The sequence below is a fragment of the Desulfosalsimonas propionicica genome (genome assembly GCF_013761005.1).
In the GTDB taxonomy this organism is placed as follows: Bacteria; Desulfobacterota; Desulfobacteria; order Desulfobacterales; family Desulfosalsimonadaceae; genus Desulfosalsimonas; species Desulfosalsimonas propionicica.
In genome coordinates, this window is record NZ_JACDUS010000003.1 from 1 (window position 1) to 230,686 (window position 230,686).

A 230,686-nucleotide genomic window follows, 5' to 3' on the forward strand; every position below is an offset into this window, starting at 1 on the left:
TAAAAGTATCAAAAAAAGCGAAGCCCGTCAATACTAATAATAATATCAGTAAGTTGAATTTTAATATCGGCTAAATTTCATCCCCGAAAGTTGAGATTTTAATATCAGGGAATAACAATGCGAAGACTCAAAGACATACAAATGGAACTTTCTACAGAAGAATTCCGGCAGATTCTCTCCATTGCCCTGGACGAGGACCGGGATAAGGCCATGGAATTTATCCGGGATCACCTGGCCAAAAAGGTGGACAAAAAACTCCAGGAGCATTGAGTGCCGGTCTTCGAAGTCAGTTATGGCCCCGGCCAGACAAATCGTTTCTCATAATCCTTTCTGCTGCTTTGCAGCAGCCCCCAGCCCCTTTCTGTCTCATGATCTGTGATCCCTGGACAATGGGAAACCATCAGGCAAATACCGCCCCGGTACCGGGGCGGTATACTTATTTTTTAGCCATTACATGATCGGGGCTTTTTCCGGCTCCCGCGGAAACCAGTCGCGTGTTCGCAGGCAGAAGCGCACCAGGGCGAGCATGATGGGCACTTCGATCAATACGCCCACAACAGTTGCAAGCGCGGCCCCGGATCCGGTGCCGTAAAGCGTTAGCGCAACCGCAATGGCCACCTCAAAATGGTTGGAGGCGCCGATCTGGGAGGTGGGGGCTGCGTCTTCATAAACAATGCCAAGGGGCCTGCAGGCCAGGTAGGCAAGGCCGAATATGAAAAACGTCTGGATGATCAGCGGGATAGCGATCATCACGATCACCATGGGTTGGCGGATAATGACTTCTCCCTGCAGCATGAACAGGGCCACCAGCGTCACCAGCAGGGCGATCTGGGAAACGCTGCCCCAGGCTTTAATGTATACTTTTTCAAACCACTCCATTCCCTTGCGCTGAATCAGGATTTTCCTGGTCAAATAACCAACCACCAGGGGCACGCCCACGTAAACGCCCACGGTCAGGGCCAGTGTCACAAGGGGAATGGGCATGGCCACGCCCAGAAGCAGATTGCCTAATGGCGCATACAAAACAAGCATTGTCAGGGAATTGATGGCCACCATGACCAGGGTGTGGCCCATGTTGCCGCCGGAAAGATAGCTCCATACAAAGACCATGGCCGTGCAGGGGGCAATGCCCAGCAGTATCATGCCGGCCGTGTATTCGGCCCCCATCTCCGGGGTGATAAACGGCGCCCAGATCTGGGTCATAAACAGCCATGCAAAAAATGTCATGGTAAAGGGCTTGATACCCCAGTTGACAACCAGGGTGGTCAATACGGGTTTCGGGGCTTTGACCGCTTCTACCACCTGTTTGAAATCGATCTGGATCATGATGGGATAGATCATCAAAAACAGCAGAATCCCGATGGGCATGTTGACCTGCTGGATTGACAGCGAGTCGATAAAATTGGCCATGCCGGGAAACCCGTACCCGATCAGGATCCCGGCGGCCATGCAAAGGGCAACCCACAGGGTAAGATATTTTTCCCAGAGCCCCATAACATTTTCCTTTTTTTCGTTCATTGGTTCGTATCTCCTTTGTCAGTGTTCTGGTTGATACCGGCTATACTGTTGGCCTTTGCTTCCGGGCTTTGCACAATTCATCCGGCGGAAAGGACAAAATGGTTTCAAGCGCCTGCTTGTCCTTCAATATGATCCGGGAGCCGGCGACTGAAGACTTTGCCCAGTTTAAAAGCGCTTCCGGGAAGTTTTCGGACAACCGGTAGTGCACCCACCGGGCGTCCTTGCGGCTTTCAACCAGCCCGGCATTCTGCAGAACGCTCATGTGTCTTGAAACCGTCGGTGTTGACACCTGCAGAAGCTCGGTGATCTGGCAGACGCAAAGTTCATCATGTGCTGACAGGGCCATGACGACCCGAAGGCGGTTGCCGTCGGAAAGCGCTTTGATTTGTTTGAGTGTTTTTTCCATTTAGAATATCTTGGTTATTTAAAATTTGCATATTTAGTTAATTGTCTAAATAAAATAAAAACACAGGCCGGGCATGTCAAGAAAAAATTCAATTTTTTTATATTTCACAAATCCGGCCGGTTGTCTGCGGCGCTTTTGATGATTTCATAGACATCCGCAGGCTCCATGTCATGCTGATCGACAATCTGTCTGATGCGCGAATCCGGGGTGGCCGCTATATCAATGTGGAGACACAGGGCGATCAGAAAAAGAAGGCCCACCAGGATATGCTGATCGGACCATTGCGTCTTGGTCAGCCCCAGAAAGCGCCAGTCCACCCAATGGGCCACCCGGCCCTGGGGTGCAATGTAGAGCGCAATGCTGTTTAGCACGACCACAAGAAATGACAGCAATGCGGTCAGGGAAACAATCTTTTTGATTTTTATCTGCTGATTCATGCTTTTCCCCTTTTCATAAAGAATAGCAGGTTTCCGCGGTCGCAGTTGCGATTCAATACTTTTTATGCAGGATCAGGGCAAAATATACAAGCGGTTTTCATGTCGCACGCCAGGGAAAAACAGGGAGAAACAGGGACGTTGACAAACCGGCAAAACAACCGGATAATGACGCCATGGAAAAGGGTCGAAAACAAAAAAATCCGTCCTTGCCGGACAACCTCCGGCCTGTTTTCTGCGACATCACCTCTCTTATCCAGTCGCCATGCTGCACTATTTTGGAAAGCATCAGTGACGGCGTCTTTACCATAGACAGGGAAAAACGGATCACCTCTTTTAACCGGGCGGCAGAACATATTACCGGCCTTGCCCGGCAGGAAGCCGTCGGCCAGTTCTGCTTTGATGTATTCCGGGCCGATATTTGTGCCAAAAACTGTGCACTGGAAAAAACGCTTTTAAATGAAGCCCCGCAGATTAATATTTCCGCCCGGATCATTACACAGCAGGGCGAGCAGAAGCCCATCAGCCTGAGCACCAATATCCTCCGCAATGCCAAAGGCGAGGTCATCGGCGGTGTGGAGACCTTCAGAGACCTTTCGGACTTAAAGGAACTGCAGCGCCGGCTTGACCGGCAGTATGTCAGGGAAGACATTGTCGGCAAAAGTCCCCAAATGCAGAAAATCCTTTCTTTTCTGCCCGATATTGCCGAAAGCGACAGTTCCGTTTTGATCCAGGGTCCCACCGGCACCGGAAAAGAGCTGGCTGCCCGGGCCATTCACAATCTGAGCCGGCGAAACAAGGGTCCGTTTGTTGCGGTCAATTGTGCCGCGCTGCCCGAAGGACTGCTCGAATCCGAGCTGTTCGGCCATGTCAAAGGAGCGTTTACCGGAGCAGTCCGGGATAAGTCCGGATATTTCCTTGCAGCCGACCAGGGGACCCTGTTTCTCGATGAAATCGGGACCACGCCGTTTGCCTTTCAATCCGATCTGCTCCGGGTTTTAGAGAGCCGGGAATTTACCCCGGTTGGCGGCACCCGCACTGTGAAATCGGATTTCCGGATCATTGCAGCGGCCAATCTTCCGCTAAAACAGCGGGTGGCAGATGGGGAATTCAGAGAAGACCTTTTTTACCGCCTGAATGTGGTCACACTGGAACTGCCGCCCCTGAGTGAAAGAAGAGAAGATATCCCCCTTCTGGCGGACCGGTTTATTGAAAAGCTGAAGCTGAGCAAAGGGAAAAACATCCGGGAAATTGCACCGGATGCCCTGCAGGCACTTATGGAATATTGGTTTCCCGGCAATGTCCGGGAACTGGAAAACGCCATTGAGTATGCTTTTATTACCTGCAAGGATTCGGTTATCAGAAAACAGCACCTTCCCCCGGAAATTGCACAGAAAGAAGGTCCGGCAGCCCCCCGGCTGTCTGAGCAGCAGCAGATTGAAGCCGAAAAGATCCGCACTTTCCTGAGGCAAAACGCAAACAGCCGGGAAAAGACCGCAAAAGCCCTTGGCATCAGCCGGAGCACCCTCTGGCGGAAAATGAAGAAACTGGGCATCACCCCGCCTGAAAGTGAAACATAGCCTGAAACGGTTTCATTTTTTGCAACATCCCCGGCCATCCAAAACCGCCGCCGTTTTTCCTTATTTACTTTCAACACACTGAAATTTCAACAATATTTAGTGTTGTGCCAAGCTGCTGCTCATGCTGGCACCAATTATGCTTATATATGAGAAAGTAAAGGCATGCCCCGGGATCTGAAGGGTTTTCATGGCTTCGGGTCACAGGGATAAAACCCGTTTAAACCAAAAATATATCATTGGGAGCAGAAATGATTGTGGGGGTCCCTTTATTCGGCAGGCGGGTGGCTCCGTATTTCGGAAGTTCCCCTGCCATCGTGTTTTATGAAGTGCAACACGGAACCATCCGGGAAAAATGGATAATGGAACCGGACACCGATGATCCCATGGAAATGGCCCGTAAAATCGTCAAGGTGAAAACAGATGTCCTGGTCTGCGGGGGCATTCAGAAATTCTGCAGGCAGTGGCTGCAACTGCAGGGAGTTGCTGTTGTGGAAAATCAAAAAGGAGAAGCCGAACAGGTGGTGACGAGCCTGACGGCATCGGAAGGGTTTTCGGCATAATACAGTTGCGGTATCAAGGAAAGGACGTGTTTATCAATGGAGCGGGTGCGGACAAAGAGGGGCAGCGATTTTGAAAATGGAGGGTTCCCCCGCTGGAGAATCTATTTCAGCCTCTATTTCCGCAATATTGGGGCCAATTTGCTGGGATTGGCCATTATCCTGGTTCTGAATTTTTTTACCCCCATGACCTCAGAATGGGTCGGCAAAGCGCTTCTGGAAAACGGCACCGGGCATTACCTGATGATGCTTTTCCCGTTTATCCTTATTTTGGTTGCCCTGCTGCAGTATCAGTTTCAGAGCCCGGTGTTCGCTTACCTTTCCGCCCGGGCCCGGGGGGAACAGTGTGACCAAAACAGCGAGGAAAAGGTCAAAAAACGGGTCCTGAACCTGCCGATCATTCTGGCTGCCACCAACCTGGCGGTCTACATTGCCGTGCCCCTTGTTCTGATCTGCTATTTCTGGACTTTTGATATATTTTTTATGGATGTCAGGATTGTCTCACTTCTTTTCTTTCGCTCGGTGATGATCGGTCTGATTACGGCTTGCCTGTCGTTTTTTATCGTGGAAAGCTATGCCAGGAATGGCTGCATTCCCCTGGTTTTTCCGCAAGGCGGCCTGACCCGGGTGCCCGGAGCTGTGCGTATCGATGTCATGCGCCGGATTCGGCTGCTCAATCTTACCGGCACGCTTACTCCTTTTTTGATTCTGGTGGTGACCCTGGCCTTTGTTTTGTGGGACGTGATGGGTGAGCCGGATTTTTCCCGCCAGCTCGTTTTTGATATTTTTTCCTTTACCCTGGTGCTGTGCGCGATTTTCGTGGTGATTGGATTCCGGCTCAACCGCCTGGTGGGCCGCTCCATGGTCGAACCCATTTATGCCATGCTCGATGTGGTGGCAAAGGTGGAAAAAGGCGATTTTACCCAGCGGATGCGGGTGGTGTCCAATGACGAACTCGGGGTTCTGGCAGAGGCCGGCAACCGGATGATCCAGGGACTGGCCGAGCGCGAGCGAGTCCGGGAATCCTTTGGCCGATATGTCACCCCGGAGATTCGGGACAAGATCCTTTCCGGCGAGATTCCGCTGGACGGGGAAAAAAAGACGGCCACCCTGCTTTTTGCCGATTTGCGGAATTTTAGCCCGTTTGTGGAGTCAAACGCACCCGAAGAGGTGATCCTGAGTATGCGTGAATACTTTACCAGGATGGAGGAGGCGGTCCGGGCCAATGACGGGCTTGTCCTCCAGTATGTCGGTGATGAGATCGAGGCGGTATTCGGCGTTCCCCTGGAAGTTGAGGATCATGCGGATAAAGCGGTTTCTGCGGCGCTGCGGATGCGCCGGGGGCTGGCCGAGCTCAATGAAAAAAGGCGGCTGCAAGGCAGTCCGCCTTTCCGCCATGGGGTGGGTATCTGTTCCGGGCCGGTGCTGGCTGGAAATACCGGCAGCAGGGACCATCCCGCTTACGCACTGATCGGGGATACGGTCAATCGGGCCTCCAGGATACAGGAACTCACCAAGGAGCTTGACTGCGATATACTCATCGCCCGGGAGACCAGGGAGTTGCTTCGCGCTGAATATCGGCTGCGCGAAAAAGGCGCTTACAAAGTAAAGGGCCATATGAAACCAGTTGAAACCTACGAGCTTATTGCCGATGATCAACAGAAGGGCAATGTTTTAAATGACCAGGATGACAAAGCTGAATTTTAAATAAAAAAGGAGGAAATCATGGAACAGGTGTTAAAAAGTTTGACGCTTGAGTTTTTTGGCAGCGGGCAGCACAAGTTGACACCGGAAAAATTGTTTGAAACAGAGTCTGCCATTTTGCTGGATGTGCGATCCAGAGAAGAAGCGGCCTCCCTGTCCATCAACTTGAAAGCACACGAAAATATCGAGTGCCGGCATATCCCGATAAATGAAATGCCTGACCGATTTGATGAACTGCCGAAGAATCGTTTAATCGCGGTTTTCTGTCCGGCACAGGTCCGCTCCTCAATTGTCTATGCTTTTCTGCTGACCAAGGGGTTTGAGCAGGCAAAGGTTTTGGAGGGCGGTTATAACGCGCTTACCGAGGCCATCAAGCCGGGCATGCTCCTGAAACACATCCGGACCGAAGAGCAAAGGAGATAAGCACTGATGATGAATCTGGTCATTTGCTGTGCGCTGATTTTTATCGTGGCGGTCACCATGACAATGGTGGGCAAAGGGGGCGGCAATTTTTATGTGGTGATTCTGGCCATAGGCGGCCTTCCCATGCACCAGGCCGCTACTACCGGTCAGTTCATCCTTTTTGCTGCATCTGTGGCGGCCATGATCGTTTTTCAAAAAAACAAGGCCGTGTCATGGCCGCTGGCCTTTTTGGTCGGCGGCCTGACGGCTGTGGCCGCACTGGGCGGCGGCTACTTTTCGCATCTGTTCAGCGGTTTTGCCCTGAAAATCATCTTTGCGGGCATGCTGGCTGCCGCTGGTGCTGTCATGCTGGTTCCGGTTTCCGAAAACAAGCATCCGGAACGAACCCCGAGGTTTGGCACGTTATCCCTGAAATCAGGAGAGGATCGCTATTTTGTTAATCTCTGGATTGCTGTGCCTGTAACACTGCTCACCGGTTTTGGCTCCGGCATGGTCGGGGTCTCCGGCGGATCCTTTCTGGTGCCCCTGATGGTTGTCGCCTGCGGGGTGTCCATGCACAAAGCTGTGGGGACCGCCTCGATATTGATTGCGGCCATTGCCTTTATGGGGTTTACCGGCCATGCCGTGCAGGGCGATTTTAATCCGCAATGGGCGCTGCCTCTGGCTGCAATGACGGTTCTCGGGGGCATTCTCGGCGGAAATTTTGCCCTGAACACGAAGCCGAAATACCTGAAACAGATATTTGCCTATACAAATTGGCTGGCGGCGGCTTTTATGGTGATCAATGCAGTGATGGTGTGATGTGTGATTCATTTTCATCCGAAACGCCTTTTTACGGCAGCTATTTTCTCTGGCTCCAGAATAGCAGAAAACCCCCTGCCGCGATCATGGGCAGGGACAGGATCTGGCCCATGGTCAGAAAATCAAGGGCCACAAAGCCAAGATGGAGGTCGGGCTGCCGGAAAAATTCCACCAGAAAGCGGAAAAACCCGTAAAGAAGCAGAAAAAGTCCGAGAACCATGCCTCTGGGCCGCGGCTGCCGGGGAAAAAACCAGAGAATGAAAAATAAGACCACGCCTTCCAGCAGGGCTTCATAGAGCTGGCTGGGATGGCGGGGCACTGCGCCGGCACCCGGTCCGGGAAAAACCATCGCCCAGGGCACATCGCCGGGCCGGCCCCAGAGCTCGGCGTTGATAAAGTTGCCGATGCGGCCGGCAAAAAGGCCCGGCGGGGCCAGGGGGGCGACAAAATCCCCCAGATCCAGGAAATGGATATCATGTCGTTTCGCAAAAACCGAACCCGCCGCCACAATGCCGAGCAGTCCGCCGTGAAAGGACATCCCCCCGTGCCAGACCTTGAATATCTCCAATGGATCGGTGACCAATGCGGCGCTGTCGTAAAAGATCATGTAGCCCATCCTTGCGCCGATGAGAAGGCCGACTATGGCATAGAAGGCCAGGTCCTGAAACTGTGCCGGCGTCATCGGCGAATCCTTGCGCCTGGCGCGCCTGGTGCCCAGCACTAGGGCGGCGGCAAAACCGATAACATACATCAGCCCGTACCAGCGCACAGCCAGCGGGCCGATTTCAAATACAACCGGGTCTATTTCGGGCAGGACAATCATGCCGGAGGGCCGTGTTTCTCAAAATATCTTTTCACCCATGGCGATAATTTCCATATGCCAAGCATCAGCAGGACCTGGAACATGGGCACAACAGAAGGCGGCAGAACAGAAAGCCCGCCGAATGTGGTGGCAGTCAGTGCCAGGGTGATGCCGTGGTTTTTGGCTGTGGTCCCGAATCCGATGGCAATCGCGTATTCGTAGGACAGGCCGGATTTCCTGGCTACAAAAATCGAAATCAGGAACAATAGCGGATACACAATAAACACGGAAGCCGCCAGGATCCAGAACAGGTTCAGATTCTGCAGGATCAGCTCCGATTCCCCGGAAACGGCGATAAAAATGACGAAAACCATGGCAATACTTGCCAGTGGCGGCAGAAAAGGCTTTATGTCTTGATTGAACACCTCTTTTCCGTATCTGGGAATGATCAGGCCCTCTCGTGCGCCGATACCGACGATCATGGGCAAAATAATGATCCAGAAGATCTGTTGGGCCATAAACCAGAAATCGATGACCACAAATTTGCCAGCCAATACAGTCAGCCAGAACGGAATGGCCGCAATTGCCACCAGAAAGCTCAGCACCTGAACGATAAGGGCGGTTTCCGTCTTTCCGCCGGAAAGCCCGGTCCAGGCGACCATCATGCCGCTGCAGGGCACTGTTAATTTGAGAATCCATCCGGCAATAAACTTGGGATCAAGCGATGCAAAAAACAGTTCCGCCCAGAGATAGGCGACCACGGGGGAGAGCACAAAATTGATCAGCACCGCGATCAAAATCACTTTTTTGTCAGTGGCGATCTGCTTTAACTCCCGGATCGCTATACCCATCATTATGGGCACGAGCATAAGCATCATCCCATAGGGTATCAGCGGCTTTAAGGAATGCACCAGGTCGGGATACCGGCTTCCGACGGTTATCGCCGCGGCCAGATCCGCAAAGATAATGAAGGGCAGATATCTTTGCAAGTATTTTGAGACTTGTTGTATCACTATCTCTACGCTTCTTTCAGACCGGCTCTATGTCCCCGCAGCAGGCCGGAAAGCCCATGGCCGATGCTGTCCATGCCCGAGTAGACCACCGGCACCACGATCATTGTCAGGAACGTGCCCACCAGAAGGCCGCTTCCGGCCACGATGCCAAGCGGGCTTAATCGCTCCAGCCCCACTGCGGTTTCAAATATCAGGGGGGAGAGCCCGATGATCGTAGAAAACGTAGTCATCAGGATGGGCCGGATGCGCAGCTCCACTGCGCGGACGATGGCGTCGTTTTTCTCCGAGCCCTGTTTTCTGGCCTGGATGATGAAATCGAGCAGCAGCACGCTGTTGTTGATAATGATGCCGGCCAGAAAGATCATGCCCATGGTGCCGGGCATGCACATGGGCTTGTCAAACAATAAAAGCCCCCACATGGAGCCGGCCACGGCCAGGGGAATGGCCGCCATGATGGTAATGGGATGGGCAAATGAGCCGAACATGGCCAGAAGCAGGAAATAGAGCAGCACAATGCCGATGACCAGGGCCTGGCGGAGCTGCTTTTGAGTGCTTTCCATGTCCGATGCGGTGCCGGCAAATTCGATGTTATAGCCGCCCGGCGGATCCAGACCGGCCAGGGCCTTTTTGGCCATGCCTGTGACCTGGGCGATGGTCATATTAAAGTTGACACCGGTCACATCAATGGTGGCCTGCAGATCCTCCCGGGTGATAAAGGGGCGCTGGGTCTGCGTTTCTACTTCTGCCATGGCCCGCAGCGGTATGGGGCCGAAATCCGATCCCACATAGGCATGTTCCAGGGCGGACAGGCTGTTGCGATCAGACCGGCCGTACTGCACCCGGATGGGAATATCGAGAAAATCTGCAAGCCGCATGGAGGTGGCGGGCACGCCCTGCACCGCTGCGCTGACCTGCCGGGAGACTTCTTCCGGGGAGGTGCCGTACATGCGCGCCAGGGCCGGGTCCACGGTCACATCCACTTGTTTTTGATCAAAATGCCAGCTTCGGCGTACATCGGTAAGGCCGCGCACGCCCTGCAGCCGCTGCATGGTTTGGTCGGCCAGTCGGTCCAGTATCCTGGCATCCGGTCCGCTGATGATGATATCCACGGGCGCCTTGGTGGTGGCCATGGGCGTGGCCCCGTACTCGCTGACCCGGAAGCTTTTGATCCCCGGCACCTGCCGCAGCTTTTCCCGCCAGGTTTCCTCGATCGCCCAGATGGACTTTTCCCGCTGTGTCCGGTCCACCAGTTCAACCGTGATGGAGGCGGACTGGGTGGTGGCGCCGCCGGTGCCAAAGGAAATGGCACCGGGCTCCGAACCGATCACCGAGGAGACCTTTTCGATGCCGGGCTGGGCATAGATGATTTCCTCCACCCGGTTCAGGGTTTTTTCCATCTGCCCGATGCCGTCTGTGGCCGGCAGGTCGAATTCGACAATGGCGATTCCCGTATCCATGGGCGGCATGAGAGCCCCGCCGATAATCGGCGGGATGGTTCGGACACTGAGCACAAAAAAAGCCGCGGCCAGGATCAAGGTGACCAGGCGCCAGCGCAGGGCGCTTTTTAAGATAAATACATAGAAGCGCCGGATAAAACCGACGCCCACATCCACCCATGAGGCGACGCGTTCGGCGATATTCTTCTTTTTCCGTTTCCGGCCGAGTACCTTCGAGGTCAGCAGCGGCACCAGGGTCAGGGCGAGAACCAGCGAGGCCACCATGGTCAGGGAGATGGTCAGACTCAGCCGGCCGATGGTCCGCCCGGGATAGCCGCCGATAAAGATGATGGGCACCAGGACCGCCACCGTGGTGAGCATGCCGGCGGTGATGGCCAGGGCGATTTCTCTGGCGCCGGTGTCGGCGGCGGTTTTGGCATCCGGTTGGCCCTCTGTTCCATCCGGGCCTTTGCCGGCATGAAAATGGCGGTAGATGTTTTCCAGGGCCACCACGGAGGCGTCCACCACCATACCGGTGGCCACGATCAGGCCAGACAGGGTGACCATGTTTAAGGTATAGGGCGTAAACCAGAGCACGGCCAGGGTGAACAGAAAAGAAAGCGGTATAGTGATGCCGGCCACCAGGGCGGCCCGCGCCTCTGCCAGAAATAAAAAGATCACCGCCACGGTAAAGATCACGGCCTCGATTATGGACAGCACCATGCCGTGCATGTTGATGTCAATCAACGGCTGCTGGTCCTGGGTGAGTTCAAAGGCAATATCGGGATATAGGGCGGCGAGTTCCGGCAGAAAGGACTTGACCCGTTCAATGGCGGCCACGGTATTGCCCCCTTCCGGCTTGATGACGCCCAGGGCGATGGCTGCCTGGCCGTTTCCGTGATAGGCAGAGCGCGGCTCCTGTTCGGTAAGTTCCACCTCGGCCACATCGGATATGCGCAGCAGACCACGGCCCGGCCGGCGGATCGGCAGTTGGCGGATTTCGCTTAAATTTTTGAATTCTCCGGCAATACGTACCAGGTATTCGCTGTCGCCCGCATAGATGTTGCCTGCCGGCGCCGAGATGTTTTGTTCGGCCAAAGCCGCAATGACCTCGCCGATGTGAACCCCGTTGGCGGCCAGTTCGTCCCGGTCCACACGTACCCGGATTTCCGGCCGATGCCCGCCGAAGACGTCCACGTCCGCCACCCCCGCTATGGCCAGGAGCCGGTCCTGGATCTGGTTTTCCGCCAGCAGCCGGATTTCGGAAAGATCGCGCCGGCTGTCATTTTTCGGCCGCAGGGCAAGGGTGAGCAGCGGGCGGGCCGTGGCATCGCTTAGGCGATAGAGTTTGGGTTCCTGTGCGTTTACCGGCAGATCCGCCCGGATGCGGGCCATGGCATTCTGCACATCCAGAATGGCCTGGCCCGGGTCTTTGCTGTAGGAAAATTCCGCCATCACGGACGAGACCTGGTCGCGGCTGGTGCTGCGGATACTTTCCAGTCCGCTCAAGGTGTTGATTTCTTTTTCAATGACTTCCGTGATCTTGTCGCTGACATCGTCGGCTGAGGCCCCGGGCTGTACCGTCACCACCACCACCTGGGGCGGAAAGGTATCCGGAAAAAGCTCCGATGGCGTGCGTAGAAAGCCGATAAACCCCATGGCCGCTACCAGCAGGACCGCGGCCGCAACCGCATAAGGATGATTCAGAGCTGCCCGGCTGATATTCATTGCACAACCTCTACTTTCTCTCCGGAGGAAAGGGTCGCCCAACCCAGATAGGTGTTTTCGACCACCTGTGTTTTTGCATCAATTCCCCGGACCGCCGCCCGGTCCGCAGTGCGTCCCAGGAGTTGGACCGGCTTTGCGGAAAGGGTTTTGTCTTTCACCGTAAATACATGGGTCCTGCCCTGCTGCGGGCCTTCGATCAGAGCCGATGCCGGAAGCAGGATCACGTCGGTGAGCTGCGCGACCTTTACGGTGACCGGCAGATAGGCGCCCGTGTCAAGACCGGCTGCGGCCGCCCGGTCCAGCCAGATCTCGGCCCGCATCATTTTCGCCTTGTCCAGGGCCGGCTCCATGAGCCGGATTTCGGCCTTTTGCATGCCGCCATTCACCTCAAAAGCGGCTTTAAGTCCCTTTTGTACTTCGGGCAGGTCCTTCTGGGGTACGTCAAAGGCGATTTTGACCCCGGACGGGTCCTGGACCGTGAACAAGGTTTTTGCCGGGGCGGCCATATCCCCTAAATCTGCCAGGCGCCCGGTGACAATGCCGTCAAAAGGGCTTTTTATGGTGTAATAGCCGCGCCGGGTGAACAGTTCAGCCTTCTGCTTTTTCAAGGCATCAATCTGTCTTTCAATAGCTGAAGATTTCGTTTGGGCTGCCGTCAACTTTCCCTTGATATCCGCGGCCTTTTGTGCTGTCTGCTCTGCCTCGGATTTGGAAATCGCACCTTTTTCTGACAAAGCACGGGACCGTTTTTTTTCTGCCCGCCAATACGCATAGGATTCTCTGAGGGCTTCGACCGTGGCCCGGCTGCCGGAAAGCTCGGCCCTGGCCTGTTCAATGCGGGAAGATACCGCGTCAATGGCGTATTCAACCTCTTTAGCGTCAAGTTCGGCAAGAACCTCTCCAGCTTTGACCCCGTCGCCTTCATCCACCCGGATGTCTTCCACCTCAGCCGTCACCCGTGCCGATACCCGCGCTTCATTAAACGGTTCCACCACCGCCAGATACTCTTTTTTCAGGGCCAGATCCCCTTTTTCAGCAACAGCCACAGTCACCGGCCGGGGCTTTAAGCCGTAGGCCGGTGTCTGGCCCAGGTCCTTTTTTTTCTGTTTGACCAGCAATATGGCACCGCCAACCAGACAGATGATTACCAGTATCGGTATTCCGATGCGAAATCCGCGTCTCATTTGGGTTTACTCCTTGTATAGGATTGTTCCCCTGGCCAGCTCCAGCCGGGCCAGATCGGTATTGTATGCGGCCAGGGCGCGGGCGAGATTGGTCTGGGCCCGCAGCAGGGCGTCCTGGGCATCCAGGACATCGACAATGGTGCCCTTGCCCAGATTGTACTTGGTCTGTTCGATATCCAGGGCTTCTGCAGCCTCCTCGATGGCCGCCCGGGTGGTCTGCACCCGTTTTGTATCCGCGATCACGGCATCCCTTGCATTTTGGACTTCCAGGCGGATTTGCAGCTCAAGTTCCCGGAGCCTCGCCTGCAGGGCGGCCTGATCGGCCCGTGCTCCGGCTGTTCTGGCAGCAATTTCGCCTCCGGCAAACAGGGGCATTTCCATGTGCAGACCGATGCTGCCCACGTCTTCTTCCTCGGAGGCCCCGGCCTGGACGGTAGTGTCGCCTTCGGCCCACCGGCCGCCGTAGGTGCCGCGCAGATCTATCCGCGGAAAGTATTCTCCCCTGGCCGCGGCAAGCGATTTTTCAGCCGCCTGTGCCTGGTTTTTCAGCGCCTGGTAATCCTGTCGCGCAGCATAGATGTCCTGCCACAAGACGTCCCCGGATACGCCCGGATTTTCAAAAGACAGATTTCCCTGTACCGGCAGGTGTTTTTGTTCGGTTTCCATGCCCAGCAGGTTGGCCAGAAGCCGGTGCAGGGCTTCCAGGCGGTTTTCTTCGGCGATGATCTGCTGTTCAATGTCGGACAGCCGGACCCGGACCCGCAGCAGATCCACCCGGACCCCTTTTTCCACTGCGATCAGGTCCTGGATTTTTTCTTGCTGGCGGGACACGGCTTTGTGCGAAAACCGCAGGGACTCGATGACTTTCCGCTGCTCCAGGATGGCGTAAAAGGTGGATGTTACGTTAAATACGGTTTCTTTTCGGGTTCGGCCCAGTCTGTCCATGGCAGCTTCGGCGAAAAGCCGGGCGGCCGAAGCCCGGTTGATCAAACGCCCGCCGGTAAACAGGGGCAGTTCCAAAACCAGGTCCGCGCCGTACTGATCCTCGCCCCAGGCCCCGGCCTCCCCCGGGGATCTGGCCGGCACCAGGCGCTGGTCGTCCAGGTACCGGCTGGCCGAGGCCGCTGCGCTGAGATGCGGCAGCCGTTTGCCCCGGGCTTCCCGCCAGTCCGCGCGCGCTGAGTCGGTTTGATGCCTTTGGACTTCAATGCCGGGATTGCGCTGCAATGCCAGCTCGATGGCTTCGTCCAGGCTCAGCTCCCGGCCGAAATCAATGGGCGGACCGGCTTTTTCCCGGTTGTTTTCGGGTGCGGAAAAATCGGCGGTATTGCCCGGGTCAGGGGTTTGCATGTTTTTTTGCATTCCGCCGCAGCCCGACAGCACCAGTGCCAGTAAAATGATTGTCAGTCGTTTGTGCATGTTTGTCCTCGGTCTTGCTGGATTGTTTGAGCTTTGTTGTTTGGATCCACGGCTTGTTGCGCCACACCTGCCGCATCCCGCCGTCCCATTGCCAGCCCGTAGGCTGCGGGCAGGAAAAACAGGGTCAGCAGCAGGGAATACAGCAGCCCCCCGATGACCGCAATGGCCATGGGCACCAGCATGTCGCCGCCTTCGCCCAGGTTCAGGGCCAGGGGAAGCAGGCCGAGAACCGTGGTCAGCTGGGTCATCAGGATTGGACGGACACGGATCGGGGCGGCTTTTTCAATCGCCTGCAGGGCCGGTGCGCCCTCAGCCCGGTATTGCTCGGCCAGGGCCAGCAGAACCACGCCCTGGGAGGTAATGCCGCCCATCATGACCACCAGGCCGATCAAAACGGTCACTCCGATGGGCGTTGCCGTTAAAAACAGGGCCAGAAAGGCGCCGGTCAGCGTCAGGGGGACATTGGCCATGATCAGCATGGGCAGCACAAAGGATTCAAACTGAATCGCCAGGGCCACATAGGCAAACAAAACGGCAAAGGCCAGGATAAGGCCCATGGCCTTGGTGTTTTCAGCCATCATCTGCGCCTGGCCGCCCATTTCCCAGCTCACCCCGGAAGGACTCTCCAATCCCGCCATGGCCTGCTCGGCCCGGGACACGGCCTCCCCCACGGATATGCCCGCGGAGTCGGCTCGGACAATAACCTGCTTGGCCAGATTTTCCCGGACGATTTCCACCGGGCCGGAAGCCCGGCGGACATCGGCCAGATCCCGCAGATAAATGGATTCCCCGTTTTTAGCCGCCACAACCAGGTTTTCCAGATCCCTCTTGCTGGTCAAACGTTTTTCCGGGACCACGAGCCGGATATTGTAGTACTCCATGCCTTCCCGGTACCGGGTGGCCACCCGCCCCTGCACCAGGGTCTGGAGCATATCCGCCACATGATCCACTGAAACGCCGAGCTCCGAGGCCCTGGCCCGGTCAATGTGCACCCGGTATTCCGGCTTGGTCATGTCCATGGAAACATTGATATTGCCAAGACCGGAAACGTCCCCGAGCCGGGCAGCCGCTGTTTTTGCAAAATCAAAGATGGGCTTGATTTCCGAGCCCTGGACCTTGACCTCCACCTCCTGTTCGCCGACTTTGCGGATGCCTTTGACCTTCATCTGCTGGACCATGAGCTTTCCCCCGGGAGTTGGGATTTGGGCAACCCGGGGTTTGATCTTTGAGATGAATTGCCGGGTGCTCACATCCCTTTGTGCCCCGGGAACCAGTTGAATGTCGACTTCGCCTTCATTGGCGATCTCGTAGGTATACAGGCCCCAGACCTTGCCCCCGGCCAGGGTGAATGTGCTTTCGATCTCCGGCAGCCCCTCCAGTTTTTTCTCCACCTGTTTTAAAATTTGGTCCACCTTTTCCACTGCGGTGCCCGAGGGCATTTTGAGCTTGACCATGACCCGGCCGTCGTCCACCTTGGGCAGAAATTCCGAACCGGTCAGATTGGCCAGCAGCAGGCCCCCGGCAAATAACACCAGTGCGGCGCTGATAATGATCCACCGGCCCTGCAGGCATTTCTGCAGGAGCCGGGCGTATTTTCGGGTCATGGCCGAGAGCACGGCATCAAATGCCCGGGCGGCCTTTGACCCCTGTGTTGATTTTTCGCCCCGGAGAAAAGATTGGGTCAGCAGGGGGGTCAACGTCAGGGCCACGAGCAGGGAGATGATCACAATGCCGGCCACCACCAGCACCAGTTCCTTAAACAGCAGGGCGGCCAGTCCGGGCACGAACAAAAAGGGCAGAAAGATGGCCAGAAAGGTCAGGGTGGCGGCCACGATGGCCGAGCCCACCTCCCGGGTGCCCGCAAGGGTATAATCGGCTTTGCCTTCGGCCTTGAGCCGGGTAATGTTTTCCAGGACAACCACGGAGTTGTCCAGGATCACGCCCAGGGCCACCACCAGCCCGCCCAGGGAAAACAGATTGATGGAAAACCCGGCGGTTTTCATGACAAAGAAATTGGCCAGGAGGGTCGCCGGCAGGGCAATCATCATGACCGCCACCTGCCGCCAGCGGCCCAGAAACAGATACACCACCACAATGACCAAGATGGCCGCCAGGATGGCCGAGTTTTCCACGCTGTGAATCGCCCCCAGAACGTAATCGCCCTGGTTTTCCACGTATCCGATGCGGATGCCGGAAGGCATGGAGGCCTCCAGCCCCTCCATTGTATCCTGCACGGCGCCGGCAACGGTCACGGTGTTGGCAGTGGACTGCTTGAGCACGTTTAACTTTATGGCCGGTTCTCCGTTAAACCGGGTGTTGACCCGCATGTCCTCGTGGGAATCCGCGACTTGGGCCACATCCTTGACATAGACCTTGCCGCCGTTATCATCGTTTGCCACGACCAGGTTTTCGATTTCCGCAATGCTTTCAAACTCGCCCATGGTCCGGGCGATGATCTCCCGGTTTTCAACCGTGACCCGGCCGGCAAATATCTGGCGGTTTCCCGCAGAAAGCGCCCCTGCCACTTGGGCCGGCGAGAGCCCGAAAGCGGCCATGCGCTGCGGATCCAGGTGAACACGGATTTCCCGCTCCAGGCCGCCGACGATTTCCACACCCGCCGTGCCCGGCACAGTAATCAGGCGGTCGGAAAGCCAGTTGTCCGCCCATTCCCGGAGCCAGACCAGATCGTGCTGATCCGAAGACACCGCCACCTGCATGACCGGAAGCTGGGAGGGGTCGGCCTTGATGATCACCGGCGGATCCATGGACTTGGGAAGCCTTCGGGAGACCCGGCCCATGGCCGTGATCACGTCCTGATAGGCCACCTCCACATCCACCCCGTATTCGAAGTTCACCAGGAGGGTATACATCCCCTCGATGCTGGAGGACTCCAGGTAGTCGAGGTTGTCCACCGTGGCCAGCACCTCCTCGATGGGCTCGGCGATCTCGGTTTCGATCTCTTCCGGGGTGGCCCCCTGCCACCAGATGTGGATTTTGATCATGGGGTAGGTGACTTCCGGCAGATAATCCACTTCGAGCTGGGTGAAGCTGAACAGGCCGGTGATCACAATGGCGATGGTCAAAACAACGGCGGCCACGGGCCGCTTGAGGGTGGTTGCCGTGAGTTGCATGGGTTTAGGTGTCCTGGCTGTGTTTGGACGCTGAATCCCGGGCTTCTGCAATGCGCACGGCTGTGCCGTTTTTGAGGCTGTTCATTCCGGCTACGACCACCTTTTCGTCGGGTTTGAGTCCTTCGAGTACCTGGACCCGGCTGCCCTGCTCAATGCCGAGCCGGATTTCCCGCTGCTTTGCTTTGCCGTCGCTGACCACAAAAACCGCCTCCCGGCCGCCCGGGGTGCTCAAAAGGGCGCTTGCGGGAATGATTACGGCTTTATCTGCGGTCTGCACCGGCAGCAAAACCCGGGCAAACATGCCGGGCATGAGTTTACGCGGAGCGGTTAATTCGGCCTCCACCGGCACTGTTCCGGACTGGCGGTTTAATTCCGGATATATCCGGACAATTTTGGCGTCAAAATCCCGGCCGGAATAGGCATCCAACCGGATGCTGGCTTTCATGCCCGGTTTGATGTCAGATATAAGCCTCTCTGAGACAGAAAACCGCACAGCCAGGGAGCTGCGGTCCAGCATTTCCAGAAGAGGGGCCTGGGGTGTGGCCAGATCTCCGGGATGTACGTAAACCTTGGTGATGATTCCGTCAAAAGGGGCGTAAATCCGGGTCTCATCCAGTTTTGCCCGGGCTTTGGCCAGCGCGGCCTCTGCCTTTTTGACTTCGGCTTCCTGGACGGCCAGTTCGGTTTGGGTGGGACCGGATTTGAGCATGGAGAGTTTCTCCCGGGCCGAGATCAGGTTGGTGTGACACTCGGCATAGGATACCTGGGCCTTTTCCAGCGCTTCCCCGCTCACACCGCCCTTTTGGGCCAGCTGCCGGACACGCTCCAGGTTTTTGCGGGAAAACCCGGCACACTCCTCCAGGTACCGGACGTTTTGTTCGGCCTGGGCGATTTCTTCGGGGCGGGCCCCGGCCTTTAGATCGGCCAGCTTTGATTTTGCCACTGCCAGGTTTGCTTCTGCCTCCTTTACCTCGGAGCGGTACAATGGCCGGTCAATTTCAATGAGTTTTTCCCCTTTTTTCACCGGGTCGCCTTCCCGCCAGGGGGAAAAACCCACAGGGCCTTCCACGGTGGCCCGGACTTTGATTTCCCGCGTGGCCACTATTTCACCTGTAATATTAATATGTTTGGAAATTTCTCCCTGGCTGGCACTAACCACTTCCACAAGCGGGGATTTTTGGGATTTGTCCTCACTGGATGCGGCTTCCGAGCCGCAGCCGGCCAGAAACAAAGCGGCACTCAGGATCAGCAGCAGGCAGGACAAAAATTTGCATTGGATTTTCACTTGTTTTTCCTTAACACGCATTTTTATGATTTTGCGCTGGTGAAAAAAGGGCAGATTTCAAATCTGCCCCCGGCGTTGGTTGAGCGTCCGGACCGGCCGGCTATGCGAAAATGGCGCCGTAGCTCATGCCCACGATGGTGGAGAGCACCACGATGATGCCGGCAAAGGTGCCGGTTTTTTTCCAGCCCATGACGCTGCCGATGACAATCAGGTTGGGCAGCGATAACGCCGGGCCGGCCAGAAGCATTGTCAAGGCTGGGCCCTGGCCCATGCCTGAGCCCAAAAGCCCCTGGAGAATGGGGACTTCGGTCAAGGTGGCAAAATACATCAGCGCCGAGGCAAGGGCTGCGACCACATTGGCCTGCAGGGAATTGCCGCCAACCAGATCGGCAATGTAGCGTTCCGGAATCAGAGCGGTCTCCCCGGGCCGGCCCAGGAAAAACCCGGCAAAAATCACGCCGGCAAAAAGCAGCGGGAAAATCTGTTTCATGAAGCCCCAGGAGGAGTCCACCCACTGGGAAAGTTCATCGCGTTTGAACCAGGAATAAAGGATAAAGCCCAGGATGACCAGAAGGGCTCCGGTAACGATCCATTTGAGATTGAATATGGTTTGCCACAGCATGGCTGCATCCTCTGCCGGCTTGGCAAAAGCGGCAAAAATCAGGATCAGGATCAGCACCAGCATAAACATGGCTTCCTGGCCAAGGGACCGGCCCGTATCTTCTTCTTCGGGCAGATGCATCTGTGCGGCCTGGCGCTCTTCATCCTCTTTGCGAAAAATAAAATGCATGGAAAGGCCCACAATGACGGCAAAAAATATGGCGCCAATGGCCCTTGCCAGGCCCAGCTGCCAGCCCAGCACCCGGGCGGTGAAAACAATAGCCAGAACATTGATGGCCGGGCCGGAATACAGAAACGCAGTGGCAGGCCCAATACCCGCGCCCCGGGAGTAGATGCCGGCAAACAGCGGCAGCACCGTGCAGGAACACACTGCCAGAATGGTTCCTGAAACCGAGGCTACGGAATAAGAAAGACATTTGTTTGCCTGGGCGCCGAAATATTTCAGCACAGATGCCTGGGAGACAAACACGGCAATGGCCCCGGCAATGAAAAAGGCCGGGATCAGGCAGGTCAGTACGTGTTCCCGGGCATATTCCTGAAGCATCATAAAGGCTTCCAGACCGGATTGTCGTATGATTTCATGGTTCCAGGGCATGTAATAGGCCACCAGGAAAAAGATCACAAGCAGCAGGAGTTTGTAGCGTTCCTTGAGATTCATTGTATTTCCCCCTGATTTGTATGGTTATGAATATATATCGTTATATTGGAATATATGAATAAATAAGAGATTGTCAACAGGGCCGTGCAAAAAGCAGCCTGATAGATTCATAACATATTGTTTTTAAACAATTTACGAATCCATCAGGCTTCTTTTTGAAAAGCTTTTTTTTATCCGCAGCAGCAGCCGCCTCCGGGTGCCGGGCGTGCAGACGGCGGCAGATCCCCTTCTTCATAAGCTGGCCCGGAGGTCGCGTTTTTCACCGCCTGCTTTACCAGTTCCACATTTTCTGCATCCAGGTTAAAGTCCTTGTTTTTCTCGATGCCGTATTCGGTTATCACCAGGTGTTTGTGGCGGGGAAGCGGCACCCCCGCACCCTGCAGTGTGGCTTTGCCGCAGCCGATTTCGCAGCCGTCTATGACGATCACAGCGTCGGCATCTTTGGCCGACTGGACAAAGCCGGAGATTCGGCCCCCGATGCCGGCCAGACAGAATATTTTGCCAAAGCCCTCCGTGGTCAGCTCAACTGCGGCCCGGTTGGCCAGCTGTCCCACATTGGAGCCGCCCGAGCAGGGCAGCAGCATGGTTGTTGTGCCTGTTGTTTCACAGCAGTTTTCAGCCATTTTTTCCTCCTTTTTATCGTAAGCTTTTTCCAGTATTTCAAGCGGATGAAAAACAGGCAGGATTCGTCCATCAGAAACCGGCAGGTGTCGCAGTCCGCACATGTTTCCACCACCTGCCGGATCAGGGTGGTTGATGATTCCTGCTCCTGGTATGCTTTCTGGTTCAAGGCGGTTCAGATCCTTGCCATTTAAAAGATTCCAAGGAACTTGTTTTTTGAAGGCTCGAAATGGATATAAACCACAGAGGACACAGAGATCACGGAGAAGGCTTCTTATAAATAATGTTTTTTCTGTGCCCGTATACCAAGCCGGACTTTTTCACGCGGCCCGGCCGGGGATGTCACCGGTTTTTTCCAAGGGCAGAAAAACGATGCGCACCAGCAGGTAGGCCGACAACACCAAAAAGAAAAGATCCCGGATCACGGTCCATATGCCGGCCGGACCGTGGGCGGCCTCCGTGGTAAAACAGCCGCAGTGAACGTCTAACCCCCTGATCTGGTTAAACACCAGGGCGGCGGTGAAAACACACATGAGCAGTGCGCACACAAATACGCCCCCGGGAAGCCATATCCCGGTGATCAGGCACAGCCCCGCCGCCAGTTCAATCCACGGCAGGGCCAGGGCCACGGCGTTGACCGCGAAATCGGGCAGAATCTGGTAATTGTACACGGCTTCGGCAAATGCCTGCGGATTTAGGATTTTGTCGTAACTGGCATACAAAAACACCGCACCCATCAAGATCCTTGCAAAAATAAACCCGGTTTTTTCGATTTTTTGAAAACGCAGCTTATTCATTGTCCGTATTCCTGCTCTGCGTGGGCAATCCCGCCTCCTTCCACACGGTCCAGCCGTTTACCAGTACCCGGGTGTCTTCAAAGCCCATGTCCGCCAGAAACAGCGCCAGATCGTGGCTCAGTTCGCAGTTTTCCCCGTCACAGTAACAAATGATGGTTTCGGCTGTCTCCAGGCGGTCTGCGGCTTCCATGAACCGCTCATGCACCTGCTGCCATGGAAGGCTTACAGCCCCCCTGATGTAGCCCTGATCGTACTGGTCCTTTGGCCGCGCATCCACGAACACGGCCGTGTCTTCTGCATACATCCGGCTGGCTTCTGCAAGGCCGATCACCATGCTTTGTCCGGAATCATCGGACAAACGGGAGTCCGCAGACCAGTCGCCTGCAAACGGGAGACTGTTTTGGCGCAAAAGGTTAGTGCAGGCCGCCAGGATGCACCCAAGCACGATGAGACCAAGCGCCTGCCGGGCTGCCTTGATGGTTTTGTTTTTGGCTCCCATTTGGTTTTGGTTACAGGCCCCGATATTGTTCCGGAGGTTTGACGCCCATGTCTGACAGATTTCGGATAATGGTTTTTTTGTCCATAAAACCCGTGTGGCGACGGACTTCCTCGCCTTTTTCATTGAAAAAAATCTGCGTGGGAATGGCCCGGATTCCGTATTTTTCTGCCTGTTCCCGGTTTTTCCATACATCGATGAAGATGATTTTTGCCCTTCCTTCATAGGCTTGTTTCAGCTCTTCCAGGATCGGGGCCATCATTTTGCAGGGCCGGCACTGGTCTGCGCCCAGGTCCAGCAGGGTGACCTCGCCGGGTGCCGGCGATGCGGCCGCGGCCTGCTGTGAAGCGGGTCCGGAACTGGATTGCGTTTCATTGCCGGTTTGAAGCACTCCCCAGACAGAAGCGGCAGCAAGAAGTACTACGGCAGCGATAATGGTCATTTTTGTTTTTGATCTCATGGGCCTCCTGTTTTTTCCCTTCTTTTTAAAACCATGACAGGCGGTTTTTATTCCTCCACATCCCGGGCAGTTTCTGTGCCGCGGGTTACCGGCACCAGGAAAACCGGTATGGGGCTGTGGCTGAGCAGGTTTTTTGCAAAGTGTCCTGTAATGGCGCCTTCAATAACTCCGTAATCATGGCGGCCCATAACCAGACAATCGTATTGGCCGGTTTCGGCATGATTGAGAATCACTTCCCCGGGACGGCCGAACTTTACAATCACATCTGCGAGGGAGAACCGGCACTCCGGGAGCTGGCATCCAAGTTCGTCGCACATTTGCCCCAGGCGCTCTTTTATTTCTTCAGTGATCTGCCCCCGGCTTTTCTGCTCTACCTCTTCTTTGCTGCTGTAGCCCAGAAATGCCTGGATCAGCAGTTCTGCATTGGGAGAAGCCTCCTTTATCACATGCACGACTGTAAGTGATGCTTCCAGGGCGTTTGCCAGGGCCACGGCATATCCCATGGCCCTGCGGGCCCCGTCGGAAAGGTCGGTTGCATAAAGTATATGATTGATGCGTGGCAGCATGTCAGAATCCTTATTCAAAGGTAAATCCCGCAAGATAGGCATCGAGTCTTTCCTTGTTTTCCGGATTTAGCTCCGGGCAGTCCTCCGCCCCCCGGCCCCCGTCGGCGGCCTGGGCGGCAAAGACCATGCAGGTGGCAAGGCCGCATTTTCTGCAGTTGGTTTTGGGCAGCATCTTTAAGATCTCGAAAACCTGCGGTTTCTTGCGGCCTTCCTCGCTGGGGGGGATGGTGTCTTTTTCCGCCCAGACCCGGTTGATTTCATTTTTGAGCCATTGCAGGATTTTTTCTGCTTCTGCTTCGTCCTGCAGGGCGTTAATGGCGATTTCGGTGCCCCCGACCTTGATGATCTTGCCGTGCACGTGGAGCATAACCGCCGGTGGTTCTTTGAAATACTGGTTGCCGCCCAGTTCTGCATTCAGGTAGGGCAGGGCAGCGGAGATATCCTGGTCCAGCCGGGCAATGCAATGCACAGATTCAAAGCTCGGGTTGCACTCCGGCCGGAATATGGTTTTGGTATAGGACTGCAGCATCATTTTGTCCCCTTGCTCAGGCGGATCCTTATCTATTTAATCCACTTGAGGACATCATCCTTTGAGGGAATTTTGCCCACGATCTTGACCTCGCCGTCCACCACCACGGCCGGGGTGCCGAATACGCCATAGCTGGCGATCTTCATGGTGTCCGTGACTTTTTCCAGGTCGGCTTCAACACCGGCCTCGTTGATTGCCTGCTTTACGGTTTCCTCTGTTTGCTTGCATTTCGGGCATCCCGGGCCCAATACTTTGATTTCCATAATAGCGCTCCTTTTGATGGAAAATGATATTGTGAATCCGGTTCTCTTATACCGATTTTCAGGTAAATCTGTATGTATGAACGCGCCGTTAAATCGTTATACTGTAATATATAAATGAAATTTTCTGCTGTCAAGCCCGGATGCAAATTGCTGCCAGCCAGGGTCAAAAAACACCTTTGGTCATCCCGCATCAGCCGGATATCCCCGGTCCTTCCAGCGGGCCCAGCCATTCTCCAGAAGTCTTGCGTTTGCATAACCCATGTTCTTAAGCAGCCGAACCAGTTCCCGGCTCAAAGAGCAGGGCGCTTTTTCGCAATACACGACAACAATTCTGTTTTTATCCGGTACCGCCTCCATGAGGCTTTCCAGGTGATCGAATACATCCTGTTTCGGGATATTGATCGCCCCGGCAATGCGGTTTTCAAAAAATGCCCCGGGAGGACGCGTGTCAATAAAAACAGTATTGCCGGATTGATGAAAAGCCGCTGCCCGGTCGGCTGATATTGTTATATCTCCGGGGTTTGTTGCGACTTCCAGCCGGGCGGCAGGCGACCAGTCTGCGACTAATGCAATGCCGTCTTGCCGGAAATGATTGGCCGCAAGGGCTATAACGCTTGCTGCGGCAACAACGGCGCCCGCCTGCCAAAAGGCCTTTTTCAGATTTGGCCGGTTGTTATATCCCATAGTGTCAGCACGCAGCTTGCAATTATTCTGATGATACTTCATTCAGAAGACGGCCCAGGGCCTCTGGTATCGCTTTGCCGCCCCTGTATTGCCGGGGTTCTTTGCCGGGTTTGAGAATCACGCAGGTGGGCGTGCTGCGGAGATTATGGGTCTCCATGAGGCTTTTCCACTGGTCCATCAGCGGCTGGGTGTCGACAAGCTTGATATCCACGTTGTTTTCTTTCAGCGCCTGAACCATGTCCGGCTCGGATTCAATCCTGTCTTTTTCCGCCAGGTCAAACAGCACGCTTCTGGCGTTGATGATGGATTCAGGTGAAGAAGCCGCTTTGGCCGAATAAAGAAAATAACGGGCATACAAAGAGGATTTTCGGCTGAAGGGCGCATCCACAAAGGTCACTTTGACTCCCGAAGACACCAGTTCGGGCAGTGTATTTTCAAGGTAAGGCTCGATGTCCTTACATGGCGGGCAAAAATAGTCTGTGAAAAGCACAATTTCAACCGGTCCGCTGCCGATGGTAAACGTTTCTGCAGATTGCCGGCCCACCCCCATCTTTGCCAATTGACTGTAGACTTTGGCTTTTTCCAGAAATCCCGTGTGCCTGAAGACTTCCTGACCGTTTTCATCGTAGAATACCTGCACCGGAATTGACCGGACGCCAAATCTGGCCGCCAGCATTTGTTCTTCTCCCACGTTCACAAATACCACGTTGAGACTGTCCGGATAATCTTTGCGCATTTGCTCCAGTATTGGCTGCATCCTGTCGCAGGGGCCGCACCCCTCGGCTCCGAATTCCACCATTGCGGGCAAACCTGAGTTCCGGGCTTTGTCCACGGGATTGTCCATGGCAATACGGCCCTGCTTTTGCACCCATTGTTTGTTTACCTGCATCTCGGTTTCTGCGGCCAGTTCATCGATATAATCTGAAACGAATCGCTGCTTTTTTTTCTGCATCAGATAGTCGTGGATGGCATCTCTGACCTGTTCAAATGGCGCATGATTGACGATGTCCCTGTTGTCCGCATAAAAGCTGCGGGCTTCGTTTTCGGTTACCTTGATGGCTTCGGCCTTGCGATCAAAAAAGGCCTGGAGATTTTCCGCATCGCTTCGGTCCCTGGATGTAAACCCGGCTTTTCCCGCCTGGTTTTGCAAAATGGTTCGGGTTGCCTCCTGATCCAGCAAAAAAAGCAGATTTTTTTCCAGTTGTGAACGGCTTGCACCATCCAGGGAATTGAGCCGCCGGGTCAGGTCGGTCCGGCTGATTGTCACTTTCCCTGATTGAAAAAGCATCTGTTCGTCCATGGAAGCCAGGCGCGCGTTTTTCAGAACGCCGCTGACCAGCCCCGGGTACTTTTCATTAACGGTTTGGCCCGGAGCTTGGCAAAAACCGCTGTCTGCAGTTAATACGAGCAAAAGCGCCGGGATTGCCAGTGCCGCAGCCGCCTTTCTGAGCCAGGTAGGTGTTTTTGCCTGATTCATGTCCAATCCTTTCTGCATCAGGTCCAAATGCGATGATGTCTGTTTCATGCACAGAAGATGTTGCTTGGGTGTTTTCCAACCGTGTCAGTGATTGTTTCGTTGATTTTGGCGGTCTTTGGCCCGGCAGATGTCTTCGCGCCGGATATCAAAAATTTGCCTGCTCAATTCGGCAATTTCTTCTTCATTTTCCAGCCAGTGCCGGATGTTGCCGAGCATTGTGGCGGCATAGGGACTGTCAGAGCCGTCGGCCAGCGTGTAGTTGACCCAGAGACCGTCTTTTTTATAGGTGGTCAGGCCGGCTTCCTCCAGGATCTTTAAATGCTTGCTGGCCGTGGACTGGGCAATGCCCAAAGCTTTCTGGATTTCGCAGACGCACATCTGTTTGCGCTGCAGCATTTTTAAGATCCTGACACGGCTGGGATCGGATAAGGCTTTCATGACCTTTGTAAATTTTTTCATAAACCATGGCTCCGGCTTTAAATGTTGGATCTATATCGTTAAACGATAATATATCGATTGAGCCGGTCTTGTCAATCAGGAAACAGGAAAGGAAAATGCGTGATAAAATGCAGGGGTCAGGATTGGGCGTTTTGACTGTTATGGCGGTAGGTGATGACGCGGGCCTTTTCCAGGGTTACCAGGCCCTCGCCGATCATTTTGTCAAGTTTCGGCAAAAAGGCGTTGATCCGTTCCTCGGAATCCACCATCTCAATGATCAAGGGGAGATCTTCGGACAGGCGCAAAATCTGGGAGGTGTGAATCCGGCTGTTGGCCCCGAAACCCAGCATTCCGCGCAGGACCGTGGCTCCGGCCATACCCTGTCTGCGGGCTTCTTCCACGATGGCCTTGTATAAGGGACGGCCTTCGAACTTGTCGGTTTCACCGATGAAAATCCGCAAAAGAAGGGATTCGGACGGCAGCTTCATTTGTTTTTCCTTGAGTGGTTAAATCCAGCGTATCAGGCTGACGCCGCAGAGCAGGGCAAGAAAGCCAAGGCCGTTTTGCAGCAGAAAGTTTCCAGCAGCCGGCAGCCATTCCGCAGCACGCATCAGCTGCTGGGTTTCAAGAATATATGAGGAAAAGGTGGTAAAGGCCCCCATAAATCCAATCATCACAACAATTCGCGCCTGGCCGGCCGCAGGCCACCGGCTTTCAAAAAAAGCCCAGCCGGCACCGGCCAGAAAGCAGCCCGTGATATTAACCGCAAGGGTTCCCCAGGGAAAACCCGCGCCGGCAAACCGGTGCACCAACCCGGCCAGTCCGTAGCGGCACAGGGTTCCGGCGGCACCGGCAGCGGAAAGCAAAAGAATCCGTGTAATCATTGCCCCTGCCTGTAGTACTGCATGGCCTCGGGGATCATGCGCCGGATGTTGGCCATGCGGGTATCATCGGCCGGGTGGGTGCTTAAAAATTCCGGAGGCGCCCCGCCTTCTTTCTGTGCGGCCATCCGGGCCCAGAAATCTTCGGCCACCCGCGGGTCATAGCCGGCCATGGCCATGAAGATCAGACCCATCCGGTCTGCCTCCTTTTCGTGGAGCCGGCTGTAGGGCAACATCAGACCCACCTGTGTGCCAACCCCGTAAGCGGTCATCCAGAGCTGTTGGGTGGTGGCCGGGTGGGTTTTTAATGCTTCGGAAAGGGCGATGCCCCCCATCTGGGCCAGCATCCCCTGGCTCATACGCTCGTTTCCGTGGTTGGCCACGGCATGGGCGATCTCATGGCCCATGACCACGGCCAGCCCGTGTTTTCCGCGGGCCACGGGCAGAATGCCGGAATAGACAACCACTTTGCCCCCGGGCATGCACCAGGCATTGACCGCGTCGTCTTCCACCAGTTGAAATTCCCAGTCATACTGCTGCAGCTGTTCTTTCATGCCATTTTGCCGCATGTAAGTCTCCACTGCATCGGCAATATCACGTCCCACTTTCCGGACCATTGCCGCCTCTTTGGTGTCCCGGACCGGTTCATGCTCGGCCAGAAATGCATCATACTGCTGATAGCTCATGGAGAGAATGGTATCGGCAGGAATCAGGCTCATTTGTCTGCGGCCGGTGATGGGAACAGTGGCACATGCGGCAGCCAGACAGCAGACAAAGCACAGGGTGAAAATTTTTTTGATCAAACGGCCTTGCATGGATATCCCTTTGTATACAAAAATGGGGTTGTTATCTTATCCTGCGGCATTGCTATAGGCTTCATCCAGCCGTTTGCCGATATATTCGGCAAGATCCGGATCATTTTCGTCCTGGTCAAAGCAGTATCCGTCTTCACCCATGAGTCCTTCGGGCACCAGGTCCCCGTATTCTTCGGGATCTGTGATCATGTCCCCGTAAAAACAGACCGAAAGCCATCTGGGGTCCTCGTCAATGACGTCCATGAGAACAAACACGGGCCGATCCTGTCCGAGGCGCGCTGCCCGCAGGGAATAGGTGAGCCCGGGGCGGGCCACAAAATCCATCGTGATATCCGAATGCGCCTGGATGCGAGACTGAAACTGCAGAAAAACTTTCCGGCAGCCGTTGGGATCCGCGCTCCATTGCTGGAGAAATGTGTCGAGTTCCGCTGGTGTTTGCATGCTGCTGCTCCTTTGGGTTGTCTGCTGCCGGCTACCGCCGGCGGTATAGCCTGTCTGTTGTCTGTGTATACAATAATAATTTCCTCTTCTGCAGCGGAAATGTCAAGATGGATTTCACCGTGCGGTTCGTCAAAACCCTGGCTTACCGGGTTCCTCACAAGGTTGGTCAGAACCTGGGACAGGGCGCCGGGATAACAGTGGATCTTCATATTTATCTTCCGGGGATCTTTCATGGCAGGCTGTTTTGTAAGGCTTGCAATCCAGAAAATTAAGGGCCTTGACAATTCCCCGGATGCCGGAGCAATATTTATTAGCCGGCAAATGCCGGCAGCATTTTTCGGCTTCCATCTGTTTGAAAAAAAGGAAGGTATATATGCGTACCTGTGTGTCACCTGAGGGATCTTTTATTTACGGCATCCATTCACCGGCGTTTTCAGTGAAAAATTTCCGGTCCAAAGATCGTCTGATGCAGCTTGGGGTATTGGCCGGCAGTGGGCCCGTTGCCAATGAAGCCAACTTTCCGGAACAAGACGTGGATGTGCCGGCTGCAGACAAGATTTTTGAGGTGCCCAATGCCTTTGCTTTCCACGGGGTGACCTATATCAACACCCGGTGGGCGGATGAAAATGCAAAGGATCCGGTTGCATTGATCCGGCTCCCCGAACCCCAACAGGTTTCTTTCGGCTCGGTTCTGTCTGCATGGCAGCCGGACAGCAGGGTTTCGGCAGCGCAAAGATCAAAAATGATTGCCGCCCTTCCCGGGCCCCTGAAGCTGGCCCTGGCCGAAACCGGAACAGATCCGGAAGATTTGATGGCGCTTGCCGTTATGGCCTGTGACTTTGTTTTTGATCCGCAAACCGGCCGTCCTGACGGACTGGTGTACCGGCAGGGGGTAGACGGCCGGATCCGCGCGCGCATCCATGATCATACCCTGTTTGAGGCCCTGGCCAATAATCCCTGTCTGCCGGAAATCTACCGGCAGGTCATGGTGCTGCGCCCGGGGGTGCAGGGGGCAAACGAAATTGTCGGCGAATATGGCGGTGCAAACGGGCAAACCCACGTGTATGAATATCTGCGCAGCAACAGCTACATTGCCTGGGGCCATTATGCGGCCAACATGGCCGAAGACGCGGTGCGCTACTCTGTGGCCGGCCTGACAGGTGCAGACATGCGCGGCATGCGACATCTGTATTATCAGCGCACATACGCCCGGCTGGCACAGGATTTTGGGATTGCGGTCCATATCTCCAGGCGCGGCCTTGAAGAAGACGAGCTCGAAGATTTGCGGCTGCAAATCCGGGCGCTGCTCAAAGATGAACAAAAGCGGCGGGCTTTGACGTTTAACCGCACCCTGTGGGGCTGGAACTATGGATTTGACTCTGCTCCGTCCGGCTACCGCCTGCATGCCTCCCATCAGCAGATTCACCAGCAGTATGCCATGATTCCCAAAACCGTTTCCGAAGCTTCCGGACCTGATCGGCAAATGGCCGCCTATGCCATCGGCGACCAGGTGGAAACCTTTGTTTCTCAATTTTTTGATCAGACCGGGGTGTGTTTTTTTGATGCCTATATTGCCGCCATTGAAAACAACCAGCGAATGGACGGCGCCCAAGACCGGGAACAGAGCCTGATCGTATACCGGGATGAAAATGTCATGGTATTTGTGCCCAAGGCTCAGACCTCCCAGTGGGAACTTCAGGTCATGGCCGCAAAACCCGTGGGCCATATTGCCGAGGCTGACACGGACATGCGCCGGTCCCTGGATGCGGCCATACTCACGGCCGCAAAAGCCCTGTGCCATATGGGAGCAAAAATGATCACCTTCTACGAGGTATCCAGGCGCATGGACACAGATGACAACGGCCAGCGCCTGTTTTATGTGATTCTGCCCCGCCTTCCCGAATCCCCGGGGGCGTTTTCTGAATTCCAGCTGCGCTGGATCAATGGCCACTATCCAGAGGATTTTGCCGCAGCCTGCAGGGCAGCGCTGAAATGAGCCGGGATTTGGCTGCCGGCTCATTTGGCTGTCTGCAAAAAAAGCCGGGGCACACCAAGGTTCCGGCGAGCCCCGGCCTGGCCGGGGAAGATGATTTGCAGGTCAGTGCAGCCGGTTAAAAATAATAGTGGATCCCGATTGTGGCATCAATGCCTTCCAGATCCAGATCCATTTTAAAGTAATCCCCGTCGTCGGGGTCTGTGTAGCGATCATCATAGCGATATGCCTTGTATCCCACGTCAAAGTTGAATCCGATTTCCGGAAATTCCTGGAAATGCCATTCACTTCCGATAAAAAGACCATAGCCCCAGATTTTATCGTCAAAATCCCGGCCAAAATAGCCGGTGTTTTTCAGGTCAAAGGACCCCCGGCTGACCACCGCGCCCACGTAGAACCGGCTGTATTCTTTCACCACCGGGGCATACATGGCTTTTAGCTCAAATACATAAAGATCCGCATCAGATTTAGCAGAGCTTGTGTCGTAGCCTCCAGCCACTTTATCAGCCTCAAAAGTTCGGGTCTCAACATCTCCGTAAAAATAATTGGCCTCCACCCCGTATTTTTCTTCTATCCAGGCCCGGCCGGAAATGCCGTTTAAAAACCCCCCGACCCACATTCCCTGGTAGCCCAGACCGGCTTTCCAGTCCAGGTCGGATTCTGACATTTCCTCTGCAGCCGCTGGTCCCGCCATCAGCATGCCGGCAATCAATAATCCTGCGATCAATGATAAGATGCCTTTGTGTTTCATGTGCAACCCTCCGCATTTTTTTGTTGTTTGAATTGTTTTAATACTGTTTTTTCCTTATCCAACCCCCGGTAATTGCTTTTATGGGGAAAAGTCAGAAAAACAGGAACCTGTTTTTTTTTCAAGTCGCTGTTTTGTAAACTTTCCTGTTTTTTTTGCATTTTTTGTCGTCTTTTTGTAAACTCCGGGCAAAAAAGATCCGATAAAAAAAGAGATGACAGAAAAATCACTGTATACATATCCGGTGTTGTGCTTTGCCGCTTTTGTGTTCTGGCTGGTTTCCGTGCCCATGGACGGACCCCTTGCCGGGGCTGCAGGTGTAGCCAACGCCTCTGCGGCCTTTCTGCCCATTCATGTGGCGGCTTTGCTGCTTCTTGGGCTTTTCTGCCCCCGGCAGGCGTTTTTCCGGCTGGTGCCGGCCGGCTGCCTGGCGACTGCTGTGCTGACCCTGCTGCTTTTTTTTAAACCCTCTGCAGGGAGCTGGATCCTGGCCTGTATGGGTGCAAGCGGGGCCGTGGTGGCCATTGCGGCATGTGTGACACTTTGCCAAAGTCCGGTGCCCCTGTTGTGCGCAGCCGCGGGCCTTGTGATGGGCAATCTGTTGGTTTTGCCGGTTTTGCTGCGGCCGTTAGACAGTTTTTGGATTTTTGCGGCAGTGGCTGTGTTTTTGCTTGCCATACCCGTGCTTGCTGCTCACCTGCCGGATCCGGAACCAATGGAAATGCCCGATGAAACCGGCCCGTGGCATTACCTGCCGTTTATCCTTTTGTTTAAAGTGATATGCGGGCTGATGTATGTCATTGTGATGCCGGCCTATCACCAGGAGGCCGCATTTCCGGGTTTTGAGATGCTTTTTTACGTTGCAGCCGTCTTTGGGGCATACCGGCTTACCCGTATCAACCGGGATCTTGCCCTGATAGGCGGAGTGGTGCTGGGAATGGCGGCATTTACCATCATGCAGACCGCTCCGGGTTTGTTTTCTGCCAACGCCGGCATGTTTGCCCTCCAGGCGGCCACCGGGATGGTGGATCTGGTATTGATTGCGGTTCTGCTGGATTTGGCCGATCCGGTGCGTGCCTTTGGCATCGGCCTGGCCATTGTCTGTACCGGAATTGCCGCTGGTGAGCTCATGGGCCGCTATTTTGCCGGCATGACAGGCGCCATTGCCATGACAGGCCATTTTGTGCTCAACCTTTCTGTGCTGGTTCTTTATTTCCTCGGCCGTTACGGATATATTTCCAGTGCCGGTTCGGCTCAAACGCCGGGCCTGGCAGAAACAAAGCCCGGGCCGGCTGCGGTTGCGGAAGCAGGGCCGGCGGCACCGGTTCCGGACCCGGGCAGGGACCGGCCGGGTTCTGCGGCCGGTGAGGATGAAGTTGAAAAAAAGATGCCCCGGTATCTCCGGATGCTTTTATCCGAGCGGGAATATCTGGTGCTCAAAAAAGTGCTGGCCGGAAAAACTTACCGCCAGACCGCCCTGGAACTGGCGCTTTCCGAATCCACGGTAAAAACCTACATGCACCGTGTTTATGAAAAAATGGGGGTCAGCGGAAAAAAGAAGCTGTTTGAAAAACTCAGCAATCTGTAGGCCCCCCGCGTCCGCATGTACGCTCTGCAACCCGCCCCGTGTGTTTTGTCTGAATCTCTGTTGCTTTTCGTTTTAACGCCTGTATACTTTTTTAGTGGAAACAGAATAATTCCAATTTACAAAATTGTAATATCAATTGACAATTTTGTTTTGCTTTTTGAGGGTTCTGAAAATTTTTTTGATTATAAAATTTTGATTTTTAAGTATATATATTTATTTATCCCAGATGGCATGCAAGTTGCTTCAACAGAGCAAACGGAGGAAAGATTTTGACCGCATACACAGAAAAAAAACAGGTATCCGATCCGGCGGTGGTTTTAAAACAGGCCCGGCAACATCTGTTTTCATCAGCCATGGAATGGGAGCCTTCAGAATTTATCCGCGCCCATGCAGAGCTGTTTGACGCTTATTTCCGGCAGTGCTTTGCCGCCAGCCGGGTGGGACCGCAGTTGGCCATCAACCGCAACCCGTATGCGGTCATTGCCCTGGGTGGATACGGCCGTGCCGAGCAATGCGTGTTTTCAGACGTGGATCTGCTGCTTTTGTTTGAAAAGTCCGTGCCTGAAGAAGCCGAGGAACTGGTCAGGGAATACGTTTATCCCCTGTGGGATCTGGGCCTGGACGTGGGCTATGCCATCCGCTCTCTGCGCGAATGCGTGAAGATGGCCAAAGAGGATCTGGAAGTGCTTACCGCAGTGCTGGATGCCCGGTTTTTATGCGGCATTTCATCCGTATACGCGGACTTGACCGCCCAGGTACGGGACCGGGTGCTTTGCCGGGCCCCGCATAAGATCATCCGCTCATTGGTGGACCGCAACCGGCAGCGACATGATCATTACGGGGACTCCGCCTTTTTGCTGGAGCCCAATTTAAAAGAGGGCGCCGGCGGGCTGCGCGATTATCACACCATGCGCTGGATCGGCCGGATCAGGTTTGATTTGAAGGAATTGCGGGACCTGGAATATCACGGGGCAATTTCCAGCGCTGAATATGAAAATCTGGCCGGCGCCGTGGAATTCATATGGAAGGTGCGAAACCGGCTTCATTACTTTACCGGCCGCAAGTGCGATCAGCTCTATTTCAACTACCAGCTAAGGCTGGCAGAGGAAATGGGCCTTGTGGAAAAAGACGGCCAAATGCCGGTGGAACGGCTTATGAGCGAGCTGCACGCAAAAATGGGGTATGTCAAAAAACAGCTCCTGCTGTTTTTGTTTGAGCTCGGGTTTGAAAAACCATCCCGCCGCAGCTTTGGATTTCGCCGGCATCCGGAAATTCCCGGCATTGAAATCAGCCGAGGGGGACTGGATTTCAAATCCTCGAGCCGGATTGTCAAATCTCCGGAACTGCTGATCCAGATTTTTGAGGCCAGCGCCCGACTCCGCATGCCCCTGACCCGGGAGGCCGGGCGCCTGGTGCGGGAATTCGGATACCTGGCAGACGACAAATTCCGGGGCAATCCCACGGTTCGCCGGGCGTTTGAAAATATTCTGCTCACTCCGGCAAAGCCGGTCAACGTCCTGGAGCAGATGCTGGAAACCGGGTTTCTGGTGCGCCTGATTCCCGAATTTGGGGGGATCGTGGACCGGATTCAGTTTGATGCCTATCATCTCTATCCCGTGGATCGCCACAGCCTGCGCACGGTTTATTTTATCAAGTCTTTTGGCGACAGCCCGCCCGATGGTGTGGATCCTTTGTGCATTCGGGTTTATAACGGTCTTAAGCGCAAGCAGTTGCTGCTTTTGGCAGCCCTGCTCCACGATATCGGCAAGGCCGGGGCAGAGGGGAAGCATTCCATTACCGGCGCGCAAATGGCCAAAGACATCGTGGCCGGCATGGGCTACGGTCCCAAAGAAGTGGAGCTGATCTGTTTTTTGATTGAAAATCATCTGCTGCTGGTTAAAACCGCCAGCCGGCGGGATATTCACGACGAGGAAACCGCCATCCGAACAGCCCGGCAGATCGGTCATGTCAATCGTCTGAAAATGCTTTACCTGCTGACCGTGGCCGATTCCATGGCCACGGGACCAAAGGCCTGGAATGACTGGACTGCCACCCTGGTGCGCGATTTTTTTTTAAAGATCCTGCGGATACTGGAGAAAGGCGAGCTTGCCACCACGGGTGCGGTGCGCCGGGTGGAGAAGAAAAAGGCCTACGTGCGCCAGGCTGTGGATTTTCCGGATACGGATGTTGAATCTTTGCTCAATATTCTTTCGCCCAGGTATCTGCTCTATACCGAGGCCCGGGATGTCGTGTCCCATTTAAACCTTTACCGGCAGCTGCAAGGCAATGAATACGTATGGGAGATCACCCCGGACGAGACCTCCAATACCCGAACCGTGGTGGTTTGTGCAAAGGACCGGCCCGGTCTGTTTTCCAAAATTTCCGGGGTCTTTACCCTAAGCGGTATTGATGTGTTAAATGCCCAGGTTTTTACCTGGAAAAACAATGTGGCCCTGGATATTTTCACCGTTACCCCGCCGCCGGATGAAATCTTTGAGGCTGAGCGCTGGCAGCGGGCCGGACGGGATCTGGAGTCTGCTTTGGCCGGCCGGCTGGATCTGGGCACGGCTTTGGCGCAAAAGCCGGTTCGGGAGGCAAAGCAGGAAGTCTCCGGCCGGCCCAACCGGGTGGTGATTGATAATGACAGTTCCAGTTTCTACACCATTGTTGAAGTTTTTGCCTATGATTTTCCCGGTCTTTTGTACCGGATTACGGATGCGCTGACCAGAAGTGGTCTGGATATATGGGTTGCCAAGATTGCAACCAAGGTTGATCAGGTCGTGGATGTCTTTTATGTCCGCGACGACCAGGGCAATAAGGTGGAAGATGCCGGCCAGGTGGAAGACATCCGGCGGCAGGTGCTTTCCGTGCTGCCCTGAGTTTGTCTGTATCCGGCCGATCCTGTCTATAATTTTATTAAGGAGCGAAAATTATGAAAAAGGTTCTAAACGCATTGCTTCTGCTGCTGTTGCCCGCTGCCCCGGCATTTGCCGGCCAGCAGGCGGACAGCGGGGACACCGCCTGGGTTATTGTGGCAACAGCCCTGGTGATGATGATGACCCCGGCGGGGCTGGCGCTTTTTTACGGCGGCATGTCAAGGTATAAAAATTTGCTCAATACCCTGGCCATGACCTTTGTGGCCTATTGCCTGGCCAGCGTGATATGGGTGATGTGGGGTTACAGCCTGGCCTTTGGCCCGAGTGCGGGCGGAATCGTGGGCGGGCTGGATTATCTGTTTTTGGCCGGCATCGGCCCGGAGAGTGTTTCCGGCACCATCCCCACACTGGTGTTTGTGGTCTTTCAGATGACGTTTGCCGCAATCACCGTGGCCCTGGTGCTCGGTGCCATCGTGGACAGGATGAAGTTTTCCGCCTGGATTGTGTTTGCCGTGCTCTGGCTGACCGTGGTTTACAGCCCCGTGGCCCACTGGGTATGGGGCGGCGGCTGGATGCATACCATGGGCGCCCTGGACTTTGCAGGCGGAAACGTGGTGCATATCAATGCAGGTGTTGCCGGGCTGGTGCTTTCCATGATGGTGGGCAAGCGGCTGGGCTACGGCAAGGATGCCATGTTTCCCTCCAGCATTACATTAACAGCCCTGGGCGCGGCCCTTTTGTGGTTCGGGTGGTTCGGGTTTAATGCCGGCAGCCAGCTGGCTGCAGACGGCGTGGCTGCCTCGGCCTTCATGGTGACCAATACTTCTGCGGCCATGGGGGCGCTTGCCTGGATGTTTGCTGAATGGTTTGCCAATGACCGGCCCACCGTGCTCGGCATTGCCTCGGGCGTTGTGGCCGGCCTTGTTGCCATTACCCCGGCAGCCGGGTATGTCAATCTGCCCGCAGCCCTGGTGATCGGGGCCGTGGCCGGGATGCTGGGTTTCTACAGTGTGGCCAGGCTCAAGCAGAAGCTCGGGTATGACGATTCCCTGGACGCCTTCGGGGTCCATGGCGTATGCGGCATGTGGGGCGCGCTTGCAACCGGCATATTTGCCAACCCGGCCATTACAGAAGGTGCAGCCGGCCTGTTATACGGCAACCCCATGCAGGTGGTCATACAGGTGGTTTCCATAGTGGCCACCGTCGCCTTTTCAGCCGCTGCCACATTTGTGGTGGTGATCGTCACCCGGGCTGTCACAAGGGGACTTCGCGTGGAAGCAGACAGCGAAATCACCGGGCTCGACAATGCCATCCACGGCGAGCGGGCCTTTGAAATTACCGGTTAAGGAAATTTCGTAAAAAAGATAAAAACAGAATTTTTTACCAAGTAACCTTGCAGCAGGAGGATAAACCATGAAAAAAATAGAAGCCATCATCAAGCCGTTTAAACTCGACGATGTCAGACAGGCCTTAAACGATATCGGCATCCAGGGCATGACCATTACCGAGGTTAAGGGCTACGGCCGCCAGAAAGGCCACAAGGAGATTTACCGGGGCGCGGAATATCTCGTGGATTTCATGCCCAAAATCAAGCTTGAAATCGTGGTGCCCGCAGACCGGGCCCGGGAGGTGATCGACACGGTGCGTTCTGCGGCCAACACCGGAAAGATTGGTGACGGCAAGATCTTTGTGATTCCCCTGGAAGGCGTGATCCGGGTGCGTACCGGCGAGGCGGACAACGAGGCCATATAAAAAACAGCATTTACATTTATTGGGTTTTAAAGCAGTTTATTCATCAAAAATTCGAGGAGGAAACAGACAATGAAACAGCCAAAAGACGTACTGGAGATGATTCAGCAGGAAAACATACGGGTGGTGGACATCCGGTTCATGGATTTTCCCGGCATATGGCAGCATTTTACCGTACCGGTCAGCGAAATGAGCGAGGACTCCTTTGAGGACGGCTACGGGTTTGACGGTTCCAGCCTGCGGGGCTGGCAGCCCATCAACGCAAGTGACATGCTCGTTGTTCCCGATGCCTCCACGGCCAGGATCGATCCCTTCTACGAGGAAAAAACCCTGGTATTGATCGGCAATATTGTGGATCCGGTCACCCGGGAGGCCTACTCCCGGGACCCGCGGCACGTGGCCCAGAAGGCTGAAAATTATCTCAAGCAGAGCGGCATCGGGGATACGGCCTTTATCGGCCCGGAAGCCGAGTTTTTCATTTTTGATGACGTGCGCTTTGATTCCCAGAGAAACAAGGCGTTTTACATGGTGGATTCAGAAGAGGGTGTGTGGAACACCGGCCGCGAGGAAAATCCCAACCTGGCATACAAGCCGCGCCACAAGGAAGGCTATTTCCCGGTGCCGCCCATGGACAAGGGCCAGGATATTCGAACCGACATGATGCTGGCCTTGGAGGATCTGGGCATTGACGTGGAATGCCAGCATCACGAGGTGGCCACCGCCGGTCAGGCAGAAATCGACATGCGCTTTAAGCCGCTGATGGAAATGGGTGATCAGCTGGTATGGTTCAAGTATGTGCTCAAAAACGTGGGCCATCAGTACAACAAGACGGTCACGTTCATGCCAAAACCCCTGTTTGAGGACAACGGCACGGGCATGCACACCCATGTCAGTATCTGGAGAGACGGTGTTCCCCTGTTTGCCGGCGACAAGTACGCCGGGCTTTCCCAGGAGGCGCTTTATGCCGTGGGCGGTATCTTAAGGCATTGCAAGGCGCTGTGCGCGTTTACCAACCCCACCACAAACTCTTACAAGCGTCTTGTGCCGGGTTTTGAGGCGCCGGTGAACCTGGCCTATTCGAGCCGAAACCGCAGTGCTGCGGTGCGGATTCCCATGTACTCGGCATCGCCGAAGGCCAAACGCATCGAGTTCAGGACCCCGGATCCGTCCTGCAACGGGTATCTGGCCTTTTCCGCCATTCTTATGGCGGTCATCGACGGGATTGAAAACAAGATTGATCCGGGCGATCCCATGGACAAAAACATCTATGACCTGCCCCCCGAGGAGCTGGCCCAGATCGATTCCGCCCCGGGCTCCCTTGAAGAGGCTCTGCAGGGTCTTGCAGATGACCACGCGTTTCTGCTCAAGGGCGATGTGTTTACCAAGGATGTAGTTGAGCGCTGGATTGAGTACAAAATGGAAAAAGAGGTCAATGCCATCAAGTTGCGGCCTCATCCGCACGAGTTTTTCCTGTATTACGACATTTAGTCCCCCCTCCTGACTGCGCAAAAGCGCAGGCGGATAAAAAGGCGGTCCCTGTGGTCAGGGGCCGCCTTTTTTGATGGCGCCGTAAAAGCCCAATATATGTGTTACGCGCAATTTCTTAGAATTTCACGTACGGATAAGTCCTTTGCATTCTTTGAAATTGCGCAAGCCTTGATCTTGAACTTTTACGGCACCATCTGAAATCAGACTTCCAAGGAAGTCCAAGGTCGGAGTTTCAGTTTTTGAAGCAACATTGAGCGTTTACGGAAAAATTCAGCAAATGCCGGAGCGTAAAAATTTCAAATTGTTTGAGGCCGGCAGGCCGAGTTTTTGAAATTTTAGCGAAGGCATTTGATGAATTCGTAAAGGGGCAGGAGCGAAAAAACTGAAACCCCGGCCGCAGGGCTTCCTTCCTGCAACAACAGCGGACGCGCTAAAAAGCTTTTTGCAATGCCATCTTTTTGTGCCTAAAAATTTACAATTTTGTTATTTTTCTATTTTAACATTGCAAAAATGTAATATTCTTTTTTGGGCTTCTGAAGTGGCCTTTTTTTATATACTATAAAATCAAATGCTTATTTTAATAGCTTGCTTAATAGCAAATGGCACGCCAATTGCTATTAAGAAACCAAGGCCTTTCAGGTCAGCGCATCCAACTGTTTCTGAAAGCTGAAATTTAAAACCAGTAACTGAACCCGGGAGGTATCAGGAATGAAAACATTGCTATGGACAACGATGATATGGGCCGCAGCTTTGCTGCCGGCGTTTGCCGGCGACGGCCCTTCAATTGAATCAAACCACGCGGCCGTCGGCCAGGTCCAGACCCATGCGGATTATACATGGACGCTGGTTGCCGCCATTCTGGTTTTCTTCATGCAGGCGGGCTTTGCCATGGTGGAAGCCGGGTTTACCCGGGCCAAAAATTCCATCAACATATTGATGAAAAATCTCATGGATTTTTCCATGGGTTCGCTGGTGTTCTGGGCCGTGGGATTTGGTTTGATGTTCGGGGTTTCTAACACCGGCTGGTTTGGCACGTCCGGGTTTTTCTTAAGCGGTTATGAACCCGGCGGCGATCCCTGGGTGTTGATGTTCTGGATTTTCCAGGCTGTGTTTGCCGCCACCGCCGCCACCATCGTTTCCGGGGCCATGGCCGAGCGGACCCGGTTTATCGGTTATATCCTCTATACCATTTTTATTACCGGCCTGATTTATCCGGTGTTTGGCAGCTGGGCCTGGGGCGGGCTGCTCGACGGCGGCGGATGGCTTGAAAAATTGGGTTTTATCGATTTTGCCGGCTCCACTGTCGTGCATTCCGTGGGCGGGTGGGCCGCGCTTGCAGGGGCCGTGGTGCTGGGCCCCAGGATGGGCAAGTACGCAAAAGACGGTTCAATCCGGCCGATTCTGGGCCACAATATCCCCCTGGCCGGACTGGGGGTATTTATCCTCTGGATGGGCTGGTTCGGGTTTAATGCCGGCTCCACGACCGCGGCCAACACGGATGTGGCCCTGATTGCGGTCAACACGGCCCTGGCCGCATCCGCGGGTGCCGTGTTTGCCATGCTCACTTCCTGGATCAAGTTTTCGAAACCAGAGGTGAGCATGAGTTTAAACGGGGCCCTGGCCGGCCTGGTGGGGATTACGGCCGGGTGCGCCAATGTCTCGCCCACGGCATCGATTGTCATCGGGGCTGTGGCCGGCGTGATCGTGGTCATGTCGGTTTTGTTTTTTGAAAAGATCCGGGTGGACGACCCGGTGGGTGCGGTGTCGGTGCATGGTGTCAACGGTGCCTGGGGAACGCTGGCTGCGGGCATTTTTAATACCGGGGGAACATCTGCGGCCATTATCGGGGTGCAGTTGCTGGGCATTGCCGCCGCCTTTGTCTGGACCTTCGGGGCCGCCTTTATCCTGTTTAAACTGGTGGATATGGTCGTGGGCCTGCGGGTTTCCGCAGAAGAAGAGCGGGAGGGACTCGATTTTACCGAACATGCGGGTACCGCATACCCGGATTTCGAGTTGGTCTCCTATAGCGGGGGGTCTCTCTCTTCATATAAACCGCAGTAGACTCGCAATGCGAAAGAACCTTGAAACGCGAATCGCACAAGGCCGTTTTGGTCAGGATTTTGTCCGGCTGCCTTGTGCGGTTTCGTGGTTTTTGTTTTGGTTTGTTTTTGAGATTTATGGTAAAAATATAACAGCAGCAACAGGGAGTGTTTTTGTTTTTACAATCAAAACTGAGACAGCACAATGCTCGGCCGTCGGCCCAACAGTGACCAAAAGTTTATCCTCTCGCACCTGGGCGTTTTTTATGCCCTGGTAGCCACTATTTTTGTCATTCCTTTGCTGGCGGCCGTGGTGGTGGTGCTCATCAAGGGGGTCTTTGACCTTCGCTATGTGATTTTGATCGGCGGGGCGGTTCTGGTGCTGGGCTTCTGCATATGGATGGTGATATGGGGGATCGGGTTTTTCAGAAAAATAAGACAATCCGGCGATGCCACGGCCAGGGATTTTTACGAACAAAAAGCGGCCAAGGAGGCGGTTGAATTGTCTTTTTTCGGCGGCCTTTTCAAGGTGTCGTATAAGGGGGACGCGGAGCCGGGCCGGGCCGGTGGCCATCTTATTGCCGCAGATTCTGCCAATGGCGACACCCCCTTGTTAAACAGTCCGGAACAGACAGATCTTGTATCCCGGCTCCAGGCACTGACAGAACTCAAAGATGCCGGCCATATTGATGAGCAGGAATACCGGAAGATCAAGCAAAAACTCATTGACAGCACCGACAATTGAGTTTCACCCGTAACAAGCGCATCAAGCTTGCATATCAGAGGGGTTTATGCAGACACGCAAAGTCATTGATCATATTGTCGGCTGGCTGCGGGACTATGCCGCAGATGCCGGTGTCAACGGTTTTGTGGCGGGTATTTCCGGAGGCATTGACTCTGCGGTGACATCCACCCTGTGCGCTGAAACCGGGCTTTCCGTGATGGTGGTCAACATGCCCATCCGGCAGGCCGAGGATCAGAAAAGCCTTGCAAAAAAGCATGCCGCCTGGCTCGAAAAATACTATGATAATGTTTCCGGACACACCACAGATCTCACAGCCGTGCTCGAAGCGTTTGAAAACGGCCTGCCCCCGGAAATCCAGGGCCATCTGACCATGGCCAACACCCGGGCCCGGATCCGCATGACAGCACTTTACGCCTTTGCCACTCACAACCGGATGCTGGTGGCCGGAACCGGCAACAAGGTGGAGGATTTCGGGGTCGGTTTTTTCACCAAGTACGGTGACGGCGGCGTGGACATATCCCCCATCGCTGATCTTTACAAATCCGAAGTCTACCAGCTGGCCCGGCAGCTCGGGGTGATGGCAGAAATCATGGACGCCCCGCCCACAGACGGGCTCTGGCCCGACAGCCGGAGCGACGAGGATCAGATCGGGGCCACCTATGATGAGCTGGAATGGGCCATGGCATTTGACGCACACGGCGGCCGGTGGCCGGACCTCACCGACCGCCAGAAAGAGGTCCTGTCCATTTACCGGTCGTTAAACCGAAAAAACCGCCATAAAATGGAACCCATACCCGTGGCCGTGATCCCGGATGAATTCAGATAACCGGCCGGGACGGGATAATCATGTTTTGGGGAGCAACTGATCCATATTGCCATATTACGGAATCCTTAATGAGAATTATTGCAGACGTCATTGCCCTGGTTGTTGTTTTTTTTGCCATGCCCGGGGCCGGCTTCGGGCTTGAAAAAGCCGACATGGTGGTGGTGGTCAAGTCCGAATCCAGGCTGTATCTCAAGTGCGATGGCCAAATCATCAGCGAGTATCATGTGGTTTTCGGTCCCGAACCCGAAGGCCACAAGCTGCAGGAAGGCGACGGAAAAACCCCGGAGGGGAAATATGTGCTGGATTACAAAAACGCAAACAGCGATTTTTACAAATCCATTCACATATCCTATCCCAACCGGGCCGACCGGAAGCGGGCCGTCCGATCCAGTGTGGACCCGGGCGGGGAAATCATGATCCACGGCCAGAAAAACGGGGCAGGGTGGCTGGCCTCCATATCAAAGTATTTCAACTGGACACAGGGCTGCATCGCTGTTTCCAACAAGGCCATGGATGAGATATGGCAGGCGGTTGACGCGGGCACGCCCATTGAAATAAAGCCATAGTTTTTGTATTTTGCGGCGTTCGTGCCGTATTTGACATGCACTTCCCTGCCTGGTATTTTTGATAACCAGGAGGACGCAGATATGCTGGGGGCCATTGCAGGAGATATAATCGGTTCGGTCTATGAAGGCCGGGGAATGAAAACCCGGGATTTTGCGCTTTTTTCCCGTGGCTGCACTTTTACCGACGATACCGTGCTCACCGTGGCTGTGGCCGACGCGATTTTAACCGGCGCGGATTACATTGACAAGTTCCACGAATATTTCCACAAATATCCCCATGCCGGATTCGGGGGATCCTTTATGCAGTGGGCGGCTCAGCGCCTGCGCAGGCCCTATTACAGCTTTGGAAACGGATCAGCCATGCGGGTCAGCCCTGTGGGTTTTGCATTTGATGATCTGGAAACCGTGTTGGCAGAGGCTGAAAAAAGCGCGGCCGTGACCCACAATCATCCCGAGGGCATCAAGGGTGCGCAGGCAGCGGCGGCCGGCGTGTTTCTGGCCAGAACCGGGGCGGGCAAAGACCGGATTCGGGATTTTGTCACCCAGCGGTTTTCCTATGACCTGGAGACCCCATTGGCTGAAATTCGCAGGACGTACCGGTTTGATGTCTCCTGCCAGGGTTCGGTGCCCCAGTCCATTATTGCCTTTCTAGAAGCTGAAACCTGGGAGGATGCTGTGCGAAACGCCGTGTCTTTGGGCGGGGATGCAGACACCATGGCTGCCATTGCCGGCGCCGTGGCCGAGGCCTTTTTCGGTATTCCCGACGATGTGGCATCCAAAGCCATTTCATATCTTGACCCCGCCTTAAAAGAGGTGACAGGCGAATTTGCCCGGCGTTTCGGGCTGTCTTATCATGGCATTTTCACCAACGGGTGAGTTTATATGACACAGCGAAAAAACACGGGCGGCGAAAGCCGGGTGGAAAAACTGATCCGGTTTTTCAAAAACATGCCCGCAAAAACCCCGGATACATCAGAGGCGGACTATACCGGCTGGCACCAGAGCGAGGCGGATTATCAAAAGCAGCAGCAGCAGTGGTTAAACCAGGTGCAGGAGCGCAAAAAACAGAAGCGGCCGGGACATGACAAAAAACGCAAATGAGTCGCCTGAAGGCCTGGTCCGACGGGTGACATGGTGGGGCCTTGGCGTCAATATCCTGCTTGCGGCCTTTAAAGTGATCGCCGGGTGGCTGGGTCACAGCCAGGCCCTGGTGGCAGATGGAATCCACAGCATCACGGATACGGTTACAGACGTGGCCGTGATCCTGGGTTCCTATTTCTGGTCCCGGCCGGCCGATCTTTCCCACCCATACGGCCACAAACGCCTGGAGACAACGGTTTCCATATTTATCGGGGCAATGCTGTTTATGGCCGGAGCCGGTATCGGCTGGGACGCGGTCACATCCGTGCACAAGGCCCATGCCCACAACGTGCGCATGATCGCCCTGGCTGCGGCTGCTGTATCCATTGTGATCAAGGAAATGTTATACCAGTGGACCCGGCGGGTCGGCCGGCGTGCCAATAGCGTGGCCCTGGCGGCAAATGCCTGGCATCACCGGCTGGATGCTTTCAGCTCCGTTCCGGTGCTTGCTGCCGTGGCTGTTTCCTTTGTCCGCCCGGAGTGGCACCTGGTCGATCATGTGGCTGCATTTTTCGTGGCCATTTTGATCTGCTATGCCGCCATCGGTATTATTGCTTCCGGGTTTAAGGAACTGGTGGACCAGGGCGCGCCCCCTGAAGTGTGCGAACAGATCCGGCAGATCGTAACGACCCATCCGGGGGTTCGCCAGGTGCACAATATCCGCACCCGGTATTCCGGCAGCCAGCTGTGCGTGGACCTGCACGTGGTGGTTGACAGTGAAATGAGCGTTTATGAGGGCCACCGCGTAGCCGAACAGGTCAAAACCCTGCTTTTGCAGAAAGGTCCTGAGATACTGGATGTGGAAGTGCATATCGAGCCCGTGGAGGCGGCCCTGTCAGATAGGGAATGCAGGCGGATCTGAAATGAAGTTTCATATTGTTCATTATGCCCGGGGAGCTGAAAAAGCCCGGGGCCTTGCGGTTGTCATTGACGTGTTCAGGGCCTTCTCGGTTGCCTGTTACGCATTTGACCAGGGGGCGGAAAAAATTGTGGCCGCAGAAACCCTGGATGCCGCCAGGGCGGTTAAACAAAAATACCCGCATTATCTGCTCATGGGAGAGCGCCACGCCAAAAAGCCCTTGGATTTTGATTTGGGCAACTCCCCATCTGAGATTGGGGGAAAAGACCTTTTTGGCAAAACCCTGGTGCATTCCACCCATGCGGGCACCAAGGCGCTTCTGGCCGCGCGGGGCGCGGATACCGTGATTACGGCAAGCTTTGTCAATGCCGCCGCTGTTGCCCGCTATATTGCCCGGACTTGTCCGGATGACGTTTATCTGGTCTGCGCCGGGTTTGAGGGCAAAAGCGAGGCCCTGGAGGATGTGCTCTGCGCCCGGTATATCCGGCAGCTTGTCTTTGGGGAAAATCCTGATGTTGCCCCAATGGCCCAACAGCTTAAAACCGCTGCCTCGGCCCTGCGCTTTTTTGATCCCCAAGACCCCCATTCGCCTGAGGCGGATTTTTACATGTGCATGGATGCCAATCGTTTCAACTGCGTTATCAGAAAAACAGAAGCAGATAAGGCCACCTGCGTGCTAAAGCCTTTTTTCAGCCGCTTTTCTTGATCAGACCCGCCGATCTCCGCCTGCCGGGCCGGATCAGCTTTGCCCTATGCCGCTGTAGCTGCGGCATGCAATTGTTCTTCAACAACCCCTTTGAAAAGATTTAACTTATAGGCGTTTTCGCTCAGGGGATCTGCCTCCTGGATCACGGCTTCGGCGGCTTCTGCAATGGTTGTATCATTTAAGCGCTGCCCGTTTACGGCCTGCTCCACGGCGCGGCTGCGCCATGGCACCGGTGCGGCCCCCGAGAGAAACACCCGGGCGTTTTTCACCCGGCCGCCGTCTGTTTCAAAGGCCAGGGCCAGCCCGGCAAGGGCAAAATCCCAGGACCGCCTGGCCCTGACCTTGCGGTATGCGCTGTAGAGATTTTCGCCGGGCGGCGGCAGTTCGATGCGGGTGATGATCTCGCCGGGTTTTAAAACGGTTTCTGCATGCACATTCTGTTTGGGCAGCACATGGAGGTTTGCCACTGCAATGCTTCTGGCACCGTCCGGGCCGGCAATCCTGACCTTTGCCCTCAGCGCGGCCAGCGGCGGGGCGGTGTCCGAAGGATGAGTGATGGCACAGATACGATCGTGGCCGAATATCGCGTGAAACTGGTTTTCTCCGTCAATGGCATAACAGATATTACCGCCCTTGCGCAGGCAGGCAAATTCGCCCCGGTAATACCAGCACCTGGGCTTCTGACACAGGTTTCCGCCAAGGGTTCCCTGGTTTCTGAGCTGGGGGCTGGCCACCTCAGCGGCGCCCCGGGCCAGGCCCGGGTATTTCTCCCGGACCAGGGGACTTTCGGCCACCTGGGTGATGGTGGCCAGGGCGCCAATGGACAGTCCGCCGCCTGCGGTTTTTTTGATCTCGCAGAGTTCGGCAAGGGCACTGAGGCTGACCACCTTGTCCACATTCATGATCTTTTCGCGCAGGCATCCGATCAGGTCTGTGCCTCCGGCATGCACGGCTGCACCCTTTGTGTTTAAATGCCGGATCGTATCCTTGACTGTTTCCGGACGGACATATGAAAAATGCGGCAGCACGGTTTATCCCTCCTTTTGTAAATCAAGATGTCTGCGTACTTCAAGCGGCGTGACCGGCGCCCGGGTGAAACGGATGCCGGTGGCCATATAAAGGGCGTTTGCAATGGCCGGGGCCGTGGGTATGGTCACCGGCTCCCCCAGGCCCTTGGCGCCGGTGTTGTTGGCTTCCGGATCATCGATTTCAATCGGCAGGCTCTCCATGTCCGCGGGCACGTCTAAGGCAGTGGGCAGCTTGTAGTCATGCCAGTTGCGGTTGCACAGCTTTCCGGTCTGCCGGGCATCAAGCTGTCTGAATTCGGTCAGGCCAAAACCGATTCCCATGACAATACCGCCAAATACCTGGTTATCGTATGTGAGCCGGTTCATGACCCGTCCGCTGTCATGGGCGGCCACAAATCGCAAAATCCGGATTTCCCCGGTTTTCTGGTTGACCTCGAGTTCGCAGAACTGGGCACCGAACGGGTTGACGGTTTTTCCGGCCGGATTGGGCCCGCGGTAGCCAACCCCCACCACAACGCCGCGTTTTTTCAGGCGGCTGACCTCGGTGACCCGTATCCGTTTGTCTTTGTCGCTTCTGGAGACGATTTCCGCGCCTTTGTAATCCAGGTCCTCTGCCGGAACCCCGAGGTCCCCGGAAGCCATTTCAAGCACCCGGCGTTTGACCTCCACGGCTGCGTTGCGCACCGTCGGTGCCTCGGTGGGCACGGTCTTGCTGCCGCCGCTGGGCGTGGCATACTGGGTGGTGCCGGTATCTGCATGCTCGATCTGGATCATTTCGGGCCTGACCCCGAGTTCCTCGGCAGCCACCAGGGCCATGATCGTCTTGGTGCCGGTGCCGATATCGCTTGCCCCCATGTTGAGGTTTACCGATCCGTCCCGGAACAGCCTGATCACAACAGTTGAGGGCTGTCCTCCGCCGCCGGCGATCCACAGGCAGGCCGCCATGCCGGCGCCGTGCTTTACATGGCCATTTGATTGGTTGTGCTGCCGGGCTTTTTTTACGGCGTCTTTCCAGCCGAACTTTTCGGCTCCTTCCCGGATGCACCTGGCAAGCCCGGTGGTGGTATAGGGCATGCGGCCCCGGGCCTGGCTGATTTCGGGGATGTTTTTCAGCCGCAGATCCACCGGATCCATGCCGGTTTTTCCCGCAAGTTCGTCTATCATCTGTTCCAGGGCCCAGCTGCCCTGGGGATGGCCGGGAGCCCGAAACGGCCTGGCTGGGCCCGCGTTGATATAAACATCGTTTGAACGGCAGGAAACATTGTCGCATTGATAAAGATCCCGGACCAGCCAGTCCATCAGAGAGGTTCCGCCGGCCGGATAAGCGCCGCTCGGGCCCGTGCACCGGAAATCAAGGGCGGTCAGGGTCCCGTCGCTTCTCATCCCTGCCTTGACGTGCATGGTGCTGGCCGGGCGGTTGCCCACGCTCAGATAGGTTTCCTCCCGGGTGAGTATCATCTTGACCGGCCGGGCGGCCTGCCGGGCCAGCAGGGCAGCCAGCACTGTGTATTTGCCGGGCTGCAGTTTGCTGCCAAATCCCCCGCCCATGTAATGGCCGATCACCCGGACCCTGGAAAAGGGCAGGTCGAGGACTTCCGAGATAGTGGACTGCACAGCATAGACGCCCTGGCTGGATTCCCATATGGTAAGGCGGTCTCCGTCCCAGTTGGCCACGCATCCATGGAGTTCCATGGGGGTGTGGAGCTCGCACTGGGTATTGTATGTCCTCTCCACTACCGTATCTGCCCGGGCAAAGCCCTTTTGCACATCACCGCGTGAATATTCATCCTTGCCCACAAGGTTACCTGTTTCGTGCACTTTGGGTGCATTTTCGTCCAGGGCCCGATCATGATCGGCCAGATGCGGTAAAACCTCGTATTCCACATGAATTGCCGCCAATGCATCCCGGGCCTGGTAGGGGGTGTCTGCGGCGACCGCGGCCACGGCCTCGCCTTCAAACCGGCAGTGCGGATCGAAAAGCGGGGTCGTAAAATCATCATAGCGCCATTTCAGATTTTTGGCCGCGTCTGAATCCCCGGTAATCACGGCCCTGACACCGGGCATTTTCCGCGCCCGGCCGGCATCGAGCTTTTTGACCCGGGCATTGGGGTGCGGGCACCGGAGAATGGCGCCGTAAATCATGTTGGGCAGCTTGATATCCGAGGGGTAGACGGCTGTGCCGCTGAGCCGTTCATATCCGTCTACCCTCGGGGAGGGCTTTCCCACCACTGCGGTCTTTTCCCAGAATTCCGGTGTCGCTCCCGGCTCGGGTGTTTCCGGTACTTCCATGCCCCGGGTGTAATATATATTGTCATCCTGTGCCATGGGCCCCCCTTATTTGGTTTTCAGGCTTGCAGCCTTTTTTCCGGCCCGGAATATGTTTTTGTAGGCCCCGCACCGGCAAAGATTGCCGGAGACCGCTGTGCGGATTTCTTCCAGGCCGGGGTCGGGATTTTTCCGCAGCAGACCTTCCACGGACATGATCTGTCCGGGGGTGCAGTAGCCGCACTGGTAGGCGTCTTCCTCCAGAAACGCGGTCTGCACGGGGCCGAGCTGCTCGCCGTTCATCAGTCCCTCCACTGTGGTGATTTTGCGTCCCTCGGCTTCCACCGCAAGGGTCATGCAGGCGTATCTGGGAATATCGTCGATGAGAACCGTGCAAGCCCCGCATTCGCCCCGGCTGCAGCCCTCCTTTGTGCCGGTCAGGCCGATGACCTCGCGCAGAACATAGAGCAGGCTCCATCGGGGTTCTGCCAGGACTTCCTGTTTTGCGCCGTTGACATGAAGACGGATTTTTACCGTGTTTTCGGCAGGAATCATCTTTTCCGGCGGCGCCGGCTCCGGCCGGGCGGCCATGGCCACGCCGGCAAAAGATGCGCTCACGGCTCCTGTGCCGATGATCTGCATGAAACCACGGCGGGTGACTCCGCCTGCACCGCCCCGGTTTTTATCATCAGAATCCATACACACCTCCGTGTCAGGCTATGTCGTTGACCTTTGTTGGATAAATAACAAGTTGACTTTTTATCTCATATCGCATTTTGCGGCTGGGAGAAAATACAGGACATCCTTTATTTGCCTCTGCCCGGGACTGTAGAGAACATATGCATTGCTTGCCGTCCGGGGATGAAATTGCTAAAGTCAGCATATATTATTGACTATTTAACGCCGATTTGGCCTGGGCTGAAACGGCGCACAAGGAGATGCCATGCAGGAGCCGACAGGAAAAGACCAAAACCCGCATCAGAAAAACGGGACCGGCAAGGGCCCGCAGTTTACAAGCCCCTGGTATGCCAGTCAGAACTATACCTATCATCTCTGGATTCTCATGATCGTCATGCTGGCCCTTTTTGGCTGGAGCATTTACATGTCCGGAATGGGGCCGGAAAAGATCAGCTACAGCACCTTTCTCAGCCAGCTCGATGAAGACAATGTGGCTCAGGTGACCGTACAGGGCGACGAGATCCGGGGAAGCCTGAAAAAGGCCGTGGAAAAAAATTCCGGGAGCAAGGAGCAAACCTATGAAAAATTCATCACCTATTTGCCTTCGTTTGGTGACAAAAACCTGATGGAAGTCCTTGACGACAATGATGTGGAGCTCACCGCCGTGCCCGAGCCGGATACGAACTGGTGGTATCTGATTGTCACCCTGCTGCCGTTTGTGATTCTCATCAGCCTGATTTATTCCCAGTACAGGCGTTTTCAGGGGCAGGGCGGCGAAGGCCTGTTTTCCATCGGGCAAAACCGCGCCCGCCTGTACCAGCGCAGCCAGGAGTCCACCCGATTTGACGATGTTGCAGGCGCCCAGGGAGCGAAAACAGAGCTGCACGAACTGGTGGCGTTTTTAAAGGACCCGGGCAAAATCCGGGAACTGGGCGCGGAAGTGCCCAAGGGGGTGATGCTGGTGGGACCGCCGGGAACAGGCAAGACCCTGCTGGCCCGGGCTGTGGCCGGCGAGGCGGACGTGCCCTTTTTTTCCATCACCGGATCGGATTTCATGGAGATGTTTGTGGGTGTGGGCGCCAAGCGGGTGCGCAGCCTGTTTCAGGACGCCAAGAAAAATGCCCCGGCCATTATTTTCATTGATGAGATCGATGCCATTGGCCGCCGCAGGGGCGCAGGCCTTGGCGGGGGTCACGATGAACGCGAGCAGACATTGAATCAGCTGCTATCCGAGCTTGACGGATTTGAAGAAAGCCAGAACGTGATCGTCATGACCGCCACCAACCGACCGGATGTGCTGGATCCGGCACTGATGCGCCCGGGCCGGTTTGACCGCCGGATTATCGTGGATCTGCCCAATACATCGGACCGGCAGAAGATACTGGAAATCTATGCCCATAACAAGGATCTGGCCGATGACGTGGACCTAGGGGCACTGGCCCGCAGCACCCCGGGTTTTTCCGGGGCGGATCTGCGAAACCTGTTAAATGAGGCCGCACTGCTGGCCGCCCGGGAAAACAAGCAGGTCATTGAAAATCATGATATTGAACAGGCCAGGGACAAGATTCTCATGGGCCTGGTGCGCCAAGGCCTGGCCCTGACAGAGGAGGAAAAACAGATGGTGGCCTATCACGAGGCCGGCCATGCCGTTGTGGGCGCCTCCCTGAAATACGCCGATCCGGTCCACAAAGTCTCCATCGTGCCCCGGACCCGGGCCATGGGGGCCACACAGCAGTTTCCGGAAGCGGAGAAATACATTTACCATAAGCAATATCTCACAGACCGGCTTTCGGTGATGATGGGCGGCCGTGCGGCGGAAATGCTGGTATTTGACACCGCCACCAGCGGAGCCGCCAATGATCTGCAGAGTGCAACCCAGATCGCCAGGCGCATGGTCCTGGAATGGGGCATGAGCGGCCGGTTCGAGCACATGGCCCTGGGCTCGCAGGGCGGCGAGGTTTTTTTGGGAGAAGAGCTTGCCAAAACCCGTGAGTACAGCGAGATGACCGCCCAGGAGGTGGACGGGGAGGTCGAGGCGCTGCTCAGCCAGGCCTTTGCCCAGGCCCGAAACATCCTGGAAACCAACAGAGACGCCATGGATCAGCTGGCCGAAACGCTGATCGAAAACGAGGAAGTTGCCGGTCAGCGGGTTTATCAACTTTTGGACGAAAATCGGGAAGCAAAGAAAACTTCCCGTTGACGCGTCCGCAGGTGTCTAATGAAAAACACAGGCCTTTAGGCTTTTTGGGGAAAATGGTATTGGATAAAAATGTTTCAAATATCGTGTTGATCGGCATGCCGGGTTCGGGCAAAAGCACCGTGGGCGTGATTCTGGCCAAAAAAACCGCCCGGGCCTTTGTGGACACGGATGTGCTGATCCAGACGGCGGAAAAACAAACCCTGCAGCAGATCGTGGACAAAAAGGGCCATAGCGCGCTTCGCGCAATCGAAGAAGCCCTTCTTCTGGATCTGGACGTTCAAAATCATGTTATTGCCACGGGCGGCAGTGCTGTTTACAGTGATGCGGCCATGGCGCATCTGCAATCAGATGGCATCATTGTTTTTCTGGACGCGGATCTGGCCACTCTGGAGCAAAGGGTGGGGGATTTCAGTGACCGGGGCATTGCCAAGCGCCCGGAGCAGAGCTTTGCCCAGTTGTATGCCGAGCGCCTGGGGCTATATCAAAAACATGCCGATATGACCGTTGCCTGTGCCGGAATGGCCCAGGAGACGGTTTGTGAGCAAATCATGGCAAAATTGACTGCAATTCATTCAAACCAAAGGAGAAAAACCGGTTATGACGCAAGAGGCCAACATTGACGAAAAATACAAGCAGGCGGGTCATGTCATTTCTTCAGCCGGGGGTACCCCTGTACCGGTCAATGATACCCTGGTCAAGCTGCTGAAATATTTTCTCGGTGAAGAAGACCTGGATTTTGTTCTGGCTTTCAGGGAGTACAAGTCCCAGACCCTTGATCAGCTCAAGGAGACCACCGGGCTTTCCGAATCCGAGGTTGTGGAAAAGGCCAGCAAACTGGCCTCCAGGGGCGTTATCTTCAACCAGCCCAACCGCAAGGGAACAATGGTCTACCGGCTGCTGCCGCTGCTCAATGTGGGCACTTTTGAATACATGTTTATGGGCAAAATCGAGCACAATGAGCGCAACCGGCAGATCAGCGCCCTGTTTGACCAGTTGTTTGAAGAGCTCGAAGATATCGTGCAGAGCAACTACGACAGCCTCATGCCTCAGCTCATGCAGGCCCCGCCGGTGGACCGCACCGTGCCCATGGCCGAGAACAAATCCACGGGCCAACCCATTAAAATCATGGTGGACGAATCCGTGGAAGAATCGGCTGACCGGATCCTGCCGGCTCAGCAGGTGGAGGCGCTGATTGAAAAATTTGACGAAATCGCGCTTGGCTACTGCTTCTGCCGGCATCACAAGGATTTGAGCGGCCAGCCCTGCAAGCAGACGGATTTGCGCGAGACCTGCTTTACATTCGGCAAATCGGCCCGCTACACAAGCGAGCAGGGATTTTCCCGGATGATTTCAAAGCAGGAGGCCCGGGAAATACTCAAAAGGTCAGAGGCCGACGGCTTGGTGCACAAGGCTTATCATCCCAATTTTGATATCAGCAAGGATGAGACAAGCGTGTGCAACTGCTGCCGGTGCTGCTGCGGCAACTCCGTGGAAAACATGATCGCACCGATTTCAAATGCCACCAATTTCCTGGCCGTCATTGACCCGGAGCTGTGCGTGGGATGCGGCACGTGCGTGGATGAGTGCCACACCTATGCCGCTTACCTGGGTGATGACGGCAAGGCGCAGAGAAATGAAGAGCTGTGCATTGGATGCGGGGTTTGCGCCGCGTTTTGCCCGGAAAACGCCATTTCCATGGTCAAGGGCCCCACGCGGATCGTGCGCATCGCCCCGAAGAAGAAAAAAGCCTCGTAATCCAAGACCCGGAAAAAAAGGGGGCGGTCTGCGCCCCCTTTTTTAAAACCGTTCGATGAGCTTGTCGATGAGATAGGAACTTTCCCGGATGGCCTGTTCGCCAAAGGGGCCGAACCATTCGGCAATTTGGTTGAACTCCTGAATAAAGCGCTGCTTGTCGCCTTTTTCCACCATCTCCAGGTTGTCATTGATGTTTTGGATATAGGCTTTCAACAGTTCCCGGCGCTGTGGGGAGGCAAAGATGATTTCCGCGTACATGGCTGCGTCCTGGGCAAACAGGCGCCCCACCATGCCGAGTTCCAGGCGGTAGATGGGGCTGGAGAACTCCAGGGTGCGCGCCACGGGAACCTGCTTGCGCGCCATGAACTGACCGAAGGCAAATGTGGCAAAATGCCGCAGAGACTGGACCACCGCCATTATCTCATCATGTTCTTCAGGCGATGACTGGACAATGACCGTCCCCCAGGCGGTGAACTGGTCTATGACCCACTGGCAGGCATCCGGGTCACGGCCCGGGCAGGCCACAATGATCTGCTTGTCCAGAGACGACGTGGTAGGGCCGAACAAGGGGTGCAGGCCCATGACCGGCCCCTTGTGGACGGCTGTCATGGCCCGGGTGGGTGTTTGCTTAACGCTGGTCAGGTCTGTGAGAACGGCTTTTGACGGCAGATGCGGGGCAAGGGCGTTGATGGTGTCTACGGTTTTTTCAATGGGCACGGAAACAACAGCCAGGGCCACATCCCTGCACAATTGTCCCACCCGGTCCCAGTCCTGCCGGCCCATGAGGCGTACCTGATAGCCGGCTGCGGAAAAACAGGCCTCAAAATATCGCCCCATTTCCCCGTAGCCGCCCACAATCAGCACCACCGCCCCAGGGTAGAGTCCTTTTTTGCGCATCTGCCCGCTTTGCTCCTTTCTGGAGCGGCGCAGCACGGACCTAAACATTTCCTCCACAAAATCCGGATCCAGGCCGGCTTTTCGCGCCCGATCCCGGCGTCCGGAAATCAGGTCCTCTTCCCGGGCCGGGTGATAAACGGGCAGGTGGTGCTTTTTTTTGATCTCAACGATCTGCTCAACCTGCTTCTGCCGCCGGGCGAGCAGGGAGATGATCTTTTCATCGGTTTGGTCAATGTTTTGGCGCAGCTGTGAAAGCTGTTTTTCGTGATCCTTGTCCGGGCTGTCGGCCATGTTTTGTCCCTTTTGAGAAATTGATGGCACCGTAAAAGTCCAATATCTGCGTTACGCGCGATTTCTCAGAATTTCACGTACGGATAACTACGCTGCATTCTTCGAAATCGCGCAAGCCTTGATCTTGAACTTTTTACGGTGCCATCTGAAAATCGGCTTTTTACGAGCGCGTCAGAAATTCCGGTGGTGGAAAAATTTTTGACGCAGGCCATGCAAGGCAAAAAGCATATAAAATCCTCATGGGATGTCAAGGGCGTGCGGGGTTAATTTTTGCACCTGCTGTAAAAAAACGCTATGTTCATTGAACAGATGAACTTTTTACGGCACCATTTGAAATCAGATTTTTTACGGTGCCATCATCTTTGGTCCAACAAGCCCCTTCGGAGCTGTCATGAAGCGCAATATGTGGATATCCCTGGCTGCCGGTGTTTTGTTGTCAATGCTGGGTTTTTATTTTGCATTTAAAAATGTTCCTTTTGAAAATCTGATCCGGAGCATGGCCGGGCTCCGGTACGAGTGGCTGGCAGCCGGAGCGGCCGTGGGCCTGCTTTCCTTTGCGGTGCGGGCCGTGAGATGGCAGCTGATTCTGGGCACCTCCCGGAAACTGTCCTTTGTTGCTGTATATCACCCCCTGATGATCGCCTTTATGATCAACACGGTGCTGCCCGGCCGCATCGGAGAACTGGCCCGGCCGGCCATCATCAAAAAGCAAAACGACGTGCCCTTCACCCTGGGCATTACAACGGTGATCGCGGAGCGGATGTTTGATATGATCGTCCTGGTGGCGCTGTTTGCCTGGGTCATGGCATTTGTTCATATTGATCCAAACCTGGAGATCAGTTTTCGCTCCTGGCAACTGGACCGGCAGGTCCTGGAAAACATTGCACACAATATAAGCCGGGTGTGTGCCGGTATCACGGTAGCCCTGGCGGCAATCAGCGTGCCCGTGGTTCAGCGTTTTTTCAAATCGCTTGTGCTGGCAGCGCCAAACCGTATTTTTGCAAAACGCCCGTCTGCGGCCCGCAAACTCGAAGAAAAAATCAGCCGCCCCATTGCGGCCGTAATTGATCATGTGGGCGCCGGGTTGTCCATGATCCGGCGGCCCCTGCGCCTGGCGCTTTGCCTTGGCTATTCACTGGTGATCTGGTTGCTGCAGGCCTTTGCCCTGCATCTGGCCACATTTGCATTTCCGGCCGTGGAACTGGCGTTTTCCCAGACCATGGCCGTGTTTATCATTGTGTGTTTCTTTATTGTCCTGCCGTCTGTTCCGGGCTTCTGGGGGATCTGGGAGGCGGGCAGCGTTTTTGGTCTTGCGCTTTTCGGGGTGCAAAAGGATGCGGCTGCCGGGTTTTCCCTGGTGTCCCATGCCATGCTGTTGTTCCCGGTGCTCATTGCCGGTCTGATTTCCGCTGTGGCAGCCGGAGTGAAACTTTCATCTGTTGGCCGGGCGGATCACGAAAGCGCGGGCTGACCGTAAAACCAGCCCTGGCCGTACTCGCAGTTTAACTGCTTTAATGTCTCCACCTCAGCCTCGGTTTCAATGCCTTCTGCGACCACCTGCATGCCCAGGCGGTGAGCCAGTTCGATGGTGCTGTTGACAATGGCCTGGTTGCGGGGATTGGAATCAATGTGGCGCACAAAGGACTGATCAATTTTCAGGGTGTCAAAGGGATACCGGTGCAGGTAGTTCAGGGAGCAGTAGCCGGTGCCGAAATCATCCAGGGAGGTGCGAACTTTGATCCGGCGCAGCTCGTCGAGTACTTCCGTGACCTGCTGGCTGTTGTTGATCAGTGCGGTCTCGGTGAGTTCCAGGCTGATGCAGGTGCTCTGGACGCCCGATTTTTGAAGAGCGGACTGGATCACCGAGAGAAAGGCCGGTTCGGTGAACTGGTGAGCCGAGACATTGACGCTGATGGTCAGGTGATTGTCCCGGCTTTTGTCTTTTTGCCAGGAGGCGACCTGCCGGCAGACTTCATGGATGACCCAGGCGCCAAGCGGGATGATCAGGCCGGTTTCCTCGGCCAGCCGGATGAATTCATCGGGCATGATGATTCCCTTTTCCGGGTGCTGCCAGCGCACCAGGGCTTCATATCCTTTAATTTTGCCGTTTTCAAGGGATACAATCGGCTGATAATGCATGATCAGCTGATTGTTTTCAAGGGCCTGGCGCAGGGCCGGTTCCAGTTCCAGCCGTCGCATGGCCGCCTGGTGAATGGTGTCATCAAAGATCTTGAATCCCCCCCGGATATCCACCTGGCCGGCGGCCAGGCCCGCATCCCGGAGCATGGTTTCAGCGTTTGAATAAGGGGGATCATTGTAGGCCACGCCCACCTGGATGTTGCCTGTAAACTCGCGTTCCTCCAGGTAGACAGGACTGACCAGGGTCTCGGAAATGTTTTTGGCCGCGGCATTGCCCGCTGCGGGTGACGGCAGGTCAAAGAGAATTACCCCAAAGGTTTGCTCCCCGGTGCGGGCAATCACCGCATCATTGGGCAGGATTTTCCTGAGCTGCCCGGCGCGCTCCAGGATATAACGATCCCCTGTTTTTCTCCCAAGGGTTTCAAAGATGGCCGGGTATTTTCCGATTCGTACCGCCAGTACGGCAAAAAGCGAAGGGTGTCGTTGGCTGCGATGCAGCTGTTCATTAAGCCGCTGGGCAAAATACCGCCGGTTGGGCAGACCGGTGGCTGAATCGTACATGCGCAGATATTCTTTCTCAATCTCGCGCAGCCGCTTTTTCTCCAGGCTTGCAGTGATGCGCGCACGCAGCATGACCGGATTAAACGGTTTGATCAGGTAGTCTTCGGCGCCCATTTCAATGCATTTCACGGCGCTGTCCATGTCATCGATGGCCGTGATCATGATTACCGGCACCAGGCGGAGGCCGGCATCGGCCTTCATGGACTTGAGCACCCCAAGACCGTCAACTTCCGGCATCATGATATCGAGCAGCACAAGGTCAATACTCTGGCTGCGAAGCATATCGAGTGCCTGCTGTCCGTTTTCCACCTCATAAATGCTGGAAAAACCCTGTTTTTTGAGCATGCTGACCAGGGCATGGCGCGACGACCGAACATCTTCTGCAACAAGAATTGCTTCTTCGCTTTTTTCCATCAGGGCTTCCGCAAGTGAATTTGGCAAAACGAAAACAACGCTAAGGCTACTGTCAATCTTTTAGTATTGCTCAAATAAGCCCAAAAAGCAAGCCATTATCCACAGATTTCAGATCGCCGACGCCCGTGCCCGGCTGCAGTGCAAGCGTCTCCTGCTTTTTATTCTCCCTTAAATACCGGCTGCCGTTTTTCGAGAAACGCGGTAAAGCCTTCTGTGGCGTCCTTGGAGGCGGAAGCAACCCGGCTGCCTTCGCTTTCAGATTCCAGGCCCGCGTCAATGCCATGATAAACACCTGCTGCCATGGCCTTTAATACGCAGCCCATTGCAACAGGCGGCCGCTGGGCCAGGGATGCGGCAAAGGTACGGGTTTGTTCCATGAGTTTTTCCGGGGATGCGATTTGGTGCACCAGTCCGGCTTCTGCGGCTTCTGCGGCAGAGATGCGCTTGCTCAGCAAAATCATTTCCAGGGCCCGGCTCCGGCCCAGTTCCCGCATCAGTCGCTGGGTGCCGCCCCAGCCTGGAATGATGCCGAGGTTGAGCTCGGTCAGCCCCACCCGGGCCTTGGGTGCGTCAGCCATAATTCGGAAATGACAGCAAAGGGCCAGTTCCAGGCCGCCGCCGAAGGCATGGCCGTTTATGGCGGCAATAAATGGTTTTTCAAAACAATCGATGCGGCGCCACAGCTTCTGGCCCAGGGGGCCGGTTTTGTCGGAATTGGCGGCGTCCTTGACATCAAAGCCGGCGGAAAAGCATTTGTCTCCGGCACCTGTCAGAATCACGACCCGGACGTTTTTGTCGGATTCCAAAGTGTCGAGCTTTTTTTCAAAATCCTCCATGGCCGCCAGGCTCCACGCGTTGGCCGGCGGACGGTTCATGGTGATGCAGGCGATGTGGTCGCTGATTTCCAGAAGATTGAGTTCCTCTGACATGGTTTCCTCCTGTGTTGGGTTGAAAAGATTACAGACCGCCAAAACCCGCGTCATCGATTTCAATGGCGGCGGCCGAGCAGTCGCTGATGGATTCGAGTTTGCCCATGGCCAGCGGCAGCACGGTGCGGACATAGAATTCCGCGGTTTTGATCTGGCCCTGGTAAAATGCCTGGTCTTTTTTCCTGACCTTGCCCGTGAGCTTTGCCGCTGCTGTTTTTGCACGCCACAAAAGCATCCAGGCCAGCAGCACATCTCCGATCACATCCAGAAAAAGCCAGGAGTGGGCGAATGCAACCTTTATTTCCTCTGACATGGCTTTTTGGCCAAGGCCCATGGCGGTTTCGCCCAAACGGTTGACCGCCTTTTCCACCTTTTCGGCCAGGCCGGCAAGCTCGTCATTTTTTTTGGCCTCAGCCACGGTTTTCTGCATTTCCCCGAGCAGCCCGCCGAAAACCTGTCCCTTTTTCATGCCCAGCTTGCGGCCGAGCATGTCCATGGCCTGGATTCCGCTGGTACCCTCGTAAATGGAGGCGATCTTGCAGTCCCTGGCATACTGCTCCACCGGATAATCCTTGGTGTAGCCCGCACCGCCGTAGACCTGGATGGCCTGGACGCAGACCTCGTGGCCGTGAACCGACAGGTAGTCCTTGATCACCGGTGTGAGAAAATCATAGAGGCCGTCGAAAAATTCGCGTTCCTCCTCTGTTTTCGCCAGAGAGGCCTTGGTGCGGCAGGATGCGGTGTAGTAGAACAGGCTGCGCATTCCGTCAACGTAGGATTTCATCCACAGCAGCATGCGCCGTACGTCCGGATGGTTGATAATGGGCACGGACGGGGCTTCGTGGTTGAAATAATCATTCATGTCCCGGCCCTGGACGCGCTGCCGTGCGTAATTGACAGCCTGCATGTAGGCTGCAGACGCGTAGGCCAGGCCCTGCAGGCCGGTTGCCATGCGCGCGCCGTTCATCATGTTAAACATGATGCGCATTCCCTTGCGCTCCTCGCCCAGCAGGTAGCCGACGCACTTGCCCTTTGATCCCATGGCCATGCTGCAGGTGGCGCTTGCATGGATGCCGTGTTTTTCCTCGGTTCCCGTGCACACGATGTCGTTTCGTTCGCCCGGGGAGCCGTCCTCGTTGACCAGGTACTTGGGCACGATGAAAATGGAAATGCCCTTGCTGCCCGCGGGATCGCCCTCGATGCGGGCCAGTACCGGATGGATGATGTTTTCACACAAGTCGTGCTCGCCGTTGGTGATAAAGATCTTGTTACCGGTCAGGCTGTAGGTGCCGTCGTCATTTCGCACTGCGGATGTGGTCAAAGCACCCACGTCCGAGCCGGCCTCGGGTTCGGTCAGCAGCATGGTCCCGCCCCACTTGCCGGATACCAGGTTTTCCACGTAGGCTTTTTTCTGCTCTTCTGTGCCGTATTTGTGGATCATGTCCGCGGTGCCGTTGCCCATGGTGGTGTAGGAGTACAGGGCCCAGTTGCCGCCCATGAAATATTCGCTGGCCGCAGAAACCACCAGTCCGGGCACGCCCTGGCCGCCCATTTCTGAAGGGGGGGCCAGGCTGCCCCATTCGCCTTCCAGAAGCAGTTTGTGAACCCGGTGAAAAGAATCCGGGACCCGGACCTGGCCGTTTTCAAAACGCACTTCCTGGCGGTCGCCTTCCTGGAGGGTAGGCAAAAGCCCCTTTACGGCCAGGTTGCGCGCCTCGTTGATGATCATGTCACAGGTTTTTTTGTTAAAATCCCTGTAAAGCTCATACGTGAGCAGATCCTCGCCGTTCATCTGCTCCCAGATGACAAAATCAATGTCTCTTCTGTCTGCCAGTTGCTGTGCCATAATCATTTGTTTCCTTTCGCGGTGTAATGGTACAAAATAATGCCGGCTGCCGGCGGCGGGCTGCCAATGCAGACAACATGTTTGCAAAAAACGTGTAGTATGCTACACGATAGTCAGACAAAATACTCCCATGACCATCTTTGTCAATAAAAAAGATAGAGACGGAAAATTTGGAAAATCGGAGACACATAGCGTGAAAATCAGCGAATTGGTCAAAAAAACAGGGGTTTCCAAGGAAACCATTCATTATTACATCCGCGAGGGAGTGCTGCCCAGGCCGGAAAAAACCGGCACCAACCAGGCCGACTACGGAGCGGATTTCGTGGAGCAGGTTCGGCTGATAAAGGCCCTTCGGGAAAATTATTTTCTGCCCATACCCGTGATCAAAAAGCTGATGAAAAAGCACAACAAGCAGTCGCCCGCAGACCGGTCGGCTTTCATGTTTCTTTCCGAGTACATCCGGCCCCTGGATCAGCTGCTTTCCGGCGGGGTCACCGGGCGCGCGGCTTTTATCGAGGCCACGGGCATCAGTGAAAAATGGCTTGACAAAATGGAGCAATGGGGGATTATCACAAGCGAAAACCGGAGCGGAAAGCCGTATTATTCCCAGGATGACGTGATCATCGGCAGGCTGCTGGTGGACATGGACGGCATCGGCATCGGCCCCAGAGACGGCTTTGATCCGGCAGAACTGCGCAACTTCACCGACTTGTTCCGGGACCTGGTGGCCAGAAATGTCCAGCGGTTCATGGACCTGGGCTGGGAGCAGATGGCCCGGGGGGAGCTGCGTAAAAAAAGCAGCCAGTCAACCGAGATCATGAGCCTGTTTTTTTATCACATCTACCGGAAAATGGTCAAAGAGCAGTACCGCCGGTATTTTCAGGAAATCGGAGAGCGCCGGAAGGATGAAGAAAACGAATGAATTCCCTTATTGAAGCGATAGACGTATATAAATCCTTCAACGGGGTCAAGGCGGTAAATGGTGTGGATCTGCGGATCCGCCCCGGTCAGTTCACCGCTTTGCTGGGGCCCAACGGCGCAGGCAAAACCACCCTGGTGGAGATGATCGAGGGCATCCAGGCACCCGACCATGGGGAGATCAGGATTCTGGGAAGGCCGTGGAAGGGAAATGAACAATACCTGCGCCGGCGAATCGGGCTTTGCCTCCAGGAAACCCGGTTTATGGACAAATTAAGCGTATGGGAAACCCTGCGGTTGTTTGCCTCCTTTTTCGGCCTGGGCAAAGCCCGGGTAAAAGAGATTCTGGCCTTGTCCGGGCTGGCGGCAAAGCACAGCCAGCGGGTGGTGCATCTGTCAGGCGGCCAGCGTCAGCGGCTGGCACTGGGCATTTCGCTGTTAAATAATCCGCAGGTGCTGCTGCTCGACGAACCCACCACGGGTTTGGATCCCAACGCCCGCCGGGAGATCTGGTCAATTTTGCTGGATTTGAAAAAAAACACCCGCACTTGCCTGGTGCTGACCACTCATTATATGGAAGAAGCAGAAAAACTTTGCGAGCACATCCAGATCATGGACCAGGGCAGGGTTCTGCGGGAAGGAAGCCTGCAGGATTTGCTGGAAGATACACAGGCGGAAAAAATCATCGAGTTTACCATCGACAATCCGGATCACGCCGGGCCGGAGCTTTTGGAAAACGCCCCGTTTGCCGTGCAGTGGGATTCGGTTGCCGGCCGGGGCACGGTGGCCATTTCCGATATCGAGCATCAGCTTCCGGTTTTTCTCGATTTTCTCAAAAACCGGGGGCTGCATCTGAAAAACATGGAGTGCCGGAGAAAGACCCTGGATGATCTGTTTACCGAAATGACAGGAAGGCGCCTTCATGACTGAGTCTGTCTTATCCCGGCACCAGATTTGTCATCTGTTTGCCGCCCATGCACGGGAGGTGATTCGTGAGCCTGCGGTGATTTTCTGGGGGATTGTTTTTCCCATTCTCATTTCTCTGGGCCTGGGTCTGGCCTTTACCCAGCAAGGTGAAACCGTCTACCGCGTGGGCGTTGTCCTGGGCAATGCCGAAGTTCCCGGCAATGGCAGAGGGCTGGAAAGTTTTCTGGACAACAGGGCCGGGGATTTGGATTTGCCGGAAAACCACAGCCCGGCCTGGCAGATGACCCTGGAGGACAGCCAACTGGGCACAACCCGGTTTGAGTTTGTCCGGACTGACTGGCAATCGGCCATGGTGGAGATCAAGCGGGGCAAGCTTAACCTGGTCATGAGCCCGGTGGAAAACAAAGGGATCCAATACCATTTTGACCCCCGCAATCCAGAGGCGGAATTGGCCTATCTGAAGCTTTCAGCTGCCGTGCAGGGCAGGGCGGAGGAAAGTGGGGGCGCCCGGGACCAAATCTCCCCCCTGACGGTGACCGGCACCCGGTATATCGATTTTCTGGTGCCGGGTCTGATCTGCATGAACGTGATGATGTCGTGCATGTGGGGCATCAGTTACGGAATGATTGACAAGCGCTCAAAAAAGCTGCTGCGCCGGATGGTGGCCACGCCCATGAAAAAATCTCATTTTCTCATGACCCTTATGGCGGTGCGCATCGGGATGAACCTGATCGAGGCGGTTTTGCTGTTTGTCTTTGTCTGCATAGTATTTGACATTGCCGTCCAGGGAAGCATCGGCGCTTTGGCGGCCTTGTTTTTTGCGGGAAATATTGCATTTTGCGGTATTGCCATTTTTACCTGTTCGCGCACGGCCAACACCGAGGTGGGAAACGGGCTGGTCAACGCGGTGGTCATGCCCATGGCTGTTTTGTCCGGGATTTTTTTCAGCTATCACAATTTTCCGGACTGGAGCATTGATTTTATTCAGATGCTGCCCCTGACCATTTTTCTCGACGGACTTCGGGCGGTGTTTAACGAAGGCGCCGGATTTGCCCAAACAGCCATGCCAACGGTCGTGCTGGCCGCCATGGGCGCGGTGTTTTTCTTCCTGGGGCTGCGGATATTTAAGTGGCATTAGGCCGTGTGCCGGGGTAGATATCAAGCTCTGGGTAGAGCCTGCGGGCGCAGTCCGGGCAGATGCTGTGGCTGAACTCGGCCTTTGAGCGGTGCTGGATATAGCCTTCAATGGGGTGCCATACATCCCGGTCATCCCGGATCTTTTTGCAGGCTGCACAGATGGGTAGCAGTCCTTCGAGGCGCTGTGCGTGTTGTTCGCTGGCTTCGGCCCGGGCCTGCATCTGCTCGATGATCAAAAGCACCATACCCATGACCACCACCACGTGAAGTCCGGCCGGCAGTCCCACAGCCATGGGCCGCAGCCAGGAAAACTGCCAGATTACGGGTGCGCAGGCCGCATACACACCCCAGGCCACAAGCCCCCATCCGGCCATGCTCCGGCCGGCCTGCGATCCGCTGGAGGCCTGTTTTAAAATTATTTGCCCGGCCCATACAAATATAAGGGTTCGAAAGAGCATGATCAGAAAGAGTCCGCCAACCCGGTGCTGGGGCATGATCATCAGGCCAAAAATCCACATGGCGGCCAGGGCGCATCCGCCTGCAAAATGCCGCCGCTGAAAGGCTTTTCCCATAAAGCGGTAAATGCCCAGAACCAGGGCTGCAAATCCGATGATGTGCAAAAGTTCCCCCAGAAGGAAAAATTCCCGGTTCCAGTCCGTGATGGTGGCAGCCCAGGCAACAAATCCCGCTGCATTGAGAAAAAGCCCGGCAGCCCAGTACCCGGGCCCCGCAATTGCGCCGGCAACCCGGCGCAGGAACATCAGGCCCGCACCCATGCATACAAAGCAAACAGCCAGGGTCAGGTTGGATGCATAAATGGCGGGCAAAACAGTTGTGGTGCCCATTGTCCGGCTCCCGTTGGTTTTTTTTCTGTGCGACATAAAAAGACTTAACCGATAGCACAGGCAAAAGAACTTGGAAATGTTTTTGTGCTTATCGCTGCAGCAGTATTTTGCGGGTTTGGAGGAGGGAAGCCCGCCGGGCTTCCTTGGGGAGCCACGTCCAAATCGGATAATTCTGTTAAACACCTTGGAAATAGCCTTTCGCATCGATCAGTCTTCGAGTTCAGAGGATATCCCGATAAAAACAATTGTTCCCGCTTGTTTCAAGAGAGTTGGCCATGAGCCGGGGAGGGGGTGGTTTGTTTGGCTGCATTGGCGCGGTTTCGGCAAAAGATCGGACCGGGGCTTTGGCGTCCGGAATTTTAAACTGTCTGAGGGCGATGAGCCCGGGTTTTTAAAATTCCAGCCAAAGTCCCGGGACGATCGCCGAAAGCGAGCCGCAGACAAACAAACCGCACCCGACGCGGCTCATACGAAAACCGGAACAAGCTGATTGTCCCGATGTTGTCGTCATGTGCCCTGCAATGGAAGTGGTGCCTTTGAGGGAAGGAAGCCCGGCGGGCGGGGGCGGATTTTTTCGCTCCTGAGCGTTTTTGCGGATTCAGCCGATGCCTCCGCCGAAATTTCAAAAACTCGGCCTGTCGGCCTCAGACAATTTGAAATTTTCCGGCTCCGGCATCGGCTGAATCTCTTCGCAAAAACGCTCAATGTCGCTTCAAAAACCCGCCCCCGCCCTCCGGGCTTCCTTGGAAACCATTCCCAAGTTCGATAAGTCTGAAAAACAAAGTGGAAATACCCTTCCAGACTGGTTCACTCTAAATCGGCATTCAAATTCAAAGGAACTCTTGATAAAAAACAATTGTTCCCGCTTGTTTCCAGAGAGTTGGCCATGAGCCGGGGCGGGGGTGGTTTGTTTGGCTGCATTGGCGCGGTTTCGGCAAAAGATCGGACCGGGGCTTTGGCGTCCGGAATTTTAAACTGTCTGAGAGCGATGAGCCCAGGTTTTAAAAATTCCAGCCAAAGTCCCGGGACGATCCCCGAAAGCGAGCCGCAGACAAACAAATCGCACCCGACGCGGCTCATGCGAAAACCGGAACAAGCTGCTTATGCCCTGGCTATGCCGATGCTGCCGTTTTCACGCCTCCTGCGGCGAAGGTGGCGGCTTGGCGGAAGAACGCCCTGTGGCCAACTTTAAGGGACCTGTATTTAAGGCTTGCACTAAAAGTTCAAAAATATTATGATATAATTATAAATTTTTATCCTTAACCACATTTAACCACGAAAAAAAGAGAGTAGATGAAAGAACGAAAAATGATGGACCGGACCGATGATCCGGCCCCCGAAGATGCCAAAGAAGAAGAAAAAGTCCGGCAAACCGCAGTCCCCGCACCAGAACCTTTCCGATTCGATGAATTTGACCTCCCGGAGCCCCTGATGCGCGCCATCAGCGACCTGGGATTTACGCGCTGCACCCCGATCCAGGGCGATATCCTGCCCGCGGCCCTGCTGGGAAAAGACGCCAGCGGCCGGGCCCAGACCGGAACCGGAAAGACCGCGGCATTTCTCATTGCCGTGATTTCAAGGCTCTGGAACCGTCCCCTGGATGAAAACCGGAAAAAAGGCACCCCCAGGGTGCTGATACTGGCACCCACCCGGGAACTGGTGATGCAGATCAGTGACGAGGCCGAACAGCTGGCCAAATACTGCGACTTAAAGATCCTGTCGATTTTCGGCGGCATGGATTACGTCAAGCAGCAAACTCAGCTCCGCCGGGAAGTGATCGATATTGTGGTGGCCACCCCGGGCCGGCTGCTGGATTTCCAGCGCCGGGGCGATCTTTTCCTTGGAAAGGTGGAAACCGTCATTATTGACGAGGCCGACCGGATGCTGGACATGGGCTTTATCCCGGATGTCCGAAAGATCATCCATTCCACACCGCCCAAGGACAAGCGCCAGACCCTGCTGTTTTCCGCAACCCTTACCAGCGAGGTCATGCGCCTGTGCGCCCAGTGGACCAAAGACCCGGTGACAGTGGAAATCGAGCCCGAGCAGGTGGCTGTGGATACCGTGGACCAAGTGGTCTATATCGTGACGCTGGAGGAAAAATTCGGCCTGCTCTACAACATGATTGAAAAGCAGAGCCTTGAGCAGGTGCTGATTTTCTGCAACCGCAAGGATGAAGTGCGGCGCCTGACCGAGACCTTTTCCCGCTACGGGATCAACTGCGAGATGATTTCCGGGGATGTGGATCAGAAAAAGCGCATGTCCCGGCTTGCGGCCTTCAAGTCCGGAAAAATCCGGGTGCTGGTGGCAACCGATGTGGCCGGGCGGGGCATTCACATCGAGGGTATGAATCATGTGGTCAATTTTACGCTGCCCCATGACCCGGAAGATTATGTTCACCGCATCGGCCGAACCGGCCGGGCCGGCACCCTGGGAACGGCGATCAGCTTTGCAGACGAGGGCGAGGCTTTCTATATCCCGGCCATTGAGGAGTACCTGGGCCGCAAGCTGGCCTGCATCGAACCGCCCGAGGAATGGCTGGTCATGCCCGATGCCCCGCCGCGCAAAAAACACCCCCGATCAAAAGATGATCCCCGGGGCGGCGGCCAGAAAAAGGGCGGCTCCGGCCGGCCCCCAAAGCGGCGGCGCAGAAACTGATGCTATTGCTGGTACAGGGCGCTGTAAGCCCGCTCAATGCGGCTGCGGTGGCGGGCTTCTTCCCTGGCCAGTCCCACAAACACAAGGCTGATGGTGTCATCATCGCAAGTTTCCGCAAGCAGTGAATAAAGCTTTTCAGATTTGTCCTCCCGCTTCATGGCCAAAGCCAGGGCCTGCTTGAAGTCCATATCTGTGTCCGCATTGGTATCCGGGGCGATTTCAGCCAGGCCCATGTCATTGACCGGTTCCATGATCCGGCTGAAAATGCGCTCAAGTCCGCCTGTATCCAGGTTTTTCAGGGTGTCGCGATGATTTTGCTCTTCATGGGCAAAATCCATGAAGATTTGCTGCATGAAGGGGTCCGGCGCCTTCCGGGAAAGCTGGATGTAGAACTGGCGGGCTTCTTCCTCCCGTGTGACCGCAAAGTCGATAACTTCCGCAATGGTTTCAAACCCTGGCTTCATTAAACAATCCTTTCCTGTGATATACTTTTTCCAACCGCGATGTCATGATCAGTCTATGGTATCCGGCCGGTATTTTCAATCCCATTGTGCAATGGTTTTCTTGACGACATTTTTTATATGATTATCAGTATTGGTGTTGCATGAACCCCAATAAAAGGAGGCAGATCAATGGAGTATACCAAGATTCACGGACTGGATCAAAAGGCCTCGCGCGTGGGCCTGGGCACCTGGGCCATCGGCGGCTGGATGTGGGGCGGCACAGATGAGGCCCAATCGGTGCGCACCATTCATGCGGCGCTGGACAAGGGCATCAATCTGGTGGATACCGCCCCGGTTTACGGCTTTGGCACATCCGAGCAGATCGTGGGCAAGGCCGTGGCCGAATACGGCCAGAGAGACCGGCTCATTCTGGCCACCAAGGTGGCGCTGCAATGGGATGACGCCCAGAAAAAGGTCTGGCGCAATTCCAGCCCTGAGCGGATCCGCAAGGAGATCGAAGACAGCCTCCGCCGGCTGCAGACAGACTACATTGACATCTATCAGATCCACTGGCCCGATCCTGTGGTGCCCTTTGACAAGACCGCAGAGGTGATGGCAAAGCTCGTGGATGAAGGCAAGATCCGGGCCATTGGCGTCAGCAATTACACCGTGGAGCAAATGGAGGCCTTCCGGGCAGCGGCTCCCCTGGCGGTCTGCCAGCCGCCCTACAACGTGTTTGAGCGGGCCATTGAAAACGATATTCTTCCCTATTGCATCCAGAGCGGCATTGCCACGCTCACTTACGGGGCTTTGTGCCGCGGGTTGCTTTCCGGAAAAATGACAGCGGATCAGCAGTTTGACGGAGATGATCTGCGCAAGGTGGATCCCAAGTTTAAATCCCCGAGATTCGCTCAGTATCTTGAAGCGGTTAAACAATTGCAAAACCTGGCCGAGAAGAAATACAGCAAAAAGGTCCTTCATCTTGCCGTGCGCTACGTGCTGGACAAGGGTGCAAGCGTTGCTCTCTGGGGCGGCCGAAGGCCGGAGCAGATGGAACCCCTGCCGGATATTTTCGGATGGCAGCTGGCAGAAGAAGATTTTGCTGAAATGGATCAGATCCTTGCCCAGGCCATTTCCGACCCGGTGGGACCTGAATTCATGGCCCCGCCGGCGCGCCAGTCAGAATAAAATCCCGGGGCACGGCCGCGCAATTTGTTCTTGACGGATCGGTTTGCACCCATTATGGCATCAAGGGAATGCAGGGGCCTGAAAATCCGGCCCCTGCAATAAAAAAGCAGGCCGGCACGGCATTGCAAAAGGAGGCGCCCATGTCCCCCACAAATCTGATTTCAAAGCTGATCCCTGAAGCAGAGCAGCAAGATTTTTCCGATTTCATATATTATCTGACCGGCACCGGCAGCAAATATCTGCTGCGAAACGATATCTGGCTTAATTGGCTCAAGTGGTGCCGGGAAAACGACAAGGAATCCGATTTTGCCGAAAACTCGGCTGTTGGCCGGTTTTTGGCCCGGGTGCCGGAAATGTTGTTTCCAGACAGCATTGTGCTGATTCTGCACCGCTACACTATGGCCCGGTACAATATCTACCGGCTCAGCGCGGACCGAAAGCAAATGCAGAAAATTTCGGTAAACCGCTACCTGGATTACAAGGACGCATACATTTGCGACAATACCCCACGGTCCAACCGCGATGCCCTGGAGCTGGATTTTCTGCCTTTTTCCGATTATGCGCCCACCATCAAGAACGTCAAGAACGTGGGCAACGGCATCAGTTTCCTAAACCGCTACATGTCCAGCAACCTGTTTCAAAAGCCCGAGGACTGGGGCCGGGATTTGTTCGAGTTTTTGCGCATCCACCGGATCAACGGCGAGCAGCTGCTGGTCAATCCGGATATTCTCGATTCCCTGGATGATTTTCTGTCTGCCCTGGAAGAAACCATTGATGACCTGGGCAATCATGATGAAAATCTACCCCATCAGAAACTCAAGCCTCAGCTCAAGAGCCGGGGCTTTGAACCGGGATGGGGCAACACCGCAGGCCGGATCCGGGAGACCATGTCGCTTCTACATGCGCTTTTTTATGAGCCGCGAAGTGCGGATCTGGAAAATTTCATATCCAGGGTGCCCATGATTTCCAAAGTGGCTGTTTTAACCCCTCATGGCTGGTTTGCCCAGGAAAACGTGTTGGGCAAACCCGACACCGGCGGCCAGGTGATCTATATCCTTGATCAGGTGCGGGCGCTGGAGGCCCACATGATCCGGGAGTTTGAACTGGCCGGCATTGACGTGACCCCCCGGGTGCTGGTGGTCACCCGCCTGATTCCCAATTCCGGCAACACGACATGCAATCAGCCAAAAGAAGATATCATCGGCACGGAACATGCCTATATTCTTCGCATTCCGTTTTATGACAGCCAGGGCGCGATTGTTCAGGACTGGGTGTCGCGCTTTAAAATCTGGCCCTACCTGGATCGGTTTGCCAGGGACTGCGAGCGGGAACTGCTGGCTGAGTTTGAGGGCCGGCCGGATCTGATCATCGGCAATTATTCAGACGGCAACCTGGTGGCCACCCTGTTGTCAGACCGTATGAATGTGATCCAGTGCACCATCGCCCATGCCCTGGAAAAGACCAAGTATTTGTTCTCGGATCTGTACTGGAAGGAGATGGAAAAAGATTATCATTTTTCCTGCCAGTTTACCGCGGATCTGCTTTCCATGAACAAGTCGGATTTCATCATCACCAGCACCTACCAGGAAATTGCCGGCACAGAAACCCGGTTCGGCCAGTACGAGTCCTACCAGTTCTATACCATGCCCGGGCTCTACCAGGTGGTCAACGGCATCAACCTGTTTAATCCCAAGTTCAACGTGGTGCCGCCGGGAGTTGATGAGGACAATTATTTCCCGTATACCGAAACCCACCGAAGGTCCGCCAGCCAGCAGGCCTACTGGCAGACCCGGCTTTTTTCAGAGCAATCCGGGGATGTCCACGGTTATCTGGAAAATCCGGACAAACCCCCGCTGTTTACCATGGCGCGCCTGGACCGGATCAAGAACATCACCGGGCTGGTAGAAGCTTTCGGCATGCATCCGGAGCTTAAAAAACACTGCAACCTGGTGGTGGCCGCAGGCACGATCCACATTGAAAATTCAGATGACGCAGAAGAGCAAAACGAGATCCGGCGCATGTATGAGCTGATTGCCGCCCATGATTTGCAGGGGCATATCCGCTGGCTGCCCAGCGTGTCCAAGGCGGAAACCGGGGAGGTTTACCGGATCATTGCCGACAGCAGGGGTATGTTTGTCCAGCCGGCCCTTTTTGAGGCCTTTGGCCTGACCGTGCTCGAAGCCATGCAGTGCGGCCTGCCCACTTTCGGTCCTATTTTCGGCGGCCCGTCCGAGATTATTGAAGACGGAAAAAGCGGGTATCTGTTAAACACCAGTCAGCCGGATTTGATGGCAGAGGGCATCTGGCGGTTTGTTTCCGGGTTTGCCGAAGACCCGGACAAATGGCACCAGGTTTCGGAAAAGGGCATGGCCCGGATCCGGGAAAAATACACCTGGGCCCGCTACAGCCACAAGCTTTTTTCCCTTACCAAGCTCTACGGGTTCTGGCGCTACACTGAATCCCGGGAGGGGATGGTCAAGCTGGACCGGTACTGCGACCTGCTTTACCATCTGCTTTTAAAGCCCCGGGCCGAGGCCATGGAACACTGATAAGCGGGGCGGCCTTCGGGTCAAAGCCCCATGAACTTGGCGGCAATGTTTTTCATGATTTCATTTGTGCCGGCAAAAACGGGCATGACCCGAACGTCCCGGAAAGCCCGGACAATGGGGCAGGCCTCGCAGAAACCGTAGTCGCCGAACAGATCCGTGCAGCGCCGGGAGATACGCTTGGCCATATCCGTGATCCAGTACTTGGCCATGGAAGTGTCCACGATGGCCTGCTCGCCTGCCATGTGACCGGCAATGAGCTTGTCGAGAAACGTCCGGCCCAGTTTGACTTCTGTTGTCATCTCCACGATGGCAAATTGGGTGGCCTGGCTTTTGGACAAAGGTTTCTGGTTCCGGTCCGTGGTGTTTTTGCAGAAATCCGTGGTGATTTCCAGGATCAGTTCGGCTGCCGCCTGGGCGCAGATGGAGGTGACCAGCCGCTCCTGCTGGAGCTTTTCCATGAGCATGCCAAAGCCCGCCCCCTTTTGCCCCAGTCGGTTTTGCCCCGGGATCCGGCAGTTGGTGAAAAACAGTTCAGCAGTATCCTGGCTGTGAAATCCCATTTTTTCCAAATGCCGGCCCCGCTTGAAACCCGGGGTGCCGTCCTCGACAATATAGAGGGACAGGGCATTGTAAGGGTTGGGTTCGTCCGGGTCCTTTGCCGCCACAATGACCAGACCTGCGTTGATGCCGTTTGAGATAAAGGTTTTGGCCCCGTTTAGCTCGATTTCCCCGTTTTTCTGCGCTGCGGTGGTGGTCATGGAGGCCAGGTCGCTGCCGGCATCCGGCTCAGTCATGGCAACCGCGGCAATAATGTCGCCGGAAACGCAGCCGGGCAGATATTTTTTCTTCTGTTCCTCGCTGCCAAAGGCCTGGATATAGGGTACCACCACGTCTGAATGCAGGGCCGAGGCCAGGCCCGTGTGGTTGGTTTTGGCCATTTCCTCGGCTGCAATCACGGAATAGAGAAAATCGCCGCCCATGCCCCCGTATTCAGGCGAAACACCCGTGCACAGAAATCCGGCCCGGCCCAGTTTCTGCCAGGCCCATTTGGGGGTGATGTGATCGGCTTCCCACTGATGGGTCCAGGGCGTGATTTCTTTTTCCAGAAAGGCGCGCATCCGGCTGCGGAACCCGTGATGGTCGTCGGTGTAGGCAAGTATTTCCATGGCCCCTGATCCTTTCTGCATTACCTGAGTTTGCCGATAAGCCCGCCGGCAATCACGTCTTTTAGCACTGCGGGGCTGCCCAGAAAGATTTCCAGGGTTTTGGCGTCCCGGTAGAAATGCTCCACTTCGTATTCGGTCATGTATCCGTATCCCCCGAGCAATTGTACGGCCTCATCGGCAGCGGTCATGGCGGCATTGGCGGCCGTTAGCTTGGCTGCCGCCGCGGTTTTGGCATCGCAGGTGCCTTCATCAAAGGCTTTGGCCGCCTGATAGACGCTTAATCGGGCCGATTCCAGGCCGGCGGCCATGTCTGCCAGCTTGTGCCGGGTCACCTGGAATTGGGCCAGTTTTTTGCCGAACTGACTGCGCTGGCGCGTGTAATCCAGGGCCCGGTCAAAGGCGCCCTGACCGGTGCCCAGGGCCATGGCAGCAGCCTGGATCCGGGCCTGATTCAAAAACGACAGACTCCGGCCCAGGCCCTGGCCGGGGCTGCCGATTATGTTTTTTACGGAAACGGCTGCGTTTTGAAAACCAACATGGGCGAAATCCACCATGCCCGCGCCAAGGGTCGGGCCGGCCGATTCCGCGGTGACGCCCGGGGTATCAGCATCCACGATGATCAGGGATTGTCGGTCGCCGGTGTTAATGGCGCTGTCTGACGGGTCTGCATCTTCGCGGGTGGCGCACAGGACCACGTAAAACCCGGCTCTTGTTCCGTTTGGCACGTATGCCTTGTTGCCGTTGATAATCCAGTGATCTCCGCTGGCAGCGGCGGTTGTCTGTGTGCCGGAGATATCCGCGCCTGCCCCCGGTTCAAACAGGGCTGCACCAGCGCGCATCTTTCCGCCGGCCACGGGAGGCAGGTATTTTTCCGCCAGATTTTTCCGGCCAGGATCAAACAGGCATTCTGCGCCAAAACCCGACAGCATCAGGGCCATGCCTGCAGAGGCATCTTTTCTGCACATCTGCTCTGCAGCCAGCACGTACTCGAAAAGACCCATGCCGCCCCCGTCATATTCATCAGGGATGTGAATACCGGAAAACCCGAGCTGTGCGGCCTTTTTCCGTACACCGGCGGGCAGATCGCCGGTTTTCAGGGATTCAATGATCATTTCCCTGTCAAACTGTGCCCGGACAAATTCCCGGACCGCCTTCTGGATTTCCTTGTGTGATTTGTCGAGTTCAAAGTGCATATCCGGCTCCCTGAAAATCAAATAAATGCTTCCAGCAAATGATGGATAAACAATAAAAAAAACCGCCTCAAAAAGTCAAGGAATTTTTATCTGCCTGTGCGCTGAGAGAGTTACCGGCGCCTGTCGCCGGGATCCGGGGATGACAATGTTCGGATTTCAAGGCTGGCCAGCATGTCGCGCATTTGGGCCGATAGTTCCAGATACCTCCGCCGCAGTTCGTCCTGGTAATCTGTGTTGAGCTTGTTGATCTTGTGCTGCATCTGCTTGAGATACCGCATGCGGGTGTTCCAGAGTTTTTTCAGGGCGTTTAGCTGGTCTTCCGAGCTGTTTTGCACGGCCGTGGAGCAGTGATTCACCTTTTTGGTGAATTTGCGGTATTTTTTGTCCAGCACATCCGCAATTTTTTCCTTTTTCAGGGTTTGGCGGGTAATGGTGTGGTAGTGGTGCCCGTAGATGGAATAGGTGACGGCCTCTGCAAACAGGTCCCGGTTTTTAAACGCATTTCGCACCAGAAATTTGATGTAGTGAAACCCGTAAGCCGTAAAGGGCTGCCGGCAAAGGGAGCGGAAAAAAATTTTGAGGTCCGCGGCCCGCACCTTGCGCTGGTAATACTGCCTTTGCTCGATGCGGTCGAGCAGGTGGCTGCATCGGGCAAAATAGTTTTTCAGCCGGAAGCCGTAAAGATGCTTTAAAATTTTCCTGTAGCCCTGGCGCAGGGTCTGGGGATCCATCACGGTTTTAAAATTGGCCTGCATACTGTGGGTGTTGTTGCCGGCTGACTGGGATAAAATCCGGCCCTCGGCTTCCAGGCGCTGATACAGGCGCGTTCCCGGAAGGGCGTTTAACAGCCCGATCATGGCCTGGGGGATGGCATTTTCCTGGATAAACCGGATCTGCTGATCAAAGATGGCCGGCGTGTCATTGTCAAATCCAAGGATAAATCCGGCCAGCACCTCCAGGCCGTTTTGCTGAATGGTGCGTACCGCGGCTTCCATGTCGGATTTGAGGTTCTGGGTCTTTCCGGTTTCAGCCAGGGATTGCGGATCCGGGGTTTCAATGCCGATAAACACGGAGTTAAACCCGGCTTCTCGCATGCCGGTCATCAGGTCAGGGTCATCGGCGAGGTTGATGCTGGCCTCGGTATAGAAATGAAAGGGATAGTCCCGGTCCTGCTGCCATTGGATCAGGGCCGGCAGCAGTTCCTTTTTGACCCGGCGCTTGTTGCCGATAAAGTTGTCATCCACCAGAAACACGGCCCCTTCCCATCCCATGGAATACAGCGCATCGAGTTCTGCGGTCAGGCTTTGGGCGTCTTTGAGCCGGGGTTTGTTGCCATAGACGGTCCAGATGTCGCAAAATTCACAGTGAAAGGGACATCCCCGGGAATACTGGATGGACATGGAGCCATAAGCGCCAATATCGAGCAGGTCAAACCGGGGCGCCGGCAGCCGGGAGATATCCGGATGCGGGGGCATGTCATAAACAGCCGCGGCTGTTCCGGAGTCGAGTTCAGCCAGAAAGTCGCACAGGGTTTCATCGACTTCGCCGCGAAGGATATGGTCTGCCCCGCTGATTTCCTGCCAGGAGTTGGTGGCATAGGGGCCTCCGATAACCACGGTTTTGCCAATCTGGTTGCACCGCGCCACCACTTGCTCCATGGATTGTTTCTGCACGATCATGGCAGAGACAAACACCGCATCCGCCCATTGCAGCAGGTTGTCGTCCAGGGGGCCGACATTTAAATCCACCAGTTTCAGCTCCCGGTCTGCCGGAAACAGCGCGGCGATGGTCAAAAGGCCCAAAGGCGGCATGGCGCTTTTTTTCTTGATAAAGCCAAGGGCGTGTTTATAGCTCCAATAGGTGTTGGAGGGCACTTCCGGATAAACCAGCAGGATGTTTTGATGAGTGGCCATGGGGTGTTCCTTGTTAAGATGGGGTTTAAATGAAACTTCCTTTATTTGTTGATCATAACCATTTGCCCCCCTTTTGACAAGTCCCCCCTTTGGCTATTGCCCTTGCATTTGCTGCCATTGATGAATCATTTTTACGTCCTGTGCAATATCTCGTCCGGTTGTGGTCAGGTAATTGCCGGTCATGATCCCGTTGGCGCCGGCAGCAAATATCCAGGACTGAAAATCGCCCAGGGTGACATGCCGGCCTCCGCAGATGGTGATGTCTTTTTCCGGATTGATCAGCCGGAACAGGGCGATGGTTTTCAGGGCTTCTGCCACGGACAAAAGGGGCTGGTCAGCCATTCTGGTCCCGGCAATGGGATTGATGAAGTTTAAGGGGATTTTCTCAACCCCGATTTCCCGGAGGGTTACGGCCAGCTCAATTCTTTGGGCCCGGGTTTCGCCAAGGCCCATAATGCCCCCGGCACAAACGGCAAGTCCGGTGTTTGCCGCAGCCCGTATGGATTCAATGTCTGCATCGTATTCATGGGTGGTGCAGACCTGTCTGAAATGGCTGCGCGCGGTTTCCAGGTTGTGGTGATAGTTGCGGATACCGCTTTGCCTGAGCAGCTGCGCCTGTTTTTGGGTGAGCATTCCCAGGGATCCGCACAGGGTCAAATGCGTGCGCGAGCCGATTGTTTCCGCAGCCCGGCAGATGGTGTCAATTTCCTGGTCTGAAAGAAAAAGCCCGCTGGTGACCATTGAGAAATGGGTCATTTGCGCGTCTTCCATTTCCAGGGCGCGCGTTATCATTTCTTTTTCCGACATCAGGGGATAGGTGTCCACCCCGGTGTCATGGTGACCGGACTGGGCGCAGAATGCACAATCCTGGGAGCATTTGCCGGATTTGGCATTAATGATGGAGCAGGTGAAAATCTCGTTTCCCTTGAAATGCCTGCGTACCCGGTCGGCCGCCCAAATCAGGTCCATGAACGCTGCCCCGTCTGCCCCGGCCAGTTGGAGCGCCTGGTCTTCACTGATCCCGGCGGGCGGATCGGACAGGATTTTTTCTGTCAGATCCGCCGTGCTGCAGGCATTGGATGTATCAGCCGGGGTTTTCATATTTTGCCCGCCTGGACCAGTTTGGCAAAATGGGCAAAGGAGCGGTCATAGGTGGCCTCGGCCTCTGCCGGAAAACAGCAGGCCGGCAGCTGGCGGCTTTTGAGATGATATGCGATGCATTCACAGCAGATTCCCTTGCGCTGGCAGGGTTCATATGTGCAGTTGCAGCCGGAAAGGTTTTGTTCCTGTTTGCATTCCATGGGTCATGCCTCCCTGAATGATTCGGGTTCCTGATATTCTGCTGTTCTTTGTAGCAGGATTTCAGCACAGTGAAAACGTCATCTATACCAGAAATGTTTGTTGCGGCACAATGGTATAGCCATGGATTTGACAATTCCCGGATGATTTTTTTTAGCCCGGCGGCAGGCATTTTCCAGGGAACTCCCTTTTTTACGTTATACCGAAATTGCACTGCTTTGCCCTGACGGCGGCGCGGAAAAGCGGGTTTCCGAGCGGAAATTGAGGCTCCAGGAGGCTCCTGAAGCGAGGAAACTTGCTTTTTCGTGCAGCCGATCAGCCAGGGCGTTTATGATTTTTTTTTCTGCAAGAATACCGTTGCAGCAGGATAAACAGTTTTTTGCGGTTTTCGCATGGGGCCGGGCAGGTGGCGGTTTGCTCCCTGCTGACCGCTTTCGCGCTCAATGCGACTCGCAACCCCCCCCTGTCCGGCCCCATGGCCAGCTGCCTTCGAAATCTTCCTGTTCAATTTTTTTGGGAACTGACGAAGGGTTTCTCCATGTGCCCTGAAGCCGGTCCGACCCTGGCGGGCGCATTGCACGTTGGGCCGGCCAGCAGTTCTTGGCGAAGCGGAGCGGCCGCGGCCGAATTACTTCGGCCGCAGCGAAGCAAGCCTTAGAACTGCCCGGCCCGAGTGCGCGAACGCCAGGGTCGGACCGGCTTCAGGGCACATGCGACGGGGCTGCAGTGACAATCAGGCCTGTGCCGGTTTTGAGGTTGTTTAAAAGCCGGTTCTGTCAGCCTGGACAGCACTTGTAATAACGCTTGACAATTTTTGGAAAAAAAGAAAAAATTATAGGTTATGTTTTTTTAAAAGCGTTGATGGGCGGCCGTTTTCGGCTGCGGGCGAAGTGAACATGGCAGTAAAGGGCAGATACAATGAATCCAATTGCAGCACAGTTAAATGAAATAATTGAGCAGGGCAACGCCCATTTGATGGAAATGCTTTCCAGCGTGGGCAGGGAGCTGTTTTTTCCAAAAGGGATCCTTTCCCAGAGTGCAGAGGCCAAACAGAAGGCCACGCGTTTGAATGCCACCATCGGTATTGCCAGACAAGGCGACAGCGCCATGGTGCTGCCTTCGGTGATGCGCTCGGTTGCCGGCCTGGCACCTGAGCAGTCCGTGACCTACGCCCCCTCCTTTGGCATACCGCAGCTGCGAAGCACCTGGCAGAAGGAAATATATGAGAAAAATCCGTCGCTTGCCGGCAAAACCGTGAGCCTGCCCGTGGTGACAAACGGGATTACCCATGCCATCAGCATTTTTGCCGATGTGTGGACAGATCCGGGTGATGTGATTGTTTTGCCCGAGATGATGTGGGGCAATTACAATATGATTTTCGGGGTGAGAAAAAAGGCGCGCATCTCCCAATACCCGATTTTTACCGAAACAGGCGGCTATAACGTGGAGGCCCTGGCCGACTGCCTGAAAAAGGAGGCCCGGGAAAACCAGAAAATCACCGTGCTGCTCAATTTCCCCCACAATCCCACGGGCTATACCCTCACGGAAACAGAAGCCGATCAGGTGGTGGCCGTGCTCACCGAACTGGCCGGGGCCGGCACCAATGTCATTGTTGTCTGCGATGACGCCTATTTCGGCTTGTTTTACGAGGACGGAATTTTAAAGGAATCGATCTTTTCCCGGCTGTGCGGATGCCATCCCCGCCTGCTGGCCGTCAAGCTCGACGGGGCCACCAAGGAAAATTATGTCTGGGGCCTGCGGGTGGGCTTTATCACTTACGGGGCGGTCATTGACGGTGATGCCGCAGAGGTCTTTGACGTCCTTGAGCGCAAAACCGCCGGGTGCGTGCGCGGCAATATTTCCAATGCCTCGCATTTGAGCCAGTCCATTGTGGTAAAATCCATGCAGGATGAAAATTACCAGGCGGAAAAGCATGACAGATACGAACTGCTCCGGGCCCGGGCCGAAACCGTGAAACAGGTACTGGCAGATCCCAAATATGATTCTGCCTGGGATGTTTATCCCTTTAACTCCGGTTATTTCATGTGCATCCGGTTAAAGACCGTGGAGGCGGAAACATTGCGGGTGCACCTGCTTGATCACTACGGGGTGGGGCTGATTGCACTGGGCAGATACGATCTGCGGGTGGCCTTTTCCTGTCTGGAAAAAGATGATATCCGCACCCTGTTTGACATTGTGCATCAGGGAATTGCGGATTTGACCCGGGATACGGGATAATCCGGGCCGGTTTGTTTGCACGGCCGCATATGCCGGAAAGAAGATAGCGTGGCACAGCAGCATCGTATTCATCAACTGGCGGTTTTGCTAAAGCAGCGGATCCGGTCTGTCAACCTTGCCCGGGCGGGCAAGTGGAGCCTTTTTTTTGTTCTCATCGGCATTATTGCCGGCACCGGCTCCATTATTTTCCAGTATCTGTGCCAGCTCGGAGCCCATGTGTTCATGGACTGGATGGCCGGTTACCGCCCCCCGCAGCCGGCCGGGGAAGGACATATCCTGCCGCCTACCGCCACGGTGTTCAATCGCTGGATTCTTTTGTTTCTGCCGGCTGTCGGCGGATTGTTAAGCGGCTGGATCGTTTACCGGTTTGCCCCGGAGGCCGAAGGCCACGGCACGGATGCAGCTATTGAGGCCTATCACCAGAAGGGCGGGTTCATGCGCTCCCGGGTACCGATTGTCAAAACGATTGCCTCGGCCATTACCCTGACCACCGGCGGTTCCGGCGGAAGGGAAGGGCCCATTGCACAGATCGGGGCGGGTTTCGGCTCTTTTATGGCCACCAAACTCAAGCTGTCGGAGCGCGAGCGCCGAATCATGCTGGCCGCAGGCATCGGCGCAGGGGTGGGCAGTATTTTCCGGGCACCGCTGGCAGGGGCGCTGTTTGCCTCGGAAGTGCTTTACAGCGACCCGGATTTTGAATCCGAGGTCATCATCCCGGCCGGAATTTCCTCGGTGGTGGCCTATTGCCTGTTCTCCCTGGTATTCGGCTGGGGCACCCTGTTTGATTCGCCCGAATTCAGGTTCCAGAACCCCCTGGAACTCGGTCCCTATATTGTTCTGGCCCTGGTGCTGTCGGTTTTGAGCCTCTGCTATGTCACATCCTTTTACGGGGTTACGGATCTGTTTAAGAAAATCCGGATTCCCAATCATGTCAAGCCGGCCATCGGCGGGATGCTAACCGGCATGGTCGGATTTTACCTGCCCTCCACCCTGGCGTTTGGCTATGGTTACGCACAGCAGGCCATTTTCAATGAACTGGCCATCTCTGTTTTGCTGGCCCTGGCCCTGGGAAAGATCCTCACCACCTCCTTTACCATCGGCTCCGGGGGCAGCGGGGGCGTGTTCGGGCCTTCAGTGGTCATTGGCGGGGCCATGGGCGGAGTGGTGGGAAAACTGTTTCACCAGCTGATCCCCGGTGTTGTCACCAGCCCAGGTGCTTTTGTGGTGGTGGGCATGGCGGGGTTTTTCACGGCCGTGTCCAACGCGCCCATTTCCACCATTATTTTTGTCAGCGAGATGACCAATTCCTATGAACTCCTTCTGCCCAGCCTGTTTGTCTGCTCCATCTGCTATGTGACATCCCGGCGCTGGAGCATTTACCGCAAGCAGGTCAAAAACCGGGTGGCATCGCCGGCCCATGCCGGAGAATTCATGGTGGACGTGCTCCAGTTGATCAAGGTGCGGGATCTGATGCACCTGGTGCGAAAGGTCCCCACCATTCCCGAGCACATGCCGTTTCAACAGTTCAAGGTGTTTTTTTCCCAGACAAAGCAGCATTATTTTCCGGTCATGGACGAGGAAAACCGTATGAGGGGGATTTTTTCAAGCACGGACATCCGGGGGGTTTTGTTTTCCCCGGAAATCGAGCACCTGGTGGTCATGCGCGATATTGCCACCTCCACCGTGGTGGCCACCACGGCTTCCGAAGATTTAAATACCGTGCTGCAAAAGATGACCACCAAAAACATTGACAGCCTGCCAGTGGTTTCCGAGGAAGACGCGCATGTACTGCTGGGCATGCTTGACAGAAGGGATGTGATTGCCTTCTACAACCGGCAGGTGCAGCGCTTAAAGGCCGGAGAACTGGGACCGCAGGGGGCATGAAGCCATTTTTTTAGTATTCCACGTCTACAAGAAACAGGCCGTGGGCCGGGGCCGTGGCACCGGCGTGGCTGCGGTCTTTGGAATCCAGGATGGCCGGCATTTCTTCCGGGGTCATTCGCCCCAGGCCCGTTTCAACCAGGGTACCCAGGATGTTTCTGACCATGTAGCGGAGAAATCCGTTTGCGGTGATTTCAAAGATGATCTGCGGGTCTTTGGCATCTGTAAGAAACCGGGCCGTAGAAATTGTCCGGATGCTGTGGGATCTGGGGCTGCCGGTGTTTTCAAATGCGCCAAAATCATGGGTGCCTTTGACATGCCGGGCGGCCTGCACCATGGCTTTAATGTCTATGGGTTTTGCAATGTGCCAGGCATACTGCCGGCCGATGGCCGGGGCCAGGGGGCGGTTTAAGATATAGTAACGATAGGTTTTCTGCCTGACATCATAGCGGGCGTGAAAGGTCTCTGATTCGCGGGTGCAGGAACGGATGACAATGTCTTCGGGCAGCAGGCTGTTTAGCCCGGAGAAAAAAGCATCCGGCGTGAGGCGGGTCTGGCAGCGGAAATGGGCGCTTTGGCCCAGGGCGTGCACCCCTGCATCTGTCCGGCCCGATCCCGTGACCCGGACGGGCTGGCGGGTCATGGTAAAAAGGGCTTTTTCAATTTGGCCCTGGATGGTGCGACCGGTTTTCTGGATCTGCCAGCCGTTGAAATCCGTGCCGTCGTATTCCACAATGAGTTTGAAGGTCTGCATAAAAACAATTTCTAATCCGGATCAAACCGGATTGCAAGGGATATAGAAGGAGCGATGCCAATGGTTAAGGGATTTCGCGCGGCAGCCGTATGTGCGGGGTTAAAGAAAAACGGAAAAAAGGACCTGGCCCTGATTGTCTCGGATCCCCCTGCTGCCGCAGCCGGGGTGTTTACCCAAAACCGGGTCCAGGCCGCACCTGTGCGCCTTGACAAGCAGCGCCTGAGCAGCGGGGTGTGCCGGGCCATTATTGTCAACAGCGGCAATGCCAACTGCTGTACCGGCGATCAGGGCATGGAAGATGCCCGCGCCATGACCCGGCTGGCCGCAGAAGCCATCAACGCTGATGATGCGCATGTTATGGCCGCCTCCACGGGTGTGATCGGCCAACCCCTGAACATGGACAAAATCCGGGCTGCCGTACCCGGTCTTGCGGGCGGGCTTTCTCCGGATGGGTTTGAGGCGGCAGCCGAGGCCATTATGACCACAGATACCCGGCCCAAACTGGTTTCCGGGCAGGGGCAGATGGGGGAAAAAACCTACAGCCTGGCGGCCATGGCCAAGGGCTCGGGCATGATCCGGCCGGACATGGCCACCATGCTTTGCTTTGTGTGCACGGATCTTGAAATCGCGGCTGTGGATCTGCAGCAGGCCCTGGTTTCTGCAAACGAGGCTTCTTTTAACCGCATCACAATAGACGGAGATACCAGCACCAATGACACGGTGCTGGTGCTGGCAAACGGCCAGAGCGGAGCGCAGGCAAAAACGCCTGCGGATTTGCGGGCGTTTGCTGAATTGCTGGAAAATGTCCTGGGAAAACTGGCCCGAATGATCGTAGAAGACGGGGAGGGGGCCACCAAGTGCGTGGAAATTTCCGTGATCAATGCAGAGTCCCGGGAAAATGCCCGGCAGATGGCCGATACCGTGGCCAATTCCAGCCTGGTGAAAACCGCTTTTTTTGGCGAGGACGCCAACTGGGGCCGGATCATTGCGGCTCTGGGCCGGGCCGGGGTAAAATTTGACCCGGACGCCGTGGATATCTGGTTTGATGACGTGAAAATTGTGGAAAAGGGCATGGGCTGCGGTGATACGGCCGAGGCCGCGGCCACTGAAGTGCTGCGGAAAAAAACCTTTGTTGTTACCATTGACGTGAAATCCGGCTCGCAGCAGGCCGCGGTGCTCACCTGTGATTTTTCCGTGGATTACGTGAAAATCAACGCGGATTACCGGTCCTGATCATGGCACCCAAAGAGGAAAAAAAACGGGTCCGCCTCCAGAAGTTTATGGCTGATGCCGGTATCTGCTCCCGCCGGAGGGCGGAAGATTATATCCGAAAGGGCTTGGTGCAGGTAAACGGGCAAACGGTTACCCAAATGGGCACCACCGTGGATCCGGATACCGATCGGGTGGAAGTATCCGGCAAACCCGTTGTCCCGGCCCGGCAGGAGGTATATATCATGCTCAACAAGCCTGCGGGCTATATCTGCTCCTGCAGCCAGCCGGGCCGGAAAATCGTGCTGGATCTGGTTGATGTGGATCAGCGGGTCTTTCCCGTGGGCCGGCTGGATCGCGATTCCACGGGTCTGGTTTTGCTCACCAGCGACGGCCGGATTCATCATCGCCTGGCCCACCCGTCATTTGACCATGAAAAGCAATATGAGGTGGCAGTCGACCGACCGGTTTCTGATGCAAAACTCGATGAGCTGCGCTGCGGGGTGAAGCTGTCCGACGGCATGACCCGGCCGGCAGAGGTACTGCGCCATGGCGAAAAAAGTTTTGACATCACCCTGCAGGAAGGCCGCAACCGGCAGATCCGGCGCATGGCCGAGGCCGTGGGCTGCAAGGTGGTCCGCCTGCACAGAATCCGCATGGGCCCGGTTTGGCTAAAGGATCTGCCACCCGGTCAGTGGCGCCACCTGACAGAGGCAGAACAGCGGAAGTTGCTCAATTCCTGCGGCCTGTAGTCGGTGGTCAGTGGTCGGCGATCAGCAGACTGACTGCTGACCACCGATTACTGTGAACTTCCCGGATCCTCTTCCCGCAGTTCCTGGTGCTTGATATTCAACCCTTCGGCGATGAATATGACCTGTTCACCGATGTTGGTGGAAAGATCCGCCACTCTTTCCATGCACCGCGAAATGATGATGGTCTGGATGGAGCGGCGGGTTTTGATGCGCCTGCTGTCAATGGCCGGAGCGTCGGCAACAATGAGTTCAATGAGGCTTTTTAGTACCTGTACGGTGGACTCGTCTGCCTGGTCATCCATCCTGCGTATCTCCCGTGCGGTTTGCACATCCATGTCGCGAAACGACATGATGGCTTGCTTCAGCATTTGCCGGCTTGTCTCAATAAGACTTTCCATTGCTGATGTCTTTTCAAGCGGGGGGTGCTGGCACAGAAAAATTGTCCGCTCGGCGATATTTACCGCCTGGTCGGCTATGCGTTCGAGCTCGTTGCTGATTTTCATGTTGCCGATGATCATGCGCAAATCCTTTGCCATGGGCTGTTCCAGGGCAAGCAGGCGCAGGGACTGTTTGTCCACTTCCAGTTCAATGCTGTTTATTTTTTTGTCTCCGTCAATAACTTCCTGGGCCAGTTCGGTATCCCGGTTTTTATAGGCCCTGGTGGCTCTTTCATAAGCATCCTGGCAATGGGCGGCCATGTTTAAGACTGTTATTTTTAGCTTTTCAAGCTCCTGGTGAAAATGCAGCCGTTCCATCTATCCTCCTTGTTATCCGAACCGTCCGGTGATGTAGTCTTCGGTCTGTTTAAGGCCGGGCCGGGTAAACAAAGTTTCCGTATCTCCGGACTCAATCAGCTTTCCCATGTAGAAAAACGCGGTTATATCCGATACCCGGGCCGCCTGCTGCATGTTGTGGGTAACGATTATGATGGTGAATCTTTTCTTTAGTTCATGGATCAGGTCCTCGATCTTCTGTGTGGCGATCGGGTCCAATGCCGAGGCGGGCTCGTCCATGAGAAGAACTTCGGGTTCCACCGCCAGGGCGCGGGCAATGCAGAGCCGCTGCTGCTGCCCTCCTGAAAGCCCCAGGGCCGACTGGTTGAGCCGGTCTTTTATCTCGTCCCACAGGGCTGCCTGCTTGAGGTTCCATTCAACTTTTTCCCTTAAAAGACGTTTGTCTTTTATGCCGTTTACCCGCAGGCCGTAGGCCACGTTGTCAAAAACGGTTTTCGGAAAAGGGTTGGGCTTTTGAAACACCATGCCAACCCGCCGTCGCAGGCTGACCACGTCCACCGAGGGGGAGTAAATATTTTCGCTGTCAAGAAGTATTTCGCCTTCGGCCCGGGTTGCCGGTATCAGGTCGTTCATGCGGTTTAAGCACCTTAGGAAAGTACTTTTTCCGCACCCCGAGGGGCCGATCAATGCAGATACCTGGTTTTTCCGCAATTCCAGGTTGATGTCTTCAAGAGCTTTGAAATCCCCGTAATAAAAATTAAGGCTGTTTACCTGAAATTTTGCCTGCTCCGTCATGTCTGGTCCAGTCCTTTTTGTTTATTGCCGCAACCACCGGTGTTGCTGTCTACATCTTCCGGGCCCTGTTCTGCCCTGGGAAGGGTAAAAAAGAACACGCTTCCCCTGTCCGCGCCCTCTGGCGGGCTTTGGACCCATATCCGGCCGTGCATAACCGATACCGCGTGCTTACATATGGAAAGACCGAGACCCGTGCCGCCTGTGGTCCGGCTTCGTTCCTTGTCGATCCTGTAGAATCTTTCAAATATCCTGTCTTTGTGCTGTTCGGCAATCCCGGGACCCTGATCCCGGATGCCGAAAATGATTTCCCGGTCCTTTGTTTCGCAGAACACTTCCACGGTACCGCCGGAGGGCGAATATCGTACAGCGTTGTCCAGAAGGTTTCTGACCACCCTGTTTAAAGCCGCTTCATCAGCCTTTACCATCACCGGCGGGGTTATGCTGTTTTCGAGTTTTATGTGTTTTTCTCCGGCCATGGGCTTGCAGATTTCCGTGGCGGATTGAAAAACACCGGCTGCATCCAGGGGCAGAAGATTGAGTCCCGCAGGTCTTTCCTCCAGGCGGGTTAACGCCAGCAGGTCGTTTACGATAGTTGTCATCTGCTCGGTATTTTTTCTGATGGTCAAAAGAAATGATTCCGCCTGTGCGTCCAGAGAAAAATCCCCGGATGCAAGGGTTTCCACATATCCCTTTATGGATGTAAGCGGGGTTTTTAACTCATGAGAGACATTTGCCACAAAATCGCGCCGGATTTTTTCCAGGCGCCTGTGAGTGCTTATATCGTAGAAAACGATCAATGCCCCGCCTTCGGGTATTTTCAGGGCATAGACTTCGTAATAGCGCTCGTCTTCTGCCGAAACGGTAAGGCTGCATTCTTGTTCACCGCCAAGAATCCTGTTGCATGCCTCCTGAACTTCGCTGTTGAGCAGAACTTCCAGGGGGCGTTTTCCTATGCACGAAAGCCTGCATTCCGCGATATCTCCCATGGCCCGGTTAATGCTTTTGATTCTGCCCGCCCGGTCCAGGAGCATCACACCTTCGCGCATGTTTTCAACGATAGCCTCCATCTCAGTGTTCTGCTCTGAGATGACCTCCATCTGTTCGTGTATCCTGTCAGCGGTTTCGTTGAGCGTTACAGAGAGATCGTAGAACTCCCGGCCTGAATCCATTATGTAATGATGGGAAAAATCTCCGGACGCGACTGACTTTAACCTGTCCATTACCCTGTGTATGGGTTTTTCCAGTTTTCTTGCCAGATACAGACTTACCAGGAAGGCCACTGCCGCAATAAGTGCCATTCCCGCCCAAAATCGCCGGGTATAGGAATTGAGCCTGTTCTCAACAGAAGAGACAGGGTATGCGGCACGAAGGTACAGGGGTTGTTTTTCTTCAGGCGTACGGATCTGCTTGGCCGCGTAGATAAGGTTGCGCCGGATCGTGGCGGAATAGCGCATGCTTACAGCCGGCTGCCCGCTTTTTCCGGTCTCAAGGATCTCCTCCCTGTCTGCGTGGTTTTCCATGTATCTGAGTTCGTCAAAACGTACCGAGGAGTCGGCAATGACTTTTCCGCCGGGTTTTATAACGGTTATTCTATAGCCCAGCCTTTCGGCCATGGCGCCGCACCACCGGTCCAGTTGCTCGTTGTTTTCAAATGGGGCGTCTTTTTTAAGCGTCCATTCCAGAAATTCGAGCTGTTCAAGGGCGTTTTCCCTGGATTCCTTCAAAATTTCGCTTTTTAAGGCCGTGTAGAAGTAAATGCCCGGCAGGACAACCGCAATGGCAAGCACTGCGCAGAATGCCAGAAAAAGCCTGTTTCTGAACTTCATGTATTTCATTTAATTTTCCCTGAACCGGTAGCCCACGCCCCGGACCGTTTCAATGTCGTCGGCATAGGGCTCGATTTTCTGTCTGAGCCGCCTTATATGCGTGTCAACGGTTCTGTGATAGCCCTCGAACTGATATCCCCAGACCCGGTCTAGCAGAATGTCTCTTGAGCGGACTCTCCCCCTGTTTTTAAGCAGGTCAAACAGAAGGTTGAACTCCGTTACAGTCAGGTGTAGCTCTCTGTCCCCGATCCGGATCCTGTAGTTTTCAGGCTCCAGTACCATGTCTTTGTGACGCAGAAGGTTTTCTTCGTCTGCCTCCTGCGGCGGGGCGTGGCGTCTTAGCACAGCCTTTATGCGAAGCATAAGCTCCCTTGGTGAAAAAGGCTTTACAATGTAGTCGTCCGCCCCCAGCTCAAAACCCACTATCCTGTCTACTTCCTCGCCTTTGGCTGTAAGCATAATAACCGGTATGTTTTGGGTGTCCTGATTGCGTTTGAGTGTTTTGCAAACTTCCAGGCCGTCTGTGCCGGGCAGCATCAGATCCAGGATCACCATGCAGGGGTGTTCGCGGATGGCGGCTTCAAGGCCTTCATCCCCGCTGCTTTCCTTTAGGGCGCGGAAGCCCTCGTGTTCCAGATGCCAGGCGATCAGGTTTAAAATGTCGGTGTCATCTTCAATGACCAGTATGGTCTCTTGCATGGTTTTTACTTTCAGGCCCGTGACCGGTGAATTACAGAATAAGATGGATAAGCCTGTAAAAAGTCTTTTTTACAGGGCATTTATAGTTTTAAGTTTGAAGTGATTAAGTGTTAAGTAAAATCGATATGTTATCTTTTTATTGGTTGTCGGTTATAGAAGCTTCCGAACTTTTAATCGTGCAATCAAGAATAACCTCTGGGAAAAAAGTTTTACAGTTTTTTCTGCAGTCTGTTTCGGATGATAATGGCAGCCAGGTTCAGGCCCAGGACCAGAAACATAAGCACCAGCGCTGTCCCGTACTGCAGGGGCCTTGTCTTGTCTATGCTGGTGCCCGCAGTTGCCAGAACGTATATATGATAAGGCATGACCATGATCTCATCAAAAATGGATGACGGCAGTTTGCCCGTGTAATAAACAGCAGCAGTAAACATGATCGGCGCGGTCTCACCTGCCGCCCGGCTGACACCCAGTATGAATCCCGTAAGCATGCCCGGAAGAGCTGCGGGCAGGACCATCTTGTATATGGTCTGCCATTTTGTGGCGCCCAGGGCAAGGGAGGCCTCCCTGTAGGACTGGGGGATGCTTCGCAGGGACTCTTCCGCGGATCCGATGATCAGGGGGAGGATAAATGCCCCCAGGGTCAGCGCCCCCGCAAGCAGACTGACTCCCATGCCAAGCAGGATAACAAAAAATCCCAGGCCGAAAAGACCGTAAACCACGGAAGGGACCCCTGCAAGGTTGATAATTCCCATGCGGAGAATCCGGGTCCACCTGCCTTCGCCTGCAAACTCGTTTAGATATATTGCGGTGCCCACCCCGAGCGGGAAGGCCACCAGAATGGCCCCCAGGCTTATGTATATCGTGCCGAGTATGCAGGGAAGGATGCCCCCCTCGGTCATTGATTCTCTGGGCATCTGGGTCAGAAATTCCCAGCTTATGGCGCTGATGCCGTTTATTGCGATAAAACCGATAAATACAGCCAGGACCAGTACATTGATATAGCTTGCACCCCTGAACAGGGTAAAAGCCATGCCTTGGGAGAATTTTCGCTTATAGAGCGGTTTCATTATTCCTCCGGGTTTCTCCGGGTGTCCTTATAGATTGGCCTCGCCCACCTGCTTGTGTTTTTCCGACAGCCAGGAAGCGATGAGGTTGAAGACAAAAGTGAATACAAAAAGTACCAGCCCTATGGCAAACAAGGCATGATAATGATGGCTCTGAAACGGTGCCTCCCCCATTTCAGCCGCGATGCTTGCAGGCATGGGCCGCACCGGGTCAAATACGGATTCAGGTATCATGGCCGCGCCGCCTGCCACCATGAGCACTACCATGGTTTCGCCTATGGTCCTTGCTATTCCCAGCACAACCGCGGTGGTGATTCCCGCAAGAGAGGCGGGAAGAATGACCCGGGAAATGGTCTCCCAGTGGGTGGCCCCCAGGGCCATGGAGCCTTCTTTTACATGAGCGGGAACACTGTATATGGCGTCCTCTGATATGCTGGCGATGGTGGGCACTGCCATGAATGCCAGCATAATCGAGGCATTGAAGATATTCAGCCCGGTGTTTAGGTCCAGCAGGTTTTGCAGAAACGGTGCCATGACCACCATTCCGAAAAAACCAATGACCACCGTGGGCAGCCCCTCGATGAGTTCGATTACCGGTTTGAGTATCGAGCGGGTCCTGGGGTGTGCAATTTCCGCCAGGTAGATGGCGGTGCATACACCCACGGGAATGGCAATAAGCGAGGACAGGCCAACCACGCACAGGGATCCGACGATCAGTGAGAAAATCCCGTAATCTGCGGGATCATAGGTGGGATACCATTGGGTTCCAAAGATAAAATCCACCACTGAAACCACCTCGAAAATCGGCAGCCCTTCTTTTACAAGAAAGAGGAAGATCAAAAGCAGGATAATTACCCCGCTTGCTCCCACAAGAAGGAAAAACCCGTGTACCAGTTTTTCCCTTTGCCAGCTCTGCAGGCCCATGTTGTTTCCCTGTTTGGTTTTGTGCGGTTTGTGAAGTTGTCCATTAACGGCATTAAGGGAGTGCAGATGGGAACCTGCACTCCCTTTTTATCTCAGGAATTGATGCATTTTTTTTAATACAGGGGCACGTAACCGACGTTTTCAGCCAGCGGCTGACCCTTCTCGGGATGCAGTGCAAAGTTGATAAATTTCAGCGCTGTGCCCGAGGGCCACCCGTCGGTGAAGTAATAGAGATACCGGGAGACAGGAAATTCTCCTGAAGCCGTGGTTTCGGGTGTACCCTCCACCCCGTCGATTTTGACGTTTTTAAGGTCTTCGTCCAGGTAGCCGATCCCTATGTAGCCGATTGCATAGGGATTGCCTTTTACGGTTTCCACGGCTGCTCCGTTGGAGGCCACGGTCTGTGCCCTGGGCGTAACCCTGTCGCCCTTAAGGATGATGTCTCCCCAGACCCCGTATGTGCCCGAGGATGAATCCCTGGAAACCAGTGTGATTCTGCGGTCAGTGCCGCCCACTTCCTTCCAGTTGGTTATGTCTCCGTTATAGATGCCTCTGAGCTCTTCCAGGCTCAGGTCGTCTACCGGGTTGTCCGGGTTTACAACCGGGATGATGCTGTCTAATGCCACTCCGAACGGAACCGGGTAATGCCCGTTTTCAACCGCCCTTTTGACCTCTTCGTCTTTGATGAAACGGGATGCCTGGCAGATATCGGTGGTACCGTCGATAAGGGCTTTTATGCCGTTGCCCGAGCCGCCTCCGGATATGGAGATGTTAACATCCGGATACTTTTCCATGAAGGCCTCTGCCACTTTCTGGGTTACGGGCAGAACAGTCGTGGAGCCCTTGATTGTGAGTTTTTCGGCAGACCACGCCTGTGTCGTGCCCAGGGTAAGCCCCATAATGAAAACCAGCATGATCATCAACAGTCTTTTCATAAGATCCTCCTTAAATGTTTTTGATTCATTTTTTCGGCTGCGCCGGCAACTTTTTTTGCAGCGCAGGGTCTTTCTGCATGTGCAAGCAAACAATAACCCCGCTTTGCTACAGGTTCATGGCTGATATGTTACGATTCTGTTACGATTTTTCGGGCGTCCTTGCCCTTTTTTGATGCAGCCGGTCTCATGTGCCTGCTGAACCGAATCTATTAATAAGTTAAAACTGAAAAGGCCTTCGCGCCCGCAAGCTGAAAAAATTTTTTGAATTGTCATAAAAACGTCACCTTTTCTCCGCTGAATCGACAATGTCGTCGGCTATACCCGCCACTGAAAGTGAAAACACAAACGTCAAATCACAAAAAAAGGAGAAAAGGAAATGAAGCGTTTGAATCGGTTAGCAGGACCATTGAGCAGGGCCGGGGCGATATTATTGACATCGTTCGCCTGTGTTTTCGCATTCGCTGCAGGGCCCGCTGCAGCGGAGAAAAGTACCACGGAGGAGATTCTGGATATCCTGAAACAAGGAGATCACATTTCAGATTCCCGGTATGAGGAGCTCACACAGAGGGTAAAAGGCGGAAAAAGCCGTTATGACGTGAAGTTCGGCGGGCGCATCATGGCTGACTGGGCAAGCATCAGCGCTGATGACAGCTTTGATGATGACCTGGGCGGCGGCCTGGACGGAGACGGCGTGGAATTTCGGCGCGCCCGTCTTTTTGCCTCCGGATCATTTGAAAACAATGTTTTTTTTAAGGCGCAATACGATTTTGCCGGGGGAGATGCCGACTTTAAGGACATGTACATTGGCATGAAAAAGGTTCCGGCCCTTGGCAACATAAAGATTGGTCACTTCAAGGAGCCGTTTTCTCTGGAAGAACAGACAAGCAGCAAGTACATCACCTTTATGGAACGGGGTCTGCCCAATGTTTTTTCTCCGAGCCGAAACACCGGTATCATGGCATATGATGCCGCTTTGGGAAAACGGATGTCCTGGGCCATAGGGGCGTTTTATGATGCTGACGGCTTCGGGGATGGCTTCAATGATTATACGGATATCAATCTTACCGCCAGGGTCACCGGGGCGCCGGTTTACGCTGACAACGGCAGAAAGGCCGTGCATCTGGGCCTTTCCTACACCCGGCAGTTCCGGGATGAAGACGAAACAACCCTCAGGTACAGGCAGCGGCCGGAAGCGCATATAACCGGCGTGCGCCTGGCGAATACCGGCAGCTTTAATGTTGATGATGCGGATATCATGAGTCTGGAAGCGGCCATGGTAATGGGGCCGTTTTCGGTGCAGGCAGAATACATGCAGAGCTTCGTGGGTTCGGATGCGGCAAATGATCCAAGCTTCAGCGGCTATTATGTCTATGGCAGCTATTTTCTCACAGGTGAAAGCCGCAATTACAAGCCCGGTTCAGGGTCATTCGGCCGGGTTAAGCCAAACAGAAACTTCAGTTTCCAGAAGCCCGGAGCCGGTGCATGGGAAGTCGGCGTGCGCTATTCAAACCTGGACTTAAACGATGAGGCAATCGAAGGCGGTGAGTTAAGCAATCTGACCCTGGGCGTCAACTGGCACTTAAACCCCAATGTGCGCATGATGTTAAACTATGTTTATGCAGACCTCGAAGACCGCGAAGATGTGGCGGATGACAATGCAAACATTGTTCAGGCCCGGTTCCAGGTAGATTTTTAGCAGCTGCAAAGAAAATCCAAATCAATAAAAAAAGAGCCCGCACGCGGGCTCTTTTTTTATTGCATTCACCCTCTGTTCCGGCCCCCCGGCCGGCGGCATACCCACCAACCCAATATCACCTGAAAACAGCGCCAGCTTCTCCAATCCACCGGGCTCGCCGGTGCAATTTCTTTTTGCAGCAATGGCGGCGGAAAATCCCTTTATTTTCAGGGACAACCCTGACGGTGCCATAAAAAAATAGCATAAAATCAAGGGGCTTATCCGGCTTTTGGATGCAAAAAAAGGTTGCAGAATCGCGCCTGCCAGTGCTATGGCCCAAATAACACGATTATCCAACAGGGATGTCCGGCAAATTATGCATCCCGCCAAAAACCGTTGTTTGATTACAAACAACAGAAAACAATTCAAGGAGGACAAATGAGAAAGACGGCAACAGGTATTGTAACAGTATTGGCAGCAGGGCTGCTTTTTTTATGCACAGCCCTGCCCGCGGCGGCATTTACCGTGGATTTTCACGGAAAGGCGTGCACCGGGGTGATGAGTGCATCAGATGCTTATTTATTGGGCGGAAAGGATACCAACGACAGCACCACCATTGGTGTTGGCAAATTCCGTTTCCGGGCCGAAGTGGGAACCGATGACGGCCGGGCCAAGATGGTTTACGGGTTTGAAACCGGGGCCAACAATTTCGGCGACAGTGATTCCTGGAAGTATTCCGGAGACAGCGTGGATTTTGAAAACCGGTTTGCCTATATCCAGCTCAATGTGCCGGGCATGAACGACCAGGTCATGGGTCGGGCTGGCCTGCAGAAAACCGGTGTGAATCACTGGGTGTGGACGGAAACCGCGGCAGGTGTTACCCTGCATGGCAAAGGCGGAGTCAACTGGTCTGCCGGTTGGTTCCGGGGCCTGGAGGAAGGTTTTGGCGAGGATGATGCTGCTGAAACCGACTTTTATATGATCAAGGGGGATTTCAAACCCGGTGAGAATATCACGATTGGCGGTTTTGCCCTGTATGGAGATGATTTTGAAAGGAAGAATACCCTCACGGACGAGGATGGCGATCCTCGTCAGCCGGCATTAAGAGAAGGTTCTGAACAGTACTGGATGGGGCTGACCGGTAACATCGACGGCCCCATTTTTGCCTCCGGTGATTTGATCTACCAGGGCGGTGATATCGGAGAGATCGACGATATTGGCCGTGATGCAGACCTGGATGTGTCGGCCTGGCTGGCCAACCTGATTGTGGGCGCCCGGGTGAGTGATAATGCCAAGGTGTCTGTGCAGGGGCTGTATGTGAGCGGTGATGATGATGATACTGACGGGGACATGGATGCTTTCCAGTCTGTTGATGCGGATGTCAAGGTGGGCCAGATTTTTTTCAAGGATAGCCTTGCTGCGTCCCTGGACCGGTTCGTGGATGACCAGTTCGGATATACCATGCCTGCGCCTTTGAGAAACAAGGGTCTGATGACCTTTGCCGTGGATGGTGAAATTCAGCTGGATGCCAAAAACAGTCTCCGGGGCGCGGTGCGTTACCTGGAAACCGCTGAGAAATCCCTGGCCGGCGAAGATGAACTGGGATACGAGTTTGACCTGTGGTATGCTTACAAATACAATGACAACCTGACCCTGAAACTGGAAGGTGCTTACCTGATTTCCGGTGATCTGGCAGAAGAGATGTTTGACGATGATGATGTCTACCAGGTGGCCGCAGGCATGGTGTTTGCTTTCTAAATCTGGCATAATTGGAACAATTTGAGTGAAGTGGTGATAAAGGCTTTTTCCGGCCCCTCCTGATTGGGACGGGGCTGGAAAAAGCCGGTTGTTTTTGTCAAACCCAAAAAAGCGCGCATTTTGAGCGCTTCAGGTGAGCCCCATGAAACGCACGAAAATTTTTGCGGTTTTGCTGCCGACGGTTTTGCTGATGACCATTTTTCCGGCCTTTTTATCTGCTGCCGGAATTCCCGCAGACCAGGTGGCGTCGGATTTGTCCGTGCTGGAGGCCCGGTTGATTCAGGGCCCGCAGGATCACTGGCTGATCAACCAGGGCAGTCAACAGGACGTGAAAAAGGGCGATCTGTTTACCCTTTACCAGCCGGCCCAATCCGTCAAAGACCCGGAAACCGGGGAGACCCTGGGCGAGTTTGCCCCGCCTGCGGCCACGGCACGAGTAGTGCAGGTCCATGAGCGGTTTTCCGAAATCGAGGTGCAGTGCCTGGACGCTAGGGACTGCGAAATTGCCTCGGGCATGAAGGCGGTGCGCCATGAACAGGTCAAAGCCTGGTTTGTGGATGAAACCGGCGATTCTGCAGATCAGTACAAGCTGCTGCGCTCCCGGCTGGATCATCTGGACTGGCAGGATTACCGGCAGAGCGCGGGCCAGGGCCCGGAATCGGGGGCGTTTGCATGGGGCGTGGTATTTGTGGCCGACAGCAGCGGGGTTACCGTGTGGACCGGCGGCCAGGTGCGCGGGGTTTACCAATCGGAAGCAAAAGCCCGGACTTCTGCCCGGTCTGCTCCTGCCGCAAAGCCGGCAAAAGTTGCGCCGGCAGCCAAATCCGCGGCTGTGCGGGCTTTGCCCGGCATGGGCACGCCCATGGAGGTATCCGGATTTGAGGCCGTGGCGAGTTTTGACAAAAGAGCCGATCACATGGGTGTGGCCAGAAGCGAGGAATCCGGGAGTCCGTATCTGGTATCTCTGTCCGGGCGCACCATCACGGCCAGAAGCCTTGAAGGCGGCCATACATTTGAATACGAGTATCCGGGATTTGGTGAAGTGGTCAGCCTTTCAGGCGCAGGCGATCATCTTTTGGCCGTCAATATCTATGATTCGGATGCGGGCATGCGCTCCATGATACTGGCGGTTACGGACAATGGTTTTGCGCAAAAAGCCGATGGCATCCCTTATGTGCTGGGTTTCATGGGCCGGGCGGAAAACGGCAAAGCCCCCCAACTATGGGGCCAGCGGTTTTCCCGAACCGATCTTTTGCTGCCCGTGGTCCATGAACTGGCGATCAATGACGGGGGCGTGAAAACGGGCAAAAGAATGGATGTGCCCTTTGGGTTTTCGCTTTTCGGGGCGTTTTACGGGGATGTGAACGCAGACAATCGGAACGAACTGGGGTTTTTCAATCCCGGCGGTCGCCTGGTGGTTTATCAGCAGGAAAATCATGTATGGGAGGCAACGGATAAATTTGCCCCGTCCTATGGTTCGTTTTTGGTGGGCGATCCCGAGAATCCGGACGTGGCTCCGTCAAAGGTGGCGGTCTGGGGGCAGCCGGCCCTGTTTTCGCCAAATCAGCGCCAGTTTGCGGCCATCCCCCTTAACTCGGCCGGGTTTTCTTCAATGATCGGCGGCGGGCCGGGGCAGGGTACCGTGGGGATTTTTTTCGGCAAAGACAACGTGTACCGGCTCCAGCGGCTGGCGGATCATTTCCAGGGCCCGATTCAGGATGTGGCCGTATATGACGGCAAACTCCTGATCTGCGTGGCAGAGGGCGGGTTTTTCTCCCAGGGGGCAAGGTCGCATGTGGTTTCGGTGCCGTTGTCTGCGCTTGTACCGTGAAAATGGTGACAAGTGACAAGTGACGGGTGACAGGGTAACTCAAAACGTTTAATTTCGGCAAAAGATTGTTTGGGAGGCAGGCAGATGAGTGATCATCATCATCATGACCACGGACACGGACACGACCATGATCACGGACATGATCATCAACACGTGCATAGCCATGAGAGCGGGTCGTCTGAAATGAGCATGGCGGCAAAGCTGGAAAAAATGGTTTCCCACTGGCTCAAGCACAACGCTGATCATGCCGAAACCTACCGGCAGTGGGCGGACCGGGCCCGGCAGGCCGGGCTTCCGGAAGTGGCGGAGATCCTTGAATCCGTTGCAAAAGATAGCCAGGCCATCAATACGGACCTGGAAAAGGCCGGACAGGTGCTTAAGGGCAAGTAGCAGCCGGTTTTTTGCCCCCGGCTGCTTATCCCAGGGGCACCACCATGGGCGCGCCCCGGTGGCGGGTGATGTCCACGGCCACGTCATAGACTTCGCCGATGATTTCCGGGGTGACGGTTTCCGCGCCCCCTGCGGCAAAAATGCGCCCGGCCTTTAAAAAAATAAACTGGTCTGCATACCGGAGGGCCATGTTTAAATTGTGCATGGTCATTACCGCGGCTACCTCGTGGGTGGCCGCCACCTGCCGGATGGTCTTTAAAATTTCGATCTGGTTTTTCAGATCCAGGCTGCTGGTGGGTTCATCGAGCAGCAGGATCCCGGGCTCCTGCACCAAAGCCCGGGCAATACTGACCTTTTGGAGTTCCCCGCCGCTTAATTCCGTGACATACCGCAAGGAGAGGGAATTTAGCCCGAGACGGTCAATGGCCGCATGGGTCAGCCGCAGATCGTGCTCAGATGCCCGCCAGGTGATATGCGGCCGCCGGCCCAATAAAATGGCGTCAAAAACCGTTGTCCTGGCGGCTTCCGCCCGCTGGGCCACATATCCCATCCGTCTTGCGATTTCCATTGTCCCCATGTTTAAGATGTTTTCCCCGTTGATGCGCACCACACCGCTTTTGGGCCGCAAAATGGCGTTCATGCACCGCAGCAGGGTGGTCTTGCCCACCCCGTTGGGCCCGAGAACAGCCACCACGTTGTGAACCGGCACCTGAAAGCAGATGGAATCCAGCACGGCCGTGCTTTTATACTGAAACGAGACATTGTCCACTGTGAGAATCATCGCTGCTGCCCCCGGATGATCAGGTAAATAAACACGGGCGCACCCAGAAACGAGGTGAGGATGGATACCGGCAGAATATGCGGGGCCAGCACCAACCTGGCGGCCGTGTCTGCGGCCAGCAGCAGAAGGGCGCCGATCACGCAGGTGCCGGGCAGCAGAAACCGGTGATCATCCCCGATCAGGCGCCGCACCATATGCGGACACACCAGGCCCACAAATCCGATGATGCCCAGAAATGCCACCACCACCGCGGTGATCAGGGAGGCTGCCAGCATGCCCACCAGCCGCACCCGCTCCACCCGGACCCCGAGGCCCCTGGCGGTTTCATCTCCGGCGTCAATGGCGTTGTAATCCCAGCGCTTGAAAAACCCGTAAACAAACACCGCTGCCAGCACCACAGTGATCACGCCCAGCTCCTGCCAGCTGGCCCGGGACACGTCGCCAAAGGTCCAGAACACCATGGCCGCCAGTTCCACGTCATCGGCAAAATACTGCAGAAACATGGTGCCTGCGGTAAACAGCGATCCCAGGGCCACTCCGGCCAGAACCATGACTTCGGGGGAAGCGCTCCGGATTCGGGAAATGCCAATGATGATAAACGTGGCCACAAGGCTGAACCCGAAGGCTGAAATGGTGACTGCATACGGGGCCAGCATTGCCGGGAGCCCGGAGCCGGTTTCCTGTAAAGATCCCGGCCCCACCAGCATCACGCACAGGGCTGCACCAAAGGCTGCGGCATGAGAAATGCCCAGTGTAAAGGGCGATCCCAGGGGGTTTCGCAAAATGGACTGCATCATGGCCCCGGCAACCGCCAGTCCGGCGCCTGCGGCCATGGCGGTCAGGGCCTGGGGCATCCGGATCTGCCAGATGATAATGTCGAATTTTTGCGCCGAGGCCCGGCCCAGGAGGCTGGAAATCAGTTCGCCCACGGGCACGCGCACCGCGCCGACAGACACGGATGCAAAAAGCACCAGGATCAGCAGAACAAAAGCTGCGGCCACAAAGGTGGTTTTTTTGCCGATATGGGTTTTGTATTCTTCCGGGATTTGCGTATGGGTCAGGTGCATGGCTGTTATTCGCCTTTTTGTTCCATCACTTGTTCAAATACCCGGTTGCCGAACATGGCGTTGATCCGGTCAAAAACCGGACGCCCCACAAGAAAGGAAAAGATTTGATCTGCTTTTCTGGCCGGGTCAATGTCGGAGAATTTTTCCGGATACAGCTTTTTGCCCACATACCAGGCATTGGCAAAAACGGCCCCGAAATTCTGGGCATACCAGTTATAGGGCATCAGGCCGAATACCCGGCCCCGGCCAACCGCGTCCAGGTGCTGGTATGCCGGATCCGTGTGCAGCTCATCCAGGGCGCTGGCACCGGGATTGGACACGGTGCCGGCAAGATCCAGAAACAAAATTTCCGGGTTCCAGGCCAAAATCTGTTCCCGGGCCACCTGGGCATTGGAAACCGGTCCGGCCGTGGGCCTTGCGCTGTTGGCCGGATGCCGGGCCCGGGTGAATTCAAAGGGCGGAAAATCCGGCTCAGTGGAGCGAAATCCATGGGGCCCCTTGTAGGAAATCCCGCCCACATAGCAGGTGGGTTTGGCCGATTGGGGCACGTCTGCGGTACGCCGGGCCAGATCTGCGATCTGATCGTCAAAAAATTGGATGATTTCTTCTGCCCGTTGGGTTTTGCCCAAAACCCGGCCCATGATCTCCAGGGATTGATCCAGTTGATGGCGGTAGCCGGTGAGATTTCCGTATTGGAGCACAATGACCGGAATCCCGGTTTTTTTCTGGAGCTCGCCCGGATCATGGCCCATGGAGGCAAAGGTTTTGAAAATCACTTCGGGCCGGGGATCCAGAGCGGCAATGAGTTCCGGGTTGTCCATGCCCCGGAACTCCCCGAACATGGGCAGGTCCCGGAGTTCCGGATGGGCCAGGGCATAGGGCCGGGGATCGGCACCGGAAGAGACGTCTTTTTCCATGCTGTCAACCGCGACCACCCGGTCTGTTGCCTGAAGATAGACCATAAGCCGCAGGCATCCCGGACCCGAGCAAATCACGTGGCCGGCCGGCACGGGAACGGTTACCTTTCGGCCTGCGGCATCTGTGACGGTCTCCATTTTTTGGGCCCAGGCGGCCCGGTTTCCGGCCGCCGGGACCAGAACCATGACCGCGGCGGCCGTCAGGGCGAGGAAAAAAACAGCCAGGCGGGATGTCATTTTTCCTCCCCATGGCACTGGCGGCATATGCGGCTGCCGTCTTTGGTTTCCACCAGTTTTGCCGCCATGGTGGGTTCCCCGCATTGGTTGCAGGCAACAGAAGGGTCGATTTGGGCTTTGCCCGGCAGGTCAATGTTTGTTTCCGCAATGGAGAACAGGGATTGTTCATCCATTTCCAGGATATCGTGGGATCGTTTTTCATGGATTTGGGAAAAGCGCTGCTTTTCTGTTTCATCGGCCTGATCGGCAATGACTTTCTGCAAAAGCGCCATGTGTTCGGGATCCGGTTCAAAGGCACCGGGGCGCAAGGATACGCGCACGCCCCGGCCGGTCTGCCGGCTGGCAAAGGTAAACACCATCTTTCCGTAATCCCGGTAAATAAAATTGCCCTTGCCAAAGGTGCACCCGGTGAGTACCTGTACGGCATCGGCCGAGCAGGCGTCGGTTTCCACGATGGCAATCAGTTCCTCGTCCAGGGATCGTTTTTGGCTTAAGTGGGCCATGCCGGTGCGGGCCGCCCGGTACCCGATGGAAACCCCGGGGCACAGATGGCCGTGAAATTCCAGGCATTTTTGAAAATCTTCGCGTTCCATGACTTCCTTTGCTGTCATATTTTTATCTCCTTGGTTGCAAATTTGATGGCGCCGTAAAAACTCCAATATCCGCGTTACGCGCAATTTCTCAGAATTTCACGTACGGATAAGTACGCTGCATTCTTCGAAATTGCGCAAGCCTTGATCTTGAACTTTTTACGGCACCATCTAAAATCAGACTTTTTACGGTGCCTTCAAATTTCAAATGGTTAAAAGACCAGTTCCGCGCCGATGTGAAAGCTTCGGCCTGGTGCCGGAAAATCATATTCCTCCTGATACGTTTCATCCATGAGGTTTTCAACCCCCCCGGTGAGAAAGCCGGTGCAGTCCAGGTGCGCAAATACGGGGTACTTGAAAAAAAGGTCCACGGTGACAAAATCATCCATTTCCCGCAGTTCGGCTGTTGCGCCGGCAAACTGAGAGGCCCCGTCCGGGCTGGCTGTACCGGCCAGGTAGGGCACTTGCCGTTCATCGACCCAGCGCAGTTTGACCCGGGCCATGGCCCCGTCCGGCCGCTGCCAGGAAAGCCCGCAGTTGAACTTGTATTCCGGCAGCTCGGGCAGGGAATCGGAAAGGGTGTTGCTGGCATCCAGGACATCGCCGTGTTTTTTCGTGTCCTGCCAGGCAAAATTGGCAAATGCGCTGATGTGCTTTGTCAAAGATGCGGTGGCATCGATTTCCGCACCAGTAAAATCCACCCGGTCAACATTGTAAACTACCCGGCTGGGGGCATAGCCGAAAATCCAGCGGATATAGTTTTCCACCCGGTAATGGTACACGGTGGCCGACAAGGTGAGATTTTTCAGGCCGGTGTATTCAGCCCCGGCCTCGTACTGCATGGCGTCTTCATAGGTGAGGTCCTTTCGGGTGATATTTGTCCGGGAATCCAGCTCCGGCTGGTATCCCGCATAATACCAGTAAAATGCCGGGTTGTCCGGAAACCGGGCGGCCCGGCCGGCCCGGCCGTAGAGCGAAAGCCATGGCTGAAGGCTGTAGACAAGGCCGAGTTTCGGCTGGACAACCCCTTCGTGAAAATCCACATCCCGGTCCGCATATCCCAGGGGTTTGCCTGCTGCATTGTAACCGGTGACCGCATCCACAGTTCGGTCTCCCTTGTAATCATCATAGCGAAGCCCTGCGTATACATCCGTTTTTTGGCTCACACCCCAGGTGTCATCCACGTAGACGCCGTGCCACCGGGTGGCATCCCAGTCATCGTCAACGTCTGCAGGAGGCTTGGGAAAATACCCCGGCCGGATATAGGTGTTGTCCGTGCCGCCGTATCCCTGATAATTTCCCTCTGCGCCAAATCCGATTTGGTGATCTTTTCCCGGTCGGGCAAAATTGGTTTTCCAGCCCCAGGACCGGTCCGGGACCGCATCGCGTTCCAGGATTTTTTCGCCGGTTTGCCGGGAATAGAGGGTGTCTGTGCGGTCTTCGTAGTTGATGTAGGTAATCAGTTCCGAATCCAGGGATCCGATCTGTTTCTGGGCCCGGAAATCTGCCTCTGTGCGCTCCTTGTGAAAAAAGCTGCGGTCGCCGTGGCTGTCTTCGCCCGGAAATTTGATTCCGGGACCCGCCAGGTAGTCGCCGGCATGCTCCGGAAAATCCGAATCATAATCGGCCGTGTTTTTGCGGTTTTCCACGGGCATCTGGTAATCGCCCGTGCTGTGGCGCAGGGAGAGCTGCAGTTCGCCATCATCGCCCCAGAAGTAATGAAAACGGCCCGAAACATCCGTGCGCTCTGCTCCGCTGTTTCGCAGGTGCCCGTCGGTGCGTTTGTGACCCGCGGACAAACTGGCGGCAAATGCGTTCTGTCGGCCGGAGACGGAGGCATTTGCGGAAAACGTGTTATATCGCTTGTAGCCGGTTGAAATGCTGGCTTCAAAATCCTTGTCCGGGGCCTGGGATGTCATGCTCACCGCGCCTCCCAGGCTGTTTCCGTGTTTGGCGGAAAACGCGCCCTTGGTAATGTCCACGGTGTCAATCTGCTGAGTGGAAAGGGCGGTCCAGTCCACGAAATAACCGCCCATGACCCCGGTGCCGTTTAAGGGCCGGCCGTTTAGCAAAATCTGGGAGCGTCTTTCATCCAGGCCCCGCAGGCGCACCTGGCTGTTTTTGGGGGTAAGGATGCCCCGGCGCTGGATGTCAATGCCCGCGGCCGTATCCATGGCATCCGGCACGGTGGTAACCACGGCCCGGCCGGCCGATTCCATCCGGATGGTTTGGGTGTCCGCCTCGGGTGACGGAATCTGAGCGCCTGTAAACACAATTTCCTCCATTTGATAAGCCGGCTGCTCTGGCTGCTCCGGCTCCTCAGCTCCGGAAACCGCCGGCGCTGAAATTGTCATCAGCGCAGTCATTAGGGGCAATGCAAAAATTCGTAATATTTTCAATATATTGATCCTTTCTTTCTGAAAAACCATAAAAAAAGCCGGGTGGCCTGAGCGCCCTTCAGGGCGAGCAAAGCCTTCCCGGCTTGGTTTTTTAAATTCGTGTGAATGAAAAATCAGAAAGATTTATTACAAGGGCAATTTCATATTGCGATTGCAAGGCCATGTACACCGAAGCCGCCGGCGCTGTCAATGATTTTTGCACTGCCCGGCGGTCTAGTTGGCGGTTTCGCGCATTTTTGCCGACACGCTCGGAAACTGCTCCAGGTTGGTGTGGGGCAGAAACAGCGCGGATGTGAATTCATCCATAAACGCCGTGTTTGTGGAAAAATCCATGTAGGTCATGGCATTGCAGATCTCCCCGGCTGACTGCCGGTGATCTGCAGACAGCAGTGCCATGTAAGCCCCGCCAATGCTGGAGTTTCCGTAATAATGGAATATTTCCCGGTCAATGTCGGGCAGCAGGCCCAGGGTCACGGACTTGTCAATGTCGAGAAACTGGCCGAAACCGCCGGTGATGATCACCCGGTCGATCATGTCAAAGCTGACCCCGATCTGGTTGAGCAGCACCGTGAATCCCGCATACACGGCCCCCTTGCTGCGGATGAGATTGTCAATGTCGGATTCGGTAAACACGATATCCTCGTCCATGGGGGTTTGGTCGGCAAATGCCAGCACATAGGCCGGCTCTTCGCCCACCGCCCCCATCCGGGGATGATCGGCATCCAGTTGGAATTTTCCCCGCTGGTCAATGATGCCCGTGAGCATCATTTCAGAGATCAGCTCGATCATGCCGGTGCCGCAAATGCCCCTGGGCGGCTCATCACCGATGGTTTTGATCCGGGGTTCAAAGCTGACAGGTTCAATGGTGACGCTTTCAATGGAGCCCTGCTCAGCGCGCATGCCCCAGCGGATGCCGCCGCCCTCAAATGCCGGGCCGGCCGAGCACGAGGCACAGATGAGCCAGTCCTTGTTGCCCAGCACAATTTCACCGTTGGTGCCCACGTCAATAAACAGGGTCAGTTCCTCCTGCCGGTGCAGACCGGTGTACAGGACACCGGAGACAATGTCGCCGCCCACATAGCTGGCCGGCCCCGGCATGACAAACACGGCGGCATTGGCATTGGCCTTCAGTCCGATGCTCCCGCTTTTTAGCACCGGAAACTCGGATATGGACGGGATATAAGGCTCCCGACGGATGTAGCGGGGTTCGATTTCCAGCAGCAGATGGGTCATGGTGGTGTTGCCGGAGACCACGACGTTGCCGATATCCCGGAAATCCACTCCTGCGCCTTCCGCAGCCTCCCGGATCAGGGTGTTGATGGTGGAAAGCACCAGGGTGCTCAGTTTCTTCACCCCGTTTTTTTCCGCGCACACAATTCGGTTGATCACGTCATCGCCGCAGGAGGCCTGGCGGTTGTGCCCGGAAGTGGCGGCAATAACGCGGCCGTCTGCCATGTCCACCAGGTAGACCACGATGGTGGTGGTGCCGATATCAATGGCCAGGCCCAGACCGGGATGGGCTCCGTTGCCGGGCTCCACCGCCACCACTTCGCTTGAGCAGGCCTTGTGCATGATGGATGTTGTTACATTCCAGTTTTTGTTTCGCATGGCCGCAGCCAGTTGACGCATCACCGGCAGACCGATGTTTGTACGGTTCGTGTCAATGCCGTTTTTCTTCAGGCCCCGTTTGAGCCGGTCCAGGTCGCTGACCGGGTCATCTAAGCTCGGCGGGCTGAGCTCCATGGAGATTTTTTCAAGCATGGGGGAAATCTCTGTGACCCGGCCCTGGAGGCGGCGGGTGATTTCTTCGCCCATGCCGGCCACCCGCAGTTTTCGTTCAATGGTTTCCTCCGGCACCCGCACGGAAACCGGGCCCTTGACCCGGCTCTGGCAGGCCAGGACATAGCCTTTCTGTTTTTCATTGTCTGAGAGCAGGGCTGTATCGGTTTTTTCCACCTCTCCGTCTTCCACGATGAGCTTGCACTTGCCGCAGGCGCCCTTGCCGTTGCAGGAGGCATTGATGTAGACATCCGCCTTTCCGGCCGCATCAAGCAGGGTGGCGCCCGCAGGCACTTCGGCAGATTTGCCGTCCGGCGAAAAGTCCACTCTGCAGGTGGCTTCCCGGGCCGGGGTCTGACCGGATTCGTCGAGTTTTCGGGTCCCCTTGCTGAGAAACCAGATCGGGCATGAACTGCGGTATTTGCAGTAAAGTTCCGGATCACGGCATTCCAGGCATTGATCGCAGAGATAGATATTATGTTTCATGCATTTATAGCTGGTTTCGGTTTCCGGGTGATTAACGCATTTGCCCATTTTGTACCTCCTTGTACCGCTTGAGAGATTTTCATAAAGTGTAGGGGGGCCAACAGCAATATTTATGCCAGAGCATTAAAAATTTTGCACTATGCTATTTTTTTGTTGCGCTGACCGGCAAAAGGATCCATGCGCAGGGGTTGTCGGCTGACTGGGGCGTGTTTGGTGGTGATGCAGACAATGTGGGGGCAGGCTGACCATAACGAATGTAACGTTATGGAACGTTAATGTTTGGCGGAATTATCTTGCACCTGGGCGTGTGCACAAAAAAAATCAGCAGGCGGCCGGACTGCCAAGTACCCGGCCACCTGCTGATCCAGGGAGGTTGACAAGTCAGGAGGTGTTGTTCAACCTGCAGATTAATAAGCAATATGCGTGCCAGTTTTCCGGTATGTGTTTTCCGAATTGCGCCTATCCCCGGATCAGATCGCAGGTGAGGTCTGTGGCTTTTTCCATGGAAATCCGGCTCATGTTCAAAACAAGATCATACAGGCTCGGATGATCATAGTCCTCTTTTCCGAATTTTTTATAAAGGGCCCGCCTTCTTTTGCCCTGGACCGTTATGGCGGTTTCTGCCTGCTTGCGGGCGAGATTATAGTTTTCCATCATGAACCGGACCCGGTCTTCGCGTCTGCCCACCAGCAGAATGTGGAAGGCACGGGGGTGATCCCGCAGGATATACTGCCCGCCCCGGCCGATAATCACGCAGTCGCCTTCATCGGCCATGGTGCTGATGATTTCGGAAAGGGCGCTGACATAGATTTTTTCGTCAATATAGCCCTTGGTTTCAGCCAGAACCCGGTCCACGTAGCTTTTGGAAATCATGTAGTCCATAAACCGCAGCAGCGAGCCCCCGGCTTCCTTTTCAATGGATTTTACCCAATCGTTGGAGACTTTGGCGCGTTCGGCAACCATTTGCACCAGGTCTTCATCTGCCAGGGTGTAGCCCATCCGCTTTGATACGGTTTTTCCCAGGGTTTTTCCGCCTGCTCCGAATTGCCTTGAAATCGTCAGCACCGTCATAACCTCGGCTCCTTTTTGCGGGTGATTGTTGCAAATACCTTGATCTTAAACCGGAACAATGTTTTTTTAAAATATATACATGTTTGATACGCCTGTAAAAAGTCTTTTTACAGGCAGTGTTAAGTGATTAAGTGTTGATGGCGCCGTAAAAAGTTCAATATCTGCGTTACGCGCAATTTCTCAGCATTTCACGTACGGATCAGTACGCTGCATTCTTCGAAATTGCGCAAGCCTTGGTCTTAAACTTTTTACGGCGCCATCTGAAATCAGACTTTTTTACGGTGCCATCAAGTGTTAAGTAATTAAGTTTTAAGTAAAATCAAAAAGTTATTTTTTTATTGCTGGCGATTATATCCGTTTTAAGACTTCCAGGGAACTTGTTTTTTGAAAGCCTGAAATGGATATTCACCACAGAGGACACAGAGATTACGGAGAAGGCTTCTGATAAACAATGTTTTCTCTGTGCCCTCTGTGGTGAAAAAATGGGTCCCCGAAAGTTCCTTTCTGCAAAATCAGAGGCCTTTATCGGATCATCCGGGTCCGGAATCGGCCCTGCTTTTCAAAGCCGCTGGATCAGATAGATATAGGCCGGCAGGCGGCAGCGGGTTTTCAGTTCATTAAACCGGGTCAGCAGCCGGTTTTTGTCCCCGATATGTTCTAGCGGGGACAGGTAGACCGCCCCTTTGGGATAAAAATGCGCCAGACGGCTGCGGGTCAGTTCCAGAATCGAGGGCAGATGGGATTCGGGCAGGTCGGCGCCGATGACGAAATTGGCCGTGACTTCCACCCGGTCGTATTGCTGGTTGATTTCTATCATCCGGTCAAAGGCGGCTGTCACTTTTTCGGCATTCAGGGGCTTTCCCAGGGTGGACAAAGTGGCTGTGTCCCCGGATTCCAGCCCTATGTTGATATATGTGTAAAACGGCAGCTCATTTACTGCGGCAAAAAGGCGAGGGTCTGCGGCCAGCATGGAATCAACGCTGCCAAATAAAAAAAGCCGGGGATCTTTCATGGCCGATTGGCCGATTTCCAGAATATCCCAGGCCCTGCGTGCGGCAAAAAGAATCGGATCCGCCCCGGCATGCAGGGCATCATGCTGGCCCAAAAAAATCGAATTGTAGTTGATCCGGTTGGCACCGTAGAATTGCGCCAGCTCGTAAAGTTGGGCTTCAACGGCCTGCTGCGGGTGAACGGAAAAACCACGTCCGGATTTTACCCGGCAGAACCGGCAGTTATACAGGCATCCTTTTGAGATGGCCACCGGGATCACATCGTATTCAACGTGGCGGCAGTCCGGGGGCAGGACAGTGACCGGCCCGCCGATGATTTCGTGCAGACGCCGGCCCCGGTGTTCCAGGGTTTGCGGATTCATCTCCAGGATACGCTGAACAAATGCGCTTTGTTTTTCAGCCAGCCGTGTCGTGTCGAGTTGCTGCAGGTCCCGGCGGAGCCTGTGCCAGGCGGAAAAGGTTTCCACGACCTCCTGTCTTTCAAAGGCGTCGGTGCCAAACAGGGCATTGGTCTGGTAGGGCAGGCAGGGAACGTAATATTCCCCTGTGTAGTTCAGGGCTCCGGCATAACCCCCTGCGGAAAAATACTGCCAGTCATTTCCGGCGGTCCGCTTGAGCCATTCCGCAGAGGTGAGCCATCCGCCTGTCCGGCCGGCGATGGTCCGGATTTCGCCGTTGGGCTGGAATTCGAAAATATGGGCCGGGGTCCGGATTTCACCGTAGCGGCCATAACGCAGGGGATAGCTGATTTTAATATATTCCAGAGCCCCCTGTTTTTCCGGCGTGATGCTCAGTTTTTGATTCCGTTCAGAGGGACTTGTCATTTGGCTTTAATTGATCAGTTCCGTCATTCCTCGCCGATACCGGTAAAACGGACATTGAGGTTGATGTTGATGTTTAGCCCGCCCTGCTCGGAGATTTCATCCAGAACCTGGGCGACCAGCATTTTGATGGCCTGGTCGGAATCCTCGTTTTGCTGTGTGCTGGCTGTCTGACTGGGCAGGTGGATGGCCGAAATGGTTTTGTCCAGGGATTTGCGCCGTTTTTTGGCGCTATGTTTGATTTCACGGTTTTTCAGGCGCGAGGAACTGACATATTTTTTGAGATCCGGATAGTCGGCAAGGGTTTGTTCAAGAGTGTAGCGGTTCTTTCCGGTTTTGCGGGTAAGGCCGTAAAGCGCTTCGGCCGGAAGAGACAGGGCTTCGGGTACCAGGTGATAGGTGTAGCCTTTGGCGCTTCTTTTTTTATAAATAAAAAAGCCCAGGTCGCATTTCTCGCTATTGCTTAATTTGGCCAGGATACTGGCAATATCCTGTATTTTTATGCTTTTGCCCGATTGTTCGGTGACCAGTTGTGTAATTTCCGGAGACCGGAGATCCCGGCCCGTGAGCAATGCGTCAATAATAAATTCGCTGTTGGTTTTTTTTTCCCGATCCATGGGATGCCTTTCTCTGTTCAAATTGGGTTGTATAATAGTGCCTGAACGAAAACCGTCTTTTCCGCCAATCTCTGCGTCCGGCTCAAATTTTAATCCTCAAAATACGTCGAGTATTCCTGCGGTTAAAATTTTCGCCGTCCTGGACCTGAACGAAAAATCCTGGTTTTCGTTCGGGCAGTATAATAGTATGTTTTCTTTTTTTAAATTAATTCTATATAATAATAAATTTAATGATTATGTCAAGGATATTCTAATTTTATTTCCAGGCGGTTATGCAATGTTTCGATTTCTATTTATTTTACGAAGGCAGTGTCTAGATTGATCTTGTTGCGGCATGGCATTGTTTCGAAAAACATGGCTGTGACCTGTGAGGTTGAAAAAGGAGAGCCAAAAACGAACGAATGCTCGTTTTTTCGCCTTGACAGCCCTTTGGCCCCAAGGGTATGAACAAGGCATGCCTGTGCAGGCCAAACACATCATTGAACTTTTACGGCGCCATCTGAAATCAGGCTTTTTACGGTGCCATCAACTCTGCAAGGAAAAACCGGACTTGATTTTTGTATAAGGAAAACTTCATGACTCCAGCAGAAAGATTTCGGTCCGTCTGGCGCGATCCCGCAGGCTACGGCCGCAGCGTAAAACAGGAAACCGGCCGCAGCATCCTTGGATTTTTTTGCTCTTATGCGCCCGTAGAACTCATTTATGCCGCCGGCATCCTGCCTCTGCGCCTGTTTGGCACCCGGGGGGAAATCAGCCTGGCGGATACCCATCTTCAGTCCTATTGCTGTTCCCTGGTGCGCGGCGGTCTGGAGGACGCCTTAAAAGGGAACCTGGATTTTTTAGACGGAGCGGTGTTTCCCCATACCTGTGACTCCATTCAGCGGCTGTCGGATATCTGGCGGTTAAATGCCGGTTTTGCCCATCATTTTGACGCGGTTTTGCCGGTTAAACTAAATACGCAAAGTGCCCGGCAATATATGATCGACGTGCTTTCCGGGTTTTGCCGGGAGCTTGAAACCGCATTTGGCAAACAAATCCGTGATGCGGATATAAACGCGGCCATTTGTGCATACAACCAGATCCGAAAGCAGTTAAAAGCCGTATATGCGCTCAGAAGCCAAAAACCCGGGCTCTTTGAACCCTCTGCCGTACACTGGATCATGACCGCGGCCATGGTTATGGAGCCGGCGGCATTTTTGCGCGACATTACCGCGTTTCTCGATCAGATCGGCTCTTCTGCCGGGGATGCACCGCAAACCGGCCGCAAGCGCCTGATGCTGGCCGGCGGCATCTGCACTCATCCGGACGTTTATGATCTGCTGGCCCGGGCCGGGGCCGACGTGGTATGGGATGACTTGTGCACCGGCGCCCGGTATTTTGAGGGCACCATTGCCGAAGATGCCAAAGATCCCCTGGCTGCCGTGGCCGACCGGTATCTTTCGCGCAGCGTGTGTCCGGCCAAGCATGCCGATATTACTGCCAGAGGCCGGCACCTGGTGGATGCGGCCCGGGAGCAGGGCGTAGACGGGGTGGTCTTTCTCCAGCTTAAATTCTGTGATCCTCACGCTTTTGACTACCCTTACCTGAAGCAGTTTCTTGATTCGGCGCAGATTCCGAGTCTGCTCATCGAAATCGAGGACCAGCCCCCGCCCGGGGAGCAGCTGCTGACCCGTTTGGAAACCTTTGTGGATATGCTCTAGTCCGGGGCGTATGGGAGGCAAGTAATGGCAGATAATCAAAAAAAGCATGATCCGGCAAAAAAGGCGCCCAAAATCCAGGCGGTCTCCCGCATGAAGGAGATCATGACCAATTATTACATTGACGCCAAAACCGCCCGGGAGCAGGGCAAAAAAGTGGCCTGGATCACCAGCGGCGGCCCGGTTGAGCCCCTGATCGCCATGGACGTGATTCCGGTGTACCCGGAAAACCACGGGGCCATGATCGGAGCTTCCAAGATGGGGGCGCAGCTTTGTGAAAAAGCAGAGGAAATGGGCTATTCCCGGGATCTGTGCTCCTATGCCCGGGCCGATATCGCCGACAGCGTGGAAAAAACCGGACCCATCGGCGGGCTGCCCGAACCCGATATGCTGGTGTGCTGCAACAATATCTGCGGCACTGTGCTCAAGTGGTACGAAACCGCGGCGCGGTATTTCAATGTTCCTCTGTTTATCCTGGACACGCCTTTTGTGCACAGGGAGTTTTCCGATTCCGCCCGCAAGTACGTGCTTTCCCAGATTTATGAGTATATCGGCTTTTTGGAGACCCATTGCGGCACCAAAATGGATTATGACCGCATGGAGGAAGTGGGCCGGCTATCAGTGGAGGGCACCGGGCTGTGGCAGGCCGTGCTCGACACCTGCGCTCACCGGCCGGCGCCCATGACCGCATTTGATGCTTTTTTTCATCTGGCCTTGATTGTCACTCTTCGCGGCACGCAAACTGCCGTGGACTATTACCGGCAGCTGCACGACGAATTAAACCAGCGCATTGCAAACGGCGTTTCCATGGTGCCGGATGAAAAATACCGGCTTTTGTGGGACAATCTTCCGGTGTGGTACAAGACCCGGTGGCTGTCTGAAAAATTTGCCGCCCATGACGCGGCTTTGGTGGCCGACACCTACACCTCGGCCTGGAGCGGGATGCTGCCGGACATGAACGGACAGACGTTTCTGGAAGCCATGGCCGAGACCTATACCAAGGTGTATATCAACATCTCCATTGACATGATGTTTGATATTGTGGCCAATATGATTGAAAAATACCACGTGGACGGAATGGTGATGCATTCCAATCGTTCCTGCAAGCCCTATTCCCTGGGCCAGTACGATCTTCGGCAGATGATCATGGACCGGCTCGGGGTGCCCACTTTAATCATTGAGGCAGACATGGTCGATGAGCGCGCTTTTTCCGAAAGCCAGATTGACACCCGCATTGACGCCTTTATGGAAACCTTGAAATCCTGAATTCATTGTATATCACCCGGGGATGGAAAGCAGTATGATTACCGCAGGCATTGATATCGGTTCGATCACCGCCAAGGCGGCGCTGATCCATGACGGCAAACTGGCCGGCACTTCTCTGCAGTTTACGGGATACCATGCGGCAAAAGCCGGAAATGCCGTGCTTGAAACCCTTCTGGGCCAAACCGGTATCCGCCGGGATGACATTGATGTCATTGTGTCCACGGGCTACGGCAGAAACAGCGTGGATTTTGCCGACAAGGCCGTTACCGAGATTACCTGCCATGGTGCGGGCGCGCATTTTATTGATCCGGAAATCCGGTTTGTGGTGGACGTGGGCGGCCAGGACAGCAAGGTGATCAAAATCGATACCAACGGCAAGGTGATTGATTTTGCCATGAATGACAAGTGCGCCGCAGGCACGGGCCGGTTTCTGGAGGTTATGGCCCGGGCCCTGGAGGCGGATCTGGATGATTTTGGCCGGCTTTCGGCCGAGGCCGATGCCCCGGCGGCCATCAGCAGCATCTGCACGGTTTTTGCCGAATCCGAGGTGATTTCTTTGATTTCCAGGGGCGAGAGCCGGCAGAACATGATTGCCGGGATTCATGAATCCGTTGCCTCCCGGATATCGGCCATGGCCCGGCGGGTGGGGGTGACCCCGCCGGTGATGATGACAGGCGGAGTGGCACGCAACCAGGGAGTGGTCCGGTCCCTGGAAAGCCGCATGGATGTTGAAATCCGAGTTTCGCCGCACGCCCAGTTAAATGGCGCCATTGGCGCCGCCCTGCTGGCAGCCCGGATGCAGGAACAATAAAAAAAATCTTGACAAAGGAAAACCGGTTGCTATAGAAATAGTTTCTTTATATTTGTCATCAGCTTGGCAGATATTGATGCGTCAAAAAATTTCCGGCCCCTTTTGGGGCCGTTATTTCATGTGAGAAAAGGAGTTGAGAGAAAAATGATCTGCCAGACCACCCGAAAAGGAATGGAATGCGCTTTTATGACAGCAGACGGCTGTGTTTATAACGGCGGTACCTGCTATCAGATTGTTGAGTCCTGCAACGGCTGCGGCCGAACCGTATCGTATGAATCCGGCTGGTATTGCAGCAAGTGTCCGGAGCCGGAAAAAAAGTGGAAAAACGGCACCTGTAACCTGGCCACCCACGTGTCCAAAGCCGGGGCCGATACCAAGGCGGCCAAGATCAACCCGATCAAGGCTTCCAAGCGCGGCGCAGGCAAAAAATAGCTTCATTTCAACAAGCGACCCCCTCCTGCGGCGCAGGCCGGTGAGTTTTACGGTTTGCGCCGCATTTTTTTGTACCACCTGAAAACGCCTTTTCTTATCCCCCGAGGTTGTCGCAAAACAGCGGGTTGAGAAACAGGGGCAGTTCGTGTTTGATCACCGCCCTCTGCCATCTGCGGATATAGCGCTGGCGTAGTCGTGCGGCGTTATCCCGTGTTTGCAGCGCCTTGTCAAAATCAATGATATAGACCCTGCCGCTGGCATTTACCAAAATGTTGCCCGGGTGGAGATCCACGTGCAGAATCCGGTTTTGTATCAGTTTGCGCACCTGGCCGGCCACGGCGGAAATGATTTGCTCTGCGGCTTTTTCATCGACCATGGCCAGTTCCGAAAGGGTTCGGGCATTTTCGATCTGCCGGGTGACCAGCCAGGTGTTTTGCAAAAAACGCCCTTTGGATGCAAAGGCCACCGGCGCAGGTGCTCGCACGCCCATGGCGCGAATGCGGGTCAGCATCTCAAATTCGGCCCGGCCCCGGCACGGGCCGATGCCCAGGTAGGTTTTTTCAATGACCCGGCCCAGCAGCCCGCCTCTGAAGTAAGTTTTTATGATCAGCTTGCCCAGCCCTTTGATCTCCGCGGTTTGAGCACCTGTTCTGCCCCCGAGCCGGCCCCGGGCGTTTTGCGGCGGCATTTGAAAATACTCTGCCAGTCGGTCCATCTGCGGGCGGGTCAGACCCCGGCCCGAGCCGAATCGATATCCCCGGTGGCGCTGGAGTGTCATCACTTGATCATCTCCGGCCGATTTTGCGGATCCGGGTAGGCTGTCAGGCCGTATTGTATTTTTTCAATCACTTCTTCCGGATTGATGGTTTGCATCCGGCCCGGCTTGGTTTTGCGGGTAATCGGGGCGTGTTGTGCGTCCGGATCGTTGTAGTGGTCGATCAAGAGGTCATGGAACCGGTAGGGGCCGCAGCGCCTGGGATTGGAGTATCCATAGAGCCCTATGGTGGGTACACCCATTGCCACGGCAATGTGCAAAGGTCCCGTATCCGGGGACACCACCAGGCGGCAGCCCTGAAGCTGCATCATGGTGCGGCGGATGGGTTTTTCCAGGGCGATGACGGGTCGGCATTTGCATAGGGCGGCAATTTCTTCTGCAATCTGTTTTTCCCGTGCGCTGGGCCCGCCGATCATCATCGGCTCAAGACCCAGGCGGGATTTGACCGCGTCCATGACCCGGGCGTAGCCGGCCGGGGCCCATTCCTTTTGCCGGTGGGCCGTGGCAATGACAAATCCGGCAACCGGCCGGTCAATGCGGTCAAAATAGGCCTTCTGCCATTTGCGTTCCTCCGGGGTAAAACAAAAATCCCAGGTTTTTGTAAAATTTTGGATTCCCAGGTATTCCAGAAACTCGAAAAACTGATCCTGCACATGGCCCATGGGACGGCCGGGAATATGATGATTTGTGGCCAGCCAGTGCAGTTCCCTGGACCGGTGCCAGTCAAATCCGAGTTTGATTGTTGCCGGAGTAAACAGGGAAATCAGGCTCACCTTGGCGCTGACCTGCGGGATCACGGCCAGGTCAAAGCGCTGGCTGCGCAGGTCTGCAATCAGTTTTTGCCAGTCCGCGGCGCTGCTTTTGCGATCAAAGATGACAAACTGATCCACGCACGGCTGGTGCATGACCATTTCATAGGGAATGGTCTGCAGCACCCATGTCAGGCTGGCATGGGGAAAGCCTTGTTTCAGCCCGTTGGCCAAAGCCAGGGCATGGACCGTGTCGCCCACGGCAGAGGTGCGGATCAGACAGATTTTTTCAGGTGCGGGTTCAAGCATTTTTTATGCGTCAAAGGGGCAGCCCAGGCCCGGAATGGCCGGGCAAGGCCTTTTTTTCAGTGAGATTCGACTTGAAATCAATTGGGCTACACTATATGGTTTGCCTTAAAAAATCAATGGATTTGTCCCATATGCACCGTTTGTGCGGAAAGGAACAACAATGAAGGTTGAGGTCTCTGTGGGGGAACTCGTGGACAAGGCCACCATTGTCCACATCAAGTCCGAGCGGATTCATGATCCGGAAAAACTACGCAATATCAACAGAGAATTTGCTCTGCTCAAAACGGCCATGGCGGCTGCGGGCATTGATGAAACAAGCCCCCAATACCTGCAGCTCTACGAGATCAACAGCCGGTTGTGGGATATCGAGGATGCCATTCGGGAAAAGGAGCGGACCAAATCCTTTGATGATGAATTCATATCCCTTGCCAGAAGCGTTTACTTCAACAATGATAAGCGCGCTGCGGTCAAGCGGGAAATCAACCTCGCCTGCGGATCCGAGCTGGTGGAGGAAAAAAGTTATCAATCTTATGAATGATCCGGCCTTATCTTCAATTTAGGTTTATGTATCATGCAGGGCCGCATAATCCAACGGACCAAAAACCATGGGGAATCAGATGAATTTGCGGGTGATGACGTTTAATCTGCGGTTTGAAAACGACCGGGACGGGCAAAATGCCTGGGAGTGCAGAAGGGCCATGGTCGTGCGGGTCATTGAAAAGCATGCCCCGGACATCCTGGGTACCCAGGAAGGAAAATGGGACCAGCTCATGTACCTGGCAGACAACCTGCCGGGTTATTGGATCCACATGCCCGGTCGGCAGGAAGACAAAAAGGCCCAGTGCCCGACGCTGTTTGTGCGCAAAGATCGGTTTGAGATCACGGGAGGCAGGGATCTCTGGCTGTCAAAAACCCCGGATGTTTACATGAGCAAGGACTGGGACAGTGCTTTTCCCCGGATGATGAGCTATGCCGAGCTTGCCTGCCGGGAAGATGAAGGCAGAAACATTTGTGCGGTTGTCACCCACCTGGATCACATCGGCAAAGAGGCCCGGTTTCACCAGGCAAAGATCATTGCGGAGCAGGCCGGACGCACTCGTTTGCCCAGTCTGGTCATGGGTGATTTCAACGAGGAGCCCGAAGCCGATGTCCACCAGATTCTGACAGATCCGGCGGTTGGTCTGAAAGATACCTGGCAGCAGTCAGGCGGGGGCTGGGGTCGGGATAGTTTCACCAGTCACGGGTTCACGGGTATTCCCCAAAAAAGTCGAATCGACTGGATACTGGCAAGCAAGGAATTTTCGGTTGATCATGTCCGGATCATCAAATACCAGGAAGACGGGTTTTACCCGTCGGACCATTTCCCGTACATGGCGGATTTGCGTCTGAGCGCATAAAACCGTTCGTTGTCGGGGCGGTTTTATGCAAACAGGTCCAGGTGTTGGCCGGTTTTCAGGTCCACCAGCCCCTGCTCGCAGAGCCGGATAAACGGGATGGCCGCCCCGGTAAGGGTCAAAAGGCTCAGCACCGGATCGGGAAAGCCGATGCCAAGGGAGCTTGCAGCGGATTTGATTTCGCGGTTGGCTTCGATGATGTCTGCCATGGGCTGTTCTGTCATGACCCCGAGAACGGGCAGGGCCAGTTCACCGATCACCCGGCCGTGTTTTACAGCAACAATGCCGCCGCTGTTGTGACTGACCCGGTTGATTGCAGCGGCCATGTCCGCGTCATTGACCCCTACAGCCACAAGATCCGAGGTGTCCCAGGCGCCGCTTGCCGCCATTGCCCCGGCCTTTATGCCAAATCCCTTTACCAGCCCTGTAAAGCATCTGCCCGGGTCCTGGCGGAAGTTGACAGCCGCTGCCTTGGCAATGTCGTTTTCCGGATCTGCCGCAATCCCGCCGTTGATCACGGGCAGGTCCATGATTTTTTCCCGGGTGACAAGGTCAGTGACCATTTCCATGACCCGGACGCGCTGAACAGGTTCCAAATCCGGGGCGGTGACGGCAAAGTCGGCCGCATCCAGGTCCCTTGGCAGGCGCACGGTGTTGTAAGCGGTTTGGGCAAACACGTGGGGCCTTGGGGAAACCAGCAGTTTGCCGTTTTCCGCGATCACCTTCCCCCGGGAGACCACGCACCGGGCACAGATGGTGGAAATATCGGGTATAAGCACAAAATCCGCATCCCGCCCCGGGGCCACGGCACCGATCTGCAGATCCATCCGGAAGTGCTCGGCCACGTTTAAGGTGGCCATGCGGATGGCGTCCACAGGGGCAAAGCCAAGGTCAATGGCTTTTTGCACAATGGTTTCCATGTAGCCGGACCGGCTTAGCGCCTCGGGGGTGATGCCATCTGAGACCAGTGCGGCCCGGCGCAGATCGATGTTTTTGTGCCGGATTTCGGATACGGCTTCCAGGTCTTTTCGCACGCTGCCCTCGCGGATCATCACGTAAAGTCCCTGGCGCAGCCGGGACAGGGCTTCTTCTGCAGAAATGGGCTCATGACAGGAGGATATGCCCGCGGCCAGATAGGCCGCCAGTTTCTGCTCACTGGCTCCGGCCGTGTGGCCCTCCAGGGTTTTGCCGGACTTGCGCACCATTTCAAATGCCGCCATGTAGCGCTCCGGATGCTGGAGCACCTCCTGCCAGTAGGCTTCGCCCATGCCCAGAATCTCGGGCCGGGAAAGCAGGGCCTGCAGATCTTCTGTGTCAATTCCGGCCGATAGGCTGCTGATGGACACCATGGCCGGGGCGGTGGCAAAGATCTTGATGGGCTGTTCTCTGCACGCGGCCAGGTAGTCGGTGACCCCGGCCAGGCCGGCGGCAAAATAGCCCTCAAAGACTTCCGTGACAATGGTGGTGGTGCCGCCGGTCATGGCATATTTGAGAAATTCTTCCGGGACCAGGGATGCGGCCATGTGGGTATGGCCGTCAATAAATCCGGGAATCACGGTCATGCCGCCGGCGTCAATGACATGGGTATCCGAATCCGCCATTTCTTCCACGCCCGTGCCCACATAGGCCACTTTGCCGTCTTTGACGCAAATTCCGCAGTTTTCCGGCAATTCGCCGGTAAACACGTTTAGCACCCGGGCATTGATCACAACCAGGTCCGCCGGGATTTTTCCCAGGGCCGCATCCATGAGCCGGGCTGCTGCATTGCCGAAGCTGTCGTTTGTGCCGGCGTCCATCTCAGTGAGGCTCTTTGGGAAGGTCGGCATCCGATACATCCGTGCTGAGGTCTGCATGGATGTTGTTTAAGCCGTTTTCGTAGAACTCGTCGGCAAACAGCGATTCCAGGGCCCGGAGCTGGGCGGCGTTCTCCTCGTCAAAAAGCTCGTCATAGGTTTCAATACCCTTTTTGTCCACAAGGGTTTTCAAGGCCATGCGCTGGGCCAGGCCGAACCAGAACAGGTTGTCCTCGAAATCCTCGAGCAGGTCCATGACCTCGGATTCTTCCTCGTAATCCGGGGTGGGAACACAGGTGCCGGCCTGCTCGTCATAGGCCACCAGATCACCCAGGCCTTTTTCCCGGGCCCCCTCGTAAATCTTCTGGATTACCTGGTCATAATCCCGGGTTTCGGGGTTTTCCTCGGTTTCAAAAACGTGCAGGACCCAACTGGCGATCATGGCCAGATCCATGAGTTTCCGGTATTCTTCCTTGCTAAATTGCGTTGGCATGTCTACCTCTTTTTGGCTGGTTTTGATAAGTAAATGAAAATCTGTATCAGTAAATTTTTCAAGTAACAAAATGTCATTGAATTTTCAAGGTAATTTCACTTGTTGGAAAGTTTCGGGCAATTTTTTGTTTTTGTGAAACATCCTGCAAATATAAAGATCTTGCAGGGCTTTTTGCATCCGGGCCGACGGGGGGACGGGTTGCTCGCTGCTGACCGCTTGCGCGCTCAAATGCGACTCGCAACCCGTCCCCCGTCGGCCCGCCCAACAGACATCGGCTGGCGGGTTTTTCAGGCAGCCGGATTTTCCCTTCGGCCGATGATCCGGGGTAGAGAGCCGGTATGATTTCCGGCCTTGCCTCCTGGACAATTCCGATCACTTGACAAAAATCAGGCTTTTAGTATTGATATGGATCAGGAAAAGATCCGGCCCGATGGCCCGGGTCTGGATTTAAAAAAATCACAAGCAAATCAAAAGGGGCGGGTTTGAAAATCGATATACCGGGATATGGCATTCTGAATCTCAAATACGTGGTCATGGACTATAACGGCACCCTGGCCGTGGACGGCCGGGCCGTGGCCGGCGTGGACCGGGCACTGGAAAATCTGGCCGGTGAGCTGGAACTGCACGTGCTGACGGCCGATACCTTCGGCAAGGCGGCTGCAGAGCTTAAAGATATGCCCTGCAGCCTTTCGATTCTGCCTGCAGGCGACCAGTCAGCCGCCAAGCGCGATTATGTCAGGCAGTTGGGGGCGCAAAACACCGCTGCCATTGGAAACGGCAGAAATGACCGGCTCATGCTGGCCGAATCGGCCCTTGGCATCTGCGTTCTGCTCGATGAGGGGGCCTGTGTGGAGACCGTCAATGCTGCTGACGTGCTTTGCCCCTCCATTCTTTCGGCCCTGGGGGTGCTGGCCAGTCCTCTGCGCATCAAAGCCACCCTGAGAAGCTGATGAATCCCTTCTGGGTCGTTCTTATTATAGTGCTGGGCCTGATCTATATCATCAGCCCGGTGGATCTGCTGCCTGATTTTTTCCCCATTGCCGGCAGGCTCGATGATCTCGGGCTAGTGGCCCTGTTGATTTATTACCTGAAAACCGGCCGCTGGCCCGCCTTTATTTCGCGTATTGCCGGCTGGTTTTTCGGCACTGGCCGTTCGGGGGCGGGAAACTCCCGGAATCAGGGCCGGGCGGCCGGCGGCAAACAGCAGGCAGCCGGCAAAAAGGATCCCTATGCAGTGCTGGGCCTGTCACCCGGCGCATCAAGTCAGGAAATCCACGAGGCTTACCGCCGGCTGGCCCACCAGTATCATCCCGACAAAGTCTCTCATCTCGGGGAGGAATTCCAGGAACTGGCCAGGCAGCGTTTTCTGGAAATCCAGGAGGCTTACGAGGCCCTCACCGGCAAAACGCCTTAGGTTCTTTTGTCGGCTGAATAGCAGAGATGCGCCAGAAAGCAGTTTTCGCATTCGGGTTTTCTGGCCTTGCAGATCTGCCGGCCGAAGAAGATCAGGTGCAGGGAAAAATCGTTCCATTCCTTTTTGGGAATCACCGTCATGAGATCCGCCTCGATTTTTTCCGGATCCTTGCTGCGGGTCATATCCAGGCGGCGGGAGATGCGCGCCACGTGAGTGTCAACCACCATGCCGGGAATGCCGAAGGCCGCTCCCAGCACCACGTTTGCGGTTTTGCGCCCCACGCCGGGCAGCGACACCAGATCTTCCAGGTTGCCCGGCACCCGGCCGTTGAATCGATCGGCCAGATCCCGGGCGCAGTTTTGAATATGCTTTGCCTTGTTCTTGTAAAATCCAGTGGGCCGGATCAGGGATTCAATCTCTTTGACGTCGGCTTCGGCAAAATCATTGGGTGTTTTGAATTTTTCAAACAATGGACCCACAACCGCATTGACCTGCCGGTCGGTGCATTGGGCTGAGAGAATGGTGGCCACCAGCAGTTCAAATGCATTGTTGTGTTTCAACTGCGTCTTGACATCCGGGTATTGGGCCCTTAATATCTGTCGAATTTCACGTATGCGATTTTTTTTTCCGGTCATGTGAATGTTGATGGTCTCGTAAAAAGTCGGTTTTCAGATGGCGCCGTAAAAAGTTCAAGATCAAGGCTTGCGCGATTTCGAAGAATGCAGCGTACTTATCCGTACGTGAAATTCTGAGAAAGCGCGCGTAACGCAGATATTGGACTTTTACGGTGCCATCAATGTTGACCCGTCAATAAAAATGGATATGAATTACTCTAGCGCCACAAATCATTTGCCTTTTCATAGCACGGATTGCAGCAAAAAAAAAACAAGAGCCTTGGGGCTTTGTTCCGGGGGGCTGGACAGCATCCTGGCCGGGCTTGTCCTTCGCCGACAGGGCATTGACGTGGTGTGGATCAGCTTTGAAACTCCTTTTTTTGATGCGGAAAAAGCCCGGGCCGCAGCCGCGCAGACCGGCATTGAGCTGATTGTCAAAGATATCACGGATCGCTATTTGCCCATGCTGGCAGCTCCGCCGGCGGGCTACGGCCAGTTTGTCAATCCGTGCATGGATTGCCATGCCCTGATGTTTCGAATTGCCGGGGAAATGATGGAAGAACTCGGCGCGGATTTTTTGTTTTCCGGAGAGGTGGTGGGCCAGCGGCCCATGAGCCAGGTCAAGCCGTCTTTGCGATACGTGGAAAAACGCTCTGGCTATGACGGATATATCCTGCGCCCGCTGTCGGCCAAAAATCTGCCAATGACACCCATGGAAGAAAAGGGCCTGGTGGACCGCGATCAGCTCTGCGATTTTTCCGGCCGGTCCAGAAAGCCCCAGATGGCGCTGGCAAAACAGTTCGGCATCACTGATTATCCGGCCCCGGCCGGCGGCTGCCTGCTGACGGATGCCGGGTTTGCCGCGCGTTTAAAGGACCTGATGGCCCACAGGCAGAAATGGCTCCGGCGGGAGCTGGATTTGCTTAAATACGGCCGGCACCTGCGCCTGGATGCCGGCACAAAGCTAGTGGTGGGCCGCAATAAGGCGGAAAACGAGCAGATTGCCCGTCTGTATGACCCGGAGGCAGATACCCGCATCCGAATGAATCAGATGGCCGGTCCCCTGGGCATCATTGTGGAGTACACCGCCGGTGCCTGCATCCGGCAGGCCGCGGCCATATGCGCCGGCTACAGCAAGGCCGCGGGCGATCAGCCCGCAGAGGTTGAAGTCACCCTGCCGGGCGAAGACGCCCGGGTGATTTCCGTTGTTCCGGTCAACCCAGAAATTGCAAGCCAATGGATGATATTGTCATGCAGATAACCAAAATTGTTTCAGGCGGCCAGACCGGTGCAGACCGGGCCGCCCTGGATTTTGCCATTGAATACGATATGGACCACGGCGGCTGGATGCCCGAGGGGCGAATGGCCGAAGACGGTCTGATTCCGGATCAGTACGGGCTGAGCGAATTGCCCGGCGGCGGTTATGCCCGGCGCACGGAAAAAAATGTCGAAGACTCGGACGGCACCCTGATTGTCAGCCGGGGGCCGCTGTCCGGCGGCTCCCTTTTGACATTTGAGCTTGCGCAAAAACACGGGCAGCCCTGTGTCCATGTGGACCTGGAAACCGTTATTGTCTTTGATGCGGCCATTGATGTTTACGAGTGGTTAAGGGGCCACGAAGTTCATGTGTTAAATGTGGCCGGCCCCCGGGCCAGCAAGGATGAGAGCATTTACGAGCTGACCTGGAATCTGCTGGAGATGGTGCTGCACATGGATGCCATTTCCGGGGCCATGCCCAGTGCTGCGGCGTTTTTTCCCGGCCGGGGGGATGCCGCGGATTCGGACAACAATCTGCCGGCAACCGTGGATGAAGCCGTGAATCTGCTTTTGGAACGCCTGACAGCAAAAACCAAGTCCCGGGTGGCCAGCCGGCCGGGCGATGATCTGGCTGGCTTAAAAGATATCCTGGGCGAACCGATCCTTGCAGAATTCGGCCTGGATGCCGGCAACCCCGCGCTGCTGGAATCCTGCCGGCAGCAGGCGAAAAAACCGGATCTGGAAGCTTCCGGGGCGGTACGCGTGATCGTGCGGAAGTTGTGGGAGCGGCTGCGGCAGATGGGTCATCTGCGCGTGATCAAGTAAACTCCCGGGTGTTTAGCGCATCATTGCCGCCGCTTCCCGGACCCGGGGGTCCTTGTCGTTTTTGAGCGCATCGATGATTTGCCGCGCCCGGGATCCGGGTGTCCTGGAGACGGCGTAAGCCGCTGCGATGCGCACACGGGTCGGATAAAGCCTTTTTTTAAACACCCGTCCCTGTGAAAACAAGATTTTTTCTAAAGACGGGAGGAACCGGTCGCTGGCGTGCTGGCCCATGGCCCGGCACACTGCGCACAGCAGTTCCGGGTCGTTTTTCTTCTCCGCCAATTCCCCCAGAATCCCGGCTGCCCGGGCGGATTTTCTCGTGCCCAGATGATTGATGGCCTCTGCTGCCAGTTCCGAATCCCGGCTGCCGGCCAGTTCACCGAGGAGAGTTGTGGTTTCGGGCTTGTCAATTTTCTGGATGAGCCGGAATGCGGCCCGGCGGACATGTTGATTGGCGTCTGCCATGGTGCAGCGAAGCTCTGTACTCAGCTCGGTTGTCACCCCGTCTATGATTTCCAGAATTTTTATTTTTGCATCTTCCCGGGTTTCATTGATCAGCGCGGACTTGAGCCGGTCGGCGCCTGCCTGGCCGAAGTTGGCCAGCAGCCGGGCAGCCAGCCGCCGGACCCGGATGTCTTCTTCCCGGGTGATGATTTCAATGAGCATTGGGGTCATCCCGGTGCCAAGGGTGCTGATGAGCTGGCAGGCCTGCTGGCGCCGGTGCCTGTCTGAAGCCTTCATGTCCGCCCGGAGTATGTCCACGATTTCCGTATCCAGCTGCCGGCCAAGCACCCGGGGGCGGTCAGATGGCTCCATGCCGCTGTCTGCGCTCAGCGCCGGATGCTGCAGGAGTCGGGAGAAAATCCAGGCGGCTGCCGGGTATTCCCCGTAAAGAATCAGCGATGCCGCGCATTGATGAAGCCTGTCTGCGGCCTGGCGCACGGCGGGGCCGTGGGTTTCAGCCTCGATAAGCGGCATGAGCGTGCTGAGTACCAGCTTGAGATAAGCCCCGGCCGGCTGCCATCCAGGAGGGTTCAGAACAGCGTAAAAGCGGTTGCGGATCCTGATTTTTTCCGTTTTGCCGGAATCGTCATGCAAACGGGCCATCTGCTGCAAGATCCTTTTGACCTGTTCGGTTTCCCCTTTTAAAAACAGGTCCCGCAGCCGGGCGGCAAGGACTTGATCATCCTCGCCGGACATGGGTTCGGGTGGCGCATCGCTTTGGGGTTCGGATTCGTCACATGCTGTGTCTTCCCCGGCGGGTGCGTGTTGATGGTCCTGGTCGTCTTCTGCTTCCGTCATTTCAGCCAGGGAGTGAATTTGCTGCTCATCGTAGAGGCGTTGATTGATCAAAAGACCGGATAGTTTGTAGCTGTTTGCCAGTTCCTGCCAGAACCCGGTCAGCTCGTGCCGGTCTGGCAATTCAAAACAGGCCTGGAAAAACGTGTTCAGATCATTTTCCGTTATCCCGGAAGTCAGTGTCAGGCTGTGGATGCCGGTATGGGACATGAAGCGGATCATGCCGTTATACAGGGCCTCAAAAGCACTGGGATCCACCTTTGTTCCGTTGATGAGCAGGTTGTTTTTTACCCGGGAGAACACAATGACTGGCTGACTTGCGAAAACCGACTGCAGTTCGGCCAGGAGCATGCCCACCGCCTCCCGGGTGACAGGTCCGCCGGCGGGATAGAGGCGGAATTTGCTGTAAGTGCCCAGAAATGCCCCGATGATCCTTTGCGCCTGACGGGTCTGCGTATCTGAAGACTTTGCCGCTTGCTCGGGAGAGGCATCCGGGGTTTCAAGCGGGTCTTCTGCCGGGGCATCTGATGTTTCAATCCGCGTATACGCCACCTGGCGGACATGCACGCAGGCAAGCTTGTTCCGGTCTGCAAAAATCTTCCAGAATCCCGGGGGGATGGTTTTTCTGCCCGCCTGGCTGATTTCGTCGAGTACGCGCTGCAGCTCGGTTTCGCCCGTGCCGTATTTGAATATCAGGCTTTTGATTTCCATGCGGGAAAAAAGCGCCCGGATATTGGCGGAAACACCGGACGGGGCGGTATCCCGGATTCTTTCCCCGTTAATCCAGAGATCATCGCCTTCAACGGTGATGGAAACCTGGCTGTTGGTATAAAAGATTCGTTCCAGTATGCGCAGCAGGTCCCTTGAGGCGGTGACAACCGATTTGCTGCCCGCCGGATAAAGCCGGGTGTTTCGCACAGCCACCAGCAGCGCACGGAGCAGGTGCGGCACCAGTTGCCGGGCCTGAGGGGGCAGGGGTTCATCGCCCAGTCCGGTTTCCGGGCCGGTTTCTTCCCGGTCAACAGCTTCCGGGTCAAAATCGGCGCTCCAGTTTTCCATCTCGTCTTCCCGGAACAGGTACTGGTTCCAGCTGTCCTGGAATTCCTTGTACTCCCGGGCTTTTTCGATTTCATCAGACCGGCTGAAATGATGGGCCAGAAACGCGGCAGAAGGCAGCAGGTTTTGCTGAAACAATGATTCCTGGTAGATGCCGATCTGTTGGTGAAGCAGCTTTTTTTCCGCCGGGCTGATGCCGTCGTAAATAATATCCCTGACTTGTTTGCTGGAAAACCGGATGTTTTCGTCATCAGCGGCAAATTCGGTCTCAACAATGCCCTGCTGCTCGGCATTGTCGATGATTTCATAGAGCCGGGCCGAGTAATCCCGGGTGATGCCGGCAAGCATGCTTAAAAACGTGGATTCGCCGAAAGCCGATGCCTGGTCCAGAAATCGCCGGCTGTCCTCGTCCAGGGAATTCATTTTCAAGCGGATGATTTCCTCCAGGGAGCGGGGGAAATACTCCTTGTCCAGGGGAGACACCGTCCATTTGCCGTTTTTTTTGACAATATGGCCGTCCTGGATCATTTTCCTGATGATTTCGGTTAAAAATAATGGATTTCCGCGGGTCACCCGGGCCATTTCCCCGCAAGGACCCCGGGGCAGATGAATGCCCGGGAATATGGCATCCAGGTGGGTTTCAATATCAGACTGGCTCAAAGGGGTCAGGGCAATGTCCTGGATTTCCAGTTCTTCAGAGTATGCGTTACGGAACAGGTCCAGGGACACGGCTTCGCCGATGGTCTGTTTTTCCCGGGCCGCGGTGCCGCAGAAAAATACCGGAATCCGTCTGCTTTGCATCAGCATCCGGATCAGGTGCAGGGAGGCCGGATCGCAGTAGTGCAGATCGTCAACAAGCACCGCCAGAGGGCGGCCGCCGGCCAGGCGGATGACAAACCGGGTAAAAGATTCAAAAACAGCCTCGCGCGCCTCAGGGGCATTTTCCGGCAGCGGGGGCTCGCCTTCCCGGATCTGGGGGATTACCTGGGCAAGCCGGTCGATTTCCGCATCATCTGCTTGTTTTAAAATGGACAGGCCCTTGTCCTCCAGCCTGTTCATCAGGGCCATGGCGATGTAGGCGGCCAGGTAATAGGGTCGAAAAGCCTCCTGTATGATGCCCTGGACCCGGACGGGCTGTAAATTTTCCTCCAGGTCCTTTTCAATTGTGCTCAGAAAGCGGGTTTTGCCGATGCCCGGGGCGCCGTCCACGATGACCATGCGACTTTGGCCCTGGTCAAAATGCCGGAGTGATTCCCGCATCCGGGTCAGCTGGTCGCCCCTTCCGGCAAGGCCGGCATTTTCCAGGTATCGCAGGGCGGTTCTGGGAAAAACGCCGGCATCACTGACTTCCTCTGCATCCATGCACCGGTCCCGGCCGGCTTTGCGTGCGGCCTGCATGGCCGTGTCAGCCTTGTGGATCAGGTTTTTGATGTCAGCGGCGTCTCCGGGTGCGCCGGCAATGCCAATGCTCAGGCTCAGGGGTATCCGGGTTCCGGCTTCAGGGGCGGAAAAGGGTTGCCTGCGGATCTGATGCAGCAGCTTTTCAGCAATGCTGCGGACTTCGGGTTTACTGTGATCCGGCAGCAGCAGAAAAAAGCTGTCCCCGGCATAGCGCACGCAGACGCCATTTTCCGGAGCTGCCGTGCGGATGCTTTCAGCGGTATGGATCAGGGCCTGATCACCTGTGTTGTGACCGTACTGGTTGTTGATCCGCTTGAAATAATCAATATTGATCATCACCAGGCTGACCGGCCGACGGTCAAGGGCCTGCCAGTCAATGGCGTTCTGGCAGTGGTGAAACAGGTATCGCCGGTTGTTGAGCCCTGTCAGCTCGTCTTCATAAATCAGGGCTGACGGGTTTTTACCGACGTTTTGAAGGAAGTAGAGAAGTTTCTGGTATTTCATCCATCCCCCGGGTTGGACAGGCCTTTGATGCCGGAATTCTTACCAAATCATAAGAAAAAATCAATTCAATAGCAAACAGATTATATAATGCCGGGCCCGGGTCATCTGTTTGCGCACCGGCCGGGGCGGCGTTATGTTTTTGCAATCATGGTATCAACAGGGAGAAGAACATGAAAACAGCAGCCGAAATATTGCAGGAAAAACGGACCCAACGCCTGGTGTCCATGCCCCCGGGATCCCTGGTGATCGAGGTGATCCGGCAGATGGCCATTCACAATATCGGATCCATGCTAATCGGCAGGGAAAGGCGGATTTCCGGAATATGGACAGAGCGCGATTTTTTGAACAATATGCTGGAGCCCGGCTTTGATTCCCGGAAGGCTGTGGTGGATGATTACATGCATACCGATCTGGTTTCGGTTGCTCCGGATACACCCTCAGAGCGGCTGGAGGAGATGTTTCTGGGACTTTTTATCCGCCATATCCTGGTCATGGAAGACAAGGAATGCACTGGCCTGCTGTCCATCGGAGATGTACTGCGTTCCAGTCTTTTGGAAAAAGACCGGAAAATCAGGGAACTCAATCGCATTGCCAGCTGGGAGTATTACGAGAACTGGGCCTGGCACCGGGGCCGGGCAGATCGTTCCGGCACCAGGCAGGAAAAAGAATAAAAGCCCGTCAGATGGTCTCTGACGGGTGTTTAAATCAATGGCAGCCGCCTGCTCCGCCGCCGCAGGTGTGATTCTGGGTGAACTGGCGAAGCCGGCCGCTGATCAGGGCGTCCACGGCAGAGCCCACGGTCGGGGCCTGTTCACCGTAATAGACCTCAATTCCCATTTGATTAAATCCCATAAGCGGTCGCATTCCCATTCCTCCTGCCACCAATTTCTGCACCTGTTTGTCCGCCAGATATTGGACCGGCGCCATGCACCCGCCCTGCTCATGGGGAATGTTGGGGACCACTTCCACGTTCTGGATTTGATCATTTTCCACTTCCACCAGGGTGTAGAGATCGCAGTGGCCGAAATGGGCTTCCAGGGAAGCTTCCAGTCCGCCCGGCGAAGCCGAGGGGATTGCTATTTTTGTTTTCATGTCTGTTTGTTTCCTTTTTGCTGAAGATGTTTTTTTAATGATTGCCGCAGATTGCCGGATTTTGCGTTCTGCGCAAAAGTTCACAACAAATTAATGACTGGCCGGGGGCTTGTCAATGCCTTTTTTGCATATGCCGGCTTGAAAGAAACACGGAAAACCGGTAGAAAGATTTTTTGTATTTATTGATAAGCAATCCGTTTTATAAAGGGAGTCGGCAATGTCTGCACAAAACGGGTTTGTTCCCCCGGTCGGGTTAAAAGGCCCGCACATCCAGTCGTTACTGGCAAGCGCCCGGTTCCGGGCGGCCAATACCGGTGCTGTCATCAATGATGCCCGGGAGCATGTCCTGGAAACCAGCCAGGGCGTTCGTCTCCAGGGGTTTTATTCACCCGGGCCGCAGCCCGGGAAAAAGGGCTTGGTGCTTTTGCTCCACGGCTGGGAGGGAAGCGCTCAATCCACCTATGTCCGCACCACCGCCGGGTACCTGTTTGACCGGGGATATGATATTTTTCGTCTGAACCTGCGCGATCACGGCCAAAGCCATCATCTCAACAAGGGGCTGTTTTTCGGCACCCTGTTTGACGAGGTTTTTGAAGCCGTGCAACAGGTGGCAAAGCTGGCCGCAAATGTTTCGTTTTTCGTGGCCGGGTTCTCCCTGGGCGGCAATTACGCGCTTCGCATTGCCCGGGAGCTTGCGCGGCGTTCCATACCGGAAATCTCCCATGTGGTGGCCGTCAGCCCTGTTCTGGACCCGGGCCGGGCCACGGACGTGGTGGACCGCACGGTTTTGTACAGGTATTATTTTTTGAAAAAATGGAAAAAATCCCTGGCGTGCAAGCAGCAGTTGTATCCGGATCTGTACGATTTTTCCGGTGTGCTGGCGCACAACACCATCCTCGGGCTCACCGCGGATTTGCTTCCCCGCTGCAGTCCGTTTGACAAGCCGGCCGATTATTTCCGGACCTACACCCTCACCGGCAAAGCCCTGGAAAATATTGCTGTTGCCACCACCATCATCACTTCAAAAGATGATCCGATCATTCCGGTGCAGGATTTTTACGGATTGCGCTTAAATGATCTGACGGATCTGATCGTGCATGCCCATGGCGGGCATAACGGATTTATTCAAAACTACCGTTTGAATGTCTGGTATGAAAAGGCCATGGCTGAGATTTTTGCCGGATACGGCAATTAGTCACCAAAGCCCGCACACCCGGTCATCTGCGCATGCTTGCGGGTGCCGGGGTACTGCCGGCAGATTCCGGGCTTGACCTCATGGATCCGGCAGAGCCATCTGCCGGATCCATGATTTGGGGCTGCCGGCAGCAGCCATGGACAGGTTTCTGAAAATCGCCGGGTGCCGGGCTCCACCCACACGGCATAGGAGACAATCCGGCTGCCATGGCGGATTGTGGCCACCCGCTCCAGGATGTCGTTTCTTCCCAGGAGCTGCCAATGACGGTAATCGGCTGCAGACAGCTCATGGCGGTAATCCAGCACCTGGCAGCACCGGCCGCACTGTCTGCACGCAAACCCCTGCATGTCCGTTTCGATCAAAATCCCTGTTTTGCCCCCTTTGTCATTGCCGGCCACTTCGGCACGGGTCTGAAACGTTTTTCGGCATATTTCCGCAATGACCTCGGTTGACGGCGGCGCGTTTTCCAGTGCGGTGATCAGGGTATGTCCCAGCTCCCGGGCTGTGATGCGGAGCATGCGGTTTTTGCGCGTGCGGCCCGGCCTGGATATCCACATGCACTGGCAGCGGGGATCATCTGCGATCGTAATGTCCGGTCCCAGAATCAGAGGGCAGAGGTCCATGAAAAGGCGGCGCTGGGGCGGGTACTGGTAGAAATCGGTTCGAATGGCGTCAATCGCCTCTGCCATGGACAAAAAGACGTGTTCTTTTCCGTCCAGGGGGGTGTCTCCTTTCAAGTCGCAAGGACAGGCAGGCTGCATCTGATTGATTCTGCGTGCCCGTGACACGTGATTACCTGGTATTTATAACCGAAATTCTGATTTCCGGCCAGATTTTTGTTGGGCGGGTTTCTGCATAAAAAACTTAATATTTTTCAGCCGCCCGCCGATAAGCGGACATTGAAGGTTGGGTGTTGGATGTTTTCATACAGGGACAAAAAGCCTGGAAGGAAGAAATGGATCTGCTTGCTGAAATCATGACAAAATTTCTGGTTTATTGTGTGGCCGCCGGTATTATCGGCGGCATTCTGCGGTTGATTTTTGGAAAAACCTTATTGGTCACGGTTTACTTCTGGCTGATACCCGGCATTATGCTCACCATTCTTGCGGCTTTTATTTCCGGCCGTGCAGGAAATATGGATCTGACCTGGACAAAACTGACAACGCCGATCGGGGTTTTGATCCTGGCGGGCAATTTTATCATTGTGGGCAAAAAGCTCATGGGCCGGCTGCAGATGATGTCTGATGAGCTTCAGTCCGTGGCAGTGGAGATGGATTCCTCGGCCGCCTCTGCTTCTGCGTCCAATCAGTCCCTGGCCGACAATGCCGCCTCCCAGGCAGCTTCCATTGAGGAAACCGCCTCGTCCCTGGAGGAGATGTCTGCAAAAACCAAGGGCAATGCCGACAATGCCGGGCAGGCAAAGTCTTTGGTATCAGAGGCCAAAATCGTGGTGAAAAAGGTCAACGATCATATGGCGGAAATGGCTGAAGCGGTTGGCGAAGTGACCCGCAGCAGTGAGGAAACGGGCAAGATCGTCAAAAATATCGATGATATCGCTTTCCAGACCAATCTGCTGGCGTTGAATGCCGCGGTTGAGGCCGCCCGGGCCGGCCAGGCAGGGGCGGGGTTTGCCGTGGTTGCCGGTGAGGTTCGGAATCTGGCCCAGCGGGCGGCCGAAGCGGCCAAAAACACCTCTGCATTGATTGACAATACCATTGCTGTTGTCCGGAAAAACAGTGAACTCACGGAACTTACCCGCAAGGCATTTGATCAGAATGTGGAAATATCGGAAAAAATAAATACCATTGTGGACGAAATTGCCGCCGCCTCCCGGCAGCAGGCCCAGGGAATTGAGGAGATCAACGGGGCCGTGGCGGACATGGACCGGATTACCCAGCAGAATGCTGCGGCTGCCGAGGAATCGGCCGGCGCATCCCGGGAAATCGGAAACTACGTGCTGAATGCCAAAAAAATCGTCCGGGACCTGAACCTGTTTATCAAGGGCACAGAAGCAGATTCGAATTCACCTCCCCGGATGCAGGCGCGCCTGCATCCTCCGGATGAAGACAGCGAAGTCAAGCTGATTGCGGCAAATCATTAGAAACGGCGGGTTGCAAAACCCGCCTCATGTTTGTCTGAGCCATTGATTATTTTTTTCATCCAGGATGTCTTGCTTTTCTTCGGATTTTGTTTAAAACAGAAAATCATGTGCAAAATCTGCAAACCGGAATTAACTTTCCTGTGAAACCGTTGCAGCCTCACAGCTGATGCGGGCGGATCTGTGCATTCAACCCCCGGAGAAAAGGAAACCCTATGATCAAGACCATCAACGAGCAGGCCGTGGAGCTGGAATCAAAGCTGTCCTGTCATCTCATTGATACAGAGGAAATTGAAAATCTTGACCAGTCCTGGAAGAACGATCCCAGGTGGAAGGGCGTGACCCGGCCGTATACGGCCGCAGATGTCCTTCATCTGCGGGGCACGCTTCCGGTGCAGTACTCCTGGGCCGATGCCGGGGCCAAGCGCCTGTGGCGGCTTCTGCATACCGAGGAGTTTGTGCCGGCTTTGGGCGCGCTGACCGGAAACCAGGCCGTACAGCAGGTGGAAGCGGGCCTGAAGGCCATTTATGTGAGCGGATGGCAGGTGGCGGCTGACAACAACGCAGCCGGCGAAATGTATCCGGACCAGAGCCTCTATCCGGCCAACAGCGTGCCCAACGTGGTGCGCCGGATCAACAACGCCTTTAAGCGCGCCGACCAGATCCAGGTGCTGGACTGCAGGCAGGACGGGCCGTATTGGTACGCCCCTGTGATCGCAGATGCCGAGGCCGGATTCGGGGGGCCGTTAAACGCATTTGAGATCATGAAGTTCATGATCGAAGCCGGGGCTGCAGGTGTCCATTTCGAGGACCAGCTGGCTTCGGCCAAAAAGTGCGGCCATCTCGGGGGCAAGGTCCTGGTGCCCACCCGGGAGTTTATTACCAAGCTGATTGCTGCCCGTTTGTCTGCAGATATCTGCGGGGCGCCCGCGCTTTTGATCGCCCGTACGGATGCCGATGCGGCAAAGCTTTTGACAAGCGATATTGACGAGCGGGACCGGCCCTTTATCATCAGCCGGGAGCGCTCCGACGAAGGCTATCACTGGATCCAGCCCGGCATTGAATCCGCCATTGCCCGTGGCCTTTCCTATGCCCCGTATGCGGACATGGTCTGGTGTGAGACCTCGGTGCCGGACCTGGACCAGGCCCGGCAGTTTGCCGAAGGTATCCGTGCCCGGTACCCGGACAAGCTGCTTTGCTACAATTGCTCGCCATCGTTTAACTGGCAGGCCAACCTTGACAATGCCGCTCTTTCCCGGTTCCAGCGGGAGCTGGGCGCCATGGGCTATAAGTTCCAGTTTGTCACCCTGGCCGGATTTCATTCCCTGAACCTGGGCATGTTCGAAATGGCCCGCAGTTATCGCGACGAGGGCATGGCCGCGTATTCGCGCTTCCAGCAGGAGGAGTTCAAACATGAGAAGGCGGATGGCTACATGGCCACCACCCACCAGAAATTTGTGGGCACAGGCTATTTTGACCGGGTCATGACCACCATCACCGGCGGCAAGGCCTCCACCGGTGCCATGGCGGATTCCACCGAAAGCTCTCAGTTTACCAAAAAGTAAAGGGGTTTTGACGCATGGATCGTCGAACCTTTCTGAAACTTGCGGGCATGGGGAGCCTGGCGTTTGCTTCCGCATGCACCCTGGAAAATGAGAAAAACCTCTATTCTCTGGTCCGGCTCGAAGACGATATGACCCCGGGCAGGGCCAGTTGGTATGCCTCAACCTGCCGCCAGTGCCCGGCCGGCTGCGGGGTGCTGGCCAAAAACCGGGAGGGGCGTGTTATCAAGCTTGAAGGCAACCCCCTGCACCCGATCAACAGTGGAAAGCTTTGCATCCGCGGCCAGGCCGCCCTCCAGGAAATTTACCATCCGGACCGGCTCAAAAAGCCCCGCATCAGGGAAAACAACACCTGGAAAACCATCGGGTATGACAGGGCCCTGGCCCTGGTGGCGGAAAAAACAAAAGCCGCTGCAGCCAAAGGCGAAAACCGGGTGCGCATGGTCACGCAAATCGAAGGCGGCATGCGCATGGATGTTTTCAAAAAAGCCCTTGCAGCGGCAAACAGCACAGAGCTCCTTGTTTTTGAGCCCTTTTCCTTTGAAAAGATCCGGGCGGCAAACCAGCAGGTTTTCGGTGTAAATGCCATCGGTTCCTGGAAGATCCGGGAGGCTGATCTTCTTGTGGGCTTTGGCGCGGATTTCTGCGAAACTTGGCTTTCGCCGGTGGAATATGCCCGGCAGTTTAAAACCATGCACGCCTGGCAGGGAGCTGCAAAGGGCCGGTTTTTTCATGTCAGCCCCTGGCGGGGCATCACCGGGGCCAATGCTGATTGCTGGCTTTCCTGCGCCCCGGGCACTGAAGCGGCCATATGCCTGGGCTTGATCCGCCGGGTCATGGAACAAAACCCGCCCCGGAACATCCCGGATAGGACCGCAAAAGCAATCCGGGCGGCTTCAGACCCCTTTGATGACAACCAGGTGACCGCCATGTCCGGCATCAACCCGGATGCCTGGCAGCGCCTGGCCGCGGCCATTTCAGAGGCGGAAAATCCCCTGGTGCTGGGCGGCCCGACAACTGCGGCAGATGCCTGTGACGTGCAGACCGAGTTTGCGGTCAACCTGCTCAACTACCTGCTGGACCCGGGTCTTGGAAAAATGGATTTTACCCGGCCGCACCGCGTTCAAAAGGCTGCATCCCACTTGCAGATTTTGGATTTTTTCGATCACATCGGCGCCCAAGCCCCGGATGTGGTGCTTTTAAACCAGATCAATCCCGTATACGCCCTCGGCCCGGAGATAAAGGAACGCCTTGAGCAGACCGATGCCTTTGTGGTGAGTTTTTCCAATTTCATGGACGAGACCGCCCAATGTGCGGACCTGGTGTTTCCCACCAGCCTGGCCCTGGAATCCTGGGATGAGTATAGCGCATACCCGGACCTGCTGTCATTGTGTCAGCCGGCCATGAAACCCCTGCATGGTGCGCCCTGTATTACGGATGTGTTTTTGCAGGTCGCCCCGGATGCAGCGCAAAACACTGCAAACGCCAAAGAGGCACTGCTCTCGCATGTGCAGCAAAATTACCCGGTCTCAGATACCCGGACCTGGATGCAGGCCGTGCGCAAAGGTGGACTGTTTGATCTGCCCCGGTCAAAACAGGCCCATGAAAAGCCCCGGCTGCAGGAGCCCGGGTTTGCAAAATGGCTCACCAGGATTTCCGTTTCCGGCAATGAGCAAAACCTTTCCTTTGCCGCCCTGCCGTCTGTACGTTTCTTTGACGGACGTGCGGCAGACCTGCCCTGGGCCTGTGAAATTCCGGACCCGGTCACCCAGGTGGCCTGGCAGAGCCCGGTACTGGTGCATCCGGACACCGGGGCAAGTCTTGGCATCGGTCATGAGGACGTGGTGCGCATCCGCACCGCCCACGGACAAATCCAGGCGCCGGTATATGAAACCTCAGATATTCATCCCGGGGTGATGGGTCTTTATGCCGGCCAGGGACACACCGCAGGGGGCCGGTATGCAAAAGGGCAGGGGGCAAACGCGTTTTTGCTTTTTTCCGTGAAATCCGGATTTGCCGCAGACATTGCCGTGTGCCAAACCGGTGCCCTGGAAGTGGAAAAAACCGGGCAAAAGCAGAAGCTTGCCGCCACGGCCGGCAGCATGGACCCCCACGGCCGGAAAATCGCGCTCACTGTTGCCGCAGACGATCTGGCCAAACCGGCAAAAGAAAAAAAACACGGACTGGCCATGCACGATTTTCCCCTGACCCTGCCCCTGCCCGGGGGCTATGACAAGCACCGGGATTTTTACCCCCCGCATGATCACGAGGATTACCGCTGGGCCATGGTGGTGGACCTGGACCGGTGCATTGGGTGCAGCGCCTGTGCGGCGGCCTGTTATGCGGAAAACAACCTGGGCGTGGCCGGAGAGGAACAGATCATAAACGGCCGGGAGATGTCCTGGATTCACATTGAGCGCTACTGGCAGATTGATGATCCGGAAAATTCCGTTTTTCTGCCCATGCTCTGCCAGCACTGCGACAATGCCCCGTGCGAGTCGGTCTGCCCGGTCTACGCCCCCCACCACAGCAAGGAGGGGCTAAACAACCAGATTTACAACCGGTGTATCGGCACCCGGTTCTGCGCCCAGAACTGCCCCTACAAGGTTCGGCGCTTTAACTGGTTTGACTGGAAATGGCCGGAGCCGTTAAATCTCCAGCTCAACCCGGATGTCACGGTGCGCAGCAAGGGGGTCATGGAAAAATGCTCCTTTTGTGTCCAGCGCATCAAGGCAGCCCATGGCCGGGCAAAGGATGAAAACAGAAAGATCAGAGACGGCGAGGTGACACCGGCCTGTGTGCAGACCTGTCCCACAGACGCACTGGTATTCGGCAGTCTCATGGATGAACACAGCCGGGTATCGCAGATGGTCAGAGACCGCCGGGCATATCAGGTCATGGGATATTTGAACACCAAGCCGGCTGTGATATATCTCAAAAAAGTGGTGCACAAGGACGGCGCCATCTGAAAATCGACTTTTTACGAAGGCATCAAGATCTGAGGCCATGGAAAAACTTTCATTTCAGGAAATTGACAACACTGTTGCCGCCACCCTGGAGCCGCCGGGCCGGTTTTACTGGGGCGTGGTGGGACTGCTGTTTTGCGGGGTCCTGGTTGGCGCTTTCTGCTGGGGCTGGCAGATCATGGTGGGCATCGGCGCAGGCGGCCAGAACAGCCCGGTCAACTGGGGCACCTATCTGATCAATTTCGTTTTCTGGGTGGGCATTGCCCATTCCGGGACCCTGATATCGGCCATTTTGTATCTGCTGCGGGCCCAATGGCGAAATCCCATTGCCCGGGCTGCTGAAACCATGACCGTGTTTGCCGTTTGCACGGCCGGCCTTTTTCCGTTTATTCACCTGGGCCGGGTGTGGATGGTCTACTACATGCTGCCTGTTCCCAATCAGCGTACCTTGTGGCCCAATTTCCAGTCGCCGCTGATGTTTGACGTGGTGGCCATCAGCACCTACCTGATTGTCAGCGTGCTTTTCTGGTACACCGGCATGCTGCCGGATCTGGCCATCATCCGGGACCGGGCCACGGGCGTTCGGAAAAAGGTGTTTTCCGTGCTTTCCCTTGGATGGACCGGAAGATACGAGCACTGGCGGCATTACACCCGGGGCTATCTTTTGTTTGCCGCCCTTGCCACGCCCCTGGTGATATCCGTGCACAGCGTGGTGTCCTGGGACTTTGCCCTGGGCGTGATTCCGGGCTGGCACACCACCATATTCGCTCCGTATTTCGTGGCCGGCGCCATTCACTCGGGCCTGGCCATGGTGCTGACCCTGATGATCCCTATGCGAAAAATTTTCAGGGCAGAGCGCATCATCACCATGCACGTGCTGGAAAGTGTTGCCAAGACCATCGTGTTTACCGGCCTGATCGTGGGATTTGCCTACGGCACCGAGTATTTCATTGCCTGGTACAGTCAGAACACCGTGGAAATGGAAGTGTTTTCATTCCGCTCCACCGGCGGGTTCGCGCTTTCCTACTGGATCATGGTGGTCTGCAATTCTCTTGTGCCCCTGCTGTTTTTCTTCAAACGCATCCGCACCCACATTTTCTGGTTGTTTGGGATTTCCATCGTGGTTAATATCGGCATGTGGTTTGAGCGGTTCGTGATTATCATCAGCAGCGTGTCCCATGATTTTCTGCCCAATGCCTGGGGTCAATATGCGCCCACGGCAATCGAGTACGGGATCATGCTGGGCAGTTTTTCCCTGTTTTTCTTTTTGTATTTTTTGTTTGTCAAGCATCTGCCGGCCATTTCCATGACCGAGATGAAGGAACTGCAGCATCAGGAAACAGCCCATGAATAGCGGCTATACACAGTTAACCGCCCTTTTTGCAGATGACAGCCGGGCGGCCAAAGCCATTTTAACCCTGCGCGATACCGGCTGGTCTGTTGCAGATGTGCACGGCCCCATTCCCAGCGAGGCCATATCAAAGGCTCTCGGGGTCAAAAAAAGCATGGTGGGGTGGTTTACGCTTTTGGGCGGGGTGATGGGATTTTTTCTGGGATATTTTCTGGCCGTGTTTACGGCCACGCGCTGGGACCTGATGGTCAGCGGCAAGCCGGTGCTGTCCTATGTGCCGTTTTTTATCGTTGGCTTTGAGTTCACGATTTTGTTTGCTGTGTTTGGCAACGTGCTCGGCCTGATTCTGCTGGCCCGGCTGCCGGCCTATCAGGACCTGCCCCACCGGGTCACCCGGTGCGCCTCTGACCGGTTCGGGGTGGTGGTGGACTGCGATGTAAGCAAACAACAGGAACTGCAGGCAATTTTAACCCAACTGGGCGCGGAAGTGCCCGAAGAATCGGCTACGGGCGGGGAATCGTGACACAGCAGATCCGGGATCAGCAAAAGTCAAGAAGGCGCATTTATGCGATTTGCCTGGCGCTGGCGGGCCTGGGGGTGGCCGCTTTTGCGGCCGGTCTGCTTTTGGGAAGGCCTGAAACGGCCTGGCGGGCCTATCTGGTCAATTTTTTGCTATTTTCCGCAGTGGCCCAGGGCGGGCTGGTGTTTTCCGCTATGATGAATACCGTGCACGCCCGCTGGAGTCGCCGGCTTTCGGCCCTGGCCGAGTCGTTTGCCGCATTTTTTCCGGTGTCCTTTGTCCTGTTTCTGGGGCTGTTTTTCGGCCGGGCCTACGTGTTTCCCTGGATGGGCCAGGATCTGCACGGCAAGGAGGTGTGGTTAAACGTGGGGTTTTTGTTTTCCCGGGACATCATCGGGCTGCTGATCCTATATGGGCTGGGCTTTGCCTATCTGTATTACAGCCTGTGGTTCCGGGTGGATCGGGAAAATCCGGGATCTGCCCTCCAGCATCGCCTGGCCGGGTTCTGGGCCGCCCGGGAGGGTGACAGTGAGACATATGCCCACCGCAGATACGTGTTCGGGGTTCTCTATCTGCTGGCTTTTGCCTTTGTGCTGTCTTTGATCGGGTTTGACCTGGTCATGGCCGCAGACCCGCACTGGTATTCCACCCTGTTTGGGGCCTACACTTTTATCAAGGCTGTTTACGTGGGTTTTGGCGCGCTGATCATTCTTGCAGCGGGCCTGCATGCCAGCAGTAAAACGGATTTCACTCTGAGCCGGCCCGAGTTTATTGACATGGGAAAGCTGTTTTTGGCCTTCTGCCTGGCATGGGCGGATTTTTTCTATTGCCAGCTGGTGGTGATCTGGTACGGCAATATTTCCGAGGAAACCGTGTATGTTATTGAGCGCACCATGCTGGCCCCCTGGAACCGGGTGGCCTGGATCGTGTTTATCGTCTGTTTTATCGGGCCGTTTCTGATCTTGTTAAACCGGAATATCAAGACCGTGCCCTGGTTTATGATGCTGTTGTGCACGGTGGTGATCGCGGGCATGTGGCTGGAGCATTACCTGCTATTGGGACCGGCCCTTGAACCAGGAGGCGGGGTTTTGCTGTCAGCTGCTGACGTGTTTATGTTTTTCGGCTTTGCTGGTCTGCTTGCGGCTTGTGTGGCCGTATATCTGGGCCAGTTTCCCGGACTCCCGGCAGCCGCGGGCACACAGCCCGGCACTGAAGAACAGGGCGAATCATGAAACCCTTTGACCGGATAAAGAACTTTTTTGCAGCAGTTTCGCTAAACCGCTGGCCTGTAGTCTTTGTGATTCTGGCGGCAGGGCTGGGGGGGGTATTTGCATACCTGGTGTATGTGTATCCGTCTGCGGCCATGGGCCCGGAGCAGCCCATTGCCTTTTCCCACCGGGTCCATGCCGGTATCAAGGACATTGATTGCCGGTTCTGCCATCCGTTTGTGGAAAGATCCACTTATCCCGGGGTGCCGGAGGTGCAAAAGTGCCTGTTCTGCCATGATCACATCATCGCCGGACATCCGGAAATCCAGAAGGAGCATACATATTTTAACACGGATACGCCCACACCGTGGCGGCGGGTCAATTACCTGCCCGAGCATGTGATGTTTAATCACCAGCGTCACATCAAAAAGGATGTGGCGTGTGCCTCCTGCCACGGGCAGGTGGAAGAAAAGGACCGGCTGAAGGGAAGGGCGTTTGAAATGGGATTCTGCCTGGAGTGTCACCGGGCAGAGGAGGCCAATCTGGATTGCTGGCTGGCCTGCCACAACTAGTGCCTTGCGGAAATGGCCAATTTGCCCAATTTCTGCGTCAGGCTCAAATTTGAATCCTCGAAATACAGGAGTATGTCTGTGGTTCAAATTTTTGCCTTCCTTGAACTTGGACAAATTGTCTCATTTCCGCAAGGCACTATGGCTGATAGAATCGAGTTCTATGGAAGTCCAAGGGCAGGGTCGGTTTTTGGAGCGACATTGAGCGTTTACGGAAAAATTTGTAAACGGTCAGGAGCGAAAAAACTGACAACAACCGCAGGGCTTCCTTTCTGAGAAACATGGAAACCATGTAAAAACTTTTACGAAACCATCATTAATGCAATGGCGCTGAAAAAGGATACCGCGTGACAGAGAGCCAACCCATCAAAAGATCCGATTATGCCACTGCCAAGGGGTTTTGCCTGACTTCGGCCTTCTGGATGATGGCGGCCACGTTCATGGGGCTTTTGGGGGCAACCGAGCTGATTGCCCCGGATCTGACCGAAAATATTGGCTGGCTCAGTTTCGGCCGGGTGCGGCCCACCCATGTGAACCTGGTGCTTTTCGGTTTTGCAACCCCCGGGCTTTTGGGAGCGGTGTTTTATTTTTTCCCCAGGGTTCTGCAGACCCGGCTTTACAGTGAAAAGCTGGGGGTGGCAACGGTGATTGCCTGGAATGTCATGCTGGTCACCCTGGTTGTCACCCTGCTTTCAGGCCATACCCAGGCCCGGGAGTATGCCGAACTGATCTGGCCGGTGGATTTGCTGGTGGTCCTGGCTTTTTTTATGATTACGGTCAATTTTTTCATGACCGTGCAAAAACGTGAAGAACCCCTGATCTATGTTTCTGTCTGGTATGCGTGTGCGGCGGCCGTTTTGACCATGCTCACCTATGCCCTGGGAAATGTAATCTGGCAGCCCGACGGCGGGGCCCTGACCGGGATTCCGGACGCGATTTTGCTGTGGTTTTACGGGCACAACATTTTCGGTCTGCTGTTGACCCCGTTTTCCATTGCCGTGGCCTATTACGTGATACCAAAGGCGGTCCGGGCCCCCCTTTACAGCCATACGCTGTCACTGCTGGGTTTCTGGGCTTTGATCGTGGTCTACACCCACATCGGCACCCATCACCTGCTTCAGGTGCCCGTGCCCACCTGGCTCAAAGTGGTGGCCATTGTTGACAGCATTGCCATGGTGATTCCGGTTGCGGCCTTTCTCATCAACATCTGGTATACGGCCAAAGGCAAACTCGGGGCCATTCATGCCGATATCGGGGCCAAGTTCGTGTTTACCGGCACCATCATGTATTTTTTTGTCAGCATCCAGGGCTCCATGATGGCTTTGCCCCAGGTGCAGCGGGTGACTCATTTTAACAACTGGGTGGTGGGCCATGCCCATATCGGAGTGCTGGGATTTTCCGGCATGATCGCTTTGGGCGGGCTTTATTACGTGCTGCCCCGTATTACCGGCAAACCCCTTTTCTCCCGGTTTCTGGCGGATTTTCAGTACTGGCTGATTTTAATCGGGGTGGTGGGCTTTACGGTGATTTTAACCATTGCCGGACTCATTCAGGGCAATGCCTGGCTAAACGGGGAAACCGTCTATCGGGTCCTGCCGGAAATTCACCTGTATTACGTGATTCGGGCCGGGCTGGGGGTGCTTATTTTTGTTTCCGCCATTATCGGGTTTTATAACATCATCCGATCGGTATTTATGCCTGCAGGAGGTGGAAAATGAAAATGACCCCTGCGGTAATATTTGCCGGAAGCGTGCTCATCCTGGCTGCGGTGGTGGCCGTAGTGGTGGTGCTGCCTTATTATCACACCAACCAGACCCAACCATCTGAAATATTCCGTCCGAGAACCGATGCCGAGGCCGCGGGCCGGCAGATTTATATTGAAAATGGGTGCGTGTACTGCCACAGCCAGTCCATCCGCAGCATTGACTGGGGACTCGGGGCTGAGCGCATTGCCGATGCCGGCGATTACGTGGCAGACCGGCCCATTTTGCTGGGTTCCCAGCGCACGGGCCCGGATTTGTCCCAGCAGGGCGGCGAGCACCCGGATGACTGGCACATGGCCCATTTTGCCAATCCCCGCTATACCAGCCCGTTGTCGATCATGCCGGCGTTTGCCTTTCTGGGAGAGGAAAAAATTCAGGAACTCACCGCCTATGTCCAGAGCCTTGGGATGAAGGATGCAGACAGGCGCATGGCCCGGCAGAACAAATGGAAAGAGCAGGCTGTGGCTGCCTATGAAAAGGGACCGGACAAAAACGTGCAATGGCTCCATGATCATGTGCCCGAGACCTGGCGAAAAATGGCCAACCCTTATCCCACCACAGAGGGGGGGCTGGCCCGGGGCCACAAGATCTACCAGGATTTCTGCATGGGATGCCACGGCCCCATCGGCGACGGCATGGGCCCGGCCCAGCCCTATCTGTATCCGCCGCCTTTAAATTTCACGGTATTAAAGGACCGGGGCATTACCGGCGGGATTTTGTATTACCAGATCATGAACGGCATCACCGGCACGGCCATGCCGTATTTCAAAAAGCATCTGGAATCGGAAAAAATCTGGGATGTGGGCAATTACGTGGCCGAGTATTTCATCAATCAAAGCGATGCCGGCGAGGATATCGGCGGCATTGACGTATCTTATGAGCCATAGGAGCAGTTGCGATGTATTTTCCTTATTTTGCGGCTTATATGGGCATCGGGATTTTCCTTGCAGTGGGCTTGTTTGTCTGGGCCCTGAAAAACGGCCAGTTTTCCGAACAGCAGCGGGCGCGCTTTCTGCCCCTGGAAGATGAGCCAAATGCCGGCGAAGTTCAAAGTTCACGCATGGGGCGGCTGGAATTTCTCACACTCGGGTTTCTGGCCAGTGCCGGGCTGGCCGCAAGTGCGGCAGTGCTAGTTTTTGCGCTGGTATCTTTTTAGAAAAGAGGCGGGATTATGAGAATTTTTGAACTGTTGAACAATATCCATGTGTTTATTTATTTGTTTCCGGCCCTGGGATTTATTCTGCTGCTGGGCCTGGCCCTGGGATATTCGCATCTTCGGTCCGGAAATGATCAAAAGCGCATGCAGGAAATCGTGCATTCCTATCCCGAGGGGATTGAAAGCCGAAATGCGCCATTTCCCCTGGCCATGACCTTTATCATTGCCGGCACCGTGGTGTGGGCGTTTTTTTATATTCTGTTTATTGGAATGTTTCAGGTGGTGATCTAGAGATGAAAGAAAACAGCAAACATGAAAGTGTGCTGCGTTCCTGGGTGATTATCAGCCTTTTGCTGGTGCTGATTCTGGCAAAGGGGTTTTTTGCCTTTGCAGTGGTGGGCGATCTGGGCCAGCCCGGGTGGGACTACGGCACGGTAAAAGACGTTCCGGCCTCTTCGCCTTTTGGCGAGTATGAACTGCTGCCCAATCCGCAGCATATCCGGGGAGCTGACGGGAAATGATCAAGCGGATCGCGGTACTGGGGGTTTTGGGTGTGGTGCTGGCTGTGGGCGTTTACGCTGTGATCACGGTTTATGACAATCTCATGTCCGCCGGCCGCATGTGGGAGACCCCGGCCATCAAGCCCCAGGAACGACCCATGGACACCATGACCAAAGGCGTGGTGCCGTTTTCCGGCGGTGAGGCCCAGCTGCGGGCAACCCCGGCAGAAGAACTCAGCTCTCCCTGGCCGCAGGCCGATGCGGATATCATCGCCCGGGGTAAAACGGTTTACGCGCGTTTCTGCGTTCACTGCCACGGAAAAAATTATGACGGCATGGCAACCGTGGGCCAGAGTTTTTCGCCCCTGCCCACGGACCTGACATCCAGTGCAGTGCAGTCCATGCATGAAGGGCAGATGTTTCATTCCATCAGCTATGGCACCCCAAACGGCCGCCAGCCGCCCCTGCACGCTTCCATCACCCCGGAGGACCGCTGGCGGGTGATCGCCTTTGTCAAACACCTTGGGAAATAAACAAAGCCAAAGCCTTGGATACAGAGGTGCAGCCAGTGGTTTTCGTATGAGGCAGGGACGGGGGGCGGTTTGTTTGTCTGCGGCGGGGTTCCGGCGATCGTCCCGGGGCTTTGGCTGGAATTTTAAAAACTCGGGCGGATCGCCCTCAGACAGTTTAAAATTCCGGGCGCCAAAGCCCCGGGACGATCTTATGCCGAAACCGCGCCAATGCAGCCAAACAAACCACCCCCGCCCCGCCTCATGGCCAGGGCTCTGGAAATATTTGCCAGCAATTGTTTTCGAATACCGGTGTGAGGTCGGTCCGGAAGGGTGTTGCCAATGTGTTTTACAGTGTTATCGGATTTGGGAACGGTCCCCAAGGAAGCCCGAAGGGTGGGGGCGTGTTTTTGAAGCGACATTGAGAATTTTTGCGGGAAAATTTCAAATTTTTTGAGGACGACAGGCCGAGTTTTTAAAATTTCACAAAGGCGTTGGCTGAATCCGCAAAAAGGCTCAGGAGCGAAAAAACCCGCCCCCGGCCTTCGGGCTTTCTTCCTCCAAGTTTCCCCGCTCCGGGGGATGCTCGCGGCCAACCGTCTGTTATCCTTGATGTCCCTGCAGTCGGGACATGCGCAGATAGCGGTTTGTTTTTTTAACTCTATTTCATGTCTGGAAAGCTTGCGCGGGAAATGAAGCAAACATGTGATTTATGCGGTCTGGAGATACGGCAGACAGCCGTGGAAGACGAGATGGACGGGCGCAGGCTGGTGTTTTGCTGCAAGGGCTGCAGGCAGGTATATTCCATGATCATGGAGGCCTCTGGGGCCACGGATCCGGCTGCATTCCGGGAAACCGAGATTTTTCAGCGGTGTGTGGACGCCGGGATCATTCCGGCATCCCAGCAGGATTTGGAACAGCGGGAGGGCGGTCAAAAGGCCGGCGCGGCCGCACCGGAAACGGATGCGGCAGAAAAAGAGGCTCCTGAGAATCCCGGGGGTTCAGCAGAGCGGTGCCTGACCCTGGATCTGGATTTGCACGGCATGTGGTGTCCGGCATGTGCCTGGGTGATCGAGGAATCCCTCAGGCAGCAGCCCGGGGTTTTCAGCGCGGACTGCCGGTTTGTGACAGACCGGGCAAAGGTGGTCTATGACCCGGTGAAAAACGCCCCTCACACAATTTTCAAGACCATTGCCAAACTCGGCTACCAGGCCGCCCCGGCCGGGGAGGGAACCGGCGGGGCAACGGCGGGCGCGTATCTGCGGCTGGGAGTCTGCGCCTTTTTGACCATGAACGTGATGATGCTCTCCTTTGCCCTGTATTCCGGGTTTTTCACCGAACTTTCCACGGCTGGCACCGCATACATTTCCTGGCCGATTCTGGTGATGGCCGCCATTGTTTTTGTTTACGGCGGCGCCCCCATTCACCAAAAGGCGTTTTCCGGGGTAACGGCCGGTGCCCCGGGCATGGAAGCCTTAATTTCTCTGGGGGCGGGTGCGGCTTTTTTCTACAGCCTTTATCATTTTTATCACAACAGCATTCATCTTTATTTTGATACCGCATCCATGCTCATCACTTTGGTACTTGGCGGAAAGGCCGCCGAGCAGTGGGTTAAAGACAAAATCCAGGCCCGGATTTCCGGGGTGTTTGACCTGCTGCCCAAAAAGGTCCGGATCTGCACCGATGACAGCCCGGGCGGGCGGTTTGTGGATGCCCGGATGCTTGGCAAAGGCGATGTCTTCCGGGTTCTGGAAAATGATGTCGTGGCAGCAGACGGCGTGGTGGTATCCGGGCAGGGCCGGGCAGATGAAAGTACCCTCACAGGCGAGGCCCGGCCGGTGGTCAAAAATGCGGGTGATCCGGTCAGCAGCGGCACCCGGCTGATTTCCGGGGATCTGCGGGTTCGGGCAACAGCCGTGGAAGAGGCGTCCACAGCCGGCCAGCTGATTTCCGTCATGGAAGATGCCCTGGAAAAAAAGACCGGGGTGGAGGATGCATCAGAGCGGGTTCTTCGGTATTTTGTGCCCGCCGTGGTGCTGCTGGCGGTATTGACCGGTGCGGCCTGGTTTGCCGCGGGCCTGGATTTTCGCGAGTCGCTGATCCGGGCGGTGACCGTGCTGGTGATCTCCTGTCCGTGCGCCCTGGGCGTGGCCATTCCACTGGCCCGGGTGGCCGGTATTTCCCTGGCCGCGCAAAGGGGCATTCTCATCCATGATTTTACCGCATTTGAACGCATTGGCCGGGTCAATGCCGTGGTGTTTGACAAAACCGGCACCCTGACGGCCGGCAACTGGAAGCTGGCAGAGGTTTATCCCCTCGGCGGCTGGGATGCAGACACACTTCTTGGCATTGCCGCCGGCCTGGAGGCCGGCTCCGGGCATCGGGTGGCCGGAGCCGTACTGGATGCGGCAGAAAAACAGAAAATCCCACCCGCACGTGTCTCGGATGTGGCAGAAGAGGAAAACGGGATTTGCGGCCGCATGGACCGGAAATGGGTCCGGATGGGCTCGGAGACGTTTTTGGGCCGGGAAATCGAAGGTGCGGACAGATCCCCCGGCATCCCGGAGTTGACGCAGACCCGGTATTTGTCTTATGTGTATATGTCTGTGGACGGCATTGCCGCAGGCATTTTTTGCTTCGGGGATCTGCCCGGGCAGTCGGCTTCCGGACTGGTCCGGGCCTTAAAAGACCAGGGCATGCAGGTGGCGCTGGTTTCCGGAGACAGCACGCAGACCGCTAAAGCCGTGGGCCGGGCCCTGGGAATTGACGAAAGCCGGGGTGATATGACCCCGGCGGATAAGGCCGATTTTGTAACGGATTTGAAAACCCGGGGATATTTTGCCGCCATGGCGGGCGACGGGATCAACGATGCTCCGGCCCTGGCTGCTGCGGATCTGGGAATTGCGGTGCACAGCGGAAACAACATCGGCCGCCGGGCATCGGATGTAACGCTGATGGGAAGCGATCCCGCGCGGATGATGGATTTTCAGGCACTTGCCAGGCGGGTGACGGCAACCGTGCGGCAGAATCTCTGGTTTACTTTTGTCTATAATGCCGTGGCCATACCAGTGGCCATGAGCGGGCTGTTAAACCCCCTTGTGGCCGTGGCCGCCATGATGGCCAGCAGCCTGAGTGTCACCGGCAACACCCTGGTGCTTATTTCCAGGGAAAAAACAGCAGACAGGATAACATGACAAATACCGAAAAATCCAAAAAAGGCGTACTCCTGCTGGCCGCAGGCATCAAGGGCGCCATCGGCTCAACCGTGGCTGCATCTGCGGCCATCATGCAAAACCAGCCTGAAAACGTGCTGCCGTATCTGACAACAGGGGAAAAATTTCCCTTTCTGGGCAAAGCCGGGCAAATGACCGTGGCCGGATGGGACACGGATCCGGTTTCTTTTGACAGGGCCCTTGATTGCTGCGGGGTTTTGGAAAAAAGCCTCTGGGAGCCGTGCATACCGGAATTAAACAAAATTGATGTCCGGCCGGCACCGGATGCGGGCATGGGTGTAAAGGAGCAGGTGGCCCAGGTCAAAGCCGACATGGCCGCTTTCCGGAACCAGCAGCCCGGCCTGGTGCCGGTTTTTGCCAATCTTTTGCCCGCAGGCGTCTGCCATGAGCTGCACGGATTTTCAACCCTTGAGCAGTTGTATCAAGCCGCCGCCCGGGTGCCGGCCGATATCGTGTATGCGGCCGCTGCCGTGGAATCGGGCATTGCAGTGGTCAATTTCACGCCCAATGACCTGGAAATCCCGGCGCTTGTCAGCGCGGCGGAAGCCGCCGGGGTGCCCCTGGCCGGAAAAGACGGCAAGACCGGTCAGACCTATTTCAAGGTGGTGCTGGCCTCATCGCTTCTGGCCCGCCGCCTGCATGTCAATGGCTGGTACAGCTTAAATATCCTGGGCAACGCGGACGGGGAAAATCTCATGGACCCGCAGTACGCGGCCTGCAAGCTTGACAACAAGACCGGGGTGCTCGAAGAGGTGCTCGGATACGCGCCAGGCGAAAAACGCCACAACAGGTCCGCCCACAAGGTGCACATCGACTATTATCCCCCCCGGGGCGATGCCAAGGAGGCCTGGGACGTGATCGATTTTGAAGGGATTTTCGGCTTGCCCATGAGCATGCGGATCAACCTTCAGGGCCGGGACTCGATTCTGGCCGCGCCCATGGTCATGGATCTGGCCCGGTGGATGGCGGCCCTGACCCTGGCCGGGCGCTCCGGCCCGGTGCCGGAACTGGCATTTTTCTTTAAAAAGCCCGTGGGACCAGACGGGCCGGTAGGCTTTGAAAAGCAGATGGCGGCTTTGGAGAAACTGGAAAAGGAGATCTGCCCGTGATACTCGGCTACAGCACCAACGCGTTTACACGCTACAGTCTGGATGAATCCATACAGAAAATCGCCGACCTGGGATTTTTCGGCGTGGAGATCATGTGTGACCGGCCGCACCTCTATCCCCCGGATTATGATCAGGCCCGGCTGGCCCGCCTCAAGTCCCTGCTCAATGAGCACAACCTGTCTGTCACCAACTTAAACAGCTTTACCCTGTTTGCCGTGGGCGACACCTATCTGCCATCCTGGATCGAGCAGGATCCGGAAAGGCGGCAGATGCGCATTGATCACACCCTTGACTGCCTGCGGATCGCTTCGTTTCTCGGGGCCAAAAACATCTCCGTGCCCCCGGGCGGACCGCTTGACGGGGCATTGCGCAATGAATCCATGATGCTGTTTCACAAAGGAATCGCGGAAGTCCTCCCCCTGGCAGAGGAACTCAACATCCGGGTGCTGGTGGAGCCGGAACCGGATCTGATGATTGAGCGCACATCCGAGTTTCTTGATTTTATCCGGCGCATTGATTCCCCCATGGCAGGGATCAATTTTGACATCGGCCATTTTTTCTGTGCCGGCGAAAATCCGGCTGCTGCGTTTGAAACCCTGTTTGAATGGGTGGGGCACGTGCATATTGAAGACATCGGCAACAGTCGGATTCACCAGCATCTTGCGGCCGGAGACGGGGCCATTGATTTTGCCGAAGTGTTTGCGGTCATGAAAAAGCTTGGCTATGAGGGCGATATTTCCCTGGAGCTGTACCCTTATATCAATGCCCCGGAAATTGCCGGCAGAAAAAGCCTGGAGCATCTGCGGCCCTTGTTTGCCGAAGCCGGGATCAATATCGCGTGATGCCCCCCCCAGCGGTGCGCCTGCTGTCAAATTTGATGACATCCGCCCCCCTTTTTTTATTTTCATAAATATTGTTGAAAATATGTCGGCCTGCCGTTAAACTTTGTTAAAACAGATAATCGCTGTTCAAGCCCTCAAAATATCCGGCCGGATCCACAGTACGCCTGTTTTCAGATAAACCCGCTTTATATGAAAGGAGGTGATGTCCGATTTTCCCGTTTAGATGCAGAATAAAGAAACATGTGCGGATTCCGCCATGATTTTCAACTTTCAATCAGAGGGGGGAAGACGATGAAAAAGTTTATTGCTGTTCTGGCTGCAGTATTTGTTGCAGGATTGTGCACACAGGCTGGCGCCGCGGAAATCGAATTTCACGGTGACTTAAACAACCGGTTTAACTTATATACCAATCAGGCAAACATGTATGATGGTGTTGAGGGGGTTGCGTCAAACTGGGATGTAGAGCCCGAGGATCGGGCAATCCAGGAAGACGGGGTGGACGAGCTCTGGGGGGATATCAAGTACCGCCTCTGGGCCACTGCAGCCACCAACGACGGGGCTGTTAAGGGGACATATGCAATTGAACTCGGCGCAATGCGCTACGGCGACGGTGATGATGGCGGCGATTTTTCAGGCGACGATGTCAACATCGAGACCCGCTGGGCATACACTGATTTTGCCGTTCCCAACACGGACGGAAGGGTATTCATCGGCCTGCAGCCCTTTGCGGTCAACAGTTATGTGTGGAAAGAAACCGCAATGGGGGTTCAGTACAAGGGCAAGGCAAACGCGTTCGATTATAAGCTTGCCTGGATGCGGGGCAGGGAATTTTTTAATGGCGACGATGATGATGATCTTCTCGAAGATGTTGACAGCTTCGTTGTCAGGGGAGATTTTTCACCTGCACAAGATGTTGAATCAGGTGTTTTCGTTTTGTATCAGCGGTCTGATTCCCTTGTAAGCGGAACCGATTCAGATCTCAGCAGCAGCTATCCGGGTTCCAATTATCTCGTAAAACAGTTCGCCGAAAGCGACTTTGACATGTACACCCTGGGCACTGACGGCTCATTTAACACCCCCACAGACTTTGGGAATTTTTTTATGAACTGGGACCTGATGTACCAGGGCGGGGAAATCAAAAATGATATCAGCGAGGATGCGGATATCAGCGCTTTTTTCGTGCATGCGGACGCCGGGGTCAACATTGATCGGCTGAAGCTGACCTACACCGGCTGGTATGCCTCAGGAGACGACAATCGTGAAGACGGCGACCGGGACAACTTCACCGCAACTGATGTGGACACCTTTGACAGCATCATATTCTTCGAGGGCGGATACACGGATGACAACTACTTTACCGAAGCCCCCTACATCCTGGACAAAGGCATGATTTTCAACAGGCTTGGGGCGGATTACAAGATGACGGACAAAACAACCATCGGCGGCGCACTTATCTATGCCATGACAGCAAAGGATCTGCCAAACGGAGAAGACAAGCTGGGCCTGGAAATCGATGCCTACATTTCCCACAAGCTTTATTCCAACCTTGAAGTGGCCTTAAATGCGGGCTATCTTTTCGCAGACGATGCAATGGGCTATTTCAGCGACACAGGCGAGGAAGAAGACGTATTCCGCACCACCGCGCGCGTGCGCTATGGTTTTTAAAAACCGGAGCACCATCTGACAAGAAGGCCCGGCAGCAGCCGGGCCTTCTTTCTCACCCGAAAGAACTGGAACCTCAATCTAGGTGGAAATAAAATTATGGGAGGCAATATCTTGGGAAAAAACACAGTGACGGTTTGCAGAAAATTTCTGTGCTGCATTGCTTTTGCTTTTTCAGCAGGGCTTGTGTTTTGCGCTGCCGCCTCAGCTGGGGTTGTCGGGGAGGTCAAAAAGGATTTGGAGCCGGTTTCAGGCTACATACTCGCACGTGAAAACGGGGCCTATGTTGTGGACCTGAAAAAGGACCAGGGCGTCAGGGCCGGCGATCTGCTGTCGGTTTCCGGCGAGGGCAGGGAGCTGACACACCCGGAAACAGGCGAGACAATTGGCATGCTTGAGAAAAAAAAGGGTGTTCTGGCGGTAAGGCGGGTTAAACAGAATTATTGCTTTGCCGCGCCTGTGGCAGGCCGGGAGTTTGAACGCGGTGACCGGGTGGCGCGCTACAGCGGTATGCCCGCTGTTTTCACGGATTACACCAAAAAGGGCGAGGCTTTGTTTGTCCGCCTCCGCCATGAGCTCCCGGACCTTGAATGGCAGGACTATGCAGAGGCCGACGATGGGATCACAAAGGATGAGGCAGTAAACGGGCTTAATTTTTTTCTGCGCAAAGACAGGCTGGAAATCCGGGGGCCTGAGCTGGGGTTGATCCGCAGTTATGAATTAAAAGATTTTGCCGGGGATACGCAAGTCCGGGGGGAGCCGTCCCTGATGGAGCGCAAAAGATCTTGGCGGGCCCGCAGTAAGGTAAATTTTCTTCTAAACCCTGAGGGGCAGGCTGACCAGCGTATCCTTCAGGCCGATTTCACCGGCCACGGCGGCCGGGTGCTGGCAGCAGCCACCAACGGCTCACAGATCCTGATTTACGCTCCTGAGCAAAAATTTGAGCCGGTTTTTAAGGCAGATACCGCCCTTCCCGGGCAGATTCTCTGGGTGAGTTGGTGGCGGCCCGCTCAGAGCGAAAACCTCTACCTTGCTGTTACAGCAGCGGTGGATGACAACCGCGGCTACAGCCAGGAAAGCGGCAAAAAAATCGACGGAACAGTGTTTATATGGCAGCAGGGCAGGCTGACGCCTGTTGAGCGGGGGCTTGACTACCTTATGGCCGCTTTTGACACAGACGGCAACGGAACCCCGGAAACCCTGCTTGCACAAGAGCTTGACAGAGACACCTTTTTCGGCAAAACAAGACAGCTTATGTTAAAATCCGACCGTATAAAGGCCCGGTCTCCCGCTTTTGATCTTCCCCGGAGATTTCCGGTCCTGGGGGCCGTGTTTGCGGATTTGTCAGGCGACAAAACACCTGAGATCGCCTATATACGCAACAGAAAGCTTTTTGTCCACAGCACACAGGGCGTTGTTTACGAATCAGCAGACAACATTGGCGGCAGTCTCAACCACTTCACCTATGATTTAAATCCCGGTGCAAAAGACAGGATATTTACTACAGTAACCCTTGAAACCCCGCCGGCGGCAGTTGATATGGACAATGACGGCACGCCGGAGCTGCTTGCGGCAGCCGCGGATACCTCGTGGTTTTCCCTTTCGGGCATGGGTGCGGATGTGAGAAAAAGCAGGGTCTCGGTCACTGATTTCACTGAAAGCGGATATGAAAGCGCGCCCGGAAGTGATTTTCTTGAAAAGGCAATACAGGGTATGGGTGCGGTGAACGGAAAAATCTGGCTGGTCAATACCCGGGGCTCTGACAAAAATCCGGCAAGCCGGTTTTATACCCTTGACTTGGAGTAAAATTTACATGTTATAATACATACCATGAATCCATATTTCCCAGGAGCTTACCCCCATGTCAATGCTTCCGGAACGTGAAAATACCGATCCCAGGGAGCTGGCCCGGTTTTCCGGCCAGGCCGCCTTGTGGTGGAACCCGAAAGGACCCTTGCAGGCCCTGCATGACATCAATCCGCTGCGGGTGGGCTATATCCGGGAAAAAAGCGGGATCTCCGGGCAATCCATCCTGGATGCGGGCTGCGGCGGCGGGATTTTGTCCGAGGCTTTGGCTGCGGCCGGTGCCCGGGTGACCGGTATTGATCTGTCCCCGGATGTCCTTGCCGTGGCCCGGCGGCATGCCCGGGACGCCGGCCTGGACATCGACTATCAACAGATTTCGTCAAAAGAGATGGCCGCCCGTAATTCATCAGCATTTGACGTGGTGGCCTGCATGGAGTTTCTGGAGCACGTTCCGGATCCGGCTGCAGTGGCGGCCGAGTGCGCAGCCCTTGTCAAACCCGGCGGGCACGTGTTTTTTTCCACCATCAGCCGAACGCTGGCCGCGCGCCTGCTGGTGATTTTTGTTGCAGAGCGGGTTCTGGGGATTGCTGAAAAAGGTACCCATGAATATAATCGCCTGATCCGCCCGGAGGAACTGGTCCAATGGGGCCGGGATGCCGGGCTGATCCTGGCGGATTGTTCCGGGTTCATGTACATGCCTGTTGTGCGCAAGTCCTGGCTGACCCGGAGCCTGCGGATGAATTATATTATGCATTTTACAAAGGCTTCAATTCAATGACATTTCATCGGATTCCCGGCTGGTTTGACCACGGGGTGAGAAAAAAAGTGGCGGATCCGGATTCAGATGCATCCGGGTACACCTATTTCGGGCTGGAAAAATTGCCGGCCGACCGGAAAAAACAGGTTGTGCTGGCCCATTTCAACCGGGTGGCGCCCAGATATGATTTCATGAACACGGTGCTGAGTTTTGGAATCCATTACGCCTGGAAAAGAAATGCCGTGGCCATGCTGGGATTAAAGCCGGGCGACCGGGTGCTGGACGTGTGCGGCGGAACCGGGGATCTGGCCGTGTATGCCGCGGGCTGGATCGGGGCGCAGGGCAGGGCGGTTATCTATGACATGAATCATGAAATGATGCGCGCGGGCGTGATGCGCCCGCAGAACCGCAAATACCGCGACCGGATTTTCTGCGTGCTCGGGGATGCCGAAGAAATGGCATTGCCGGACAACGCCTTTGACGCGGCCATGGTGGGATTCGGGATCCGGAATCTGACCAGCATCCGGCAGGGGATTTCTGAAATGCACCGGGTATTGAAACCCGGCGGACGGATCATGTGCCTGGAGTTTTCAAAGCCGGTGAATCCGGTGTTCCGGGCATTGTACGACTGGTACTCGTTTTCGGTGATGCCGGCTGCCGGCCGGGTTCTGGCCGGGTCAGACCGATCTTATGCATGTCTTTCAGAAACCATTCGCATGTTTGCCACTCCGGAGGAGCTGGCGGCCATGTTTGAGCAGGCCGGATTTGCAAAAGTCCGTTTTACCCGCCTGACAAACGGCATTGCCGCCATTCATACGGGAACAAAATCGTAAAATCCTTTTTATATCATCCCATGTCGTTGCGGGAAGGAAGCCCTTCGGTCGGGGTGGATTTTTTCGCTCCTGACCGTTTACGGATTCATCAAATGCCTTCGCTTAAAATTTCAAAAACTCGGCCTGTCGGCCTCAAACAATTTGAAATTTTCACGCTCCGGCGTTTGCTGAATTTTTCCGTAAACGTTCAATGTCGCTTCAAAAAACCACCCCGCCCTTGGACTTCCTTGGAAGCATTTTCACATTCTTCAAAGTTTCTTGAGGAAAAGCTCCCTGCGGCCGGGTCAGTTTTTAGCAGCAGCCGGGTCCGCATTCGGGCCGGGATTTTCCGTCAGGCTCCACAACACAGCAGCACGAATCCCCGGTGCGTCCCAGCATGCTGTTGATTACCGCTGCGGCGCATCCTACCCCGGCATCCACGGTGATTGCGGCCGTGGGGCAGTTTTGGGCGCACGCCCCGCATTCCATGCAGTCATCGCGGCTGACGATTTCGGCTTTGCCGTCTGCCAGGGCCATCACCTCCCGGGGGCAGACCATGGTGCACATGCCGCAGCCTGTGCACAGCTCCGGATTCAGTTCCAGGGTGGTGACGTTTTTCAGGTATGTAAAAGATGTGGTTCCCATAGTCTTGCTCACTTATTTAGTGCCTGAACGAAAACCGTCTTTTTCGCCAATCTCTGCGTCCGGCTCAAATTTTAATACTCAAAATACGTCGAGTATTCCTGCGGTTAAAATTTTCGCCGTCCTTGACCTTGACGAAAAATCCTGGTTTTCGTTCGGGCACTATTTATCTTGTTTAACAATGATGCTGATTTCATAGAAATGCAAGCCCCTCCGGCGGATCAGAATATAAAGCGGGCAGCGGTCCAAAGCACCAGGCCCACAACTGCTGCGGCAATCATGGCGGGCACGGCCGCACGCATTTCCCGGCGTACACCGGAAAGGGATGTATAGGCCGAAGCGCCGGTAAAATTCATGCCCATAAAGGCGGCCGCAGCTGTTGCAATCAGTGCCATGCCCGCAGCTTCCATCCAAAAACCGGGATGGTTCAAAGCCTGGCCGGCAGCGGCGGCAATTGCACATGATGTGAGCAGCCCGGCAATGGCGCCTTTTGCGGCAAACGCCCGGCCTGGAATCCAGGGCAGCAAAAGCGGGGTGAGAACGGATCCCGCCACCAGTCCCCCTGCAAGCATCAGGGCTGCAAAGGTTCCGTGAATGCGCACGCCAGCCCACCAGGCCCCGGAAAAGCCCACTCCGCCCAGCAGAAAAAAAATCAGCATCAGGGAGGCCATCCATTTTGCCGCCGGAAAAAATTCCATGGGAATGAGCACCGCGCGCTCTTCCATGGGAAAGCGCTTTGTGCGCATCTGCCGGGTGGCTGTCATTCCTTTGTCCATAAATGCCGGCAGGTCTTCGGCTTCCACAGGGCCGTAGACCACCGTAAACCCGCAGGCCCGTCTGATCTTGTGGGCGGCCACACCGGGTGCGGCAAGCTGGGGCAGGATGATTTTGCGGTGGGAAACGATGTTTGCAAGGCCGCTTGATTGAATCCGGCTTACCAGTTCATTTGTGCCAAAGGTTTTTTTGCCCGCAGCGCACCAGACATTGATTCCGTTGGTGTCCAGTACCAGGATCCAGGCGTCTTTCGGGTGCCAGGCCCTGCGGAGCCGGTCAAAGCTCATTTTGTAGTTGGCCGTAACCAGCACCGGGCTGTTTTCATCCGGGGTGCCCATGGCGTAAAGGCCGGGATCCACGGTGTAGGTCATCCGTCCGATGCCCAGACGGGTTTTGATTGTGCCCAGGCGGTCTGCCGGGCCAAGGTTTCCTGAAACTACAGGCAGGTTGCCTGCGGGAGTCGATATCGTACCCCTGACAAACGGCTGATTCACATCCGGCGGGGCCGACCGGCCCGCTTGATCCGACGGTCAGCACCCGGAGGATGAGGCCCCGGGTCCTGTCCCGAGCTGCACACCCTTGGACGACAGGCTCAGGTCCGTATGTTGTTCTGATTGATTTTGTATCGCGCTTTGTTTTGTCATTTTTTGATACCTTTTTGCATGAGTTTACAAAATACGGACAAACCGGATTGAGGTCAATAATTTCCTGGCCAGGGGGACCTTCTGCAAAAACCGGTTTTGGGAAGGCTTTCGCATGAGCCGCGTCGGGTGTGGTTTGTTTGTCTGCGGCTCGGTTTCGGCGATCGTCCCGGTACTTTGGCTGGAATTTTAAAAACTCGGGCGGATCGCCCTCAAACAGTTTAAAATTCCGGGCGCCAAAGCCCCGGTCCGATCTTATGCCGAAACCGCGCCAATGCAGCCAAACAAACCACCCCCGCCCCGGCTCATGGCCAGGGCTCTGGAAACATGCGGCAGCACCTGTTTTTTTACCGGAATATCCTTTGCATTTGAACATCGATATAGGGCTGATAGGTCTGGAGAGGTGATTTACAGGGTTATCGGATTTGGAAGAGGTTCCCAAGGAAGCCCGAAGGGCGGGGCCGGGTTTTTGAAGCGACATTGATCTTTTTTGCGAAGAGATTCAGCCAATGCCGGAGCCGGAAAATTTCAAACTGTTTGAGGGCGAATGCCCGAGTTTTTGAAATTTCGGCGAAGGCATTGGCTGAATCCGCAAAAACGATCCGGAGCGAAAAAAACCGGCCCTGGCCGCAGGGCTTCCTTCCTTCAATCGCAGGAGACGTGACAATCGCAGCATCGACAGAAGTCGCTTGTGACGGTTTTTGCATGATCCGGTTCGGGTGTGGTTTGTTTGTCTGCGGCGCGGTTTCGGCGATCGTCCCGGTACTTTGGCTGGAATTTTAAAAACTCGGGCGGATCGCCCTCAAACAGTTTAAAATTCCGGGCGCCAAAGCCCCGGTTCGATCTTTGCCGAAACCGCGCCAATGCAGCCAAACAAATCACCCCCGCTCCGGCTCATGGCCAGGGCTCTGGAAATATGTGCCAGCAACTGCTTTTTCATCAAGAGTTTTTTTGAATTTGGATGCCCAAAGCGTTGATTAGTCCGAAAAGGGGGCTCCAGGTTTTACTGAGGTATCGAATTCGGGATAGGGCCCCAAGGAAGCCCGAAGGGCGGGGCCGGGTTTTTGAAGCGACATTGATCTTTTTTGCGAAGAGATTCAGCCAATGCCGGAGCCGGAAAATTTCAAACTGTTTGAGGGCGAATGCCCGAGTTTTTGAAATTTCGGCGAAGGCATTGGCTGAATCCGCAAAAACGATCCGGAGCGAAAAAAACCGGCCCCGGCCGCAGGGCTTCCTTCCTCCAAACTTGCAAAATTCCGGTACAGAGGTGTGGAAAGATTGCCAAGTCTTGAAAGTTCAGATGGGATTTGAGCTGTAACTGGCCGGTTTGATCTTAATGGCTTTTATGTGATTTTGCTCACAGGCGCCATGTAGATGGTGAACTCCTGTTGTCCGTCGATGCCCAGGATTTTGTCGCAATACGCCTGGTCATAGGCGGCAATGGCGCAGGTGCCGGAGCCCGCGGCTTCGCAGGCCAGATACAGGTTCTGGCAGACGTGGCCGGCATCCAGGGCAATGACCTTGTAGGAGGCCTCGGCGTAGCGCCATTCCATGCGGGCCGGAATGGTGGTCCAGATGAACGTGGCCGCGCTTTTTCCGGCAAAGGATTGGCCCATGGCCATGCGGGTCATGGTTTGTTCCAGATTTTCGGGTGCTTTTTCTTTGACAAGTTCATGGCTCAGGGGCAGGTACCGGTAAATGGCCTTTTCCAGCCCTTCCACCCGGAAGGCTGCAATATAGGTTTCAAAGGAGTGCCTGCACCCGGCTGAAGGCACAGTGCGCAGGGCGTTATAGGGCCCGGCCTGCTGCCGGATACCCTGGGTGGCCCACAGCAGAAATGACAGCTCAGAAAGCGGCATGTCGCCTTTGGTAGCAGCCCTGCGTGATTGCCTGCGGGCAATGGCATCCACCACGGAAACCGGCTGAATGGTTTGCCAGTCCCGGGCCGGAGGCAGGGAGATTTTTTCGGCCTCCGCCGCGCATGGCTTTTGCAGCGGCGGAGGCGCAAGCCCCCTGGATTGGGCGGTTTGTGAAAAATCCACCTGCAGACGGATGGTGTCTTTTAAAAAATATTTGTAATCCTTGGTTGGTTTTTCCATAATATCAAACTTAATCATCATGGCGGCACATGACAAAAAATGGTTGGACAGGGAAATGGAGAAATTGACGACAACCAAGCAAAAGCTCGATGATCTGCTTTCTGCGGCAAGGGATATGGGCGCAACCGATGCGGTGGTGCTTGCCCCGGAAAGCATTGTGGTGGAAGACAGTTTGGCGGAAAAATGCACTCGGCCCAAGTGCATCAATTACGGGCTTTCCAAAAGCTGCCCCCCGAATGTGGGCGGACCCGGAGCCATGCGCAAACGGCTGGAGACAGTGGATTTCGCGATTTTTTTCAAAATCGAGGTCCCGTCCGCGATCCTGTATTCCGGTCAGGGCCGGGAGCTGTTTCAGCTCCTGCATGAAACCGCGGCCGGCATTGAACAGAGAGCCGTTGCACTCGGGTTTGCAAACGCCCGGGGCTATGCCGGAAATTCCTGTAAAAAGGTGTTTTGCCGTGATTTTCTGGAATGCCGGGTTATCGGTGAAAACGGGCAATGCCGGAACCCGGACCGGGCCAGAGAGTCCATGTCCGGGTTCGGCATCAACGTAACAAAACTTTATGAGGCGGCCGGATGGCCGTTTAAGGGTGTTGTCCATGAAAACGGCGCCGAGGTCATCGGCATGTCCAGCCTCTGCGGCCTGGTGCTGCTGTAAGTGGTTTTACGGAACAATGCACAATGCGCCGTTTTCCATGTGCCGGATCAGGTAATTGGAAACACTGCCCATGAAAAACCGTTTGTTCATACCCCGCTTGCCAATGACCAGGGTGCCGTGACCCTGATTTTTGAATTCTTCCAAAATAGCGCCGGCCACATCAAACCGTGCCGGAACAACTTTGAGGTTCATCCGGTTTTCGTTGATTTTCTTTTCTTTGAGCTTGCCACGGGCAAGTCCCATGAAATTATCAATGCACTGGCGGCCGGCTTTTTCAATCACCCGGGCAAAAGCCTTTTCCTCGCCTGAATCCGCCTGCTGCTCAAAATCAAGGCCGCAGGTGTCTCTTAACGAGGCCTGCACGTGAAACAGCGTCAGGCCCGCATCCGGATTTTCCCGGAGCATATCCAGAAGATAATCCAGGGCCTTGGCCGAATCCACGGAGCCGTCCACGGCCAGCAGAATATTTTTGGATGGGGCTTCACCGCTGATCATCCATACGGGAATGTCCGGGTTGTGCTCGATAACGTTTTTGGTGGTGCTGCCGATAAACGTGTCCGCAAACCGGGAAACGCCCCTGCGGCCCATGACAATGGCATCAGCCGATGCTATCCGGGCCTCATCAATGATGTCCTTGGCCCTTCCTTCCCGGCATTTGCGGGTGGATACCGTGATTTTGTCTTCAGCCACGCCCATGCGCATCATTCGCTTTTTCAGATCCTCCAGAAGCTCCTTGCCCAGGGCCTCGTTTCTGTTGTTGAATTTTTTGAGTTCCTCCATGGCCGCAGGGTCTTTTTGGGATTCTTCCCGGATGTATTCTGATATTTTGGGCTGGACATGGAAAAGCATGTAAGCGGCATCCTGAAATACCGGTGCCATTGCTGCCATGTACTGCATGGCCTGGACAGTGTAGATGGAATCATCTGCCGGCATTAAAAATTTTTTCATGGTTCTCTCCCGGTTGTGTTGGTGGTCAGTCTAAACAATATGGCCGAATATATTTTAATCATTAATCCGGACAGCCGAAATTGCAATCCGGTTTATGACCAAAACACATTTGCAGGGGGTTTTTGGGGAGAGCAGGGAAGGGTCAGCAGTTTTGCCTGACGTGATTGACAAATTCCAGCAGCCAGAACACGTCTGCCGCAGCCCGGTGTCGGCTGTTTTCGCTGCATTCAAAGGTGCAGACAAGATCGTTTACGCTTTGGTTCGCCGAAGGCGTGCGCGCCATGCGGGCCAGCCAGGTATTTAAGTCCAGTATTTTCACCAGGGAGGGATCATATCCGGAATCGGCCAGCAGGCGGTTTTTCCACCGGATGTCAAAATGGGGTTCATCTGAATAAACCGACTGCCCGGCAAGGTCGCTGACCATTTTTTCCGCCACTTTCCGCGGATCATGGCCGTGTTGCCGGAGTTGTTCCAAGGTGATGCCGTGGAATTCAAAGCTCTTGGGGTTCCAGTCGGTCCAGCCGGCCATGCAGTCCGGGTTTAAGAGGTAGGATTCAATGGCATCGGCATCGGGCCGGCATCCCCAGGCCACTTCAATGGGATGGGAGTTTTTGCGCAGGCTGGAGGCTTCAAAGTCGATGATGAACATGGGGCTAATAGGTCCATCCTTTCCAGGTGAAATAAATCCCCACCAGAATCATCATCACCCCGCCGAACTTGTAGATGAGATCCCGGTGTTTGAGCCATTTGACATTGGAAACCTGGGAGAGCAACAGCAGCGCGGGTATGGTGCCGATGCCAAAGCAGGCCATGACGCCGGCCCCGGAGATCATGCCGCCGAACGTGGATTCGGCCTCCATGCCCATCCGGGCCGCGGCAATCATGGCCGTATACACCGGCCCGCAGGGCAAAAGCCCCAGGACCATGCCCAAAGGCAGAAACAGGACCGCGCGTCTTGCATCCAGAATCCGTTTAAATCCGGCCCGGGCAAACCCGGCAAGGGGCGGGGCGTTTTGAAAAATCCGGCCCGCCGGCACCCATCCGGTCATGGCCAGGCCCATGACAATGATGAGCACGCCCGCAAACACCAGAATCGTTTTCTGAAATCCCCCGATTTCCGACGCAAACCGGGTAAACGAGGCGGTTGCGCCCATAATCGCCCCCAGCAGCGAATAGGTGATGGTTCTGCCGATGTTGTAATACAGCTGGGGCAAAAACGAGGGCCGGTCCTTTAGCTGAAGGGAGACCGAAATCACGATGGGGCCGCACATCCCGATGCAGTGGCCGAAGCCAACGGTAAATCCCGTGGCCAGAAACACCGCGTATATGGATTCAGTAGACCACATCAAAGACAAATTCGGCTGTGCCGGTTTCGGGCAGCGTTACCCGGGCAAACCAGGTGGTCTTGCCGCTGGGACAGCGCACGATTACACCTTTGCCGGTCCAGGTGTTTTCCTTCTGCTGCACCATCTCCACCCGGTTGGGTCCCATTTTCATGGCCGGCATGCCAAGATCGATGTAAGGCGCCGCTGAAAGCCTGTCTCCGCTGATGGTCACGCGAAACTCAAGTTCCTCCATGGCCTTTACCGGCTTTGGCGAAATGTCGAGTTCCACGTTGCGGCCGGCAAGCTCGGCGCTGCAGGGTCCCTGGTGAATATTGCACGTGGTTCGGACTTCCGGGTTTTGGGCGAGAGCCGGGGCGGCTGCAGCTGCGAGTGCAAGAAAAATTGCCGCCCCCAAAGCCACTCTCGCCATCGCCAAACATCGGTTCGAAGCTGGATCCATGTTTCTCCCCTTTTTTGGGTTATTCCTTTTATATTTTTGCAGTTCAAAGCCTCTGTGTTGCCGACTGCCTTAACCGCTTGATTTTTCTGTTTTACTTAATCACTTAATCACTTAACACTTAACACTTAAAACTTAAAACTTAAATTATCATGATCAGCACGATCATGAGCATGGAAACCGGAAAATAGCTGGCCCGGTTAAAAAGCGCCATAGCGTCTTCGCGGCCAAGGCCCCGGTAAAGCCGGAAGGCCGGCTCAATCAAAAGCCCGCTGCTGATGACAATCGCTGCCAGGGGTGCGACGGCCCCGGCGCCGGGAAATGAGATCAAAAACAGGATTACGCAGAACACAACCGAGATCACAAGGCATGCAAGGGCCAGGGTTGCGGATTTCTGGGCCCCCAGGCGCACCGGGATGGTCTGGGCGGCCAGTCTGCGATCCTCGTCCATGTCCATCCAGTCCGCCGGGATGTTCTGCCCGCCGATTTCCCAGAAAAACAGGCAGGCAAACACAAGGGCCATAAAAATAAACGATGGTTCCGGATCCACCGCAAACAATGCCGCCGCAGCACCCATGTTTTTGACAAATCCGCTGACCACCGCCCGCCAGGGACTCACCCGCCACAAAAGGCAGTAGCCCGCCTCCAGCACGGCACCCAGAAGAAAGATGAGCGCGCACACCGGGTTTAGCAGCCAGGCGCCGATCAGGGCCACCACAGACCACCCTGCGGCCCATATCAGGCCGTCTTTTAACGGCAGCAGCCCCCGGGCCATGGGGTGGCGGATCATCAGCGAATCCAGGTAGCCGGCCTCGGATGCGGTGGGCCGGGAATATTTTTCCTTATCGGTTTTGTAGTCCACGATGTCGTTGAAGGCGTAGATGGCCGTGTATCCGGCAAATGCGGTGAGAAGGCCGATGCCCGCGACAGACGCCGGCGGAAAGCCGCCCAGGTACAGCAGCACGCAGAAACCCGGGGTGGCCATGTCCAGTATGCCGTGGGGCGTGCGCGAAAGGGCCAGAAACAGTTTGATTCGGTTGATTGCATTCATGATTGATAAAATAACCTTTTCAGGGCCGGGTTTCCAGTTTTTTTCAGTATGGCTGCGGCCAGACAGGCCCGAGTGCCTGCATTGAAATGGTTTGCAGGATTTTTCAAAGCCGTTAGGTTGTACAAAAAGGCGTTGTGCCTGTTATACAGACCGGCTTTTCCGGGCTGCGGCAGGTTTTTAAGATTCTGGCAGGGAGGCAAAAAAATTTTTTGCGGTGACGTTACTGTGCCGTTACATTTACGTTACAAAAATCATTCTGCCGGGCGTCATAAGCCTTTTTATGCGGACGTCAGGCAGCAGTAACGGGCTGTATCCCTGTTTTGACGGCTGAGACCGTGTTTGTTGGCATGATTATTGATTCATCAGGTCAGATACAAACGTTGCAACTGCGGCATTAACAATGATCACAACAGCAAATGGATCAGCGCAGGCGGATTCATGGTTTCTGAAAGGAGGTGATGACAGCAGGCAGGCCGACAAACCGGCCCCTTGGCGGCAGTAAGGTTTTTATGTTTTTTTCATCAAAGGAGGAACACAATATGCGCAAGTCAACATTGTTTTTAAAATTCACCGGTATTTTACTGGCAGCCCTTCTGACAGCAGGGACTGCAGTGGCACAGGAAGACACGCCTGATTTTGCCAATGATCCCCTGGTCGGGCCGGCCGGCACCGGCACCATTGCCCTGGAGACCCCCGGCAATATCATGATGAGCTTCGGCGCCCGGGCCCGGATCATTCCCACCAGTGAGAACGAGTGGGATTTCGGGTTTTCCGATGACTTAAACGGTTTGCAATTGCTTAACGGAGACATTGATAAAAGTTTTTTCAAGGGTCACGGCAATGAGTCGGGATGGGTCAATGAAAACTATATCCGCACTGAAACCCAGATTTATTTTAACGCCATGCCCAGAGATCGGAAATGGAGTTTTCATGCGGCCCTGGAGTTTGACAGGCCCATTGATACGTCAGTGGTTGATGCTCGGGGCGGGTCAGAGACCAGTAGCGGTTTCGGTTTGGAGCGGTTGAGAGGTTCTTATGCCATTAATCCCAATCTACGTTTCAATGCCGGCTGGGATGTCTGGGCCATGCCCGATCCGGCCGGTTTGACTTACGGTGATGACGCCCCTGGTTTCTGGCTGGACGGGGATTACGGCACCTTTGATTTCAGTGTTGCATATTTCAAGCTGTCGGAAAGCAACTGGGGAGCAGACTCTAAAATAGAGTGGACCACTGACAATGACAGTGATAACGAGGACCGGGACCTGTATACAGGTTATCTCAATTACAACGTTTCTGAATCAAACAGGCTGACGGGTCTTTACATGTATGACCGGATTCGCAATGTGGCCACTGGCAGTCTGCTAGACGTCCTTTCAGAACAAACCGGTGATACGCCCAATACGGATTCGCATTACCTGGGCCTGATCTATGAAGGCGGTGCAGGGCTGGTCAATTATTTTGTGGAGGGAATTTACCAGTTCGGCCAGGCAGATGACACGGGTCTTGATGGAAGATATGCCTATGGCCATGATGATTATGACATCAATGCCTTTGCCTTTGCCGGGGATCTGGAGCTGGATCTGGGCGATTCCGCGGGCTGGGGGCTCAAGCCCCACCTGGGATTTATTTATACCTCGGGTGATGATGATCCTGAAGACGACAACCTGGAAGGCTACACCGGAGTGATGGCTTTCCAGCGCTGGACCAAGTTTGGCGGCGAAAACACCATTATCGGCGACGGCAACACCATGATGGGCACGGTGCTTTACGGCTACCTGCCCGGGCTTTACGGAAACGGCACACCTGTTGTGGTCGGCGGGCTGCCAAACACTACGGGCCTGGGAACCGCACGCGGCGACAATCCGGGTCTGACCATGACCAGCCTGGGCTTCAGCCTGACTCCCAAACGGTATCTGATGTTTAAGAGCAACATCAATTCATTTTGGTGGAATGAGGATATCAGCGTGCGTTCTTGGGTGGCTGATCCGGCTCTTGCTGCGGAGGGATTTTTTAAGGAAACCAAAGTGGATTCCGGCTACGTGGGCACGGAATGGGACAATGAACTGCTTCTGGCCCTGAGTAAGAACACCTTTATCAAGGGACAAGCTGCACTGTTGTTCCCCGGTGAGGTGATGGATGATGTGACCGCTGCCCGGTCTGCCACAGCCGCCGGTCCCGGCGAGGAAAGCGATGATGTGGCCTATCGCCTGGGCGCGGAATTTATCTGGCAGTTCTAAAGCATAGCTGGTATTATTTGCATCAAATATCAATGGTTCCGGCAATGGCGGGCAAAATCCGCCATTGCCGGATTTTTGGTTCAAACCGGTACTTGTTTCGGAGGGTGCGATGTTCAAGGAAAAAAGCAGATTCGGTAAACTCATGGTATGCGTGCTCGGCTTGTTGCTGTTATCCGGCTGCGCCGGAGGGGGCGGGCCGGATATCATGTCTGAGGACAAAAAGGAAGGTGAAGCCTATTCCAATGCAGACGTTCGCAGGATGACCATCGAGCATCCGGGCACCCTGTCCGGCGACTATTTTCTCAAGCGTTCCTATCCGGAAAAATCGGCCAGGGATGACAAGCCCGGCATCACCTGGGCGCATGCGGATTCCAGGAGCCGGCAGACTCAGGCAGAAGCCGCATCTGCTGAACCTGCCCCAACACGGCAAAGCGTTTCCACGGGCGTTTACAAGATCGGGCTCATGGCCGGACCCGATGCCAAAGACGATTTCACCCCCAGGCAGCTGCATCACGCAGCCGCAGGCCTGATCCTGGAGCAGAGCCGGGTGATCGGCCCGGAGCAGATCGCTGATGTGGCTTCGGCCGCAGACTGTTCAAACCGCGATATGCTCGAATGCGTGGGTCAGCAGGCGGCCCTTTATCCCGGGGCGCACCTGCTGGTGGCGGTCGATTCCCTTTCCCTGCCCGAAGATTTCCCCGGCCGGGCGGCCATGGGCCTGCGGGTGATGGATACGGGCCTGGGATATGTTTACCCGCCCATGGAAATGACCCAAACGCTGGAAGTCCGGGATCAGGCCGAAGAATTCGTGCAGCAGGCCCTTCAGCGCGCATTTGATTTTGCCGAGCAAAAGGCGGATGTCATGCCTGTCCACAGCCGGGTGTTTTCCGTCAAGCAGAACCGCATTTACATTAGCACCGGGGCGGCCAGCCGGGTAAAACCGGGTGATGAATTTGCGGTGGTATCCTCGGGCCAGGTGGTGGACACCCCTGCAGGCCTGCCCGTGGCCTGGGTGCCGGATGCGTCCAAAGCCCGGATCCGGGTGGAAAAAATGGTGCGCGATGATGTGGCGTCCTGTTCTCTGGCTGACGGGCAGGCCGTGCAGCCCGGTGACTACGTTCTGATGTCCCCGGCCGAATAAGGCCTTTGTAAAACCTTCAAACGTTGATGGCCCCGTAAAAAGTCTGATTTCAGATGGTGCCGTAAACAGTTCAAGATCAAGGCTTGCGCGATTTTGAAGAATACAGCGTAGTTAGCTGTACGTGAAATTTTGAAAAATCGCGCGTAACGCAGATATTGCACTTTTTACGGCGCCATCAAACGTTGAAAACCGGAAAAACCAATTGACAGGGAATTTGTTTTCCGATAAGTGAACAGTGATCAATAAAATGAGTTTGGTTTGATTTCGCAAATCCGGTAAAAACAAGGAGGGGGTGTATGCAGAAAGTGAACATCGGTGCTTTTCTGACCAAAAGAGCCAGTCTTTCCCCGAACAAAGAAGGCTTGGTTCTCGGCGATGTCCGTCTGACCTGGGATGCGTTAAACAAACGGAGCAATCAGCTCGCTGCGGCCATGGCCGGCCTGGGCGTGGGGGCAGGCGACCGGGTGGCCCTGCTGGCCTTAAACGAGGTGGAATTTTTTGACATGTATTTCGGCCTGGGCAAGACCGGGGCCGTTTTGGTGCCCATCAACCACCGGCTGGCCGGCCCGGAAATCGAATACATCGTGGATGACTGCCAGGCAAAAGTGCTGGTGTTTGGCGCGGAATTCGCCCCTGTGATCGATTCCATCCGGGAACGCATTTCCTGCGCCCATATTGTGGCCCTATCCGATGATGCGCCGGCTTATGCCCAATCTTATAAAGCCCTGACCGCCGGGGCTTCGGATGCGGAGCCAGAAATCAACGCAGGCGGGGACGACACCCTGACGATTCTGTATACCTCCGGCACCACCGGCCGGCCCAAGGGCGCGGAGCTGACCCATGACGGGTATTTCGGAACCTCCGTGACCCTGCGGGCTACATTCGGCGACATCGGCCAGGTGCTTTTGATGCCCCTGCCGCTGTTTCACATCGGCGGGCTTGCCCCGGTGCCCATGTGCGTGCATTTTGGCATGAAAATGGTGATTCAGCGGGCATTTGATCCAAAGAATTTCCTGGAGCTCATGGGCCGGGAAAAGGTCACCTGGTTCGGCTCTGTGCCCCAGATCCTCATGTTTCTGCGCCAGGTGCCCGACTTTGAAAAATATGGCTGGGACACGGTGAAAATGGCCCTGGTTTATGCCGCGCCAGTGCCCGTGCCCCTGATAAAGGAATATGCGGCCGCAGGCATCGAGGTGCGCCAGCTCTACGGCATGACCGAGTGCACCGGGCCGGCCACGGTGATCGACAGTGAAAACGCCATTGAAAAAGCCGGTTCCTGCGGGCTGCCCTTTTTCCACAACCAGATCCGGGTGGTGGATATGGACGGCCACGACGTTGGCGCAGACGAACTGGGAGAGGTGCTCATCGGCGGCACCAACCTCATGAAGGGCTACTGGAACAAGCCTGAAGCCTCGGCCGAAACCATCAAGGACGGATGGCTGTATTCCGGGGACATGGCCAAGATGGACAAAGACGGGTTTCTCTATATCATGGACCGCAAAAAGGACATGATCATCTCCGGCGGGGAAAACATCTACCCGGCCGAGATCGAGGACCTGCTCATGGGCCATCCCAAGATCGCGGATGTGGGTGTGATCGGCTCTCCGGATGAAAAATGGGGCGAATCCATCAAGGCCATTGTGGTGGCCCGCCAGGGCGAATCCATAGACGAGGCCGAAGTGATCCAGTGGTGCCAGGGTCGGATTGCAAAATTCAAGATCCCCAAAAAGGTCGTTATCACAGAGGAAATCCCCCGCACCCCCACAGGCAAGATTTTAAAGCGGGTCCTGCGGGATCAGTTCAACGCCGCCTGACAGGAAGCGATTTCTTCTTGAGTTTGTTGGCCGGGTTGGTCATAAAAGAATCCGGAGGTGGAACGGAAGAAATATGTTTCTGGTTGATATGCATGTGCACACGGTACTTGGCGGCGATTCTTTGATCCGGCCCGAAGAGGTGACCGATTGCGCCCGGCGGGCCGGACTGGATGCGGTGTGTATCACAGAGCATCATTCCTATGATTTGAGCCAACCCTTTGACGAGATTACCCGGCAGACCGGGTTTGTGGTTTTCCGGGGTCTGGAATACCGGGCCGCAGAGGGCCATTTGCTGATCTACGGGGTGCCGGCGTCAAGAAGCGATCTGCCCCCGGGCCTTCCCATGCAGACGGCCATTGACTGGGTCTGCGTCCGGGGCGGGGCGGCGGCGGCCGCCCATCCCTTTCAGACAACCATGGCTGGCACCGCTCTTGGAAATCGGTTGTTTGAACTGAAAAATCTGGCGGGTGTTGAAACCTTCAATGCCAGCCTTACAGACAGGGAAAACCGCCTGGCCGCGGATGCGGCCCGGAAAATGGGGGTGTGCGGCATTGGCGGCTCTGACGCCCACGGCCCGCAGGTGCTGGGCCGGGCCTGCACTGTGTTTGAGCGGCGGCTGGATACCATTTCGGAACTGGTGGCCGCCCTGAAAAACGGCAAATGCCGGCCCCGAAAAAATTTTCAACACAGGGCCGGCAATCAAAGCGGTTGTGCCGGATAGCGGTTTTATTCAACACCCCGCTGCCCTCTGGATTGCGGAGGGCAGCGGGGTGGTTTTTTTAGTACCGGTAGTGATCCGGCTTAAACGGGCCTTCCTTGGGTACGCCCAGGTACTCGGCCTGCTCGTCAGTGAGGTTGGTGAGCTTGATGGCCAGGCGCGACAGGTGCAGGCGCGCCACCTCCTCGTCCAGATCCTTGGGCAGGGTGTAGACCTGCTTTTCCAGATCTTCTGCGGCCAGTTTGAGCTGGGCCAGGGTCTGGTTGGTGAAGCTGTTGCTCATCACAAAGCTGGGATGGCCTGTTGCGCATCCCAGATTGACCAGCCGGCCTTCGGCAAGAAGGATGATGGAGCGCCCAGAGTTTAAGTGCCACTGGTCCACCTGGGGCTTGATGTTGGTTCTCTCGCAGTTTTTCTCCAGGTAGCTCACCTCGATTTCATGATCAAAATGGCCGATGTTGCAGACAATGGCCTCGTTTTTCATTTGCTCCATGTGCTGGCCGGTAATCACGTCGCAGCAGCCCGAGGCAGTCACAAAGATGTCGCCTAGGGGGGCCATGTCTTCCATGGTGGATACCTCGTAGCCTTCCATGGCCGCCTGAAGGGCGCAGATGGGATCGATTTCCGTGACCACCACCCGGGCGCCGAAGCCGCGCATGGACTGGGCGCATCCTTTGCCCACATCACCGTATCCGGCGATGATCACCAGTTTGCCGGCCACCATGGTGTCAGTGGCGCGCTTGATGCCGTCGGCCAGGGAATCCCGGCAGCCGTAAATGTTGTCGAACTTGGACTTGGTCACCGAGTCGTTGACGTTTACGGCCGGAAACAGCAGTTCGCCCTTTTTGGCCAGCTGGTAGAGCCGGTTGACACCCGTGGTGGTTTCTTCGGACACGCCCCGGATGTTTTCGGCGATCTTGTGCCAGTGTTTGGGATCGCGCTCATAAGACGCCCTGATCCGGTTGATGATGCACTGGTATTCATAGATGTCATATTCCTTTTCCAGCATCCCGGGGTTGTCCTCGGCCTTGACGCCTTCGTGGATCATCAGGGTGGCATCGCCGCCGTCATCCACGATCATGTCCGGACCGGAGCCGTCAGGCCAGGTAAGGGCCTGCTCTGTGCACCACCAGTAGTCTTCCAGGGATTCGCCCTTCCAGGCAAACACCGCGGCCGATCCGGATTTGGCGATGGCTGCGGCCGCATGATCCTGGGTGGAGAAAATATTGCAGGATGCCCAGCGGATGTCTGCGCCCAGCTTCTTTAAGGTCTCGATGAGCATGGCCGTCTGGATGGTCATGTGCAGGCTGCCGGTGATTTTAAAGCCCTTAAGCGGTTTGTCCGGGCCGTATTTTTCGCGCACGGCCATCAGACCGGGCATTTCGTTTTCCGAAAGCTCCATTTCCTTGAATCCGTCGGGTGCCAGGGAAATATCGGCCACCTTGTGGGGCAGGGAAAGATCGCGTTCCGGGACAATGGCTTTTTTCTTTTCATTGTTTTGCATCAGCATGTGCGTTTTTCCTTTCGTTGGTGTTATTCGTTCATTTTGTTTTTGTTTTACACAAAGCGGTTATGTATTCATAACAGCCTGAAAAATATTGAGCGAAAGCCCTTTTGACAGATTATGGGGCCGGACCTGCTGCAGGACAAATCCGTTTTTTTCAAGCCATGTTTCAATGGATTTACGGGGAAACCCCAGCCATTTGACCCCATAGACGGTTTTGAGCGAATGCTGCTGGTGGCGTTCAAATTCGGCCAGGATCAGTTCGCCTCCCGGCTTCAGAATCCGGGCCACCTCGCCAAAGGCGGCGGCCGGATCGGCCAGATACTGCAGTACAAGGGAAATGACCGCAAGATCGGCTTCATTGTCGCCCAGGGGCAAATGCTCGATTTCCCCCAGCCGGATGTCCACCTTTTGTCCGTTTGCATCAGAGAACCGTTTTCTCGCCTCTTCAAGCATCCGCGGCGAGGAATCTACCCCGATAACCCGGCCGGCGTGGGCCTTCATGGCCTCAAGCAGTTCTCCGGTGCCGCAGCCCAGATCCACGCCGGTTCCATGGGCGTTGGTATTTTCGAAAATGGCGCGGTTGATATCAAAAGTGCCCAGAATTTCACGCTTCAAAAGATCCCAGCTTCCTGCGATATGATCGAAAAACCGCAGAGTTCCGGCAGAGCGTGCTTCAATGATCTGTTCGGCGCGTTTTAAATCCGCCCGGAGCACGGGGTCTTGTTCAAACAGGTAGCGCACGGCTTCTATAAAATCTCTGCCAGGCCCGGAACCGGTGATGGAATAAATGCCCCATACACCTTCTTTCAGGCATTTTGCCATCCCGGCGTCCGCCAGGATTTTTAAGTGCCTTGAAATTCTCGACTGGCCCATTTCCAGGATGCTGACCAGTTCGCCCACCTTTAATTCATGATGAAGCAAAATATTGATCAGCCGGATCCGCGTTTCGTCTGAAAGGGCTTTAAAGTATATTATGTTATTCATATGTTTAAATCAATTTATCTTGATGTTTAAATCAAATTATAATGAAATATTTATATCTGTCAAGGAAAAACTTTGGGCGGTTTTTGGCCGGCGGCTAAAAAAGCACCGGGATCTTTCCGGGGGTTTTTGCATGGGGCGGTCCGGTGCATTGCACCCGGGGCGGGTTTGTGATATGTACTCTTTCTTCTGGTAAGAGTGGTGTCGAAGGTATATATTTCCGGAACAGATGATAGCCCAAACTGAGCGTTTCAAATTTTGATGGTGCCGTAAAAAGTCCAATATCTGCGTTATGCGCAATTTCTCAGAATTTCACGTACGGCTAAGTACGCTGCATTCTTCGAAATTGCGCAAGCCTTGATTTTGTACTTTTTACGGCACCATCTGAAATCAGACTTTTTACGGTGCCATCTACTTTTCTACTATTTTAAAGGCATTCAGTCCGGCTTGGCGTTAAAGAGTTGAATCGCTCGGTTTCGGGATAAGCAACAGACCCATTTCAGCAACATCAGGAGGAAACAGCAAATGGTTGCCATTACAGAAGCTGTATCACTGGACAAGCACGGGGAAATCGGGATGCTCTGGATCGACAATCCCCCGGTCAACGCCCTGGGCCATTCCGTGCGCAAGGGACTGGCAGAAGGGATTGAGCAGGCGGAAAAAGACGATCAGATCCGGGCTGTGGTGGTGATCTGCAAGGGGCGCACGTTTTGTGCCGGCGCAGACATCCGCGAATTCGGCAAGCCTCCCAAAGCGCCCCATCTGCCGGATGTGTTAAACCGCTTTGACCAGTGCCAGAAACCCATTATTGCCGCCATTCACGGTACGGCCTTTGGCGGCGGGCTGGAAACCGCATTGAGCTCCCATTTCCGTGTTGCCGTGGCCTCGGCCCGGTTCGGCCTGCCCGAGGTCAAGCTCGGCCTGCTTCCCGGTGCCGGCGGCACCCAGCGTCTGCCCCGGCTCATCGGGCCGGAAAAGGCCCTTGCCATGATTACCTCGGGCAATCCCATCGGCGCTGACAAAGCCCTTGAAGACGGACTGATCCACGAGATCATTGACGGGGACCTGGCCGAAGGCGCCGTGGGGTTTGCAAATCAGGTGCTTTCCGAAAACCGGCCCATGGTCCGGGTTCGGGACATGACCGAAAAGATTGCCCAGCCTGACTCCCAAATCTTTGATGATTTCCGAAAGCAGCTGGCCAGGCGGGCCCGGGGCTTTGAGGCCCCCCAGGCCTGCGTGGATGCCGTGGAAGCCGCTGTTGCCAAACCCTTTGAAGACGGGCTGGCCTATGAACGCCAGCGGTTTGAGCAGCTGATGAACGGTTCGCAGTCCGCGGCCCAGCGCTACTACTTTTTTGCCGAGCGCCAGGTGGCCAGGATACCGGATGTGCCAAAGGACACCGCCACCATGGATATCAAAAAGGTGGGCGTGATCGGTGCCGGCACCATGGGCGGCGGCATTACCATGAATTTTGTCAATGCCGGTATTGCCGTCACCCTGGTGGAGGCCAAACAGGAGCTTCTGGACCGGGGCCTGGGCGTGATCCGGAAAAATTATGACATCAGCGCCTCCAAGGGCAAGATCGCAGCCGAAGATGTGGACAAACGCATGGACCTGATTACCGGCACCACCCGCATGGAGGACCTGGCTGACGCGGATTTGGTCATTGAGGCGGTGTATGAAAACATGAACCTGAAAAAGGAAATATTTTCAAAGCTGGACAAAATTTGCAAAGACGGCGCCATTTTGGCCACAAACACCTCGTATCTGGATGTCAATGAAATCGCCGCCCAGACCTCACGGCCGGAGTCCGTGCTGGGCCTGCATTTTTTCAGCCCGGCCAACGTGATGCGCCTGCTCGAAATCGTGCGCGCGGAAAAAACGACCATTCCGGTGCTGGCCACAGCCATGGAAATTGCCAAAAAGATCAAAAAGATCGCTGTGGTGGTGGGGGTCTGTTACGGATTTGCCGGCAACCGGATGTTTGCCCAGCGAAAGCGCGAATGCGAAAAACTCATCCTGGAAGGCGCGCTGCCCGCCCAGGTGGACCGGGTGATCTATGATTTCGGCTTTCCCATGGGTCCCTTTGCACTGGCGGATTTAATCGGCATTGACCTGGGATGGGACAAGGACAATTCCAACAGCCGCACCATGCAGGAAGTACTCTGCGAGCAGGGCCGGTTCGGCCAGAAAAACGGCAAGGGCTATTACAATTACGAGCAAGGCAGCCGGGCGCCAACGCCTGCTCCGGAAATCGATGCTCTCATTGTGGAATTTTCCCGAAAAAAGGGCTATATTCGCAGGGAGATCTCGGATGAGGAGATTTTGCAGCGCTGTATTTATCCCATTATCAACGAAGGCGCCAAAATTCTGGAGGAAAAAATTGCCGTGCGGCCGTCGGATCTGGATGTGATCTGGGTCAATGGCTACGGCTGGCCGGTCTACCGGGGCGGTCCCATGTTTTATGCCGACCTGGTGGGTCTGGACAAGATCCTGGGCGGGTTAAAGAAGTTTCAGGCAGAGCACGGCGAGGACTTCAAGCCCGCCCCCCTGCTGGAGCAGCTGGTCAGTGAGGGCAAAACCTTCGGCTCGCTAAACGCTTGATAAGCCTGTAAAAAAGTCTTTTTTACAGGCAGTGTTAAGTTTTAAGTGATTAAGTGTTGATGCGCTCGTAAAAAGTCGATTTTTAGATGGCGCCGTAAAAAGTTCAAGATCAAGACTTGCGCGATTTCGAAGAATGCAGCGTAGTTATCCGTACGTGAAATTCTGAGAAATTGCGCGTAACGCAGATATTGGACTTTTTACGGTGCCATCAAACGCTTGACAAAGGTACCGGTCTTTGTCCAAAGCCGTCTGTCTCCCGGCAGGGCCCGGGCTCATGGCGGCCGTTGGCAAATCCCGTGATTTCATTGCCGGCGCAATACAAGGGGGATGATCATGTTGGAACACCTTGACCCGGTTTTTCTGGCCCGTGTGCAGTTTGCCTTTACCGTGTCCTTTCATATTCTTTTTCCGAGTTTTACCATCGGGCTGGCCAGCTGGCTGGCGGTGCTGGAATGGCGATGGCTGCGGACCGGAAAACAGGTTTATGCAGACGTCTATAAGATGTGGGTCAAGATCTTTGCCGTGACATTCGGCATGGGCGTGGTATCCGGGGTGGTCCTCTCCTTTCAGTTCGGCACCAACTGGTCCATATTCTCGGATGCGGGGGGAAACATAATCGGACCGCTTCTGGGCTATGAGGTACTCACCGCCTTTTTTCTGGAAGCCTCCTTTCTGGGAATCATGCTGTTTGGCTGGAACCGGGTCAGCCCGAGGCTGCATTTTGCCGCCACTGTGATTGTGGCCGCCGGCACCCTGGTTTCGGCCTTCTGGATTCTTTCGGCCAACTCCTGGATGCAGACGCCCACCGGCTTCCGCGTTGGAGAGCACGGGCTGCTCTATCCCACAGACTGGTTGGCGGTGATTTTCAACCCGTCTTTTCCTTACCGGTTTGTCCACATGGTCACTGCGGCCTATCTGACCACCGCCTTTACCGTAGCCGGCATCGGGGCTTTTTATTTGTGGCAAAAGCGGCATATCGCCCACGCCCGGGTGATGCTGGGCATGGCCATGATAATGGCGATTTTTGTGGCGCCGCTGCAGCTTTTGTTCGGAGACATGCACGGCCTGAACACCTTTGCGCATCAGCCGGCCAAGGTCGCAGCCATGGAAGGACTGTGGGAGACCACCCGGGGCGCGCCCCTGGTGCTTTTCGGCTGGCCGGATCAGGAGGCGGAAATCACCCGGTATGCCGTGGAAGTCCCCAAGCTTTCCAGCCTGATTCTGACCCACAGTCTGGATGGCGAGGTCAGGGGATTAAAGGCATGGCCGGAAAACGAGCGCCCGCCTGCGGCGGTTGTGTTCTGGACCTTTCGGATCATGGTGGGTTTGGGCCTGCTCATGATTGCAACCGGGGTGGCCGCCATTGTCCTTTATTTCCGAAAGCGCCTGTTTGATGCCAGATGGTTTCAGTACTGGTGCATGGCGCTGACGCCCGCGGGTTTTGTGGCGGTCCTGGCCGGCTGGTTTGTCACCGAGGTGGGCCGGCAGCCCTGGATCGTGCAGGGGGTGCTTCGCACCTCGGATGCGGTATCGCCGGTGATGGCCCAGTCCGTAGCCCTTTCCCTGGCTGCCTTTATTGTTGTTTATCTGTTTGTATTTGGTGCGGGCACCTATTATATCCTGCATCTGATCAACAAAGGGCCCGAGGACGGCGAAGGTGTTTACGGAGCCCACGGCATGGATCAACCGCCCCTTGTCACGGACGTGGCACGAAAAAAAGGAGGCCGTCATGTTCAGTCTTGAAGGTTTTCTGGATCTGCCGCTGATCTGGTATGCCCTGATTGCCACTGCTGTTTTTCTCTATGTTCTGCTCGACGGTTTTGACCTGGGGGTGGGAATCCTGTTTCCCTTTGCCCCCACTGACCAGTGCCGGGATGCCATGATGAATTCAGTGGCGCCGTTCTGGGACGGCAATGAAACCTGGCTCGTGCTGGGCGGCGGCGGGCTGCTGGCCGCCTTTCCCCTGGCTTATGCGGTCCTCATGCCGGCTTTTTATATCCCGGTGATTGTCATGCTTCTGGGCCTGATATTTAGGGGCGTGGCATTTGAGTTTCGGTTTAAGGCAAGGGAAAACACCCGGTGGATCTGGGATTATTCCTTTCATTTCGGCTCCCTTGCTGCGGCGTTCATGCAGGGGGTGATCATCGGCGCCTTTGTGCAGGGCGTGGAAGTCGCCGGGCGCAGCTATGCCGGCGGTGCATTTGACTGGTTAAACGCCTACAGCCTTATGACCGGGGTGGCGGTTATTTTCGGCTACGCCCTGCTGGGCGCCACCTGGCTGGTGATGAAAACCGAGGACCTCACCCGGCAATGGGCCGCAAAAACCGCTTCCTACACCCTGATCTACCAGGCCCTGTTTCTGGCCGCGGTGAGCATCAGCATGCCCGCGATTAATTCAGATATCCGGCAGCTGTGGTTCAGTCTGCCCAATGTGTTTTTTCTCGCACCTTTGCCCGGGGCAAGCGCTGTGCTCATTGTGCTGATTTGGCGGGGGTTGCGCAGGGGAAAGGAAATCGGCCCGTTTTTGATGAGCTTTGGCCTGTTTTTTACCGGGTATCTCGGCATTGCCATCAGCATGTGGCCCTATCTGGTGCCCTTTGAAATCACCTTTCGCCAGGCCGCGGCCGCACCCGGATCCCAGTCTCTGCTTTTGGTGGGTACCGTTGTGCTGCTGCCCGTTATTCTGGCTTACGTGGGCTATTGTTATTACATTTTCCGGGGCAAAGTCTCCGGGGAGAACGGCTATTATTGATGGCGCCGTAAAAACTCCAATATCTGCGTTATACGCAATTTCTCAGAATTTCACGTACGGATAAGTATGCTGTATTCATCGAAATTGCGAAAGCCTTGATCTTGAACTTTATACGGCGCCATCTGAAATCGGACTTCCAAGGAAGGCCGCAGGGCTTCCTTCCTGACAAACATCGGACGCGGTAAAAAGCTTTTTACGGGCCATCATTATTGAAGGAACGAAAACCATATGCATCATTTGGATACCGGGCAGATCAAAAAGCTGGAGATTTTCGGGGATCTGCTGCCCAATGAATGGGATCAGCTCTATCCCCTGCTTTCCCATATATGGGTGATCGAAGGCGAGCAAATGATCCGGCAGGGAGAGCGGGCCCATTGTTTTTTTGTGATACTGCGGGGGCATTTCATGATCCATTACAATGACGGCCGCGCCATTACGTTAAACCAGAAGGGCGATATCATCGGCTGGTCATCTGTGAGCTTTCCCTCTGAATACACGGCCAACGTGACCGCACTGACAAAGGGGGAACTGCTTTGCATGTCCGGCCCTGAGTTTTTGGAACTGCTCCAGAGCAATCCCGGGCTTGTGGAAAAAGTGCTTAAAAAAATCAATAAATTCATTCAAACCAGACCCCAGATCGGTTATCTGCAATGAAAGGCTTGGAGGCCATATCCCATTATCACGGCGTTTCCCTGGCAGTGCTGGGTGTAACCGTTGTGTTTATCGCCCTGGTTGTGCTGGCCGTCATTATTTCCCGGCTTCATGTGGTGCTGGGTGTATGGGAAAATCCAAAAGCCTGGCTGGATCAGGTGCGGCTTTGGTTTTTTCCGGAAAAACCGGAAAAAGACGAGCCGCCGGGGCCGTATTTTGACGATATCCACGAATCGGCCCGGCAGCTCAATCTTTTGATCCATGCCATCGGAGAGCCGTTTTCACTTCCGGCGCTAATCGGGAAAGCGGAAAAAATTGGTATTTCCCATGCCCACTCCGTTGTCAGCCATTTGATTGTCAGCCACTTAATTGTCCCGGATAAAAAGGGCTATTTTTATTGGAATCAAAAGGAATGCGACAGGCTTTTGGGAAAAGGCCGGGAAAGGAAAAGGGGTTAATCCGATAAATGGATAAATTCTTCTATTTTATCAATCAGACGGGTTTTGCCAATATCGAGGTCTCCGGCCTGGCCATGATGGCCATCGGTCTTTTTTTGCTCTATCTGGGCATTGCCAAAAAATACGAGCCCCTGCTGCTGGTGCCCATCAGCTTTGGCATCCTCCTGGTCAATTTCCCCTTGTCTCCCATGATGGCCCAGCCTGAGAACGGACAGCCCGGCGGTCTGTTGCATTACCTTTACCTGGGCATTGAGCTGGGGATTTATCCGCCGTTGATTTTTATGGGAATCGGGGCGCTGACCGATTTTTCCCCGCTGATTTCCAACCCCAAAACCCTGCTGCTGGGCGCTGCGGCCCAGGCCGGGATATTTGCCACGTTCCTGGCCATGCTGGCCCTGGGGTTTACGGACCTGGAGGCGGCTGCCATCAGCATTATCGGCGGTGCAGACGGGCCAACGGCCATTTATTTGTCCTCGCAGATGGCCCCGCACCTGCTCGGGGCCATCTCGGTTGCCGCCTATTCCTATATGGCCCTTGTGCCCATGATCCAGCCGCCCATCATGCGGCTTTTGACCACCAAAAAAGAACGCATGATCGAAATGCAGGAACTCCGGGAAACCTCCAGGCGTGAAAGAATTCTTTTTCCGGTTATTGTGATTCTGGTCACCGGCCTGTTTCTGCCCACGGCCCTGCCGCTTCTGGGCATGCTCATGCTGGGCAATCTGTTCCGGGAATGCGGTGTTACCGACCGGTTGAGCAAGGCCGCCCAGAACGAGCTCAACAATATCATTGTCATTTTCCTGGGCCTGACCGTGGGGGCCAAGTGCAGTGCCCATTATTTTCTCACCGTTGAGACCATCCAGATCCTGATATTCGGCCTGGTGGCCTTTGGCATCGGCACGGCCACCGGGGTGCTCATGGGAAAACTCATGTGCCTGGCCACAGGCGGCAAGGTCAATCCCCTGATCGGGGCGGCAGGGGTTTCAGCGGTTCCCATGTCCGCGAGGGTCTGCCAGACCGTGGGGCAGGCGGACAACCCGTCGAATTTTCTGCTCATGTTTGCCATGGGGCCCAATGTGGGCGGGGTCATCGGCTCGGCCGTGGCCGCGGGCATTTTTCTTGCGGTGCTGTAAGCGGCCGGATTATGGGGCAGAAAAATTTTTTTCAGGCAGCTCCGATTCGGCAGGCAATGGCGCGCATGGCCGGGGTGCCGAACTGGCGGCCCAGGGTGCGGGCTGAGGTGAGCATGTTGAAATTAGACGCCTGCCAGGAGTGGCGCCTGTGTGCGCCGGCTTCCAGAAACCACCACCCGTGCACGGCGCACACCACTTCAGGGGAAACCTCCGGGGTGACCGAAGCGGTCTGGACAATGGCCCCGTTTCGGGTTTCAATGCGTACCTGGCTGCCGTCGGTGATACTCAGGGCCTGGGCCGTGTCCGGATGAATCTGGATTTGGGGCACAGGTTCGCGCCGGCGCAGGCTTTTGACCCACCGGTAGGAGGAGTGCAGGTAATTGGGGCTTTTGGCGCTTGTGAGCAAAAGGGGATAATCGACATCCGTGGAGTCGGCCGGTGGCCTATATTGTGGTAACGCTTCTGCTCCCAGGGTCTCAGCATTGTCCATGGCCAGTTCCACCCTGCCCGAGCGGGTGGAAAATCCCTTTTTTTCGTAAAGCCGAAATTCCTGCTCGCCTGTCAGAAATCCTTTTTCCACAAAACTTTCCCAGTCATGTCCCGAGGGGGCAATCAGGGATTCCAGCATCTGTTTGGAATCGTCAAACCAAAGATTCGGGTCTGTGAGGCGGCGGCCCAGGTCATTGATCACAGCCAGGTCCGGCCGGCATTGTCCCGGGGGATCCACGAGTTTGGGACGGGCCAGAACAATTCCGTGGCCCAGGCCGTAGTGGCCGATATCATCGAATTCAAACGCCGTGGCCGCGGGCAGCACCACGTCTGCGAGGGCGGCCGTGGGGGTCATGACCACGTCTGCCACAGCCAGAAAATCCAGTTTCAAAAGGGCCTTGCGGGTCGTTTCCGAATCCGCGTACGACAGCATGGGATTGGTGCACTGCATGTAGGCTGCGCGTACCGGGTAGGGGGTATGGTAGAGGACCGCCTGCCGGAAAAACGCCGGGGGCACGGTCATGAGCATGGGACTGGTTTGATAGGCGGCATTGAGGCATTGAGTGCGCTTGTCGGGCAGCAGGTCCGCGCGCACGAATTTGCCCGGAGCCAGAAGCCTGGGTTCGGCCGCCCGGATATTGCCGCCGGGAACATCCAGGTTGCCGCATACCGCCATTAGCGAGACAATACACCGGATGGTGTCAAAGGCCTGGGGGGTTTGTTCCACGGCGTTTCCCCAGGCCGTGCATGCGGGCCGTGCCCGGCCGTAAGCCCGGGCCGCGGAAATGATTTGCGCTTTGTCCACTCCGGTCACGGATGCGGCCCATTGCGGGTCAAAGGTTTTGACATGCGCTGCCAGGGCGTCAAAGCCCGTGCATCCGTTTTGGACGAAATGGCGGTCAAAAAGGCCTTCTTCGATGATGACATGCAGAAAGCCAAGCGCCAGGGCGCAGTCGGTGCCCGGACGCAGTTGCAAATGGAAATCGGCCTGCCCGGCAAGGGGGGTTTTTCTGGGATCAATGACCATCAGATCCGCACCCTGCCGGATCCGGGCGGTGATCTGGGAGTTGATAATGCCCTCTTCATTGGTGGCCCGGGTATTGCTGCCCCACAAAACAATGAGATCGCTTCTGCGCTGAACATCGGCCACCGGGTAAAACCCGCACATGTGACGGCCGGTGAGTTCCCTGGGCGCATGACAGACATCCTGGACCGCCACCACGTTGGGAGAGCCGAATGTGTTGGCCAGACGAATCAGGGCAAAGTGCTCCAGCCCCTTTGGCATGCCCTGGCAGAAGGCTGCGGATTTGGCCCCGTACTCCTGTCTGGCCTGATCCAGGCCCCGGGCCACAGCATCCAGTGCCTCCGGCCAGGTGGCCTTGCGCCACTGGTTGGAGCCTCGGGGCCCGGTGCGGATCAGGGGAGTTTTGAGCCTGTGGGGGCTTTCATGGATTTCCGCAGCGGCCCGGCCCTTGGGGCAGCTATAGCCCTGGTTGAGAAATCCTTCCGGATCACCGGTGATGCCGGTGATTTTTCCGCCTTTGGTTTTTACGTTAAGGGCGCATCCCCCGTGATCCATCCGGCTGCAATGGGTTTTGTGCCATTTTTCGTGGTTGTCCATGGCAAAACCTTTTGATTTCTGTGCCGGCACGCTTGCGGCATCCGGCGTGGGATTGATCTTTTCCCTGACAAAAAGATTGATGGGGCCGTAAAAAATCCAATATCTGCGTTACGCGCAATTTCCCAGAATTTCACGTACGGATAAGTACTCTGCATTCTTCAAAATTGCGCAAGCCTTGATCTTGAACTTTTTACGGCACCATCTGAAATCAGACTTTTTACGGTGCCATCAAGATTGATGGTATTGCGGTGTCAGCCCCGAATGATCCGCGGCAGGATCATGTTATGCTGGGGGCAGATGGACCTCGGGTTCTGGTAGGCGGATTCGGCAAAAGCCTCCAGGTATCCGCGGATTTCACTTAAGTTTGTCACCTCATCGAGCAGCCCGGTTTTGGCGCAAAACAGCGGCTGCGAGGTTTCATGATATTTTTCCACCAGTTCGTTCATTTTTTCAATGGTGGGGTCAAGGGATTTTCCCGCCTGATGATCCTTTATCAGGCGTCGGGTATAGGCGGCAACAGCAGCGGTTTCCCCGTGCATCACGTATATCTCTGTGGCCGCCGTGCCCAGGGTAAAGGCGTTTTGCCGGTTTGCTGTGGGTCCGCCCAGCAGGTAGTGGGCCGCAGCCGAGCCCTTGCGCAGGGTCACCAGCATCATGGGCAGGTCGGTCTGCTGGATGGAATAGATCAGGCTCTGGCCCAGGCCCAGCAGCTCGGCTTTTTCCGCCTGGTTGCCCACGTCAACACCGCTTGTGTCCTGAAACCAGATAATGGGCAGCCGGTCTCTTGCGCAAAGGGTCACAAATTCGCTCATTTTGATCAGCCCCTGCCGGTAGAGCTTGCCGCCAATGCCCGGATAATCGGCATATTCCGGATACCCCCTGGGCAAAAGTCCCTGCCGGTTGCCGATGCAGCCAAAGGCCAATCCGTTTATCTTCACTATGCCGGTGTAGACCTCCGGGCCGTAGTCGGGCCGGAATTCCATGTGATGGCTTGCGTCCACCAGCCGGGCCAGGATTTCTTCAAACACATAGGTGCGCCTGGGATTGGCCGGCAGCAGGGTGTAGAGATCATCTGTGGGCAGGGCGGGCTTCTGCGGATCATCGACCCGGAAAAAATCAAGGTCATAGGCGGGCAGTTTTTTCATGTATTCGCGCATGGCCGCCAGCACTTCTTCTTCCTTGTCAAAGACAAACCTGAAAAATCCGGTTTCATCGCAATGGATGTCCACGGTGCCCGGGGGGCTGGCCTGGTGTTTTTGGGCCGCATCAATGAGTTCCTGTGCGGATTGGGAGTCAAAATAGCCCCTGGGGTTCATGCCGCTGACAATGCCGGCGCCGCCCACGGCGATGTTGCAGCTTTGGTGGGCAAACAGGATCGTTGGGCTGGCGGCCTGGTATCCGCCGCCGGCCGGGTTTGTTCCGTAAATGCCGGCAAGGATGGGAATGCCCATCTGCTCGAGTTCCGCATGCCGGTAAAACGTGGTGCCCGAGCATCTGCGGCCGGCATAGAATTTTTCCTGTTCCGGCAGCTTGACCCCGCTGCAGTTGACCACCCATATCAGCGGCAGGTTCAGGCGCTTGGCCAGGTCCGTGACCCGAAGGATGTTTTCCGGCTGGCCCGGCACCCAGGCACCGGCCAGGTACTTGTTGTCAAAACCGATGACCACGGCCCACCGGCCATTGATTTTCGCCAGCCCGTCAACCACGTTGGTGGTGCAGTCGCTGTTGTCAGCCGGATTGTACAGGGTGTGCAGGGGCCGCCATGTGTCTTTGTCCACAAGGATTTCCAGGCGCTGCCAGATGGTGAGCTGCCCCCGGGAATTGATTTTTTCCGCAGACAGGCCGAACTGCCGGGTCTGGTCTTTGGCTTCGCGGATTTTGGTCTCCTGCTTTTGCAGGGTCTTTGCGCTGTCGCGGTTTCTGTCCCGAACCTTGTCCTTGAGCGGCTTTCCCAGGACATCCATGTTTTTAAAATACTTGTGCATGCGCCACCTCATGTTTCCCGACCCGAAGATCAGGGGTTTTGCGGCAATTTTCTTCCGGTTTCTATTCCAGGGTCATCAGGACATCATCTTCGTCCACGTTGTCTCCGGGTTGGATTTTGATTTCCGCGATTGTGCCGCCGGCGACTGCATAAACAGAGGATTCCATTTTCATGGCTTCCAGTACCATGATCTCCTCGTTTTCCTCCACTGTGTCGCCCGGGCTGACCAGAACGGAAATCACCTTTCCGGCCACGGGGGCTCTGATTGGTTCTGCCATAACGCCTCCGGTTGGCTTGTTGGTTAAGGGCTGGGAAAAACGGTCTTCAAGATTATTGTTTACCCAAGGGGGCGGGCGTGGGTCAACAAAAAAATAACGAGCGCTCGCTTTTTTTATTGACACAGACGCGGTTTCATCTTTACAAGTTCTGTGATAAATCTGTATGGACATAACAGTAAAGCGCGCATACCAAATCTGCAACCCGTGAGTCCAAGCCTGTGCAATCAAAAGGAGGAATATTGTTATGATTTCTTTTTCCCTTGAAAACAAGGTCGCCCTGATCACCGGCGCCAGCCGGGGCATCGGAGAGGCCATCGCCGTTACCCTGGCCGATTACGGTGCCGCCTGTATCCTGGTGAGCCGAAAGATCGACGCCCTGCAGGAAGTGCAGCAGAAAATCGAGCAAAAGGGCGGCAAAGCCGAGTCCATGAGCTGCAACATGGGATATTCCGACCAGATTGAAAACCTGTTTGCACAGGTCAGGGAAAAATACGGCAGGCTGGATATCCTGGTCAACAATGCCGCCACCAATCCCTATTTTGGAGAGATGGCCAACGCACCGGAGTCAGCCTTTACCAAAACCGTGGAAGTCAATCTCAAGGGCCCCTTTTTCATGATCCAGAATGCGGCCAGACTCATGGCGGAAAACAATTCGGGCGGCGCCATTGTCAATGTTTCCTCCATCAACGGGGTGAGCCCCGCACCCATGCAGGGTATTTATTCCATGACCAAAGCCGGCATGATCTCCATGACCAAGGGGTATGCCAAGGAACTGGCGCCGAAAAACATCCGGGTCAATGCCCTGCTGCCGGGCTTTACCCAAACCAAATTTTCCTCGGCCCTCATGGAAAACAAGGAATTTTATGACATGGTTATTGATCGCATCCCCATGCACCGCCATGCCACTCCGGAGGAAATGGCCGGCGCGGTGCTCTACCTGGTTTCGGATGCGGCCTCATTCACCACCGGCGAAACCATCGCCTGCGACGGCGGGGCCCTTGCCTGATACATACCAGACCTTATTATAAGACGGGGAAAAAATGGAGCTGAAAGATAAAGTGGCAGTGGTCACCGGAGGGGCCAGCGGCATCGGCGCGGCCCTTTGCCGGTGTTTTGCGCAAAACGGGGCAAAGACTGTTGTGGCCGCAGATATTGATCTGGAAGGCGCCCGGACCGTGGCAGAGGAAACCGGCGGCATGGCCGTGTCCTGTGACGTGTCCCATGAGCAGGATATTATTGATCTGGTGGAAACTGTGGAGGAAAAATGCGGCCCCATTGACCTTTTTTGCTCCAATGCCGGCATTCTCATTGCCGGGGCCCTTGAAGTGCCCAATCAGGACTGGCAGCGGATCTGGGAAATCAATGTCATGGCCCACGTGTATGCGGCCCGGGCGGTGATGGATAAAATGATGGCCCGGGGCGTGGGCTGGTTTGTGGTTACCGCCTCGGCTGCCGGGCTGCTGTCCCAGATCGGATCAGCCCCTTACTCGGTTACAAAGCACGCGGCCGTGGGCCTGGCTGAAAATCTGGCCATTACCTATGCAGATCAGGGAATCGGGGTGTCGGCCATCTGCCCCCAGGCTGTTGAAACCAAAATGACCCGCCAGGGCGGGGGTGTGGCCGCGGTCGACGGGATGATCGATGCCGACAAGGTGGCCGCAGAAACCCTCAATGCCCTGGCAGAGGAAAGGTTTCTGGTGCTGCCCCATCCGGAAGTGGCCACCTACATGGAGCGCAAGGCTGCGGACTATGATCGCTGGTTAAAGGGCATGCGGCGGCTCCAGGCCCGGTTTGTCCAAAACACCGGATAAATGCCGCTGCCGGTTTGCAGCACAACTTCTCCCCAATCAGAGGCAAAAGGAAAACAGGATATGCGCGTTGTCAAACTCACCCGGCCCCGGGTGCTTGAACCGGCCGAAGAACCCGATCCCGCAGCGGACGGCCAAAATGTTGTCATCAATGTATCGGCCTGCGGTGTCTGCGGCTCGGACTTGCATTACTGGGAAATGGGAACAGGCATGGACGGCGCGCCCGGGCTGATCATGGGCCACGAGTTTTCCGGCACAGTGGCCGATGCCGGGCCCAGAAGCGATCTTGCCCCGGGCGACCGGGTGACCTATATTCCGCTAAATCCCTGCAACGCCTGTCCCACGTGTGAAAAAGGATGGTTTCACCTGTGTCCCCGGGCCTTTACCCGCCCCGTACCCGGAAACAACGCACCCGGAGCGTTTGCCGAAAAAGTGGCCGGCCGTCCGGATATGGTGCGGCATCTGCCCGATACCGTCACCGACGAGGCTGCATGCCTGGTGGAACCGGCGGCAGTGGCCTTTCATGCAGTGAAACAGGCCGGCATAAGGTTGGGGGTCAGGGTTCTGGTCATCGGCGGGGGGACCATCGGTTTGCTGAGCGCGGCCTGGGCCCGCATTGCCGGGGCTTCGCAGGTGGGGTTGTGCGAACGCAATCCAAAGCGGCTCAGCTACGCCGGCACCTGGCCGTATGTGGATCAGGCTTTTGACGCAGAAGACAAAAAGCTCAAAAAAAATCTCAAGAAGGCTTCCAATGGTGGTTTTGATGCGGTCATTGAAACTTCGGCCGCGGATGCGGGCATTGCAACGGCCATTTCAGCCCTCCTGCCCAAAGGCGCTCTGGTGCTTGCAGGCATTAATTTCTCACACCAGTCGGTGTCCACCCTGATGCTGACCTCAAAGGAAATCCGGCTCAGGGGGTCCATGGCTTACGAGATCAACGATTTTGACACGGCCCTGGGATTTATGGCAGACAAGCGGCTTGATGTCTCGCAGATGATCAACTGCAGGGCGGGATTTGCCGATCTGCAAAATATTTTTGAAAACCTGCATACCGGTGATTCCGAAATCGTCAAGGCGGTTGTGCGGCCGTAAATTTCAAAGGAGGCGAAGATGGCGTATTTGTGGGGTGTAACGGTATTATGGGCATTTTCCTTCAGCCTGATCGGGGTCTATCTTTCAGGGCAGGTGGACAGTTATTTTGCGGTGTTTTCGCGCACGTTTCTGGCAACCCTTATGTTTCTGCCCTTTATCCGTTGGAAAAAGGTGCCGTGGAATCTGGCTGTCCGGCTCATGGGCATTGGTGCGGTTCAGCTTGGGCTGATGTTTATTTGTTTTTATCATTCTTTTTCCTTTTTAAGCGTACCCGAAGTCGTGCTTTTTACCGTTTTTACCCCGATTTATATCACTTTGCTCTATGACGCGGCCCGGCGCCGGTTTACCTTCTGGTACCTGGTGACCGCCGGGGTTGCTGTTGCCGGGGCGGCCGTGATCCGCTACAACCCCTTAAGCCAGGATTTTGTGCTGGGTTTTCTGCTGGTCCAGGGGGCCAATGTCTGTTTTGCCGTGGGCCAGGTGGGGTATAAAAATCTCATGGAAAAGCGCCGGCAGGCCGGGCTGCAGGTTTTTGCCCAGCACTCGGTGTTCGGGTTTTTCTATATCGGCGCCATGGCAGTGGCGGTTTTGGGTTGGCTGATCTGGGGGGATATGGCCATGATGCCGCAAACAGCCGTTCAATGGGGTGTTTTGCTGTGGCTGGGCGTGGCGGCATCGGGCATCGGGTATTTTCTCTGGAACAAGGGGGCCACCCTGGTCAATGCCGGCGCGCTGGCCATCATGAACAACGCCCTGGTGCCCGCAGGCCTTGTGGTCAACCTGGTGATCTGGAACAGGGAGGCGGATTTGCTGCGCCTGCTGGCCGGCGGCGGGCTGATCCTGGCAGCCCTGTGGTTTAACGAATCCTGGGTCAAGCAGAGAGTGGAAAAAAAAAGGCTGTGGGCAAACGGATAGCAAAACGGAGGATCGGTTATGGCGATTGTATACAGACAGATGGATGAGGGTGTGGCTGTTGTTTATATGAACAACAATGAAAATCTGCAGGATCTGGCTTTTTCACAGGCCCTGAATGCTGTTTTGGACGAGGCCGTGGCAGATACCGAAACACGAGCCATTGTGCTGACCAGCTCGGATCCCAAGTTTTTTTCCAACGGGATTCATGTCAACTGGCTGATGGAAAAATATGCTGCACAGGAATTTCAGGCCATCCGGGATTTCTGTTACGGCATGGATGAGGTGTTTAAAAAACTGCTGCTGGCACCGGTGCCCGCCATTGCCGCCATCAACGGCCATGCATTCGGAAACGGCGCCATTTTGTCCTGTGCCTGCGATTTCCGGTTCATGAAATCCGACCGGGGTTTTTTCTGTTTTCCGGAGGTGGACCTGGGCATTCCGTTTCTGCCGGGCATGGATGCCTTTATTGAAAAGGCCGTGCCCCGCTGGAAGTTCAACGAGTTAAAACTGACCGGCCGGCGGGCCACAGCCCCAGAGCTGGAAGCCCATCACGTGATTGAAAAGGCCTGCGACAACGCCGAACACCTCATGGCCGAAACCATGGGGTTTGCCAAATCTTTCAACAAAAAGCGCGGCATTTTCGCAGAGCACAAAAAACGGATGCACGGCCGCATCATTGAAATCATTGACCGGGAAAATCCAGAGCATATCGATGCGGTAAACCTCATGGTCACTGAATAAGGAGGTTGTATGAAAATCAAGGAGCCGGGAAAAGTAACCGATCGCATCACCCTGCTGGGCCGGCGGGAATCCAATGTATATCTGCTCGACGGCGGCACCGAGGCTGCCATCATCGGCGGGGGAATGGTCTACATCGTACCCGAAGTCCTGGAGCAGATCCGGGAGATGGCCGTGGATACGGAAAAGATCAAAAGGATCGTGATTCTTCATTCCCATTTTGATCACTGCGGCATTGTACCGTTTTTCAAAAAACAGTGGCCCCGTGCGGCCGTGGCCGCATCCGCGCCGGCAAAGGCCATGCTGGCCAGACCGAAAGTGATTGAAACCATCAATGCCATGAATCATGAGACCCTAAAGCGCCGGGGCCGGCTCGATGATGCAAAAGAAAAAGGATATGCCGATTTTGAGGGCATCGATGTGGAGCAGGTGCTCGAAGACGGCCAGAAGATCGCCTGCGGGGATCTGACCCTGGAGATTCTGGCCGTGCCGGGTCATTCCTCGTGCTGCCTTGCCGTGTACGTGCCTGAGCAAAAAGCCCTGTTTGCCTCGGATGCCGGCGGCATTGAAGCCGGAGACGAGATTTTTACTGCGGCCAATTCCGATTTTGACAAGTATCAGCAAAGCCTTGAAAAAATGGCGGGCTTAGATATTGCCGTCTACCTTGCCGAGCATTATGGCGCGCGAACCGGTCAGGAGGCGGCAAATTTTTTAAATCGGTCCATTTCTGCCGCAGCCGAATTCCGCACCCGGATCGAGCAGTCCCTGGCCCAGACCGGTGATCCGGAAAAAACTGCAAAGGACCTGGTTGCCGAAAAAATGGAAAATTCGCCCTCGGATCTGCTGCCTGCAGAGATCATTTCCATGATCGTCGGGCAGATGGTTTATTTTGTGGCCAAACAAAAGGGGCTGGCCTAGTCGATCCAGTTTAAGGTCCGGTCAACGGCTTTTTTCCAGTTTTTGACATCCTTTTTGCGCTGCTCTTCAGACATTTGCGGCTGCCAGGTTTTGTCCAGGGCCCAGTTTTCCTTGAGTTCGCCGATACCGGAGGCAAACCCGCTGGCCAGGGCGGCCGCAGACGCGGCCCCCAGGGCCGTGGTTTCCGTGATTTTGGGCCGGACCACCGGGATGCCCAGAATGTCTGCCTGAAACTGCATCAAAAGCTCGTTTACCACCATGCCGCCGTCCACCTTGAGATTGTCCATTTTCACCCCGGAATCCTTTTCCATGGCTTCGGCCACATCCAGGGTCTGGTAGGCCACGGCTTCAAGCACGGCCCTTGCGATATGGCCCCGCTTGATAAACCGGGTCAGGCCAACGATCACCCCCCGGGCGTCCGAGCGCCAGTACGGGGCAAACAGTCCGGAGAAAGCCGGGACAATGTAGGCGCCGCCGTTATCGGCAACCGAACGGGCCAAAGGCTCGATTTCCGCGGCATGCTCGATGAATTTCAAATTGTCGCGCAGCCACTGCACCAGGGCGCCGGCAACGGCAATGGAGCCTTCCAGGCAGTAGACCGGTTTTTCGCCGCGTACCTGGTAGGCCACGGTGGTGAGCATGCCATGGCGGCTGGCCACCGCTTCGGTCCCGGTGTTTAAAAGCAGAAAGCACCCGGTTCCATAGGTGTTTTTGGCTTCCCCGACCTCAAAGCAGGCCTGGCCCACCAGGGCGGCCTGCTGATCGCCCAGGGCACCGCAGACCGGAACTTCCGCCCCCAGGGGACCGTCTTTGCGGGTGGTGCCCCAGGTGTCGGAGTCAATGGAGGGAACGATGCGCGGCAGGATGGATTCGGGGATGTTGAAGGCGTTGAGGATCTGCTCATCCCAGGACAGGGTCTCAAGGTTCATGAGCATGGTGCGGCTTGCGTTTGATACATCCGTGACATGTGATCCCCCTCCGGGCCCGCCGGTGAGCCACCAGATAACCCATGACTCCACCGTGCCGAACATGGCCTGGCCTTTTTGCGCACCCTTGCGCGCGGGCTGGCAGTTATCGAGTATCCAGCGCAGCTTGGGCCCGGCAAAATAGGTGGACAGCGGAAGCCCGGTTTTCTCTCTGAACCGGTTCTGGCCGCCGTTTTCGGCCAGGCGGTTGCACATCTCGTCTGTGCGGGTGTCCTGCCAGACAATGGCGTTCATGTAAGGCTTGCCGGTGCGGCTGTCCCATACCAGTGTGGTTTCGCGCTGGTTGGTGATACCCACCGCCTCGATGTCGGATCCCTTCAGACCGGTTTTGGAAAGGGCCCCGCGCATGACATCGCCGGTGTTTTCCCATATTTCCACTGGATTGTGCTCCACCCAGCCCGGCCTGGGAAATATCTGTTCATGTTCCTTCTGGGCCGATCCCACGATCCGGCCCCGCCGGTCAAAAACAATAAAGCGGTTGCTGGTGGTGCCCAGGTCCAACGCCCCGATGTAATCGCCCATGGCCGGAAACCTCCTTTGGTTTGAGTTGATCAATGGATTTTGAGTCGATCCTATCACAATTGCAGCGCTGCCGGCACCCCTGAAAAAGACCCGGAAGTTAGGTTTTTTCAAGAAATCTGCGCGCAGCCCGGACTGCAGCGTATGCCGTTGCAATGGATAGCCCGCTGCCGCATTTTTCGCGCATCCAGTCCTGGCCGGCCAGAATCGTGCCGGCTGCAAACAAATCCGGCCAGACCGGACTGTTGTTGTCATCCACCGGCCTGAAGCTTGTGTCAACAGCCAGGCCGGCCCGGTTTACCGGATGGCCCCCGGCATGCAGCAGGTCCCGGTGATGCCAGGAGTCCCGCTCCGGGACCCGGGCCACCGGAAGGTTGAAAATGGTTTCCGTAATTCCGGCTCTGTCTGCATGCAGGCCGCCGCCCAAAAACCGTCCGCTGCAGACCAGGGCCGCCCTGGCTGATACAAGGCGCCAGTGACTGCGGTCTCCCACTTCAAATACCCATCCGCCGCCGGTTTTGCGGCAGGCCTTGCGCACGTTGTGCTGAAAAAAAGCATTTATGCCCATTTCCGGCAGGTGCTGCTGAAAGATTTCCATTATCCGGATACCGGAAACGCCCGGCACCATGGTGGAGATTTCAAAAACCGGCACCCCCAGAAGGCCGCTGAGTTCTTTTGTGACCTTTTGGGTGCGCGAAATGCCCAGAATTGCAGGCAGCGCCACGCAGGCGGCATCGCCCAGGTACGGGGCGATGTTTTCTGCAAGTTTTTCGCGCATGCGGGCGGTTTCCAGGGCCCGGGCCATGGGCTCCGGATGGAGCTCTGTACCGGCTTCGGGAAACCCGATGGTCACTGGCCGAAGTCCCGGCCAGGTCCGGGCCAGGTTTGCGGCGATCATCCGGCTGCCAAATCCCTTAAGCCCTTTGAAATCAACGAGCAGGCATGGTTGCTGGTGTGCCATGGCCGCCTGTCCATGGGCCATGGTATGGGCCGCGGCATAGGTGGGTTTCACTGTGCCGGCGGCCGTGGGCATGATCATGTTTTGATTTTTTCGATACATGTAAGGATAGCCCGCCTGTTCAAAAAAACCCAGCACGGTATCAACGGCCGTCTGAATTTCGCTGATTGCCATCTTTGCATATGGGTGGGCCGGCTCATGGCGGCCAAGATCTGCAATGGCCGGCCAGGGATTTTTGACAATCCTGCTCCGTGCCACGGGATAAATCCCCAAAACGTCTATCAGACCGCTTGCAAAGCCGAGCTGTCCGGTCCGGCCGGCCTGGACAATGTCAAGGTCTTGTCCGGCGGCAAACAAGGCTGCGGCCATGCCGGCCATGCCGGTGCCGATGATCATCAGGTCGCAGTGAATATCGGCTTTCTGGTTGTTCATTTGATCCTCGCAGGCCGGGTTAAAACCGCGCGAAACAGTAAAGTCATGATGGTTTACAGCTCCAGGCAAAACAGGCCGCAGTGCATTGCCTCCATCAACTCGGCCCGGGCCAGGCCATTGTTCCAGGCAAGGGGCTGCCGGCCGCGCCACCGCTCCTTTAAAAAGGCGCGCAGATCATCTGTGCCGTACCGGTCGTTTATGTATCCCTGATCATATAGATAGGCCATGATGCGCATGCTGCAGAAAGTTCCCTGGCAGGGACCCTTGCCGATGCGGCTTCGCAGGCTGATCGCTTTTAGATCGGGCCGCTGCTGGTTTGCGGCAAAGGTGTCTGCAATCTGCTTGACAACGCTTTCCGGAACCATTTCGCATTCGCAAAGCAGGGGTTCTTTGCACCGGTTTTCCCGTACCCAGGCCGCCGGGGCCAGGCCCGGCTTGGTCCATTTTGCTTCGGCTGCATCCGGGACAGGCTCGGTGCGGGTGCGGCAAACAGCCTGGATACCGAGTTTTTCGCACACCAGATCGGCTGTTTTTTCCGCCATGAGCCGGCAGGTGGTGAGCTTGCCGCCGGTGATGGAAACAAAGTTGGCCATTTGTTCGGGCTGATCCTGGTGATCAATAAGCTCATAGCCCCGGCTCACGGCCCGGTCATCCGGATCCCGGGCCGGGTTTGTTATCTCAGAGCCCGCCGGTAGGGGGCGTACCCCGCAGTAGGCGCGGATATAGTGCGTTTGCGCCAATTTTGGAATCATGGCCGATCCCTGGTCGAGAATGGTATCGATTTCATGGATTTCCGGGTAGATGAAGTCCGGTGAGGCCACGCGTTCGGAAGTGGTGCCCAGAATGGACACGGTTCCCCCCGGAACCAGGATATCGCCGTCAGTGGGCATGCGCAGGCGGTTGATAACCCGTTTGGCGATGCGGTTTTGCGTGACCATCAGGCTGCCCTTGGAATAATACATCTGCATTTGTGCGCCTGCGCACCGGGCGATGATATCGGCCCAGGCGCCGGCGGCATTGACCACGACTTGCGCTTCAATGAAAAATTGCTTGTCCGTGTTCAGGTCCCTGACATGGGTGCAGACGATGCGGCCGCCCCTGATTTCAAATGATGTGACCTGATGGCGGCAAAGCAGGCGTGCCCCGTGCGCCTGTGCGCAGCTGAGATTGTCCAGCGACAGTTTAAACGGATCAATGGCGGCATCATCGACCCAAAATGCGGCGATCACATGCTCTGACAATGCCGGTTCCATGTCCCGGGCCTGGTCCGGGCTCAGGGGTTGAACAGGGATGCCGCACTTTTGGCAGGCTGTTGGAAAATCGGCGATATATTTTTCATCATCGCCCTGCACGGCCACAAACAGACCGCCTGTGTCTTCAATGCACTGGGGGGCGATTTGTTTTAAAATCCGGTTTTCCGCATGGCATTCCGCGGCCGCGGCTGGATCAGAGACGATATACCGGGCGCCGCTGTGCAAAAGTCCGTGGTTGGCCCCGGAGGCCCCTGCATTGACGTCACCCTTTTCAACCAGGATGCAGTCTATCCCTCGCAGGGAAAGGTCGCGGGCCAGGGCGGTGCCGGTCGCCCCGGCGCCGATGATCAGTACACAGGTCTGCATCAGCCCCCCTTAGCAGGGTTTTTGCTTGTGAAGACAGCCATGGGATGTTAAGCTGATTTTGACAAAAACGAAAATTTATCCGAATAATACCACAAATAATGCGATATGTCACGTACAAATTTTCGAAAATGAAAATAAGCCTTTCGTTTTATTACATCCGGCAATGCGCGGCACAGCCGGAAGCAGCCGTTTTCAGGAGTGTCCATGGCATCCCGATCTTTGTCTGAGTTCATGGCCGTTGAAAAGAAAAGTTCCGGGCGGACAGCGCCGGGATCCGAGGCCCGGCTGAGCCCGGCGGACCGCCATTTGGGGATTCAAAGGATCGTTCAGGCCCAGGGGTTTGTGACCATAGAATACCTGGCCAGGGAGTTTGCTGTTACACCCCAGACCATCCGCCGCGATATTAATCTATTGAGCGAAGACGGGCTGATTCAGCGTTTTCACGGCGGAGCCGGGGTGGCATCGAGTACGGAAAACGTTGCCTATACCGAGCGCAAGATCATGTGCTACCGGCAAAAACAGCAGATCGCGCAATTGCTTGCAGGCCAGATTCCGGATCATGCATCTGTTTTCATCAACATCGGCACCACCACCGAGGCCGTGGCCCGGGCCCTTGTGGATCACAAGCGCCTGACAGTGATCACCAACAATTTGAACGTGGCCAATATTTTGTCGGCCAACGAGCAGATTGAGGTCATTGTGGCCGGCGGTCTTCTGCGGCACCGGGACGGGGGGCTGATCGGGCAGGCGACCATTGATTTTATCCAGCAGTTCCGGGTGGATTTCGGGGTGATCGGCATCAGCGGCATTGATTCCGACGGCACGCTGCTGGATTTTGACTACCGGGAGGTGCGTGCAGCCCGGGCCATCATTGACAATTCCCGAAAGGTGTTTCTGGCCGCGGATCACACCAAATTCAGCAGAAACGCCATGGTGCGCCTGGGAAACATCGAAGAGATTCACGCCCTGTTTACCGACCGCCGGCCCCCTGCACCGCTCATGGAGACCCTGGAGCGTGCGGAAGTGGAACTTTTCGTGGTCTGATAAAAAATAACTTTTCTGCAGTTACTTCGAAGACTTGGATGTGCTGCTCTGGATTCCTTTGGTGTGAAACTTTGCACACAGTCGGCCATGATGCCGGCCCGGGGGTGGTTTGCGAGTCGCATTGAGCGCGCGAGCGGTCAGCAGGGAGCAAACCCCCACCGGGTCGGCATCATGCGAAAATTATAGAACCAAGCACGAACAGCAACTTTTTTGATGTTACTTAGAAGATTTTTCCAGGCGCATCGGATTGATCATTTCCGAAAATTGTTTTAAATATTTTTTATAATTTTCACTTGTGAAATCTTGTTTGATCTGATAGGGATGGGATAAGCAATGGGCACAGAACGGTAACAATCTCCGCATAGAGCGATTTTTGCTTTTTTTGCCCGGTTGTCCGCATTTCCGGGACGCGGTTTGCGATTTTTCAGGGAGAACCTTGAAATGGGAATCGCTGTTTTCAACATTGAAAAGTCCTACGAGGCAACCCCCGCCTTGCGCGATGTGTCCATGGAAATCGAGGACGGTGCCTTTGTAACCCTTCTCGGGGCCACGGGTGCCGGAAAGACAACACTTCTTCGCATCATGTGCGGCATCGACCGCCCGGATAAGGGCCGGGTGCATTATGACGGCGCCGATGTCACCCGGGTTCCGGTTCGGAAAAGAAACGTGGCCATGGTCTATCAGGAGTTTGTCAATTACCCGTCCATGACCATATACGAAAACATCGCCTCTCCGCTGCGGGTTTCCAAAACCCGGCATACAAAAGCCGATATTGATCAAAAAGTGCGCCATAATGCCGAGCTTCTCGGTCTGACCGGGGTGCTGGGTCATTACCCGGAAGAAGTCAGCGGCGGGCAGAAGCAGCGCACCGCCATTGCCCGGGCCCTGGTCAAGGATACCCGGTTTGTTTTTCTCGACGAACCCCTGGCCAACCTGGACTATAAGCTGCGCGAGGAACTGCGCGGGGAGCTTAAAAGCCTTCTGACCCACAAGGGCGGGGCCGTGGTCTATGCCACGCCCGAGCCCGTGGACGCCCTTTCCATGTCAACGCATGTGGCCTATCTCCAGGACGGCCGGGTGCTGCAGTACGGAGCCCTTCAGGATGTCTACCGGAATCCGGCCTCGGTGGAAGTGGGCGCCTATTTCAGCTATCCCACCATGAACATCATGGAAGCCGATGTGACAACAGAGCAGGACAGGATTTTTCTTCGCATCTCAGAAGAAATTGCAATCGATGTCACCCAATTCCGGGACAGGCTGGCGCATGGGCAGTATTTGGTGGGAATCCGCGCATACAATCTTTATACCGCTCAAAAAGGGGAAAATCTGATTGCCTTCAGCGCCACCGTGGAACTGGCCGAGGAACTCGGCTCGGATACGGAATTGCATGTCCGTCATCAGGGACAGGTGTTTGTGGTGCTCATGCAGGAGGTGGCCAGGTTTCCCATCGGAACGCAGATAACCGTTTACCTGGATCCTTCCCGGCTGTTTCTGTTTGACAGGGCAACAAGGCAGCTGGCCTTTAAAACCTTTGCCTGACCGGCACAGGCCGGCTGCCGGGTATGGAGGAAAACCATGGCCCGAATCGAGCTTGAAGGCATTTCCCATTCCTATGATTCCTCCTCGAAGCCCGAGGACCAGCGGGAATATGCGGTTTCCGGGCTGGACATCTCCTGGCCCGACGGCAGTGCCAACGCCCTGCTCGGGCCTTCCGGATGCGGCAAAACCACGATTTTAAACATCATCTCCGGACTGCTGTATCCCACCGCCGGCCGTGTCCGGGTCAACGGAAAAGATGTCACAGGGCTTGCCCCCAGGGAGCGCAAAATCGCCCAGGTGTTTCAGTTTCCGGTGGTCTATGACAGCATGAACGTGTTTGACAATCTGGCCTTTCCCCTGCGCAATCAAAAAACCCCGGAAAAAACCGTGAAAACAAAAGTGGAGGAAACCGCTGAGGTCCTCGGGCTGGCCGATCGGTTAAAATTCCGGACCACGGGTTTGAATGCCGCAGACAAGCAGAAGATTTCCCTTGGCAGAAGCATTGTGCGAGAAGATACGGCGGCCGTGCTTTTGGATGAGCCCCTGACGGTCATTGATCCCAAATTTAAGGGGGAACTGCGAAGAAAGCTCCGGGAGGTTCAGAACCGGCTGAAAAAAACCATGATCTATGTCACCCATGACCAGCACGAGGCCCTGACCTTTGCAGACAATGTGACCATCGTCAAAGACGGACGCCTCATTCAAAAGGGAAGCCCGGAAGAGCTGCACGCCCAGCCGGCCACCCCGTTTATCGGCTATTTTATCGGCAGCCCGGGGATGAATCTGCTCGATTGCCGCCTGGAGGAGGACAGATTGGAATTTGCCGATTTTGAGCTGCCCATTGGCCAAGGGATGAAGAAAAAGATGGCTTCTTACGGAAAGGATTTCAAATTCGGCATAAGGCCGGAATTTTTGGATGTGGCTGCGGGGGAAAAAAACCGGGCCGTGGCATTTACGGTTGCAGTGATCGAAGACACCGGCGCCTACAGGGTGCTGACCTGTGATCGGGAAAGCTCCCGGATCAAGACCAGGGTGACCGAATCCATCAATATTCGGGAAGGAGACCGGGTCTGGCTGGGGTTTCCGGAAGACAAGATCAATCTGTTTTATAACGAACAAAGAATTATCTGAGGCGGTATCCGCAAGCCCTGAATTCGGTTATTTCCGCGGACAACATTTTCAAGGGGAACTGCAATGAAAAACAGAGGCTGGCTGTTTCTGATTCCCGCACTGGCAATTCTGTCCATCAGTGCCTTTATCCCCCTGATGACCGTGATCAATTACTCCCTGCACTACATCTTTGCGGGATCCGCGCCGACATTTGTGGGATTTGACAATTATATCGAGGTGCTCCGGGATCCGGCTTTCCAGGGCGCACTGATCCGGCAGCTTTTTTTCAGTATGGGCATTCTGGCCGTGGAAGTGCCCCTGGGCATCTGTATTGCCCTTTCCATGCCCAGAAGGGGACCGGCCGTGGCCCTGTGTCTGGTTTTGCTAGGCATTCCCCTTTTGATCCCGTTTAATGTGGTGGGCATTATCGCCCGGGTGCTCACCCAGTCCTCGGTGGGCCTGATTCCGGAATTTCTGGCCCTGGTCAATTATGATTTCAACGTGTCCAAGTACCCGCTGGATGCCTTTGCCACCATTTTTCTACTCGATGTCTGGCACTGGACCCCTTTGGTGGCCCTGCTTTGCTATGCCGGGCTGCAGGCCATACCCGATGCCTTTTATCAGGCTGCCCGGATTGACGGGGCATCTTCGTGGAAGATGTTTCGCTACGTGACCCTGCCCAAGCTGCGCTCGGTTTTGATCATCGGGGTTTTGCTGCGGTTTATGGATTCGTTTAAGATCTATGCCGAACCCCTTCTGCTCACCGGCGGCGGACCCGGGGATGCCACCACATTTTTGAGCCTGCACGTGGCCCGAAAGGCAGAATCCTATCAGCTCGGGTATGCCGGGGCCTCATCGTTTATCTATCTCTTCATTGTCATTGTCTTCAGCTATGTCTTCTTTCAGCTGATGACCCATATCGGCAAAGGAGAAAATCAATGAAGAAGCGCTATATTTTTCTGATCTGCTATCTGGTGGTTCTGTTTATCCCCATCTACTGGATGATCAATACATCACTGAAGACAGACAACGAGATTTTAAAAGAGCTGACCCTGATTCCCAAAGACCTGACGTTTAAAAATTATGCGGAGATTTTCACTTCTCCCTTGTGGCGCAGCAGTTTCATGAATTCGCTCATCTATGTATGCTTAAATGTGGTGATCAGCCTTATTGCCGCCATTCCCGCGGCCTATGCATTTTCCAGGTGGAAGTTTCGGGGCTCGCATCACCTGTTTTTCTGGCTTCTGACCAACCGAATGGCACCGGCCGCGGTATTTATGGTCCCGTTTACCGAGCTGTACTACACCCTGCACATCTATGACACCCACCTGGCCGTGGCCCTGGCCCACTGCCTGTTTAACATTCCCCTGGCCATCTGGATACTGGAAGGCTTCATGTCGGGGATTCCCAGAGAAATTGATGAAACCGCCCTGATCGACGGCTACAGCTTCCCCCGGTTTTTCGGCAAAATATTTTTTCCCCTTATCGCACCGGGCGTGGGCGTGGCAGCGTTTTTCTGTTTTACCTTTTCCTGGATTGAGCTGATTCTGGCCAAGGCCCTGACCATTACCGATGCCAAGCCCGTGGTGGTGACGCTGACCGTGGGCATCGGCGCAGAAGGGGTGCGCTGGGGCCTGCTGGCCGCGGCCGGGGTGCTGACCATGGTGCCCGGGGCCATTGTGGTTTATTTCGTGCGCAATTATATCGCCAAAGGGTTTGCCCTGGGGAGGGTATAGCAAATGGTGGACTGGATTGCCGTCAATACCTCATGGATGTACTGGACCTGGCAGAGCGGGCTGGCCCTCGGCGGCCTGTTTGCGGCCATCGCGTTTATGGGTATCTGGGACGGGATTGCTCCGTCCGTGCCCAGAAAAGGCTTTCTTCCCATCCGTACAACACGGGGCGACCGGTTTTTTATCGGGATTATCTCCCTGATCGCCGTATTTCTGATCTGGCTTGGCATCGCGGGGGATACGGCCTTGTGGATTCCCCTGGCCATCTCGCTTGCCTGGTTTGCCGCTGAGGGCCGGTGGGGATAAATTGAATCTGAATTGAGCGATTTTCAAGTTTGCCGCAGCTACAAGGAAGCCGATGTCGAGCGATAGTCAGCTATGCGAGATATCGGATGACACAGTAGATGCGGCAAACCTGGAAATCCCGGAGTTTTTGTACCGGATTGACGCTCATTGTAAAAGGAGGTGATATCGGCGGTAAAAAAACGCTGTTGCAAAAGAGGATGGCACCGTTTAGCCGTACGTGAAATTCTGAGAAATTGCGCGTAACGCAGATATTGGACTTTTACGGCGCCATCAAAGATTGTAAACGCCAACATTTTACAAGGAGGGGGACATGTATCGAGCATGGACGGCAAAAATCGTACTGATGCTCACAGCGCTGGCTTTCCTGCTGCCGGCCGCGGCACAGGCCGATACCATCGACAAGTGGATTGAGGTCTTCCAGCCCTCGGTGCTTTCCAAAAAAGAGCAGAGAAAGGAGCTGGAATGGTTTGCCAAAGCCGCCGAGCCATACAAGGGAATGAAGATCACCTCGGTGGCCGAAGGCATCAACACCCACAAATGGGAAGCCAAGGTGCTGGCCCAGGCGTTTGAGGAAATCACGGGCATCAAGGTCACCCATGACATCATCGGAGAAGGCGAGGTGGTCGACCGGGTCCAGCGCCAGATCCAGACCAACCGCAAGCTCTATGATATCTACGTCAATGATGCGGATCTCATCGGCACGCACCTGCGCCTTGACAGCGCCCTGAACTTTAGCGAGTACATCAAGGGCGAGGGCAAGGATGTCACCAATCCCATGCTGGATCTCGACGATTTTTTAAATCTGGAGTTTGGTCAGGATTATGACGGAAACCAGCTTCAGCTGCCGGATCAGCAGTTTGCCAACCTGTACTGGTTCCGCTACGACTGGTTCACCGATCCGGAGCTGAAAAAGGCCTTTAAGGAAGAATATGGCTATGAGCTCGGGGTGCCGGTGAACTGGGCGGCATATGAGGATATTGCCGAGTTTTTCACGGGCCGGGAAATCGACGGGCAGACAGTCTACGGCCATATGGATTATGGCAAAAAATCGCCTTCTCTGGGCTGGCGGTTTACAGACGCCTGGCTTTCCATCGCCGGAGCCGGGGACAAGGGCCTTCCCAATGGAATGCCGGTTGACGAATGGGGCATCCGGGTTGAGGACCGCATTCCCGTGGGCGCCTCTGTGGAGCGCGGCGGTGCGGCCAACGGCCCGGCTGCGGTGTATGCCACAACCAAATATGTTGAATGGATGGACAAGTATGCACCACCGGATGCCGGCTCCATGACCTGGTCCGAGGCCGGCCCAACGCCTTCCCGGGGCAATGTTGCCCAGCGGATTTTTCAGTATATTACCTGGCTGTCGGATCCGGCATTTAACTCGGATCAGAGCCCGGTCACCGACGCCACTGGCAAGCCTCTGTGGCGGGTGGCACCCACGCCCCACGGCAAGTACTGGGACGAGGGCATGAAAGTGGGTTATCAGGATGCCGGATCCTGGACGATTCTCAAAAACAGCGTTAAAGGCGACGACCGGGCCGCGGCCTGGCTGTGGGCACAGTTCTGCGTGTCCAAGACCGTGAGCCTGAAAAAGTTTATTGTGGGCCGGACTCCGGTTCGCAAATCCACGGTGTTTTCCGATTACCTTGCAGAAGAGGAGAAAAAGGGCACCTACGGCGGTATTGTGACCTTTTACAAGTCGCCCGTGGAGCACATGTGGACAGACACCGGTCCCAATGTGCCCCATTATCCGCTTCTGGCAGAGCAGTGGTGGAAGCACATATCCCTGGTCACCACCGGGGATGCCACTCCCCAGAAGGCTATGGATGATCTGGCCTACAAGATGGACGAGCTCATGGGCCGGCTGAAAATGCCCAAGTATTCCCCGAAGCTCAATCCCAAAAAAGACCGGGAATACTGGCTGTCCCAGCCCGGGGCGCCCAAGCCCGAGCGGCCGGATGAAGAGCCCAAAACCATGGATTATGATGAAATGTTAAAACAGTGGAAAGGGCAGTAAGCTGAAGAAACCTGTAGCAAAGCAATCTGTCTGAAAAGAGGGCCCGGCTTTAAGCCGGGCCCTCTTTTGTTCATATGACAGTAATCTCTTCCGGATATTCGCCGAGCTGTTCCAGTCCGTTTTGGGTGACCACATGGGTGTTTTCAATTCCCACCACGCCTTTTTCCGGGAAAATGACCTTGGGCTCCAGGGCAATGATCATCCCGGGTTCCAGGGCCAGTTTCTGCCCCCGGGCAAGAAACGGAAATTCATCCAGCTCCAGGCCGATACCGTGGCCTACAAACCGGATGCGCTGGGCACCCGTGCCCATGAAACAGTCGCCCAGGCCCTTGTCTTCAGCCATGTTCAGGGCCAGTTCGTAAAGATCGCCCGCGGCTGTGCCCGGCAGGGCGGCTTTTTTCACAGCCTCCTGGATATCGCGCATCACCTGATGGGCGGCCGTCAGGTCGGCGGGAAGTTCGCCGATGGAATAAATCCGGGCGTGATCGGAATTGTAGCCCTCAAATGCAAAAACCATGTCCACAAGCACGGGCTCGTTTCTGCCCACGGGCCGCATGCCCGCTCCCTGAGCCACATATGCGTTGACCCCGGCACCGCCGGTTGGCGAAGACAGATAGCTCGGCACGGCAGCCGCAGACCCGGCCATGACGTGGCCGTAAAACAGTTCGGCCCCCCACAGCCGCATGCGTACAATACCCTGGTGTCCCATTTTTCTGGCTTCGGCCTCGATTCGGCCGGCCAGTTCCACCTCCGGTATGCCTTCCTTTAACAGATCGGGCACACAGGCCGCCAGGCGGTCGGAAAACCGGGCGGCGGTGCGGATTTTATCGATTTCATAGTCTGATTTCACCGCGCGGATCATCCGGATGGCGGTGCTGATATCCGTGATTTCGGCGTTTTCAAACAGCCGGATGAAATTGAAATACAGGTTTGCCGGCAAAACATCGAGCTCCATGCCAAGTCTTGCCGGGCGATCAATGCCGTGCCGGCCCAGGATCTCGGGTATCTGTTTGGGGCTGGAAAGGGAAACAACCTGGCTGAGGGCCGATTCCGCCCTGGCGCGCTCAATATCCTTTCTGACCATGAGCACGGCCTCGCCTTCAGCCGGAATAAAGAGATGGGCCTGCTGGATGGTTCCGCTGAAGTAAAACAGATCGGCCTTCTGCAGTATCAGGGCGCCCTGGAGTTGTTTTTCCTGCAGGTGCTGCTGAAGTTTTCGCACACGGGCGTGTAGTTCTTCCGGCGGGGTGGAGGGGCCGAAATCCATAAGCAACGCCTTTCTTTTTGTAAGGGATTTACACAGCTTTTTGTTTATCCATGTCACTGCCGGTCCGGCCTGTCAAGCCGGTTTGCGGTTTTTGCGCACCAAAAAAGTTGCACAGTCATGGATAACCTGTTAATATCTATTTAAAAAGATATGATCCTTTCTTCAACATCCCGTTCAGGCGGCGTCCATGAGCCCAAAACCGACCTATGAGCAGATGGAACATCAGATGCAGGAATTAAGCCGGGAAGCCGAGCGCTGCCGGAGTGCCGAGTCGGCATTTCAGGATCAAAAAGCTTACCTTGAGGCCCTGCATGAAACCTCCCTTGGCTTGATTGCCAAGATTGACAAAGAAGAACTTCTGGAAAATATTCTGGATCGGGCTTCATCTCTGACCGGCACCGAGCACGGCTTTATTTATCTGCGCGAGCCCGGTACCCGACACATGCACATGCGGATGGGAAAGGGGTTTTTCAGGGGCGAGCTGGGCCGGCAGGTGGTCCGGGGCCAGGGTCTGGGCGGCCGGGTATGGGAAACCGAAGCGGTTTTGCTCGTTGATGACTACCAGGTTTGGCCCGGCCGGATACCGGAGAAGAAACTCGACCAACTGCGTTCCATTGTCGGTATTCCCCTGAAGTCGGATACGGAAGTGGCGGGTGTGATCGGTCTTGCCCATGTGGAAAAAGGACGCTGTTTTACAAAAGAGGATGTGAGCGTGCTGGAGCGATTTGGCGCCCTGGCACTGATCGCGCTTCAAAAGGCCCGGCTGTACGCTGACGTGCGCCGGGAACTGGCCGAGCGAAACCGGGCCGAGGCGGTTTTGCGGGAAAGCGAAACCCGGTACCGCACCCTTTTGGAATCATCACCGGATCCAATTGTGGTCTATGACATGAAAGGTATTGCCACTTATGTCAACCCGGCTTTTGAAACCACCTTCGGGCTGTCGCGAAAGGAACTGCTGGGCAAACGCATCGATTTCGTGCCCGAGGAAAGCCGGGCCGAAACCCGGCAGGCCATTGAAAGGATGCTTTCCGGCCAGACCATCAATCTTTTTGAAACCCGGCGCCTGACCCGAGACGGCCGGGTGCTGGATGTTCAGATTTCTTCCACCCTGTATACGGGCGCAGACGGCAGGCCGGCGGGCAACATCGTGATCCTGCGCGATATCAGTGCGCAAAAGCAGGCGGAAAGAAAGCTGCAACATTACCGCGACCAGCTCGAAAAACTGGTGGCAGAGCGCACGGCAGAACTCGAAGGCTCCAACAGGGCCCTTGAGCAGGAAATCGAGGAGCGCAAGCGGGCTGAACATTGCCTGCAGCAAAATCAAAAAGACCTGCGCGCCCAGTCACATCATCTCGAGGAGGTCAATACCGCCCTGCGGGTTCTTTTAAACCAGCATGAGCGCGACCAGCGTGGGCTTAGCGAAATGGTGCGCAGAAACGTGGAGCAACTCGTTCATCCCTACCTGGAAAAAATCATGAATACACGTCTGGATACGCGCCAGAAAACGCTTTTGCAGATCCTGGAGACAAACCTGGACAATATCGTATCCCCGTTTATCCACAGACTGGCCGGCCGAACCGGAAATTTCACGCCCATGGAGATCCGCGTGGCCGATCTGATCAAGGCGGGCAAAACCAATGACGAGATTGCAGAAGTGCTTTTGGTTTCCAAAAACACCATATTGTTTCACCGGCACAATATCAGAACCAAATTGGATATAAAAAACAAGAAGATAAACCTTCGCGCCCATTTGCTTTCCCTTGAACAATAGCGGGTATAACCCGCTATTTTACTGCTATTCTCTCTAATTGACTTTGTCTCCCCACGGTCTCAATATTATAACCAGACAGCGCATCATTTCTCCCACACTCTCATTTAAGAGAATTGTATGCCGAATTTAATCGTATCTGATGTAACGCTCACCTTTGGCGGTCTCCACGCCCTTTCTTCCGTGAACCTGGAAATCCAGCCCGGTCTGATCACCTCTGTTATCGGGCCCAACGGTGCGGGCAAAACCAGCCTGTTAAACTGCATATCCGGATTTTACCATCCCACCAGCGGCGAGATTCATTACAAGGACCGGCGTTTGACGAAACTGGCGCCGCACCATGTGTCAAAGCTCGGAATATCGCGTGCTTTCCAGAACCTTGAGCTGTTTGGCGGACTGTCCGTGCTCGACAACCTCATGCTGGCCCGCCACAAGGATCTTTCCTATAATCTTTTGCACGCTGTTTTCTTCTTTGGAAAAGCCGCCAGAGTTGAAGCGGAAAACCGGGAAAACGTGGAAAGCGTCATCGATTTCATGGAGCTTGAGCCTTACCGGAAACAGACCGTTGGCAATCTGAGCTACGGGGTGCAGAAAAGAGTCGAAGTGGCCCGGGCCCTTACCCTGGAGCCGGAAGTGATTTTGCTCGACGAGCCCATGGCGGGCATGAATGTCGAGGAAAAAGAAGACATGGTGCGCTTTATTTTCGACATCAAAAAGGAGTGGGAAATAACCGTGGTTATTGTCGAGCATGACCTTGGCGTGGTCATGGATATTTCGGATCAAATCTATGTGCTGGATTTCGGCGAAGTGATCGGATTGGGAAATGCGGATCAGATCGCCTCCAATCCCAGGGTTGTCGAGGCCTATATCGGGGAAGAGTAGACAGGTATGGAAAACAGGGACCATCTTCTTGAATACAGCATCCCCCAGCTTCTGCGGTGGCGGGTGAAAACCAGCGGCAATAAAACCGCACTCAGGGAAAAGGATTTCGGCCGCTGGATTCCCTACACCTGGAACGAATACTACGATTATACCCGCAGGGCGTCGCTGGGGTTAAAGGAGATCGGTTTCGGCCGGCAGGACAAGATCGCCCTGATTTGCGACAACATCCCTGAGGTGCTTTTCGTGGCCATTGGGGCCCAGGCCGCAGGCGGGATATCCGCGGGCATCTACCAGACCACCCTTCCCGACGAGATCGCACAGATTATCGACTATCTTGAGATCAGCGTGGTTTTCTGCTCGGACCAGGAGCAGGTTGATAAGGTTTTGGAGATCCGTGAACGCATTCCGAATGTAAAAAGGGTGATATACGAAGATCCCAGGGGCATGCGCGGCTACAGATCCGATAAATGGTTTATGTCCATAGACGACCTCTACGCACTCGGCGACCGGGCACATCAAAACGACCCCGGGTGCTTTGAAACCATGGTGGACGAAGGCAGCGCCGATGAGGTCTGCCATCTTTGCCTGACCTCCGGGACCACGGGCCTGCCCAAGGGGGCTATGATGACCCACCGCAATTATATCAACATGGGCTTGCGGCTCACAGAGGTGGACCCCCTGGAGCCCACAGACGAATATGTTTCCTTTCTGCCCTTTGCATGGATCGGCGAGCAGATGAATTCCTTCGGGGTGGCCATGGCAACGGGCATTGCCATTAATTTTCCGGAATCGGTTGAAACCGCAATGGCGGATTTAAAGGAAATCGGTCCCCATTTCATGTTCGGCGCCCCGCGCATATATGAAACCATTCGGTCGCAGATCTGGCTCAAGATCGACGAGTCTTACCGTTTTAATAAGCTATGCTACAATTTTTTCATGAAAATCGGGGAGAAGGCGGCTCACTACCGGATGACCGGCCGCAGCAAGCCCCAGGTCCTGGGCGTTCTTTCCTGGCTGGGCAGTGTTTTGATGTTTCGCCCGCTGGTCAACCAGATCGGGCTCAGCCGCCTGCGGCGGGCCTACACCGGTGGGGCGGCCCTGGGTCCGGAGCTTTTCACCTTTTACCAGGCCATCGGCGTCAACCTCAAACAGATCTACGGCCAGACCGAGATCACCGGCATCGCCTACGTGCACAGAGACGGCGGGGTGCATCCGGAAACAGTGGGCAAGCCCCTTCCCGGCACAGAGTGCATGATATCGGATCAGGGCGAGATTCTTTCCAGGTCCGCCTCTGTGACAAAAGGCTATTACAAGGCACCGGAAAAAACCGCTGAACTCATAGAACCCGACGGATGGCTGCATTCCGGGGATGCGGGATATATCAACGAAAACGGTCACCTGGTGGTCATAGACCGGGTCTCTGATGTTATGCACAACAGCCGGGGCGAGATGTTTAGCCCCATGTTTCTTGAAAATCGACTCAAGTTCAGCCCTTATATCAAGGAAGCCGTAATTTTCGGCAATCAGCAGGACTACGTGTCGGCTTTGATCAACATCGATCCCATAGTGGTGGGCAAGTGGGCCGAAGACCGAGGAATATCGTTTTCCACCTTCATGGATCTTTCGGCAAAGCCGGAGGTGGCCGACCTGGTTTACAGGGAAATCGCCAGAATCAATGGAAATGCTGAACAGGCCCATTTCCGGATTCACCGGTTTGCCATCCTGTATAAGCTGCTCGACGTCGATGACGGGGAACTGACAAAAACCGGAAAGATCCGCAGGCAGTTTGTCCGGGAAAAATACCGCGATCTTTATGAGGCCCTCTATGACGCCTCTGTTTCCGAAAAGCAGGTCGAGGCCTTTTACCAATACCAGGACGGGCAGACTGCCACAGTGAAAACCAAACTGGCATTTTATACAATGGAACAAACCTCATGACTTATTTTTTCCAGCTCGTTGTCAGCGGAATTGTGGTGGGCTCAATCTATGCCCTGGCGGCCATCGGATTTGTGCTCATCTACAAGTCTTCCCGGGTGCTCAACCTCGCCCACGGCCAGCTCATCGCAGCAGGGGCGTACATCACATACACGCTCACGGTTTATTGCCACATACCCATTTATATTTCATTTGTGCTGAGCATGATACTGACGTTTTTCCTGGCCATGAGCGTGGAGAGAATCTTTCTGCGCCGCCTGATCGGAGAACCGATCATCTCGGTGATCATGGTGACCATCGGCCTGATGTCGATTATCGACGGCGTTATTTATCTCACCCCGTTTGGATCTGAAAATCTTTCCTTTCCATCGTTTCTGCCTTCTCAGCCCATTGTTTTCCAGGGGATCTATATTTCTTATACCCAGCTTGCGGGGGTTTTGATCACGTTTTTGCTCATCGGGGTGTTCTCCTGGTTTTTCAGGAAGTCCACTGTGGGCATTTCCATGCGCGCGGTCTCCGATGACCAGATGGCATCCATGTCCATCGGCATTTCCGTGCCCAGGGTGTTTGGCCTGGCATGGGCCACCGCAGGCCTGACAGCCGCGGCGGCCGGCGGAATTCTTGGCAATATCGTGGGCCTTAACTTTGATACGCTGCATGCCTTCGGGATCATCGTGTTTCCGGTTGTTATACTCGGAGGGCTGGATTCCCTTCCGGGCGCCGTGGCCGCAGGAATCATCATGGGCCTGATCCAGCAGTTTGCAAGCGGGTATCTTGACGGTAACTGGGGGCTGAGCGGCACCGCAAGCCTTCTGCCCTATATTGTGCTGCTGGTGATCCTTTTGTTCAAGCCCCACGGCTTGTTTGGTACACACGAAATTGAACGGGTGTAGATGATGTCAGCAAATCGCTGGATGGCCACAGGCAATTATTTTACCGCTTACCGGCAGGAGCAGCGGATTTTTGCCACCCATACCGACCGTCTGATGTTTGCGCTCTTTCTGGTTGTTTTGTTTTCATGGCCTTATTTCATCGAACTTTCCACCAAGCACATGCTGGTGATTGACAATATTCTGATCGCCGTTATTGCGGTCTACGGCCTGAATCTGGTCACAGGGTTTGCCGGTCAGATTTCAGTGGGCCACGCGGCCTTCATGGGGGTGGGCGCGTATACGGTGGCCTCTGTTGCCGGGGTTATCGGAGATCAGCATGTGCTCATCACCCATGCCTGGCCCCTGATGATTCTTTTATCCGGACTCATGGGGGCGGCCATGGGTTTGATCGTCGGCCTTCCGGCCCTGCGGTTGCGGCATTTGTACCTGCTTATGGCCACGCTGTCCTTTCAGTTGATATTTCAGTGGATCATCGGGTCCATGGAATTGTTCAACCAGGGGCAGTTCATGTATGTGGGCCGTGTGCACTGGTTTTCAGGCGAGGTGGGCCGTTCTCAGCATTACATGTTCTGGTATTATGCGCTTCTGGTTACCGTGGTTGTTTCCGGTTTGGGGGTTCGCAACATTTTGCGCACCCGATACGGACGCAGCCTGGTGGCTGTGCGCGACAATGACCGCGCAGCCGATGCCATGGGCATGCATCCCGGATTGACAAAGGTTTTTGCATTCGGTCTGGCGGGGTTTTTCGCCGGAATGGCAGGCGCCCTGCAGGCCTATCTCAACCGGGGTGCGGGTTTTGAGACCTTTACCCTCCATGAGTCCATTCAGTATCTGGCCATGACAATCGTGGGCGGCCTGGGACAGCTCACAGGATGCATCTTCGGGCCGGCGGCAATCCGGATTCTGGATCTTCAGGTGGAATCCCTTGCGCAATGGGCCGGAGGGATTCTGCCCTCATCGCTGGACCTGGCCACCGGACTGCGGCCCCTGAGCTTCGGTTTGGTCATTGTCTTGTTTCTCATCTTCGAGCCGCGCGGTATCGCCAACTGGTGGCGGATCATACGTTCTTATATAAAGCTTTGGCCGTTTCGATACTGATCTGCGGCCGTCTGGCTTGCGGGGCTTTTGCCCGGAGCCGTTTAAACAAGTCAAATCAAGGAGGGGGAAATGAAAACCAAAAAAATCAGCATATGGTTGGTTGTTGCAGCCGCGGCCCTGATGCTGGCCGCACCCGGGTCTTCCATGGCCGGAGAGGTTTACAAAACAGCGCTGTCCCTTGCCATCACAGGCCCGACATCTGATGCGGGAAATCCCTATTCAAAGGGAGCGGAAGATTATTTCCGGTATGTCAATGACATGAACCTGCTGGGAGACGATACAATCGAGTGCACGATCCGGGATGACAAGTATGAGACAGCCATCACCAAGCGAAACTTTGAAGAATTTCTGGATATGGGCATTGTGTTTTATCTCAATTATTCCACCGGCAGCACCCTGGCGCTGAAGCGCGATTTTGACGAAGTGAAAATGCCCACACTTCCGGCCTCGTTTCATGCCGGCAACATAGAGGGTTCGGATTACATTTTCCTGCCCATTGCGTCATATTCCGCGCAAAACATCGGCCTTGCCGAATATGTGGTGGACCACCATGAAGGCGGCACCCCAAAGGTGGCCATGTATGTCCATCCATCCGCTTTTGGAAGAGAGCCTGTCAAAGACATTGAGAAAGCCATTGAAGCGGGTCTGGATATAGAACTCGTTGAAACGGTTGAACACGGTCAGGATCTGGATGTCACGGCTATGATCCAGAGGTGGAGAAGCAAGGGCGTTGAGTATGTAATAAGCCAGACGGTTCAGTCGCCGGTGGCAACAATGCTCAAGGGTGCAGGCAACCTCGGACAGGTTGCAGAAAGCTTTGGAGAAGAAGGGAAGATGACCTTTCTCGGCGCCCATTACACAGGCGGCAACGACTTGATCGCCCTGGCCGGGGATGCGGCTGAAAATTTTTACTGGACAACTTCTTATATCGTGACATCCGAACCCGGAGCAGGTGCCGAGGCCCAGCTTGAACTTGCCCAAAGGTACGGCCGGGACGAGAAGACGAGCAATTCACACAACTATGCAAACGGGATCATGGTCGCCCAGGTCACAACAGAGGTGATCCGGCGGGCCAAGGCCAGGGGAAATGAGATCAACAAGGAAAATCTTTATCAGGAACTGCTGGAGATGAACGGCATGAACGCCTTTTACCCGGTTACCACCGTGGGGCCGGTTACATATTCCAAAGACGATCACCAGGGAGTTGACACCCTGCAGCTCTATGTTGTCCGTGACGGGGCGTTTCGGGCAGAGGGAAAACCGTTTATCTCTGAATACGCAGAAAAAATCAAGTAGGCTCAATTCTTTGTCCCCGGCCCGCCGCTGCACCATGGCAGGTGCAGCGGCGGGTATAGGGGAAAACATCTGAATTGCGGGTTTAAATTTCCATGGAAACAAAACAGGACGGCCATCTGCTGGAAGTCAACAATATCGAGGTTGTATACAACGATATTGTTCAGGTTTTAAGGGGCGTGAGCCTGAAGGTGGCCGAAGGCGGCATTGTATCGCTTCTGGGCACCAACGGCGCTGGCAAGACGACCACGCTGCGGGCCATCAGCGGGCTGCTCAAGCCTGAAAACGGATACATCCGCGACGGCTATATCAGGTTCAGGGGCCGGGATATCACAAACGTTCTGGGAACCTACGTGGTAAGGCAGGGAGCGGTGATGGTGCCCGAGGAGCGCCGAGTTTTCAAGCATCTGACCGTGGATGAAAACATCTGGGTGGGTTCGGTGACCCGCAAAGACGGCCAGCAGAAAATCCGTGAAGACCATGAACTGATGTACCGGCATTTTCCCCGTCTGGCCAACATTCCCAACAGGCTTGCAGGCTATTGTTCCGGCGGAGAGCAGCAGATGATCGTGATTGCAAGAGCCCTGATGGCCGCCCCCAAGGTGCTGATGCTCGACGAGCCGTCCCTTGGCCTGGCCCCGCTTCTGGTAAAAGAGATTTTTGAAAACATTGCCGCCATCAACAGGGATCTGAATACCACTATTCTGCTCGTGGAGCAGAACGCCAGGATCGCCCTGGAAATATCGCAGTATGCCTATATCATGGAAACCGGCAGGATCGTGCTGGAGGGGCCGGCTGCGGAGCTGAAGCAAAACCCGGATGTAAAGGAGTTTTACATGGGCCTGACCCGGGCGGGGGGACGAAAATCATTCAAGGAGGTCAAGTCTTACAAGCGGCGGAAAAGATGGATGTAGAAAAGGAAAGATCTCATGAAAATACTGGTCGGCTACAACCGGACAAAAGCCTCGGCCAATGCCCTGTCCCTTGCCCGGGAACATGCCCTGTTTTTTAATGCCAGGGTTTTGGTTGTCACCTCCATGGAAGGCGGGTCAAGCGAGACCTTCGAGCAGATCGCCAGCGTGGACAAGAGCCTCAATGAGGCCGGGCGGTTTATGAAGGAAAAGGGAGTGGAATGCGAGACCCATCAGCTTGCCCGGGGGATGACCCCGGGCGAGGATTTGGTGCGCTTTGCCGCGGAAAACGAAATCGATCTGATATTCGTGGGGGTCAGGAAAAAATCCCGGACCCAGAAGATCATTCTGGGCTCCACCGCGCAGTTTATTATTTTAAAGGCTCCGTGCCCCGTGACCACTGTTAAGTAAGTGGGCAGAAGGCAGAAGGCAGAAGGCAGAGGGCGGAAGGCAGAGGGCGGAAGGCGGAAGGCAGGGGGCAGGGGGCCAATTCAATTTCGGGGCACAGGACAGGAAAAAACCATGGGACTCTATGATTTTACTTTTTACGATCAGATAAAACGCAATGCCGCGGCCTTTCCGAATGCCGGGGCGTGGTACGAGGTTGACACCGGCGAGATGTTCACATTCCGGGATATAAAAACCCGTGTTGACGCACTTTGCTCCGGACTCAAAGCCGCGGGGGTGGAAAGAGGTGATCGGCTGGGGGTACTCGGAAAAAACAGCATTGAGTTTTTTCTGCTCTTTGGTGCCGCGGCGGCTGCCGGGGCGGTTGTGCTTCCGATAAACTGGCGGCTGAGTGCAGACGAGATCTGCTATAATTTAAACGATTGTTCGCCCAGGCTCATGTTCGCGGATGCAGAGTTCCAGGATATGCTCAAGGATCGCCTGATGGATCTGCCTTCGCTGCAGCAGTGCTACAACTTAAAATCCGATGCCGGGTCATTCGGAGACCTGTCTTCCCTTGCAGAGGGCGGAAACAATGCTGTGGCCGGCGACACCGGCAGCCGGGACGGATTTGTGATCATTCATACAGCCGCGGTGGCCGGCCGGCCCAGGGGAGCGCTGCTGAGCCATGAAAACCTGCTTTGCGCCGGGCTTCACCTGGACTATTATTTTGCCTTGTCTGAAAAGGACGTGCACTTAAGCCTTCTGCCGCTGTTTCACGTGGCCGGTCTTTTCATGGCAGTGGCCGCGTTTCAGGCGGGCGCGCTGAATGTGAACATGAGCCGGTTTGATGCAGGCAGGGCCGCAGGATTGACAGAAGAGTTTGGGGCCTCCCTGTTCTTTGATTTTCCGCCGATCCTCTCATCGTTTTTAAAGGCCGCAGCAGAGGAGAACCGGGACATTTCATCGCTCCGGTCGGTGGTCGGCCTGGCCGCAGCCCAAGACATCGAGCAGTATCAGCAGATGACAGGCGGTATCTATTACTGCATGTACGGTCAGACCGAAACCTCATTGCTGGCCACCATCGGTCCTTACAACGACGCTCCGGGATCAGCCGGAAAGCCGGTGGTGCTGGCAGATGTGCGCACAGTGGACGACACCGGCGGGTTTCTTCCACCGGGCGAATCCGGCGAGATTGTCATCAGGGGCCCCCTGGTGTTTCAGGGCTACTGGAACCTGGCCGAAGACAATGCGCATACATTCCGGAACGGATGGCATCATACAGGAGACACGGGGCGTTTTGATGAAAACGGGTTTTTGTTTTATACCGGCCGGATGGCGGAAAAAGAGCTGATCAAGCCCGGAGGCGAAAATGTTTATCCGGCGGAAGTGGAAAAGGTGATTCTGGAGCATCCGGCAGTGGATATGGTGGTGGTTTTCGGCGTGCCGGATCCCAAATGGAAAGAGGGGATCAAGGCCGTGTGCCGGCTCAAGCCCGGGGCCAGTCTGGCGGCAGAGGAACTCATCGGGTTTGTGGGCAGCCGCATTGCCCGTTACAAAAAACCCCATTATGTTGAAGTGGTCACGGATTTTCCGGTCAGATCAGACGGCAGCCCGGACCGGGAAAAAATCAAGGCCCGCTATTCCGGGTCCGGCTGATTTTTGTCCTTTTTTCTGCCGGCCTGGTTTTCAGGGGAATCAAAGGGCATGTGGATGTCGACCTCCCCGGAGTATCCGCGCTTGATTTTGGCATGCGGATAGCGTTTTTCAAAAACATGGACCATGGCCTTGTTTTCGCTTAAGACCGTTGCGGTAAAGGCGGTGTATTTGTTTTCCCGGGCAATTTTTTCCAGCAGGGCCAGCATGTAGCTGCCAATGCCCTGGCCCTGGTATTCCTCCTTGACCACGAAAGCCACCTCTGCCACTTCATCTTCCATCTGGCCGTAGGAGCCGATGGCAATGATTTCCCTGTGCTTGCCCCGCTGGATCATGCCGATGATGGTCATGTTCTGGTGATAGTCCACAGAGGCCCACTGCTTTTGCAGCATTTCCCGGGAAAAGATCTTGCGGCGGTAAAAAAAGCGGTAAAACACCGTGCTTTCCTGGAGCGAATAGTAGAAATTGCGGGTGGCAAACTCATCCGATGGCAAAAGTGGCCGGAATTCCACGGTTTTTCCGCTTTCCAGATCCAGGTAATCCTTATAGTCTTCCAGAAACATCAGATCCTGCTTGCTGGGCGGAATTTGGTCGCCGAAGATGTAGTGCCGCTTCTTGGCCTCTTCAATGAGCCATTCCCGGAACTTGGGATGGGCGATCTGGGCCAGTTCCATGACCCGCTGGTAGATGCCCTTGCCGTGGAGTTCGGCAATCCCGTATTCCGTGACCACGATATCCACGTCACCGCGGGTGGTGGCCACGCCGGCACCCTCGCTTAGATGGGGCACAATGCGAGATACCTTGCCGCCCTGGGCCGTGGAGGGCAGGGCAATGATGGAAAATCCGTTTCTCGACATTTTGCTGCCCCGGATAAAGTCCACCTGGTCGCCGATGCCGCTGTAGAAGATATAACCCTTGGAGTCCGTGCAGATCTGCCCGGTCAGATCGATTTCCAGGGCGGAACTGATGGAGATCAAATGGTCGTTTTTGGCAATGATGTTGGGGTCGTTGACAAAATCGGCCACCCGGAAATAAAACATGGGGTTGTTGTCCATGAACTGGTAAAGCTGATCCGATCCCATGCACAGGGAAGCCACCACACGGTTGGGAAGATAGTTTTTCTTCTTGTTCGTGACCACGCCCTGCTCAAACAAGGGCAAAAATCCGTCTGTGATCACCTGGGTGTGGATCCCGAGGTCTTTTTTGCCGTTTAAATGGGGCAGGATAAAATTGGGCAGATGGCCGAAGCCCACCTGGAGTGTGGAGCCGTCATCAACGAGCTGGTTGATATACTGAGAGATCCGCTCGACAATTTCCTTGTTTTTGGCCTCAGGCAGGGCGGAGACAAGGGGCTCTTCAAACTGGACCAGATAATCAATGTCATCGACATGGACAAACCCGTCTCCCCAGGTTCTCGGCATGCGGGGGTTGACCTGGGCGATAACAAGGGGGGCGTTGGTCATGCCCGAAACCGTGATGTCCACGGAAATACCCAGGCTGCAGTATCCATATCGGTCCGGCGGGCTGACCTGGATTAAGGCCACGTCCAAACCGATCTGCCGGGTGTTAAACAGCTCCGGGATCTGGGAAAGATAGGCCGGAATATAGTCGATCTTTCCTTCAAAAGCGGCCTGGCGCATGTGGAGGCTGATGAAAAAAAGCTTCAGGGAAAACCGGGAGGTGAAATATGGATCATCAATATATTGGGAAAACGTTGAAGACAGCATCTGATAGACCACGATGTCCTGAACGCTTTCATCTTCCACCATGGAGCGGATCAGCTGTTGGGGCTCGCCGCAGCCCGTTCCGATAAACACCCGGCTGCCGTTTTTGATTTTTTTCACCGCTTTTTCAGAAGAAAGCAGTTTCTCCGGACAATATGCTTTCAGGTCCATCTCGGTATTTCTCCTTATGTTTCCTTTCCGGCAGGGGTATGCTGGTTCAATTCAAATCGATTTTCCCAGAAACCCGGCTCCGGGTCAAGGCATAATCGCTTTGTTTTCAGTTTTTTAAAAAATTCATCATCATCCTTAAAAAGCATTGTTTTGATAAACAATAGAGTATGATATATTCAAACAATGTTTACCAGATTCCCAAGTCTTTCCCAGGAGGACAATATGAAGAATACCGCCCATTTTGCGTTCTGGCCCAGGCGCGTTCCCCGGCAGCTGGTATACCCGAAAGTGCCGTTATTTGAGCTTCTGGAAACATCGGCCCGCAGGTACCCGGACATCCCGGCCATTATTTACTATGGCGCCCGGATTTCTTACAGCCGGCTTGCAGACGAGGCCCGGCGGACGGCTGCCGTGCTTTTCGGACTGGGGGTGAAAACAGGTGACCGGGTTGCGTTGTATCTGCAAAACACCCCCCATTTTGCATCGGGTTTTTACGGGATACTGCGGGCCAATGCAGTTGTGGTGCCTATCAATCCCATGCTCACCGAAAGAGAAGTGCTCCAGCTTTTGACCGACAGCGGTACCGTGGCCGCCATTACCACGGCGGATCTCTGCCAGCGGCTGGTCAATGTCCGGGACCAATGCGCCCTTGACCATATTCTGGTGGGCGATTACAAAGATTATCTGCCAGACAACCCCGAACTGCCGGTGCCGGAATCCATGCAGGCAGATATTGAAGCGGGCAATGACACCATCCGGCCGTGGCGCCGCTCCCTGGAAAATACCAATGCCTCACCGCCCGCACAAGAGACCGGGTGCGACGACATGGCCCTTCTGCCCTATACTTCCGGCTCCACAGGTGTGCCCAAGGGGTGTGTGCACACCCACAGAACAGTGATTTCCAACACGCTCAGCTCCGCAGTCTGGCACAACATGGTGGCCGGCAATGTCATGCTTGCCACCCTTCCCCTATTTCATGTCACCGGCCTGGTCCACAGCATGCTGGCTCCGGTATATGCCGGCGCCACCATGGTCATGCTGACCCGGTGGGACCGGCAGGCGGCTTTGGCGGCCATTGAAAAATACGGCTGCACCCACTGGACCAATATCACCACCATGGTCATTGATATCCTGAATGCTCCCGACATTTCCGCCCGGGACCTGAGCTCTTTGATGATTGTCGGCGGCGGCGGCGCACCCCTGCCCGAGGCCGTGGGTAAAAAGCTCATGGAACTTACAGGCCTGCAGTATGTGGAAGGTTACGGTATGACTGAAACCATTTCCCAGACCCATTTCAATCCCCCGGACCGTCCCAAGCTTCAGTGCATCGGGATTCCGGATTTCGGTGTGGACGCCCGAATCATCGACCTGGATACCGCAGAGCAACTCGGCACCGGAGAACAGGGAGAGCTGGTGATCAACGGCCCCGAGATCATGGAGGGCTACTGGAAAAAGCCAGAGGAAAACGAAAAAAATTTTATTTCCATCGAGGACAAGTGGTTTCTGCGCACGGGCGATATCTGCAGCATGGACGAGGAGGGCTATTTCTACATCGTGGACCGCAGCAAGCGCATGATCAATGCCGCCGGCTACAAGGTCTGGCCCGCGGAAGTGGAAGGGGTATTGTATCAGCATCCGGCCGTGTCAGAAGTCTGCGTGGTCGGAGTCCCGCATCAGGTACGGGTGGAGACGGTCAAGGCCATTGTGGTGCCGACAGCAGAGTACCGGGGCCGGATCTCCGAGCAGGACATCATCGACTGGGCCAGTCAGCAGATGGCCGCCTACCGCTATCCCAGGGTCGTTGAATTCGTTAAAGAGCTGCCCAAAAGCGGCACCGGCAAAATTCAATGGCGCCAGCTTCAGCAGAAAGAAAGAGAAAAGGCCGGGGGCAGGGAACGGTGACAGGTGTTTGCCACAGACAGATCATTTTTGGCGTCAGGAGGCACCGGTTTCCATGATTGCGGGAAAATATCCAAAAAGGCGGGAGACTTCGGCTGCCGTGGAAAGCACCTCACCGGCCAGTTCTTCTGTCTGATCTCCCAGGACCTGGTTGACCGGGCCGGACAGGCTCAGGGCCCCGGCCACCCCGCCCTGGTGGTTAAAAATCGGCGCGCCCATACAGCCCATGCCCTGGACGGCCTCTTGCCGGTCAATGGCGTATCCCCGGCTGCGGGTGGCCTTTAAGTCTTCCAGGAGCTTTTTTTTGACAGTTACCGTGTGGGGCGTAAATGCGGTCATCCGGGTACGGTCCAGGTACTCTTTGATGGTTTTTTCATCCAGAAAGGCCAGAATGGCCTTGCCAATGGCCGAGCAGTAGGCGTGGATCCGGGGCCCCACCTGGTGGGGCAAAACCGGCATGGGGTTGGGATGGGTGTTTAGGGTGATCACCACCGATCCGCCGTCCCAGATGCCGATGCGCGAAAGCAGCCCTGTGCGCCGGGAAAGCTGGTGGCAGGGGCCGGCGGCCTTCTGGTTTAATTCCAGGGTGCCGGAAAGCACAATGCCCAGCTCGTGGATTTTCAGCCCAAGACGGTATTTTCGGCTTTGTTCATCCTGGCTTAAAAAGCCCTGGTCCACAAGGGTGCGGGTGATGCCATGCACTGTGCCCTTGGGCAGGTCCATCAACCGGCTTAGTTCGGAAATGCCGAGCACCGGGCGGCGATGGGAAAACAGGGTTAAAATTGTCAACGCGCGCTGCACGGATTGCACACTCATGCTTAAAACTCCGTTCGATCATTGTGAATTTGCGGGTGTCTCAAAATATCCGCATTTTAAAGAGGAGTCAAATGGTATCTGAACACGATTCATTGTTTTCGCTCGGTGTTTTTCCGGCCTTGTTGCAGGGCGGCAGCGGATTGAGTTGATATTTGTTCGATAATAACAAACAATATTTGGCATTGACGACTATCTGTTATTCAGGTAGGAAAACAGCAGGATGGGGCTGAATTCACATTACTTGACATGAATTTAAACAGTTTGACAGGGGCGGGCAAATGCTGCTCCAAAAGGAACCCGGCCTATGACGATCCCGGGCCGGAAAGCTTGGATAAAGACCGCCCTGGGCTACAGGTGGGCCATATTCGGGGTGTTGAGCGTTATCTATTTTTTGGCCTGCCTGCACCGGATTTCACCCACGGTGATCGCCCGGGATCTGGTGCTGGAGTTTGGCGCAGATGCAACGGCCCTGGGGGTGATGGCCTCGGCCTATTTTTATCTGTATGCCGCGGTCCAGCCGCCCGTGGGTATGCTTTCTGACACCCTGGGGCCGCGGGCGGTGGTCACGGTGTTTGCCATCATCGCATGCATTGGGGTGATTTTGTTTGGCCTGGCGCCGGGCATGGGCGTGGCCACTGCCGGCCGGGCCCTGGTGGGCATCGGGGTGGGCGGGGTTTTTATCCCGGGTCTGAAGATTTTTTCCAGGTGGTTTAAACGCTCCGAGTTTACCGCCATTACCGGGGTTTTTCTGGCATTCGGCAACGCGGGCAACCTGTCTGCCTCACTGCCCCTGACCTGGCTGGTGGTGCTGCTGGGCTGGCGCACCTCATTTTACGCCATCGGCGTCATTACACTGGTGATGGCGGCACTGGCCTGGGTGATCCTTTGCGACAAGCCCGAAGACAAGGGCTGGGCGCCAATTGCGCCGGAGCCCGGTCCGGCCGCTGATGACGCCTTTGATATCCCGGCCAAGGCCGGCGCGCTGACGCGCTTAAAAAGGGTGACCGCCCATCCCGGATTCTGGATGGTAACACTTTCCTATTTTTTCTTTGGCGGGCCGGCTTTGACGTTTCAGGGCCTTTGGGCCGTACCCTATCTTACAGACGTGCACGGCTTTACCCGGATGACTGCAGGGGCGATGCTCATGTTTTTGCCTGGCGGCTTTATCATCGGCGCGCCGGTGATCGGTTTTCTGGCAGACCGGGTGGCTGCGGGCCGCAAGCGGGTGATCACAACCACCCTGGTCCTGGGGCTTGGCTGCTGGGCCGTGTTTCTGGTATTTGCCGGAAAGCCGCCTGGATGGATGATCCCGGTCCTGTTTCTGACCATGGGCATCTGCGGCGGGGGCACGTTGTCGCTGTATTTTGCCGTGACAAAGGAGCTGTTTCCGGCCTGGCTCACAGGCACGGCCATCGGTCTGATGAATCCGGCGGCATTTCTGGGAACCGCTCTGTTTCAGCCCTTTTCCGGCTATCTCATGGACCGGGTGGGCGCGGTTGGCCCGGCATACCCGGTGGAGGGGTATTTTCACGTGTTTATCGCCAATTTCGTTCTCATGGCTGTGGGTCTGGCCGTGGTAACGCCCCTGGCCGTACCTGAAATAAAGAGATCATGACCCCTGGGCTGTCCTTTTGGCCCGGATTTGTTTTAATGGATGTGAGTTGACGGAGCAATGCAGACAGGATAATGAAAAAGATGTTTCGGCTTAATTTGACGGCTTCGTAAAAAGCCCAATATCTGCGTTACGCGCGATTCCTCAGAATATCACGTACGGATAAGTACGCTGCATTCTTCGGAATCGCGCAAGCCTTGATCTTGAACTTTTTACAAAGCCGTCTAAAAGCGACTTTTTACGCGTCCATCAAATTTAGGTTCGGCAAAAACCCGCTTCCGGATCCTGGATGAAAGAATCCGGTGGTTTGAACAAAATGAAATGAAAGGAAGGATATTGTGGCAACCCGGTTTGTAGATGAAAGAAACGTGGATTTTCTGCTTTACGAGGTCTTTGATGTCACGTCCCTGACCCGGTATGACTATTTTGGCCAGCACAACCGCAAGATGTTTGAAATGGTGGTCAAAGAAGCGGTGAAACTGGCAAAGAACCTTTTGTTTCCCCTGTTTGAGGAGATGGACAGAAAACCGCCCGAACTGGTCGGCGGTGAGGTCAGGGTGCATCCGGCCATAAAAAAGATCTTAAAGGAATTTGCCGAAGGCGGCTGGCTGACCAGCACGGTTCCCATTGACCAGGACGGCGAGCAGCTGCCCGCCATGGTGGCCGATCTTTGCGAGTTTATCTTTGCCTCGGCCAATTACTCGGCCAATGCCTATGCCGGCCTGACCCGGGGCGCGGCTCATCTGATCGAATCCTTTGGCTCACAGGAGCTAAATGAGACTTTTGTGCCCAGGATGCGGCAGGGTCGGTGGCAGGGGACCATGGCACTGACCGAGCCTGAGGCGGGATCGTCTTTGACTGATGTGGCCACCACCGCCGAGCCCCTGGAAAACGGCCATTATCTGATCAAGGGGCAAAAGATTTTTATCTCTGCGGGCGATCACGATGCGGTGGAAAACGTTGTGCATCTGATGCTGGCCAAGATCCCGGGCGGTCCGGCCGGGGTCAAGGGAATTTCGCTTTTTGTTGTGCCCAAGTACCGGCCGGAGGCAGACGGCACCCTTGTGGCCAATGATGTGGCCACCTCCGGGATTTATCACAAGCTGGGCTACCGGGGATGCCCCATTGCCCAGCTGAGCATGGGCGATAAGAACGACTGCCATGGCTGGCTGGTGGGAGAGGCCCACCAGGGGCTCAAATACATGTTCCAGATGATGAACGAGGCGCGCATCGGGGTGGGCATGGGCGCCACGGCCATGGCCGGCGGGGCCTATCACGCGGCCCTGGAATACACCCGCACCCGGACCCAGGGCAGAAAGCCGGGCCAAAAGGACCCGGCATCACCGCCTGTTGCCATTATCGAGCACGCGGATGTGAAGCGGATGCTGCTGTTTCAGAAATCCGTGGTGGAAGGCTCCCTGTCTTTGCTCACCCAGTGCAGCAAATACGTGGATTTGATGAAGGTGACACAAGAAGCCGGGGAAAGGAAAAAATACCATCTTCTGCTGGAAATCCTGACGCCCGTGGCCAAAAGCTACCCCTCGGAGACCGGCATTTTGGCCATCAGCCAGGGCCTGCAGTGCCTGGGCGGATCGGGTTTCTGCGATGACTATCCCCTGGAGCAGTATTACCGGGACTGCCGGATTCATCCCATCCACGAAGGCACCACCGGGATCCAGGGCATGGACCTTCTGGGCAGAAAGGTCATGATGCAGCAGGGAAAGGCCTTTGCCTTCTACACTGAGCAGCTGCGCCAGACCATTGGCGAAGCCGGGAAATCAAAGGCGCTGGAGGGTTTTGCCGCACAGCTCGAAGACGCTGTCGGCCGGCTGGAACAGGTGACCCGGCACCAGGCCGGTGTTGCGCAAAGTCAGGGGGCTGAAGCCTTTCTGGCTGACGCCACCCTGTATTTGGAGTATTTCGGCATTGTCACAATCGCCTGGCAGTGGCTGGCCCAGGGTGTGGCCGCCCAAAACGCCCTGGAAAAAAGCCCGAAGAAAAAGGACAAGGGATTTTACGCCGGCAAGATGTTTGCCCTGCGCTATTTCTTTGCCTATGAACTGCCCAAAACCGAGGGGCTGGAAAAGCGCCTCATGGCCGATGACAGGCCCACTGTGGAGATGCAGCCGGACTACTTTTAAGCAGTCCTGCGATGTGCCAGGTAGATGCCGTTTTCAGACACGGTCTGCTGCAGAGGATTGTCAAAACAGATAGTGCGGCCCTCCGCCCGGTCAAACACCGCAGACAGGGTCTGGATAAACGCATCGTGCGGGGCGTCATTGGACCACAGGGCAAATACGCCCCCGGGGTTGAGCAGGGATTGGAGCCGGTTTAGGCCGGCTGCGGTGTAGAATTCACCGTGGCCGGCATCCAGCCAGTTTTCCGGTGTGTGGTCGATATCAAGAAGGATGGCATCAAATCGCCGCTCCGGTGCATCCGGGTCCAGCGCCCCGGCCCGGCACAGGGCGAAAAAATCCCCGTGTACCAGTTGGCAGCGCGGGTCATGGCACAATACCGCCCCGTTTGGCACAAGATTTTTTTGGTGCCAGTCAATGACCGGCGCCAGGGCTTCGATGACCACAAGGCGGCGGACCTGTTCAAATTCCAGTGCGGCCGCAGCCGTATATCCCAGGCCCAGCCCGCCCACGGCAACGTTCCAGCCGCTGCCGGAAAGCTTGGCAAGCCCGGTTTCGGCAAGGGCGGTTTCTGCGGCATAAAACAGGCTGGACATGAGATACTCATCATTGAGCTTGACCTCATAGATGATTTTTCCCTTCAGGGCCATCACCCGCCTGCGCCGCAGCACCAGCTCGCCCATGGGGGTATTGCGAAAGTCAAGCTCTTCAAACAAGGGGTTCATGTCACAGGCCCCCGGACCTGCACCCGGAACTGCCGGCCGGCAAATTCCACAATATCGCCGGCAAAGATTTTTTTGCGTTTTCTGGTTTCGGTGTTTTGGTTGACCCGGACCATGCCCTCGGCAATCACGTACTTGGCCTCCCCGCCGCTTGCAGTCAGGTTTTCGAGCTTGAGCAGGTTGCAGAGCGCAATGGGCTCTTCGGTGATGATCACTTCTTTCATTTTTCGCCTTTTTCCTGTAAATCCTGTTTTGTCTGCAATGGAAATTTGTCAATTATATGCTATAATACCGGCCGAAGATATAAAAAAACACAAAGCCCGCCCATTGCTGCTGTCTGTTTGGCCATTGGCGCTGCGGCGGCAATGTTTGCAACCCTGCTGGAGGAACAATGAACACCCCGAATCCCGATCAGATTGAACAAAGCGCTGCCGCACTTGCCGCCAAATGGCAGAACCGGGCAAACGAGCTGCTTACCACAGAGGAAAAACACATCCAGCAGCAGATGAAGCGCCTGCTGACCCATCCCCTGGACAAGGTGGTGCTCACCCGCATGATCGACCAGTGCTTCCGGTCCCACGACCATGAGCGGGTGGCCGACCAGGTCAATCATCTGCTTTCCGAATACGGGGTGCCGGATTTTTTCTCCCGGGTGGAGCGGCTGCTCATCCAGATGTTTATGGGCATGGGGCGGCATTTCCCCAACATTGCCGTGCCCCGGATGGTGGAGCAGATGCGAAATTCCTCCTCACGGGCCATTATCCCGGGCGAATCCAAACCCCTGCACCGGCACCTGGAAAAACGCAGGGCCCAGGGCGTGCGCATGAACATCAACCACCTGGGTGAGGCGGTCCTGGGCGAAGAAGAGGCCCTGCGCCGGCTTCAGACCTATATTGAAGACATGCGGGATCCGGATGTGGAATACATCTCCGTGAAAATCTCCACCCTGTATTCCCAGATCTCGCCCATGGCCTTTGAGCACACAGTGGCGCTTCTGGTGGAAAGACTTTCACAACTGCTGCGGGTGGCCAAAGAAAATTATTTCACCCGGGAAAACGGTGAGGTTGTGCCCAAGATCGTCAACATGGACATGGAAGAATACCGCGATATCCACATTACCTACGAGGCCTTTGTCCGGACCCTGGAAAAGGAAGAATTCCGGGATTATTCCGCCGGCATTGTTTTGCAGGCCTATCTGCCGGATGCCTATCTGATGCAGCAGCGGCTGACCCAATGGGCTGTCAGGCGGGTCAAAGCCGGCGGGGCGGTCATCAAGCTGCGCATTGTCAAGGGCGCCAATCTTGAGATGGAACTGCTGGAGTCGTCTCATTTCAACTGGCCTTTGGCCACTTATGACAACAAAATGGATGTGGATGCCAATTACAAGCGCATGGTTTACTATGCCATGCAGCCTGAACACATCCGGGCCGTGCACCTGGGGGTGGCCTCCCACAACCTGTTTGAACTGGCCTATGCCCATGAACTGGGCCACGCCCTGGGTGTGACCGAGTTTTTCTGGTTTGAAATGCTCGAAGGCATGGCCGATCACATGCGCCGGACCCTGCAGGAAAGCGTCAGAGATATCCTGCTTTATGCGCCGGTGGCCTCAAAGGACCAGTTCATCAATGCCATTGCCTATCTGATCCGGCGGTTGGATGAAAACACCTCCCCGGAAAATTTTCTGCGCTATGCCCCGTACCTGACAACCAATTCCCATGCATGGACGTTTTTAAAGGATCAGTTTGAACAGTCCTGCCGGCGCATGGAGGCTGCTCCGGCGTCACCCAGCCGGATCCAGGACAGAAACACGGAAACATTTGATGAGAAAACCGGGGCGTTTTTCACCAACCGGTTCACCAATGAGCCGGATACGGACTGGTCCCTGCCGCCCAACCAGAAATGGGCCGAAGCCATTCGGGATAAATGGAGGAAATCCGCCGATGATGATCCCATTGAAATCCCTGTGGTCATAGACGGAGATGAAATTTTTCAAGACCGTGAAACCAGAAATGTCATTGACGTGACAACCTATAACCCGGATTCCGGTGACGCGGTTACCACAGCCGTGTATCGCCTGGCCGGGACTGAGGACATCCGGTGCGCGGTTGAAACCGCCCGCCGGGACCCGGATGGCTGGCGGGACAAAACCCATGAACAACGCCACCAAATCCTGGACCGGGTGTGTCACGAGCTCAGAAAGGCCAGGGGTGATCTGATCGGCGCGGCTGCGGCCAACTGGGGCAAGATGTTTGCCGAAAGCGACCCCGAGGTCTCAGAGGCCATTGATTTTACCGAGTTTTACCCCCATAGCGCCAAAATCTTTCATAAAATGGACAATGTCCGCGTTCGCCCCAGGGGCGTGGGCCTGGTGATCACGCCCTGGAACTTTCCCATTGCCATTCCCTGCGGCGGTATTGCCGCATCCCTGGCGGCCGGAAACACCGTCCTGTTCAAGCCCGCATCAGCGGCCGTGCTCACGGCCTGGGAACTGGTGCAGTGCTTTTACCGGGCCGGTGTGTCGAAAAAAACGCTCCAATTCATCCCGTGTGCCGGCAGCACCGCAGGCAGCGAGTTAACCGGCAATCCGGAGGTGGATTATATTATTTTGACCGGGGGCACGGATACGGGCCTGCGGATATTGAAAAACCGCCCGGACATCCAGCTGGCTGCGGAAACCGGGGGCAAAAACGCCACCATTGTCACGGCCATGTCTGATCGGGACCAGGCCATCAAGAATATCGTGCATTCGGCCTACAGCAACTCCGGCCAGAAATGCAGCGCCACCTCCCTGGTGATATTGGAAAAGGAGGTCTATGATGACCAACTGTTCCGCCGCCAGCTCGCGGATGCGGCCAAAAGCTGCAAGACCGGCTCCTGCTGGGCGTTTCAAAACAAGGTGGGCGCGATCATCGCCCCGCCGGACGGGGATCTGCACCGGGCCCTGACACAACTCGAAGAGGGGGAATCCTGGGCCCTGAAACCCGAGCCGGTGGCGGCCAATCCCTATATCTGGAGCCCGGGGATCAAGTGGGGGGTGCAGCCGGGCGGCTATACCCACATGACCGAGTTTTTCGGCCCGGTCATCGGGGTCATGCGCGCCCAAAACCTGGACCATGCCATTGATCTGGTCAACATGACCGGATACGGCCTGACCTCGGGGTTGGAAAGTCTGGACCGCCGGGAGCAGGAAAAATGGAAAGCCGGGATCAAAGCCGGCAACCTGTATATCAACAAGGGCACCACCGGCGCCATTGTGCTGCGCCAGCCTTTCGGCGGCATGGGAAAATCCGCCCTGGGCGCGGGGATCAAGGCCGGCAGCCCCAATTACGTCTATCAGTTCATGGCTTTTGCAGAAACCGGGTATCCGGCTGTTGGCGATATTTCCGAAGACAGTCATCTGCTGCGGATTGTCAATGAATGGCAGATTGACCTGCGCTGGAACCGTTTTGACGCAGACCTTGCCCGGGATCTGGAAAAGGTGGTTTATGCGGTCAAAAGCTATCTCTACTGGTGGGAGCAGGAGTTTGGCCAGGAGCACGATTATTTTCATCTGCGCGGCCAGGACAATCACCTTCGGTATCTGCCCAGGGGGCGGGTGGTGGTCCGGGTCAGTGAAAAGGATTCCGTATTTGAGTTGCTGGCCCGGATTGCCGCTGCCCGGATCACCGGGTGCACGGCCACGGTCAGCATTCCGTCCGGGCTGTCAAACATTGTGACGGCATTTCTGGATTCCCACCATGGCCGCCGGTTTTTCAGAAACGGGGAGATTGTTGAGCAGACAGACGAGCGGTTGTGTGAGATCATGGGCGAAATCGACCGGATCCGGTATGCTGCCGCCGACCGGGTGCCGCCCATGGTCTATGAAAGGGCCGCGGAAACCGGGTTTTATGTTTCCCGCACCCCGGTTTACATGGAAGGCCGCCTGGAACTGCTCCAGTATCTGCAGGAGCAGGCCGTGTCCAACAATTACCACCGCTACGGAAACCTTGGGGAAAGGGGCCTGATTTAAAAACGCGGATTAATGTTGATGGCACCGCAAAAAGTCCAATATCTGCGTTACGCGCGATTTCTCAGAATTTCACGTACGGATCAGTACGCTGCATTCTTCGAAATCGCGCAAGCCTTGATCTTGAACTTTTTACAGCGCCATCTGAAAATCGACTTTTTACGAGCGCGTCAATGTTCAGGGGAGAAAAATGCTGAGAAAAATGGTTTTTCCGGCCGTTCTGGTGATTTTGGTGACTGCTTTTGCAGCCGCGCCGGCATTGTCTGAAATTTACAAATACCAGGATGCAGACGGCAAATGGCACTTTACCGACACCGCGCCCGAAGGCGAAGCACAGCAGATGGAATCGGCCGGGCGCTCCGGCGGGTATGCGCCGGGCTCAGGCCAGGATCTGAAGGCGGCCCTGCACAACCGCTACAAACCCTCAAGCCCGGTGGAGGCCGCAGCCCTGGCTGCGGTGACCATCAAGACCAGCATTGGCACCGGATCGGGTTTTTTTGTTACTGAAAACGGCCATATCCTCACCAACCGGCATGTGATCCAGACAAGTCCGGATACCCTTGAGCGAAGCGATGCGGCAATCGAGGAAATAAAGGAGCGGTTTGCGGCTGCAGACAAGCAGATCGCAGATGAAAAAGAGCGGCTGCGCAAGTTTTCCCGGCATTTGAACCAGTACCGGACAAGCATAGACCGGATGCCCAGGGGCGCGGCCAGACAGCGGGAAAAACGGCGCTACGCCATTGAAAAGGAGCGATACGAGGCCTATAAGAAACGGTTTGAACAGCAAAAGGCAGAATATGAGGACAAAAAGGCCGAATACGAAAGTCAGATCCGTTCATTTCGCTACAAAAACGCCACTGCCGCTCTGAGCCGTCATTTCAGGGTCATATGCAAGGACGGCCGGGAGATCCCCGCCTATTTGGTGGCCAAAAGCCGCAGCCATGATCTGGCGCTTTTAAAAATCGACGGGTACAAAACCCCGTTTATCGCCCCGGCCCACCCGGGCCCGCTTTCCCAGGGAGATCCGGTCTATGCCATCGGCAGCCCCCTGGGCCTCCGGGATTCAATGAGCCGGGGCATTATTGCCGGGTTCAAGTCCAATTTCATCCAGACCGATGCCAAAATCTATCCCGGAAACAGCGGCGGCCCGCTGGTGACCCGTCAGGGTCGGGTGGCCGGGATCAACTCCTTTAAGGAACTCACCCGCAAGTTCGAGGGCCTGGGATTTGCCATTCCCATCAACGTGGCCTTTAATGAATTTGCAGATCATATTCGCCCGTAAAAGATCCCGGCGTCGGCACCCGCCCGGCTATTTCGTTCAGGCCCTATTTATAAAGCAATACCACGTCGCTGTTGATAAATTCCACCTGCGCCCGGAAAAAATCCCCGAGCCAGAGCAGGGTTTCAGCGGAAAAAAAGCAGACATGGGTGGGGTCTCTTTTATAGTGCCAGTTATCAAAGGCGGCTTTGTCTTTGACCAGCTTGGTCATGATGCCGAAAATCCCGCCGGGTCGCAGTATCTGCCAGAGCCGGTCTATGTCCTTTCCGGGACGGCGGAGGTGTTCGAGCACTTCTGTTGCGGTGATAAAATCATAGGTTTTTTCAAGTACCCGGCCATCTGGGGTATAGAACTTGTCATAAACCGCAGTATCAAAGCCTTGCTCCCGGAGCATGGCCGCCAGCGCCGGGCCGGGCCCGCAGCCGAAATCCAGGCCGGATGCCCCAAAAGGCAGTTTTTTGCACAAGGGTTCGGCCATCCGGCTTAAAAATTTCCGGTAACCCGGATCATTCGGGTCATTGTTGTGCTCGTCATACCGGGCCTTTTCCCGGGCTTCTGAAACATGGTATTTTCCCGGCACAAACACCAGGTGGCACCGGGTGCAGAGCCGGTATTTCCGAAACCGGTCTTCGGTGTATTTCTCAGTTTTTGTCTGTCCGCACAACGGGCATCCGGCCGGAAAGGTCATATCCGGGCCTCAATGAGGCAGGGGCCGGGTTCGGCCATGGCCCGGGAAAGAGCCTGGTAAAAGGTTTCCGCGGTGTCGGTCTGAGCGGCTTTAACGCCCATGCCCCCGGCTATCTGCACCCAGTCGATACAGGGGCGGGAAAGATCCATGGTATCGGTGATCCTGGGGCCCGGGTGGTCAAAGCCCAGGCGCTCAAGCTCCACCCGGAGGATGGCGTATTGGCGGTTGGAGAAAATCACAGTGGTGATATCCAGGTTTTCCCGGGCCTGGGTCCAGAGCGCCTGGAGGGTGTACATGGCCCCGCCGTCTCCCTGGAGGCACAGCACCTTCCGGTCCGGGCAGGCAAGGGCCGCGCCCGTGGCCACGGGTACGCCCTGGCCGATGGCACCGCCTGTCAGACACAGCCAGTCATGGGGCGGGGCGCCGGTGGTCAGCGCGTAGGCCGGGCCGCCGGATGTGACCGATTCATCCGAGACAATGGCGTTTTCCGGCAGCAGGGCGCCGATGGCCGCCCCGATGGTTTCCGGGGTCAACTGGCCTTGCGGGGCCTGGGGACGTTTTGGTTCCGGTGCAAAAAATTTTGTGTCAACGGCGCCCACAGCCTCTGACAGGGCGGCCAGGCCTGCTGTGGCGTCGTTTGCACAACCCGCCAGGGCCGTGACTTCACATCCGGTTGGCAGCAGCTGAACAGAGGCGTCCGGGTAGGCGAAAAAGGGCGTGGGCGGCGCATCAATGCCGACCAGCACGATTTTTTTATAAGTCGCCAGGCTTTTTCCGGCGGCTTCCGGGAAATAGGGCAGCCGTTGGACCACGGGCCGGCCTGTTCCCCGGGAAAAACGGGCGTCAAAAGTCCGGGCCAGAAGCGCGGCCCCGGTTTTTGCTGCAATTTGGCCGGCTGTGTGCAGAGCCGGCTCCAAAAGAGCGCTGCCGCCGAGAATCAGGGCTGCAGGCCCGCCTGAGCTCAGCATTTCCGCGGCGGTCTCAACGGCTTTGGCGGATACGGCTGCAAGTTTGTTTGCCTGAACCGGTCCAACAGCGGGTTCGGATTCGCCCCAGGCACAGTCTGACGGGATGATCAGGGTGGCGGCCTGTCCCGGGGGGCCCAAAGATGCCCGCAAAGCAGCCGTCCCCTGTGAGGGTAGTTTTTTCGCGCTTTTGGCTGTATCCACCCATCCGGACACCGGGGCGGCCAGCGCTGCGATATCCGAGGCCAGGGGCGGATCATTTTTTTGGTGATAAGCCGGGTGATCGCCCACCAGGTTGACCATCGGCGAGCGGGCCCGGCGGGCATTGTGCAGGTTGGCTGCGGCATTGGCCAGTCCCGGGCCCAGGTGCAGCAGCGTGGCCGCGGGTTTTTGTGCCATTCTGGCATAGCCGTCCGCCGCCCCGGAGGCCACCCCTTCAAACAGGCAAAGCACCGCCCGCATAGCCGGCACCTGTTCCAGGGCCGCAACCAGGTGGATCTCGGTGGTGCCGGGATTGGTAAAACAGACTTCCACCCCGGCATCGGCCAGGGTTTGCATCAGACTTTGGGCGCCGTTCATATCCCACCTCTTTTATTCCATCCGCCAGTTGACCTGCGGGGAATTGCGAAGGGGCAGGCGCTTGTAGGAAAACCGGGGATATCCGATCATCATGGCGGCATAGCACTGATGGTTTTCCGGCAGGGCCAGGGCCTCTTTCATGGGCGGGAAATTGCCGGCCGCGGCCATGAAATAACCGGCCCAGCAGCCCCCCAGGCCAAGGGTGGGGGCGGCCAGCTCCAGGTAGGCCATGGCAATGGTGCAGGCTGCGGGCGCAGGCGGAAGACTTTTGTCCCCATGGGCCAAAACCAGCATGGGCGCGCCCCGGAAGATCACATCTTTCCCATCCTCCCACCGGGCCACGGCCCGGTCCATGTGCACGGCCGCAGCCGCCTCGGGCATGTTTTGGATCATCCAGCGCATCCAGTCCACCACGACCCCGCCCAGGTCCGCGAGTTTGTCCCTGCCGCCGATCACGGTCCATTCCACACACTGGGAGTTGTGTCCGGTGGGGGCAAACCGGGCCATGTCAATTAACCGGGCAATGGTGCGGCCATCCGGGGCCGCGTCCTTGTAGGTGCGGATGGAGCGCCGCATGCGAAAGAAATGTTCGCACTGCTCCGGGCCTGGCATCATCTCGGGCTGGACCGGCGGGCATTTTTCCGCGGGCATGTCTTTGTGGGTCAGGCTCTCGGTGGGGCAGACCGCCACGCAGTGTCCGCACCGGATGCACAGTTCGTCGGCATCTGCCACGGGCTCGGGATATTGCCCTTTGGAAAAGCTGATGATCTGGGCCGGGCACACGGCCGCGCAGATGCCGTCCTGATTGCAGGTATCTGTATTGACTTCGAATAGGTTCATGAACACTCCCTTTGGTGATGGTTTTGTTTTTTTGTTGACATTATTCCGGGTCCACTGCTGCGGCCAGCACAGGGCCGATGCTGTCATGGATCACAAGGTCGGCCAGGTGGTCCATGCCCGTGGGATCGCGGTTGATGATCGCCAGGCGGGCGTTGTTTCTTTTTGCGATTTCGGGAAACCCCGCTGCCGGGTAGACCACAAGCGATGAGCCAAGAGACAAAAACAGGTCGCAGTTGACGGTCTGCTCCCGGGCCGCGTGCATTTCAGCCGCGGGCATGGACTGGCCGAACGAGACGGTGGCGGTTTTGACCATGCCGCCGCAAAGATCACACACCGGGGCATGGGGCTTTTGTTCAAACGCCTGCCGGATGGGGACCAGCTCAAATCGTTTCCCACATTCCAGGCACACGGCATAATGGGTGTTGCCGTGCAGTTCGATGACCTTGTCATCCGGAACCCCGGCCTGCTGATGGAGCCCGTCGATGTTCTGGGTGATCACGCAGGCGGCTTTGTTGCGCTGCACCAGTTTGGCCACGGCCAGGTGGCCGGCATTGGGCCGGGCTTGGTCCAGGACTTCGCCCAGGGCAAACCTGCGGCGCCAGGATTCAATGCGCGTTTTTTCAGAAGAAATAAAATCCTGGTAATTGATGGGCTCGTTTTTGCTCCAGATCCCGCCCGGGCTTCTGAAATCGGGGAT

At 55.5% G+C, this 230,686-nt stretch carries 200 protein-coding genes (1 of these 200 cut by a window edge); 109 read left to right on the plus strand and 91 right to left on the minus strand.

What is annotated here, in order from left to right; all coding sequences use genetic code 11:
* Positions 1 to 141: 141 nt before the first annotated feature.
* On the plus strand, positions 142 to 270 hold the full coding sequence (locus HNR65_RS18140) for a hypothetical protein (protein ID WP_269750861.1): 129 nt from the start codon (positions 142 to 144) through the stop codon (positions 268 to 270).
* A gap of 180 nt (positions 271 to 450) precedes the next feature.
* On the opposite strand, the gene arsB is transcribed toward HNR65_RS18140, so the two are convergent.
* From arsB to HNR65_RS06030, 3 genes are all read right to left on the minus strand, one after another.
* Complete coding sequence (gene arsB, locus HNR65_RS06020; protein WP_181550580.1) at positions 451 to 1,518, minus strand: ACR3 family arsenite efflux transporter; 1,068 nt, start codon at positions 1,516 to 1,518, stop codon at positions 451 to 453.
* Positions 1,519 to 1,558: 40 nt separating this feature from the next.
* On the minus strand, positions 1,559 to 1,924 hold the full coding sequence (locus tag HNR65_RS06025) for an ArsR/SmtB family transcription factor (protein WP_181550581.1): 366 nt from the start codon (positions 1,922 to 1,924) through the stop codon (positions 1,559 to 1,561).
* A 104-nt stretch (positions 1,925 to 2,028) separates the two neighbouring features.
* A complete protein-coding gene (locus HNR65_RS06030; RefSeq protein ID WP_220128306.1) occupies positions 2,029 to 2,361 on the minus strand; it encodes a DUF4405 domain-containing protein in 333 nt (110 codons plus the stop codon).
* Positions 2,362 to 2,534: 173 nt separating this feature from the next.
* Here HNR65_RS06030 and HNR65_RS06035 point away from each other — a divergent pair, with 173 nt between their 5' ends.
* From HNR65_RS06035 to HNR65_RS06055, 5 genes are all read left to right on the plus strand, one after another.
* Complete coding sequence (locus HNR65_RS06035; RefSeq protein ID WP_181550582.1) at positions 2,535 to 3,938, plus strand: sigma-54 interaction domain-containing protein; 1,404 nt, start codon at positions 2,535 to 2,537, stop codon at positions 3,936 to 3,938.
* Positions 3,939 to 4,186: 248 nt separating this feature from the next.
* Positions 4,187 to 4,498, plus strand: coding sequence for a NifB/NifX family molybdenum-iron cluster-binding protein (locus tag HNR65_RS06040; RefSeq protein WP_181550583.1), 312 nt, complete (start codon positions 4,187 to 4,189; stop codon positions 4,496 to 4,498).
* A gap of 36 nt (positions 4,499 to 4,534) precedes the next feature.
* Positions 4,535 to 6,202 (plus strand): adenylate/guanylate cyclase domain-containing protein, encoded by a 1,668-nt coding sequence (locus HNR65_RS06045; protein WP_181550584.1) that lies wholly within the window; start codon positions 4,535 to 4,537, stop codon positions 6,200 to 6,202.
* An 18-nt stretch (positions 6,203 to 6,220) separates the two neighbouring features.
* The gene (locus HNR65_RS06050) at positions 6,221 to 6,622 is read left to right on the plus strand and encodes a rhodanese-like domain-containing protein (protein WP_181550585.1); all 402 of its coding nucleotides are present in this window, start codon (positions 6,221 to 6,223) and stop codon (positions 6,620 to 6,622) included.
* A gap of 6 nt (positions 6,623 to 6,628) precedes the next feature.
* Positions 6,629 to 7,423 (plus strand): sulfite exporter TauE/SafE family protein, encoded by a 795-nt coding sequence (locus HNR65_RS06055; RefSeq protein ID WP_181550586.1) that lies wholly within the window; start codon positions 6,629 to 6,631, stop codon positions 7,421 to 7,423.
* A 40-nt stretch (positions 7,424 to 7,463) separates the two neighbouring features.
* Here the strand turns inward: HNR65_RS06055 and lgt are convergent, their stop codons facing one another.
* From lgt to HNR65_RS06165, 22 genes are all read right to left on the minus strand, one after another.
* Positions 7,464 to 8,246 (minus strand): prolipoprotein diacylglyceryl transferase, encoded by a 783-nt coding sequence (gene lgt / locus HNR65_RS06060; RefSeq protein WP_181550587.1) that lies wholly within the window; start codon positions 8,244 to 8,246, stop codon positions 7,464 to 7,466.
* Positions 8,243 to 9,238: an arsenic resistance protein gene (locus HNR65_RS06065; RefSeq protein ID WP_332309016.1), complete on the minus strand. Its 996-nt coding sequence runs from the start codon at positions 9,236 to 9,238 to the stop codon at positions 8,243 to 8,245. The genes lgt and HNR65_RS06065 overlap by 4 nt, the downstream gene beginning before the upstream one ends.
* 5 nt (positions 9,239 to 9,243) lie before the next feature.
* Complete coding sequence (locus HNR65_RS06070) at positions 9,244 to 12,402, minus strand: efflux RND transporter permease subunit (RefSeq protein WP_181550589.1); 3,159 nt, start codon at positions 12,400 to 12,402, stop codon at positions 9,244 to 9,246.
* Positions 12,399 to 13,586 carry an efflux RND transporter periplasmic adaptor subunit gene (locus HNR65_RS06075; protein ID WP_181550590.1) on the minus strand — a complete coding sequence of 396 codons (1,188 nt, stop codon included), beginning with the start codon at positions 13,584 to 13,586 and terminating at the stop codon, positions 12,399 to 12,401. Before HNR65_RS06075 ends, HNR65_RS06070 begins: the two co-directional genes overlap by 4 nt.
* Before the next feature lie 6 nt (positions 13,587 to 13,592).
* Positions 13,593 to 15,005 (minus strand): TolC family protein, encoded by a 1,413-nt coding sequence (locus HNR65_RS06080; RefSeq protein ID WP_181550591.1) that lies wholly within the window; start codon positions 15,003 to 15,005, stop codon positions 13,593 to 13,595.
* Positions 14,990 to 18,136 carry an efflux RND transporter permease subunit gene (locus HNR65_RS06085; RefSeq protein WP_181550592.1) on the minus strand — a complete coding sequence of 1,049 codons (3,147 nt, stop codon included), beginning with the start codon at positions 18,134 to 18,136 and terminating at the stop codon, positions 14,990 to 14,992. Before HNR65_RS06085 ends, HNR65_RS06080 begins: the two co-directional genes overlap by 16 nt.
* 4 nt (positions 18,137 to 18,140) lie before the next feature.
* Positions 18,141 to 19,421 carry an efflux RND transporter periplasmic adaptor subunit gene (locus HNR65_RS06090; RefSeq protein ID WP_181550593.1) on the minus strand — a complete coding sequence of 427 codons (1,281 nt, stop codon included), beginning with the start codon at positions 19,419 to 19,421 and terminating at the stop codon, positions 18,141 to 18,143.
* 100 nt (positions 19,422 to 19,521) lie between these two features.
* Positions 19,522 to 20,700, minus strand: a complete 1,179-nt coding sequence (locus HNR65_RS06095) for a permease (RefSeq protein WP_181550594.1) — start codon at positions 20,698 to 20,700, stop codon at positions 19,522 to 19,524.
* A gap of 170 nt (positions 20,701 to 20,870) precedes the next feature.
* Positions 20,871 to 21,425 (minus strand): putative zinc-binding protein, encoded by a 555-nt coding sequence (locus tag HNR65_RS06100; RefSeq protein ID WP_232364674.1) that lies wholly within the window; start codon positions 21,423 to 21,425, stop codon positions 20,871 to 20,873.
* 216 nt (positions 21,426 to 21,641) lie between these two features.
* Complete coding sequence (locus HNR65_RS06105; protein WP_181550595.1) at positions 21,642 to 22,118, minus strand: MauE/DoxX family redox-associated membrane protein; 477 nt, start codon at positions 22,116 to 22,118, stop codon at positions 21,642 to 21,644.
* A complete protein-coding gene (locus HNR65_RS06110; protein ID WP_181550596.1) occupies positions 22,111 to 22,617 on the minus strand; it encodes a rhodanese-like domain-containing protein in 507 nt (168 codons plus the stop codon). Before HNR65_RS06110 ends, HNR65_RS06105 begins: the two co-directional genes overlap by 8 nt.
* Positions 22,618 to 22,627: 10 nt before the next feature.
* On the minus strand, positions 22,628 to 23,074 hold the full coding sequence (locus HNR65_RS06115; protein ID WP_232364675.1) for a thioredoxin family protein: 447 nt from the start codon (positions 23,072 to 23,074) through the stop codon (positions 22,628 to 22,630).
* Between the two features lie 47 nt (positions 23,075 to 23,121).
* Positions 23,122 to 23,640 (minus strand): universal stress protein, encoded by a 519-nt coding sequence (locus HNR65_RS06120; protein ID WP_181550597.1) that lies wholly within the window; start codon positions 23,638 to 23,640, stop codon positions 23,122 to 23,124.
* A 10-nt stretch (positions 23,641 to 23,650) separates the two neighbouring features.
* Positions 23,651 to 24,172 carry a (Fe-S)-binding protein gene (locus HNR65_RS06125; RefSeq protein WP_181550598.1) on the minus strand — a complete coding sequence of 174 codons (522 nt, stop codon included), beginning with the start codon at positions 24,170 to 24,172 and terminating at the stop codon, positions 23,651 to 23,653.
* A 29-nt stretch (positions 24,173 to 24,201) separates the two neighbouring features.
* Entirely contained in the window at positions 24,202 to 24,432 is a 231-nt protein-coding gene (locus tag HNR65_RS06130) for a thioredoxin family protein (RefSeq protein WP_181550599.1), read from the minus strand.
* Between the two features lie 180 nt (positions 24,433 to 24,612).
* Positions 24,613 to 25,116, minus strand: a complete 504-nt coding sequence (locus tag HNR65_RS06135) for a rhodanese-like domain-containing protein (RefSeq protein ID WP_181550600.1) — start codon at positions 25,114 to 25,116, stop codon at positions 24,613 to 24,615.
* A gap of 22 nt (positions 25,117 to 25,138) precedes the next feature.
* Complete coding sequence (locus HNR65_RS06140; RefSeq protein ID WP_181550601.1) at positions 25,139 to 26,593, minus strand: thioredoxin family protein; 1,455 nt, start codon at positions 26,591 to 26,593, stop codon at positions 25,139 to 25,141.
* 84 nt (positions 26,594 to 26,677) lie between these two features.
* Entirely contained in the window at positions 26,678 to 27,052 is a 375-nt protein-coding gene (locus HNR65_RS06145; RefSeq protein WP_181550602.1) for an ArsR/SmtB family transcription factor, read from the minus strand.
* 116 nt (positions 27,053 to 27,168) lie between these two features.
* On the minus strand, positions 27,169 to 27,519 hold the full coding sequence (locus HNR65_RS06150; protein ID WP_181550603.1) for a DUF190 domain-containing protein: 351 nt from the start codon (positions 27,517 to 27,519) through the stop codon (positions 27,169 to 27,171).
* Between the two features lie 18 nt (positions 27,520 to 27,537).
* Positions 27,538 to 27,915, minus strand: a complete 378-nt coding sequence (locus tag HNR65_RS06155; RefSeq protein WP_181550604.1) for a fluoride efflux transporter FluC — start codon at positions 27,913 to 27,915, stop codon at positions 27,538 to 27,540.
* Positions 27,912 to 28,727 carry a M48 family metallopeptidase gene (locus tag HNR65_RS06160; protein WP_181550605.1) on the minus strand — a complete coding sequence of 272 codons (816 nt, stop codon included), beginning with the start codon at positions 28,725 to 28,727 and terminating at the stop codon, positions 27,912 to 27,914. Before HNR65_RS06160 ends, HNR65_RS06155 begins: the two co-directional genes overlap by 4 nt.
* A gap of 36 nt (positions 28,728 to 28,763) precedes the next feature.
* On the minus strand, positions 28,764 to 29,168 hold the full coding sequence (locus HNR65_RS06165; RefSeq protein ID WP_181550606.1) for a hypothetical protein: 405 nt from the start codon (positions 29,166 to 29,168) through the stop codon (positions 28,764 to 28,766).
* A gap of 373 nt (positions 29,169 to 29,541) precedes the next feature.
* On the opposite strand from HNR65_RS06165, the gene HNR65_RS06170 reads away from it, so the two are divergent.
* Positions 29,542 to 31,164, plus strand: a complete 1,623-nt coding sequence (locus HNR65_RS06170; protein WP_181550607.1) for an HIT family protein — start codon at positions 29,542 to 29,544, stop codon at positions 31,162 to 31,164.
* A gap of 115 nt (positions 31,165 to 31,279) precedes the next feature.
* Here HNR65_RS06170 and HNR65_RS06175 read toward each other — a convergent pair whose 3' ends face one another.
* Positions 31,280 to 31,912 (minus strand): hypothetical protein, encoded by a 633-nt coding sequence (locus HNR65_RS06175; protein ID WP_181550608.1) that lies wholly within the window; start codon positions 31,910 to 31,912, stop codon positions 31,280 to 31,282.
* A gap of 211 nt (positions 31,913 to 32,123) precedes the next feature.
* Here HNR65_RS06175 and HNR65_RS06180 point away from each other — a divergent pair, with 211 nt between their 5' ends.
* The 13 genes from HNR65_RS06180 to HNR65_RS06240 all read left to right on the plus strand — a co-directional run bounded on the left by HNR65_RS06180 (position 32,124) and on the right by HNR65_RS06240 (position 46,491).
* The gene (locus tag HNR65_RS06180; RefSeq protein ID WP_181550609.1) at positions 32,124 to 33,497 is read left to right on the plus strand and encodes a helix-turn-helix domain-containing protein; all 1,374 of its coding nucleotides are present in this window, start codon (positions 32,124 to 32,126) and stop codon (positions 33,495 to 33,497) included.
* Positions 33,498 to 33,766: 269 nt separating this feature from the next.
* Complete coding sequence (glnD, locus tag HNR65_RS06185; protein ID WP_181550610.1) at positions 33,767 to 36,376, plus strand: [protein-PII] uridylyltransferase; 2,610 nt, start codon at positions 33,767 to 33,769, stop codon at positions 36,374 to 36,376.
* Positions 36,377 to 36,429: 53 nt separating this feature from the next.
* Positions 36,430 to 37,719 carry an ammonium transporter gene (locus HNR65_RS06190; protein ID WP_181550611.1) on the plus strand — a complete coding sequence of 430 codons (1,290 nt, stop codon included), beginning with the start codon at positions 36,430 to 36,432 and terminating at the stop codon, positions 37,717 to 37,719.
* 67 nt (positions 37,720 to 37,786) lie between these two features.
* Positions 37,787 to 38,125: a P-II family nitrogen regulator gene (locus HNR65_RS06195; protein WP_181550612.1), complete on the plus strand. Its 339-nt coding sequence runs from the start codon at positions 37,787 to 37,789 to the stop codon at positions 38,123 to 38,125.
* Between the two features lie 69 nt (positions 38,126 to 38,194).
* Entirely contained in the window at positions 38,195 to 39,610 is a 1,416-nt protein-coding gene (gene glnA / locus HNR65_RS06200; RefSeq protein ID WP_181550613.1) for a type I glutamate--ammonia ligase, read from the plus strand.
* Positions 39,611 to 40,318: 708 nt separating this feature from the next.
* Positions 40,319 to 41,671: an ammonium transporter gene (locus tag HNR65_RS06205; RefSeq protein WP_181550614.1), complete on the plus strand. Its 1,353-nt coding sequence runs from the start codon at positions 40,319 to 40,321 to the stop codon at positions 41,669 to 41,671.
* Between the two features lie 183 nt (positions 41,672 to 41,854).
* The gene (locus tag HNR65_RS06210; protein WP_181550615.1) at positions 41,855 to 42,394 is read left to right on the plus strand and encodes an SHOCT domain-containing protein; all 540 of its coding nucleotides are present in this window, start codon (positions 41,855 to 41,857) and stop codon (positions 42,392 to 42,394) included.
* Positions 42,395 to 42,440: 46 nt separating this feature from the next.
* The gene (nadE, locus tag HNR65_RS06215) at positions 42,441 to 43,220 is read left to right on the plus strand and encodes an NAD(+) synthase (RefSeq protein ID WP_181550616.1); all 780 of its coding nucleotides are present in this window, start codon (positions 42,441 to 42,443) and stop codon (positions 43,218 to 43,220) included.
* A 68-nt stretch (positions 43,221 to 43,288) separates the two neighbouring features.
* Positions 43,289 to 43,786: a L,D-transpeptidase family protein gene (locus HNR65_RS06220; RefSeq protein ID WP_181550617.1), complete on the plus strand. Its 498-nt coding sequence runs from the start codon at positions 43,289 to 43,291 to the stop codon at positions 43,784 to 43,786.
* A gap of 81 nt (positions 43,787 to 43,867) precedes the next feature.
* Positions 43,868 to 44,662 (plus strand): ADP-ribosylglycohydrolase family protein, encoded by a 795-nt coding sequence (locus tag HNR65_RS06225; protein ID WP_181550618.1) that lies wholly within the window; start codon positions 43,868 to 43,870, stop codon positions 44,660 to 44,662.
* Positions 44,663 to 44,668: 6 nt separating this feature from the next.
* Positions 44,669 to 44,887: a hypothetical protein gene (locus tag HNR65_RS06230; protein ID WP_181550619.1), complete on the plus strand. Its 219-nt coding sequence runs from the start codon at positions 44,669 to 44,671 to the stop codon at positions 44,885 to 44,887.
* Positions 44,868 to 45,788, plus strand: coding sequence for a cation diffusion facilitator family transporter (locus HNR65_RS06235; RefSeq protein ID WP_181550620.1), 921 nt, complete (start codon positions 44,868 to 44,870; stop codon positions 45,786 to 45,788). The genes HNR65_RS06230 and HNR65_RS06235 overlap by 20 nt, the downstream gene beginning before the upstream one ends.
* A gap of 1 nt (position 45,789) precedes the next feature.
* Positions 45,790 to 46,491, plus strand: a complete 702-nt coding sequence (locus tag HNR65_RS06240) for a 2-phosphosulfolactate phosphatase (RefSeq protein WP_181550621.1) — start codon at positions 45,790 to 45,792, stop codon at positions 46,489 to 46,491.
* A 44-nt stretch (positions 46,492 to 46,535) separates the two neighbouring features.
* Here HNR65_RS06240 and HNR65_RS06245 read toward each other — a convergent pair whose 3' ends face one another.
* From HNR65_RS06245 to HNR65_RS06255, 3 genes are read right to left on the minus strand one after another with little or no spacing between them, the layout of a single operon-like run.
* Complete coding sequence (locus HNR65_RS06245; protein ID WP_181550622.1) at positions 46,536 to 47,519, minus strand: FAD binding domain-containing protein; 984 nt, start codon at positions 47,517 to 47,519, stop codon at positions 46,536 to 46,538.
* 3 nt (positions 47,520 to 47,522) lie between these two features.
* The gene (locus HNR65_RS06250; protein ID WP_181550623.1) at positions 47,523 to 49,844 is read right to left on the minus strand and encodes a xanthine dehydrogenase family protein molybdopterin-binding subunit; all 2,322 of its coding nucleotides are present in this window, start codon (positions 49,842 to 49,844) and stop codon (positions 47,523 to 47,525) included.
* A gap of 9 nt (positions 49,845 to 49,853) precedes the next feature.
* The gene (locus HNR65_RS06255; RefSeq protein ID WP_181550624.1) at positions 49,854 to 50,483 is read right to left on the minus strand and encodes a (2Fe-2S)-binding protein; all 630 of its coding nucleotides are present in this window, start codon (positions 50,481 to 50,483) and stop codon (positions 49,854 to 49,856) included.
* 244 nt (positions 50,484 to 50,727) lie between these two features.
* On the opposite strand from HNR65_RS06255, the gene ftsH reads away from it, so the two are divergent.
* The 3 genes from ftsH to HNR65_RS06270 are packed head-to-tail and all read left to right on the plus strand — an operon-like array spanning position 50,728 to position 54,417.
* Positions 50,728 to 52,662, plus strand: coding sequence for an ATP-dependent zinc metalloprotease FtsH (ftsH, locus tag HNR65_RS06260; RefSeq protein ID WP_220128307.1), 1,935 nt, complete (start codon positions 50,728 to 50,730; stop codon positions 52,660 to 52,662).
* A 59-nt stretch (positions 52,663 to 52,721) separates the two neighbouring features.
* On the plus strand, positions 52,722 to 53,282 hold the full coding sequence (locus HNR65_RS06265) for a shikimate kinase (RefSeq protein WP_232364676.1): 561 nt from the start codon (positions 52,722 to 52,724) through the stop codon (positions 53,280 to 53,282).
* Positions 53,260 to 54,417 carry a 4Fe-4S binding protein gene (locus HNR65_RS06270; RefSeq protein WP_181550626.1) on the plus strand — a complete coding sequence of 386 codons (1,158 nt, stop codon included), beginning with the start codon at positions 53,260 to 53,262 and terminating at the stop codon, positions 54,415 to 54,417. Before HNR65_RS06265 ends, HNR65_RS06270 begins: the two co-directional genes overlap by 23 nt.
* A gap of 42 nt (positions 54,418 to 54,459) precedes the next feature.
* Here HNR65_RS06270 and tyrA read toward each other — a convergent pair whose 3' ends face one another.
* Complete coding sequence (gene tyrA, locus HNR65_RS06275) at positions 54,460 to 55,605, minus strand: bifunctional chorismate mutase/prephenate dehydrogenase (protein WP_181550627.1); 1,146 nt, start codon at positions 55,603 to 55,605, stop codon at positions 54,460 to 54,462.
* A 391-nt stretch (positions 55,606 to 55,996) separates the two neighbouring features.
* On the opposite strand from tyrA, the gene HNR65_RS06280 reads away from it, so the two are divergent.
* On the plus strand, positions 55,997 to 57,076 hold the full coding sequence (locus HNR65_RS06280; RefSeq protein ID WP_181550628.1) for a lysylphosphatidylglycerol synthase transmembrane domain-containing protein: 1,080 nt from the start codon (positions 55,997 to 55,999) through the stop codon (positions 57,074 to 57,076).
* Here HNR65_RS06280 and HNR65_RS06285 read toward each other — a convergent pair.
* From HNR65_RS06285 to HNR65_RS06295, 3 genes are all read right to left on the minus strand, one after another.
* A complete protein-coding gene (locus HNR65_RS06285; RefSeq protein WP_181550629.1) occupies positions 57,058 to 58,719 on the minus strand; it encodes a putative bifunctional diguanylate cyclase/phosphodiesterase in 1,662 nt (553 codons plus the stop codon). The two genes, HNR65_RS06280 and HNR65_RS06285, sit on opposite strands and share 19 nt — an antisense overlap.
* Positions 58,720 to 58,877: 158 nt before the next feature.
* Entirely contained in the window at positions 58,878 to 59,648 is a 771-nt protein-coding gene (locus HNR65_RS06290; protein ID WP_181550630.1) for an enoyl-CoA hydratase/isomerase family protein, read from the minus strand.
* A gap of 28 nt (positions 59,649 to 59,676) precedes the next feature.
* A complete protein-coding gene (locus HNR65_RS06295) occupies positions 59,677 to 61,494 on the minus strand; it encodes an acyl-CoA dehydrogenase (RefSeq protein WP_181550631.1) in 1,818 nt (605 codons plus the stop codon).
* Between the two features lie 193 nt (positions 61,495 to 61,687).
* On the opposite strand from HNR65_RS06295, the gene HNR65_RS06300 reads away from it, so the two are divergent.
* The 3 genes from HNR65_RS06300 to HNR65_RS06310 are packed head-to-tail and all read left to right on the plus strand — an operon-like array spanning position 61,688 to position 64,477.
* Positions 61,688 to 62,416, plus strand: coding sequence for a MerR family transcriptional regulator (locus HNR65_RS06300; RefSeq protein ID WP_181550632.1), 729 nt, complete (start codon positions 61,688 to 61,690; stop codon positions 62,414 to 62,416).
* The gene (locus HNR65_RS06305) at positions 62,413 to 63,342 is read left to right on the plus strand and encodes an ABC transporter ATP-binding protein (protein WP_181550633.1); all 930 of its coding nucleotides are present in this window, start codon (positions 62,413 to 62,415) and stop codon (positions 63,340 to 63,342) included. The genes HNR65_RS06300 and HNR65_RS06305 overlap by 4 nt, the downstream gene beginning before the upstream one ends.
* The gene (locus tag HNR65_RS06310) at positions 63,335 to 64,477 is read left to right on the plus strand and encodes an ABC transporter permease (protein ID WP_181550634.1); all 1,143 of its coding nucleotides are present in this window, start codon (positions 63,335 to 63,337) and stop codon (positions 64,475 to 64,477) included. Before HNR65_RS06305 ends, HNR65_RS06310 begins: the two co-directional genes overlap by 8 nt.
* Here the strand turns inward: HNR65_RS06310 and HNR65_RS06315 are convergent.
* Entirely contained in the window at positions 64,464 to 65,321 is an 858-nt protein-coding gene (locus HNR65_RS06315) for a hypothetical protein (protein ID WP_181550635.1), read from the minus strand. The genes HNR65_RS06310 and HNR65_RS06315 overlap by 14 nt on opposite strands.
* 1,293 nt (positions 65,322 to 66,614) lie before the next feature.
* Here HNR65_RS06315 and HNR65_RS06320 point away from each other — a divergent pair.
* Positions 66,615 to 67,979 (plus strand): DEAD/DEAH box helicase, encoded by a 1,365-nt coding sequence (locus HNR65_RS06320; protein WP_181550636.1) that lies wholly within the window; start codon positions 66,615 to 66,617, stop codon positions 67,977 to 67,979.
* Between the two features lie 2 nt (positions 67,980 to 67,981).
* Here HNR65_RS06320 and HNR65_RS06325 read toward each other — a convergent pair whose 3' ends face one another.
* Positions 67,982 to 68,443 (minus strand): ferritin family protein, encoded by a 462-nt coding sequence (locus HNR65_RS06325; RefSeq protein ID WP_181550637.1) that lies wholly within the window; start codon positions 68,441 to 68,443, stop codon positions 67,982 to 67,984.
* A 168-nt stretch (positions 68,444 to 68,611) separates the two neighbouring features.
* On the opposite strand from HNR65_RS06325, the gene HNR65_RS06330 reads away from it, so the two are divergent.
* Positions 68,612 to 69,610 (plus strand): aldo/keto reductase, encoded by a 999-nt coding sequence (locus HNR65_RS06330; RefSeq protein WP_181550638.1) that lies wholly within the window; start codon positions 68,612 to 68,614, stop codon positions 69,608 to 69,610.
* A gap of 140 nt (positions 69,611 to 69,750) precedes the next feature.
* A complete protein-coding gene (locus tag HNR65_RS06335; RefSeq protein WP_181550639.1) occupies positions 69,751 to 72,159 on the plus strand; it encodes a sucrose synthase in 2,409 nt (802 codons plus the stop codon).
* Between the two features lie 20 nt (positions 72,160 to 72,179).
* Here HNR65_RS06335 and HNR65_RS06340 read toward each other — a convergent pair whose 3' ends face one another.
* From HNR65_RS06340 to HNR65_RS06360, 5 genes are all read right to left on the minus strand, one after another.
* Entirely contained in the window at positions 72,180 to 73,325 is a 1,146-nt protein-coding gene (locus HNR65_RS06340; RefSeq protein WP_181550640.1) for an acyl-CoA dehydrogenase family protein, read from the minus strand.
* Positions 73,326 to 73,345: 20 nt separating this feature from the next.
* A complete protein-coding gene (locus HNR65_RS06345) occupies positions 73,346 to 74,518 on the minus strand; it encodes an acyl-CoA dehydrogenase family protein (RefSeq protein WP_181550641.1) in 1,173 nt (390 codons plus the stop codon).
* Positions 74,519 to 74,628: 110 nt separating this feature from the next.
* On the minus strand, positions 74,629 to 76,431 hold the full coding sequence (locus HNR65_RS06350; RefSeq protein WP_181550642.1) for a B12-binding domain-containing radical SAM protein: 1,803 nt from the start codon (positions 76,429 to 76,431) through the stop codon (positions 74,629 to 74,631).
* 93 nt (positions 76,432 to 76,524) lie between these two features.
* On the minus strand, positions 76,525 to 77,532 hold the full coding sequence (bioB, locus tag HNR65_RS06355; RefSeq protein ID WP_181550643.1) for a biotin synthase BioB: 1,008 nt from the start codon (positions 77,530 to 77,532) through the stop codon (positions 76,525 to 76,527).
* Positions 77,529 to 77,732: a DUF6485 family protein gene (locus tag HNR65_RS06360; protein WP_181550644.1), complete on the minus strand. Its 204-nt coding sequence runs from the start codon at positions 77,730 to 77,732 to the stop codon at positions 77,529 to 77,531. Before HNR65_RS06360 ends, bioB begins: the two co-directional genes overlap by 4 nt.
* Before the next feature lie 916 nt (positions 77,733 to 78,648).
* Here HNR65_RS06360 and HNR65_RS06365 point away from each other — a divergent pair.
* Positions 78,649 to 79,968 carry an aminotransferase class I/II-fold pyridoxal phosphate-dependent enzyme gene (locus HNR65_RS06365; RefSeq protein WP_181550645.1) on the plus strand — a complete coding sequence of 440 codons (1,320 nt, stop codon included), beginning with the start codon at positions 78,649 to 78,651 and terminating at the stop codon, positions 79,966 to 79,968.
* Between the two features lie 48 nt (positions 79,969 to 80,016).
* On the plus strand, positions 80,017 to 81,852 hold the full coding sequence (locus HNR65_RS06370; protein ID WP_332309017.1) for a chloride channel protein: 1,836 nt from the start codon (positions 80,017 to 80,019) through the stop codon (positions 81,850 to 81,852).
* Positions 81,853 to 81,862: 10 nt separating this feature from the next.
* On the opposite strand, the gene truA is transcribed toward HNR65_RS06370, so the two are convergent.
* Complete coding sequence (gene truA / locus HNR65_RS06375; protein WP_181550646.1) at positions 81,863 to 82,603, minus strand: tRNA pseudouridine(38-40) synthase TruA; 741 nt, start codon at positions 82,601 to 82,603, stop codon at positions 81,863 to 81,865.
* A gap of 54 nt (positions 82,604 to 82,657) precedes the next feature.
* Here truA and argJ point away from each other — a divergent pair, with 54 nt between their 5' ends.
* Together argJ and HNR65_RS06385 are read left to right on the plus strand one after the other, a co-directional pair.
* On the plus strand, positions 82,658 to 83,836 hold the full coding sequence (gene argJ, locus HNR65_RS06380) for a bifunctional glutamate N-acetyltransferase/amino-acid acetyltransferase ArgJ (protein ID WP_181550647.1): 1,179 nt from the start codon (positions 82,658 to 82,660) through the stop codon (positions 83,834 to 83,836).
* A gap of 2 nt (positions 83,837 to 83,838) precedes the next feature.
* Positions 83,839 to 84,564, plus strand: coding sequence for a pseudouridine synthase (locus tag HNR65_RS06385; protein WP_181550648.1), 726 nt, complete (start codon positions 83,839 to 83,841; stop codon positions 84,562 to 84,564).
* A gap of 47 nt (positions 84,565 to 84,611) precedes the next feature.
* Here HNR65_RS06385 and phoU read toward each other — a convergent pair whose 3' ends face one another.
* The 7 genes from phoU to HNR65_RS06420 form a co-directional block, all read right to left on the minus strand.
* Positions 84,612 to 85,319, minus strand: coding sequence for a phosphate signaling complex protein PhoU (gene phoU / locus HNR65_RS06390; RefSeq protein ID WP_181550649.1), 708 nt, complete (start codon positions 85,317 to 85,319; stop codon positions 84,612 to 84,614).
* A 12-nt stretch (positions 85,320 to 85,331) separates the two neighbouring features.
* The gene (pstB, locus tag HNR65_RS06395; RefSeq protein WP_181550650.1) at positions 85,332 to 86,093 is read right to left on the minus strand and encodes a phosphate ABC transporter ATP-binding protein PstB; all 762 of its coding nucleotides are present in this window, start codon (positions 86,091 to 86,093) and stop codon (positions 85,332 to 85,334) included.
* A complete protein-coding gene (locus HNR65_RS06400; protein WP_181550651.1) occupies positions 86,090 to 87,928 on the minus strand; it encodes an ATP-binding protein in 1,839 nt (612 codons plus the stop codon). The genes pstB and HNR65_RS06400 overlap by 4 nt, the downstream gene beginning before the upstream one ends.
* Positions 87,929 to 88,618, minus strand: a complete 690-nt coding sequence (locus HNR65_RS06405; protein ID WP_181550652.1) for a response regulator — start codon at positions 88,616 to 88,618, stop codon at positions 87,929 to 87,931.
* 209 nt (positions 88,619 to 88,827) lie between these two features.
* Entirely contained in the window at positions 88,828 to 89,685 is an 858-nt protein-coding gene (gene pstA, locus HNR65_RS06410; RefSeq protein WP_181550653.1) for a phosphate ABC transporter permease PstA, read from the minus strand.
* A 27-nt stretch (positions 89,686 to 89,712) separates the two neighbouring features.
* Positions 89,713 to 90,606 (minus strand): phosphate ABC transporter permease subunit PstC, encoded by an 894-nt coding sequence (pstC, locus tag HNR65_RS06415; protein ID WP_181550654.1) that lies wholly within the window; start codon positions 90,604 to 90,606, stop codon positions 89,713 to 89,715.
* Positions 90,607 to 90,719: 113 nt separating this feature from the next.
* Positions 90,720 to 91,541, minus strand: a complete 822-nt coding sequence (locus HNR65_RS06420) for a phosphate ABC transporter substrate-binding protein (protein WP_181550655.1) — start codon at positions 91,539 to 91,541, stop codon at positions 90,720 to 90,722.
* 376 nt (positions 91,542 to 91,917) lie between these two features.
* Here HNR65_RS06420 and HNR65_RS06425 point away from each other — a divergent pair, with 376 nt between their 5' ends.
* From HNR65_RS06425 to HNR65_RS06440, 4 genes are all read left to right on the plus strand, one after another.
* On the plus strand, positions 91,918 to 93,237 hold the full coding sequence (locus HNR65_RS06425; protein ID WP_181550656.1) for an OprO/OprP family phosphate-selective porin: 1,320 nt from the start codon (positions 91,918 to 91,920) through the stop codon (positions 93,235 to 93,237).
* A 417-nt stretch (positions 93,238 to 93,654) separates the two neighbouring features.
* Entirely contained in the window at positions 93,655 to 94,974 is a 1,320-nt protein-coding gene (locus tag HNR65_RS06430) for a hypothetical protein (RefSeq protein WP_181550657.1), read from the plus strand.
* Between the two features lie 142 nt (positions 94,975 to 95,116).
* Positions 95,117 to 96,805: a FlgT C-terminal domain-containing protein gene (locus HNR65_RS06435; protein ID WP_181550658.1), complete on the plus strand. Its 1,689-nt coding sequence runs from the start codon at positions 95,117 to 95,119 to the stop codon at positions 96,803 to 96,805.
* Positions 96,806 to 96,889: 84 nt separating this feature from the next.
* Positions 96,890 to 97,195: a DUF8180 domain-containing protein gene (locus HNR65_RS06440; protein ID WP_181550659.1), complete on the plus strand. Its 306-nt coding sequence runs from the start codon at positions 96,890 to 96,892 to the stop codon at positions 97,193 to 97,195.
* 25 nt (positions 97,196 to 97,220) lie between these two features.
* Here the strand turns inward: HNR65_RS06440 and HNR65_RS06445 are convergent, their stop codons facing one another.
* From HNR65_RS06445 to HNR65_RS06485, 9 genes are all read right to left on the minus strand, one after another.
* Positions 97,221 to 97,976 (minus strand): ABC transporter ATP-binding protein, encoded by a 756-nt coding sequence (locus HNR65_RS06445; protein WP_181550660.1) that lies wholly within the window; start codon positions 97,974 to 97,976, stop codon positions 97,221 to 97,223.
* Entirely contained in the window at positions 97,973 to 99,043 is a 1,071-nt protein-coding gene (locus HNR65_RS06450; protein WP_181550661.1) for a FecCD family ABC transporter permease, read from the minus strand. Before HNR65_RS06450 ends, HNR65_RS06445 begins: the two co-directional genes overlap by 4 nt.
* A 5-nt stretch (positions 99,044 to 99,048) precedes the next feature.
* A complete protein-coding gene (locus HNR65_RS06455) occupies positions 99,049 to 100,197 on the minus strand; it encodes an iron ABC transporter substrate-binding protein (protein WP_181550662.1) in 1,149 nt (382 codons plus the stop codon).
* Positions 100,194 to 100,808 carry an FmdE family protein gene (locus HNR65_RS06460; RefSeq protein WP_181550663.1) on the minus strand — a complete coding sequence of 205 codons (615 nt, stop codon included), beginning with the start codon at positions 100,806 to 100,808 and terminating at the stop codon, positions 100,194 to 100,196. Before HNR65_RS06460 ends, HNR65_RS06455 begins: the two co-directional genes overlap by 4 nt.
* 191 nt (positions 100,809 to 100,999) lie before the next feature.
* Entirely contained in the window at positions 101,000 to 103,141 is a 2,142-nt protein-coding gene (locus tag HNR65_RS06465) for a TonB-dependent receptor (RefSeq protein ID WP_181550664.1), read from the minus strand.
* Between the two features lie 258 nt (positions 103,142 to 103,399).
* Positions 103,400 to 105,499 carry an ASKHA domain-containing protein gene (locus HNR65_RS06470; RefSeq protein WP_181550665.1) on the minus strand — a complete coding sequence of 700 codons (2,100 nt, stop codon included), beginning with the start codon at positions 105,497 to 105,499 and terminating at the stop codon, positions 103,400 to 103,402.
* 411 nt (positions 105,500 to 105,910) lie between these two features.
* Positions 105,911 to 106,522: a cytidylate kinase-like family protein gene (locus HNR65_RS06475; RefSeq protein WP_181550666.1), complete on the minus strand. Its 612-nt coding sequence runs from the start codon at positions 106,520 to 106,522 to the stop codon at positions 105,911 to 105,913.
* 559 nt (positions 106,523 to 107,081) lie between these two features.
* A complete protein-coding gene (locus HNR65_RS06480) occupies positions 107,082 to 108,356 on the minus strand; it encodes a radical SAM protein (protein ID WP_181550667.1) in 1,275 nt (424 codons plus the stop codon).
* Between the two features lie 23 nt (positions 108,357 to 108,379).
* Positions 108,380 to 108,970: a hypothetical protein gene (locus tag HNR65_RS06485; protein WP_181550668.1), complete on the minus strand. Its 591-nt coding sequence runs from the start codon at positions 108,968 to 108,970 to the stop codon at positions 108,380 to 108,382.
* Between the two features lie 575 nt (positions 108,971 to 109,545).
* Between HNR65_RS06485 and HNR65_RS06490 the strand changes: the two genes are divergently transcribed.
* From HNR65_RS06490 to HNR65_RS06505, 4 genes are all read left to right on the plus strand, one after another.
* Positions 109,546 to 110,670, plus strand: coding sequence for a 2-hydroxyacyl-CoA dehydratase subunit D (locus tag HNR65_RS06490; protein WP_181550669.1), 1,125 nt, complete (start codon positions 109,546 to 109,548; stop codon positions 110,668 to 110,670).
* Positions 110,671 to 110,694: 24 nt separating this feature from the next.
* Positions 110,695 to 111,933: a 2-hydroxyacyl-CoA dehydratase subunit D gene (locus HNR65_RS06495; RefSeq protein ID WP_181550670.1), complete on the plus strand. Its 1,239-nt coding sequence runs from the start codon at positions 110,695 to 110,697 to the stop codon at positions 111,931 to 111,933.
* Positions 111,934 to 111,967: 34 nt separating this feature from the next.
* Complete coding sequence (locus HNR65_RS06500) at positions 111,968 to 112,744, plus strand: acyl-CoA dehydratase activase (protein ID WP_181550671.1); 777 nt, start codon at positions 111,968 to 111,970, stop codon at positions 112,742 to 112,744.
* Between the two features lie 144 nt (positions 112,745 to 112,888).
* Positions 112,889 to 113,176, plus strand: a complete 288-nt coding sequence (locus HNR65_RS06505; RefSeq protein WP_181550672.1) for a PxxKW family cysteine-rich protein — start codon at positions 112,889 to 112,891, stop codon at positions 113,174 to 113,176.
* 94 nt (positions 113,177 to 113,270) lie between these two features.
* Here HNR65_RS06505 and HNR65_RS06510 read toward each other — a convergent pair whose 3' ends face one another.
* Together HNR65_RS06510 and HNR65_RS06515 are read right to left on the minus strand one after the other, a co-directional pair.
* Entirely contained in the window at positions 113,271 to 113,954 is a 684-nt protein-coding gene (locus HNR65_RS06510) for a lipopolysaccharide kinase InaA family protein (protein WP_181550673.1), read from the minus strand.
* Positions 113,954 to 115,009 (minus strand): glycosyltransferase family 9 protein, encoded by a 1,056-nt coding sequence (locus HNR65_RS06515; protein WP_181550674.1) that lies wholly within the window; start codon positions 115,007 to 115,009, stop codon positions 113,954 to 113,956. The genes HNR65_RS06510 and HNR65_RS06515 overlap by 1 nt, the downstream gene beginning before the upstream one ends.
* Before the next feature lie 160 nt (positions 115,010 to 115,169).
* Here HNR65_RS06515 and HNR65_RS06520 point away from each other — a divergent pair, with 160 nt between their 5' ends.
* Both HNR65_RS06520 and HNR65_RS06525 read left to right on the plus strand, forming a co-directional pair.
* The gene (locus tag HNR65_RS06520) at positions 115,170 to 115,547 is read left to right on the plus strand and encodes a DUF6165 family protein (protein WP_181550675.1); all 378 of its coding nucleotides are present in this window, start codon (positions 115,170 to 115,172) and stop codon (positions 115,545 to 115,547) included.
* Positions 115,548 to 115,614: 67 nt separating this feature from the next.
* Positions 115,615 to 116,406, plus strand: coding sequence for an endonuclease/exonuclease/phosphatase family protein (locus HNR65_RS06525; RefSeq protein WP_220128308.1), 792 nt, complete (start codon positions 115,615 to 115,617; stop codon positions 116,404 to 116,406).
* Positions 116,407 to 116,429: 23 nt separating this feature from the next.
* On the opposite strand, the gene HNR65_RS06530 is transcribed toward HNR65_RS06525, so the two are convergent.
* On the minus strand, positions 116,430 to 118,229 hold the full coding sequence (locus tag HNR65_RS06530) for an adenine deaminase C-terminal domain-containing protein (protein ID WP_232364679.1): 1,800 nt from the start codon (positions 118,227 to 118,229) through the stop codon (positions 116,430 to 116,432).
* A complete protein-coding gene (locus HNR65_RS06535; RefSeq protein WP_181550676.1) occupies positions 118,201 to 118,689 on the minus strand; it encodes a hypothetical protein in 489 nt (162 codons plus the stop codon). The genes HNR65_RS06530 and HNR65_RS06535 overlap by 29 nt, the downstream gene beginning before the upstream one ends.
* A gap of 482 nt (positions 118,690 to 119,171) precedes the next feature.
* On the opposite strand from HNR65_RS06535, the gene HNR65_RS06540 reads away from it, so the two are divergent.
* Positions 119,172 to 119,639 carry an HAD family hydrolase gene (locus tag HNR65_RS06540; RefSeq protein ID WP_232364680.1) on the plus strand — a complete coding sequence of 156 codons (468 nt, stop codon included), beginning with the start codon at positions 119,172 to 119,174 and terminating at the stop codon, positions 119,637 to 119,639.
* Entirely contained in the window at positions 119,639 to 120,103 is a 465-nt protein-coding gene (locus tag HNR65_RS06545) for a DnaJ domain-containing protein (RefSeq protein WP_232364681.1), read from the plus strand. The genes HNR65_RS06540 and HNR65_RS06545 overlap by 1 nt, the downstream gene beginning before the upstream one ends.
* Here the strand turns inward: HNR65_RS06545 and nth are convergent.
* On the minus strand, positions 120,100 to 120,738 hold the full coding sequence (gene nth / locus HNR65_RS06550) for an endonuclease III (protein ID WP_181550677.1): 639 nt from the start codon (positions 120,736 to 120,738) through the stop codon (positions 120,100 to 120,102). The two genes, HNR65_RS06545 and nth, sit on opposite strands and share 4 nt — an antisense overlap.
* 259 nt (positions 120,739 to 120,997) lie before the next feature.
* On the opposite strand from nth, the gene HNR65_RS06555 reads away from it, so the two are divergent.
* Together HNR65_RS06555 and HNR65_RS06560 are read left to right on the plus strand one after the other, a co-directional pair.
* Positions 120,998 to 121,978, plus strand: coding sequence for a tRNA 4-thiouridine(8) synthase ThiI (locus HNR65_RS06555; protein WP_232364682.1), 981 nt, complete (start codon positions 120,998 to 121,000; stop codon positions 121,976 to 121,978).
* Positions 121,969 to 122,799, plus strand: a complete 831-nt coding sequence (locus HNR65_RS06560; RefSeq protein ID WP_232364683.1) for a putative molybdenum carrier protein — start codon at positions 121,969 to 121,971, stop codon at positions 122,797 to 122,799. The genes HNR65_RS06555 and HNR65_RS06560 overlap by 10 nt, the downstream gene beginning before the upstream one ends.
* A gap of 12 nt (positions 122,800 to 122,811) precedes the next feature.
* Here HNR65_RS06560 and HNR65_RS06565 read toward each other — a convergent pair whose 3' ends face one another.
* The gene (locus HNR65_RS06565) at positions 122,812 to 127,059 is read right to left on the minus strand and encodes a diguanylate cyclase domain-containing protein (protein ID WP_181550680.1); all 4,248 of its coding nucleotides are present in this window, start codon (positions 127,057 to 127,059) and stop codon (positions 122,812 to 122,814) included.
* A gap of 170 nt (positions 127,060 to 127,229) precedes the next feature.
* On the opposite strand from HNR65_RS06565, the gene HNR65_RS06570 reads away from it, so the two are divergent.
* Positions 127,230 to 127,730, plus strand: a complete 501-nt coding sequence (locus tag HNR65_RS06570; protein WP_181550681.1) for a CBS domain-containing protein — start codon at positions 127,230 to 127,232, stop codon at positions 127,728 to 127,730.
* Between the two features lie 34 nt (positions 127,731 to 127,764).
* Here HNR65_RS06570 and HNR65_RS06575 read toward each other — a convergent pair whose 3' ends face one another.
* Positions 127,765 to 128,151 carry a NifB/NifX family molybdenum-iron cluster-binding protein gene (locus HNR65_RS06575; protein ID WP_181550682.1) on the minus strand — a complete coding sequence of 129 codons (387 nt, stop codon included), beginning with the start codon at positions 128,149 to 128,151 and terminating at the stop codon, positions 127,765 to 127,767.
* A gap of 217 nt (positions 128,152 to 128,368) precedes the next feature.
* Between HNR65_RS06575 and HNR65_RS06580 the strand changes: the two genes are divergently transcribed.
* Positions 128,369 to 129,346, plus strand: coding sequence for a YheT family hydrolase (locus HNR65_RS06580; RefSeq protein ID WP_181550683.1), 978 nt, complete (start codon positions 128,369 to 128,371; stop codon positions 129,344 to 129,346).
* Here HNR65_RS06580 and HNR65_RS06585 read toward each other — a convergent pair.
* On the minus strand, positions 129,343 to 130,107 hold the full coding sequence (locus tag HNR65_RS06585) for a YkgJ family cysteine cluster protein (protein ID WP_181550684.1): 765 nt from the start codon (positions 130,105 to 130,107) through the stop codon (positions 129,343 to 129,345). The two genes, HNR65_RS06580 and HNR65_RS06585, sit on opposite strands and share 4 nt — an antisense overlap.
* Positions 130,108 to 130,301: 194 nt before the next feature.
* Here HNR65_RS06585 and HNR65_RS06590 point away from each other — a divergent pair, with 194 nt between their 5' ends.
* The 20 genes from HNR65_RS06590 to ubiE all read left to right on the plus strand — a co-directional run bounded on the left by HNR65_RS06590 (position 130,302) and on the right by ubiE (position 153,790).
* Positions 130,302 to 131,447 carry a methyl-accepting chemotaxis protein gene (locus tag HNR65_RS06590; RefSeq protein ID WP_181550685.1) on the plus strand — a complete coding sequence of 382 codons (1,146 nt, stop codon included), beginning with the start codon at positions 130,302 to 130,304 and terminating at the stop codon, positions 131,445 to 131,447.
* Positions 131,448 to 131,659: 212 nt separating this feature from the next.
* The gene (aceA, locus tag HNR65_RS06595) at positions 131,660 to 133,009 is read left to right on the plus strand and encodes an isocitrate lyase (RefSeq protein ID WP_181550686.1); all 1,350 of its coding nucleotides are present in this window, start codon (positions 131,660 to 131,662) and stop codon (positions 133,007 to 133,009) included.
* A 14-nt stretch (positions 133,010 to 133,023) separates the two neighbouring features.
* Positions 133,024 to 135,975 (plus strand): molybdopterin-dependent oxidoreductase, encoded by a 2,952-nt coding sequence (locus HNR65_RS06600; protein ID WP_181550687.1) that lies wholly within the window; start codon positions 133,024 to 133,026, stop codon positions 135,973 to 135,975.
* 37 nt (positions 135,976 to 136,012) lie between these two features.
* Positions 136,013 to 137,326 carry an NrfD/PsrC family molybdoenzyme membrane anchor subunit gene (nrfD, locus tag HNR65_RS06605; protein WP_181550688.1) on the plus strand — a complete coding sequence of 438 codons (1,314 nt, stop codon included), beginning with the start codon at positions 136,013 to 136,015 and terminating at the stop codon, positions 137,324 to 137,326.
* Positions 137,319 to 137,846, plus strand: coding sequence for a DUF3341 domain-containing protein (locus HNR65_RS06610; protein WP_181550689.1), 528 nt, complete (start codon positions 137,319 to 137,321; stop codon positions 137,844 to 137,846). The genes nrfD and HNR65_RS06610 overlap by 8 nt, the downstream gene beginning before the upstream one ends.
* Positions 137,843 to 139,075 carry a hypothetical protein gene (locus HNR65_RS06615; protein ID WP_181550690.1) on the plus strand — a complete coding sequence of 411 codons (1,233 nt, stop codon included), beginning with the start codon at positions 137,843 to 137,845 and terminating at the stop codon, positions 139,073 to 139,075. Before HNR65_RS06610 ends, HNR65_RS06615 begins: the two co-directional genes overlap by 4 nt.
* Positions 139,072 to 139,623 (plus strand): cytochrome c3 family protein, encoded by a 552-nt coding sequence (locus tag HNR65_RS06620; protein ID WP_181550691.1) that lies wholly within the window; start codon positions 139,072 to 139,074, stop codon positions 139,621 to 139,623. Before HNR65_RS06615 ends, HNR65_RS06620 begins: the two co-directional genes overlap by 4 nt.
* Positions 139,624 to 139,967: 344 nt before the next feature.
* On the plus strand, positions 139,968 to 141,338 hold the full coding sequence (locus tag HNR65_RS06625; RefSeq protein WP_332309018.1) for a cbb3-type cytochrome c oxidase subunit I: 1,371 nt from the start codon (positions 139,968 to 139,970) through the stop codon (positions 141,336 to 141,338).
* Positions 141,335 to 142,270: a cbb3-type cytochrome c oxidase subunit II gene (locus HNR65_RS06630; protein WP_181550692.1), complete on the plus strand. Its 936-nt coding sequence runs from the start codon at positions 141,335 to 141,337 to the stop codon at positions 142,268 to 142,270. The genes HNR65_RS06625 and HNR65_RS06630 overlap by 4 nt, the downstream gene beginning before the upstream one ends.
* A gap of 11 nt (positions 142,271 to 142,281) precedes the next feature.
* A complete protein-coding gene (ccoS, locus tag HNR65_RS06635) occupies positions 142,282 to 142,539 on the plus strand; it encodes a cbb3-type cytochrome oxidase assembly protein CcoS (protein ID WP_181550693.1) in 258 nt (85 codons plus the stop codon).
* A gap of 15 nt (positions 142,540 to 142,554) precedes the next feature.
* Positions 142,555 to 142,830 carry a hypothetical protein gene (locus HNR65_RS06640; RefSeq protein WP_181550694.1) on the plus strand — a complete coding sequence of 92 codons (276 nt, stop codon included), beginning with the start codon at positions 142,555 to 142,557 and terminating at the stop codon, positions 142,828 to 142,830.
* A gap of 2 nt (positions 142,831 to 142,832) precedes the next feature.
* Positions 142,833 to 143,060, plus strand: coding sequence for a hypothetical protein (locus tag HNR65_RS06645; RefSeq protein ID WP_181550695.1), 228 nt, complete (start codon positions 142,833 to 142,835; stop codon positions 143,058 to 143,060).
* Positions 143,057 to 143,572: a c-type cytochrome gene (locus tag HNR65_RS06650; protein ID WP_181550696.1), complete on the plus strand. Its 516-nt coding sequence runs from the start codon at positions 143,057 to 143,059 to the stop codon at positions 143,570 to 143,572. The genes HNR65_RS06645 and HNR65_RS06650 overlap by 4 nt, the downstream gene beginning before the upstream one ends.
* A 668-nt stretch (positions 143,573 to 144,240) precedes the next feature.
* Positions 144,241 to 146,742: a heavy metal translocating P-type ATPase gene (locus HNR65_RS06655; RefSeq protein WP_181550697.1), complete on the plus strand. Its 2,502-nt coding sequence runs from the start codon at positions 144,241 to 144,243 to the stop codon at positions 146,740 to 146,742.
* The gene (locus HNR65_RS06660; RefSeq protein ID WP_181550698.1) at positions 146,739 to 147,890 is read left to right on the plus strand and encodes an inositol-3-phosphate synthase; all 1,152 of its coding nucleotides are present in this window, start codon (positions 146,739 to 146,741) and stop codon (positions 147,888 to 147,890) included. The genes HNR65_RS06655 and HNR65_RS06660 overlap by 4 nt, the downstream gene beginning before the upstream one ends.
* On the plus strand, positions 147,887 to 148,732 hold the full coding sequence (locus HNR65_RS06665) for a sugar phosphate isomerase/epimerase family protein (protein WP_181550699.1): 846 nt from the start codon (positions 147,887 to 147,889) through the stop codon (positions 148,730 to 148,732). Before HNR65_RS06660 ends, HNR65_RS06665 begins: the two co-directional genes overlap by 4 nt.
* Before the next feature lie 291 nt (positions 148,733 to 149,023).
* Positions 149,024 to 150,397 (plus strand): alginate export family protein, encoded by a 1,374-nt coding sequence (locus HNR65_RS06670; protein ID WP_181550700.1) that lies wholly within the window; start codon positions 149,024 to 149,026, stop codon positions 150,395 to 150,397.
* A gap of 111 nt (positions 150,398 to 150,508) precedes the next feature.
* A complete protein-coding gene (locus HNR65_RS06675) occupies positions 150,509 to 152,200 on the plus strand; it encodes a hypothetical protein (RefSeq protein ID WP_181550701.1) in 1,692 nt (563 codons plus the stop codon).
* A gap of 55 nt (positions 152,201 to 152,255) precedes the next feature.
* On the plus strand, positions 152,256 to 152,978 hold the full coding sequence (ubiG, locus tag HNR65_RS06680; RefSeq protein WP_220128309.1) for a bifunctional 2-polyprenyl-6-hydroxyphenol methylase/3-demethylubiquinol 3-O-methyltransferase UbiG: 723 nt from the start codon (positions 152,256 to 152,258) through the stop codon (positions 152,976 to 152,978).
* Positions 152,975 to 153,790, plus strand: coding sequence for a bifunctional demethylmenaquinone methyltransferase/2-methoxy-6-polyprenyl-1,4-benzoquinol methylase UbiE (gene ubiE / locus HNR65_RS06685; protein ID WP_181550702.1), 816 nt, complete (start codon positions 152,975 to 152,977; stop codon positions 153,788 to 153,790). Before ubiG ends, ubiE begins: the two co-directional genes overlap by 4 nt.
* Before the next feature lie 291 nt (positions 153,791 to 154,081).
* On the opposite strand, the gene hgcB is transcribed toward ubiE, so the two are convergent.
* The 4 genes from hgcB to HNR65_RS06700 form a co-directional block, all read right to left on the minus strand.
* A complete protein-coding gene (hgcB, locus tag HNR65_RS06690; protein ID WP_181550703.1) occupies positions 154,082 to 154,414 on the minus strand; it encodes a mercury methylation ferredoxin HgcB in 333 nt (110 codons plus the stop codon).
* 218 nt (positions 154,415 to 154,632) lie between these two features.
* Positions 154,633 to 155,829 carry a mercury methylation corrinoid protein HgcA gene (hgcA, locus tag HNR65_RS06695; protein ID WP_264175409.1) on the minus strand — a complete coding sequence of 399 codons (1,197 nt, stop codon included), beginning with the start codon at positions 155,827 to 155,829 and terminating at the stop codon, positions 154,633 to 154,635.
* A gap of 808 nt (positions 155,830 to 156,637) precedes the next feature.
* Positions 156,638 to 156,766: a hypothetical protein gene (locus HNR65_RS18145; protein WP_269750862.1), complete on the minus strand. Its 129-nt coding sequence runs from the start codon at positions 156,764 to 156,766 to the stop codon at positions 156,638 to 156,640.
* Between the two features lie 403 nt (positions 156,767 to 157,169).
* Positions 157,170 to 157,946 (minus strand): SagB/ThcOx family dehydrogenase, encoded by a 777-nt coding sequence (locus HNR65_RS06700; RefSeq protein ID WP_232364684.1) that lies wholly within the window; start codon positions 157,944 to 157,946, stop codon positions 157,170 to 157,172.
* Positions 157,947 to 157,980: 34 nt separating this feature from the next.
* Between HNR65_RS06700 and HNR65_RS06705 the strand changes: the two genes are divergently transcribed.
* Complete coding sequence (locus HNR65_RS06705) at positions 157,981 to 158,583, plus strand: DUF2284 domain-containing protein (protein ID WP_181550704.1); 603 nt, start codon at positions 157,981 to 157,983, stop codon at positions 158,581 to 158,583.
* Positions 158,584 to 158,589: 6 nt separating this feature from the next.
* Here the strand turns inward: HNR65_RS06705 and HNR65_RS06710 are convergent, their stop codons facing one another.
* The 5 genes from HNR65_RS06710 to HNR65_RS06730 all read right to left on the minus strand — a co-directional run bounded on the left by HNR65_RS06710 (position 158,590) and on the right by HNR65_RS06730 (position 162,364).
* On the minus strand, positions 158,590 to 159,531 hold the full coding sequence (locus HNR65_RS06710; protein WP_181550705.1) for a universal stress protein: 942 nt from the start codon (positions 159,529 to 159,531) through the stop codon (positions 158,590 to 158,592).
* Between the two features lie 142 nt (positions 159,532 to 159,673).
* Positions 159,674 to 160,180: a 3'-5' exonuclease gene (locus HNR65_RS06715; protein WP_181550706.1), complete on the minus strand. Its 507-nt coding sequence runs from the start codon at positions 160,178 to 160,180 to the stop codon at positions 159,674 to 159,676.
* Positions 160,181 to 160,184: 4 nt separating this feature from the next.
* Positions 160,185 to 160,877, minus strand: a complete 693-nt coding sequence (locus HNR65_RS06720) for a sulfite exporter TauE/SafE family protein (RefSeq protein ID WP_232364700.1) — start codon at positions 160,875 to 160,877, stop codon at positions 160,185 to 160,187.
* Positions 160,864 to 161,316 (minus strand): hypothetical protein, encoded by a 453-nt coding sequence (locus tag HNR65_RS06725; RefSeq protein WP_181550708.1) that lies wholly within the window; start codon positions 161,314 to 161,316, stop codon positions 160,864 to 160,866. The genes HNR65_RS06720 and HNR65_RS06725 overlap by 14 nt, the downstream gene beginning before the upstream one ends.
* A 139-nt stretch (positions 161,317 to 161,455) precedes the next feature.
* Positions 161,456 to 162,364, minus strand: coding sequence for a UbiA family prenyltransferase (locus tag HNR65_RS06730; RefSeq protein WP_181550709.1), 909 nt, complete (start codon positions 162,362 to 162,364; stop codon positions 161,456 to 161,458).
* A 539-nt stretch (positions 162,365 to 162,903) separates the two neighbouring features.
* Between HNR65_RS06730 and HNR65_RS06735 the strand changes: the two genes are divergently transcribed.
* The 4 genes from HNR65_RS06735 to HNR65_RS06750 all read left to right on the plus strand — a co-directional run bounded on the left by HNR65_RS06735 (position 162,904) and on the right by HNR65_RS06750 (position 168,277).
* Complete coding sequence (locus HNR65_RS06735) at positions 162,904 to 164,601, plus strand: alginate export family protein (protein ID WP_181550710.1); 1,698 nt, start codon at positions 162,904 to 162,906, stop codon at positions 164,599 to 164,601.
* Between the two features lie 109 nt (positions 164,602 to 164,710).
* Positions 164,711 to 165,742 (plus strand): hypothetical protein, encoded by a 1,032-nt coding sequence (locus HNR65_RS06740; RefSeq protein WP_181550711.1) that lies wholly within the window; start codon positions 164,711 to 164,713, stop codon positions 165,740 to 165,742.
* Positions 165,743 to 166,038: 296 nt separating this feature from the next.
* Positions 166,039 to 167,556, plus strand: a complete 1,518-nt coding sequence (locus tag HNR65_RS06745) for a long-chain-fatty-acid--CoA ligase (protein ID WP_181550712.1) — start codon at positions 166,039 to 166,041, stop codon at positions 167,554 to 167,556.
* Positions 167,557 to 167,629: 73 nt separating this feature from the next.
* A complete protein-coding gene (locus tag HNR65_RS06750) occupies positions 167,630 to 168,277 on the plus strand; it encodes a PHP-associated domain-containing protein (RefSeq protein WP_181550713.1) in 648 nt (215 codons plus the stop codon).
* 58 nt (positions 168,278 to 168,335) lie between these two features.
* Here the strand turns inward: HNR65_RS06750 and ahcY are convergent, their stop codons facing one another.
* Both ahcY and HNR65_RS06760 read right to left on the minus strand, forming a co-directional pair.
* Positions 168,336 to 169,784: an adenosylhomocysteinase gene (ahcY, locus tag HNR65_RS06755; protein WP_435051287.1), complete on the minus strand. Its 1,449-nt coding sequence runs from the start codon at positions 169,782 to 169,784 to the stop codon at positions 168,336 to 168,338.
* A 60-nt stretch (positions 169,785 to 169,844) separates the two neighbouring features.
* On the minus strand, positions 169,845 to 170,765 hold the full coding sequence (locus HNR65_RS06760; protein ID WP_181550714.1) for an ArsR/SmtB family transcription factor: 921 nt from the start codon (positions 170,763 to 170,765) through the stop codon (positions 169,845 to 169,847).
* A 522-nt stretch (positions 170,766 to 171,287) separates the two neighbouring features.
* Here HNR65_RS06760 and HNR65_RS06765 point away from each other — a divergent pair.
* From HNR65_RS06765 to HNR65_RS06790, 6 genes are all read left to right on the plus strand, one after another.
* Entirely contained in the window at positions 171,288 to 173,366 is a 2,079-nt protein-coding gene (locus tag HNR65_RS06765) for a 3-hydroxyacyl-CoA dehydrogenase NAD-binding domain-containing protein (protein ID WP_181550715.1), read from the plus strand.
* A 333-nt stretch (positions 173,367 to 173,699) separates the two neighbouring features.
* Positions 173,700 to 175,109: a cytochrome ubiquinol oxidase subunit I gene (locus HNR65_RS06770; RefSeq protein WP_220128311.1), complete on the plus strand. Its 1,410-nt coding sequence runs from the start codon at positions 173,700 to 173,702 to the stop codon at positions 175,107 to 175,109.
* Positions 175,096 to 176,118: a cytochrome d ubiquinol oxidase subunit II gene (gene cydB, locus HNR65_RS06775; protein WP_181550717.1), complete on the plus strand. Its 1,023-nt coding sequence runs from the start codon at positions 175,096 to 175,098 to the stop codon at positions 176,116 to 176,118. Before HNR65_RS06770 ends, cydB begins: the two co-directional genes overlap by 14 nt.
* 228 nt (positions 176,119 to 176,346) lie before the next feature.
* Positions 176,347 to 176,772: a Crp/Fnr family transcriptional regulator gene (locus tag HNR65_RS06780; protein WP_181550718.1), complete on the plus strand. Its 426-nt coding sequence runs from the start codon at positions 176,347 to 176,349 to the stop codon at positions 176,770 to 176,772.
* Positions 176,769 to 177,227: an OadG family protein gene (locus HNR65_RS06785; protein ID WP_181550719.1), complete on the plus strand. Its 459-nt coding sequence runs from the start codon at positions 176,769 to 176,771 to the stop codon at positions 177,225 to 177,227. The genes HNR65_RS06780 and HNR65_RS06785 overlap by 4 nt, the downstream gene beginning before the upstream one ends.
* An 8-nt stretch (positions 177,228 to 177,235) precedes the next feature.
* Positions 177,236 to 178,360 carry a sodium ion-translocating decarboxylase subunit beta gene (locus tag HNR65_RS06790; RefSeq protein ID WP_220128312.1) on the plus strand — a complete coding sequence of 375 codons (1,125 nt, stop codon included), beginning with the start codon at positions 177,236 to 177,238 and terminating at the stop codon, positions 178,358 to 178,360.
* Between the two features lie 31 nt (positions 178,361 to 178,391).
* On the opposite strand, the gene HNR65_RS06795 is transcribed toward HNR65_RS06790, so the two are convergent.
* The 3 genes from HNR65_RS06795 to HNR65_RS06805 form a co-directional block, all read right to left on the minus strand.
* Positions 178,392 to 180,500 (minus strand): molybdopterin-containing oxidoreductase family protein, encoded by a 2,109-nt coding sequence (locus HNR65_RS06795; RefSeq protein WP_181550720.1) that lies wholly within the window; start codon positions 180,498 to 180,500, stop codon positions 178,392 to 178,394.
* A 221-nt stretch (positions 180,501 to 180,721) separates the two neighbouring features.
* On the minus strand, positions 180,722 to 182,455 hold the full coding sequence (locus tag HNR65_RS06800; protein WP_181550721.1) for an acyl-CoA carboxylase subunit beta: 1,734 nt from the start codon (positions 182,453 to 182,455) through the stop codon (positions 180,722 to 180,724).
* 61 nt (positions 182,456 to 182,516) lie between these two features.
* Complete coding sequence (locus HNR65_RS06805) at positions 182,517 to 182,732, minus strand: biotin/lipoyl-containing protein (protein ID WP_181550722.1); 216 nt, start codon at positions 182,730 to 182,732, stop codon at positions 182,517 to 182,519.
* A 244-nt stretch (positions 182,733 to 182,976) separates the two neighbouring features.
* On the opposite strand from HNR65_RS06805, the gene HNR65_RS06810 reads away from it, so the two are divergent.
* From HNR65_RS06810 to HNR65_RS06835, 6 genes are read left to right on the plus strand one after another with little or no spacing between them, the layout of a single operon-like run.
* The gene (locus HNR65_RS06810; RefSeq protein WP_181550723.1) at positions 182,977 to 183,738 is read left to right on the plus strand and encodes an SDR family oxidoreductase; all 762 of its coding nucleotides are present in this window, start codon (positions 182,977 to 182,979) and stop codon (positions 183,736 to 183,738) included.
* Between the two features lie 34 nt (positions 183,739 to 183,772).
* Complete coding sequence (locus tag HNR65_RS06815; RefSeq protein ID WP_181550724.1) at positions 183,773 to 184,543, plus strand: SDR family NAD(P)-dependent oxidoreductase; 771 nt, start codon at positions 183,773 to 183,775, stop codon at positions 184,541 to 184,543.
* Positions 184,544 to 184,603: 60 nt separating this feature from the next.
* Complete coding sequence (locus HNR65_RS06820) at positions 184,604 to 185,632, plus strand: zinc-dependent alcohol dehydrogenase (protein ID WP_181550725.1); 1,029 nt, start codon at positions 184,604 to 184,606, stop codon at positions 185,630 to 185,632.
* An 18-nt stretch (positions 185,633 to 185,650) separates the two neighbouring features.
* Positions 185,651 to 186,547 (plus strand): EamA family transporter, encoded by an 897-nt coding sequence (locus HNR65_RS06825; protein ID WP_181550726.1) that lies wholly within the window; start codon positions 185,651 to 185,653, stop codon positions 186,545 to 186,547.
* An 18-nt stretch (positions 186,548 to 186,565) separates the two neighbouring features.
* Entirely contained in the window at positions 186,566 to 187,288 is a 723-nt protein-coding gene (locus tag HNR65_RS06830) for an enoyl-CoA hydratase/isomerase family protein (protein WP_181550727.1), read from the plus strand.
* Between the two features lie 9 nt (positions 187,289 to 187,297).
* Positions 187,298 to 188,203, plus strand: coding sequence for an MBL fold metallo-hydrolase (locus tag HNR65_RS06835; protein ID WP_181550728.1), 906 nt, complete (start codon positions 187,298 to 187,300; stop codon positions 188,201 to 188,203).
* Here the strand turns inward: HNR65_RS06835 and glpK are convergent.
* The 3 genes from glpK to glpA all read right to left on the minus strand — a co-directional run bounded on the left by glpK (position 188,200) and on the right by glpA (position 192,717).
* On the minus strand, positions 188,200 to 189,711 hold the full coding sequence (glpK, locus tag HNR65_RS06840) for a glycerol kinase GlpK (RefSeq protein ID WP_181550729.1): 1,512 nt from the start codon (positions 189,709 to 189,711) through the stop codon (positions 188,200 to 188,202). The two genes, HNR65_RS06835 and glpK, sit on opposite strands and share 4 nt — an antisense overlap.
* A 97-nt stretch (positions 189,712 to 189,808) precedes the next feature.
* On the minus strand, positions 189,809 to 191,098 hold the full coding sequence (gene glpB, locus HNR65_RS06845; RefSeq protein ID WP_181550730.1) for a glycerol-3-phosphate dehydrogenase subunit GlpB: 1,290 nt from the start codon (positions 191,096 to 191,098) through the stop codon (positions 189,809 to 189,811).
* 53 nt (positions 191,099 to 191,151) lie between these two features.
* A complete protein-coding gene (gene glpA / locus HNR65_RS06850) occupies positions 191,152 to 192,717 on the minus strand; it encodes an anaerobic glycerol-3-phosphate dehydrogenase subunit GlpA (protein ID WP_181550731.1) in 1,566 nt (521 codons plus the stop codon).
* 204 nt (positions 192,718 to 192,921) lie between these two features.
* On the opposite strand from glpA, the gene HNR65_RS06855 reads away from it, so the two are divergent.
* From HNR65_RS06855 to HNR65_RS06885, 7 genes are all read left to right on the plus strand, one after another.
* On the plus strand, positions 192,922 to 193,761 hold the full coding sequence (locus HNR65_RS06855) for a DeoR/GlpR family transcriptional regulator (protein ID WP_232364685.1): 840 nt from the start codon (positions 192,922 to 192,924) through the stop codon (positions 193,759 to 193,761).
* A gap of 441 nt (positions 193,762 to 194,202) precedes the next feature.
* Positions 194,203 to 195,300 (plus strand): ABC transporter ATP-binding protein, encoded by a 1,098-nt coding sequence (locus HNR65_RS06860; RefSeq protein WP_181550732.1) that lies wholly within the window; start codon positions 194,203 to 194,205, stop codon positions 195,298 to 195,300.
* A gap of 36 nt (positions 195,301 to 195,336) precedes the next feature.
* Entirely contained in the window at positions 195,337 to 196,431 is a 1,095-nt protein-coding gene (locus HNR65_RS06865; protein ID WP_181550733.1) for an ABC transporter ATP-binding protein, read from the plus strand.
* Between the two features lie 63 nt (positions 196,432 to 196,494).
* Entirely contained in the window at positions 196,495 to 197,352 is an 858-nt protein-coding gene (locus tag HNR65_RS06870; RefSeq protein WP_181550734.1) for a carbohydrate ABC transporter permease, read from the plus strand.
* A complete protein-coding gene (locus tag HNR65_RS06875; protein WP_181550735.1) occupies positions 197,349 to 198,146 on the plus strand; it encodes a carbohydrate ABC transporter permease in 798 nt (265 codons plus the stop codon). The genes HNR65_RS06870 and HNR65_RS06875 overlap by 4 nt, the downstream gene beginning before the upstream one ends.
* Before the next feature lie 3 nt (positions 198,147 to 198,149).
* A complete protein-coding gene (locus tag HNR65_RS06880) occupies positions 198,150 to 198,449 on the plus strand; it encodes a DUF2160 domain-containing protein (protein ID WP_220128313.1) in 300 nt (99 codons plus the stop codon).
* A gap of 310 nt (positions 198,450 to 198,759) precedes the next feature.
* Positions 198,760 to 200,463 carry an ABC transporter substrate-binding protein gene (locus tag HNR65_RS06885; RefSeq protein ID WP_181550736.1) on the plus strand — a complete coding sequence of 568 codons (1,704 nt, stop codon included), beginning with the start codon at positions 198,760 to 198,762 and terminating at the stop codon, positions 200,461 to 200,463.
* A gap of 70 nt (positions 200,464 to 200,533) precedes the next feature.
* On the opposite strand, the gene HNR65_RS06890 is transcribed toward HNR65_RS06885, so the two are convergent.
* The gene (locus HNR65_RS06890; protein WP_181550737.1) at positions 200,534 to 201,730 is read right to left on the minus strand and encodes a M24 family metallopeptidase; all 1,197 of its coding nucleotides are present in this window, start codon (positions 201,728 to 201,730) and stop codon (positions 200,534 to 200,536) included.
* Between the two features lie 187 nt (positions 201,731 to 201,917).
* On the opposite strand from HNR65_RS06890, the gene HNR65_RS06895 reads away from it, so the two are divergent.
* The 9 genes from HNR65_RS06895 (at position 201,918) to HNR65_RS06935 (ending at position 212,556) form a co-directional block, all read left to right on the plus strand.
* On the plus strand, positions 201,918 to 203,501 hold the full coding sequence (locus HNR65_RS06895; RefSeq protein WP_181550738.1) for a PAS domain S-box protein: 1,584 nt from the start codon (positions 201,918 to 201,920) through the stop codon (positions 203,499 to 203,501).
* A 117-nt stretch (positions 203,502 to 203,618) separates the two neighbouring features.
* The gene (locus tag HNR65_RS06900) at positions 203,619 to 204,380 is read left to right on the plus strand and encodes an ABC transporter ATP-binding protein (RefSeq protein ID WP_181550739.1); all 762 of its coding nucleotides are present in this window, start codon (positions 203,619 to 203,621) and stop codon (positions 204,378 to 204,380) included.
* A 6-nt stretch (positions 204,381 to 204,386) separates the two neighbouring features.
* Positions 204,387 to 206,318: an AMP-binding protein gene (locus HNR65_RS06905; protein WP_181550740.1), complete on the plus strand. Its 1,932-nt coding sequence runs from the start codon at positions 204,387 to 204,389 to the stop codon at positions 206,316 to 206,318.
* Positions 206,315 to 207,208 (plus strand): branched-chain amino acid ABC transporter permease, encoded by an 894-nt coding sequence (locus HNR65_RS06910; RefSeq protein ID WP_181550741.1) that lies wholly within the window; start codon positions 206,315 to 206,317, stop codon positions 207,206 to 207,208. The genes HNR65_RS06905 and HNR65_RS06910 overlap by 4 nt, the downstream gene beginning before the upstream one ends.
* Positions 207,209 to 208,306: a branched-chain amino acid ABC transporter permease gene (locus HNR65_RS06915; RefSeq protein WP_232364686.1), complete on the plus strand. Its 1,098-nt coding sequence runs from the start codon at positions 207,209 to 207,211 to the stop codon at positions 208,304 to 208,306.
* 69 nt (positions 208,307 to 208,375) lie between these two features.
* Positions 208,376 to 209,602, plus strand: a complete 1,227-nt coding sequence (locus HNR65_RS06920; RefSeq protein WP_181550742.1) for an ABC transporter substrate-binding protein — start codon at positions 208,376 to 208,378, stop codon at positions 209,600 to 209,602.
* 92 nt (positions 209,603 to 209,694) lie between these two features.
* Positions 209,695 to 210,513, plus strand: a complete 819-nt coding sequence (locus HNR65_RS06925; RefSeq protein ID WP_181550743.1) for an ABC transporter ATP-binding protein — start codon at positions 209,695 to 209,697, stop codon at positions 210,511 to 210,513.
* A gap of 15 nt (positions 210,514 to 210,528) precedes the next feature.
* Positions 210,529 to 210,921, plus strand: coding sequence for a universal stress protein (locus tag HNR65_RS06930; protein ID WP_181550744.1), 393 nt, complete (start codon positions 210,529 to 210,531; stop codon positions 210,919 to 210,921).
* Between the two features lie 111 nt (positions 210,922 to 211,032).
* Positions 211,033 to 212,556, plus strand: coding sequence for an AMP-binding protein (locus HNR65_RS06935; protein WP_181550745.1), 1,524 nt, complete (start codon positions 211,033 to 211,035; stop codon positions 212,554 to 212,556).
* On the opposite strand, the gene HNR65_RS06940 is transcribed toward HNR65_RS06935, so the two are convergent.
* Positions 212,538 to 214,448, minus strand: coding sequence for a bifunctional acetyl-CoA hydrolase/transferase family protein/GNAT family N-acetyltransferase (locus HNR65_RS06940; RefSeq protein ID WP_181550746.1), 1,911 nt, complete (start codon positions 214,446 to 214,448; stop codon positions 212,538 to 212,540). The two genes, HNR65_RS06935 and HNR65_RS06940, sit on opposite strands and share 19 nt — an antisense overlap.
* A gap of 222 nt (positions 214,449 to 214,670) precedes the next feature.
* On the opposite strand from HNR65_RS06940, the gene HNR65_RS06945 reads away from it, so the two are divergent.
* Positions 214,671 to 216,350: a long-chain-fatty-acid--CoA ligase gene (locus HNR65_RS06945; protein WP_181550747.1), complete on the plus strand. Its 1,680-nt coding sequence runs from the start codon at positions 214,671 to 214,673 to the stop codon at positions 216,348 to 216,350.
* A gap of 33 nt (positions 216,351 to 216,383) precedes the next feature.
* Here HNR65_RS06945 and HNR65_RS06950 read toward each other — a convergent pair whose 3' ends face one another.
* On the minus strand, positions 216,384 to 217,163 hold the full coding sequence (locus tag HNR65_RS06950) for an IclR family transcriptional regulator (RefSeq protein ID WP_181550748.1): 780 nt from the start codon (positions 217,161 to 217,163) through the stop codon (positions 216,384 to 216,386).
* 304 nt (positions 217,164 to 217,467) lie between these two features.
* Here HNR65_RS06950 and HNR65_RS06955 point away from each other — a divergent pair, with 304 nt between their 5' ends.
* Entirely contained in the window at positions 217,468 to 218,778 is a 1,311-nt protein-coding gene (locus HNR65_RS06955) for an MFS transporter (RefSeq protein ID WP_181550749.1), read from the plus strand.
* 335 nt (positions 218,779 to 219,113) lie between these two features.
* Entirely contained in the window at positions 219,114 to 220,916 is a 1,803-nt protein-coding gene (locus HNR65_RS06960) for an acyl-CoA dehydrogenase (protein ID WP_181550750.1), read from the plus strand.
* On the opposite strand, the gene HNR65_RS06965 is transcribed toward HNR65_RS06960, so the two are convergent.
* Both HNR65_RS06965 and HNR65_RS06970 read right to left on the minus strand, forming a co-directional pair.
* On the minus strand, positions 220,913 to 221,635 hold the full coding sequence (locus tag HNR65_RS06965) for a polyamine aminopropyltransferase (protein WP_181550751.1): 723 nt from the start codon (positions 221,633 to 221,635) through the stop codon (positions 220,913 to 220,915). The two genes, HNR65_RS06960 and HNR65_RS06965, sit on opposite strands and share 4 nt — an antisense overlap.
* On the minus strand, positions 221,632 to 221,856 hold the full coding sequence (locus HNR65_RS06970) for an RNA-binding S4 domain-containing protein (protein ID WP_181550752.1): 225 nt from the start codon (positions 221,854 to 221,856) through the stop codon (positions 221,632 to 221,634). The genes HNR65_RS06965 and HNR65_RS06970 overlap by 4 nt, the downstream gene beginning before the upstream one ends.
* 167 nt (positions 221,857 to 222,023) lie before the next feature.
* On the opposite strand from HNR65_RS06970, the gene HNR65_RS06975 reads away from it, so the two are divergent.
* Genes HNR65_RS06975 through HNR65_RS06985 form a run of 3 tightly spaced genes read left to right on the plus strand, consistent with a single transcriptional unit; the run spans position 222,024 to position 226,920 of the window.
* Entirely contained in the window at positions 222,024 to 225,641 is a 3,618-nt protein-coding gene (locus HNR65_RS06975) for a proline dehydrogenase family protein (RefSeq protein WP_181550753.1), read from the plus strand.
* Between the two features lie 18 nt (positions 225,642 to 225,659).
* Positions 225,660 to 225,905: a hypothetical protein gene (locus HNR65_RS06980; RefSeq protein WP_181550754.1), complete on the plus strand. Its 246-nt coding sequence runs from the start codon at positions 225,660 to 225,662 to the stop codon at positions 225,903 to 225,905.
* The gene (locus HNR65_RS06985; protein ID WP_181550755.1) at positions 225,829 to 226,920 is read left to right on the plus strand and encodes a trypsin-like peptidase domain-containing protein; all 1,092 of its coding nucleotides are present in this window, start codon (positions 225,829 to 225,831) and stop codon (positions 226,918 to 226,920) included. The genes HNR65_RS06980 and HNR65_RS06985 overlap by 77 nt, the downstream gene beginning before the upstream one ends.
* A 43-nt stretch (positions 226,921 to 226,963) precedes the next feature.
* Here HNR65_RS06985 and HNR65_RS06990 read toward each other — a convergent pair whose 3' ends face one another.
* The 4 genes in view from HNR65_RS06990 to HNR65_RS07005 are tightly spaced (at most 40 nt apart) and all read right to left on the minus strand, a layout consistent with a single transcriptional unit that may run on beyond the window.
* The gene (locus HNR65_RS06990) at positions 226,964 to 227,605 is read right to left on the minus strand and encodes a class I SAM-dependent methyltransferase (RefSeq protein ID WP_181550756.1); all 642 of its coding nucleotides are present in this window, start codon (positions 227,603 to 227,605) and stop codon (positions 226,964 to 226,966) included.
* The gene (locus tag HNR65_RS06995) at positions 227,602 to 229,149 is read right to left on the minus strand and encodes an acetolactate synthase large subunit (RefSeq protein ID WP_181550757.1); all 1,548 of its coding nucleotides are present in this window, start codon (positions 229,147 to 229,149) and stop codon (positions 227,602 to 227,604) included. Before HNR65_RS06995 ends, HNR65_RS06990 begins: the two co-directional genes overlap by 4 nt.
* Before the next feature lie 12 nt (positions 229,150 to 229,161).
* Positions 229,162 to 229,989 carry a nitroreductase family protein gene (locus HNR65_RS07000; protein ID WP_181550758.1) on the minus strand — a complete coding sequence of 276 codons (828 nt, stop codon included), beginning with the start codon at positions 229,987 to 229,989 and terminating at the stop codon, positions 229,162 to 229,164.
* A 40-nt stretch (positions 229,990 to 230,029) separates the two neighbouring features.
* Positions 230,030 to 230,686 carry the 3' portion of an SIR2 family NAD-dependent protein deacylase gene (locus HNR65_RS07005; protein WP_181550759.1) on the minus strand. 102 nt of this gene lie beyond the right edge of the window, so only the last 657 of its 759 coding nucleotides appear in the window; its start codon lies beyond the right edge, outside the window; its stop codon occupies positions 230,030 to 230,032.

Coding starts and splice junctions, on each gene's coding strand:
- HNR65_RS06945 (WP_181550747.1), top strand. CDS start 214,671: ATGAAGAATACCGCCCATTTTGCGTTCTGGCCCAGGCGCGTTCCCCGG.
- HNR65_RS06115 (WP_232364675.1), bottom strand. CDS start 23,074: ATGAGATCAAAAACAAAAATGACCATTATCGCTGCCGTAGTACTTCTT.
- HNR65_RS06030 (WP_220128306.1), bottom strand. CDS start 2,361: ATGAATCAGCAGATAAAAATCAAAAAGATTGTTTCCCTGACCGCATTG.
- HNR65_RS06050 (WP_181550585.1), top strand. CDS start 6,221: ATGGAACAGGTGTTAAAAAGTTTGACGCTTGAGTTTTTTGGCAGCGGG.
- HNR65_RS06315 (WP_181550635.1), bottom strand. CDS start 65,321: ATGGGCACCACAACTGTTTTGCCCGCCATTTATGCATCCAACCTGACC.
- HNR65_RS06825 (WP_181550726.1), top strand. CDS start 185,651: ATGGCGTATTTGTGGGGTGTAACGGTATTATGGGCATTTTCCTTCAGC.
- HNR65_RS06450 (WP_181550661.1), bottom strand. CDS start 99,043: ATGCACCTGACCCATACGCAAATCCCGGAAGAATACAAAACCCATATC.
- HNR65_RS06770 (WP_220128311.1), top strand. CDS start 173,700: ATGTTGGAACACCTTGACCCGGTTTTTCTGGCCCGTGTGCAGTTTGCC.
- glnA (WP_181550613.1), top strand. CDS start 38,195: ATGAAACAGCCAAAAGACGTACTGGAGATGATTCAGCAGGAAAACATA.
- HNR65_RS06715 (WP_181550706.1), bottom strand. CDS start 160,180: ATGTTCATCATCGACTTTGAAGCCTCCAGCCTGCGCAAAAACTCCCAT.
- HNR65_RS06885 (WP_181550736.1), top strand. CDS start 198,760: ATGTATCGAGCATGGACGGCAAAAATCGTACTGATGCTCACAGCGCTG.
- aceA (WP_181550686.1), top strand. CDS start 131,660: ATGATCAAGACCATCAACGAGCAGGCCGTGGAGCTGGAATCAAAGCTG.
- HNR65_RS06130 (WP_181550599.1), bottom strand. CDS start 24,432: ATGGAAATCAAAGTATTGGGCCCGGGATGCCCGAAATGCAAGCAAACA.
- HNR65_RS06470 (WP_181550665.1), bottom strand. CDS start 105,499: ATGGGCAAATGCGTTAATCACCCGGAAACCGAAACCAGCTATAAATGC.
- HNR65_RS06460 (WP_181550663.1), bottom strand. CDS start 100,808: ATGACAGCAAAGGAAGTCATGGAACGCGAAGATTTTCAAAAATGCCTG.
- HNR65_RS06155 (WP_181550604.1), bottom strand. CDS start 27,915: ATGATTACACGGATTCTTTTGCTTTCCGCTGCCGGTGCCGCCGGAACC.
- HNR65_RS06365 (WP_181550645.1), top strand. CDS start 78,649: ATGAATCCAATTGCAGCACAGTTAAATGAAATAATTGAGCAGGGCAAC.
- HNR65_RS06035 (WP_181550582.1), top strand. CDS start 2,535: ATGGAAAAGGGTCGAAAACAAAAAAATCCGTCCTTGCCGGACAACCTC.
- HNR65_RS06320 (WP_181550636.1), top strand. CDS start 66,615: ATGAAAGAACGAAAAATGATGGACCGGACCGATGATCCGGCCCCCGAA.
- HNR65_RS06270 (WP_181550626.1), top strand. CDS start 53,260: ATGACGCAAGAGGCCAACATTGACGAAAAATACAAGCAGGCGGGTCAT.
- ahcY (WP_435051287.1), bottom strand. CDS start 169,784: ATGCTGATGCAAAACAATGAAAAGAAAAAAGCCATTGTCCCGGAACGC.
- HNR65_RS06950 (WP_181550748.1), bottom strand. CDS start 217,163: ATGAGTGTGCAATCCGTGCAGCGCGCGTTGACAATTTTAACCCTGTTT.
- ccoS (WP_181550693.1), top strand. CDS start 142,282: ATGTATTTTCCTTATTTTGCGGCTTATATGGGCATCGGGATTTTCCTT.
- HNR65_RS06530 (WP_232364679.1), bottom strand. CDS start 118,229: ATGCCGACCTTCCCAAAGAGCCTCACTGAGATGGACGCCGGCACAAAC.
- HNR65_RS06720 (WP_232364700.1), bottom strand. CDS start 160,877: ATGTGGTCTACTGAATCCATATACGCGGTGTTTCTGGCCACGGGATTT.
- ubiE (WP_181550702.1), top strand. CDS start 152,975: ATGACATTTCATCGGATTCCCGGCTGGTTTGACCACGGGGTGAGAAAA.
- HNR65_RS06075 (WP_181550590.1), bottom strand. CDS start 13,586: ATGAGACGCGGATTTCGCATCGGAATACCGATACTGGTAATCATCTGT.
- HNR65_RS06780 (WP_181550718.1), top strand. CDS start 176,347: ATGCATCATTTGGATACCGGGCAGATCAAAAAGCTGGAGATTTTCGGG.
- HNR65_RS06325 (WP_181550637.1), bottom strand. CDS start 68,443: ATGAAGCCAGGGTTTGAAACCATTGCGGAAGTTATCGACTTTGCGGTC.
- HNR65_RS06295 (WP_181550631.1), bottom strand. CDS start 61,494: ATGGCACAGCAACTGGCAGACAGAAGAGACATTGATTTTGTCATCTGG.
- HNR65_RS06190 (WP_181550611.1), top strand. CDS start 36,430: ATGAAAAAGGTTCTAAACGCATTGCTTCTGCTGCTGTTGCCCGCTGCC.
- HNR65_RS06250 (WP_181550623.1), bottom strand. CDS start 49,844: ATGGCACAGGATGACAATATATATTACACCCGGGGCATGGAAGTACCG.
- HNR65_RS06965 (WP_181550751.1), bottom strand. CDS start 221,635: ATGAACCCCTTGTTTGAAGAGCTTGACTTTCGCAATACCCCCATGGGC.
- HNR65_RS06925 (WP_181550743.1), top strand. CDS start 209,695: ATGGAAACAAAACAGGACGGCCATCTGCTGGAAGTCAACAATATCGAG.
- HNR65_RS06095 (WP_181550594.1), bottom strand. CDS start 20,700: ATGAATCTCAAGGAACGCTACAAACTCCTGCTGCTTGTGATCTTTTTC.
- HNR65_RS06790 (WP_220128312.1), top strand. CDS start 177,236: ATGGATAAATTCTTCTATTTTATCAATCAGACGGGTTTTGCCAATATC.
- HNR65_RS06810 (WP_181550723.1), top strand. CDS start 182,977: ATGATTTCTTTTTCCCTTGAAAACAAGGTCGCCCTGATCACCGGCGCC.
- glpK (WP_181550729.1), bottom strand. CDS start 189,711: ATGGGCGATTACATCGGGGCGTTGGACCTGGGCACCACCAGCAACCGC.
- HNR65_RS06955 (WP_181550749.1), top strand. CDS start 217,468: ATGACGATCCCGGGCCGGAAAGCTTGGATAAAGACCGCCCTGGGCTAC.
- HNR65_RS06170 (WP_181550607.1), top strand. CDS start 29,542: ATGCGTACCTGTGTGTCACCTGAGGGATCTTTTATTTACGGCATCCAT.
- HNR65_RS06535 (WP_181550676.1), bottom strand. CDS start 118,689: ATGCCAACGCAATTTAGCAAGGAAGAATACCGGAAACTCATGGATCTG.
- HNR65_RS06240 (WP_181550621.1), top strand. CDS start 45,790: ATGAAGTTTCATATTGTTCATTATGCCCGGGGAGCTGAAAAAGCCCGG.
- bioB (WP_181550643.1), bottom strand. CDS start 77,532: ATGAAAACCCCGGCTGATACATCCAATGCCTGCAGCACGGCGGATCTG.
- HNR65_RS06070 (WP_181550589.1), bottom strand. CDS start 12,402: ATGAATATCAGCCGGGCAGCTCTGAATCATCCTTATGCGGTTGCGGCC.
- HNR65_RS06385 (WP_181550648.1), top strand. CDS start 83,839: ATGGCACCCAAAGAGGAAAAAAAACGGGTCCGCCTCCAGAAGTTTATG.
- HNR65_RS06920 (WP_181550742.1), top strand. CDS start 208,376: ATGAAAACCAAAAAAATCAGCATATGGTTGGTTGTTGCAGCCGCGGCC.
- argJ (WP_181550647.1), top strand. CDS start 82,658: ATGCCAATGGTTAAGGGATTTCGCGCGGCAGCCGTATGTGCGGGGTTA.
- HNR65_RS06995 (WP_181550757.1), bottom strand. CDS start 229,149: ATGAACGGCGCCCAAAGTCTGATGCAAACCCTGGCCGATGCCGGGGTG.
- HNR65_RS06545 (WP_232364681.1), top strand. CDS start 119,639: ATGAATCCCTTCTGGGTCGTTCTTATTATAGTGCTGGGCCTGATCTAT.
- HNR65_RS06670 (WP_181550700.1), top strand. CDS start 149,024: ATGAAAAAGTTTATTGCTGTTCTGGCTGCAGTATTTGTTGCAGGATTG.
- glpB (WP_181550730.1), bottom strand. CDS start 191,098: ATGAACAACCAGAAAGCCGATATTCACTGCGACCTGATGATCATCGGC.
- HNR65_RS06210 (WP_181550615.1), top strand. CDS start 41,855: ATGCTCGGCCGTCGGCCCAACAGTGACCAAAAGTTTATCCTCTCGCAC.
- HNR65_RS06575 (WP_181550682.1), bottom strand. CDS start 128,151: ATGAAAACAAAAATAGCAATCCCCTCGGCTTCGCCGGGCGGACTGGAA.
- HNR65_RS06905 (WP_181550740.1), top strand. CDS start 204,387: ATGGAAAACAGGGACCATCTTCTTGAATACAGCATCCCCCAGCTTCTG.
- HNR65_RS06880 (WP_220128313.1), top strand. CDS start 198,150: ATGGTGGACTGGATTGCCGTCAATACCTCATGGATGTACTGGACCTGG.
- HNR65_RS06700 (WP_232364684.1), bottom strand. CDS start 157,946: ATGATGATTAAGTTTGATATTATGGAAAAACCAACCAAGGATTACAAA.
- ftsH (WP_220128307.1), top strand. CDS start 50,728: ATGCAGGAGCCGACAGGAAAAGACCAAAACCCGCATCAGAAAAACGGG.
- HNR65_RS06145 (WP_181550602.1), bottom strand. CDS start 27,052: ATGAAAAAATTTACAAAGGTCATGAAAGCCTTATCCGATCCCAGCCGT.
- HNR65_RS06055 (WP_181550586.1), top strand. CDS start 6,629: ATGATGAATCTGGTCATTTGCTGTGCGCTGATTTTTATCGTGGCGGTC.
- HNR65_RS06490 (WP_181550669.1), top strand. CDS start 109,546: ATGACTCCAGCAGAAAGATTTCGGTCCGTCTGGCGCGATCCCGCAGGC.
- HNR65_RS06100 (WP_232364674.1), bottom strand. CDS start 21,425: ATGTGCGGACTGCGACACCTGCCGGTTTCTGATGGACGAATCCTGCCT.
- HNR65_RS06660 (WP_181550698.1), top strand. CDS start 146,739: ATGACAAATACCGAAAAATCCAAAAAAGGCGTACTCCTGCTGGCCGCA.
- HNR65_RS06420 (WP_181550655.1), bottom strand. CDS start 91,541: ATGAAAAGACTGTTGATGATCATGCTGGTTTTCATTATGGGGCTTACC.
- HNR65_RS06430 (WP_181550657.1), top strand. CDS start 93,655: ATGAGAAAGACGGCAACAGGTATTGTAACAGTATTGGCAGCAGGGCTG.
- HNR65_RS06830 (WP_181550727.1), top strand. CDS start 186,566: ATGGCGATTGTATACAGACAGATGGATGAGGGTGTGGCTGTTGTTTAT.
- HNR65_RS06475 (WP_181550666.1), bottom strand. CDS start 106,522: ATGACGGTGCTGACGATTTCAAGGCAATTCGGAGCAGGCGGAAAAACC.
- HNR65_RS06150 (WP_181550603.1), bottom strand. CDS start 27,519: ATGAAGCTGCCGTCCGAATCCCTTCTTTTGCGGATTTTCATCGGTGAA.
- HNR65_RS06480 (WP_181550667.1), bottom strand. CDS start 108,356: ATGACAAGTCCCTCTGAACGGAATCAAAAACTGAGCATCACGCCGGAA.
- HNR65_RS06895 (WP_181550738.1), top strand. CDS start 201,918: ATGAGCCCAAAACCGACCTATGAGCAGATGGAACATCAGATGCAGGAA.
- HNR65_RS06255 (WP_181550624.1), bottom strand. CDS start 50,483: ATGGATTCTGATGATAAAAACCGGGGCGGTGCAGGCGGAGTCACCCGC.
- HNR65_RS06105 (WP_181550595.1), bottom strand. CDS start 22,118: ATGAATAAGCTGCGTTTTCAAAAAATCGAAAAAACCGGGTTTATTTTT.
- HNR65_RS06465 (WP_181550664.1), bottom strand. CDS start 103,141: ATGACAATTTCAGCGCCGGCGGTTTCCGGAGCTGAGGAGCCGGAGCAG.
- HNR65_RS06655 (WP_181550697.1), top strand. CDS start 144,241: ATGAAGCAAACATGTGATTTATGCGGTCTGGAGATACGGCAGACAGCC.
- HNR65_RS06080 (WP_181550591.1), bottom strand. CDS start 15,005: ATGCACAAACGACTGACAATCATTTTACTGGCACTGGTGCTGTCGGGC.
- HNR65_RS06445 (WP_181550660.1), bottom strand. CDS start 97,976: ATGATTCTCACAGTGGACAATGTCTCGTTTCAGTATAAAAGCACGGCC.
- HNR65_RS06335 (WP_181550639.1), top strand. CDS start 69,751: ATGTCCCCCACAAATCTGATTTCAAAGCTGATCCCTGAAGCAGAGCAG.
- HNR65_RS06705 (WP_181550704.1), top strand. CDS start 157,981: ATGGAGAAATTGACGACAACCAAGCAAAAGCTCGATGATCTGCTTTCT.
- HNR65_RS06280 (WP_181550628.1), top strand. CDS start 55,997: ATGAAGCGCAATATGTGGATATCCCTGGCTGCCGGTGTTTTGTTGTCA.
- HNR65_RS06640 (WP_181550694.1), top strand. CDS start 142,555: ATGAGAATTTTTGAACTGTTGAACAATATCCATGTGTTTATTTATTTG.
- HNR65_RS06835 (WP_181550728.1), top strand. CDS start 187,298: ATGAAAATCAAGGAGCCGGGAAAAGTAACCGATCGCATCACCCTGCTG.
- HNR65_RS06865 (WP_181550733.1), top strand. CDS start 195,337: ATGGCCCGAATCGAGCTTGAAGGCATTTCCCATTCCTATGATTCCTCC.
- HNR65_RS06495 (WP_181550670.1), top strand. CDS start 110,695: ATGGCAGATAATCAAAAAAAGCATGATCCGGCAAAAAAGGCGCCCAAA.
- HNR65_RS06910 (WP_181550741.1), top strand. CDS start 206,315: ATGACTTATTTTTTCCAGCTCGTTGTCAGCGGAATTGTGGTGGGCTCA.
- HNR65_RS06785 (WP_181550719.1), top strand. CDS start 176,769: ATGAAAGGCTTGGAGGCCATATCCCATTATCACGGCGTTTCCCTGGCA.
- cydB (WP_181550717.1), top strand. CDS start 175,096: ATGTTCAGTCTTGAAGGTTTTCTGGATCTGCCGCTGATCTGGTATGCC.
- HNR65_RS06745 (WP_181550712.1), top strand. CDS start 166,039: ATGCAGAAAGTGAACATCGGTGCTTTTCTGACCAAAAGAGCCAGTCTT.
- HNR65_RS06800 (WP_181550721.1), bottom strand. CDS start 182,455: ATGCACAAGTATTTTAAAAACATGGATGTCCTGGGAAAGCCGCTCAAG.
- pstB (WP_181550650.1), bottom strand. CDS start 86,093: ATGACGGAGCAGGCAAAATTTCAGGTAAACAGCCTTAATTTTTATTAC.
- ubiG (WP_220128309.1), top strand. CDS start 152,256: ATGTCAATGCTTCCGGAACGTGAAAATACCGATCCCAGGGAGCTGGCC.
- HNR65_RS06520 (WP_181550675.1), top strand. CDS start 115,170: ATGAAGGTTGAGGTCTCTGTGGGGGAACTCGTGGACAAGGCCACCATT.
- phoU (WP_181550649.1), bottom strand. CDS start 85,319: ATGGAACGGCTGCATTTTCACCAGGAGCTTGAAAAGCTAAAAATAACA.
- HNR65_RS06875 (WP_181550735.1), top strand. CDS start 197,349: ATGAAGAAGCGCTATATTTTTCTGATCTGCTATCTGGTGGTTCTGTTT.
- HNR65_RS06650 (WP_181550696.1), top strand. CDS start 143,057: ATGATCAAGCGGATCGCGGTACTGGGGGTTTTGGGTGTGGTGCTGGCT.
- nrfD (WP_181550688.1), top strand. CDS start 136,013: ATGGAAAAACTTTCATTTCAGGAAATTGACAACACTGTTGCCGCCACC.
- nadE (WP_181550616.1), top strand. CDS start 42,441: ATGCAGACACGCAAAGTCATTGATCATATTGTCGGCTGGCTGCGGGAC.
- HNR65_RS06230 (WP_181550619.1), top strand. CDS start 44,669: ATGACACAGCGAAAAAACACGGGCGGCGAAAGCCGGGTGGAAAAACTG.
- pstC (WP_181550654.1), bottom strand. CDS start 90,606: ATGGGCCTGCAGAGCTGGCAAAGGGAAAAACTGGTACACGGGTTTTTC.
- HNR65_RS06565 (WP_181550680.1), bottom strand. CDS start 127,059: ATGAAATACCAGAAACTTCTCTACTTCCTTCAAAACGTCGGTAAAAAC.
- HNR65_RS06935 (WP_181550745.1), top strand. CDS start 211,033: ATGGGACTCTATGATTTTACTTTTTACGATCAGATAAAACGCAATGCC.
- HNR65_RS06990 (WP_181550756.1), bottom strand. CDS start 227,605: ATGACCTTTCCGGCCGGATGCCCGTTGTGCGGACAGACAAAAACTGAG.
- HNR65_RS06585 (WP_181550684.1), bottom strand. CDS start 130,107: ATGCAGCCTGCCTGTCCTTGCGACTTGAAAGGAGACACCCCCCTGGAC.
- HNR65_RS06175 (WP_181550608.1), bottom strand. CDS start 31,912: ATGAAACACAAAGGCATCTTATCATTGATCGCAGGATTATTGATTGCC.
- HNR65_RS06980 (WP_181550754.1), top strand. CDS start 225,660: ATGGCACCGCAAAAAGTCCAATATCTGCGTTACGCGCGATTTCTCAGA.
- HNR65_RS06750 (WP_181550713.1), top strand. CDS start 167,630: ATGTTTCTGGTTGATATGCATGTGCACACGGTACTTGGCGGCGATTCT.
- HNR65_RS06765 (WP_181550715.1), top strand. CDS start 171,288: ATGGTTGCCATTACAGAAGCTGTATCACTGGACAAGCACGGGGAAATC.
- HNR65_RS06740 (WP_181550711.1), top strand. CDS start 164,711: ATGTTCAAGGAAAAAAGCAGATTCGGTAAACTCATGGTATGCGTGCTC.
- HNR65_RS06455 (WP_181550662.1), bottom strand. CDS start 100,197: ATGACATCCCGCCTGGCTGTTTTTTTCCTCGCCCTGACGGCCGCCGCG.
- HNR65_RS06405 (WP_181550652.1), bottom strand. CDS start 88,618: ATGCAAGAGACCATACTGGTCATTGAAGATGACACCGACATTTTAAAC.
- HNR65_RS06235 (WP_181550620.1), top strand. CDS start 44,868: ATGACAAAAAACGCAAATGAGTCGCCTGAAGGCCTGGTCCGACGGGTG.
- HNR65_RS06305 (WP_181550633.1), top strand. CDS start 62,413: ATGAATTCCCTTATTGAAGCGATAGACGTATATAAATCCTTCAACGGG.
- HNR65_RS06890 (WP_181550737.1), bottom strand. CDS start 201,730: ATGGATTTCGGCCCCTCCACCCCGCCGGAAGAACTACACGCCCGTGTG.
- HNR65_RS06345 (WP_181550641.1), bottom strand. CDS start 74,518: ATGCACTTTGAACTCGACAAATCACACAAGGAAATCCAGAAGGCGGTC.
- HNR65_RS06515 (WP_181550674.1), bottom strand. CDS start 115,009: ATGCTTGAACCCGCACCTGAAAAAATCTGTCTGATCCGCACCTCTGCC.
- HNR65_RS06360 (WP_181550644.1), bottom strand. CDS start 77,732: ATGGAATGCAAACAGGAACAAAACCTTTCCGGCTGCAACTGCACATAT.
- HNR65_RS06970 (WP_181550752.1), bottom strand. CDS start 221,856: ATGAAAGAAGTGATCATCACCGAAGAGCCCATTGCGCTCTGCAACCTG.
- HNR65_RS06590 (WP_181550685.1), top strand. CDS start 130,302: ATGGATCTGCTTGCTGAAATCATGACAAAATTTCTGGTTTATTGTGTG.
- glpA (WP_181550731.1), bottom strand. CDS start 192,717: ATGCAGACCTGTGTACTGATCATCGGCGCCGGGGCGACCGGCACCGCC.
- HNR65_RS06930 (WP_181550744.1), top strand. CDS start 210,529: ATGAAAATACTGGTCGGCTACAACCGGACAAAAGCCTCGGCCAATGCC.
- HNR65_RS06580 (WP_181550683.1), top strand. CDS start 128,369: ATGTCTGCACAAAACGGGTTTGTTCCCCCGGTCGGGTTAAAAGGCCCG.
- HNR65_RS06140 (WP_181550601.1), bottom strand. CDS start 26,593: ATGAATCAGGCAAAAACACCTACCTGGCTCAGAAAGGCGGCTGCGGCA.
- HNR65_RS06330 (WP_181550638.1), top strand. CDS start 68,612: ATGGAGTATACCAAGATTCACGGACTGGATCAAAAGGCCTCGCGCGTG.
- HNR65_RS06500 (WP_181550671.1), top strand. CDS start 111,968: ATGATTACCGCAGGCATTGATATCGGTTCGATCACCGCCAAGGCGGCG.
- HNR65_RS06760 (WP_181550714.1), bottom strand. CDS start 170,765: ATGAATAACATAATATACTTTAAAGCCCTTTCAGACGAAACGCGGATC.
- HNR65_RS06220 (WP_181550617.1), top strand. CDS start 43,289: ATGAGAATTATTGCAGACGTCATTGCCCTGGTTGTTGTTTTTTTTGCC.
- HNR65_RS06560 (WP_232364683.1), top strand. CDS start 121,969: ATGCAGATAACCAAAATTGTTTCAGGCGGCCAGACCGGTGCAGACCGG.
- HNR65_RS06285 (WP_181550629.1), bottom strand. CDS start 58,719: ATGGAAAAAAGCGAAGAAGCAATTCTTGTTGCAGAAGATGTTCGGTCG.
- HNR65_RS06900 (WP_181550739.1), top strand. CDS start 203,619: ATGCCGAATTTAATCGTATCTGATGTAACGCTCACCTTTGGCGGTCTC.
- HNR65_RS06710 (WP_181550705.1), bottom strand. CDS start 159,531: ATGAAAAAATTTTTAATGCCGGCAGATGATTCCATCTACACTGTCCAG.
- HNR65_RS06205 (WP_181550614.1), top strand. CDS start 40,319: ATGAAAACATTGCTATGGACAACGATGATATGGGCCGCAGCTTTGCTG.
- HNR65_RS06045 (WP_181550584.1), top strand. CDS start 4,535: ATGGAGCGGGTGCGGACAAAGAGGGGCAGCGATTTTGAAAATGGAGGG.
- HNR65_RS06225 (WP_181550618.1), top strand. CDS start 43,868: ATGCTGGGGGCCATTGCAGGAGATATAATCGGTTCGGTCTATGAAGGC.
- lgt (WP_181550587.1), bottom strand. CDS start 8,246: ATGATTGTCCTGCCCGAAATAGACCCGGTTGTATTTGAAATCGGCCCG.
- HNR65_RS18140 (WP_269750861.1), top strand. CDS start 142: ATGGAACTTTCTACAGAAGAATTCCGGCAGATTCTCTCCATTGCCCTG.
- HNR65_RS06860 (WP_181550732.1), top strand. CDS start 194,203: ATGGGAATCGCTGTTTTCAACATTGAAAAGTCCTACGAGGCAACCCCC.
- nth (WP_181550677.1), bottom strand. CDS start 120,738: ATGACCGGAAAAAAAAATCGCATACGTGAAATTCGACAGATATTAAGG.
- HNR65_RS06610 (WP_181550689.1), top strand. CDS start 137,319: ATGAATAGCGGCTATACACAGTTAACCGCCCTTTTTGCAGATGACAGC.
- HNR65_RS06725 (WP_181550708.1), bottom strand. CDS start 161,316: ATGGATCCAGCTTCGAACCGATGTTTGGCGATGGCGAGAGTGGCTTTG.
- HNR65_RS06310 (WP_181550634.1), top strand. CDS start 63,335: ATGACTGAGTCTGTCTTATCCCGGCACCAGATTTGTCATCTGTTTGCC.
- HNR65_RS06645 (WP_181550695.1), top strand. CDS start 142,833: ATGAAAGAAAACAGCAAACATGAAAGTGTGCTGCGTTCCTGGGTGATT.
- HNR65_RS06180 (WP_181550609.1), top strand. CDS start 32,124: ATGACAGAAAAATCACTGTATACATATCCGGTGTTGTGCTTTGCCGCT.
- HNR65_RS06160 (WP_181550605.1), bottom strand. CDS start 28,727: ATGCAAGGCCGTTTGATCAAAAAAATTTTCACCCTGTGCTTTGTCTGC.
- HNR65_RS06805 (WP_181550722.1), bottom strand. CDS start 182,732: ATGGCAGAACCAATCAGAGCCCCCGTGGCCGGAAAGGTGATTTCCGTT.
- HNR65_RS06125 (WP_181550598.1), bottom strand. CDS start 24,172: ATGATGCTGCAGTCCTATACCAAAACCATATTCCGGCCGGAGTGCAAC.
- HNR65_RS18145 (WP_269750862.1), bottom strand. CDS start 156,766: ATGAAAAAGCAGTTGCTGGCACATATTTCCAGAGCCCTGGCCATGAGC.
- truA (WP_181550646.1), bottom strand. CDS start 82,603: ATGCAGACCTTCAAACTCATTGTGGAATACGACGGCACGGATTTCAAC.
- HNR65_RS06815 (WP_181550724.1), top strand. CDS start 183,773: ATGGAGCTGAAAGATAAAGTGGCAGTGGTCACCGGAGGGGCCAGCGGC.
- HNR65_RS06620 (WP_181550691.1), top strand. CDS start 139,072: ATGAAACCCTTTGACCGGATAAAGAACTTTTTTGCAGCAGTTTCGCTA.
- tyrA (WP_181550627.1), bottom strand. CDS start 55,605: ATGGCCGACAGCCCGGACAAGGATCACGAAAAACAGCTTTCACAGCTG.
- HNR65_RS06570 (WP_181550681.1), top strand. CDS start 127,230: ATGAAAACAGCAGCCGAAATATTGCAGGAAAAACGGACCCAACGCCTG.
- HNR65_RS06110 (WP_181550596.1), bottom strand. CDS start 22,617: ATGGGAGCCAAAAACAAAACCATCAAGGCAGCCCGGCAGGCGCTTGGT.
- HNR65_RS06040 (WP_181550583.1), top strand. CDS start 4,187: ATGATTGTGGGGGTCCCTTTATTCGGCAGGCGGGTGGCTCCGTATTTC.
- hgcB (WP_181550703.1), bottom strand. CDS start 154,414: ATGGGAACCACATCTTTTACATACCTGAAAAACGTCACCACCCTGGAA.
- HNR65_RS06510 (WP_181550673.1), bottom strand. CDS start 113,954: ATGACACTCCAGCGCCACCGGGGATATCGATTCGGCTCGGGCCGGGGT.
- HNR65_RS06485 (WP_181550668.1), bottom strand. CDS start 108,970: ATGGATCGGGAAAAAAAAACCAACAGCGAATTTATTATTGACGCATTG.
- HNR65_RS06505 (WP_181550672.1), top strand. CDS start 112,889: ATGATCTGCCAGACCACCCGAAAAGGAATGGAATGCGCTTTTATGACA.
- HNR65_RS07000 (WP_181550758.1), bottom strand. CDS start 229,989: ATGAACCTATTCGAAGTCAATACAGATACCTGCAATCAGGACGGCATC.
- arsB (WP_181550580.1), bottom strand. CDS start 1,518: ATGAACGAAAAAAAGGAAAATGTTATGGGGCTCTGGGAAAAATATCTT.
- HNR65_RS06340 (WP_181550640.1), bottom strand. CDS start 73,325: ATGGAAATACTTGCCTACACCGACGACCATCACGGGTTCCGCAGCCGG.
- HNR65_RS06730 (WP_181550709.1), bottom strand. CDS start 162,364: ATGAATGCAATCAACCGAATCAAACTGTTTCTGGCCCTTTCGCGCACG.
- HNR65_RS06600 (WP_181550687.1), top strand. CDS start 133,024: ATGGATCGTCGAACCTTTCTGAAACTTGCGGGCATGGGGAGCCTGGCG.
- HNR65_RS06400 (WP_181550651.1), bottom strand. CDS start 87,928: ATGAAATACATGAAGTTCAGAAACAGGCTTTTTCTGGCATTCTGCGCA.
- HNR65_RS06425 (WP_181550656.1), top strand. CDS start 91,918: ATGAAGCGTTTGAATCGGTTAGCAGGACCATTGAGCAGGGCCGGGGCG.
- HNR65_RS06195 (WP_181550612.1), top strand. CDS start 37,787: ATGAAAAAAATAGAAGCCATCATCAAGCCGTTTAAACTCGACGATGTC.
- HNR65_RS06855 (WP_232364685.1), top strand. CDS start 192,922: ATGGCATCCCGATCTTTGTCTGAGTTCATGGCCGTTGAAAAGAAAAGT.
- HNR65_RS06870 (WP_181550734.1), top strand. CDS start 196,495: ATGAAAAACAGAGGCTGGCTGTTTCTGATTCCCGCACTGGCAATTCTG.
- HNR65_RS06165 (WP_181550606.1), bottom strand. CDS start 29,168: ATGCAAACACCAGCGGAACTCGACACATTTCTCCAGCAATGGAGCGCG.
- HNR65_RS06630 (WP_181550692.1), top strand. CDS start 141,335: ATGAAAATGACCCCTGCGGTAATATTTGCCGGAAGCGTGCTCATCCTG.
- HNR65_RS06940 (WP_181550746.1), bottom strand. CDS start 214,448: ATGGACCTGAAAGCATATTGTCCGGAGAAACTGCTTTCTTCTGAAAAA.
- HNR65_RS06975 (WP_181550753.1), top strand. CDS start 222,024: ATGAACACCCCGAATCCCGATCAGATTGAACAAAGCGCTGCCGCACTT.
- HNR65_RS06120 (WP_181550597.1), bottom strand. CDS start 23,640: ATGCTGCCACGCATCAATCATATACTTTATGCAACCGACCTTTCCGAC.
- HNR65_RS06350 (WP_181550642.1), bottom strand. CDS start 76,431: ATGGCCACTCATCAAAACATCCTGCTGGTTTATCCGGAAGTGCCCTCC.
- HNR65_RS06290 (WP_181550630.1), bottom strand. CDS start 59,648: ATGTCAGAGGAACTCAATCTTCTGGAAATCAGCGACCACATCGCCTGC.
- HNR65_RS06085 (WP_181550592.1), bottom strand. CDS start 18,136: ATGCAACTCACGGCAACCACCCTCAAGCGGCCCGTGGCCGCCGTTGTT.
- HNR65_RS06025 (WP_181550581.1), bottom strand. CDS start 1,924: ATGGAAAAAACACTCAAACAAATCAAAGCGCTTTCCGACGGCAACCGC.
- HNR65_RS06820 (WP_181550725.1), top strand. CDS start 184,604: ATGCGCGTTGTCAAACTCACCCGGCCCCGGGTGCTTGAACCGGCCGAA.
- HNR65_RS06435 (WP_181550658.1), top strand. CDS start 95,117: ATGAAACGCACGAAAATTTTTGCGGTTTTGCTGCCGACGGTTTTGCTG.
- HNR65_RS06915 (WP_232364686.1), top strand. CDS start 207,209: ATGATGTCAGCAAATCGCTGGATGGCCACAGGCAATTATTTTACCGCT.
- HNR65_RS06985 (WP_181550755.1), top strand. CDS start 225,829: ATGCTGAGAAAAATGGTTTTTCCGGCCGTTCTGGTGATTTTGGTGACT.
- HNR65_RS06135 (WP_181550600.1), bottom strand. CDS start 25,116: ATGGGATATAACAACCGGCCAAATCTGAAAAAGGCCTTTTGGCAGGCG.
- HNR65_RS06735 (WP_181550710.1), top strand. CDS start 162,904: ATGCGCAAGTCAACATTGTTTTTAAAATTCACCGGTATTTTACTGGCA.
- pstA (WP_181550653.1), bottom strand. CDS start 89,685: ATGAAACCGCTCTATAAGCGAAAATTCTCCCAAGGCATGGCTTTTACC.
- HNR65_RS06525 (WP_220128308.1), top strand. CDS start 115,615: ATGGGGAATCAGATGAATTTGCGGGTGATGACGTTTAATCTGCGGTTT.
- HNR65_RS06440 (WP_181550659.1), top strand. CDS start 96,890: ATGAGTGATCATCATCATCATGACCACGGACACGGACACGACCATGAT.